The following is a 184,442-nucleotide window of genomic DNA, read 5'->3' on the forward strand; positions in this document are numbered from 1 at the left end:
GGCGATGATGGAAAAACTGGCGCGCGAGATCCCGACGCTGAAGGGTCTCAAGCACTCGGCGCCGGATTTCACCCAGATCCGCGCGTTCGCCGACATGGGCCTTAGCTGCTTTTCCGGCAATGGGGCGTTGCCGCTGCCGGCGCTGACCATGGGCGCGGTGGGCACGATCGATGCGCCACTCTCGCTTGCGCCGTGGCACTACGCGCAGCTTTTCGCTGCATGGGAAGTCGGCAACCTGAAGCTGGCCCAGTCGCTGCAGGACGAGGTGCGCAAGTTTGTCGACCTGGTGTGGATGTTCGGTGCGCCGGCCGATGTGTGCAAGACCGTGCTCTCGGCCAGGCTCGGCGTCGATTGCGGACACTCCATCCCGCCGGTGAATCGCCTGACCGAGGAACAGCGACGCGAAGTGCTGCGTGCCGCAGAGGCGCTGGGCGTGACCATGCCGCGGCGCAGTAGGGCGGTGGGGTGATAGAGGCAGGGGCTAGGGACTAGGGGTGTCCCACTAGAACCGGTCATCGACCATAAACCCGAGTTAGCTCAGGTCTTGTTTCTCGCATCCCGATCGGTACAAGAATACGGGGCTGAGCTAAAGCAATATGCTTTGACTATTTTTTGCGTAGCCCAACAAGGACACCCCCACATATGATCGAACGCCACCTTGTGCCCGGCCAGCCAAAACCTTTCAGCCACTACTGCCACGTCGTTCGCGCCGACCGGCACGTTTGGATTTCGGGCGCGGTTGGCAGCAAGAAGGACGGGACCATCCCGGAGAGCACCGTCGATCAATTCCGTGTTGCGCTCGACAGTGTGGACGCGTGCCTGCGCCACGTCGGCGCGAAGGCCTCGCATGTCGTCAAGGTCACGATATTCATGACCGATATCTCCGAGCGCCCGTTGATCAATCCACTGCGAATCGAATACTTCGGCGAGAACCGGCCGGCCTCCACATTGGTGGAGGTGAGTGCGTTGGTCGATCCGCGGCTGAAAGTGGAAATCGAAGCCGTTGCGTATATAGACGGCTAGGAACTGGAGGGTCGAGCTTGGCGTGCTGGATAAGTAACGCAATATGCCAAGTCCGACCCGCTAAGCTTCGAACAGTGAACAGCGATGAATACGGAGCGCAAGGTACCGAAGCCGAGTTCGAGGCGGGATCGCGCGGCAGGGTGTTGCGCAATCTGCTTGGAATCCGTTCCACGCGGGAAATGGCGCGGCGCGAGTCGGAAGCGCTGCTTGCGGCTACGCAACAGCTCATCGACGACACGGACGTGGATCAACGTTTCGTCGCGGATGACATATGCCGCATGCCCCGCACATGGCTGAGCGGATGACGCGTGTGTTTCGGAAAGTAATTGCCCGCACCTTGCGGGCGCACGCCGGAATCAGGCGCGGGTGAGTCGGGACTTGCCGTTCGATTTGGTGCGAGATTTAGAAGCGGATTTGGCGGGGACACGAGAGTCCTTCGCGAATGGTGCGCAGATACCTTCGATTGCTGACGAGCTGGCGACGGACCGATACACCGATTCCTGCCGGGTGGCGGGATCGAGTAGATAGAAGTTAATGGTGGAAAGCTTCTTGCCCATAGACGAATTATAGCAGTCAATGTGAACCCCGATCTTTTCCGAGCTTTGCGCCACCGCGCAAAAGACAGTGGGGCTGGCCGGGAACGGAGAGGGTCGAACGGAGATGGGTCAGACTTGGCATGCTGGATAAATAACGCAATATGCCAAGCCTCACTCCCTCCAATAGGGGCGCTACCCGATCCGCTAAGCGGCTTTCTTGACGGTCATCTTCACTTGCATGCCGGCATGGGCCAGCATGTTGACCAGCGCATCCAGGCTGAAATCTGCGATTTTTCCCTTGAGCAAGGCGTTAAGCCTGGGCTGGGTAACGCCAAGCGTTTTGGCGGCCTGTTGCTGCGTCATGCCGCTCTCCTGCACCAGTTTTTCAATACGGATTATCAGATCGGAACGCAAGGTGAGGTTCTGTGCTTCACTTTCAGGAAAGCCCAGATCGGCGAAGACATTGCGGCTGCCTTTTTTGAGTACGGTTCGTGCCCTCATTTGTGATGAAAGGCCGTGACTGTCGGAAGAAATTCTTTGACGATTTCGAGGCTATCAGCAAGCCAGACGAGCGACTTCATCAGGGAATTATATTGGTTTCGATATAAAATGCAACGATGCCGACGAGGTAACGAGTGGGCATTCTCAGGGATAAAAGGGCCCAGACTCAGGCTTGGTATGTTGTAATCGCGATTGCGGTCCGAAAATAAAAAGCCCGGAGACATCTCGGGTAGGCAACCGAAAGCGCTTCGCGCTGCCACTGAAGACGGAGCCATTCCATCGCAATCCCACGGTGAAGGAGGCAAGCCATGAAAGTCTTCTCCCGACGCGAAGCATTGAGCGTGATCGGTGTCACGGCACTAGGTGTCGCATTTCCGGCCCTCGCAGCCGCGCAATCTCCGCGCTTGCAATCCTGGCCGCTGAAGACGCCTCGCCGCACCGGTATCCACGACGTCGCGCCTGCTCCCGATATCGGCGTCTGGTTCACCGCGCAGGCGAGCGGCCATCTCGGCTATTTCGATCCCGCGACGGGCCGCACCGAACTCATCCCGCTTGGGCCCGGCTCCGCACCGCACGGTGTCATCCAAGGGCCGGACAAGGCGGCCTGGATCACGGACGGTGGCCAGCAGGCGATCGTGCGCGTCGGCTGGCCGGATCGCGCCATCAGGTTGTTCCCGCTTCCGGAGGGCACGCCCTACGCCAACCTCAACACCTGCGCCTTCGATGGCGACGGGGATCTCTGGTTCACGGGGCAGAGCGGCGTGATTGGCAAGGTCGCGATGAAGAGCGGCAAGACCAGCGTGTGGGATGCGCCGCGCGGCCGTGGACCGTACGGCATCTGCAGCACGCCGAATGGAGACGTATGGTGGTGCTCGCTCGCGGGCTCCTTCATCGCGTCCATCGACCGCCGCACCGGGCAGTCGACCGTGGTGGAGCCTCCGACAAAGAACCAGGGCGCGCGCCGTGTCTGGGGCGACAGTCGCGGGCGCATCTGGGTGAGCGAGTGGGTGAGAGGCAACCTCTCGATGTACGATCCCGCATCAAAGAGCTGGCGCACCTTCAAGGTCCCCGGCGACAACCCGCAGGTCTACGCTGTTTACGTGGACGACCGCGATCACGTGTGGGTGAGCGAGTGGACCGGCAATGCGGTCTATCGCTTCGATCCCGCTACCGAGAAGTTCGAGCGCTTCGGGTTTCCTCGCGACGGCACGAACATTCGCCAGATCCTCGGCCGCCCTGGCGAAGTGTGGCTCCCCGAGAGCGGCACCGAGACCATCTCCGTAATCCGGACGGCGTGAGGCCGCGGTGGAATCACTGCTCGCGCGGCAATTCGGGAAGGTTATCGGCCGGACTTTGAAGAACGCTGCTTCCAATAGTCGATGAGGGCTTGGGAGGTTGGCGGTTTCCAGGCATGCGGACCGGAATCAAAAGGACCCTTGATGCCCTCAATTGCGGAAGAGGATTTCGCGGATACCCAGAGCATGACCTCCCGCACTTTTCCGGACTTGAGGTGCGGATTCGAGCGTCGGTGATCCACTCCACATGCTGCTCGATCGCAACCGGCATATTGCAAAGCACCGATGGACTGCCGGGTCCCGTCACGGTGAACAGGTTCGGGAAACCCGCTATCTGCAGACCGAGATAATTGCGCGGTCCCGCTGCCCACACTTCACTTCGATCTGGCTGGAAGGTCTATCTCCGATTGAGCATGGGCCCGGACCCGGGCGGCCATACCGGGGCCACCGTCACGCCGGAGACAACCAAGACAGGCCAGCCCGCCGTGGATAGCGCGCGCGAAGCTGCTTCCGGCGGCAGGACCGAAAACAGCGGACCACCGATCAACGGCTCCCCGCAATCCAAGAAATAATGAACTCGCAACCCGCCTACTTTTTGGCGGACTCCGTGTAGGCGAGATCCGCCATTTCTTTCTCCGCCTCGTCCGCATTCACGAGTTCCGGGATGATCCGCCCAACGAGAACACCCAGCCCCACGTAGGTTCGCACATATTTGGTTTCCCCTCCGCTCAGTGCAAACGTCACCTTCTTCTCGGTTTCGGTGGACGAGGCGACCTCATAGTTGCCAGTAGGGCGGTCGACAAAGAAGAACGAGCCACGCGTGGAGCGACCCACGACATCTCCATTCACGCGCAGATCCGCGGTGATTGCGGCCCCGAAGATGCTCTTCGTTCGATAGAAATAAATTCGGCCCTGGTCTTGGCCGAGAGCAGGAATCGTAGACTTGACTTCGCTCATCTTCGGCCCTGAGGCTGCACAGCCCGCCAAGAAGGCCATTAATACGAACAGTCCGATACAACGCAGCATTCTCACAATCGTTTCTCCTTTTTATTAGTGAAATTTCAGAGGCACCTTGTGCTTCAGCCAACTGACTGCACTTTCCCCCGGCAGAAAAAATCCGACCACCGTGTTTCCGTCCAAAAGCAGATACGCCTCGTGCACATGCGTGCCTTCGATCGTGAATACATCCTTGATCGCTTTGTACACGTCACGGCCTTCTACGGTTCCGCTCTGTTTCCAAATGGATCCGGCCCGAATAGAACGGGAATAGCCGCTCGGCAGTCGCACATCCGCATCCTCATCCACTTGAATGACCTTGCTTTGGCCATCGCCCTCCGCAGAAGGAATCAAGGTTGTCGGTTGGCGCGGGATCTCGGCCGCACAGCTTGCAAGCAAAACCATCACCACACTAAACCATAACTGTTTCACTCTTCACCTCTACGCGACCGATCGGGCTGGAAGTCGATCTGCTACCGTGAAAATGATCACGAACACTAGTCATTGGTGTATCCCGGATCGTTGGCTTGATAGCAGATTCCGGGTTCATGCGCCGCGAATAGGAATTTCAAACGCTGCTTTTCGTCGACCATCAATCTATCTGCGAGCCGTCGAGTAGTCAATCGGAGTAGCCCGGATCTCTATGACACTGGATTGCAGAGGTAGGTGGAATGTCTCACGCCGCACGGCGAATATCTTGCGTTGGGCGCCGAAGAGACGAAAAGACTTGCCGCGTATCAAGGACTGTTTGCAACCGATCCGGACGCCGAGCTGCTGCGTGAAATCCGGACTTCGACGCACGGAGGCTACGCCATCGGCAGCGAGCGCTTTCGAGAGCAGATCGAGCACGCCCTTAACCAACGTGCTACACCCCGCGGTCGCGGCAGGCCGCCCGTTACGGCGGCCGGGCGATAAGTTGCGCCGCCGACTCGACGCGCTGGCCTTGCTGCGCTACCGGGCGCGGGTAGAGCCACTCCGGATTGCGTCCGCGGCTCGCGTTGCGAGTCTGACAGCCAATTGGGCGAAGTCTCTTAGCGCGCCATGCCTTCTTTGCCAGGTGCGCGCCACGATCGGGTTCGATCCTATCCGAGCGGAGCAAGGCTCGTCGTCCACATGCCCGCATCGGTGGCACCGCCCGATGTGGAATACCGCTCTGGTTTCGTCAATCCGGATTCCCTCTGCCTGACAGTCCGTGCAGAGCGTCGTAAAGGTCGACTGCCCGCAATGCGGGCAATGAAACTCTTTCATGCTTCCTCCCTTTGAAAGCAACCGTGCGACAGAGCCAATCTATGGTCTTTTAGTAGCGAAATTTTCGGCTCGAAGAGAGCGTACCGCCGTCAGTCTTGATGAGTCAACGCCTCGGACAACACTCGCGCGCGGGGCGCTTTCCACACGAAAATCCGCAGACCATCAAAAATCGCAAGGGCTCAATAGACTGGCGGAATTTGTTAGAGCGGAGTCTAGGTCTGCCAGGGCACTGCGTCGAGCGCGACGACAATCGGCAAGTGTGCCCTCCGCCGGGGTGGCCAGCGGAGATTGCTGAACCACGCGAACCTCATCAGGCACAGACCCCTTTCAAATTCCGGACTACGCCGCGCGGGAGGGTAGGCCATTTGGGAATCCCGCGGACGTCACGAGGGTGTTGCTGGAAGCTGCAGGGAACAGGGCGGATGCGGCACTGTAAGGCCTGGGTTAATATGGGTTCCCATACAGAGAGTCGCAAATGAACGAAATCATCTTTGTGGTCGAGGAAGCGCCCGAAGGCGGGATGTCAGCCCGCTCTTTGGGAGAGTCCATCCATACACAGGCCGACAGCGTGGAGGAGTTGCACGCTCGAGTACGGGATGCCGTCCGCTGTCATTTTGAAGATGGCAAGGCGCCCAAGATGATTCGCCTTCACTTCGTGCGGGACGAAGTTATTGCGGGATGAAACTGCCTCGCGATCTTTCCGGTGCTGAACTGGCGAAAGCGCTTTCCAGAATCGGCTACCGAATTACTCGCCAGAGTGGTAGCCACCTTCGTCTAACTCTCGACACCCCTCCACGGCACCACATTACGATTCCGGCCCACGACCCGCTCAAGGTCGGAACCCTGTCAGCCATCCTTGCCGACGTCGCGGGCAATCTGAAAATAAGCCGTGAGGATTTGATCCGACAGTTGTTCGATTGAGCGAGGACGATCTCGCGGGGACTCTAAAAGTACACGACCTATTCCGCACTGCCGCTATGCGTCGCACCGTGTCGCGCGTAGCGGAGTGTTCAGCGCGTAATGAACGTAGCGAGCAGCACCAGACCCGCAATGAGCAGTGCCGCTCCAATAAATGCCACAATGATCAATCGAGCCGGGCCAATCGTTGGCGCGTCCGGCCCGTAATCGCGATTGCGGCCGATCATGAAAAGCCCGGAAACAACGATCCGTACCACTTGCAACAGAGTCGCTTTTTTCGGTACCGGCCGGGCATTGGGCTCAGCATTTCCAGGCAAGGGCGTCATGCAAATATCTTTCGCTCCTGATTTAAACGCGTTCCAGCCGGCAGTGTAGTTGAATACTGCACTGGCACGCTCACCAACGGTCACGGCGGACAATGGAATGATGGGGCCGCTGTTGATTCTAAAAGACCACGAAACCTTGCGCGCTGCCGCGCGCGCCGGTATGCCCACCGTCGAGTGCTCGCTTGATCTGGATCGTTCGACGACGACGGTCGAGGTGGGCGATGCGGGATGGATCTGGCAAGGCCGGCGATTCCCCTGGCTGGAGAATTGTAAGGACCGAACCATCTATCACTGGGATGGCGAGGCCTTTCAGCCGGTGGCGCGGTTCACAACGTCACTGATCAAGTTGGTGCCGACGCAATGGGGACCGCCGACGTTCGAAATCGACGGCATCAAGATGTTACCCACGGCGCAAGTCTCGCCTTACGCGGATGCCGAACGCAAAGTCGGATTGATTCAACCGCGCGGCAAGGTGATTTTGGACACCTGCGGCGGCCTTGGCTATTTCGCCGCGTGGTGCTTGCTGGGCCAGGCCGCGCAAGTGCTTTCCTACGAAAAGAATCCCGACGTGATCTGGCTGCGCAGCCTCAATCCCTGGTCGCCGGAGATCGGCAATGGATTGACGTTAACGCAAGGCGACATCGCCGAGCAGATCGCCACGCTGCCCAGCGGGTCGGTCGATGCGATTTTGCACGACCCGCCGCGTTTCGGAATCGCCGGTGAACTCTACTCGCAAGTCTTTTATGACCAACTGGCCAAAGTGCTCAAGCGCAAAGGCAAACTGTTTCATTACACCGGCACGCCGAACAAACTCACCAGCGGACGCGATGTGCCCAACGAAGTGGCGAAACGGTTGCGGCACGCCGGGTTTGTCGCGGAGTTGAGTGGGGATGGAGTGATGGGGGTCAAGAAGTGAACGGTGACGCGGGCCTAAACTCTCACGCCTTGGACCAGTGGTGCCACGGGTTGCATGGAATGGAGGCCATATGAACGAGAAGATCGAGGTTTTACTCAAGACGCTGGGCAACGCGTTTGCCGGAGCATCGGTCGAGCACAAGCATGCCGAGGGTCGCCACCAAATTTTCCTGACATCGCCGAACGTTGCTCATCGGGTGGACTTTCTGGATGAAGTGGTCGCAAGCAAAGACGCGAGCCACCTCAAGCGTCTCTGCAAGCAGGTTTCTGCCCACCTGCAACATGCCCCTGACGGCAAGCCCAAACATCTGCTCGTGAAAAACGACGGGATACACGAGGGGTTTTAAGGAAAGGATTCGCCATGCCACTAAGCCGTGGAAAATTCCCGAGCCTCGCCGCTGCCGGCGCGGCAAGCAGCCTGGTAGCCGAAAAATCGGTTCAGGCGCGGACAGCAGCGCCGTTCAAGGCAATCGCCTTCGATAGCTTTCCGATTTTCGATCCCCGCCCGGTGTTCCCGGGGCGCTTGCTACATTGAACAAGGCGGGCATCCGGCTGGCGATCCTGTCCAACATGACCCAGCCAATCACTGCCTGCTGTCGTCCCGAGAGGGGAGGACGATCCCGACGCTAGCTGATGCCGCCCTCCACCGAGTAGCCTTCCGCGCGCCAGCGCAGCATGCCGCCCGCGAGGTTCGCGGCATCTTTGAGCCCGGCTTGTTGCAGGATCACGGTGGCCTGTGCCGAGCGCGCGCCGGATCGGCAGACGGCAACGACCGGGCGCTCGCGGGCGAGTTCTGTGCTCCGTCTGGTCAGTTCACCGAGCGGGATCAAGACCGCGCCGCGGATATGTCCCAGCGCCCCGTTGTATTCCGACGGTTCGCGCACGTCGAGGATCTGAACCTGGTCGGCGGCTTCTTCCAGTGCTTGCGGCTGGATTTCCCAGATGCCCGCGAAGGTGTAGGTGAGCGCTGCCCAGGTCGGCGCGACGAGCGATATGTCCCCGGCCTTCGGTTGCCCGCACTTGAGGTTGGCCGGCACCGCGACATCGATCTGCTTCGGATGCGGCAGGTGCAGGTTGTCCATGTAGCCGGCGAAGTCGGCTTCGCCGATTTCACCGCCTAGGCGCGGATTGAAGCGCTGCTCCTCCGCCACGCTCGTCACCGTGAGACCACGATAGTCATGCGCTGGGTAGAGCAGACAATTCCGTGGCAGCGTGAGAATCTGGGTATGCACCGAACGGTAGAGGGCGTGCGGGTCGCCTTGCTGGAAATCCGTGCGCCCGCTGCCCCGGATCAACAGACAGTCCCCGGTGAAGGCCATGCTTTCGTCGTCGAGCACGTAGGTCAGACACCCGTTTGTGTGACCCGGCGTGGCGCGCACCTGGAGATGGCGTTTGCCGAATTCGATCTTGTCGCCTTGCGCCAGATAGCGGTCGGCCCCCTCGGCGCCACTGCTTTGCGCCGCTGCGATCCAGCTGCCGAATTGCCGCTTCAGAATCCATGCGCCCGTCACATGGTCCGCGTGGACATGGGTTTCCAGCGTGCAGTTCAGGCGCAGATCGAGTTCGCTCAACAGCGCCGCGTCCCGGCGTGCCTGCTCGAAGACCGTGTCGATCAGTACCGCCTCGCGGCTGCGGACGTCGCCGAGAAGGTAGGTATAGGTGGAGGACTGCGGGTCGAACAACTGCCTGAAAATCAGCATTCCACGCCCCGGCGCCTGAATCTGCAATCGTGTTCACGTTAATCGATGATCAGGAAAGGGACTGCTGTCGTCCCGCAAGCCGATCCCCGATCCCGAACATAGTTTAGCCTTACGGCGGCGAAGGGGCGAATTGAGTAGGGCGAAGTGATCTCCAGTCACCAGTCACCGTTCCCCCATCACCGCCACGACGAGACTGCGCGAGTGCGGCGCCTGGCGATGCTCCCAGAGGTACAGGCCCTGCCAGGTGCCCAGCATCAAACGGCCGTCCGCTGCTCGATCATCAATCTTCCTGCAACGCCGGGGCGAGGAACCGGTGAACGGAAGGCGCTGCGCCGGCGCGGCCAGCGTCGCCGCGTGTGCCGGTCAGTGCTCCCCGACCAGGCGAGCCCGCACCCAGCCGATGTGTTCGCGCAGTACGTAGAGCTGGTCCGCGAATGCAAGCGGCGTGCGCAGATTGTTCACCGACTCCTCGATGTCGTCGAGCCGCTTGAGGATTTCCTGTTCGCGCTCCGGTGTCGGGTCGGCGAGCATGTCGCGCTCGATGGCCATCAGCGCGCCGTACCATCTGTAGATGCGCGATCGCACCCGCCAGCGGTACAGCGGCGGCACGATGCGTGTGGCCGGGATCAGGATCACCACCAGCGGCACCAGCACCACCAGCATGCGGTCCACTAGGCTCGCCAGCCAGAACGGCAATTTCTTGTACAGGAAGGGCGCCCCCGAACGGTAGAAGCGCTGCGCATCCTCGCTGATCGGAAAATCACGCTCCAGCGGCGCCGGGAATTCTCCGGCCTTCCGGTACATGCCCGCGGAGCCATGAATCTCCCGCGCGGCGCCGATCAGCAGGTCCGACAGCGCAGGATGCAAGTCCGTGTGAGCGATCAGTTCAACGGTCGGGCCGACCAGTTCGACGTCGTGCGGCGGAAGATCCTGCCCCAGATCGAAGGCGCCTTCCGGCAGCGTGAGCCGCGACAGGAACTTGAGGCGCCGCATATAGCCGTCGGCCTGCCTGAAGTTCATCAGCCTGATCCCCGGCACCTTCAGCAAATCGCGTGTCACCTGGCCGCGCACCAATTCGCCCATGAGGAAAGTGGCGTCGATCTTCCCCTGCTTGAGCGCCTCGACTGCATCATCCCCGTCCAGATCCAGCAGGCGACTCGGGCCCTTGTCCATGCCGTTTGCGACCAGGAACTTCATCGCCAGCGCGTGGGTTCCGCTGCCTTGCGGGCCGACGGCGATGCGCTTGCCTTTCAACTGGAAGAGCCGATCCACCGATTCCTTGCCACGATAGAAAACCAGAACCGGCTGAACGAACACGCTGCCCAGAGACATCAGGCCGCCGGTTTCAGCGCCTTCGGTCACGCCGCCCAGCACGAATCCCACATCGGCGCGGACCTTGCCGTCCGCGAGCCGCCGCAGGTTGTCCTGCGCGCCCTCGGTTTCGACCACCTGCACTTTCACGCCGCTGCGCGCGATGATCTTCGCGTAGCGCTCGGCGGTGCTGTAGTAGCTGCTTTCCTTCGGTCCGGCGAGCATCACGATCGAATCCGGCGGCGCCGGACGGATGAATTTGACCGCCAGCCAGGCGCCGAGCGCGGTGACCAGCAGCACGGGCGCGACGATCACGAGCAGGTCCCGCCAGGAGACGGTCACCAGTTTGGCCGGCAGCCGCAGGCGGCGCAGGCGTTTGAATCTTTCGGAGTTTACTATTTCTTTTCTCCATCAATGGCGCAGATGGCAGCGTACGTGATGTCGGTCAGGCTTGCAGTGCCCACGAAATCCGGGCTACCTCGGGCCTGCAGCACCCTGTCAGAGGTACGGCTGCGCCAGGCGGACGATACCGTCCCGCAATTTGATCGGAAAGCTGCGTCCGTCGAGGTCCGCAACCGTGAGACGCCGGGCACCGGCGATCTTGGCTCCGAGCACTTTCCCGAGCCGGGAAACGAGTTCGGCCGAATAGCATTCGACTGCATATTCGAAGTTGAGGCGCAGGCTGCGGGGGTCCCAGTTCGCGGAACCGATCAGGCCCCACACGCCATCGACGAGAAACAGCTTCGAATGATCGAATGGCGGCGGGGACAGGTGCACGCGGCAGCCCCACCGTACGATCTGCGACAGTTGGGCGGTGGCGGCCCACTCGACGAAACGCAGGTTTCCGCGCGCCGGCAACAGGATGTCGACCTGCACGCCGCGCAGGGCCGCGACCCGCAGCGCGTCGATGAGCGTCGCGTCGGGCAGGAAATACGGCGTGACGATCTGGACGGACCGCGTGGCCTGGGACAGCGCACCCAGGAAGGTGATGAGCAGTGTCTCGTAATCCTCGTCGGGGCCGTCAGGGATGCCGCGGGCGAGCACTGCGCCGGCAGGCCCGATAGGAGGAAACCAGGCAGGGCCCGCAAGTTCCTCCGCGGTCGTGAATGTCCAGTCGAAAGCGAGAGCCTTCATCAACTGGCCGACCGCCGGCCCGCGAACACGGAAGTGCAAGTCCAGAACCGGTTTGTCCGGTTTCAGCCCGAGAACGCAGGCGTCGCGGATGTTGAGACCGCCGCAGAAACCGATCGTACCGTCCACGACCATCAGCTTCCGATGGTTGCGCAGATTGAAGTAGGGGTGCCGCCAGGGACTGGTAGGCGGCAGGAAGCGCGCAACCGTAATGCCGTGCGCGCGCAACGTCCGCACGATCGGTGGATGGCTGTAGCGGGCGCCGACGCCGTCGACCAGCACGCGTACGGCCACGCCTCGCTGTTCGGCCCGGGCGAGCGCGTCGATGAACCGGTCGGCGACGTGACCCCGGTCGAAGATATAGGTGGCCAGCGCGACGCTGCGCGTCGCGCCGTCGATCGCCGAGAGCATGGCCGGATAGGCTTCGTCGCCGTTTACGAGCGGGTCCACCGCATTGCCGGTCACAAGCGGTGTTCCGGTGATGGCGCCCACCAGCGTGGCAAGCGGCCGGGCAGCCGATGGAACACCGTCCGGGAGCGCGACCTCATAAGGCGATCGTACGAGCGGACCCGGAGACTCCGTCCACTGCATTTCCCGGCCGCGGCGTATCCGCCCTGCGTGGCGGCGAAGGCGGTTGATGCCGAACAGGGCGTACAAGGCCGAACCGACGACCGGTGTGAGCCACACGAGCCCCACCCATCCGATCGCTGCGCGCACATCCGGCTTGGTGAGCACGATGTGCGCGGACACGGTCGACGCGAGGATCAAATGGACCGCACTGACGAAGAGACTGACAGCCCAGGGTTCCATTTGAATCACAGCGGCGACGCGCCTGTTACGTGGGTTGCCCGCTTCAAGGTCCGTCCCTTCGCTTCATGATGCGGCAAACGCCTGGTCGGCCCGGTAAAAAATGTCCGCAGGGTATCAACGTACACGAAAACCGGAAAACCCGGGTCAGACTCGCCGTGAGAAAGGAAAATAGGGACATGTCGATCAGGAACGGTGAGTGCTGCGTGCTGCGAAAGGGCGAGAGGAAAGAGGAAAGATAAAAGAGGAAAGAGGGAAAGGGAAAAACAGAAAAAGCAGGACCGGGGGACGAGTAAAACTACGAGGCTTGAGCGCCCCAGGATCTCACTCGTCCCTCGCCCCTGTACCCGGTCGGGTGCCGTGACATCTTCCCGCAACAATGCGATCATAAATCGTGTCCGTCCGTCCCGCCCTACTGGTCATCGCCGACATCGGAGGCTATGCCGCCTTCATGAAGGCCCACAGAACAAGCCTCGTGCATGCTCAGGACGTGATGGCGCGCCTGCTGGAGGCGGTGATCGACACGGCGCCGAACCTGACACTGATCGAGATCGAAGGCGATGCCGCGTTTTTCTATGCGTGGCCGCGGGATGGCCGCGATGCCGCGTCCGCACAGATGCTTGCCGACCAGATCCTCGCCATGCATCGTGCCTTCCATGCGGTCCGCCAGACAATTTCGATGCTCAATTTTTGCCGATGCGAGGGATGCAGGGGGTCGAAGTCGCTCAAAGTGAAGTTCGTGGCACACCTGGGCGATGTCACCATGCAGCGTGTGAAGCACGTCAGCAAGCTCGCCGGGGTGGAGGTGATCCTGGTTCACCGCATGCTCAAGAATACTGTGCCGTTGCCGGAGGTCACCCGCGCTGCCCGATTCCGGGAGACCTTCGGCGTCCTCGCTCGGTCGCTGCCCTATAGGGTCGGCCTGAAGAAGCTGCGCTTTGTGCTCGGGTCGTGAAGATGGGGGGGCCCGCCCACGGGATTCCGGAGGATCCCTAAAGGGTTCCAGGGGATTCCCCAATAAGAGACGAGGGTGATGGGAAAGAGCCGTCGCAAGAGGTAAAGTAAAGCAATGGCGAGCCCGCTACTCCAGGTGAGCTGGGACCAATGCCTGCTCGAGCCCGCGCCCGATCGGCAGGCCGAGGCGATGTTGCGCCGCGAAACCGGCGCCGCCCCGGGGTGGGTACGCTATTTCCTGAGTTGTCCCTGGTTGCCCAGGGCGGCAATCCGCCTGGGGATAGACAACAAGCTGCTGGTGGACCTCGATTTCCCGACCGTCGACCTGATTGGTCTGGTAGTGAGCCAGGAGAACTCCTGTCGCTACTGCTACGCGGTCACGCGCATGGCGTTGCGCGTCCTCGGCATGAGCGAGGAACGCATGCAACAACTCGAGCAGCGCCTTGCCAGCGGCGAACTGGAGCCGAAAGCGGCCGCCGCCGTGCGCTTTGGGCGCCGCATGGCGCGCTCCACCCCGCTGGTGACGCCGCAGGATCTCGAGCCGCTGCGCGCGGCCGGATTCAGCGACATGGCGATTCGCGAGATCGCGTTCTCCGTCGCCTGCGTCGCGTTCTTCAATCGCATTTCCACCATCCCGGCGCTGCCACCGCAGTCCTGGGAGCAACTCGCCGACCGATGGTTTGTGCGCCTGTTCCGCCCGCTGTTCGCGCGCACGGCACGCGGCTGGCGCAAGCGCGGGGAGCCGACTTCGTTCGCGCGGCGCCCCGAGGGACCGTTCGCCGGGCTGCTGCTGCAGTTCGAGGGCTCGCCCATCGGTCCCGTGCTCGCTTCCGCGCTCGACGACCTGTGGGCCTCCCCCATCCTGAGCCGTCGCTCCAAGGCGCTGATGTTCGCGGTCATCGGCCGCGGTCTTGGCTGCCAGAGTTCCAGTGACGAGATAACCGGCGTCCTCGAAGCCGAGGGCCTGACGCCAGCCGACGCGGAGCAGACCCTCTCGCATCTCGGCGGCCCGGGCATGGGCGCAGACGAGGCCGCGCTGCTCGCGTTTGCTCGCGACACCATCTGGTACGAGCCGATCCAGATCCAGCGGCGCGCACGCGAGCTGCGTCAGCGGCTGTCGGCGGCGCAGTTCGTCGAGGCGGTCGGTGTCGTGGCGCTGGCGAATTCCCTGTGCCGTCTGTGCGCGGCGCTCCCGCGCCGGTCGTGAGCTACGCCTACACGCTCGTTGTGATCGTGTCGGTGGCCGCGGCCGGACTGTTCATCCGGCAGCAATATCGGCTGCGCGAGTTGCGCGCGCGCGTCGAGTCGGCCTCGGCCGAACTGCAGCGCCTGCAGCAATCCTGCGCGCTGCTCGCGCCCGCCGGCGTGGTCGAACGCCTGTTTTCCGACGGGCCGGAAAGCATCGCCGAGCACAAGGTGTTTACCGCCATGTTCACCGACCTGGTGGGCTATACGGCGCTCGCCGAGCGGCTCGATCCGAAAACGCTGGCGGGTGTGCTGAACGGCTACTTCCAGCTTGTCAGCGACAGTGTCGCCGAGCACCGTGGGCGCGTCGGCACTTTCCTCGGCGACGGCATTCTCATCTTCTTCGGCGCACTGGAGCCGAACCCCTGGCAGTGCGACGACGCGGTGCAGGCGGCGCTCGCGATCCGTGCCGGGCTCGAGCGCTACAACGCCGAACTCGATCGCACGGGATTGCCGCGCATCGCAATCGGTGTCGGCGTCCACCGCGGGCCGGGACTTGCCGGCCTCATCGGCAGCCGCGACCGGCGCGAGTACACGGTGGTCGGCCCCACATTGAACCTGGCTGCGCGCGTGCAGACGCTCACGCGCGAGCATGGCCGCGACATCCTGCTCACCGAATCGGTGCGCGAGCAGCTCGATCCGCGCTTCGAGCTGACGCCGATGCCGGCAGTGCCGGTCAAAGGTATCGCCGAGCCGGTCGTCACCTACGCCGTGCTCGGTCGGAGGGACGAACAAGTGCGAGGACTCGCGACTCGATAAACCCGTGACTGGTGACTGGAAAAAGCGGGACGCGGGCCTCGGGACTCAGGGCCAAGAAGGCGAAAAGCGGATGTCCTGGTTACCGGAGACGGCGATTTGCTCGCCTTGCGCGATGGACATGCAATCCTGACACCCGCGGAATTTGTCCGTAGGTTATGAGCAGGAAGCCATGGCTGACGCCAAACTGAGGGATCCCCCTTTGTGCTGCGCCAATCCGCTGCTTTAGCAACCGTACGCAAACCCCGAAAAAAACGCAGGCGTCGCTTCGGCCTCTCAAGGTTTTGGCCGGGCGCGCGTTTGCGTCGACGTGGGTTTCGGGCGTTCCGGCGCGCGCCGCCTATTACGCAGGCTGTCGTTGCGGTGGCCGTCGTCCTCACTCTTTGGCTTGCGTTCAATTGGGCCTATCAGGTCATCCGCAAGCCGTCGGAGCTGTTCTTTCCGGTCAGCGGCGCGCTTTACAAGACACCGTACGAGACGTGGCAGGAGTACGCCCCCATCTTTCGCGAGCATGCAACTAATACAATCACGCCCGACTTACTCGCCGCGCTCGCGCAGGTGGAAGGGTCGGGCAATCCGGTGGTGCGGACGTACTGGCGTTGGTCGTTACAGCGCAAGCCGTTCGATGTTTATCGGCCGGCGTCGAGCGCGGTCGGGATGTATCAGATCACGGATGGGACCTTCGCCGAGGCTAAGCGTTACTGCATCCATGATCACACTGTCGTCGACGATGGGCCCTGGAACGAACCGGATTCGTGCTGGTTCAACGGCCTCTACACGCGGACCGTGCCGACGCACGCCGTCGAGCTCACGTCCGCGTACCTGGATCGCGGCGTCGCGAATACGCTGAAGCGACTTCGCATCGCCAATGTGACGTTTCAGCAAAAGCAGGATCTGGCGGCCGTGATTCACTTATGCGGTGCGGGAGCGGGTGAGATTTACGCCCGGCGCCGGTTCCGACTGATTTCCGGCCAGCGCTGCGGTGATCACGATGTCCAGGCGTATGTTGCGCGAGTCAATGCGATGAAGCGGGTGTTTGTGCGCCTGGAGTGAACGGGGAACAATGAACGGCAGGCTCTGCCAGAGCCTAAGGCTTCCTGCTTTGCCTGTTCACTGATCACCGTTTACTGTTCTGCGCAGAGCCGGCAGTCGTACAAATCCGACCGCTGGATTAATAAGGGCATTATAGTGTGCGATTATTGGAGGCTTGGTCATGGCAAAGGCGGCGGCAGTCAAGAAGGCAGCGGTCATAGGGTTCGTATCACGCGAGGACTACGTCGAATTCCGCGCCGCGTGTGTCGATGGCGCGGCGCTGCCGAGTGACTATGGCGCCTTCATGAAGGACTACAACCAACAACTTCAGAGCCTGCGAGCAGAGGGGATCTCCCCCACGCAAATGCATTTCAAGCCCGCCGAATTGGTCGCCTGGTGCAAGGCCAATGGCCGTGCAGTCGACCGCAAGAGTCGCATCGAGTATGCGAACTTCCTTTTCGCAAAATTGAACTTCAAAAAATAAGGCAGCGTCCGGACGAATAAACCGCGTCATCCCGCAATTCGCCCTGACCAGATGGAGGGGGCGCTGCCTGAGCATCGATATGAGTTCCTTGCATCCCGGCCCCGGAGAAGGAAAATCATGATCACCATCCAGCATGAAGGCAGTCTGACGGTCATCGGTGTATTCGCCCGACTCGAGATCGCGGATTTCAGGCGACTCGAAGAGGAGATCGAAAGTCAGCTACGGCTTCTGGGCAAGGTCGATCTGCTGGTGGATCTGCGCGGGATGCTGGGTTACACCCTGGACGTTGCGTTCGAAGACCTCAGGTTCACCCGCGAGCACGCCCATGACGTGGGGCGCGTCGCGATTCTCAGCGAAGACCATGCCGTGGTATGGACGGCGCTGTTGTCCGAGCTTTTCGTTCGCGCGAACATCCGCGTATTCGACGACGAAACGCTTGCGCGGGAGTGGCTCGGCCCTGAAAGGAGGGTAGAGGAAAGGTGAACGGTACACGGTGATCAGTGAAGAGTAAACGGTGAACGGAGGTTCTGCCAGAGCCTGAGGCCGCAGGATCCCATCTCTCTTCACCGTTCACTGATCGCTAGATTCTGCGGCCGAGCCTATACTGCCGCGGACACGGTCGGAAAGCCGCCAAAGAGCCGTGATGCCAACTACGTCATTCAGAGAGGAGATCAGGGTCATGAAGAAACTCGTAATGTGGGCGATGTGTACCTTGTGCGTGGCGAGCTTTCCGGTTGCCGCGCAAAGCTTGCTGAATTCCCATCAAAGCGTCGAGATCAAGGCGTCGATCTGGAAGGTTTGGGACGCGGTCAAGGACTTCGACGGTGTGCACAAGTGGCACCCGATGTTTGCGGACGACGTGCTCAAGTCCGGCGCCAACGACGAAATCGGATCGGTGCGTACCCTCACGGTAAAGGATGGTCCCAGCTTTGACGAAGAGTTGCTGTCCTTCGATGCGCTCGACAAAAAATTCAGCTACAGAGTCATCGATCCGGCGCCCGTGCCGGTTGCCGATTATGTTTCCACTTTCCAGGTCGTCGAGGGCAGGCGCGGTTACACGACGATCCTGTGGCGCAGTTCCTTTCGGAACAATTCCGACGGCAAGATGAAAGACGAGGAGGTCATCGGCTTCATCGATGGCGCGTACCGGGCAGGCCTGGACAACCTGAAAACCATGTTCGAATCAAGATAAAGCCCGGCGGCGCCCGTCGTGCAATGCGCGACGGGCGCCATCGATTCGTCCCGACCCGTCACGCCGGCAATCGGCCAGCCATGGCCAAACAAACCAATCCCGATCAGGCACGGCTCGACCGCGTGGTCGCCGAGGCACGTCGGCATAGCAGTGAACGAGAGGCAACCTATCGCGAGCGGGCGCTCAAATTATTTCCATGGATTTGCGGGCGCTGCGGTCGCGAATTCTCGGGTGTACGCCTGCGCGAATTGACGGTGCACCACAAAGACCACAATCACGACAACAACCCGCTCGATGGCAGCAACTGGGAACTACTCTGCATCTATTGCCACGAAAACGAACATGCGCGTGTTGCGGATGAAGCGGTCAGGGGAAGAAGTCCTGGTGATCAAGGGTCCGTGGCAACCCATAATCCATTCGCCGACCTGCAAGCGAGGCTGGAAGAAAAAAAGGTGAAAGGGCCGCGATGACTCGGCGAATGGGGGTTGGGGGTGGGGCGGGAATCGTGGCTAGGGCGCGCTACCCGCAAACGGGTGACTTCGTCACTAACGAGTTCGCGCGCCAACCGGAAATCCTTATTTACGGAACCAGGGTGAAGTTCTGTGTGGCGTCCGCCGCGGAAATGTCCTTCGAGAAGGATTGGGTCTGATAGCCGGTCGCGGAAGCTTCCACCGCGTACTGGCCCGCCACCGCGGATTGTGCGGCCAGCGCAATCGGCAAGGTGCCCGAACCGTACTGGCCCAGCAGCGGCGCACTGGCAGGCAAGGCCAGGCTATACGCGCCGGATAGGAGATCGGCACCCTGCGATTTCACCGTCACGGTCGGCCCGCTCCCCAAGGTCTGCTTCGCCGCCACGAATACGACCTCTTCGGATGCGCTGACCGGGTTCAACGTTACATTGCCGCTGATGCTGTGCGAAGCGGACACCGGTAACAAAACCGGCGCGGCATTGGAACTAATCGAAACGATGCTGTTGTCGTTCGCGACCGGCACGGCAGCGATGGCTGCCGTGGCATGGTCGTCCGCGGTGATCACGACGTCATAGGTTCCAGGCGGAATGCGAGCGAGAAAGAATTCGCCGGTTTGCGGATCCGGCACAGTGGAATTGACGACCCCACCGTTTACCTCGGCCGAAACCATGACTTGATTGCCGAGCAGCGACGCATCGACAAACCCCTTGATTCCGTTCAGTGAGGTGGGAATGACCTTGATCACGGGTTTCAGCGCATACATGCCGTTGCCGCGGGTCACGATCGACTTGCAGGCATCGAAATCCAGCACCACATCCGTCCGCTGTCCTGAAGCCACATCGAACGAGTTGACCAGCTTGATTCCTGACTGCACTGCGCTGGGGGTAGCCAGCGGGATCTCGGTGGTCGTTCCAGACAGGACAATCGAGTTCGCGATGGGCTGTCCGGTGTTTGCCGCCAGCACCAGACGCAGTTGGGTGTAATGTCCAACAGTCAGCGGCGTTTCGCCCAGGCTTTCGAGCACGCCATTGTTGAGATCGAGCAGATTGATTTTTCTGGCGGGGTTGAGGGTGATGTCGGTCCAGCCATCGCTGGAGTCCGGCGCAACGGAACTTTGGTGTATGCGTACTTTGCGCACGGTCACATTGACCGCGTCAAAACCGCATGCCGGCGCATCGGTCAGGGAGACCCCCATCGTTCCAGAAGACGAACCCGAACCACCGCCGCATCCGGTCATCAGAACGGCCACCGTAAACAATGCCGGTAGCCAGCGAAATCGTTTGGTGATTTTCTCAAGTCTATTCATGCGCTTCTCTCTTCATCTTTACGCAATATCCGATGGCGACGAGACGCCGGTATGCTGCCCATTGCATGGGACCGCATTTTAGCGAATAGATTGCTTGCCTTGCGTCGTACACCGCGTGTGTCGGCTTGCCCGTCCCTTCCAATGGCCCGTCGCCACCACGGCCAGCGCCGAGTGCTACCGCGCTTTGGCTCCGCATCGCTCGATCATCCCTCGGAATCCGGCATTGTGTTTGTCCTGCCCGTCGGGGTGTTATAAGGGCCTGACTTACGGCCGGATAACCAGATGTCTCATCTATCACGAGGAGAGCCACATGCAAATCAGATCATGGTTCGGCGCAATCGTTGCGATCCCTGTGTTGGTACTCACCGGGTGCGCCGACACCCACACGCCGCAGAATGCGATGACCTCAGGGTCCGGTAAGGCGCAAATCACCCTTCTCTACGATGCCTTCGGAAAGACCTCCGACTTGCAAAAGGACTGGGGTTTCGCGGCATTCATCGAATACGGCGGCAAGCGAATCCTGGTCGACACCGGTAACAACGCCGATATTTTCGCGCATAACGTCAAGGCCAAAGGTATCGACCTCACTCGACTTGATTTCGCGGTCATTACCCATCGCCACGGCGACCATACCAGCGGCCTGAATTACCTGATGAGCGTCAATCAGAAGGTCAAGCTTTACGCGCCCAAGGAGAACTTTGGCGTCTTCGGCGCGGAATTGCCGGGGACGTTCCTCAAGTCCAATGATGCCCTGCCGCCTGAGATGCGGTACTTCGATGGAAAGGTGCCGGAGAAGATGCGCTTTGGGACCCCTTGGCCGCAAGGCAACTTCGAGTGGGTGACCAAGACAACCGAAATTGCTCCGGGATTTCATCTGATCCTGTTGAAGGGGAGTTGGGGCGTAGATCTGGACGTGATGGAAATCTCTCTGGCGATCGATACGCCCGACGGCATCGTCCTGGTGGTCGGATGCAGCCATCCCACGATCGAAAAAATCGTGGAGGCGGCCCAGGCAGCGATCAACAAGCCGATTCACCTTGTCATTGGTGGTACGCATCTACTGCCTGCGAAGGACACCGAAATCGTTCGCATCGCCACCGCGCTGCGCGACGAGTGGCGAGTTGAATTCGTCGCGCCGGTTCATTGCACCGGAGAAGCGGCCTTTGCAGCTCTGCAACAGGCCTTCGGCGATCGCTATGTGTATGCCGGTCTCGGCACCACGATTGTGTTGGGTCCGACGGTGAAGACACTTGCAGCGGACGGACAGCCCCGGATGCAAGCCATGGACGACGAAGACCTGCGCAGCTACCGCACACTCCTGGCCCAAAGCGACGACAGTCGGGAACAAATGCTGGCGCAAAACGAGCCGTAAACTCCACGGACCTGTCAAATCAAGTCCGCGCTACTATCGATGAAACCGGTTTCCTACTTTCACCTTTCCTCTTTAACCTTTAATCTTTCCCCTTGTTTCTCCAAGAGTACTTATGACCATCCAATGGTTCCCGGGCCACATGAGCCTGGCGCGCAAGAAGGCAGCCGAGACCATGGAGTGGGTCGACGTCGTCATCGAAGTCGTCGATGCGCGTCTGCCCGAGGCCAGCAGCAACCCGATGATCAAGACGTTGCGCGAACATCGTCAGCGTCCTGCCCTCAAGCTGCTCAACAAGGCCGACCTGGCCGATCCCGCGGCGACCAGGGCCTGGCTCGATTTCTATAATCGGCAAAAGAGCATCAAGGCGGTCGCGCTGTCGTGCAAGAAGCCGTCCGACGTTGCGCGCGTAACCGGCTACTGTCAGTCGATTGCGCCCCATCGCAGCGACAATACGAAGCCGCTGCGCATGCTGATCATGGGCATCCCCAACGTCGGCAAATCGACGCTGATGAACGCGCTGGTGAAGCGCCGCGTCGCGGCGGTCGGCGACGAACCGGCGGTGACCAAGTCGCAGCAAAGCTTCGACCTGAGCACGGGCATGACGATCACCGATACACCCGGGCTGCTGTGGCCGAAGATCCAGTACCCGAGCGACGGCTACATGCTGGCGGCCAGCCACGCGATCGGCACCAACGAAGTCATGGAAGAAGAAGTCGCCGCATTTCTCGGCGACATCCTGCTCGCCCGTTATCCGAAGCTGCTGACCGCGCGCTACGGCTTCGCACTCGACGGCATGGATGGCCCAGGCCTGGTCGAAGCGGTCGCCAAACGCCGCGGCTGCCTGATCAAAGGCGGCAGACCCGACCTCGAAAAAGCTTCACTGATCCTGCTCGACGACTATCGCAGCGGCACGCTAGGGCGGATCAGCCTCGAAACGCCGGAGACGCGAAATGAAATGATGGCGGCCGCTAAAGAGACAGCGAACGGAGAACAGTGAAAGGAAAGAGAGGAAAGACAGAACTGAGTAGGAACTTGAAAGACAAACCGGTTTCCGCCGTTCACCGTTTATGATCGAATACCCGTGCGAAGCCAGGAGTACCCTTCTAGATCGGTACCCCGTGGGCGCTTCTCCTCCCTCCGCCTGTCACGCGGCATCGTGAAAGATGATGCCCAGCGCATGGCGATGGCCGGAGCGAATCCGGCTTACGCCGTGCCGGAGCTTGACGCGATAGCTGCCGCGCGTGCCTTGCACGGGTCGATTGTTCACCGCGAAGACGACGCCGCTTCCCTGATCCAGCGGCACGACCGTGGCACGCGACTGCATGCGGGGCCGCTGTTCCGTGAGCACGAATTCGCCGCCCGTGAAATCCCGCTCCGGCTTCGAGAGCAGGAAGACCACCTGCAACGGGAATACGTGCTCTCCGTACAGATCCTGATGCAGGCAGTTGTAATCGCCTTCTGCATACTGCAGCAGGAGCGGCGTCGGCCGGATCTGGCCGGCGCGATGACAGCGGTCCAGGAACTCCGCATGATTGCCCGGGTAGCGAACGGCAATGTTCATGGTTTCGTTCCAGCGGTTGGCGATGCCGGAGAGGCGCGGATACAGCGCAGTGCGCAGGCTGGCGATCAACTTGGGAAGCGGGTAGGCGAAGTATTTGTATTCGCCACGCCCGTAGCCATGGCGAGCCATCACGACCCGGCTGCGGAACTGCTCATCGACTTCGTAGCCCGCGGCCAGGGACGCACATTCTTCCGGCGAGAGCATCGAATGCATGACCGCGTGGCCCTCGGCATCCAGGCCCGCGGCCACGCGCTGCCAGTCGACCGCCGCCATTCGCTCTGCCACGATCGATGCAACCATGGGAGCTTCCGAAAGCGAAAGCCGGCGCTGAGTGGCTGCTCTCATGCATGACATCGCTTCTCTCATGACTGGGCTTCACGATCGAGCAACGCCCGCTTGCGCTCCACGCCCCAGCGGTAGCCGGAGAGTCCGCCGTCGTTGCGTATCACGCGATGGCAGGGGATGGCGACGGCAATCGCATTCGATGCACAAGCCTGGGCGACTGCGCGAATCGCTCTCGGCGCGCCGATGCGTTCGGCGATTTGCGCATAGCTCGCTGTCGAGCCCGCCGGTATCTCGCGCAGGGATTGCCACACCCGTTGCTGGAAAGCCGTGCCGCGCACATCGAGCGGCAGATCGAGCCCCAGCGCCGGCGCTTCGACGAAGCCGACGACCCTGGCCACGAATTTTTCGAAATCCCTGTCACCGCCGACCAGACGCGCTTTCGGGAAGCGGTCCTGGAGGTCATGCAACAAAATGTCCGGGTCGTCTCCGAGCGCGATTGCGCAGATGCCCTTGTCGGTGGCTGCGACGAGGATCGAGCCCAGCGAACATTCGCCTACCGCGAAGCGGATCGATTCGCCCGCACCGCCGGCACGAAAACTCGCGGGCGTCATGCCGAGCACTTCGGCAGACTTGGCGTAGAAGCGCCCGTTGGAATTGAACCCGGCGTCGTAGATCGCTTCCGTCACGGTGCCGCGCTTGGGTAATTCATCCCGCACGCGCTGGGCGCGGCGCGCGGCCGCGTAAGCCTTCGGCGTCACACCGGTGATGCTTTTGAACACGCGATGGAAATGGAACCGGCTCATCCCCGCGGTTTCGGCAAGCGTGTCGAGATTCGGCATCTCGTCGGACGTTTCGATCAGCCGGCAGGCCCTTGCGACGCCCGCCGCGTGTTGCTCGACGAGCCCGGGCGCATTCGGCCGGCAGCGCTTGCACGCCCGGAATCCCGCCTGTTCCGCTTCTTCGCAGCTTGCGTGGAAACGGACATTCTTGCGCAGCGCCGGCCGCGACGCGCAGGACGGCCGGCAATACACGCCGGTGGTCCGCACCGAATAGTAGAAAACGCCATCGGCACTGCGATCACGGCATACCACGGCTGCCCAGCGCTCCTCTTCGCTGGAAAACGATGCTGCATTCAGTGCTTCGTTCGTCCTCATGAATCCCATGATAATGCTCCTGTCGGGTTCGACGGGCCAATGGCGCGTCCGTGACCGGATAATGGAAGATGATGGACCTGCGAACACTCCGGTCCTTGCTTTTGAATTCACCAGAAACAGCCTTGGCCGGGACCTGCTGTGTTCAAATGGGACCGTTCCGGATGTCTTTCCAGCTTATGCCAACCATGACCCAATCAGACCGCCCGCTCAGCACAGCCGAACTCGATCAGCTCGAGCAGTTGCTCATGTCGGACATCTTCCATGAAGAAGCCATGCCGCTCGACATGCTGCAGGGACTGTTCTGCGCGGTGGCCAGCGCTCCCGACCTGATACCACCCAGCAGTTGGCTGGCTGTTGCGCTGGGGGAAAATCCTGACTATGAGACAGCGGAGCAGGCCCGCGAAATCCTCGATCTGGTGATGCGCTTCTACGGCCAGACCGTGCTGGAACTGGACGACGGCCGGGGCATCACGTTGTACGTCTTTCCCGATGAGGAGGGCGAGGACGACCTCGCTATCTGGTGCGAGGGTTATCTCGAAGGGGTGGTGCTGTCGGAAGCGGACTGGTACGAACACGGAGACCCGGACGAAGTGGAAGAACTGCTGTTCCCGTTCGTGCTCCTCTCGGGCCGGATGCGGGAGGCCGCCGAGGAGGCGGGGGATGCGGTACCGAGCTTGGAAGAAGAGCGCGACATGCGACGCGAAGCGGCCGACTCCATGGGGGATTCGGTGATGGCGATGTATTCCTACTGGCTCGACAAGCGCATCTCCCACGCGCCGATCCGGCGGGACGGCCCGAAGGTGGGGCGCAACGACCCTTGCCCCTGCGGCAGCGGGAAGAAGTACAAGAGTTGCCATGGCAGCAGTGACACGAACTGAATGAAGAACAGTGAGCAGTGAACGGTGAACAGTGAACGGTAAAAGGAAAGAGAGGAAAGACAGGGCTGAGTAAGAACCTAGAAGACAAACCGGTTTCCCACGTTCACCGTTCACCGTTTATTATTCACTGTTACTATCCCCGATCCAATGAAGCGATCGCGAAAGGATGCCGGCCATGGCGATGAATACCAAGAAAATCGAGAGTCTGGTCCGCGAGCTGTTGATCGAAATCGGCGAGGATCCCGAACGAGAGGGCTTGCTCAAGACGCCGCATCGCGTTGCCGCCGCGCTGGAATTCCTGACGTCGGGCAGCCGCACCAATCCCGTAACGGTCATCAATGGCGCGATCTTCACGCAGAAGACCAACAGCATGGTCATCGTGAAGAACATCGAGGTCTACAGTCTGTGCGAGCACCACATGCTTCCGTTCTTCGGTCGTTGCCATATCGGCTACATTCCCAACGGCAAGGTCTTTGGTCTCAGCAAGCTGGCGCGGCTGGTCGACCTGTATGCGCGACGCCTGCAGATTCAGGAACGTCTCACCGAACAGATTTCGCAGGTGGTGATGGATTCGATCGGCGCGCAAGGCGTCGGCGTGATGATCGAAGCGAAGCACCTGTGCATGATGATGCGGGGCGTGGAGAAACAGAACTCGGAGATGATCACTTCGTCCGTGGTCGGAAGCTTCCGCGATTCCGCCGCGACGCGCGAGGAGTTTCTCGCTCTGGTCGGAAATCGCGGCGCGTAACCACGGGCAGCGCCGGGCCAACCGGGTTTCAGATGTAGAGAGTTGGACTTGATCGGATAGACGCAGTTGGCCAAATGACGAGTCGTTTCTCTACGTGTCTTCGTGCCTTAAGGTGAAACACTTACGGCTGAAGCTGTCGTGGTGAGATTCTAGGGTTCCTCAGCGTCTTTGCGGTCAGCCTTTTGCTGGAAACACACCGCGATTCAGTCCGACATTGGCTAACCCACATGGTGCACAAGGGCATTCGGTCACCGGCGCGCGAATAACCTTCCTTCGCGTTGATCGCGCCCACACGTTGTAGCTCGGGACCGTGCCCGAAAAGCGCCGAACTCCCCGGCTCGGCTGCGCCGCTTGAATCCCGACTGACCGCCGCCATCTAGGGTCCATACGGAGACCCCCTGATGACTTCGCGTGACCTTTCCCGCCTGATGTGGAGCGAAGCACTGTCGCTCCTGGAGCAAGCCGACCGGCTGCACCGCCAGTTCTGTCGTCCCGCTGCGGCGAAGGCCCCCGCTTGGGAGCCGCCCGTGGACGTCCTTGAAACCGCGGACGCGGTCCGGGTGCACGTGGCGCTGCCGGGTGCGGCCGCCGATTCCGTCGTAGTGGAACTGGAGCCCGGTGCCATCACCATTTCCGCGCGCAGGGGTTTCCCGCTCGAGTCCTCGGAAGGCCAGCCGGCGCGCATCCACGCGCTGGAGATTCCGTACGGGCGCTTCCAGCGCCGGATCGGCCTGCCCACGCAGGCGCTTACGCTCGCCGGCAAAAAATTGCAGGACGGTTGCCTCACGCTCACTTTCAGCAAGAAGGAGTCGACATGAATTACTGGTCCACGATGCAGGACATGCTTTCGCCAGAGGAAGCCGGCAAATCCGCAAAGGCGCCCAATCCCGCGCGCGGCAGTACGACGTTGAAGCCGTTGCCGGAAGACGCGCTGGTCATCGTTCCGCTGCGTAACGCCGTGCTGTTCCCCGGCGTCATGTCGCCGATCACGATCGGCCGCGCGTCCTCGGTCGCCGCGGCCCAGGAAGCGGCACGTGCCGAGAAGCGCGTCGGTTTCCTGCTGCAGCGTGATCCGGAGAAGAACGAACTGACCCCGGACGACCTGCACTGGGTCGGTACGGCGGGCCAGGTCGTGCGCTATCTCACCAACGAGGGCGCCCATCACCTGGTCGTGCAGGGGCAATCGCGTTTCCGCGTGCTCGAATTCCTCGAAGGCTGGCCCTTCCTGGTGGCGCGCGTGGCGATCGTCGAAACCCCGGAGGAATCCAGCGCGGAGATCGAGGCGCGCTTCCTGCAATTGAAGGAGCGTGCGGTCCAAGCCATCCAGTTGCTGCCGAACGTGCCCGACGAACTCGCTGGCGTGGTGCAGGCGATGACCTCGCCCGCGCTGCTCGCGGACATGGTCGCCAATCTGCTGGACGTGAAGAACGAGGAAAAGCAGGCCGTGCTCGAAAGCTTCGAATTGAAGGGCCGCCTGGATAAAGTGCTGGCGCTGCTGAGCGAGCGCGTCGAAGTGCTGAAGCTTTCCAAGGAGATCGGCGACAAGACCCGCAAGGAGTTCGACGAGCGCCAGCGCGAGCACGTGTTGCGCGAGCAGATGCGCCAGATCCAGAAGGAACTCGGCGAGGACGAGGAGGGCGCGGCGGAGATCGAGGACCTGAAGAAGGCCATCGACGAAGCCGGCATGCCCGAAGAGACGCTCAAGCATGCAAGGAAGGAATTGAAGCGCCTGCAGCGCATGGGCGAAGGCAGCGCCGAGGGTTCGATGCTGCGCACCTATCTCGAGTGGCTGAGCGAGCTCCCCTGGAAAGTCACCGGGACGAAACCGATCGACATCGCGCAAGCGAGGACGGTGCTCGACGAGGATCACTATGGTCTGGAGAAGGTTAAGCGCCGCATCCTCGAGTACCTCGCGGTGAGGAAGCTCAATCCGGAGGGAAAAAGCCCGATCCTGTGTTTCGTCGGCCCGCCGGGCGTGGGCAAGACCTCGCTCGGGCAGTCGATCGCGCGCGCCACCGGGCGCAAGTTCCAGCGTGTCTCGCTGGGCGGCACCCATGACGAGGCGGAGATCCGCGGCCACCGGCGCACCTACATCGGCGCATTGCCGGGCAACATCATCCAGGCGATCCGGCGCGCGGAATCGCGCACCGGCGTGCTGATGCTCGACGAAATCGACAAGCTTGGCGCGGGAGGATTCCACGGCGATCCGTCGAGCGCGTTGCTGGAAGTGCTCGATCCCGAACAGAACGCCAAGTTCCGCGACAACTACCTCGGTGTGGACTTCGACTTGTCGAAGGAGATGTTCATCGCCACGGCGAACGTGCTCGACACGATTCCCGGGCCGTTGCGCGATCGCATGGAAGTGATCCAGCTTCCGGGCTATACCGAGGAAGAAAAGCTCGAGATCGCCCGGCGTTATCTGGTGAAGCGCCAGCTCGAGGCCAACGGCTTGAAGCCGGAGCAGGCCACGGTAACAGATGCGGCCATCCGCGCGATCATCGGCGACTACACCCGCGAGGCCGGGGTACGCAACCTCGAGCGCGAGCTCGGCTCGGTGCTGCGCTCCGCGGCGATGAAGGTCGCCGCAGGGCAGGCTGACTCCGTGACGCTGGATACAGTGGACCTGCATACCATTCTCGGCGCGCCCCGGTTCGAAAATGAACTCGCGCAACGCACCGCGATGCCGGGCGTGGCGACCGGACTGGCCTGGACGCCGGTGGGCGGCGACATCCTGTTCATCGAGGCGACGCGGGTGCCGGGTTCCGGAAAGCTCATCCTCACCGGGCAACTTGGCGACGTGATGAAGGAGTCGGCGCAGGCGGCGCTGACCCTGGCCAAGATGTACATCGGCGAATCCCTCGACAAGACCGACCTGCATGTGCATGTGCCCGCGGGGGCGACGCCGAAGGACGGTCCGAGCGCCGGCGTGGCGATGTTCCTGGCGCTGGCGTCGCTGCTGGCCGGCAAGCCGGTACGCGCCGATGTGGCGATGACGGGCGAGATCTCGCTGCGCGGGCTGGTGCTGCCGATCGGCGGCGTGAAGGAAAAGGTGCTCGCCGCATTGCGCGCCGGCATCAAGACCGTGATGCTGCCGAAGCGCAACGAGAAAGATCTCGAGGACGTGCCCGCGGCCGCGCGCGAGAAGCTCGAATTCGTATGGCTGGAGAATGTCGAGGACGCCGTGCGCTGCGCGATGGGTTTGGAAGTGGCGCAGCTTTTTGCGCCGACCGGCAAGAAAGCGGCGTAAAAGTAAGGGACGAGGTTCGAGCCTCGTCCCTACGTGTCAATGTGTCACGCATCACGTTGTTCTTTAGTCCTCGCGTGTAAGTCCTTCTGGCCTCGAAATCTCTTGTCGTTTTTTACAAGCGCTTGTCATTCGGTGCCGGCGCCGGAGCGGCGAATCACTCGATTGCCGATCAGGATGCAGGTACGATAGCGGCACACGCAGAACTACAGAGTCATAACGACAAGAACCGTTCCAACGGCCGTGACCCTCCAGCAGAGGCGCCTTGTTGCGCTCGTCGACTATGCACAACAATCGATGCGCACGCGCAGCCGGGTGGTGTCGAATGTTGCCGATCACGGGAGTTTCCTGCTTTCCGACCACCAGGCCGGCGCCATCGAAGGTATTCGGCTGAATGACGGCGGCGCGGACGGCGACGACGAAATCTGGCTGTCGGTCCCTCATCCCCCGGGACCGGAAGTTCCCCCGCAAGCCGACAGTCCCTGGCTGGCGCCTTGGCTCAACGTGGGCGCGGCGATGCTGGTCGCTCCACAACTTGCCACCGAGATCGAGGGCGCCGCGCTCATCGCCGCCGGTACGCATCGGGACGCCGGCAAGCCGGCCGCAAGCCTGGCCGAGGCGGCCGATCCCACCGTGGACCCGCACTCGCGCGTGCGGTTTGCGGATTACGGGTTTCGTGCGGAAGTCGTGGCTCAGCACGCCCGCTATCTCGAAACCGTCTGGACACGCTGGGCCGAAGCCGAGCGCAAGCGTCGGCGGCTCTCCAATCTCTACGTCAAACTCTTTACGTTGCAGCAGGAGCTCGCCGGTGCCCTGATCGAGGGCCAACTCGAACTGGTTTGGGGCATGGGCCTCGGTGTCGCCAGGAAATCGGGTACGGCGTTCGCCTACCCGCTGGTGACGCGCCTGGTCGACCTGAGCTTCGATGCCGGGTCGCAGGCGGCCGAAGTGCGCCCGCGCGACCTCGACCCGCGGCTGGAACTCGAACTTTTCGCGCAGGCCGAAGGACCCGCCACGGCGGAAGCGGAGAAAGCAGCCGAGGATTTTCTGGCGAGCGCGGCTGAACCGCTGTCGCCGTTCGAACCCTCGACCTACGAACCGCTGCTCGACATCGCCAGGCGTTGCCTCGGTGCAAGCGCGGCCGCAGCCGAATCGTCGAATTCGCTCGCCCCGATCGCGGCAAATGCCGACGAAGAGCTGAAGATCACCGCTGCGTGGGTATTGTTTGCCCGGCCGCGCAGCACCAATGTGACGATGCAGGACCTGGAGCGTTTCCGCGAGGTGCTGAACGGGCTCGACGAAGACGCCCAGCTTCCCGAGGCGGTCGCCGCGCTGGTGACCGAACCCGCGACCGAAAATGCACCGCTTCGGCTGCCGGCGTATCGCGGCGTGAGCGCGGTGTACCACGAGAGCGCCGCATCCGAATCCGCGGATGCAAGGGATCTGTTTTTTCCGAAGCCCTTCAACGATGAGCAGGCTCGCATCGTCCAGTTGCTCGAGACTTCCGACGGCGTGGTGGTGCAGGGGCCGCCGGGCACGGGCAAGACCCACACCATCGCCAACATCATTTGTCACTGGCTGGCCAACGGCCGCCGCGTGCTGGTTACCTCGATGCGCGATCCGGCGCTCTCGGTGCTGCGGGACCAACTTCCCGAAGCCATCCGGCCGCTGGCGATCTCGCTGCTCGCCGCCGAGCAGGACGGGGTGAACCCATTCGAGCATTCGATCCAGAAAATCGCCACCGAAGTGCAGAGCCTCGATGTTCTCGCGCTCGGCCGCGAAATTGCGCGGCTGGAGGAGACCATCGATGCGTTCCATGGCCGTCTGAAGCGCATCGATACCGACCTGGGGCGCTGGGCGAAACTCAATCTCTCGCGCATCGAACTGGGAGGCGAGAGCATCGACCCGCAGGATGCCGCCGCCGAAGTGGTGCAAAAAGCGGGACAGTTCGAGTGGATTCCGGATGCGCTCGGGGTCGGGCCGCAGTATGCGCCACACTTCACCGGCGACGACATTGCACGTTTGCGTGAAGCGCGCAGGCAGCTCGGGCGCGAGATCGACTACGCCGGCAACGTGATTCCGGTGCCCGCCGACTTTCCCGACACATTGCAGTTGGTGAAGGCGCATGACGAACTGCAGCGTTTCACACGGCTCATCGCGCAAGCGCGAGCCAGCGAACTGCCGGCGCTGGCGGGCTCCGGCACCGAAGCGATCACCCAGGCACGGGCGCTGGGCGAACACATCGCGCGGGTCAAGGCGCTGCGCGGCGACATCGCCGCGCTACGCCTGCCATGGCCGGACGAAGTCGTCGAACGCATGAAGCGCGGCGAGCCTGAGGAGGCGTTCGAAGTACTGGATGCGCTCGCGTTCGAGATCGAGCAGGCGGCCACGCAACGCATGAAGTCGCTGGCGCGGCCGGTCATCCTGCCCGAAGTGGCGGAAACCGATGCCGGATTCTTGCAGGCGGTCACCAACCTGGCCGAGGGCCGCCGCGCCTTCGGATTCTCGTCCCTGTTCGGCAAGCCGGAGGCCGGGAAACTGCTCGACCTGGTGCGGGTCAGCGGCGCACCACCGACGGAGGCGGGCGACTGGCAGAGCGTCCTTGATCATCTCGCATCGCAGAAAAAAAGACGCGCGCTCACTGCGCGCTGGAATGCGCTTGCCCCGGAACTCGGATTTCAATCCGTTCTCTCGATCGACGCGAAAGGGCGTCTGTCCGCGGATTCCCAGATCGCCATGTACGCCAAGGTCAAATTGCTCGCGAGAGAGGAGTTCGAGCTTTCCCACGAAGCGATGGATCTGTTCCCGGCGTGGCCGCGCGCGGCCTTTGCCGGACTCGACGCGGAGGCGCTTGCCGAAGTGGAGCACGCGCTTTCCCATCATTTGAACAAGCATCAACTAGGACAGATCTCCGGTGTACTGGAGGGACTGCATCGCGCACTGGAAGGAAAGCGCGGCAAGATCGTCGACGACCTGCGCGATTTTCTGGCACGCGCGCTCGGCAATCCGGCACTCGACGAATCCGTGCTGCTCGCGCAATGGGGCGTGCTCATGACGGAGCTGGCGCGCCTGCATGTGCTTGCCGTGCCGCTGGGAATCGTCAACGAGATCACCGCAAGGATCGCCGAATCCGGTGCACCAAAACTGGCGCGGGGGCTGAGGCAGGCGGCTGAGGGCGACGAAGACAAGGCGCTGCCCGAGACGCTGCTGCGCGACTGGCGGCTGCGCCGTCTCGCCACCCATCTGCAGGCGATCGATGCACAGGAGGAGTTCAAGAAGCTCTCCGCCGCGCGAGCCGGCATCGAACACGATCTCGCGCGTGCCTACGACGACCTGGTCGTCAAGCGCACCTGGCTGAAGCTCGCGGAGAACGCCACCCCCGGCGTGCGTGCGGCGCTGCAAGCCTATCTGAACGCCATCCAGCGCATCGGCAAAGGCACCGGCAAGCGCGCGTTCCGCTACCGTCGCGATGCGCGATTCGCGGCCGCGGAAGCGCACCGCGCGGTGCCGTGCTGGATCATGCCGCACCATCGCGTCTCCGAATCGCTGCCGGCGCAACTCGGCTGCTTCGACCTGGTCGTCATCGACGAAGCGTCCCAGTCCGATCTTTCCGCGCTGCCGGTGCTGTTGCGCGCGCGCAAGCTCCTGATCGTCGGCGACGATCGGCAGGTGTCGCCGCAGGCGATCGGCCTCGAAGAGGAAAGAGTCAAGGCGCTGATGCAGCGCTATCTCCCGGAGCAGGTGCCGCTCTACCGCGCGCAAATGTCGCCGGATCGTTCGATCTACGATCTGGCGAAGGTGGTGTTCGCGCGCAGCGGCGTGATGCTGAAGGAGCATTTCCGTTGCGTGGCACCGATCATCGAGTACTCAAAGCGGGAGTTCTACGCCCACGAGTTGCGTCCGCTCCGGCTCGCCCGGAGTTCGGAGCGCCTCGATCCCCCGCTGCTGGACTACCTGATCGGCGATGCCCGGCGCGACAACGGCGTCAATCGCGCGGAAGTCGAATTCATCGTAGGCGAAATAAAAGCGCTGGCCGCCGATCCGAAGATGCGTCAGCGTTCGGTCGGCGTGGTTTCCCTGCTGGGCGAAGAACAGGCAGTGCGGATTTGGGACCGGCTGACGGAAGAACTGGGACCTGATGTGATGCGCCGGCACGCCGTCACCTGTGGCGACGCCCGGCTGTTCCAGGGCCGCGAGCGCGACATCATGTACCTGTCGATGGTCTCCGCGCCGAACGAGGTCGGTGCACCGCTTTCCCGGGATACGTTTGCGCAGCGGTTCAATGTCGCGGCCTCGCGGGCGAGAGACCGGATGATCCTGGTGCGCTCGGTCGAGTTGCATCATCTTTCGGAGTCCGACCGGCTGCGCCGCAGTTTGATCACTCACTTCGCGCGGCCGTTCAGCGAGGAGCCGGTGCGCGTGACGGATTTGCGCGAAGTCTGCGAGTCCCCGCTCGAGCGAGAATTGTTCGACTGGCTGAACGGGGAGGGTTACCAGGTGACGCCGCAAGTGGCTGTCGGGGCCTATCGCGTCGATCTTGTGGTGGAAGGACGCGACGATGCGCGCCTTGCGGTCGAGTGCGATGGCGACAAGTACCACGGGCCGCAGCAGTGGATCGAGGACATGCGCCGGCAGCGATCGCTCGAGCGGGTGGGTTGGGTGTTCTGGCGCTGCTTTGCGGCGGCACTGCGGCGCCGGCGCGAAGCGGTGCTCGAGGATTTGCGCCAGGCGCTCTCGGCGCAAGGTATCGAGCCGATCGGGCGCGGCGGCTGGGGGCGCAGAAGAATGACGGAAACCAAGCGGGTTCGTGCGGCGGAGACGGTCGAGGCGGCCTGAATGAGGGACTAGGGGCTAGGGGGAGAAGCAGGGGCTAGGGCTTAGAGATTGAAAATGCAAAGCGCCTTCAATCCCTAGCCCCTAATCCCAAGCCCCTACTTTTCCGTGAGGAAAAGTCCCGGATCGACCGGCACGGAGTTCAGGTAAACACTGAAATGCAGATGCGGCCCGGTGACGCGACCGGTCGCGCCGACCTTGCCGATCCGTGCGCCAGTCGCAACCCGATCCCCCGGTGCCACTTCGACTGCACTGAGATGCGCGTACAGCGTCAGAAAACCCCGGCCGTGGTCGAGGATCACGGTGTTTCCGGAAAAAAAATAGTCGCCAACGTCGATCGTCCTGGCTTCGCCCGCGGCGATGACCGGCGCTCCATCCGGGGCGGGGATGTCCATGCCGTTGTGAGGATTGCGCGACTGCCCGTTGAAGAAGCGCCGCTGTCCGAACGTATTGGAGCGCGGTCCTTCGCAGGGCTGCATTAGCGTCAAGGATTCCGGCGCCGAATCGGTAAAGGTTTTACGCATCTCGGAAAGATGCGCGCGCTCGATCTCATAGCGGGCCAGATCCTCCGGCGAAAGTTCGACCTGACCCGGTTTGACCGTCAGACGTTGTATTGCGTACTGCTTCGGACCGATGGCGAACCCGAGGGTCGACGGTTCGCGACCGGCACGCTCGATGACGAGTGGCAGCTTGCTGCCGGCCTTGGCTTCGAGTGGAATGCCCACGACTGCGAGCCATTCGCTTTCGTCGCCCGCGACCAATACTCTGTTGCCATTGAAACGCGCGATCGGCGGTGTCGGGTCGGGTCCGAGTTTCACGACTGCGACTCCGCCCGGCACTGCCGCGGGCTTCGGCAACGAGGCCGCGATCGCAAGACAGGGGAATGATGTGGCGGCAGCCAGGAACTGGAGGAAGCGGCGGCGTAGCACGAGCGTTATCTTTGAGTCCGTGAGTTGTTCGAATGATACGGGAAAGCAGGGGCTAGGGATGAAGCAGGGGCTAGGGTTTAGGAACCAGTGCATCTACTGCGAACTAACCGATTTGCTTTTTAATTTTTCCCTAGCCCCTAGCCCCTGGCGCTCGGTATACGCGCCCAGTGCCTGTAGAATCACGCCGTCACCTGCCAATCCCGGATTCATGACTACCTCTGCCTTGCCATTGCTATCTCCGCTGGAAACTCGCGTACTCGGTGTCCTGGTGGAAAAGCAACTCACCACGCCCGACTACTACCCGCTGTCGCTCAATGCCCTGGTCGCCGGCTGCAACCAGAAGACCAGCCGCGATCCGGTGATGAATGTCACCGAAGAGGAAGCGCAGGGCGCGCTCGACGAACTCAAGGAACGCAAGCTGGTGACCCATAGCTGGGGCGCTTCGCGACGGGTGGTGCGTTATTCCCACAATCTCCCCCAGGTCCTCGGGTCGGACGCCGGTACGACCGCGCTCATCGCGACGCTGATGTTGCGCGGCGCGCAAACGGCGGGTGAGCTGCGGATCGCATGCGAGCGCCTGTACCGCTTCGCCGATCTGTCCAGCGTGGATGCTTATCTGAGCGAAATGACCGGGCGTCCGGGCGGCGCGCTGGTCATCAAGCTGGCGAAGCAGCCCGGGTCGCGCGAACATCGGTGGATGCATTTGCTCAACGGCGCGGTCGATGCCGCCGCGGCCGAATCCCCCGCACCGCACTCCGAGTCCACGGGCGGTGCAAGCCTCACCGCGCTTCAAGCCGAGGTCGCCGGTTTGCGGAACGAAGTAGCGGAACTGAGGCGGCTGGTCGAAGAACTAGGGGCTAGGGGAAATGCAGGGGCTGGGGGCTAGGGGGTTAGTAAAAAGTGCTTTGCAATTTCAATCTTAATTTCTGTAAATTCCGCAGTCCCTGTTTTTCCCCTAGCCCCTCAAAAATGTGGTTTGTTTACATTGTCCGCTGCGCGGACGACACCTTGTACACCGGCATCGCCAAAGATGTCGCGCGGCGCGTCGAGGAACACAATTCGAACAATCTGCTGGCTGCCAACTACACCCGCGCCCGGCGGCCGGTGGCAATGGTTTACGAGGAGGCCGTGGAGACGCGCTCCGCGGCAGCCAGGCGCGAGTACGAGATCAAGCAGATGACGAGGCAGCGGAAGGAAGAGCTCTTGAAAACACGACTGAGGTTAAAGCGCCGGGTCAATGCGAGGGCTTGAAACCCGCCGGTTTTGGATTGCCCGGATAATCGACATGCGGTGCCTGATGGAGACCTGATCATGCCCACGCCAAAGAATCCCGAAGACGATCTTCCCGAAGACCAGCCGGAGGATGAAGATGAGGATGACGAAGGTCCCGCGGGCGGACACTGCCCGATCTGCGAATTGCTGGCGGGCGAATGCGATCACCTGGTCGCGTCGATCGACCTGACCTATTCGGAATTCGTCGCCGGCGCGATCTTCGTGCACGAGCGCGAGCTCCTCGATCTGCTGGAGCATCTCGCCGCCAGCGATCCCGATGCTCTCAAGATGGCGGGTGCGGGACCCGTGCTCGAACACGTCGCGACCCTCGTCAAGGCCGAAACGGAAGCGGGGGCCAGTGCCGGCGACGCGGTCGCCATTCATTTCCCGCGGATCATGGCGGCGGCGAGTCAACTGCTGCAGGAGGATGAAGACGTCACGGTGACCGAAATCGATGCGGCTTCGGAGGATCACTCTGCGGTCGAGAACCTGTGGGCTCAGGAACCGGAATGGATCATCGAACGCCTGATTGAACGATTGGAGGGGTTGGTGGAGGAAGTGGACGAGGGGTGAGGGAATACCTCAATCGAAGGTTTGTTGACCTGGTAACGCACACATGAAAATTTATTCCGGATTCGCGCGTGTTTTCGCCATCTTCCTGCTTGCCTCCAGTAGCATCGCTGCGGAGTCCACGCCCCCGGGACAAGCGGTCACGGCTATCTTTGCGGGCGGATGTTTCTGGTGCGTGGAGGCGGACTTCGACAAAGTGCCCGGCGTGATCGCCACCGAATCGGGCTACGCCGGCGGCAAACTGCAGAACCCGACTTACGAACAGGTGAGCGCCGGCGGCACGGGCCACGCCGAGGCGGTACGCGTAACCTACGATCCCGCCAAGGTCACCTACGAAAAGCTGCTGGACTATTTCTGGCATCACGTCGATCCGACGGTGAAAGATCGGCAGTTCTGCGATATCGGCAATCAGTATCGCACCGCGATTTTCTATCGGGACGATGCGCAACGTAACGCGGCGCAAGCCAGCAAGGCGGCACTCGAAAAGAGCGGTCGTCTTTCACACCTCTACACCGAGATTGCGCCGGCCGGCATGTTCTATCCCGCCGAGGAATACCACCAGGACTATTACAGGAAGAATCCGATCCGTTATAAATTCTATCGGACAAGTTGCGGTCGCGACGCACGGATCGACGAAGTCTGGGGAAAGTAAGGCGGTAACCGGCTACACTCGCGGCAGGCAGTCATTTTGCAGAAAGGGAATTCATGATTCGCAGCTTAGGCAACGCCGTCGCGCTGATGTCGCTCGTCGCGGGTTGTTCCACCCTGGAGAAATTGAAGGAGGAGCCGGATACGACGCCGGCGAATGCCACTGCCGTGATGGAAACCCATCTGGTCAGCGATGGGCTCAAGGGCTTTTTTCCGTTCGAAGGCACGACGAAGACCTATACCCGCGCGGACATGCACCGGGGCGATTCAAACATCAAGGGCACGGGGACGGTCACGCGCTTCCTGATCGGTACCAATGCCAGCTCGCGCATCGAACGGCTGGACAAAAAGCTCGTTTATACGCTCGATGCCAAGGAAAAGACTTACATCGAATGCCCGCTGAAAGGCTGCGGCAGCGGCGTGGCGGAGAAGCCGGCCAAAAAGGAACCGGAGGAGAAGAAGGCGGAAAAGCCGCGCGAGGCTGATTGCAAGATGAAGATCGCGAGTGCGACTTTCACGGTCAAGCAGACCGGGCAGAAGAAAAGCATCAACAGCTTCGACACCGAGCAGTATCAGGCTGCGTGGATCGTCACCATGCAGGATCCGACCGCGCGCAAAACGGTCAGCACGCTCAGCGTGGACCTGTGGACCACGCCGACGACGCCGCAACTCAAGGAAGCGTTGGCCGTGGAGCAGGCCTACGCGAAGAACCTGGCAAACAACCTGGTCAGCATCGCCACCGACGGGCGCAAGACCCAGGTTGTGCCCGAAGAAGCGGCGAAGGTCATCAACACTTATATCTCGCAGTTGCTCACGCCCGCGGACAGGTCTGCGTTCCTGAAAGCGGGGAAGGAGCTTGAGAAGATCAAGGGCTATCCGATCCTGACGCAACTGGCGTGGAACCTGAAGGGCGATGCCTGCGCGGGTTCGCAATCCGACAGCAGTTCCGACAAATCGTCGACGCCCGCGAGCAAAGGCGATCTTCTGTCCAGTGTGACCGATTTCTTCGCGAAGAAGAAGGCTGACGAAACGATGAAGGACATCGCCGACAAGCCGATTTTTTCCTTCACGTCCGAAGTGAAGTCGCACAAGGTGGAGCCGGTGCACGACTCGGTGTTCTCGCCGCCGAGGAACTACACGCTGGCGAATCCGAAATAAGAACGTGACGGCGTGACGCCGTGACGACATTTAACCTTCGATGATCAAACGCAAGTTCAAAGATCTCAGCCGGCGTGACCTCTTGCTGACGATCGTCCCGGTCGTCCTGCTGGCGCTGGCGATATTCGTCTTCGCTTTCCGCTTTGTCGAGCCCGCGCCGCCCGACACGATCGTGATCTCGACCGGTGCGATCGATAGCGGCTATCACATGTTCGCGCAGCGCTACCAAGAGATACTGGCCCGAGACGGGGTCAAGCTCGAACTTCTCCCCTCGGCCGGATCGCAGGAAAACGTCAGCCGTCTGCTGGATGAAAAGTCCGCAGTCGAGGTGGGCTTTCTGCAGGGCGGTTCGGCTTTCGCTACGAATGCGCCCGAGCTGGTTTCGCTTGGCAGCCTCTACTACGAACCGCTGTGGGTTTTTTATCGCGGGCCGGAAATCCACGACTTCGGCGGGCTGCACGGCAAGAAGCTCGCGATCGGCCCGGAAGAAAGCGGCACGCGCGCACTCGCGCTGCAGTTGCTGGCAGTCAATGCCACCGTTATGCCGCCCACCCTGCTTCTGCCCGAGAACGGACAACGGGCAAGCGAGATGCTCCTGCAGGGCAGGATCGATGCCGTGTTCATGGTCGAGCCGCCGGAGTCCCCGCTGGTCGAGCAACTGGTATCGGCACCCGGCATCCGGTTGCTGAATCTCGATCGCGCGGAAGCGTATACGCGGCGCTTTCCCGCGCTGACCAGACTGACGTTGCCACAAGGCGTATTCGACTTCGTGAAAAACGTGCCGGCGCGCGACGTCACGCTGATCTCGCCCACCGCCAACCTGCTGGCCGTCGATGGTCTGCATCCTGCACTCGCCTACCTGCTCATGCGTGCCGGCAGCGAAATCCACGGCGGTGCCGGTCTGCTGCACAAGGCGGGCGACTTTCCTGCGCCGCTGAATTCGGAATTTCCGCTCAGCGCCGAGGCGAAGCGTTATTACAAATCGGGCCCGCCGTTCCTGCAGCGTTACCTGCCTTACTGGGCAGCGGTGCTGGTGGACCGGTTGTGGATCACTTTGCTACCGGTGCTGGCCCTGCTGTTACCGCTGGGGCGCATCGCTCCGGCGGTCTATCGCTGGCGCGTGCGTTCGCGCATCTACCGCTGGTACGCAAAACTCAAGGAAGTGGAGCTGGAACTGGAACTGGATGACAATTCCACACCGGAAAAATTGACGGAACTGCTCACGCGACTCGATCAGATCGAGCGCGCTGTCAACCGCATCAACACGCCGCTGGCCTACACCGACAACCTCTACGCGTTCCGCCAGAACGTCGACCTGGTCAGGCAGCGCGTGCGCGCCCAACTGGGTAGCGGGGGGCGCGGACGGAGGCAGGACGACTGCCGCCCGGCGGTGCCGGCCTGATCCGCCTCCGCCGCTAAGGCGTGAACACGGCCGCGTCCGCGCGTTGTGTTCCCCGAATGCCGGGCAAGGTGCCATCTGCCGGGACGACTCCGCCCGGTGCCGGGTGCGCCCGCTATGATGCGATGTCGGATCAGGAATCGAGGGTTGCGAGAAATTTTTGCAGAAGGTCGGTGACTTCGGCCGGCCTTTCCTGCTGGATCCAGTGGCCGGCGCCGTCGATGAGCTCGCACACGCGCAGGTCGTCCACCCAACGCTTCATATTTTCGACGAGGTCGACGTTCGGCACGAACTTCAGCACGCCGTCGCGTTTGCCGCCGATGAAGCACGCCGGCCGCGTGATGCGCGCGCCGCTGAGCGCGGTGAGCCTTTCCCAATCGCGCTGCTGGTTGCGGTAACGGTTGAGCGGCCCGCGGAATCCGCTCGTTTCGAATTGCGAGACGAAGTAGTCCAGATCGCGTTCGGTCAGCCAGTCCGGCAGCACGGCGGGATCCGTCAGACCTTCGAGCATTCCCGCATCGGGCGATTTGTCGGTACGGAACATGCCCCTCGGCGCATCGCCCGAGCCGCAGAAATAAATCGTGCGCAGCGCCTTGCGGATATCGGCTTCGAATTCGGCTTCGGCGACGCCGGGTTGCTGGAAATAGACCTGGTAGAAAAAACGGCCGGCGTAGATTTCCCGCCATAGGGCGATCGACGAGATCCGGCCTCGCGGCGAATAAGGCACGCTCAGCGCCGCGACTGCGCGAATCCGGTCGGGATGCAGCGCCGTGGTATTCCAGACGATCGGCGCACCCCAGTCGTGGCCGAACAGGATGGCCTGCTTTTCGCCGAAGTGATCGATGAGGCCAAGCACGTCGCCGATCAGGCTTTCCATGTCGTAAGCCTCGACCGGGCCCGGCTTGTCGCTTCCGCCGTAACCGCGCACATCGGGCACGACGACGCGATATCCCGCATCCCGCACCGGTTCGATCTGATGGCGCCACGAATACCAGGATTCCGGCCAGCCGTGGATCATCAGCACCAGCGGCCCTTCGCCGTCGACCACGCAACGTAGGTTTACGCCATTGGTGCGGATGATCCGGAAATCGGGTGGTTCAGGCGCGGGACGAGGCAAGGTAACGCCTAACGGACCGCCAGCAATTCCACTTCGAAGACCAGTGTTGCATTCGGCGGGATGACGCCGCCGGCGCCGCGGGTGCCGTAACCGAGATCGGAGGGAATGGTGAGCTTGCGCCGGCCACCGACCTTCAAGCCCTGCACGCCTTCATCCCATCCGCGAATAACCTGGCCCTGGCCGAGCCCGAATGCAAAGGGATCGTTGCGGTCTTTGCTGGAGTCGAACTTGCTGCCGTCGGTGAGCCAGCCGGTGTAGTGCACCGTCACGCGTTGGCCGGCTGCGGCGGTGTCGCCCTCGCCGACGACGAGTTCTTCGATGACCAGGCCACTGGCCGTTTTGGTGGAAGACATGGGGAACCTCGATGGATTCAGGAATGAAGAGCGACGCATTGTAGCGAAAGAATCAGATGCCGGTGCCCGAGGCAAAGTGCTCTAATTCCACTCGGTCCTCGCTCCTCGTACCTCGGACCTGTCCTTACGTTCCTCGTAAGGACGGTCGTCACGTTCTTCAACACAAATCCCGCAGCTTCGGCGACAATGCCGCGCAGATGGTCTGCCGATCGGAGGAAATGCCATGGTCGTAACTCCGCTGTATGCCGGATTGCTGGCGCTGTTTTTTCTTGTCCTGAGCTGGCGCGTCATCCAGTTCCGCCAACGCGGCATCCCGCTCGGCGACGGTGGCGATCCAAAGATGTTGCGGCTGATCCGCGGCCACGCCAATTTCGCGGAGTACGTGCCGCTGATCCTGCTGATGATGGGTTTTCTCGAAGTCGGCCATACCTCGATCTATATCCTGCATGCGCTCGGGTTCGTCTTGCTGGTTTCGCGATTCCTGCATGGCTACGCACTGAGTTTTACGGACCGGTTCAGGTTCGGTCGCACCTGGGGCGCGGGGCTCACTTTTGCAGTGCTCGGTCTCTGCGGCGTTCTCTGTGTGTTGCAGGGATTCAGAGGGATGACAGTAACTTAAGGGCAGTGACTGGTGACTGGTAAAGGCAAAAACATCCGCAACCGGACGAAACTAAAGCCACCCGACCCTAGCCTTGTCACCAATCACCAATCACCAATCACCAATCCCAATCACCAATCACCAATCACGGCGCGCCTACTTCCACATCACTTCCGCGCCTTTCGCGGCGGCGCGCGTCAGCAGATCGATGAGCGGAAAGGCGCGCTGCCGCATTGAAATTCGATCTTCTTTCTGGTCCTTGTCTTCGCTGCTCGACGATTCGGTTGCGGTCCTGGGACTGGTATCCACGGCGGCCTTGAGTCGCGCCAGCGCGCCGGGGATGTCGCCGGGCAGGATCGCGCTCGGCACCGTGCCGCTGTGGCCCATGGCCTTGAGGAGTTGCACGGCAATATCGCCGGCCATCGAGAAACCACCGACTTCGCTATCGAATTTTATGAGCATGATGACGAGAGGGTAGCAGTGATTGGGTTTGACGGTTAGTTTGCGAATGCCGGAAAAAGGTTCAATGCGGCCGTTTCGCGCATGTCGGGTTTGTTTGCCGCAGCGATTTAGACCATCGGGATGGCGATTTATAGGGTAAATTAGCTAGCCGAGCCGCGTTCAATTGGGGGAGTCGAGGTCAGTGGCACTGCCGCGGGAAATCGAATCGATTGTGGATGCTATTCCGGGGTTTTTCCACACCCTGCCGGGACTCCTCCACTCCCTGCTTACTGAAAATCCCGCCGGCGCGGGTCTCGCGGCCCTGGTCGGTGCACTGATCGCCGGCCTGGTCCATCGCAGGATCCGTGCAGGCGAGACGCGAGTCATGGCGAGTTCCCTGGCGTCCAACGACGAAGTCTCCAAACTGGCGCAAGAGCAGTACCAGACGCTTTTCCAGAGCAGCCCGGTTCCCACCTTCATCTGCGATACGCGCAAGTGGCGTTTTCTGGAGGTCAACGAAGCCGCGGCGCGCGAGTACGGCTATTCGCGTGAAGAGCTGCTGAAGATGACGCTCCTCGACCTCGGCCTGCCGGAGGATGCGGAGCGCGTGACGGAAACCCTGATGGCTCTCGGACCGGCTTCCGGAGAAGTGGGCGCCTGGCGGCACCGGAAAAAGGACGGTGCGGCGATCGAAGCCGAGATGGTTTCCTTCCGCATCCAGTTTGCGCGGCAGCAGGCGCGCGTCGTCATTGCCAGGGACGTTACCCGCCGCAAGCATACGCACGAGGTGATGTGGCAAGATCTCGAACGATTCGGCCTCGCTTCGAAAGCGACCAGCGACGCCATGCTGGACTGGGATCTCGTGACCGACCAACTTTGGCGCAGCGAGAACTATGAACGACTGTTCGGGCACGGCGAGCCGGGCGTCGGAACCAACATGGCTGCCTGGTTCGAACACATCCATCCGGACGATCGCGCACGCGTTCAGGAGCAGCTCCTGGCCCTGATCAAATCAGCCGACAACCAGTGGAGCGACGAGTTCAGGCTCGTGCGCGCGGACCAGAAGGTCGTGCATGTCTTTGCGCGCGGTCACGTAAGCCGCGCCGAGGACGGGTCGGCGCGCCGCATGAACGGCGTGCTGCAGGACATCACCGAACGCAAGGAGCAGGAAGAACGCACGCGCTTCCTCGCCGACCATGATGAACTGACCGGGTTGCCGAACCGCAGCCTGTTCCGGCAGGCACTGAGCAAGGCGCTGCAGCGCGCCGAGCGCAGCGGAAAAATGCTGTCCATCTTGTTCTTCGATCTGGATCGCTTCAAGAACATCAACGACAGCCTCGGCCACGACGCGGGCGATGAAGTATTGCGTGCGGTTGCGGAACGGCTCACCGCCTGTGTGCGCAAGATCGACATGGTCGCGCGATTCGGCGGCGACGAATTCGCGGTGCTCACGGAAGGACTGACGGCGGAAGATCAAGCCAGCACGGTCGCGCGCAAGATCCTGGAAGCGCTGTCCAAGTCCATGATCCTCGCCGGCCGGCAATACCGCCCCGCGGCCAGCATCGGCATCAGCACCTATCCGACCGACGGCCGCGACGTGCAGTCGCTGCTGAAGAATGCGGATATCGCGATGTATCGCGCCAAGGAGGAAGGCCGGGGTACTTTCCAGTTCTACTCGGAAATGCTGAATACGCATTCGGTGCAACGGCTGGAGTTCGAATCGAACCTGAGCAACGCACTGAACAATCACGAGTTCGTGCTGTACTACCAGCCGAAAGTGGATCTTGCGACAGGCCGCGTGACCGGCCTGGAAGCGCTGATCCGCTGGATCAGCCCGCAACTGGGTTTCGTATCGCCCGGCGATTTCATTTCCATCGCCGAAGAAACCGGACTGATCGTGCCGATGGGGCGCTGGGTCGCGCAGACCGCGTGCGTGCAGAATCGTGCGTGGCAGAAGGGCGGCCTGCCGCAATTGCGCATCGCCATCAATATTTCGGCACGGCAGATGGGGGACAAGGGGCTGGTGGAGTTCATTTCCGACACGCTCAAGAAAACGGGCCTGACCGCCGAGTCGCTCGAACTGGAAATCACCGAAAGCGCGGTGATGAGCAACCAGGAGCACGCGGAGAAAGTGCTGAACGAACTGAAAGGATTGGGTTTCCATCTTACGATGGACGACTTCGGCACCGGCTACTCGTCGCTCGCCTACCTGAAGCGCTTCCCGTTCGACAGCGTGAAGATCGACCAGTCCTTCGTGCGTGGTATCCCGGAAAGCAAGGACGATTCTGCAATCGTCGAGGCGATCATAGCGATGGCGCACAGCCTGCAACTGAAAGTGGTGGCCGAAGGCGTGGAGACGAAGGAGCAGTTCGATTTCCTGCGCACGCTCGGCTGCGACCAGATCCAGGGGTATTACTTCAGCAAGCCCATCCCGGCCAACGAAGTCGTCATGCTGCTCTACAAGACCATGACGCGCGAAGCGGCTGCCGCGGCTTCGGTCCCGGGCGCGGAGCTCAAGCCGGTGTCGGAAATCAAAGCGGAGACAGAAGTCGATCCGTTAGCAAGAGAGGAGAGGCGGAAATCGATCCGGTAGCAAGAAGGGAAGCACGGCGGGTGGATGAATGAAGAAAGGTGAGGAGTGAAAGGCGAGTAAAAAGGACCAGGTGGCCTGGGGTCATCTAGATAAAAAGCCGAGCGAGAACCAAAAAAACGAATCGATTTCCTACCCTTCACCCTATTTCGCATGCCCGGCGCAGCCGTAACGGCGGACCCACAGGACAAAGCGCTGAATGTGCTGAGCACGGTGTTCGGCTACCAGACGTTTCGCGGCGCCCAGCGCGAGATCGTCGAGCATGTGGTGGCGGGCGGCGACGCGCTGGTGCTGATGCCGACGGGTGGCGGAAAATCGTTGTGTTATCAGTTGCCGGCGCTGCTGCGCGAGGGCACCGCACTGGTGATTTCGCCGCTGATTGCGCTGATGCAGGACCAGGTGGCGGCACTCCGGCAACTTGGCGTGCGAGCCGCCTTTCTCAATTCCACGCTGGATGCCCGCGAAGCCGCCGCGGCAGAACGCGCGCTGCGCGCTGGCGCGCTGGATCTGCTCTACGTTGCACCCGAACGGCTGGTCATGCCGCGCATGCTCGAAGTGCTGGAGCAGTCGCGGATCGCCTTGTTCGCCATCGACGAAGCCCATTGCGTTTCCCAATGGGGACACGATTTCCGTCCGGAATATCTGCAATTGTCGTTGCTGCACGAGCGTTTTCCGACGGTGCCGCGCATTGCGTTGACGGCGACCGCCGATCTGCACACGCGCGTGGAGATCAGGCATCGCCTGGCGCTGGACGATGCGCGCGTGTTCGTTTCCAGTTTCGACCGGCCGAACATCCGCTACACCATCGTCGACAAATGGGACGCGCGGCAGCAATTGCTGCGCTTCATCCGCGAAGCGCACGCCCGGGACGCCGGCATCGTCTATTGCCTCTCGCGCAAGAAAGTGGATGAAACCGCGGCCTGGCTGGCGACGCAGGGCGTGGCGGCGTTGCCGTATCACGCCGGCATGGATGCGGTTTCTCGCGCCGATCATCAGGCGCGGTTCCAGCGCGAGGAGGGCATCGTCATGGTCGCCACGATCGCGTTCGGCATGGGCATCGACAAGCCCGATGTGCGATTCGTTGCCCACCTGGATTTGCCCAAGAGCATCGAAGGTTACTACCAGGAGACCGGCAGAGCCGGCCGGGACGGCGCCGCCGCCGATGCCTGGATGGCTTACGGACTGGGTGACGTGGTGCAGCAGCGTCGCATGATCGACCAATCCGAGGGCAGCGAGGAATATCGCCGCGTTTCGTTTGCCAAGCTGGAGGCATTGCTGGGCCTTTGCGAAACCGCGGGCTGTCGCCGGGTGCGCCTGCTCGATTATTTCGGCGAAGCCAGTGAGCCTTGCGGCAATTGCGATACCTGCCTGGAGCCGCCGCAGACCTGGGATGCCACCGATGCCGCGCGCAAGGCGCTGTCGTGCATATTCCGCACCGGGCAGCGTTTCGGTTCACGCCATCTGATCGATGTGCTGCGCGGTCACGCCACCGATCGTGTGGCGCAATGGCATCACGAGGAACTGAGCGTATTCGGCATTGGCGCCGGCCTCGACGAAGCGACCTGGCGGGACGTGTTCCGCCAACTGGTGACACTGGGTTTCGTGCGCCCAGATCATGTTGCTTACGGCGCCTTGCGCCTGACCGAGACCAGTCGTCCGGTATTGAAAGGCGAACAGCGCATCGACATGCGCCGGATCGCGCCGCGCAAAGGAAAAACCGCAACGATTCGCCGCAAAGCCGGTGCCGACGGATTGTCCGCCACGGATGCGGCGTTGTTGGAGCGCCTCAGAACGTGGCGCGGTGAACAGGCGCGCGAACAATCGGTTCCGGCTTACGTGATCTTTCACGACGCGACGTTGTCGGCGATCGCCGCCGCCCACCCTCGCGACATCGCTGATCTTTCTTCGATCCACGGCATCGGCGCAAAGAAGCTGGAGCGCTACGGTTCGGCATTGATGGCGCTGCTGCGTGATTGACCGGCAGAACGCATGCCCGCGCTCCAGGTAGTATTCTTGCTGCCAGTCACCAGTTATGGCCGCAGGCCGGTACCCCCTTGCGGGGCACCCATCACCAGTCACCAATCACTGATTCCATGATCGAAGATCCCCGTTTGCTCGCGCAGCCATCCTCCAGGAAAGAGCTGTTTGTCGCCTTCACCTTGCTTGCGCTGCAAGGCTTCGGCGGCGTACTGGCCATTGCGCAACGGGTCTTGTGCGAGCAGAAGCGCTGGCTGACGCGGGAGCAGTTCGTCGAGATCCTCGCCGTCGCACAGATTCTGCCGGGACCCAACGTCTGCAACGTCGCGCTGATGGTCGGCGACCGCTTCTTCGGCTGGCGCGGCGCCTTTGCCGCGCTGGCCGGCATGATGGCGGTGCCGCTGGTCATCGTGCTGATGCTCACGGCGTTGTACGCGCAGTACGCGATGAATCCGGCGGTGTCCGGCGCGCTCCGGGGAATGGGCGCCGTCTCCGCCGGGTTGATCGTCGGAACCGGTTTCAAACTCGTCGGTGCCCTGCGGTCGAATCCGATGCGGGTGCCGGTGTGCGGCGCGTTTCTTGTGCTGTCTTTTGCGGCTGTCGCACTGCTGCGCTGGCCATTGGTGTGGGTGATTCTTGCTCTCGGGGCAGTGAGCTGCACGTTTGCCTGGATGCGGCTGCGGCCCCGTGAAGTAGCGCCGGAGCAGCCATGAGCGGCGCGATGTCGACCGAACTGCTTACGCTGTTCGGCCATTTCCTGCTGCTGTCGCTGCTGTCGATCGGCGGTGCCATTACCGTCGCGCCGGACATGCATCGCGTGATGGTCAATCAGATGGGACTGCTGACCGATGCGCAGTTCAACGCGTCGATCGCAATCGCGCAGGCGTCGCCGGGACCGAACGTGTTGTTCGTCGCGGTCATGGGCTACCAGGCGGCCGGACTGACCGGCGCGGCTGCGACCCTGTTCGGGATCATGCTGCCGTCGACGACGCTGGCGCTGGCCGCGGCACGCTGGGGTCATGCGCGGCGCGAGTGGCGTGCAGTGCAGGCCTTCAAGGCGGGCATGGCGCCGATCGTGATCGGACTGCTGTTCGCGACCGGTTGGATTCTGAGCGCGCAAACGCCCGGCTGGCATCACCTACTGCTGACCGTCGCCGCGGCGCTCCTGGTATGGCGCACGCGGATTCATTTGCTACTGCTGGTGGCGGCGGGCGCGGTGCTCGGTGCGATGGGGTGGATATGAATGAGGGACTAGGGGATAGGGATGAAGCAGGGGCTAGGGGTTAAAGTAAAAGAATTTAGTGCACGTACTGTGAACCAAGCGATTCGTTGTTTTTGAATTTTCCCTCGCCCTTTTTTTCTTTAACCTTTCCTCTCACCTCTTTCCTCGCATCTCTGGAATCTTAGGAGGATTCATGCGTTACGAACTCTATTACTGGCCTTCCATCCAGGGCCGCGGTGAATTCGTGCGGCTCGCGCTGGAGGAAGCGGGTGCGGAGTATGTCGACGTTGCCCGCCGTTCCGGCCGAGGCATGGGGGTGCCGGCGCTGGAAAGGTTTCTGGAGGACGAAAAGCTGGCGGGGGCGCCTTACGCACCGCCTTTCCTGAAAGCGGGAAAGCTCGTCATCGGCCAGACCGCCAATATCCTGCTGTACCTGGGACCACGCCATGGCCTGACGCCGCGCAACGACGCGGGACGGATCTGGGTCAACCAGTTGCAGCTCACGGTTGCCGATTTCGTGACCGAGATCCACGACACGCATCATCCGATTGGAAGCTCGCTCTACTATCATCAGCAGAAGGCCGAAGCACACCGGCGCACGAAAAATTTTCGCGCCGAGCGCATGCCGAAATTTCTCGGCTATTTCGAACAGGTGTTGTCAGGCGGCAAAGGCAGGCGATACATGGCGGGCAGTACGCTTTCGTATGCCGACCTGTCGGTGTTCCAGTTGATTGCCGGGCTGCGCTATGCATTTCCGAAAACCATGAGACGGTTGGAGCCGGAGCATCCCGGATTGGTCGGATTGCATGACCGCGTCGCGGCACGTCCGAACATCGCGGCCTACCTGGCGTCGAAACGGCGCATCCCGTTCAATCAGTACGGCATCTTCCGCCACTACCCGGAGTTGGACGGGTGAACATTCCAGCACTTGCGAAGTGCTTGCCAGGTAGTTCCGCACCAGTACCCGTTTTCGATTTTCAGCTTTTGCTGAACGTAGTGCCCAGTTCGTCGTCGCACAATTTGAGCCCGTCCGAGAAGGAGACGGCCGGGTCTTTTATTTTTGTGACGCCCTATTCTGTCGTGCGCGGTGGGTAGGAGCCCCAAGGCTTTTCAAGTATCTTGCGTTCCCACGGCATAAGTGTCTGCAGTGGGTTGTCGCACCACGTCGCGGGCCATTGGCCCGCCAGATCACCATATCTCCAGAATTCTCGCTGCATCGTAATCCAGTTTTCGAAGACGCCATTTAGCTTCTGCATATCTTCACCTTCCAAATAACGGAGTCATTCTCCGCCCACCAGTTTTCGCCGAAGGTGCAACAAATTCCGGCATCGCGCTAAAGGGGTGTACTCGCCGGAAATGTAAACTGGGCTGGATGAGGTTTGATCTGAGGTGCTCACACTTTTCTTCTGCCGCGAACCGCAGTCTCGCTAAGTGTCTTGTTGTTGCACAGCTTACCCAATCTCTCAGCGTTGAACAAAATCCGCAGCGCATAGGCGCAGAGAAGTCCATTTGTCCTACGTCCTGCTAAGCAAGAGTCCTACAAGAGTGCGTTAATTCCGGATACAGCCAGGTGCCTTTGGTAGCACAATTGGCATGTCGTCCCTTTGTCCTAGTAGAAATAATTCAGCATGATTGCAAGACCAAGGCTACCCCCGGCAAAGGACAACACCGAGGAGCTACAAGCCCAATGGCGTGAAATGGCAGCAAAGATTGCCAAGGTTCACCCTGACTGGTCCAAAGTCGAAATCGCGAAGAAGGTTCAGGAGTCACCGTTGGGAAGGAAGAACGGGACTTCGCTAACCTACTCAGTTAGCTTCATCGTCAAGAGTATTGGTCCGATGAAGTCAACCCAAGAACAGTATGAACACCTATTAAGCAACGCGCTGGAAGACGTTTTCGTTATTGCAGCCAGACGGGGAATAGACACGCGTCAACTTGCTGCAGCGTTTGATGCTGAGCGTGGTCCCGGACTTCACCAAGAACATACCTTGACCATTTCCGTTCGCGATACGCCCCTTGTGGTGACCGCTTACGGTATTCCCCACACCTGGCTTTCGATCGACACCGGCTATATCGATAGCCGCTTCTCGCAGCAAATTGCGGTCCTACTGTCAGACTTGGAGAGGAAAGCACAACGGGACGGTCCCCTCATCTAGTCAATGCTTCCTTGATGCGCCAGCGGTGGCAGAGATAATTTAAGCCCTACCAATCCGCCGCCTATGCCCGCGGTGCGCGGCCATTTTGCGGTTGAGTAAATTTGGGTTAGGTGTATTTTTGGACTCGCTAACGGAAAGCGCCGTCCGTCATTTCGGTGTTCTAAAAAGGGGGTCGAAAATGTACAGACGGCCCATCGGTACGGAACTTTGGCATTCAACGCCGACGTGTATGTTTTGGCCCAAGAGCAACTATGAAGAGAAGGAGAATCCGACTATTAGGACGTCGTTGCTCGGCTTGTTGGGCTCTTGAATCCGCTAAGGATCGTCGCTGGGCTGCGCGGTCAAAGCCTGACGAACCGAAGTGAATGAGTGTAGAGCGAGTCGGCGCATGGCGTATCTGAAAGTGGACAGGAAAGACGGCGGGGTGCAATCTATTTTCTGAGTGCCATTCTCGAAAAGGTGACGCATATGTACACCGAAATCGCCGCCGCGATTCAAAGCACTAAGACTGCCATTGAGATTGTGAAGGCTGCCCATGGCCTTTCCAATCACCTCGAACTTTTGACCGCGGTAACGGCAATTCAAGAGAAACTTACGGATGCCATTGCTTCGGAGTTGGCCAGTCAAGAAAAGCAAGCGCAACTTCAAGAACGGGTGCGTCAACTCGAAAAGCAACTAGCCGAAGTGGAAGACTGGAAAAATGAAATGCAGAGATATCACCTTATGGAGTTTCCAGCCACGGGGACGTTTGCCTATGCGTTGAAACCCGAGATGGCGCAAGGCCAGCCGCTTCACTACTTGTGTACGTCGTGCGTCGATAGAAAGCAAAAATCCACATTGCAGCCGAATGGTCGCAGTCTTCGGTGCCCTGCTTGTAAGATAGACATCGCAATTAAAGAGGTGGACCTCCCGACGGTTAGGCGTCGCCCAACACCGAGGATTTGACCTGCTGAATCTTTCGACAGATGTGCAAGGCCGTTTCGCAGCGTATCATCGGTAGTAGGAGGAGCCATTGCAAGGAGCAACCCAATGAACAAGCTTTTAGTCACAATTTCTGCCGGTATCGCTTACGAAACCTTTGCCACAAGCTTACTCGTCGCGTGTCCCCTACCGCGCGACCAGATATGCGCGACCAGTCCAAAAGATTGCCGCGAAGATCAGCACATCGAGCGCGACATAACCGCCAACTCTTCCGGTACCGCAGTCGGCATTGTGTTAATGAGCACCGGCGGGCCGATCATGCCTGGTAGTGGCGCGCTTACGTTAACAACGCCCCAACAATACATAGCCACGCCCCAGCCATTCATATCACGACCCAGCGTATAAATACCTCAGTTGTGCGCAGTAGCGGAGCCCCACTTCGGTGGCGCTTTTTCGTTCCCGAGTACCCGTTTCAGTCCCCGAATTCTCCGCAACTGGACGGACGTGGCAGTACGCGCAGAACTTCGCAAATCGCCAAGTCCCCGATTCGCCGTACAGCGACATACTGCGCGGGCAGGGCATAACGCACCCCGCCGCGTAATCAGTACGGCATCTTCCGTTACTACCCGGAGCTGGATGGCTGAGGCTTCGCGACGCCCGGGGGCGAAGTGTATGATTGGCTATACGAGGAGGACCATCACGTGACCGATAAAGCCAGAAAACTCAAATCCGTCGAAGCCCGCAGTGTGCGTGACCGCGTCAGCGCGGAAGAATGGGAAGTGCGTTGCGAGCTGGCGGCGGCCTACCAGTTGGCGGCGCAGTTCCGCTGGACCGACCTGATCTTCACTCATTTCACCGCGCGTGTGCCGGGCTCGCCCCACATCCTGATCAATCCGTACGGACTCATGTTCGACGAGATCACCGCGTCGAGCATCGTCAAGATCGACCATGAAGGCAATGTCGTCGACGATATCACCGGGCTGGGCGTGAACTATGCCGGCTTCGTGATCCATGGCTGCGTGCACGAGGCGCGGCCGGAAATCAATTGCGTCATCCATACGCACACGCGCGCGGGTGTCGCCGTGTCGGTGCAGAAGCACGGATTGCTGCCGCTCAGTCAGCATGCGCTGCGTAACTACGGCATGCTGACCTACCACGACTACGAAGGCATCGCGCTGGAGTTGGACGAGCGGGAGCGCATGGCCGCGGATCTCGGCAAGACTTCCAAGGCCATGATCCTGCGCAACCACGGACTGCTCACGCTGGGCGATTCGGTCAGCGAGGCTTTCGAGTTGATGTACTACCTCGATACCGCCTGCCAGATCCAGATCGACGCGCTGGCCGGTGGCCGCGTCGAAGTCGGCCTGATCGACGAACAAACCGCACAGAAGGGCTTCGAGCAGTTCAAAGGACCGGGCGGCGCCGAAGTGAACAAGGCCTGGCAGGCGTTGCTGCGCATGCTCGACCGCAAGGGCGTGGACTACAGAAGCTAGGGGAGAGGGAAGAGGGGTGAGGGTCGAGGGATAAGGCTACGACAGGACCATCCTGTCACACGCTCTTTCCTCTCGCGCCTCACCCCTTGCCCTTCACCCCTCCGCTCCCGAGTTGCCCGATGGGGCGCGAATCCGATACATTCGCCCCACTGAATTGATCCCCCAATATGAAAATCGACTTTTTTCAATCCGGACTCGCACCGGAATTCTTGTGGACGATCGTCGTCGTTTCGGTGGTCATCCTCGCCAACGTCGCCATTTCCGCGATCTTGCGCGGCCGCAGTTGGCTGTCCCGCGAAACCAAGCTGCGCGGGTCGGTGTTCTGGCGCAATTTCTCTTTCCTGATCGCACTGATCGCGCTTGTTTTCATCTGGCGCTCGGAGTTGCGCGCCGCCGCCCTGTCGCTGGCCGCGTTAAGCGTCGCCCTGGTGCTGGCCGGCAAGGAATTGTTCACCTCCGTGCTCGGCTACATCCATCGCACCACGTCCGGCAGCTTCACTTTCGGCGACGTCATCGAGATCAACAGCATCAAGGGCGAAGTCATCGACCAGACGCTGTTGTCCACGACCGTGCTGGAAATGAGCGAGGAACACCTGTTTACCGGCAGGGTGGTGCAGTTCCCGAACAGCTTCTACGTCACTCACGCGATGAAGAATTATTCTCGTCTCGGGGACTACCAGCTCGGGATGGTCAGCATTCCGGTCGCGGGCGGCAGCGACCTCGACACGGCACGCCGCATCCTCACCGAGGTCGCGAACTCGGTGTGTTCGGAGTACGTTGCGCCCGCGCACGCCGCGCTGCGCGAACTGGAGGGCGAGCAGTTCATCGTCATGCCTTCCGCGGAACCGAGGGTCAGCATCAGGCTGGGCGAGGGCGGCAAGTCGACCTTGTTGCTGCGCTTCCCCTGCCCGGCGAGCCAGCGCACCCGCACCGAGCAGGAGCTGCTGTCGAGATATCTTGCCGGGATGCGGGCCGCAAAGCCGGCCTGATGCGGTGGCTGGCTGAGCGATGAGCGCAGCGGCAGCGCACGCACGGGTAATCTGCGTGGGCCACGCGGCGCTCGATCACGTCATTTTCTCCGAGCGCGGGATCGAGGCCTATTCAGGCGGCGATAGCGAAGGTGGATTGCGCAGGGTGCTGGCGAATCGCCGTTGAAACCCTCGCCTTTAGCGGTATCCCGGATCGCCCGGTGACGGCGCGCGGCGCGGCCGGAATTCGCGCTTGAGCTTGAGCGCCCATTGCGCCGAGGCCGGGGCGTTGTCCTTCACTTCAATTTGCTGCGTAGTCGATTCTTCCGTGCCGTCGAGGCGCGGATGCCATACGCGCACCCGGTAGGTGCCCGCGTGCACATCCTTCAATTCGACTTGTCCCTGCGCGGCGGTCTTGCCGAAATACGGTGCATCGGTCACGTAGAGATAGCCGATCATCCAGTCGTGGATGTTGCACCCGAGCTTGACTACACCCATCTTGTCGAAAAGTACCGGTGTAGCAGGTGTGCCGCTATACAGCGGCAACGCGAATTTTTTGGCCGGAGAAAAGGAATAGACGTGATGGCGGATGTCGTCCTTGTTGGGAAATTTCACGTACGACCCTACGCGTATCGCCTGCACATAGGGCACAAATTCCTTGTCGATCTGGTCCTCGACTTCCGTTCCGGGCCGGGCCGGCGGGATGCGAGCGTCCACCGGAAAGGCAACGACCACCGCATCCGGTAACGGCTGTGCGTCGCCGTCGACGACCTGCGCGCGCAGTTCGCCGGCCCGCACCGACGGCTGAATGGCCACGCAGGCCAATATCGCGATCAGGTGCACGGGACGCGTGGCCACTACCGGCTGTATGAAACGCTCAGATTGATCATGTTGGCGGCATAGGCGCCGAGATCTTCTTCGCCTTGGGACCGGCGGTAGGCATAGCCGAGATTGACGGACGAATGGCGTCCGATCGCATGGCTCCAGTTGATCGACAGCGTGTCGGTATCCGTGATGATCCGGTAGGCAATCAGATTCCCGCCGAATACCGGATCGCGCGCCACGGCGCTCGAGTATTCGAGGACTTCATAGTCCGACGGCGTTACTGCGGTGACCGTGCCGTGGCGCCGGGAACAGGAGATTGAAAGCGTATCGACCTCTGACAAGAGAAAAGCGGTCTGCACACCGAAGGTCCACCCCGCCACATCGTACGCCGCGCTCGATACGCCAGGCAACACCGCTGGCTGGAGATTATCCGCTTCGTACCGGTCGTATTGCACGCTGCCGCTCACCTGCCAGCGCTCGCCGATGCGCTTGCCCGCCGTCACTGCTGCGTCGTATTGCCATCCGTCGCGATAGTCGTAGTGGTAATCGCGGTGCAGGGCACGCAGTGCGAATGCCGTCCAGGGTGCATCGGGGCCGAGACCGAATTTGTGACGAAGCTGCGCACGTGGGCCGATGCCCAGATTGTCGAGGCCGGAGAAGCGGAAATAGGTGGCGGATTCCCCGACAAGGTTCAGACCGAGCGAGGTGTTCTCGCTGAGCTGCCGGTGAAGCAACCCGGAGAGCCTGAGCGTGGCGGCGCCATCCGATTTCTTGTCGCCCGCTTCGATCGCGTTGGGCACGTTGTCGCTATGGTCGATGCCGATGTTCGCGTCGAAACCCCATTCGGCGCCGCCCGCTGTTCCGCAGAACAGCAGGGCGAAAACAAGAGCCATCCGGCTATAGACTGTGCAACGTTTCATCGCGGGCTTTCTTGATGACGTTGTTTTTACGCCGTCCTTACCATAAATTAAACTATGACGACGTCTTCGCGCCAGGGATGCTGCACGGCAACACAGCTTCCCTGCCCGGTATTTAAAGCAAGGCGAAGGCCAGAGGAGAACGGGGCGACAATGCACGGCTTGAGTGGAAAGACGGATACGCAGTGACGACTGGTGCCAAAAATAGCCGTATCGCGGCGTTTTGGAATTCCCTGTATTTTGGTTGACGCAACGAGGCAGGGATCCTTGAGGCCTCGTTTTTACTCAGTTCTCCTGATTCATCCCGCGATCGTCACCCCTCCGTCCGCAACGATGGTCTGACCGGTAATGAAGGCCGCCGCGCGCGAAGCAAGGAATACGGCAACCCCGCCGATGTCGTCCGGTTCGCCGATGCGGCGCAATGGCGTCTGCGATTCGTAACGTTGCAGGATTTCGGGGTTCTCCCACAATGCGCGGGCGAAGTCGGTCTTCACCAGGCCCGGTGCAATGCAGTTGACGCGGACGTTGTGGGGACCCCATTCCATGGCGAGGTTGCGCGCGAGCTGCATGTCCGCGGCCTTGGAGATCGCATAGGCGCCGAGCGCCGAGGTGCCTTTCAGCCCGCCGATCGAGGACACGATGATCACTGCGCCGTCCTTCCTCTGCGCCATTTCCGGCAGCACGAGATTCGCCAGCCAATGGTTGGAGACGATGTTGTTCTGCAGGATCTTGTTGAAGGCGTCGTCCGGCATTTTCGCCATCGGGCCGTAGTAGGGATTGCTGGCCGCATTGCAGACCAGCACGTCGATTTTCCCGCACTTCCTGCGTGTTTCATTCACCAGATTTTCCAGTTGCACCTTGTCGCCGATGTTGGCAGAAATCGCGATCGCATCGCCGCCCGAAGAGCGAATGGCCTTTGCGACTTGCTCGCAGACGTCGGCCTTGCGGCTCGAGATCACCACCTTTGCGCCGGCCTTCGCCAGGTGCTCCGCAATCGAACGGCCGATGCCTCGCGTGGATCCGGTGACGATGGCGACTTTGCCGCTGAGATCGAAAGGGTTCATGTTGGCAGGTGAGTAGTGAACGGTGATCAGTGAAGAGTGAACGGCGAAGGGCGAACAGTGAACGGTTGACTTTTTTCCGTTCACCGTTCACCGTTCACTGACTGGATTGCTCCTCGATGATCTTCTTCAGGTTCTCGAGGCCCATCGGATAGACCTTGTTCAGCACGTTGAGTGGCGTTGCGTCGTCCTGGCCCGCCGGCGGCTCGTCGGTCCAGTACGCAACGCGCTTGAAGCGCGCCTTCCAGACCACCTTGCTCTTGCCGCCGCCGGCATCGGATACCGTCATCGTCGGGAAATAGTCCGTCGCGCCCACCTGGCCGCCGATATAGGTGTAACCCAGCGACATGTTCCAGGGTTCGAACGCAATCAGCTTTTCTTGGACCTTGGTGCCGTTGGCGCGCGTCAGTTCGCGGATGGCGCCGACCTCGCGGTTCTTGCCGAGGATGATCCGGCTCTCGGTGATGGTCGATAGCCAGCGCGGCAGGCCGTTGAAGTCGCTGACGACGCCCCACACGACCTCGGGAGGCGCATTGATCACGATGGAATGTTCGAGGTTCATTTCGGGCGCCTCGGCGGCAAACAGCGGCGCCGATGCGGCAAGCAGTAATGACAATAGTCCCTTCGCCAGTTTCATATTTTTCTCCGATATTCGGTGCGTGGATGATATTCATGCTCGGTCTCGAGCCGGCTATCGCCGCATGCCGGCCAAACTGCCCGGCATGCAGAGGGGCAAAAGCCTACCGCATTCGAACACGCGCCGCGACCCCATTGAAATTCCCGTTGTTCCAATGCTCAGAATTTCCTGCTGCGAGTGCGGTGCAGCGTTATCCCGGGAAGGCCTTGTGCTAGCATCGGTTTCCCTTTCGTCTGCCGGAAATAAAATGAATGCGGCACTGAGCGCCGACGAACTCGCGCATTACCACGAGCACGGTTACGTCTTTCCGCGCTATCGCCTCCCCGATCCGCTGCTGCAACGCCTGCGCGACAGTCTCGACCGGCTGTTGGCCACTTACACCGATGTCGCCCAGGAAGATCTCGCCAATCCGCACATGCTGCCGCCGACCGGCGGACCCGACATGAATCCCTTCATGGCCGCCGCCCGGCATCCGGCCGTGCTGGACATGATGGAGCGGATCATCGGACCGGACATCGTGCTGTGGATCAGCCGGATTCTGTGCAAGCCGCCGGTCATGGGACGCGAGGTGCCCTGGCACCAGGACGGGGAATACTGGCCGATGCGGCCGCTGGCGACTTGTTCGGTCTGGATCGCGATCGATCCGGTATCCACGGAGAACGGCTGCATGCGCTTCATACCGGAGTCGCACAAGCGCAAGGAGCTCTACCGGCACCATGTCAGCGATCGCAAGAACCTGGTGCTCAACCTCGAACTCGACCGCGACCAGTTCGACGAATCGAAGACGGTCAACGTCGAACTCGAGCCGGGCCAGATGTCGCTGCACGACGTGCGCATGATTCACGGTTCGCTTGCCAATACCTCGGGCCAGCGCCGTGCGGCGCTGATCATGCGTTACATGCCGGCAACGTCGCATTACGACCGTTCGCTGCGCGACAAGCGCCGGGACAACGCGCCATTCAACATCTACGACCAGCCGCTTTGGCTGATGCGGGGCGAAGACAAATCGGCGAAAAACGATTTTGCCCACGGCCATGAGATCTGGAATCGGCGTTACGCCAGCGGGCTGGGCGTGGGATCGGGGAGTGCGGGGTGAGAAAGGCAGGGACTAGAGGGTAGGGGCTAGGGGAGAAGCGTTACGCGATGCGTGTCGGCCGAATTAAAATTGAATTAAGTAGAAGAAGAAAATGCGGAACCGCCAAAGTGGTGAGGGTTCTCATCCCTAGCCCCTAGCCCCTAGCCCCTAGCCCCTAGCCCCTAGCCCCTAGCCCCTAGCCCCTAGCCCCTAGCCCCTCCAATGAATCTCGCCAATTTCCTCGCCCGTTCCGCGCGCACATTTCCCGACAATCCCGCTGTCTCCCTGGGCGAGAGCGTCTGGATAAAATACGGCGAACTCATGCGGCGGGTCGCGGCGATGGCCACCGGATTTCGCGACGCCCTGGGCCTGCTGCCGGGCGATTGCGTGGCGCTGGCGATGGGCAACTGTCCGCAGTATGTCGAGATCTGGTACGCAGCCTGGTATGCGGGGCTGACGACCGTGCCGATGAACGACAAGCTGCATCCGAGGGAATTCGAATACATTCTGCAGAACTCCGGTGCACGGGTTTGTTTCGCATCGCCCGATCTTGCTCAGCCGGTGGAGTCTCTGCGCGGCAACCTTCCCGTGCTCGAGCGCGTGATCGAGGTCGCTTCGTCCGACTACACGGCGCTGTGCCGGACGGAGCCGAACATCGCGATGGCCGACACGCTTCCGGACGATGTGGCCTGGCTGTTCTATACCAGCGGCACGACCGGACGGCCGAAGGGCGTGATGATCACGCATCGCAACCTGGTGTGCATGTCGCTTTCCTACTTCGCGGCGGTCGACGGCATCGAGCCGGGCGATTGCGTGGTCCATGCCGCGCCCATGTCGCACGGTTCGGGCCTATATAACTTTCCCCACATGCTGGTCGGGGCAAATCAGGTGATTCCCGACAGCGGGCGCTTCGAGCCGGCGGAGATATTCCAACTCTGCCGGCGCTGGAACGGCGTGACGATGTTCACGGCGCCGACCATGGTGCACAGGCTGGTGGCGCATGCGCGCAAACACGCGCCGTCGCTCGATGAACTGAAAACCATCGTGTACGGCGGCGGGCCGATGTATCTTCAGGACATCAAGAACGCGCTGGACGCAATAGGGCCGCGTTTTGCACAGATCTACGGCCAGGGCGAGTCGCCCATGACCATTACCGCGCTGTCGAAATTCCACATGGGCGATCGCGATCATCCGCGCTACGACGACCGGCTGGCTTCCGTAGGGGTGGCACAACCGGCAGTGGAAGTCAGAGTCGCCGATGCGCAGGACCAGCTGCTGGCGTACGGGGAGATCGGCGAAATCCTGGTGCGCGGCGATACCGTCATGCGCGGCTACTGGCGCAATCCGGACGCCAGCATCGAGACGTTACGCGGCGGCTGGTTGCATACCGGCGACGTCGGGTCGTTCGATGAGGACGGTTTTCTGACTTTGCGCGACCGCTCCAAGGACATGATCATCAGCGGCGGCTCCAACATTTATCCGCGCGAAGTCGAAGAAGTCCTGCTGCGCCACCCGGCCGTCAGCGAAGTCTCGGTGGTCGGACGCCCACATCCGGAGTGGGGCGAAGAGGTGATCGCCTTTGTAGTCGTGTGCGACGGCTCGACGGTCCGGGAGCAGGAGCTCGACGCGCTGTGCATAGACCATATCGCACGCTTCAAGCGGCCGAAGGCCTATTGTTTCGTCCCCGATCTGCCGAAGAACAACTATGGCAAGGTACTCAAGACCGCGTTGCGTGCACAACTGAAAGGTGAGGCAGGTGAAGGCCAAGCGGGTTAAACCGGCGCCTCCCGCGTCGCCGCGAAACGAGCCACAACGGCCCGCCCGGGCTAATTCGCAATTGAACCGGCAGACTCGGAAAGTTCTGGCGCAGCACTATCGTGCGAAGTATGGTGTGAACGGTAAACGGTAAATGGCGAACAGTGAACGGTTAACAGTGAACTGTTCGTGAATCCGGACGCTCAAATTGCCGATCACCGATTATGGCCGAATACCCGTGCGAGGCTAGGAGTTATGGTCGAAGACCGGTTATGGGCGCAGCCCGGTATCCCTTGTGGAATGCCGTGAGCGGCGACCCTTTTAGGCCGGTATCCCCTTGTGGGACACTAATCACCGTTCACCACGAAGCTAAATACTGACCCGATTGCGACCGGCGCCCTTGGCCCGGTACAGTGCTTCGTCGGCCGATCGGATCACGGCTTCCGGTGTGTCGAACAGGTCGGACCGTTGCGCGGCGCCGATGCTCACGGTTACCGAAAGCAGTTCCGCACGATTCGAACGCAGCGGCGGTGCGCCCGGCGGATCGAGGGTGAACGCGGATTGGGTCTTCGTGCGACGGTCGTTGTTCCGACGTGCTTCGCTGCGCCGTTGTTGCTCCGTGCGTACCGACATCTTGTAGAGCTCGATGCTCTGCCGCAGCGTTTCGAGGTACGGCAGGGCCTCCTCGACCTTCTTGTCGGGAAACAGCACCGCGAACTCTTCGCCCCCGTAGCGGAAGGCCTTGCCGCCGCCGTCGATTTCCGCCAACCGCGCCCCGACCAGTTTGAGCACCTGGTCGCCGATGTCGTGGCCGTGCGTGTCGTTGAATTTCTTGAAGTGATCGACGTCGACCATGGCGATCGTGTAGGAGGGACCCAGCGCGACGAGTCTTTCCTGCAGAGCACGCCGGCTGGGCAGGCCGGTGAGCTCATCGTGAAAGGCCATGCGATGCGATTCCTGCAGCACGGCAAGCAGCAGCATGGCGCCGGCGGCAAATACGAACACGCCGTACACCACCGTCAGGTTCGGCCATTCGCACGCAATGAAAAATGCGACCAGCGCGCCGGTCATGCCGATATCGAGCGGGGAGCGCCGCAGCCACGCCCTGATCAATGCAACCGTGAATGCCGCCACGATGAACATGCGGCCAAGTAGCGGCGTCGGCGTGGCCTTGAGCAACCAGTGATCCAGCGCCGCATGCCAGGCCGTGCCGGAGAGGGCGGTGTGGCCCGCGGTTGCAATCCAGGCCGTCATCAGCACCTCGACTACGCCCAGCAGCAACCACCGGTAATTGCGGAAATGGACGATGCCGCGTTCCGGCAATAGCATCACGAGCAGAATGTTGGCAGGCACGAAGATCGCCGCGGCGGTGAGCACCGCGCGCGTCGGAAAATCATCCTCGCCGAAGCTGAGCGAAATACGATAGGCGATGAATGCGACCAGCAGGGAAATGAGCGCGATGAACGCGCGACCGCGATTGAACCACAGGGCAATCGCCGTGCCGATGACGAGCACCGCATAGGGTCCGAATACGCCGAAGTTGCCCAGTGTCGTGGAAAACTGCTGGCTGATCGAGGCGGCAACACCGGCGATGACCAGCACCGCAACAGGTATGGCGACGGCCTTCAATTCGTCGCGAAATGCGATCATCGGCTGCCGTACCCGGATGCGTCCGTCGTCCGCGCGACCAGGGTGCCGCTCAAGTCTTGCCCTTTCCAATCTGGTAGGGTCGTGCCTCTTCCCGGATCACCCGGCGCAGGACGTCTTCCAGCTTTTCCTGTTCGATCGCCTGCCTGAGCGCTTCGTTGATCAGCGTCTGGTAGCCGCGGCCACCGGCTCGCGAACGAAAATATTCGACCACCGCCATGTCGAGATACATTGTCAGCCGCGTCTTGCCACGCGGCGCCGCGGCGCCGCTGCGCTGCGAGCCCGTCGTCGTGGCGCCGGATCCGTTGCCTCCGTCGCGACGCCCGGAATGTCTGCTGGGTGATTTGGCCGTTTGTTTGCGCATCGTCCCAGTGTGCATACATATATGCATATAGTCAAGCCGATCCGCCGCAATGAGCGCTGACTGGCGGCGCGCAATGCGCCCGTTAGTGCCAATCGGAGGTCATGCCCGGAACCGCGCTAAACTGGCGGCTCTTTTCCAGGGATCGTCATGTCCGCGGATCCGCTGCTCCTCGCGCGCGCCCAGTTCGGCCTGAACATCGGGTTCCATATCCTCTTCCCCAGCATCACGATCGCGCTGGCCTGGATTCTCGTCTACCTGCGCGTGCGCATCGAATTTTCGGGCGATGCGTGGTGCAAGCCGGCGTACAGGCTCTGGGTGAAGGTGTTCGCGCTGTCGTTCGCGCTGGGCGTCGTTTCCGGCATTACGATGAGCTTCCAGTTCGGCACCAACTGGCCGGGGTTCATGAGCAAGGCCGGCAACATCGCCGGACCGTTGCTGGGCTACGAAGTGCTGACGGCGTTTTTCCTCGAAGCCACTTTTCTGGGCGTCATGCTGTTCGGCCGCGACCGGGTGCCGGCATGGATGCACACCCTGTCGGCTTTCCTGGTGGCGATCGGCACTTCCGGATCGGCGTTCTGGATCCTCGCGCTGAATTCGTGGATGCAGACGCCGCAGGGTTTCGAGGTGATCGACGGCCAGTTGCATGCCACCAGCTGGATGGCGGTGATTTTCAATCCGAGTTTTCCGTATCGCCTCGCGCACATGATGATCGCCTCCGGGCTCACGGCGGTATTTCTGGTAGCCGGCATCTCGGCATTGCAGCTGTTGTGCAACCGCACACTCGAACCGGCAACGCGCATGTTGCGCCTCGCTGTGGCCGTCGCAGCGGTGCTGACCCCGCTGCAGATCTTCGTTGGCGACCAGCATGGATTGAACACGCTCGAGCATCAGCCGGCGAAAATTGCGGCGATCGAGGCGATCTGGGAAACCGAGCGCGGCGCGCCGCTGCTGTTGTTCGCGATGCCCAACAGGCAGACACGCAGCAACGATTACGCAATCTCGCTGCCGAAGGGTGCGAGCCTGATCCTGACCCACGATCCCGACGGCGAAGTGAAGGGCCTTTCCGAATTCGGCGACAAGCATCCGCCCGTTGCAACGGTGTTCTGGACTTTCCGTGTGATGGTCGGCGTGGGCATGCTGATGTTGGCGGCGTCCTGGTTCGGCGCCCTCTTGCTGATCCGGCGCCGTGAGTTTCCGCGCTGGTTGTTGTGGATGTATTCCGGCATGACCTTCTCCGGATGGGTCGCGGTGCTGGCGGGTTGGCTGACAACGGAAATCGGCCGCCAGCCCTATGTCGTCTACGGCGTCATCCTGACCGCGGATACTGCGTCGACCGTACCCGCTGCATACATCGCAACGACGTTCATTGGCTACGCCCTTATTTATACGCTGCTGCTGATTTCCTACATGGTCGTGCTCACACAACTTGCGCGCAAGGAAGCGGAGGGCAAGGGTCGCGACATGCCCGCGCCGGGTGCACTGGGCCCGCAGGTGCTGTGACGATGGAACTCGATCTGCCGCTGATCTTCACCATGCTGATGGGATTGGCCATCCTCGCCTACGTGATTCTCGACGGCTTCGATCTCGGCGTCGGCATCCTGCTGCCGCTGGCCACGCGTGCGGAGCAGGACATGATGGTGGCTTCCATCGGCCCGTTCTGGGATGCAAACGAAACCTGGCTGGTGCTGGGCGTGGGCATCCTGCTGGTGGCGTTTCCGCATGCGCACGGCGTCATCCTGCCTTCGCTCTACCTGGAGGTGGCGCTGATGCTGATCTCGCTGATCCTGCGCGGCGTCTCCTTTGAATTCCGCGTGAAGGCGTCGGGATGGCACCAGTCGATGTGGAACCACCTGTTCTTCGTCGGTTCGCTCGGTACCGCGGTCGCGCAAGGCGCGATGCTGGCCGGCGTCATCACCGGTTTCCGGGGCGGGCCGCTGTTCATCGCATTCGAGTTTCTGGTGGGGATCGGACTGGCCGGCGGCTATGCGCTGCTGGGTGCGACCTGGCTGGCGATCAAGACCGAGGGCGACCTGCACGCGCGCGCGCTCAATTGGAGCAAAGCCGCAGTGCTCCTCGCGGCTGCGGGCGTGGCGGCAATCAGCTTGGTCACGCCGTTTGCAAGCGCCGGCATCATGGAGAAATGGTTTGCGTGGCCGCGATTGCTTTGGCTGTCGCCCTTGCCGTTGCTCACGGGGGCTGCGTTCGCCGGCATCCTGCTGTCGGTAACGAGATTGCAGCGCGGGACGTCTAAACGCGAATGGCTGCCTTTCGTGTTGTCCGTATGGATTTTCGTGTTCGCGTTTGCCGGACTCGCTTACAGCCTGTTTCCCTATCTGGTGGTGGATCGGCTGACCATCTGGCAGGCCGCGGCCGCGAGGGAATCGCTGATGTTTGTGTTTGTCGGCACTTGCGTCGTACTGCCTATGATCTTCGGCTACACGGTGTTTTCCTATCGGGTGTTCTGGGGCAAGGCGCGGGAACTGACGTACGGCGAATGAAGGCGGTGAGCGGTGATTGGTTGCTGGTAAAACACAAGCGACAACCGCGCTTCCCCAACCCTAGTTTTTTGTCCCGAACAACCGGTCACCCGCGTCGCCTAGTCCCGGAACGATGTAGGCGTTTTCATCGAGACGATCGTCGAGAGAGGCGACGAACATCGGCACGTCGGGATGCTGCTGCTGGAAAACTGCCACGCCCTCCGGCGAAGCGACCAGTGCGAGAAACAGGATGTCTTTCGCCGGCACGCCGCGATGCTTCAGGACTTGCACGGCATGGGCGGCGGAATAGCCGGTGCCGATCATCGGATCGCACAGAATGAAGACGCGACCCCCGACCTCGGGCAGCCGCACCACGTACTCGATCGGGCGGTGGTTTTCGTCGCGGTAGAGTCCGATGTGTCCCACGCGGGCGGAAGGGATCAGTTCCAGTAGGCCGTCCGCCATGCCGATGCCGGCGCGCAGCACCGGCACGATTGCAAGCTTCTTGCCGGCGATGACCGGCGCTTCCATGGAGGTCATCGGCGTTTCGATCGTGCGCGTGGTCAGCGGCAGGTTGCGGGTGACCTCGTAACCCATCAGCAGCGTGATCTCGCGCAACAGTTCGCGGAACGTCCGGGTGGACGTTTTCCTGTCCCGCATATGCGTAAGTTTGTGCTGGATCAGCGGGTGATCGAGGATGAACAGGTTCGGGAAACGCGGATCCTGCTTCATTGCGGGGGCATCCTGGGAAAAGTTTTTCTGCCGATCCCTGGGGGAGGGCGTGTCGCCCTCAGATCAGTTTGCCACCGATTGCTTCCCGGCACGTCACGGCAACTTGATCTTTCCCGGCAATCCGCCTGGCCCGCCGAATCCGCCGGGGATGCCCTCGGGAATGACGATCGAGGAACTCTGTTGCCGGCGCAATTCCTGCAATTCCCTGACCGCGCGTTCGACGGCAACGGCAGCGAACTCGGCGAATTTCTCTGCCGCCTGGCCCAGGGAACCGGCCTCGATCTCGAACGCCAGCGGTAGTGCGCCGACCGGCGTCATGAGCTGGGTTTCGCCGACATAGATCACCTTGCGGCCGGCGTCGACGGAACTGTCGCTTTTGACCGGGGTCATTACGCGAATGGTGCCTATCTTGCGATCGGTGAAGATTTCCTCGCGATACAGGTTCGCGGGGTCCATCTTGAGTTCAGGTGTATTCTCGGCGGCCATGACAATAGTCCTGCGTTGGGGGTCTTCTTGAGAAACGGCCGGATTATCCCATGACTTCAACCTTGCCCAAAACCGGCTGCATGCAACCGAGCCCTGACCGGGGTACAAACGGCCCCAGCCTCTGAGGTTGCAGGGCCGATCGGGATTTTCACTGAATGCTCGCCTACCGACATCTTTTTCACGCCGGCAATTTCGCCGACGTCTTCAAGCACTCGTTGCTGACCCGGCTGGTGCTCGCGTTCGAGAAAAAGGACAAGCCGTTCTTTGTACTCGATACCCATGCCGGCATTGGACGCTACGACCTTACCCACGAATGGGCACTCAAGAACGCGGAGTTCAGAGACGGTGTCGCGATGGTTTGGGGACGAAAAGACGTGCCGGATGAGTTCATTCCCTATTTCGAAGCGATAAGAGGCGAGAACGCCGGAAATGCCTTGCGCTTTTATCCCGGTTCGCCACGCGTGGTGCGCCGGCTCCTGCGGCCGGTCGATCGCATGGTGCTGGTCGAACTCAACAGGAAGGACTGCGAAAATCTGGGCGGCCTGTTCGGCGGCGATCGCCAGACGACAGTGCATTTGATGGATGGATACCAGTCGCTGAAGGCCTTCCTTCCGCCGAAAGAGCGACGCGGGCTGGTTTTCGTGGATTCTTCATTCGACCGCGCCCGGGAATTCGACCGGCTGACAGACGGACTCGTCGAAGCACACCGGCGCTTCGCAACAGGCGTTTACGCGCTCTGGTATCCGCTGATGGAGCCGCTCGCAATGCGCGCGTTCGAGCGGGGATTGGTCGAAACCGGCATCAGGAAAATCCTGCAACTCGAAATTTCAGTGCTATCCGAAAACTGGAGCGGCGGCATGCGCGGATGCGGAATGCTGGTGGTGAATCCGCCGTTCGGTTTCGAAGCGGAAGCACGGTCGATGCTGAAGTGGTTACAGCCGATCCTCTCCCGCGAGGACGGCGGCAGCCAGCGTGTAGTCTGGCTGGCGGGAGAATAGGTGCCGCCGCGGGCACAACCAAGGGAACTAAACCCGGCATCGAACGGGCCGTTATCCTGATTGAACCAGCCAAGGCTACCGGGATTGATCAGGCACGATTTGCAGGGGTTGTCGGTAGAAATTGCCGCGATTTTGGTGCGGCGTTGGATTGGAATGCACCGTGACTGTGCATTTCCTTGCTGCAGGGCCGCAAAAGTGGCCAAGTTGCGGTGGCCGGACTGCTGGCCCGGTTATTGCTGCACTATGTACAAGAATATTTACCGGCCCGGCGGGGTCGGGGGGAAGCGCCGGTCCAGGAGCACACATGGACTCTCTTTCTCTCGCGTCGCTGGCGCTGCAGTTGCTGGCCTCGATTCATTCGTTGTCGGGCTACTCGGCAACGAACCTTCCTGAAATCCATCAGGTACCCCTGGCGGAAATCCGCCAGCGATTCTGCAAAGGCCCCTGTCCCACCCAGGCGTACTACAAGCCGGGAGAAGGCGTTTACATCGACGAAGCATTCGATCTGATCAACGACGAGTTTGCGCGTTCAGTGCTGCTGCACGAACTGGTTCACCACGTGCAGAGAACCAGCGGCAAATTCCAGGCGATCCCGTCGGAGTGCGACCGCTGGTTTGCCGCGGAGCGGGAGGCCTATGAACTGCAAAACCGTTATCTGGAAGAGATGCAGGACGGCCATCGTGTGAACGTAAACGCATGGCGGTCGCGTTGCGACGGTTGACGAATCCTGACTGCGGCTGATGTAATGGAAACAGGGGAAGGGCGCTCACAGGAGCCGTCATGGATCAGTCCGCCCTCGCCTCTTTGATGGTCGAGTTGTTCACGGCGATCAGGCTCCTATCGGCCTATCCGGCGCCCGCCGTTCTTCCTGAAGTCCATTCGTTGCCGCAAGCGGAAATCCAGCGCCGGCTGTGTGACAGCCGGCCGTGCCGCATCAAGGCGTTCTATCATCCGGATTGGGGCGTCGTCGTCGACGAGACACTCGATTTCCAGAACGACCCGTTCGATCGTTCCATCCTGCTGCACGAGCTGGTTCATCATCTTCAGAAGACCACCGGCAAGTTCGAAGTCGTCGCCAGTTTTTGCAGCCGGCGGGTTTCCGAGGAACTCGAGGCTTACGAAATCCAGAATCGCTATCTCTCAGAGGTCCACGCGTCTCGTCGCGCACTCGTCATGGGTTGGACGGGCAAGTGTGCCGATGATGACGCGGCATTCAAGCCGGAAGCCCGCCTTCAGCCAAAGGGCAATTGAGCGCAGTATTCGCCTGTCACCGTCGTCCGACGGTGGAACTAACACGGACCAATCCTCATGGAGCCGGCAATGTCCTCATTGATCGCCGAATTGTTCGCGACCATACAGTTGCTGGCCGGCTATGCGCCGCCCACCGTTGCGCCGGAAGTCCATCGCGTGGCACAGAGAGAGATCGAGGAGCGGTTCTGCCATGCCCCTTGCGCGATCAGGGCGATCTACGATCCGACCCTCGGGGTCTATATCGACGAGAAACTGGACGTGGTGAATAACATCTTCGATCGCTCGATCCTGCTGCACGAGTTGGTTCATCACGCTCAGGCCGTCAGCGGCCGTTTCGACATGGGCTCCAGCGACTGCGTGCGGCGCAACGCCGCCGAGCGGGAAGCCTATGCCCTGCAGAATCGGTACCTGCTGGAAATGAACGATGCGCGGCGGGTATCGATGAACGGTTGGGCGGCACGCTGCATCGACGGGGAAGTGCCGACTCCGCACAAGCCCTGAGGGTGGTTTACGGGCTGGAATTCTCCGAGTTATCCCGCACCTATGTCGGACGACCCGGGCATAATGGGCTCCTTGATCACCAGGCTTGGGTCCGTGCCCGGGAGTCTGTATGCCAAATTCGGGTTCCGGGCGTTGGTGGCCCTGGATTTGACGTGGTTCGGTGGCGATGTCGGTTCCGTTTATGGCGCCACGGTGGCACACTTGGCGTGTTTGTAAGGTCTGGCGCTGATGTGCGACTGAATGCGATGTCGGGCCGTCGATGCTGCGACACCGATCCGATCGGCCTGCGGGAGTAGCGGCGTAGCTCCCGCAGGTCGTGACCGTCTTCCGGGACCCCGGGCCTGCATCCGATCGGGGGATCTGGTCGTATACGTCGGTCAAGCCAGCCAAAAAAAGCAACAAAACAAAAACTGGAGCAGTGAAGGCTTGGCCGGCTCGCGTAGCCCTGGATGACAATTCGACAAACTTGAAACTGGATAGTGAGGAGATACAGAAAGATGAAAAATGCAATCGTAGTTGCCGCAATTCTTGGTTTTGCTTCCGTGGCGTTTGCGGATGATGCGGTGAAGACTGGCGCTGCCGGCGACAAGCCAGCCCGTGCGATCGAGGACGGCGCCGTGAAGTCGCAAGGTGCCGCGGCCAAACCCGGCCGTACTGCCGATGAGAGCTCCGTGAAATCCGGCGGACCCGCCAAGGCCGGTCGCGCTGTTGACGATGGCTCCGTGAAGGCCGCAGGAACCTCCGGCAAGCCGGGTCGCGCCGTCGACGATGGCACCGTCAAGGCACCGGGCAAGTCGAAGAAGCATGCCCGTGCTGTGGACGACGGCAAGGTCAAGTCCGCCGGCAAGTCGGACAAAGCCAGCCGTGCTGCGGACGAAGCCAAGAAGTAATCAACGACGTTGTCGAAGCGGGCCGCCAATTTTTTTGGCCGGCCCGCTTTTTTTCAGGGGAAGGAATCGATGTCCCCTTCGTATCCGATCCGCCGGAGTTACCTGGACATGAGAAAAATACTCTCTCTGATTTCGCTGGTGATCGCAGCATCGCTGTGCCGGCCCGTTCTGGCCATGACTTCGGCCATGGTTGCGTCCTGCCCCGCCGGCATGGAGCAGAAGGTCACAACCGTGACCGGAATGTTCCTGATCCATGTCATCTGCGATCACGTTATGTTCGAGATTCCGGCGAAGATGCTGAACCGGGATATGCTGGTCAACACCGAATTCGCGGCGTTGTCCACCGGTAGCGACTTCGTCGCTCCCGGCTCGGTGGTGGACAACCGCGTGATCCGCTGGGTCCGCCGCGGCAACAAGGTGTATCTGGAAAACGTGCGCTACGAGATGTGGGCGCAGAAAATGTCAAGTCTGCAGCGCGGCGTGGAGTCGGCTTCTCTGCGTACCGTTATCAAGGCTTTCGACATCATCATGGAAGGCCCGGATAATGCCCCCGTGATCGACATCACGGGGTTGTTTGTCAGTGAAGTGCCGGACGGTTTCGCACTGGAATTCATGCAGTATTTCCGCATGAATGCGATCGATCCGAAGCGCTCATTCATCGAGAGCGTGAAGGCTTTCCCGCAGAACATCGACATCCGCTTCCAGCAGACCTGGGTGCCTTCCGCAACGGAACTCAGGAAAACCGTCGAAGACGAGTCGGAGCGCGTGCCGCCCGCGCTCGGGTTCATTTTCCACACCAGCTTGCTGCTGCTGCCCGAGGAACCGATGGATCCGAGATTCGCTGACGATCGCGTCGGCTATTTCTCGGTGGCGTTCGACGACTACGGCACCAACGATCACGGCAAGGTGCGGCGCGCGTTCATCCAGCGCTACCGGCTGGAGAAGAAGGACCCCGAAGCCGATGTATCGGACCCGGTCAAGCCCATCGTTTTCTACATCAGCGACGAAGTGCCGGAGAAGTGGCGCCCCTTCATCAAGGGCGGTATCGAGGACTGGCAGAAGGTGTTCGAAAAAGCAGGAATCAGCAATGCCATCATCGCGCGCGATGCGCCCACCGCGGCAGAAGATCCGAACTGGGATCCGGAGGACGTTCGCTACAACGTGGTCCGCTGGACGCCGAGCGGGCGCCAGAACGCAATGGGACCGGCGGTGGTCGATCCGCGCAGCGGGGAAGTCATTTCCTCGCATGCGATTTTCTGGCACGACGTGCTGAGACTGGTCGAAACCTGGTACTTCACGCAGGTGTCGCCGCTTGATCCGAAAGCGCGGAAATTGCCACTGCCCGACGATGTGATCGGCGATATGCTGCGCTATGTGGTCTCGCACGAGATCGGTCACGCGCTGGGATTGCGCCACAATTTCAAGGGGCATTCCGCGTACTCGGTGGCACAGCTGCGCAGCCCGGATTGGACGCGCAAGTGGGGCACCTCCGCGTCGATCATGGACTACGCGCGGCTCAACTATGTCGCCCAACCCGGCGATAACGCCTCTCTCCTGCCGAAGTTCGGGCCTTATGACTACTTTGCGATCGAGTGGGGGTATCGGTCGTTTTCCAACGGCATGAGCTGCGACGACGAGTGGCCCCACCTCGACGAATTGGCGGCGAAGCAGGTCGGCGATCCGATGTTGCGTTTTGGCGGCGAGGACGATTATGCGACCCTGGATCCGAAGGTCAACACCAATGTCGTCGGTGGCGATCCCATCGAGGCGGCCGATCTGGGGCTGCGCAATATCGACCGCGTGATGCCGTTGCTGATTCCGGCCACCACCAAGCACGGCGGGGACTATGTTCGCCTGCGCGAGATGTACCAGTCGTTGATGGTGCAGCGTTATCGCGAACTGGCCGCGGTCGCGAAGATCGTCGGTGGTGTCGAGGAAACGCGCTACCAGGCGGGGCGCGGCACGGCGCCGTTCAAGCCGGTGGAGCCGGCGCGACAGCGCGCGGCTGTGATATTTCTGATCGACAGGGGATGGGTCACACCGCGGCCCTTGCTCGATCGCGAGGTATTGCTGCGCATCGGTCCCTCGGGTGGTGCGGATGCATTGCAGGGATCCAACGTGCAGTTGCTGCGCCAGATTCTCGATCCGGGCGTATTCCAGCGCATGGCCGAGGCCCGGCAGGCGGATCCAAGCGGCAAAGGCTACGTCGGCAGGGACATGCTGATCGACCTGAACGATGGTCTGTTCAAGGAGCTCGATGCCAAGAGACCGGTAGTCGAACTGTACCGGCGCGAACTGCAGCGCAACTACGTGACGTTATTGCTGGTTGCGACCGGTGCCACCAACGATCCGCAGGGGGCATCCACCTCGATCGACATGAAACAATTGTTGGATGATGGGTCGATACACGGCAGCGCACGCAGTCTGTCCGTCTCGCGCAACGCCACGTCGCCCCTCGCCGATATCGCCAAGGAATATCGGCGTGAGCGCGGGCGGCCGAGCGAGTTTCGCTCCTCGCTGCGCTCCGGCGTCGCGCATCTATACGCAAAGCTGGACGAGGGCATCAAACGCGCGAAAGATCCGGAAACACTGGCGCATCTGCGCGACCTGCGTTCGGAACTGGGGAAAGTGCCTTGAGAGCAGGGACTAGGGGTGAGGGACGAGGGGCTAGAGAAAAGCGTTACCGATCCCTTCGGTTACTTTGAAGGGAAGAAAAAATCTGGAACCCGCAGGCTGAAGAGTATTCTCATCCCTAGCCCCTAGCCCCTAGCCCCTAGCCCCTAGCCCCTAGCCCCTAGCCCCTAGCCCTTTGCCTCGCCAGCATGCATTCCGTGTTGGGAACGTAAATCAGGCCGGCGATCTTGCGCACGAATTGGTCTTCGTAGACGTCCAGTTCAGCATCGGCGAATGCCACTTTCCACAGATTTTCGACGAGCGCGCAACGCTGCTCGATGGAGAGCAGACGCTTGATGATGGATGCCGGGTCGAAGTAGGACGTCAGGCGCTGCGATCCGGCTTCACCGAGCAATGCCAGTGCCTCGAGATCGGGCAATCCGAACATTTTGACCAGAGCAGCAACGGCCGTGCGCGCTTCTTCCGGACTCTGTTTGAAGTCGACGCGCGTCATCTCGTGCAGCAATCCCGCGACTGCCAACTGAAGCTGTCGTTGTTCCGAGATGGCCGGTGTGGTGCCGCCTCCGACGGAGAATTCGGCAAATAGAGTTTTCAGAGCGTTGAGCATTGGCCGCCTGACGTGTTTTCTCGAGATCGCAGTTGGAGCGAATACAGGTGAGCTGAGTTCCTGCCGCACGCGCTGATTTGCATAAGTCGTTGCACTCCGGGTTTTTCAGTCAACAACGTCCATTCCTTTCCGGACCGCCGGCCTCGAGGCCATGGTGGCGCCCCAACGCTGAAGGTTGGCGAATCCGCCGGCCTGGTCGATGAGGGCCTTGCGCGGCGCGAAATTCGGGTAAAGCATCAGGTCGGCCACCGACAGTTCGTCGGCGAGATATTCACGTCCCGCGAGGTGCGCGTCGCAAACCGAGAAAAAGCCGAGCAGGCGTTGTTTGAAATAATCGATGCTGGAAGGGATTTTCTCCGGGACACTGTTTTCCAGGCGGAAAATCGCGCCGCTGGTCGCAGCAACATCGGTCGCGCCCTGCATGAACCATTGCATCGTGACAGCGCGCCGCGCCGCGTCCTTCGGCAGGAACTTGCCGGTTTTCTCCGCGATATAGAGGATGATGGCGCCGGATTGCGAAAGCGTGATGGGCTTGTCGCCAAGGCCGTCCTGATCGACGATGACGGGGATCAGGCCGGCCGGGTTGAGCTTCAGAAACTCCGCGCCGCAATGTTGGCCCTTGGCGAGATCGACTTTGTGGACACGATAAGGCAGTCCGGCCTCCTCCAGCGCCACCGACGCCCGAAATCCATTGGCAGTTCCCGCAGAAAACAGATCGATCACGATTCGCTCTCCTCTGTTCACGGCCATGTTTTTTTGCGGGCCGTGGAAGGCGCAAGTTTAACGTCAGATCGCGTCGGCGTCTTCAACGTCGTATGCCACGATCGCCGCGTTACAATCCACCGACCCTAAACCACCAATGCGGGGAAATACATGAGAAGACTGATCGCGTTCATTTTCGCGCTGGGTGCCTTGCTCTGCGTTACGGCATCGCACGGTGCGCCGCTCGAAAAACCGAAGACCACCATCGCAGTCGGCGGCAAAGCCTCATTGTATTACCTGCCGCTTACGATCGCGGAACAGCTCGGCTATTTCCGGGACGAGGGCTTGCAGGTCGAGATCGTCGATTTTGCAGGCGGGGCGAAGGCGTTGCAGGCGATGATGGGTGGCGGTGCCGATGTTGTTTCCGGCGGATTCGATCACGTGATGGTCATGCGTGCGCGCGGCCAGAATCTTCGCGGTTTTGTGCTGCAGGGGGCCACGCCCGCGATATCGCTCGGCGTGGCGATAGAGCGGGCCGCCCGGTACCGGTCGCCGAAGGATCTGAAGGGCATGAAGATCGGCGTATCGGCGCCTGGTTCGAGTACGCATGCCTTCATCAATCATCTGCTGGCCTCAGTCGGGCTTGAACCCGATGACGTGTCCATCATCGGTGTCGGCACCGGTCCGGCGGCCGTCGCGGCAATGCGCGCCGGCCACCTGGATGCGATCGCGAACATCGAGCCTGCGATTACGCTGCTGGAAAAGACCGGTACGATCAGGGTCGTCGTGGAAACCGTGAGCGTGCAGGGGGCCAAATCGGTTTACGGCAGCCCGTTGCCTTCAGGCTCGCTCTACACCCGCGAAGAATTCATCAAGGCCAATCCGAACACGGTACAGGCGCTGACGAACGCGATGGTGCGCGCACTGAAGTGGCTGAAGACGGCGACGCCGGACGACGTGGCAAAGACGGTCCCGACGGAATATCTGCTCGGTGATCGCACGCTCTACCTGGATGCATATCGCAAGAACAGCGAGAGCTATTCCCGGGATGGACTGTTTCCCCCGGCGGGAGCGGAGGCGCAGTTGAAGGTGTTGAGCGGTTTCGAGCAGGCGGTCAGGGAAGCGAAGGATCTGAACCCTGCCGACGCCTATACCAACGATTTTGTGCGCGATGCGCTGCACAAAAATAAATAGGGCGTGACTGACTGGGAAAGGCTCCCTTGAGCCGTCCCGCGACACGTGTTACGGTTGTAGTTCCCTATCCTGCAATCCGGTTATTCACGGGTTTCCCAAGGATGTGCATGAAGTACTCGATAACAATCATAATCATGCTGTCGGCCGTTGCGCCCGTCACGGTGTTGGCACAAACCGCTCCCGAGACCGGCAAGGAAATTTTCGAACAGATGTGCGCCGGATGCCACGGCACCTACGGTAACGGCCAGGAAGGGACAAAGAGCGGGTTCGTGCCGCGTATCGGCACGCTCGCCAACAAGGAATACATGGCCTCGGTGCCGGACGACTATCTCAAGATGATTATCAACAAGGGCGGCGCCTACATGGGCAAGATCGCGGCCATGCCCGCCTGGGAGCACAAATTCAACGACGAGCAAGTCGCTGACCTCGTCGCCCATATCCGCACGTTGACGGGAACGGCGGAAAAAAAATAGAGATAAGAAAGATCCAGCCGGTCGAACGGCCAGGATATGCAGCTACGTCGTAACGCAGTTGAAGTGGAATTCTGACGAAGCACGTGCAGGGAATTCTAACCAGGAGGAGGAGAAGAAATGAAAATTCTAAAATATGCAGCAGTAGTCGCGCTTGCGGTGGGGGCCCTTTCCGGTTCCGCATTCGCGCAGGATCGCGCGAAGGCTGAACCGGGTGGTCCGGCAGGAAAATGGTCCACGCGCACGCCCGTCACACCCGACCCGAGCAAGATCAAGGTTCCAGCGGGGTACAAGGTCGGCGTGTTCGCGGCCGGGCTCGATACGGTCACATCGATCACGGTCGACAAGAGCGACAATGTCTGGGTCGCCATTTCGGGCAATACTTTCGGCTTCCCGCCGGAAGGTATCGACAAGCCTCACGTGAAGATCTTTAACAAATCCGGCAAGCTGATCAAGGACAACGTCGGATTGGGCATGTTCAAGTCCTTTGCCCTGAACGAGATCGGCTATTGCGCGGAGAACGGCCGCACTTATGTCGGTGACTACAGCTACGGCGTCTGGGAAATCGACGGCGTGAACGGCACGCCCAAGCTGATCATGAACGAAGTGCCGATTGGCGACCATGCGCTGGGCGGGATCATTTGCCATGACGGCTGGCTGTATTACGCGGTCGGCGCTCCGTCGAACTCCGGTTATGCGGATCCCGATATCCATGGCTGGACCGACGCGATCGATCCATATTGGGAGAAACGCACGCCGCCCGGTATTCCGCCGCTGCCTCGTGATCCACCCTGCCGGGACATAGTGTCAACGGGCTTGAACATTCGCGATAGCCAGGGCAATTTGACGGGTGCCTACCTGCCCAAGGGCACACCGTCCAAGCCGGGTATGGTAATCAAGGCGCAAAAGCCCTGCGGTGGCGCCATTCACAGGGCGAGGCTGAAAGCCGACAGCAACTACACCACCAACGACTGGGAAGTGTATGCGATGGGGCTCCGCAATTCGTCCGGTCTCGCCTTCGGCCCCAAGGGCTCGCGGTTTGAAAATGCCCTGGTCGTCAGCGACAACGGAATGAACGACAAGGGCAATCGCCGTGTCGCCAATGGGTCGGAAAAGCTCTGGGTGGTGACCGAGAAGGGCCAGGACGCGGGTTTTCCGGACAAGGAAGGCGCGCATTTCGTGAACATCAAGCGTTTCGGACCAGATGTTTACCGTGGCAACAGGTTCGATCCTACGCGCCCGAATCCGCAGCTCAATATCGGAGACAAGCCGTTTATTCCGCAATTGCCCCCGTACCGGTTCATCGATCATTCGATCGGTGTGCGGGGCACGCCGCTCGCCGTAGCGAATCCCAACCCCAACGGGTATATCAATCCGGTGCTGGAATGGGATACGAACAACCCGATGGACGGGTTGGCCTGGGCGCCCAAGGCTTTCGGCACGGGTCCCGACACGCTGTTTACGGCGATCTTCGGCATCATCGACAATGGTCCGGAAAGTCTGAGACCGATGTGGCCGGCCATCGTGAAGGTCGAGTTCCTCAACCCGACCGGCGTCAAGTGGTCGATCTTCGCCGAGAACATCGATCCGGGTCCCAATGCCTATCAGAAAAAGGAAAACCGGGGCGGATTCGAGCGCACCAACGACGTCGAGTTCAGCATGGACGGCAAGACGATGTACGTTGCGGACTACGGCGAACTCTACGTGAACTACCAGATGGAATCGCCGTTCTACACGACGCCAAAATCCGCAGTCGTCTGGACCATCACGAAGGAATAGGTCAGGGCAATTGTTTTCCCATCCCGGCGGCTGAGGCCGCCGGGAATTTTTCACAACCCGGTTTCCCTGCCCGCGATGCAAGCGTCCTGGAACACCGACAGAAAACCCCGCGCCGTAACTACCGGGTCGTCCTGGTAACCTTTTCTCGCAATTCCAGAACAATCGGGTCTGACGCCAGGTTCGCACCGTTCACCGTCACGGTGGCCGCGAACGTTCCGTCGTCCAGTTTGCGCAGATCATGCAGCATGATGCGTTTGGACTGGTGGATCATGTTGGCGAGCAGGGCATTGAGGCGATCGCGCATCGCAATGGAAATGGCCTCGTCGCCGGGTATTCGCGAAACGCCATCCGGACGCACGCGGTGCAGTGACTCCGCCAAAGGATCCAGCGGTTCGATCGAGAACCGGCACCAGCCCGCCGACTCACAGCCGCGAAACTCGGCCTCTACCGGTGCGGCGTGCCTTTGATGGGATGCAGGTGGTTCCGCGCGAATTGCCATTGGCACGGACAACAAGCCGAGCAATGCGGCGCCGGCAGCGAGCAAGTTCGGTGACGCTTTGAGAACGCATGGCATGCACGGCGTTATATCAGGTTTTACTTTCGGAAGGCTCGAACACAGTGCCTGATACCGCTAGAGCGGAACAGCGCTGCCGTTGTTGCCGATGATCGCCTCGGCCACATTTCGGGCCGGTAGAATAGCAACGTGCCGGTCTGCCCCGGCAGGAACTATCCCTTGTTTTGCCGAACTATTTTCCTCATATACCCTCCATGTCCGAAAAGCATTCCGAAGCCATTCACATTCGCGGCGCGCGCCAGAATAATCTCAAGAACCTCGACGTCGAGCTGCCGCTGAACGAACTGCTGGTGGTGACCGGCGTATCCGGCTCGGGGAAATCTTCGCTGGTGTTCGACACCCTGTACGCCGAGGGTCAGCGTCGTTACGTGGAGACGTTTTCTCCGTACGCCCGCCAGTTTCTCGATCGCATGGACAAGCCGCAGGTCGATCGCATAGACGGCATTCCGCCGGCCATCGCCATCGACCAGACCAATCCAGTGCGCACGTCGCGCTCGACGGTCGGCACGATGACAGAACTGGCCGATCACCTGAAGCTGCTGTTCGCCCGCGCATCGCAACTCTACTGCCGCGGCTGTGCCCGACCAGTGCGGCGCGACAATCCCGATTCTATTTACGCCGACCTGCAGGTCCGGGCGAAGCAGGCCGGCGATCCGCGCCTGATCATCACCTTTCCGGTCGGCATCCCGAAGAATTTCTCCGAGGAAGAGATCCTCAAGCTGCTGGAGAGCCAGGGCTACACGCGAATCCATTCGAAGGCGAAGAACCGGCTGGAAGTCGTACAGGACCGCTTGCGCATGTCGTCCGCGGAACGCGCGCGCGTCATCGAGGCACTGGAAGCCGCGCTGCGCGTCGGCAACGGACGTGTCAGCGTCTGTCCGGTGGGGGAGGCCGGAGGATCGCGCGACAGCGCGAACCAATCACCAGTCACCAGTGACAAGCCACCGGTCGCCGCGGCGTGGCGCTACAGCGGCGACCTGCACTGCCCCGACTGCGACATCCACTATCGCGAGCCGAGCCAGAGTACGTTCTCGTTCAATTCGCCGGTTGGCGCCTGCGATACCTGCCGCGGTTTCGGCCGTGTCATCGGCGTCGACTACGGGCTGGTAATCCCCGACGAATCGAAGACCCTGGGGGGCGGCGCAGTCAAGCCGTGGCAGACGCAGAGCTTCAAGGAATGCCAGGACGATCTCGTGAAGTATGCGAAGAAACGTGGCATCCCGCTCGACAAACCATGGCGCGCCTTGAGTACAGCGCAGAAGAGTTGGGTCATCGATGGCGAGCCGGAATGGGTGAGCTGGAAGGAGTCCTGGCCTGGTGCCTGGTATGGCGTGAAGCATTATTTCGACTGGCTGGAGAGCAAGGCGTACAAGATGCATATCCGCGTGCTGCTGTCGCGCTATCGCGCGTACACACCGTGCACGGCTTGCGAAGGCAGCCGCCTGAAGCCGGATGCGCTGCTGTGGCGGGTCGGCAACAAGCAGGATGCAGATGCCGTGCTCGAGCCACGCAGGCGCCATCGCCCGAAGGATGTCGCATGGAACGATGCGCAACTGCACGATGTGCCCGGCCTGACCATCCACGACCTCATGCAATTACCGGTGGATCGTTGCGCGCGGTTTTTCGCAACCGTTCACCTTCCTTCTCTGCTCCTCGATGAAGCGACGGAGTTGCTGCTCGGCGAGACCCGCACAAGGCTCTCCTACCTGCAGGAAGTCGGACTCGGCTACCTGACGCTCGACCGTCAGTCGCGCACGTTGTCCGGCGGCGAAGTCCAGCGCATCAACCTCACCACCGCGCTCGGTACGTCGCTGACCAATACGCTGTTCGTGCTTGATGAGCCGTCCATCGGCCTGCATCCGCGCGACATGGGCCGCGTGATCGCAGTCATGCAAAAGTTGCGTGACGCCGGCAACTCGCTGGTCGTAGTCGAGCACGATCCGCAGATCATGTTCGCGGCAGACCGCATCCTCGACATGGGGCCAGGGCCGGGCGAGAAGGGCGGCGAGATCGTATTCTTCGACCGGCCGACCGTACTTGCTGCCAACTCCAATTCACTAACCGGCGAATACCTTCGCGGCCGGCGGCGTGCCGACGCCGGGTTGAAACGCATGCCGGTGAAAACCGAGGATCCGAGGCTGGAAGTACGGGGTGCGGCGGAGCATAACCTCAAGCACATCGATGTTGCGATTCCGCTCAACCGGTTGGTGTGCGTGACCGGCGTATCGGGCTCGGGCAAATCCACGCTGATGCAAGACGTCCTGTATCCGGCACTCCTGAAACACAAGGGCAAGCCCACTGAGGCGGCGGGCGCACACAAGGCGCTGGCCGGCGCGGACCTGGTTGGCGATGTGGTGATGGTGGACCAGACGCCGATCGGCCGCACCACGCGCTCCAACCCCGCAAGTTATGTCGGCGCCTTCGACGCGATCCGCGACCTGTTCGCAAAGTCGCCGATGGCGAAGGAGCGCGCTTACAAGCCCGGCATGTTCAGCTTCAACTCCGGCGACGGCCGCTGCCCGACCTGCGGCGGCAACGGTTTCGAGCACGTCGAAATGCAATTTCTCTCCGACGTCTATCTGCGTTGCCCCGATTGCGACGGACGCCGCTACCGGCCAGAGCTGCTCGAAGTTACGATCGCACCCGACGGCAAGCCGGCAAAAAGCATTGCCGACGTGCTGGACCTGACGGTATCGGAAGCGGTGGACTATTTCGCGAATTCGCCGGAAGTGCTGCGTCGGCTGCGTCCGCTAGCCGATGTCGGCCTCGAATACCTGCGGCTCGGCCAACCCGTGCCGACCTTGTCCGGCGGAGAAGCACAACGCCTGAAACTTGCGGGCCATTTGGTAGAGGCAGTTAGGCACCCCTCACCCTTTACTTCTATCCCCTCACCGAAACGCGGAACGCTGTTCCTGTTCGACGAACCGACCACCGGCCTGCATTTCGAAGACATTGCAAAATTGCTGCGCTCCTTCCGGCGCCTGGTTGAAGCCGGCAATTCTCTGCTGGTGATCGAACACAACCTCGACGTGATCGCCGCGTGCGACTGGATCATCGACCTCGGCCCCGAAGGCGGCGAAGCCGGCGGCGCTATCGTGTTCATGGGTACGCCGGACCAGATCCGCCTCGATGAAAAATCCCATACCGGCGTTGCGCTGAAGGAATACGAGCGGGCCATAGAGAAGGGGGCATTCTCGCAGCAAGCGCTAGGTGGTTCTCGCCCCGTTCCCGTTGAGCTCCATCCGTCCATAGAAATTCACAACGCGCGCGAACACAACCTGAAGAACATCGACCTCTCGCTGCCGCGCGGCAAGTTCACCGTGATCACCGGCGTGTCGGGCAGCGGGAAATCCACGCTTGCATTCGACATCGTGTTCGGCGAAGGCCAGCGTCGGTATCTCGAGTCGCTGAACGCATACGCCCGGCAATTCGTGCAGGTCGCTTCGCGCCCGGACGTGGATGCGATCTACGGTATCCCGCCGACGGTGGCGATCGAGCAGCGCACCAGCCGCGGCGGGCGCAAGAGCACCGTGGGCACGCTGACCGAGATCCATCATTTCCTGCGCCTACTGTTCGTGAAGCTCGGCACGCAGCATTGCCCGGACTGCATGGCGCCGATCGAGCCGCAAAGTCCGGACGCTATCGCGGCGCGCATCATGCGCGAGTACAAAGGTCAGCACATCGGTCTGCTGGCGCCGCTGGTGGTGAATCGCAAAGGCGTGTACACCGATCTCGCCGAGTGGGCCAATAACAAGGGCTTTCCGACTTTGCGTGTCGATGGCGAATTTTTACCGACGCAGAAGTTTCCGCGCATCGACCGGTTCAAAGAACATTCGATCGAATTGCCGGTCGCGGACCTGCACGTCAGTGCCGCGGATGAAAAAGTGTTGCGCGAAAGCTTGAAGCTGGCGCTGGAGCACGGCAAAGGCGTGGCGCACGTCATCGCGCCGCTTGACGGCTTGATGACCGGCAAGGGCAAGGTGTCCGAGACCGTGTTCTCGACCAAGCGCGCCTGCCCCTCGTGCGCGCGCAGCTTTCCGGAGCTCGATCCGCGCCTGTTTTCCTACAACTCCAAGCACGGCTGGTGCGCAAGCTGCTACGGCACCGGATTGCAAATCGACGAAGTGGGCTGGGACGAGGAGCGCTCGCGCACCGGCACCGAGGACAACGTGCTGGATTCCTGGATCGAATGGTTGCAAGTCGACGAGCCTTGCCCCGATTGCGAGGGCAAGCGGCTCAATCCCGAGGCGCTCGCCGTGTTGTGGCGCGATCGTTCGATTGCCGACTACGGCATGCTGCCGGTCGCGCAACTCGGCGAGCTGGTTTCCGGGCTGAGGCTCGCTGGCCGCGAGCTGGAGATTGCGCGCGACCTGGTGGCCGAACTGAAGAGCCGCTTGGGCTTTCTGTCGGAGGTCGGCCTCGGTTATCTGACGCTGGACCGTTCCGCGCCGACGCTGTCCGGCGGCGAGGCGCAACGCATCCGGCTGGCTGCGCAACTTGGCTCCAATCTGCGCGGGGTGTGCTACATCTTGGACGAACCGACCATCGGTCTGCATCCGCGCGACAACCAGATTCTGCTGAATACGCTGGAGAAGCTGGAGAAGAAGGGCAACACGTTGCTGGTCGTGGAGCATGACGAAGACACCATCCGACGCGCACACCATGTTGTCGATCTCGGTCCGGGGGCGGGCCGTCTCGGCGGCGAAGTGATCGCAGAGGGGAATGTCGAGCAGTTGATGCGCTCGCCTGCGTCGCTGACCGGAAAGTTTCTATCGCATCCGCTACTGCATCCCCTGCAGCCCTGGCGTTCGACCGATGGCCGGTCACCGGCGATCCAGATGAACGGCGCGAAATTGCACAACCTGAAAAGCGTCGATGTGCGTTTCCCGCTGGCACGGCTGAGCGTGGTTACCGGCGTTTCCGGCAGCGGCAAGTCCACGCTCGCGCGCGACATCCTGCACGACAACCTGGCCGCGCTTGTGGGCGAGCGCAACAAGCGCAACAAAAACACGTTCGAGCCGGCCGGCTGCACGGCGATCAAAGGTTGGGAACAAATCGACCGGGTGCTCGAAGTCGACCAGACACCGATCGGCAAAACGCCGCGCTCATGTCCGGCAACTTATGTGGGTTTCTGGGATGCGATCCGCAAGCTGTTTGCCGGCACGCAGGAAGCTCGCATGCGCGGCTTCGATTCGGGCCGCTTCTCCTTCAACACGGCAGGCGGCCGCTGCGATGCCTGCGAGGGGCAGGGCATGCAGAAGATCGAGATGAGTTTCCTGCCGGACGTGAAAGTGGCCTGCGATGTCTGCAACGGCGCGCGCTTCAACCCCGAAACCCTGGCGGTACACTACAAAGGCAAGTCGATCGGCGAGGTGTTGAAGATGAGCATCGACGAGGCGGTGGATTTCTTCTCCGCGCATACGGCGATTCATCACGCGCTGCGGCTATTGCAGGACGTAGGTCTTGGTTATCTCACACTCGGCCAGCAAAGCCCAACGTTGTCTGGCGGCGAAGCGCAGCGGATCAAGCTGGTTACGGAACTGTCCAAAGTGAGGACCTCGGACGAGCCGCGACGCGGTGCGGGTGCCGGAGGGAAGCAGACGCTGTATGTGCTCGACGAACCGACGGTGGGATTGCACATGGCCGACGTGGAGAAACTCATTCGCGTATTGCACCGGCTGGTCGATGCCGGCAATACCGTTGTGGTCATCGAACACAATCTGGATGTAATGGCGGACGCCGACTGGATCATCGACCTCGGGCCGGAAGGCGGCGAAGGCGGCGGAAGGCTCGTGGCGCAAGGCATGCCGGAACAGGTCGCGGCCGTGAAGTCTTCCCATACCGGGAAAGTGCTGGGGGCGTTCCTTGCCGAGCGGGGGCACAAGGTCCCCACCGCGATGGCGTCATGATGCTTTACGGCGTCTACACCCAACACAGAGGCACAGAGGGCACGGAGGGCGCAGAGGAAAGCGAAAATCAAATTATAGTTGAGCGATTCTAGACGATCATCGCAGCAGACATGGCAACCCGAGCGCACACCGTACCTCGCTTCTATCTCAGCGGGTTCACAGATCCGGAATCCAATGGAACCCCTGACCCGTTCGTTTGGCTAGGGCTACTAACCACAGGCGAAGTAAAACGTCGCTCGCCGAAGAACATTTCGATTGTTCCCGGTTTATACGATGGGCCAGAAGGACTCGCCGACCCTAGCAAGTCGATTGAAGCTCATCTTTCGAAAATTGAAGCGGCAGCTTCATCCGCAATAAGAAAATTCGTTGCGACGGAGCCAATAGAAGGTAATGACCCGCCTCCTGAGATATGGCGATTTCTCGCGTGGCAAGCGGCACGGACGCCAGGTTGGATGGACTTGATGCAGCAGTGGGTAAATGATCCGCCACTCGGTCTGGAATCTGGCGTGGTGGAGCCTCCGCCAGAAGGATATCCAGAGTCCGGCGATCGGACGCGACCACTGCTTATCGAAGAACCAAAGACCGGCGAACGCCGCGAGGTGAATACCCTCGAGGAACTCGAGACGTATCGGCACCGTGGGTGGAAGTGGATACTTCAGCGTGATGACCATCTTGAATTTCTGCACCTTCAGGCGTGGCATTTCCAGGTTCAGCACTTTCCGCGCTTTTCTTGGGTGCGGTTGAATACGCCTGATGGCGAATGGTTCGTTACAAGCGATCGTGTGGTTACATGGCTGGCTGACGGTTTTGCGGATACGCCTCCCGCTGCTTTAAGGCATCCAACAACCGAAGTCGTCGCGCCTCTGACACGAAGGACTGCGCTCATCGGGAGGCACGAAACCCAAAGGCTTGAAGTCACACCGCGCGAAGTGAATCGGTTCATTGCGTCAACGGCTTCCAGTTGGGTAGCTGGTCCGACAAGGAGTGTAGTCGAGCAGGCGCTTCAGGATCGCGCTGCAACCTTAGCTCATTGATTAGCTCTTAACGGGAGCGCCACCCGGCGCGTTATCGCGGGTATCATTTGGACTGTTAAAACCTCGGGATCTCGATTTGTGAAAGCCAACGACACCAATCTTCTGCTCCCGCCACAGCAGGTCAGCATCGACGTGCTGCTGGAGAAGTACGCCAAAGGCGGCGAGCGCAGCATCGAGGATGTGCGCCGCCGCGTGGCGCGTGCGCTCGCTGCCGTGGAATCCGATCCGGGCAAATGGGAGCCGCTGTTTTTCGAAGCGCTCGAGAACGGCTTTATCCCGGGAGGACGCATCAATTCGGCGGCCGGCACGCAGTTGAGTGCGACGCTGATCAACTGTTTCGTACAACCGGTGGGCGATTCCGTTTCGGAAATGAGCGACGGCAAGCCGGGCATCTATGTCGCCCTTATGGAGGCCGCGGAAACCATGCGTCGTGGCGGCGGGGTCGGCTATGACTTCTCGTCGATTCGTCCGCACGGCGCGTTGGTGCGCGGCACGCAAAGCAGTGCGAGTGGACCGGTGTCCTATATGCGGGTGTTCGACCGCAGTTGCGAAACCGTGGAATCCGCCGGTTCGCGGCGCGGCGCGCAGATGGGCATCCTGCGCTGCGACCACCCAGATATCGAGGAATTTATCCACGCGAAGGACGGCGGTGATCTTCGCAATTTCAACATCAGCGTGGCGGTGACCGATGTATTCATGCGCGCGATGGAAGCGAACGGTGACTGGGACCTGGTGCATCCGGTGCGGCCGGGCAAGGAAATGGTTGGCGCACCCGAACGCCAGGCGGCCGACGGCCGCTGGATCTATCGCACGGTCAAAGCGCGCGATCTGTGGAAGCAGATCATGGAGTCGACCTACGACCACGCCGAGCCCGGCGTAATCTTCATCGACCGCGTGAACGCCGAAAACAATCTGTCTTATTGCGAAACGGTCGAAGCCAGTAATCCTTGCGCCGAACAGATGTTGCCCGCCTACGGTTGCTGCTGCCTGGGAAGCATCGATCTAACGCCGTTCGTATCCCAGCCTTTTACCCCGAAGTCGCGGTTCGACTTCGAGGCGTTTGCGAAAGTAACGACGGTGGCGGTGCGCATGCTCGACAACGTGCTCGACGCCACCGTCTGGCCGCTGCCGCAGCAGGCCGAAGAGGCAAGAAACAAGCGCCGCATCGGGCTCGGCTTCACCGGCCTGGGCGATGCGCTGATCATGCTCGGCCTGCGCTACGACGGGGACGAGGCCCGCAAGATGGGTGCGAAAATCGCCGAGACGATGCGCGATGAAGCTTATGCGGCATCCGTGGAACTGGCGCGCGAGAAAGGCGCCTTTCCGCTGCTGGCCGCGGAACAGTATCTTGCCGCTCCGCGTTTTGCGTCGCGGCTGCCGGAGAATCTCAAACAGGACATCCGCGCGCACGGCCTGCGCAACAGTCATCTATTGTCGATCGCGCCGACCGGCACCATCTCGCTGGCGTTTGCCGACAATGCCGCCAACGGCATCGAGCCGCCTTATTCCTGGACTTACCAGCGCAAGAAGCGCGAAGCGAACGGCTCGCACAAGGTTTACGACGTCGAAGACTATGCCTGGCGTCTGTACCGGCACATCGGCGGTGACGTAACCAAGCTGCCACCGCAATTCGTCACCGCGCTGGAGATCTCCGCGCTCGATCACATGCGCATGGTCGCGGCGGTCGCGCCGTTTGTCGATTCGGCGATCAGCAAGACGGTCAATGTTCCCGAGAATTATCCATTCGAAGAGTTCAGGGATCTTTATCTCGAAGCCTGGAAGTCCGGCCTGAAAGGTATCACCACCTACCGCCCGAACGGCGTACTGGGCTCCGTGCTGTCGGTTACCCCGCATTCCGAAGCACCCAACGATCTCGATACTTCCGATGCCGACCGCCGCATTCGCCTCGACGTTGCGCCGATGCCGGCATTGTCCAGCTTGCGCTGGCCGAGCCGGCCGCAGCTTGCCGCCGGCAATCCGGCGTGGACTTACATGGTCGAATCGCCGTTCGGGCAGTTCGCGATTTTCGTCGGCCACGTCGACAACGGCGACCCGCACGCCTTCGAAGTCTGGGTCAACGGCAACGAACAGCCGCGCGGTCTCGGCGCAGTCGCGAAGACACTGTCGATGGACATGCGTGCGCAGGACCGCGCGTGGTTGCGCACGAAGCTCGACATCCTTTCGCGCACCGCAGGAGACGATGCCTTCGATTGCCCGATGCCGCCGGACGGCGCGCTGGTGCGCATGCCGAGCACCGTGGCCGCATTCGCCCGCATCGTGAACTGGCGCGTGGAACAACTCGGCGGCCTGGCGCCGCGTGACCATCGCTCGCCGGTGCTGGACGCCTTGTTCGCAAAAAAGGAACCGAAGACCGGCACCGACGGCACCATGTCGTGGTCGGTCGATGTCTATAACCCGAGTTCGGGCGACGATTTCGTGCTGATCCTGAAGGAGCTGGTGCTGCCGTCGGGGCAGCGCCGGCCTTATTCGGTGTGGATGGCGGGCAGCTATCCGCGCTCGCTCGATGGCCTGTGCAAGCTGTTGTCGCTCGACATGCGCGTCATCGATCCGGCTTGGATCGGCATGAAGCTGCGCAAGCTGCTGAGCTACGCCGAACCGCTCGGCGACTTCATGGCCAAGGTGCCGGGCGAGGAGAAGCAACGCACCTGGCCGAGTACAGTGGCGTATGTCGCGCAACTCATGATCCACCGTTACGCGATGCTGGGCGTACTCGACGGGCGCGGCTATCCGATCGATGAAATGGGCGTGCTGGAAATTCCGGAGGCGACCCGCGACCGCGAAGCGCGCGATCTGCAGATCCTGCCCGGCAAGCGTTGCCTCGAGTGCGGCAACAGCGCCGTGATCAGGAAGGACGGTTGCGAGTTCTGCACGGCCTGCGGCGCAGTCGGCGCCTGCGGCTGAAACTGCGCGGAATTCAGGAAAAGGATCTGGGCTGTCCCGTGGCTTCGATCACCGACATCCACAGATCGGCCGTCGTATCGACCCGCTTGCGATTGCGCGTGGCCAATGCCATCGGCACGTGGACGAAGCGGCCGTGCCAGCGTCCGATCAGCATTTCGGTATTCCCCGCCATTGCGGCGTGCGCCGCGTTGCGCGCCATGTTCCAGCAGTAGACGCTGTCCGACGGCGTGGCCGGTACGCTGCGAATCGTGTAGCTCGGATCGATGTATTTGAGCGTTACTTCGCGGCTGGCACGCTGGTAATGCTCGGTGATGCGCTCGCGCAGGAATACGCCGATATCCTTGAGCTTCGCGTTGCCGCTCTTGTCCGTTCCACCCGCTGCGGCGTCATCATCCATCAGTTCCTGCGCCGCACCCTCCGCCACGACCACGACCGCATGACCTTTGCGCGCGAGCACGCGATCGAGATTGCCGAGCACGCCGCGTTCGCCTTCTAGGGTCGCCTCGATCTCGGGAATCAGCACCAGGTCCACGTCGGCGGACGCCAGCGCGGCCTGGCACGCCACGAAGCCGGAATGACGGCCCATGAGCTTGACCAGCCCGATGCCGTTGCGTGCACCCATCGCCTCGACGCGCGCACTGCGCACGACGTCGACCGCCGCCGAATAGGCGCTTTCGAAACCGAAGCTGCGGTCGATGAAGTGAATGTCGTTGTCGATGGTCTTGGGCACGCCGACCACGGCGATCTTCAGGCCACGGCGTTCGATTTCGGCGCTGAACTGCATGGCTCCGCGAATGGTGCCGTCGCCGCCGATCACGAACAGGATGTTGATGCCGTTCGCCTCGAGATTGTCGATGACTTCACCAGGATCCTGCGATCCGCGCGAGGAACCGAGGATGGTGCCGCCCTGATGGTGGATGTGGGCCACCGACTCCGCGGTCAATGTTACCGGTTCATGGCCGAAGCGGGAGATCAGTCCTTCGTAGCCGTAGCGAAAGCCGAGGATGCGTTTGACGCCGTAACCGCGCGCGAGCTCGAGCACGAGGCCGCGCACGACGTTGTTGATGCCGGGGCAAAGGCCGCCACAGGTGACGATGCCGCAGCCGACGGTGCGTGGATCGAAGAAAATCTTGTTGCGCGGCCCGGCCAGTTCGAAGGCGGGTAACGTGGTCGCCTGGCTGGCGTGGGCGCGGATCACCGACATGCGGTCATCCACCAGCACCTTTTCGGCGGCGCCCACGAATACCACCGCACTTTCGCCAAGGTGGGCCACCACGGGGGACGGCAGCAGACATTTGCCGAGGTCCTTGACGGCGACGTCCGTCGCCGTGATGTGGCCGGCCAGCGCCGTCGAGCCGGACAGCCTGACCGCCGGCGCTACGGACTCGTTCGAAGCGACGACGGAACTCATCCCTGTTTCCTCAAATAGCAGCCCGACCGATGATGGTGCGTAGCGCACCAGCCCAGTGCCGGCACGGCGAATGCAGCGGACCGATCGCAGCGCTCCGGCAATTGCATCCAGTGCCCAGTTGTGCGCCGATACAGCCTCAACAACGGGTAGGATGTCATCCTGAAGGTGATCGTGCAGAAGTCTCTGCCGGTTTTGTTGCAAGGAACGTGCAAGCCGGCGCTCCGACCCGGTAAAAGTGCAGAAAAACCGCGACTTCGGACGCGAAAGCCGGTATGATCCGCCCCAAGGATTTTGTTTCGCGTCAATCGGTCCGCGTTTCAGCCCCTTCGTGGTAGTTCTGCTTCCCCGAAAAATTTCAACTCTGTTCGATTCTGCCTGAACCGGTTCGGAATGCCCCTGGGCTTCTGCAGGCTGTTTCAGGAGATTTCCATTAGCACATCATTTGAAGCGCTCGGCCTGCGTGCCGAGCTGGTCCGCTCTGTTGCCGACGAAGGTTACACGCAACCCACTCCGGTACAGGCGCAGGCCATTCCGGTCATTCTCGAAGGCCGCGATATTCTCGCCGGCGCGCAAACCGGAACCGGCAAGACGGCCGGATTTACGCTGCCGCTGTTGCAGTTGCTGACCGCCCGCACTACCGGCGGCGATTCTTCGCGGCGCCCGATTCGCGCGCTGATCCTGACGCCCACCCGCGAGCTGGCGGCGCAGGTCGAAGACAGCGTGCGCGGCTACGGCCGCCACCTGCGCATGAAATCGACCACGGTTTTCGGCGGCGTCAGCATGCACCAGCAGATCGGCGCCCTGCGCCGTGGCGTGGACATCCTGGTCGCAACGCCGGGAAGACTGCTCGACCATCTGCAAAGCCGCACCGTGGATCTTTCGCGAGTCGAAATCCTGGTGCTGGACGAGGCCGACCGCATGCTCGACATGGGGTTCATCCGTGACATTCGCCGTATCCTGATTGCGCTGCCGTCGAAACGGCAGAACCTGTTCTTCTCCGCGACTTTTTCGAAGGAAATTCGCGGCCTCGCGGATTCCTTCCTGCAATCGCCGGTGGAAGTCGCCGTGGCGAAAAGCACGGAAACCGCCGATCTGATTTCCCAGGTCGTGCACCCGGTGGACAAGGATCGCAAGCGCGCCGCGCTGGCGCACCTGATCAATGCGGGCGACTGGCGCCAGGTGCTGGTGTTCGCCCGCACCAAGCATGGCGCGAACCGGCTAGCCGAGCAGCTGGACAAGGACGGCATCAGTGCCGACGCCATCCACGGCAACAAGAGCCAGAGCCAGCGTACGCGGGCCCTGGCCCAGTTCAAGCTCGGTAAGGTGCGCGTGCTGGTCGCGACCGACATCGCGGCACGCGGGCTCGACATCGAGCAACTGCCGCATGTGGTCAACTACGAGTTGCCCAATGTGCCGGAAGATTATATTCATCGTATCGGCCGTACCGGTCGTGCCGGCAGTTCTGGGCAGGCCGTGTCGCTGGTATGCTCGGAGGAAGGCGACTTCCTGCGGGACATCGAACGCATGCTCAGGCGCAGCATCGAGCGCGTGGTGATCGAGGGATTTCAGCCCACTGGAGCGCCGCTCAGAACGGACGGAGATGCTGTCGCATCGCGCCAGCGCCGCCCGCAGCAACGGCAACAAGCAGGCAGACCGCGCTCGCAGGGGCAGGGCGCCCGCACTACTGGCAGCGGCGATGGGCGTCGCAGCCAGGGAGCCGGTGGTGGTGGCCAGGGCCGTAGCACCGATAATCGACAGCGCAGCGGAAACAGTGCGCGCCGTGGCGATTCGCAACCGCGCCAGAACGGCAATCGTTCGATCTCGTCATTGCTGGGTGGAAACCGCTGATAGACACTATAAAGGACACTTTAATGAATATTTTCGTCGGCAACTTGTCGCAGGAAGTGACCGAAACCGACCTCGCGGAGTTGTTCAAGCAGTTCGGCCAGGTGAAGTCGACCGAAGTAAAGCGCGACCTTTTTTCGGGCGTAACCAAGGGCTTCGGTTTTGTCGAAATGCCCGGAAAAAATCACTCGCTGGCGGCGATCGCCAGCCTCGATGGCAAGGATTTCAAGGGACAGCCGCTACGCGTGAATGAAGCGCGGGAATTTCCAGCAAGAGGAAGAAGGCGGTAAAGCAGGACTGAGTGAAAGAAAAAACAACCAAGGGCCGCTATGCGGCCCTTTTTTTTTGGATCATCGGGGTTTTATACGGGTGTCGAAAGCGCCTCGATAAGCAAGACCATTTCACCACGAAGCCACGAAGAAAGACGAAGCGAGAAACTCGAAGCAATCATTGGTACTGCTTCAGTATTCGTATTCTCGCCTGAAGTCGGGGAACGCGGCGTTTTGGGAATCGCCACTCCTCATTTTTCGATGCCTTTCTTCCTGCCGATTTTCTTCGTGTCTTCGTGCCTTCGTGGTGCATTGCCTCATTCAGGCGCTCAATTACCGGTTGCCGTTTCCCTGCTACCCACACGAATGTCTGTAGGACCTTTTATTGAGGCTTGCCCCGTTACCCGTCTCCTGGCATACGTGCCTGCGTTTGCCGAGTTTGTCGCTTGATAAATTATGATGGCAGACGACTCCGCCTGGTTCGCTACCCAGCACCGGGCTTTGCTTCTAGAATTCACCATCCGGCGCCGCTGCCCAAGGCCCACCCGATGCCATGATGACATGAAGAAAAGTGCCAATGTCCGCAAGTTGCTTGCGCTGCGGGTGATCCCGGTTCTCAGGCTTCGCTCCCGGCGGGATGCCGAAACCGCGATCGATTGCCTGATCGAAGCCGGTTTCCGAACCGTCGAGCTGACGCTGACGACCCCGGGCGCGATCGAGCTGATCGGGTCACTGCGCCGGAGCAGCAACGCGGATTTCCTGGTCGGTGCCGGGACGGTCCTCGACCTTGGCAGTGCCCAGGCCTGTCTCGACGCGGGCGCCGACTATCTCGTCTCGCCCTGCCTGGTGCCGGGGATGGCGGCGCTGGCCAATGACGCGGGACGCCTGGCGCTGACCGGCGGTTTCACGCCGGCCGAAGTGCTGGCCGCATGGCGCGAAGGCGCAACCGTCGTCAAAGTCTTTCCCGCTTCCACCGGCGGACCCTCCCACCTCGGCGCGTTGCACGCGGTTTATCCGGATATTCCCCTGTGTCCGACCGGCGGCGTGTCGTCTTCGAATATGCTCGACTATTTCAAGGCCGGAGCGGCGGTAGTCGGCATCGGCAACAATGTCATCGATCAGAAGGCGCTGGCGGCGGGCGATCGCAGCGGGGTCATCGCACACGCACGCGGATTTCTCGAAATCGCGGCGACGGCGCCCGTGTGACTGTGCCCGATATCGACGTCGTCTCGCTCGGCGAACCGCTCTACGAGTTCAGCCAAATTCCGCAGGCTCCCGGCAGGTATCTGCAGGGTTTCGGCGGCGACACCATGAACTGCGCGATCGCGGCCACGCGCCTGGGCGCGCGCGTCGCGTATATCACCCGGCTCGGCGATGACGAGTTCGGCCGCCAGTTTCTCCGGCTTTGGCGCGACGAAGGACTCGACACTTCGGGTGTTGCAATCGATCCCGAAGCGCACACGGCGGTGTATTTCATTACGCACGGCGCGACGGGGCATGTGTTCAGCTATCTGCGCAAAGGTTCGGCGGCGAGCCGTCTGAGTGCGGCCGACCTGCCGCTCGAATTAATAGAGCGCGCGAGGTATTTCCATACTTCGGGGATCAGCCAGGCGATCAGCGAAAACGCGTGCGACGCGGTATGCGCCGCGATCGAAGCCGCGAAAAGTGCGGGTGTGGCGTTCGTCTACGATTCCAATCTGAGGTTGCGGCTGTGGCCGCTCGCGCGAGCCAGGGAAGTGATCACGGCTACGCTGGCGCAAGCCGATTACTTCCTGCTGAGCATGGAAGATGCCGAAGCGCTGTGCGGCCTGCGCGATGCCGATGCGATCGTCGACTGGTGCCATCGTGCGGGTGCGGGGGTCGTGACGCTCAAGCTCGGCGCGGGTGGCGTCATCGGCAGCGATTCGACGAGACGCGAGCGCATCGAGGGCTACAAGGTGGACTGTGTGGATGCGACCGGAGCCGGAGACTGTTTCGCCGGCGCACTGCTGGCGCGCATGTCTGCGGGGGATGATTTCTGGCAGGCACTGCGCTATGCCAATGCAGCGGCAGCGCTGACGACGACGGGATACGGCGCCGTCGCACCCTTACCCAGGCCTGAGGCGGTGCGGCAACTGATGAATCGCGGCTGACGCCAGTCCGGGTTTGCCCGCGCTGAAGTCGGGCTTTCGTTCAGCGTTTCCTGCGTGCGACGATCAGCACGATCAGCAGCACCACACCGCTGACCATCATAATATCCAGCAACGACATCCACGACCTCCCTTGTTGTCGAAACGTGTTGCGCCATGCCGGGATCGGACGTCTGGATTGTACCGGGAATAGAGCGGGGTGAAAGAGGAAGCTTCACAGGGGCGTTTACACCCATACCAAGCTTCGCAGGGGTGTTTACACCCGGACCAAGCTTCACAGGGGTATCACGGTATTTCTAGTCCCGGTTCTTTTCCCCATCATTGGTATATTCGTATTGCACGACCTTCTTGTCTTTTACGTAGCGTTGCGAAGCCGTATTGAATTCCGCAAAATGGCGCGACTTCAGGTGGAAATCGAAGGCCGCCCGGTCCTTGTAGATTTCGTACAGCACGATGTGATCGGGCGCGCCTTTTTCGATCAGGACGTCGAAGCGATCGCAGCCGGGCTCCTCGTTGAGCGACTTGTGGGCGTTTTCCTTGATCAGGATGAGGAAGGGCTCGAGCGTGCCGGCATGCAGATAAAAATCAACGGTGATGACGAAGCGGGCCATGGATGCGGTGAACGGTGAATGATGAATGGCGAATGGTAAATCCTAAATCGCGTGCAGTGAAGACGGAACGAGTCAAACGCCGCGACTTTGCGTACGTGACAGGAGCAGCGCGCGCTCTGTTTGCCGCTTATGACAGGCGCAACCACGAATAATATCAATAAGGTGGGCGGGCAGACCCATGGCCCGGGCGAAAGCCCGGCGCGGGATCACTCGCGGATTTCATAGCGACGCATGAAGCGCCGGTCGATCCAGTTTTTCCATCGCCAGACCCAGTCGCCCTGCAGTGCCAGATCGCCGCGCGAGGCGATGGCATGGCGATCGCCGGTGGTGATCAAAGCCAATGCATGGCGCTGCGGCTGCCACGCGACGGGTGGCAGGTCTTGCAAGGCGCGTCGCAGGTTGTGCTCGAGCGGCGGTCCGGCGCGCACGGCGAATACGCCGGATTTTGGCCGCGGATGGTTTCTCATCGTGGCGATATCGCCGGCGGCAAACACGCCCGGATGCGAGACCGACTGCAGCTCATCGTTCACCAGGATGAAGCCGCGGTCGTCGGTGGCCAGTCCGACCGAGCGGGGCCACAGCGATGGCGAGGCACCGGTGGCCCACGCGATCAGTTCGGTCGCAATCGCCGCACCGTCGTGCAATTGCAATCGCCCCCGATCCACGCGCTCGACCCAGCTGTTGAGCCGCAGTCTGACCCCGCGAGCTTCCAGCACGCGTTTCAGGATCGCGCGTGCAGACGCATTGTGGCCGGGGAGGAGATCGGGGCCGTCGCCGACGAGCTCGAATTCCGGCCGCAGGGTGGGCGCGATCTCGCGCAACCGATGTTGCATCGACAACAGCACTTCGGCTCCTGCAGCACCCGCGCCCACCATGGCGATATGGCGGGGCGCACGGCCGGCCGCCGCCATGCGGCAGACCTCCTCCCATTCCGCCATGAAGCGATCTATCGGTCTGACCGCCAGTGCGTGCTCGATCGCACCCGGCGTTTCCAGCGCGGGCGAGCGGTTGCCGATATCCACGGACACGAGGTCGAACGGCAGGGTCTGCCCGTTCTCGCAAAATACCAGGCGCGCGTCCGGATTGATGCCGTTGCAAGACGTCTGCAACCAGCGGCAGCGGGCGAAGCGGGCCAGCCGCGCCAGGTCGATGTGACAATCGTTTCGCGTGTAGTGTCCGGCTATCCAGCCGGGCAACATGCCGGAATAAGGCGTATCCGGGTGCGGACTCACCAGGACGAGTTCCGCGCGCGCCGGCGGCTGCACGCCGAAGCGGCGCAACACTTCCACGTGAGCGTGTCCGCCGCCGATCAATACAAGGCGCTTCATCGGTCTTCGACCGATTTCAGAAAACGGATATCGCCATAGAAGGCGACAGCGGACTCGCCGGTATTGTCGGTATCGGTGGCCACGGCTACTCCGGTTACCTGAGGCGGATCTTCGCCGAAGGCGGCACGGAAATCGTCGACGATATTGCGCCTCACTGTGACCCACTGGTTCAGATGCGCTTCACCGCTTTCGGCAACGATGATCCGTACGCGGTCGGTGTAGGGACTCCACGTGGCCGCACCCTTGATGGACTTGCCGTCCCACACGTAGCACAGCACCGCGAGCGGAACATCTTCGCCGAAGAGCGCGCGCGCGACCCGGATTTTCGCGCGCGTGGCAAACGGCAGCCGGGCGATGTCGTAATCGAATAGCACGTAGAACCGTGCCGGGAAATCATCGCCGGCCTTGGTGGCGATGTTCGATTTTCGCAGCAAGTGGGCGATCTTCCAGCGCCATTCGACGACCGGATGGTCGCGCGGATCGAAATGCAGCGGGTGCATCACGCTCGCCATCGAGGCGTCGGCATCGGCGCGCAGCACGGTCTTGTCCGCGTCGAGCACCAGCGAGTAACGCGTCGGCTTCTTGATCTTCGCCAGCGTGACGAGCTTCCAGGGGGCCGGCAGCGGATCGCCGGATTTCGCGGAAGAGAAGCGCACGATCGCGGCTTGCTCGTTTGCCGCATCGACGCAAGTCAGGCTGCCCGCGACCGCGAGTACCACAACCGCGATGCGACGGCTCAAGATTGACCGCCCGGTTCTGCGTTCGCAATCCAGCCTTCGCGCACCAGCCGTTGATAGTCTTCCGGGCGATCCAGATCCCAGTGAGTCGGCAGTTCGTGCCAGCGCCAGCCGAGATTGCGCAGGCGTTGACGGGTCTCCTCCATGACGATGTCGGTCCCCCAGGTCATCGCGTCGAACAACGCCGGCATCGCGTGCGTCAGGCCGATCAGCGTGTAGCCGCCGTCCTCCGCCGGGCAGAACACGGCGTGGCGGCCATCGCGAAGCGCGCGCACGGCGGTCCACAGGTCCGCCGCGGTCAGGGAGGGGCAGTCGCTGCCCGTGAGTAGCACGTGCCGCGAACGGCCGAGCGCATTCTCGAAGGCATCGAGCATGCGCATGCCGAGATCGCCCTTGCATTGCGGATGCAGTTCGGCCTTGAAACGCTCGTGACAGGCGTGGAAGAAAGCATCGTCGGTCGAAGGCGTGCACCACAGTTCGACGGGACCGATTCCCGATTCATGAGCCACCGCCAGCGCGTGTTCTGTCAGCGCGCGGTGCAGCGCCGCCGCGCCGTGTGCGCCGAGCAGCGGGATCAGCCGAGTCTTGACATTGCCGGGAACCGGCGCGCGCGCGAATATCAGGAGGCTGCTTTCATTTCTCGCGGCCATGGTAGCGTTCAGCAAGACGGCGGGGTTCGGATCCGAGGAAATAAGCGAGTCGCAGCCGCCACATCAATAGAATGGTGCGCCATATCCCGTTCTTTTCCCATCGCCGGGATGAAGCGACCAGGGTGACCGAGAGACAAAGAGGCGGGCCGGATTTCCGGAGTTGCCCGCTGAACGCCACGTCTTCCATCAGCTCGATTTCGGGAAAACCGCCGCTCTGCTCGAACACCGTACGTTCGACAAACAATGCCTGATCACCGGTGCAGATGCCCGTCAGGCGCGAACGCAGGTTCATTGCGCGTTCGACGACCCGCAGCATAATGGCCGCGCCGGAGAGCCGCACGTCGAAGCGGCCCCAGCGCCGCCGTGAAGAGGCGAGGCCGTTCAGGATCGAATGATCGGCATGTTCGGGAAGCGTGCAATCCGCATGCAGAAACAACAGGACGTCGCCAGCGCAAACGGCTGCGCCTGCATTCATCTGCGACGCAGGGCCGCGCCGGGCGGAAATGACCCGGTCCACCAGCGGGGTGGCCGCGGCCACGGTCCCGTCACGGCTGCCGCCGTCGGCGAGAATCAACTCGACCCCGCGCTCGCGCAGCCGCTGCAGCGGCTGGAGAAACGAAACAATGCCCGGCGCCTCGTTCAGCGTCGGTACGACGATGGAAAGGCTCGCCGGTTTGACCTCACGCCTCACGCCTTTCGCCTCACGCCTCACTTCTTGTCGTTCAGCGCCCAGTCGTAATCCAGGAATTCGAGTTTGGCTTTCCGGTCGCGGATCGTCTGCTGGACCTTCGGTTCGTCGGCGAGCTTGTCGGCGTACCGCGCCAACCAGGCCTCCACCGATCCCGACCGCGCCGCGAAATCCTTGCCGTACCAATCGAAAATCTTTGACATTTCGAGCCTGCCGCCCTGGTCGTTGAAACGGTTGCGTGAGCGGTCGGAGAGAAAACGCACGACGCTGTCTTCGAACTGCGCGTCCAGCTTGTCCGCGACGTAAGCCTCGTCGCGCAGCGCCGGGCAGCCGATCGAAGCGCAATTCAGCGCCATATGAATGCGGGCTTCGTCGAAGCTGCCTGGCGCGCGGATCATGCCTTGCTCGATATCGTCGAGGCCGTGCTCCTTGCCGAGCAGGGTGAAGAACTTCTTCTTCCACGGACTTCTGATCAGCGAACCGAGATCCTTGATCGATTTCACCTCCGGGTATCCGGTCAGGATAAGCTCGACGGTGAACGCGTTATAGGCGTTGATCAGGAAAGCGAGCTTCTGCGATTTGCTCCAGCCGTCGTAATCCGCCTGGTTCACCGAGGAGACGCCGCCCAGATAGGCCTTGAGCGCCTGGCGATCGGCCTGAAAACCCTTGTAGTCGACCTGGGACGCATGCCCTCCGGGCAGCCAGACGACATGTTTTTTTGTCAGGGCGTCCCATTGCGCATGCGAGTGGTCGAATGCATGCGCAGGAAAAAAAGGAATCAGCGAAAGCAGCGTCACGAATAGAAATTTGCGGATCATGATTTAGTATTTTCCCTAGCCCCTAGCCCCTAGCCCCTAGCCCCTAGCCCCTCGCGCTATCCTCGCATCCAGGCATGATAGCGCTCCACCCACTTCAGCAGCCCCTGCGGCGCGTGTGCGCGTTTCCAGTTGCCGGCGACGTACTTGTTGGCCTCGGCCATCGTCGGGTAGATATGGATGGTGCCGAGCACTTTGTTCAGGCCGATGCCGTGGCGCATTGCCATGATGTATTCGGCAATCAGGTCGCCGGCATGTTCCCCGACGATGGTCACGCCCAGGATCTTGTCCTTTCCCGGCACGGTCAACACTTTGACCAGCCCGTGCGCCTCCGAATCGGCGATCGCGCGATCCAGATCGTCGATGCCATAAGTCGTCACCTCGTAAGCGATGTTTTTCTCCCGCGCTTCGGTTTCGTTGAGACCGACGCGGGCGACTTCCGGTTCGGTGAAGGTCGCCCAGGGAATGACGCTGTAGTCGGCCCGGAATTTCCTTAAGCCTCCGAACAGCGCGTTGACTGCCGCATACCAAGCCTGATGTGACGCGGTATGGGTGAACTGATACGGCCCGGCCACGTCGCCGCAGGCATAGATGTTCGGATAAATGGTCTGCAGAAAATCGTTGGTTTCGACGGTGCGTTGTTTGGTGACGGGAATGCCGAGTTCTTCCAGGCCGTAGCCCGCGGTATTGGCGACACGGCCCACCGCGACCAGCACCGCGTCGAAGGCGATGCGAATCTCCCGGCCTTCGTGTTCGCAGACTAGGATTTTCTCGCCGTTCTCGACCAGGAATTGCCTGGCCTTGTGCTCGAGCTTCACGTCCACGCCTTCGGCGCGAAAGCGTGCCAATACCATTTCGGAAATCTCCGGGTCCTCGCGAATCATGATCCGCGGCAGCATTTCCACTTGCGTGACTGTCGAGCCGAAGCGGGCGAACGCCTGCGTCAGTTCGCAGCCGATCGGCCCGCCGCCGAGAACCACCAGCCGGGCCGGGAGCCGGCGCAGATTCCATACGGTATCCGACGTGAAGTAGCCGGCCTGCTCGATGCCGGCGATGGGCGGCACGAACGGGCGCGCACCGGCGGCGATGACGATCGCCCGCGTGGTCAACACGTTTCCGTTTACCCGCACTTCCCACGGCGACAGGATTTTCGCTTCGCCCTGGATGCACTCCACGCCCAGGCCGGTATAGCGCTCCGCGGAATCGTGCGGTTCGACCTCGCCGATCACGCGCTGCACCCGCTCCATCACGTCGGCGAATTCGTAATCGGCCCTGGCCTCGCGCATGCCGAATTCCGCCGCGCGTTTGACGTGCGACAGGAATTTGGCCGATCGGATCAGTGCCTTCGACGGCACGCAGCCGGTATTCAGGCAATCGCCGCCCATGCGGTGCATCTCTATCAGGGTGACCTTGGCTTTCACCGCGGCCGCAATGTAGGAAGACACCAGGCCTGCGGATCCGGCGCCGATCACGATGACGTTGCAATCGAAGCGGCGCGGACGCCGGAAGCGTGCGTAAACCTTGCGCGCCTTCACGAGTTCGAGGACTTTCTTCGCGATCAGCGGAAAAAGGCCGAGCAGAGTAAAGGATGCGAGCAGGGTCGGCGACAGGATTCCTGAAAGGCGATCGATCTTGGCGATCTCGGTGCCGGCATTGACGTAGACAATGGTGCCCGCCAGCATGCCGAGTTGGCTGATCCAGTAGAAGGTCGGGATCCGGATCGGCGTCAATCCCATGACCAGGTTGATGACGAAAAACGGGAAGGCCGGAACCAGCCGCAGCGTAAACAGGTAGAAGGCGCCGTCCTTCTCGATGCCGGCGTTGATCGCCCTGAGCTTGTCGCCGAATTTTGCCTGTACCGAATCCTTCAGCACAAAGCGCGAAGCCAGGAATGACAGCGTCGCGCCGATGCTGGAAGCGAAGGACACGATGATCGTGCCCCACAGCAGTCCGAATATGGCCCCCGCGGCGAGCGTCATGATGGTGGCTCCGGGAAGGGACAGGCCGGTTACCGCCACGTAGACCAGAAAGAACGCCGCCACGGTTTGCAGTGGATTGCTCCCGTAATACGCGTCGATCGCGGCCTGCTGAGATTTAAGATAGCCCAGGCTGAAGTACTGCCCCAGGTCGAACACGAAATACGCGGCCACCAGCACCGCGATCAGCACGACTAACAGCCATCTGCCTTTAGTCACCGCAGGTCCTCCGTTGCCTGTTTCCGAGCGCTTGGTCGATCGTGAAGGCCGGACCTGACACGATTCGGCGGAAATAGGAAGAATGCGCCGGCGATCCCTCCGGCCAGTCGGCCAGAAAATTTCTCAACCACAGGGCGTGGTCGTAGTCGAGCCTCAGCGCATCGATGAATGCGCCGTCGATGCGGCTGCCGTAGAGCGTCCGTCCAGCCGGTGCCGGCGTGAGACCAATACGGGTGATGACGCCGTATTGCGCACCGGAAAAATTGGGCATGCCGGCCGCTCCATTGTTTATCACCGCTGCCGTCCCACCGGGAAGATCGAATTCGTGTAATGCCGGAAGACAGGTATGGCTGCAGGCGAAGACGCGCACGTTTGCGCGCCGGAACCAGTCGCCGAATTTCGAATGGTTGCGCTCGTCGGCAAGCGCGTCGTGGGCGAATCCCCAGCCGGCGAGCGACTCCGCGTCGCCGTGCACGACGCCAACGCTGATGCCGCCGACTTCCACCGTCATTTGCATTGGCAGTTGCAGCAGCCGTTCTGCGATGTCGGGAACATCCCGCGCCGTGCGCCGCAACCGTTCGATGATCCGATTGGAAAATTCGACTTCCGCGTCGGCGACGTCATCGGGGTAGGCGCAGCCGCAGCCGGCACCGGCATCGTCGCCGGCGATTTCGGTCTCGACGTTGCCGCGCAACGCAAGGTGTTCGAGCACGGTCTCGTTGATCTGCCGGAATCCGCCGGGGTCGACATTGAACCAGTTGAAATCGCCGTTGAACACGAACTGCGGCGACATGGACTCGCGGCTCGCAAGTGCCCGCAAGGCCGAGAGCGCCGGAAGGTTGCCGTACAGGCCGCCGATCACGTACAGGGTATCCGCGTGGATTACAGGCGCGCGGTCGAGCGCTTCCGGCGCATAGCGGTAGTGCAGCGGGCAACTGCGTCCCGGCGACAGGGTGCTCGCGGAGCGCGCCCCGGATTGGATATCAGCCGGATTCATCCGGGGATGGCTGCGCGTTTACGCAGCCACAACGGCAGCAGGAAGCCGGCGAAACACAGGATCAGGCCGTAGAGATTGGTTCCCAGCAGCAGCGCGTACTTGCCGCCGCCGATGGCCCAGGAATTGGGTATCCAGCCCAGCGTAAACAGCACGCCGAGCACGATCCCGGTCCAGAACGACAGGTGAAAGGAAAGCGGCGAATAGCGGGTGAAGCCAGCCAGCAGGAACACCGGCGCGAGGCCCATGACCATGGTGCCGCTGACGGTCGTGGCCTTGAGGATGTCGGTGCCGGCGATCATGGGCAGGTTGCCGATGACCGCGAACACGACCATGGTCCATGCGCCGATGCGGACCACGTTCGCACCGGGCATGCGTCCGCGCAACATCGGTAGTTCCTGCGCCACCAGCTTGGACAGCGATGCGAACGTGGAATCCACGGTCGATCCGCCGGCAACGATCATCACCACGGTCATGACGAAAGTGGCGGCGATACCGAAGCCCTGGGCGACCGCCGCCGGCACGTTGTCGGTGTGCGGCAGACCTTCGAGGCGCGCATGCACGCCGACCAGGCTGAAGGCGAGGATGCAGAGGAAGCCGATCGTGCCGGACCAGATGAAAGCCTTGAGCATCGGCTTTTCTTGCGTGATGAAGCCACGATCGGTGAGCACCGGGTCATGGAACGGATAGGAAAGCACTTGCAGGAGTGCGACCAGCAGCAGATCCACGCCCGCGTTCATGCGAAAGTCCCCATTCGAGAGCAAGGCGGACGGGCCGTGGCTGGGCAGCACGTAGAACAGGACGATGCCGAGAAACAGTATGAATACTGCGGATTGCAGCACGTCGGTGATGATCGAACTGCGCAATCCGCCCTTGACGGCGTAAAGCAGGGTGACCGCGGTAAACAGCAACGCGGAGCCGATGAACGCCGCGCTTCCCGGCGGCCCGAAGTAGCCGCCGACCACGGCGGTGTTGCTCCAGACTTCGTTGTACAGGCGGATCAGAATTGCGAGCGTAAAGGCGATGGCGGCTGCGCGGCCATACTTGCCGACCAGAAAGGCGACCAGTCCGGTGGCACCGTGGTGTGTGCGCAGGCGGTAGATGACCCATCCGGCGAGCGGGATCGACAACCAGTAGGCGGCATAGGCCAGTCCGCCCACCACGCCGTACGCCGCGCCGAGGTTGGCCGCATTGGTGACCGACTTGGCGAATATCCAACTGATAAAAATGCTCGCGGTGAGCATCCACTGGGACGCGGCGCGCCCAGCGTTGTCGGTGCCGCGGAAAAAACTGGTGATGCCGACAGCGGTCGGTGTCATGGCGTACATGACTCCACCGTAAAGCAGCAGCACACCCCAGAAATAAATGCCGAAGTTCGCGTCGAGCGTCATGAACCTGGTCCCCGAATGCGTGATTTATGAGTTCAGCGCGCCGCCGCAGGAGGAGCCCTGTCCCGCGGTGCAGCCGAAGCAATGGTCGCGCACGACGATCGGATTGCCTTCGAGGTCCTTGCCGATGAGATCGGCGAGATGGACGCGCGGCTTGCCCGCCACGTGCAGGGGCAGGCCGAGCATCTGGTTGAAGTCGCAGTCGTAAACATAGCCTTTCCAGTCCACGGAAAGCAGGGAGCGGCACATGACGGCGTCGAGGTTTTCTGCCTGGTAGGCGTCCTTCAGCAGCCGCATATAGCCGTTGAACTGGCCCTTGGATATCAGCGTGCTGCCGAAGCGCTGGATCGGCATGTTGGTCAGCGTAAAAAGCCGGTTGAATTCGATCCCATAGCCGCCGCCCAGATGGCGGCGGTATTCGATTTCCAGCTTCGCCTGCGAAGGTGGCAGCGACGGCCCCTGCGGGTTGTACACGAGGTCGAGCGTCATGCCGGTTTCCGGCTTGCCGTAGCCCAGGGCATTGAGGCGCCGCAAGGCGCGGATGCTGATTTCGAACACGCCGTCACCGCGCTGGCGGTCGACATTGTCTTCGAGATAACACGGCATCGAAGCCACCACCTTGACCTCGTTCGAAGCGAGAAACCGGGCGAGATCCTCGAAGCCGGGTTCCTCGAGGATGGTCAGGTTGCAGCGGTCGATGACCTCGATCCCGAGCCGGCGGGCCTCCGTTACCAGAGTGCGGAAGTGCGGATTGAGTTCGGGTGCGCCGCCGGTGATGTCGAGCGTGCACGTGACGGAGCCGCTCAGGAAGCGGATCACGGTGTCCACGGTTTCCAGATCCATCATTTCGGTGCGCTTGGGGCCGGCATTCACGTGGCAATGCACGCAGCTCTGGTTGCATTTGTAACCGAGGTTGACCTGAAGCGTCTCCAGCCGCCTGCGATCAATGGCCGGAAATTGGAACTCGTTCATCAGGGGCAGCGTTGCGTGCATGTCGGCAGGGTCCTCTCTTAAATATCCATTAAGATCTATTCTTTTTGCTTCTGATCGGCGGGCAGCGGGCTCGGCCTGTATTCTGGCAGGCCCGGGCTGATTTTTATACGGAAAATTCCCTCTTTCGGATGCAATGGCAGGTTGCCGGCGGGGGCACTGGAACATGCATGCGCGCTGCAGCGTGGACGCCTCCATGAATTCCCCATCCGATTGGCGCAGCGTCCTCCGGACCATGCCACTGCACGAGCGTGTTGCGAGCAACGCACAAGGCCTCAAAGCTTAACCTGCATGAATTGAAAGGTGTATTCCCCGCAATCACGTCGGTTTTCTTGCTTTGCGGAACGATGCGATGATCGACCGCTCAAATCAGCGACAGACCGGCCCGCAAATCTTGCTAGGATAGTCCACCGCACTCTTCGTGCCGCTGCGTCAAACGCGGCGGCACGCTGTTTCCGACCGAACGAGGTGATCAATGAGCCGTGCCTTCGTCAAGGAAGACAACGAGGCCCTCACAGGCGAGGAGTTGCCGGAACGTCCGGTCAGTTCCGGGCCGAACTATGTGACCCAGGCCGGTTTCGAAGGTCTGCGCGCGCGAGTCGACCAGCTTCACGCCGAACACGCGCAGTTGAAGCGCGCCGCGGAGGACTTCGACCGTCCCAGGCTGACCCAGATCGACCGCGACCTGCGCTACTACCAGGCGAAACTGGAGTCTGCGATCCCCGTCGACCTTGCGGCACAGCCGCGCGATGAAGTGCGTTTCGGTGCCAGTGTGAAAGCCGAAGACGAAAATGGCGCCACGCATACTTTCACCATCGTCGGAGAAGACGAGGCCGACGTCGTTCACGGCAAAGTCAGCTGGCAGTCGCCGCTCGCAACGGCGCTGACGGGTGCCAAAGTCGGCGATACGGTGACCTGGGACCGGCCGGCTGGCGAAACCACGCTGGAAGTGCTCGACATCAGGTATCCAGATCGGAGGGAGTAGCGTCTGCGTTTTTTCGATCCGCCGAGCCGGGGCGGGACCGAGTCGGCGTGGAACAAAGGAGAAAAGCATGAGTGAGTTTTCCCGTCGGGACGCCCTCAAGGTGATCGGTGCGACCGCGATTTCGACTGCCACCGGGAGTCTGCTGAGCTCACCATCCGCGCAGGCTGCCGATCTAAGCTACAAACCTGAAGCAGGAGCGGAATTGCGCGTGTTGCGCTGGAAGCGCTTCGTGCAGGGCGACGAGGATCAGTGGGCGGCCAATACCCAGAAATTCACGCAACTGACCGGCGTGACTGTGCGAGTGGACGCCGAGAATTTCGAAGACATCCGTCCCAAGGCGGCGGTGGCCGCCAACATCGGCAGCGGGCCGGACATCGTGATCGGCTGGTACGACGATCCGCACCAGTACGCCGACAAGCTCCTCGATCTTTCGGAACTTGCGGCCTACCTCGACGGCAAATACGGCGGCTGGTACGACGTCGCCAAACGCTTCTGCATGCGCGACGGCAAGTGGATCGCCATCGGCCTGGGTTTCCTCGGCGGCTGCCTGGTCTATCGCGAAAGTGCGGTCAGGGCTGCCGGTTACGAGAAGGTACCCAATACCACCGACGGTTTCCTGAAGTTGTGCCAAGCCCTGAAGGCGAAGGGAACTCCGGTTGGCTTTGCGCTGGGCAATGCGGTCGGCGATGCCAACGCCTGGACCCACTGGGCGCTGTGGGCCCACGGCGGAAAGATGGTGAACGAAAACAATCGCGTCGTCATCAACTCGAAGGAAACGGCTGCCGCGCTGGAGTATGCGGTGGCGCTGTACCAGACCTTCATTCCCGGAACGCTTTCATGGCTCGATCCGAACAACAACAAGGCCTTCCTGTCCGGCGACATCAGCCTGACGCTGAACGGGGTGTCGATCTATTACGCGGTGAAGACGTCGAAAGAACCCGGCGTGCAAAAGCTCCTTGCCGACATCCAACACGTGAACATGCCGATCGGACCGGTCGGCCATGCCGCCGAGCTCAATCCGTTCAGCCCGATGTTCGTCTTCAAATATACGAAGTATCCGAATGCGGCGAAGGAGTACCTGCGTTTCATGATGGAACGCAGCCAGTACGAGGCCTGGCAGTCGGCCTCGCTCGGTTATGTCCAGCAGCCGCTCAAGGCCTACGCCGATACGCCGGTGTGGAAGAGCGATCCGAAACTGTTGCCGTTCCGCAATGTGCCGGGACTGACGCGCGACAACGGTTACGCGGGCAAGCTCGGTTCCGCATCGGCGGGTACGATGGCCGACTACATCGTGGTCAACATGTTCGCGCAGGCGGCATCCGGTGCTTCCAGCATAAAATCCGCAATGGAACAGGCGGAGAGCCGCGCGAAGCGCTACTACCGTTAAACTGAATAACAAGAAGCCGCAGCGCATTCAGCACGAAGGATTCGTGTTAACCGAGTTTGAAGGATTCCTGTCGTGGGCTGAAGGGAGAGCCGGAGAAACATGCACGATCTGGTCATAGAAAACGCAACGATTTACGACGGCCTGGGCAGTGCGCCGCGACGCGGCAGCGTGGCGATCAAAGGCGATCGCATCGCCGAAGTCGGCGAGGTGAAAGGCGAAGCGCGCGAGCGCATCGACGCCGGCGGCCTGGCATTGATGCCGGGCATCATCGATACGCATACCCACTACGACGCGCAGATCACCTGGGACCCGTTTGCCAGCCCGTCTCCCGCGCTCGGCGTCACCACCGTGATCATGGGCAACTGCGGTTTTACCATCGCCCCTTGCCGTCCGGCGGACCGCGACCTGGTCATGCGCAATCTCACGCACGTCGAGGGCATGTCGCTCGATGCGCTGCGCACCGGCACCGACTGGGACTTCGAATCCTTCCCGCAATACCTCGACATGCTGGAGCGCAAAGGCGTCGGTCCGAATGCGGCGGTATTCGTCGGCCATTCGTCGGTGCGTACCTGGGTAATGCGCGACAGCGCGACGAAACGGTCCGCAACCGACGACGAAATAGCGCAGATGCGCGGCATCGTCAAAGAGGCCATGCAGGCGGGCGCGGTGGGATTTTCCACGACGCGTTCCGGCCAGCACAACGGCGAAGCCGGCGTGCCGATGCCGTCGCGCCTGGCCGACGAAAAGGAATTGATGTCCTTGTCGACCGCGCTCAAGGACGCCGGGCGCGGCGTGCTGATGATGACCAAGGATTCCAGAGCGACCACTATGACCTCGATCGAGGCCATTGCGCGCGAGTCCGAACGTCCCTACATCGTGGCGGCGCTCCTGCACAGCAACGAAACCCCCGAGGCGACGTTCGAAGACCTGGAAGCGATCGGACAGGCGCGCCGTCGCGGCGGCAGACTCTACGGCGCGGTGAGCCCGTGCCCGCTGAATTTCGAATTCACCATGCACGAGCCTTACGTATTCGAAGGTCTTGCATCGTGGCGGCCGGTCATGGAAGCCAAGGAGGCGGATGTGCCGTGCATTCTCGCCAGCAGGGAATTGCGCGACAACGTGAAGAAGGAACTGGCGGTGCGCGCACGGCGCATGTTCAACGGCCACTGGCACCAGATGTATGTGGCGCAGACGGCGAAGCCGGAAAACCGCCACATGGAGAGCCGATCCGTGCAGGAACTCGCCGGAGAAGCCGGCAAGCATCCGTTCGACTTCGCGCTCGACCTCGCACTCGAAGAAAACCTCGACACGATGTTCACCGCCACGCTGCTCAATTCCGACGACGACGCGGTCGGCCGCATGATGCTGGATCCGAACAGCCTGATCTCGCTGTCCGACGCTGGCGCCCATCTGACTTTCCTGTGCGATGCCGGCTTCGGCCTGCACCTGCTGGGCTACTGGGTGCGCGAGCGCAAGCTCATGCCGTTGCAGGAAGCGATACGCAAGATCACTTCCGAGCCGACGCAGATCTTTGGCATCAAGGAACGCGGTTCGATCAAGACGGGCATGCATGCCGACCTGTTCCTGTTCGATCCGCGGACGGTTGGACGCAAACGCGCGGAGCGCGTGTTCGACCTTCCCGCCGGTGCTTCGCGCCTCACCACGCCGGCCACCGGCGTGCACGGCGTCTGGATCAATGGCAGGAAAATCGCTGACGCGCAGGGCATTCGCGCCGACGCGCCGAAGGCTGGCAAAGTGCTTCGCGACTTCGCCTCGTAAATTTTCACCGCTTAACCCTTCACCGCAAAGGCGCAAAGGCGCAAAGGGAACGCAGAGAAGAACTCTGAATTTTGTGTCGAGGGGTTCGTGATGGTGTTCGAAGGGACGCAACAGCGAAAAGCAGCGTACCCAATCGACATAAGGCGGGTCGGCGCAGATACTACGGCAATTGGCATCCAGCCGATCGCCCGGACGGTCCGCAAGCTTCGGGGGGGTTCCGGAAGGAACGGGAATCGATTCAGGGCGGCTGGCATAGACTCCGGGGATCGCGAAATGAACAACATCGGTGACTTGAATTACTCCTTATTTTTTATGCACCTTCCAGGTGTCTTTTTAGGCACCTCGGAGGTGTCGACTTCTAGTTCGGCGTACAGGAGGGAGAAGGCCACTGACAGCCAACGGTTTTGAAAGGCGCGAAGGGCCGGAGCCTAATGGGGTGCCGCCGCTGGGCCTGGTCGGCTCTGCTGCGCTGTTTCGGGGCGGGCGCTCTGCTGCTGTTCCTGACAACGCGGGTAGCCGTCCCGGCGTTCGTCTCCGCTACCGGAGCGGAGACTGTCCTGATGTGGTTCTTGGCCGCAAGCATCGTCCTTTTTGGCCCTGTCCTCCTCGCCGCTGCCCTGCTGTTGCATCGAGAACGGGGTCCAGGAAGGCAGGGTTCGTTGGGGGCGCGGCTGTGGCTTCGCCCGATGAATGGCGGCGACTGGCTCTGGGCTGTCGGAGGGCTGGCTGCCATCGGCGTGCTGACCGGCGGCATCGGCGCCGTGCTCCGGATGCTGCAAGAGGAGAAGAATCTGCATCCTTCGTTCATGGTGTTCGAGCCGCTCGGTTCCGGCCGGTACTGGATTCTCGGCGCGTGGCTCCCGTTTTTTGTGCTGAACATCGTTGGGGAAGAGTTCGTCTGGCGGGGTGTCGCGCTGCCGCGGCAAGAGGTTGCCTTCGGGGGGCGGGCTTGGCTGGTCAACGGAATCCTGTGGTTGCTGTTCCACGCCGCCTTCCCCTGGCAGGTCCTGTTTACCCTGGTGCCGATCACGTTGATCCTGCCCTACGTTGTCCAGCGGCGGCGCAGCACATTGGCCGGGCTCGTTATCCACACCGGGTTCGGAGCGATGGGCTTCCTGGTCCTAGCATTCGGGCTCGCCTGAGAGTCCTCATAGCGCCGAACCAGGCGCTGCAGCAGACGGCGGGGCATGATTCGTTTCTGGGACCCACTGCTCACCGGTGCCCCGCTGCTGCTGAGCTTTATCGTTAGGAGCCACATGAACAAGTGGGTTCTCACAGCAATGCTTGGAACATCAATGGCAGGTTGTTCGTCGCCAACGCAAAGGATCTGCGATGAGAATTGCGCCAAAGTAAAGCATGCTGTAGTTGTAATCGGAGCAACTATGATCGCGTGTGGCAAAGCATTTCCGAAGGATGAAGATAAATTTATTGACACCTTCTTTGATTGGCGTGTTACGAAGCTACCAATCCCAGGTTTGAAGGAAGCGCTAGAACCCAATGGCACTGAGTTTAATCAAGCGATTCGAGAGGTCGGAAAGGACTTTCAAAAAAGTCCTCGCTTTGAGTGGGAAGTTCAGTGCGCCGGTTTGGCAAAACGCTTACAGCAACAAGACAAAATGTTACCCGCCGACCTGCTGGCACCATATGAAGGTCGCTCCTAACAAAACGCTGCCGCCGACTGGACAGCTGCGTAGCCCAGTGGCTGAGCGTTGACGTTGGGCGTCGGGCAATCCATGAAATCGCTAACGGATTTGGCCAAGTCCTCGACTGACCCGGGAGACCCTGAACTTTTTCTTTGGTGCCAGGGTATTTACCACGCCGCTGCAAGCTTGACCATGCCGGTCGAGAATCCCGCCGCAAAGCCATTGTTTGCCGACGGCGACAAGACATACTCCTTCGCGGACATTCCAATAAACCGCGGCATGCTGGCTGTCATGAAGGAGTTACGGGAACGCGGTCTGACCGAAGAACAGAAAATGGCAATGAGTTGGCGCCTTATGCATTTCGGCGACATCTTCAAGCATCAGAATAAACTGCAAGCCTTCATCAAGAAGGGCCAAAACCCCGGAGAGCTGCAAGTCTCTGAGGCGCTTATTAAGGCATGCGCAACCGCACGAATCGTCACCTCAAAGAAGAAGGCCCGGTTTGACATCGACGATGTGGCACGCATTGCTCAGGAGTTGACCGCTGCGGAGGAGGAAGGGAAATCGGCATGAACCGCCGCCCAACGCTTTGGTGGAAAGGACGTGCCGAAGCGGTCGTCCCAATCGAAACTATCGCGCTGGCTCGCCTTTCACCACGACGTTGCGGTTTAGCGAGACACTGGGCGCCAACGAAATGCTGACATTGACCAGGGTGGAGATTGCAGAGCATCAGCTTGAACGAGCCCTCCAACTCTTTCTCGACGAAAAGGACTACGTTTGCGCAATAACCCTTGCAGGTGCAAGCGAGGAAATATTGGGGAAGCTCTTGGAAAAGGAGGGCAAGGAGCATGCTCTGGGAAGCTTCATCACAGCATGTGTCGCCACTGGAAAGGTTGTTTACAACGAAAATTGGTCGCAAAAACTGTTCGCGGACATGGCGAATTCTTTTCGAAATGATCTCAAGCATTACACGAACGAAAGGTCAGTAACCATTCCGCGTGAAGCAGCGGTCGAGATTCTGGACAGAGCAATCGAAAATTTCTGGGCTCTTGCAAGTCGCGAAACCCCAAACATGCGTCGTTTCATGGAGGAGGCGCATGGCGTGTAACCGCATAACCTGTGGCTGGTTCGGACGGGCCATCAGCGCCGTGCGGTTATCAAACGCCGCGCGGGCACGCCGCACAGCACGGCGTTATGCCTCATGATCATCCGCATGCAAGCACTTGAACTCAAGATTCCACCGCCAGCGGTTACGGTCCTGATCGCAGGCGCCATGTGGGGAATCTCTTTGGTTGCCCCGGTGCTTGAAGTGCCCGCGTTCATTCGTGTAGCCGCGGCGGTGACAATCGCTCTGGCTGGTGGTGGCTTCAGCCTCGCAGGTGTCATCTCGTTCCGGCGCGCGAGAACGACTGTCAACCCAATGAAGCCGGAAACGACGTCTTCGTTAGTTTGCTCGGGCATTTACGGCGTTACTCGAAATCCCATGTACGTTGGTCTTCTCTTCATTCTCGTCGCATGGGCAGTATTTCTGTCTTCCGCCTGGGCGTTGCTTGGGCCGTTGGCTTTTGTGCTCTACATAAACCGGTTCCAAATCGCACCCGAAGAAAGAGTGCTTTCAGCCATGTTCGCTACTGGCTACTCCGCCTACAAATCAAGCGTTCGCCGGTGGCTGTGAGGCATAACCCTTTGTTGCTGCGGACGGGCCGCCGGCATCGCGCCAGATCAGCGGTCGTCGTGGCCCGCCACAGAACAACACGTTGAGCGCCATGTTCAGGCTCATCCATTTAGGCGTCATCGAGAGAGTCCGCATAACCTATGCCAAAGAATAGAACGCTAAAGGTTGTCGCCGGCATCGTCGTTTCGTTTACTGGTCTCGTTGGCACGATTATTCTTCTGTTGGAAACGAAAACAATAAGCTTCGAGATGGCGATGCTAATGCTTGTTGCGTTGTTGGGGATGTACATCGGATTCGGAATTTTAATTGCAGTCTATCGCTTAATTGGTAAGCTGGAATGAGCGTCCTACCGGCACCGCACGACCGAGCTGAAGCCCCCCAAAACCTGTTTTGGACGTGGATTAAGCCGAGATGTAATTGACCGTGTAAAGTGAAGCCCTACCCCCTTTGATGTTCGTGCCACCACACTTTCATCTGGAGAAAAAAGTGGGTAAGTATCCGATCAAGAAAATCCGCACCTTGGCGCTGGTCGGCCAGGCGGGCAGCGGCAAGACCGCACTCGCCGACGCGCTGCTCGCGCGCGCTGCTTCCGTCTCGCCGAATGGCGGCAACGAGCACGGCAACAGCACCTGCGACTACCTGCCGATCGAGAAGCGGCTCCACCACTCGCTCAAGCTCGCAGTGGCGAGCTTCGAGACGCAGGACACTCGCATCCATCTGCTCGATACCCCGGGTTACCCGGATTTCCTGGGCCATGCCCTGCCGGCGCTTGCGGCCGTCGAGACCGCCGCAATCGTCATCAATGCCCAGAACGGCATCGAACTGATGACCGCGCGCATGATGCAGTGGGCGGCACGCCAGGGTCTGGACCGCATCATCATCGTCAACAAGATCGACACCGAGAATGTCGACCTCGAAGGCCTGCTCAAGACCATCCAGTCCACGTTCGGCAAGCAGTGCCTGCCGATCAACCTGCCGGCCGATCATGCCACGCGCGTGTCGGACTGCTTTTTCGCGCCGGGCGGCGAATCGGATTTTTCCTCGGTTGAGCAGGCGCACCGCCAGCTGGTGGACCAGGTCGTCGAAGTGGACGAAAAGCTGATGGGGCTCTACCTGGATAAAGGCGAGGTCGCCCCGGAACAATTGCATGAGCCGCTTGAGCGCGCCCTGCGGGACGGCAGCCTGATTCCGGTGATGTTCACCTCGGCCAGAAGCGGCGCCGGTATCGCGGAGCTGGTCGATGTGATCGTGAAACTCCTGCCCAACCCCACCGAGGGCAACCCGCCCGTCTACCTCAGCACCGCCACGGACCGGACGACAAGGGAAGTGATGGCGGTTCCGGACCCGGGCCGGCACGTTCTCGCCCACGTCTTCAAGATCGAGATTGATCCCTTTGTCGGACGTATCGCGGTGTTCCGCGTCCACCAGGGGCGCGTGACTCCCAATACCCTGTTGTATATCGGCGACGGCAGGAAGCCATTCAAGCCCGGGCATCTGTGGATCCTGCGCGGCAAGCGGCAGATCGCCACCGACGAGGCGGTCCCAGGGGACATCTGCGCGGTGTCGAAGATGGACGAAATCTGCTTCAACCACGTTCTGCACGACGCCGCAGAGGACGCCCATATCCATGCGCGGCCGCTCGATCTACCGGCTTCTATTTTCGGACTCACGCTGCTGCCGAAAAAGCGCAGCGATGAACAAAAGCTTTCCGATGTACTGCACCGCTTCGTCGCCGAGGATCCCTGTTTTCGCGTCGAGCAAAACGCGCAGGCGAACGAAACGGTGATCCGCGGACTGGGCGAGATGCACTTGAAAACGCTGCTCGATCGCATGACCGAACAGCACAAGCTGGAGCTGGACACCAAACCGCCCAGCATCCCGTTCCGCGAGACCATTTCGAGCAAGGCGGAGGGGCACGCCCGGCACAAGAAGCAGACTGGCGGCGCGGGGCAGTTCGGCGAGGCGTTCCTGCGGGTGCAGCCGCTGCCGCGCGGCGCGGGATTCGAGTTCGTGAACGAAGTGAAGGGCGGCGTGATTCCCTCGGTCTACATCCCGGCCGTCGAGAACGGCGTGCGCATGGTGCTCGACTCGGGGTTCATTGCCGGCTTCCCGATGCAGGACCTGCGGGTGACCGTATATGACGGCAAGAGCCATTCGGTGGATTCGAAGGAAGTCGCGTTCGTCGCCGCCGGCCGCAAGGCTTTCCTCGACGCGCTCACCAAGGCCCGCCCGATCGTGCTCGAACCGATCGTCGACGTCGAGATCGTCACCCCCGAGGCGAACGTCGGCGATCTCACCGGGGATCTCAATTCCCGTCGCGCGCAAGTGCGCGGCACCGGATCACCCCGGCCCGGCGTGATATCGATCACCGCCCAGGCGCCGCTCTCCGAGATGGAAAGTTTTCCGTCGCGGTTGAAGTCGCTCACCGCCGGCCACGGCTCCTACACGCTGGAATTCAGCCACTATGCTCCGGCGCCGGCTCAACTGCAGGAAAGGCTGGCTGCCGCACACAAGCCTCGGCAGGAGGACGCATGAATCTCATGCCGGCGTGCGGTGACTGTTGCGAGGCCTCGAGCGGGATTCGCATTCGGGTTTTCTTTGCCCGGCCGCACTTGGAACTTCAGTATATGTTTGCCTCCTCCGCCCGCGCAATCAAACGACTGACGCGGGGACTGAGAGGCCTTGCTCCCTGGCGCCGGCCCTCATTGTCACTTCACATTCCGTTTGCGCCCCTGACAGGGTGCGCGCGCGAGCGTCGCAGGCACTTGACCACCGCAAGTCTGCCCACTGTCTCGGAGGTGACGGGCAACAGTTGTTCGGAAAGAACAACGGGAAGAAACTTCGAGCTGGTATCGATCGTCTTGTAGCGGGCCATCTTGGCATCGACTCCCACAAATTCTCGATGCCACGACCTTGCGGCACATGCATGACAGGAGCAATATCACAGCTGCTTTTTCTACACCGTCGTTAGATGGCAGCCTGGAACCGCTGTGCCTGATTGAAGGTCACATGCGATGCACTTCGAGATTGTCGGCGACATCACGCACATCGAGACCTTCGCGGTCGGTTCCTCAATTCGAGAGATCGCCCGTCTGCGAAAGCTCTATGGCCGGGGCAGGTGGCGCAAGCGGAAGGGTCTTGCCCGGATCAAGCTCGAAGACGGCACGGTTATTCTGGCCGAGGTACACTGGTACGAGGCGACCGGAATTGGTCGTCGCGAATTCAAGATCAAGCGCTACATCGACTGATACGCCATGGCGACTACTGCGAAGAAGTTCGTGATTTGCCTGAAAAACAAGGGCTACGAAGCGTCGCTCGAGCCCCTGAAGATCTACCGGACCATCTCCGACCGAGTTGCTGAGAAGCACAAGCAGATTCGTGTCATCGACGAGTCTGGCGAAGACTATCTCTTCCCAGCTAGCTATTTCAAGTCGATTGAGCTTCCCCAGCCAATTCGCCGGGCAGTACTGGCAGCCATCTAACCCCGCAGGGAAGTCACATGGGTAGGCCTTGCATTTTGCCTCCTCCGCCCGCGCAATCAAACGACTGACGCGGGAGACCGAGAGGCCGGGTTCCCTGGCGATGGAATCAAAGGGACTCGATTGATTGTTCGCGCCGACGCGCCGAAGGCGGGGAAGGTATTGCGCGACTTCGCGGCCCGATCAGTGCCTGAGGCGCTTCGGATCCACGTCCTTGAAATGTCGGGGGTGGATTTTCTCCGGCGAGCAGATGCCGGTCTCGCGCACCATTTCGTTCAGGACTTCGCCGTCGGCGCCGAGCTCATCGACTTCCATCGAGAGTTTGCCGTCCAGCCGGCCGATGACCACATGGTGACGCATGGTGGAGTCGCTGCTCCATTTGTGCAGGTAGACCGCATCGATGCTTTGCGCCGACACGGTTGCCGCATAGGCGTTGCCCGAGTCCCAGAGAATGTTGCGCGCCCCTTCCAGCGTCATCGCCCGTTTTAGCCCCGCCAGATTGCAATTGAACAACAGATCGGGATTGTCGTCGGCCGCGGCCGTATTCGCGCCGCACAACAGGATAAGCAGCGTGGCACGGAGCGGCATCCCGGTCAGGGTTTCTCGGCGAGCAGCGTTTCGATCTGCTTCACGATCTCGCCGCTTTCCGGTTGCGTGCGCGCGCCGTAGCTGAAGGCACGCTTGCCGTCGCGCGCGATCAGGTACTTGTGGAAGTTCCACTCCGGTGCGTCGCCGGTCATTTTTTCCAGTTGGGCAAAAACCGGATTGGCTTTCCCCGGCGCGACGCTGGTTTTCTCGACCATCGGAAATTTCACGCCGTAAGTCAGCTCGCAGAAATCCTTGATCTCCTTGCTGCTACCCGGCTCCTGCGAGCCGAAATCGTTGGCCGGGAAGCCGACCACGACCAGGCCCTTGTCCTTGTATTTCTGATACAGGGCTTCGAGTCCATTGTACTGCGGGGTGTTGCCGCAATAGCTGGCTGTGTTGACGGCCAGCACGACCTTGCCGGAAAACTCGCACAGATCGAGCGGTTTGCCGTCGAGATTGTTCATCTGATGGTTGAGCAGATCGGGACAGGCGGCCATGGAAACCTCGCTGATCAGGGTCAGGGAAAGCAGGGCGAGCAGGGCAGGAAAGCGTTTCATCGTGTCGATTCCCATGTTTGCGGAATTTTGCAGATAATATCGCGTCTGGCTGCCGATGGGCACTCAGCACTCAGTACTCAGCACTCAGCACTCAGCACTCAGCACTCAGCACTCAGCACTCAGCACTCAGCACTCAGCACTCAGCACTCAGCACTCAGCACTCAAATGGGACCCCTCTCCGACATCAAGGTTCTCGAACTCGGCACGCTGATTGCCGGGCCGTTCTGCTCGCGCATCCTGGCCGAATTCGGTGCGCAGGCGATCAAGGTCGAATCCCCCGACGGCGGCGATCCGCTGCGCCAGTGGCGCAAGCTGCACCATGGTACCTCGCTGTGGTGGTACGTGCAGGCACGCAACAAGAAGTCGGTGACCGTGAACATGCGCGAGCCGGACGGCCAGGAAATCGTCCGCGAGCTGGCCGGTCAAGCCGACATCGTCATCGAAAATTTCCGCCCCGGCGCGCTGGAGAAATGGGGTCTGGGCTGGGAGGAATTGTCGAAGCGCAATCCCGGGCTGGTCATGGTCAGGTTGTCGGGCTACGGCCAGACCGGCCCGTATCGGGAACGAGCCGGATTCGGCGCCATCGGCGAGGCGATGGGGGGATTGCGTTACGTCACCGGGTATCCGGATCGGCCGCCGGTGCGGGTCGGCATCAGTCTCGGCGATGCGATAGCTTCGCTCTATGGCGTGATCGGCGCGCTGATGGCGTTGCGCCATCGCGAAGTCAACGGCGGCAAAGGCCAGGTCGTGGACGTGGCGTTGTACGAATCGGTGTTCAGCCTGATGGAGAGCCTGCTGCCGGAATACGACATGACCGGTTTCGTGCGCGAGCGCAGCGGGGCCTCGCTGCCGGGCATCGTGCCGTCGAACACTTACACGACGCGAGACGGCAAGTACGTGGTGATCGGCGCCAACGGCGACTCGATCTTCAGGCGCATGATGGCCGCGATCGACCGCACCGATCTCGCGGAGGATCCTGCGCTCGCGCGCAATGACGGCAGGGTGGCGCGTACCGACGAGCTGGACAAGGTCATCGGCGACTGGTGTGCGGCGCACGATCTGGATCACGTGCTGAAGGTGCTGGCGGACGCGCAGGTGCCGTCGGGAAAAATCTACGACATCGCCGATGTCGTCGGCGACCTGCAGTATCGCGCTCGTGGCATGATCGAGCAGGCACGGCTGCCGGACGGCAGGCAGATGAAAGTGCCGGGCGTGGTGCCGAAGCTCACGGCTACGCCCGGGGGGACGCGCTGGCTCGGGCCGAAGCTGGGCGAGCACACGCGTGAAGTGCTGGCCGAACTCGGCTACGATGAGGGCCGGATCGCGGAGTTGAAATCCCGCGGCATCATTTAAGGGGCTCTCGGACGAGGGTGCCGGGGAGGAGCAGGCATGCAGGTCAAGGACATTCTCAAGATCAAGGGCGGCCAGATATTCAGCATCGGGCCGGATGCGCTGCTGCCGCAGGCCGTGAGCCTGATGGTCGAGCACGACATCGGTTCGCTGGTGGTGATGGAGAAAGGGCAGATGACCGGGCTGCTGACGTTTCGCGAAGTGCTGGCCGCGGTGCATCGTTATCGCGGAGACATCCACGAAGTCAAGGTCAACCAGGTGATGGTGGGGAGTCCGATCTGCGGCAATCTCGACGACAGCGTCGATCAGATGCGCAGCGTGATGACCGACAACCATGTCCGCTACCTGCCGATCAAGGACAACGGCGCATTGATCGGCGTGCTGTCCTTCCACGATGTCGCAAAAGCGTCGTTGCGCGCCGCCAGTTTCGAAAACAAACTCCTCAAACAGTACATCAAGAACTGGCCCGAGCAGGACAAGACCTGAGCCTCGCCGATTCGAACCGGTGAGCGCCCCACCCTCCAGGCATCTGGCCGACGATGTCCGTCCCCGCGAAGTGTGGGGCTGGATGATGTTCGACTTCGCCAACTCCGGCTATACCACCGTGGTCATTACCGCGGTATTCAACGCGTATTTCGTTGCCGTCGTCGCCGGCAAGGAAGTGTGGGCGACTTTTGCGTGGACTTTCGCGTTATCGGTTTCCTATGCGCTCATCGTCGTCACCGCGCCGCTGATCGGCGCGTACGCCGATGCGCATGCGGCGAAGAAGCGCCTGCTGGCGATCACGACGATCGGTTGCGTCGCCGCCACCGCCGCGCTGGCCCTGGTCGGTCCGGGCGATCTGGCGCTGGGCATCGCGCTGCTGGTCGTTTCGAATTTTTTCTACGGCACCGGCGAAAACCTGATCGCCGCTTTCCTGCCGGAGCTGGCCAAAGGCGGCGCACTAGGCAAGGTGTCCGGCTGGGGCTGGGCGCTGGGCTATATTGGCGGACTGGTGAGCCTCGGCGCCTCGCTTGCCTACGTGACTTGGGCGCAGGCGCAGGGACAATCCTCCGCGCAGTTCGTGCCGGTCACCATGCTGATCACCGCGCTGCTGTTCGCGGTTTCCTCGCTGCCGACTTTCCTTTATCTCAGGGAGCGCGCAGCGCCGCAGACTATGCCCGGCGGTGCGTACGCCAGTGCGTTCACGCGCACCTGGGAAACCTTGCGCGACGCCGGCCGCTATCGCGACCTGATGCGCTTTCTCGTCTGCATCCTGTTCTACCAGGGCGGCGTGCAGGCGGTGATCACGCTGGCGGCGATCTATGCCGAGCAGGCGATGAAGTTCAACACGCAGCAGACCATCATGCTCATCCTGGTGGTCAATGTGACCGCCAGCATCGGTGCGCTAGCTTTCGGTCAATTACAGGACAAACTCGGGCACGTGCGCACGCTGGCGATCACGCTCGCCGGGTGGTGCGTGATGGTATTGCTGGCCTGGCTCGCCGATGGCCCGGCGATGTTCTGGATCGCGGCCAATCTTGCCGGCATCTGTCTCGGCGCCAGCCAGTCGGCGGGGCGCGCACTGGTGGGCTACATGAGTCCGCCGGACCGGCGCGCGGAATTCTTTGGGCTTTGGGGGTTGGCGGTGAAGCTGTCTTCGATCCTCGGCCCGATCACCTACGGCGTGGTCAGCTGGATGTCGGGAGGCGACCATCGTCTCGCGATCCTCATTACGGGCAGCTATTTCGTCGGCGGACTGGTGTTGCTGGCTGGCATCGATGCGCAGCGTGGACATCTCGCCGCGCTGCGCGACAAGGCCGCCGGTCCTTCCTGAATCCCGGGTTTCCGAAATGACTTTGTTCGGATAAACAGCGCGTTATAATCCCGCCCTGTCGGGTTTAACGTTTGTCCCCAAGGGGCGGTTCGCATGTTGAAGTGGATCAAGGGTTCGAAGTCGGAACATCCGCTGGCCGACGAGAAGTCAGCGTGCGAGTTCATCGCCGAATTGCCGCCGCTCGATCCCTACAAGTCGCTTGAGGAGCTTTGTTACTGGCTCGACACGCTGGGTACCGCGGAAGATCTGAAGCCGCCGCGTGTTCTCGAGATCATCGATCTCATCGATCTCATCGACCAGGCCGCGAAGAACCATCAGCGCAAACTTTCGCAGGACTATCTCAGCGGCAGCGCGCGCCTGCAGAAATTCCAGGAAACCCGCATCTGGAACACCGTGTTCGCGTTCTGCAAGCAACTCGCCGATACCTATCAGATGTGCCTGACCCGCTTCCAGGCCGGTGCCGGCGGATGGGGTGCGCTGAAGGGACAAATGCCGATGGCGGTGGCGCGTGCGCTGCGCGCGTTGACGTTGCAACTGAAGTGGCAGTTGCTGCGCTACGGACCCGTCGAGAAAAGGGTGTGGGTGCAGATGGGCGAGCTCTACGCCTATGCCGAGGAAAGGGGATATGCCACCACGCCGGTCCTCGTCTATCCGGGCAAGTTCAGCGAGTCCACGGTGCAGCGTGAGTTCCTCAAGAGCGTGATGCTGAGCATTTCCTCGACCGACAGCCTGCTGCCGGACAAGCTGGAAATCGCCGAGCGTATCGTCGCGCAGTTTTCCGAATTTTTCGTGATGAATCGCCAGCCCTCGAAAGGTTGCCATTACTACTTCGATCTGAATGAAGACAAGCTGCCCGCACGCGTGATGTCGCGCCTGCCGATGACGCCGGGCCTGCGTTTCTTCGGGCCGGGCAGCGCCGCGCAGGAACTGGAGAAACTGCTCGCCATCGTGCAAGCCGACGGCGTGGTGCCATCGAGCATCAATCTGGGCGGCACGTTCGATCCGGAGGTGGTGCTGGAAGCGCTGCGCCACCTCGCGCGCTACTGGGCACCGATTCCGCCGGCGCGCAGCGAGGAGAGGCGCAATGCCGTATCGCGCATGAGCGTGGTCCATGACTTCGACGAAATCGTGTCCACCATATCCGGGGAAACGCAGGACTTGTCGTTCGACAGTTCGATCGAGGTCTGGACGGTCGAGAACGAGAGCGAAGGCGGTTATGGTGCGCTCATGCCGCAGGTCAGGAGCGACTGGCTGCGGGTGGGCACGCTGCTGGGTGTCAGGATCGAGGACGGTGCATCATGGGGCGTGGGCATCGTGCGCCGGATGTCGGCTTACGATCACAAGCAGCGCTACGTCGGCATCCAGGTGCTGACCAAGGACGCAACCGTGGTGAAGCTCGCGGCGATCAGCGCAGCGGGTGGTGCGGAACCGGAGAGCGCGCTCCTGCTGCCGTCGAATGCGCACGACACCAATGGCGCGGCCGAAATGAATCTGCTGCTGAAGCCGGGGGCGTTTTCGCCGCAGAAAAGCATGGAGATGCGCGCCTACGAGCGCCGCTACCTGCTGGTGCCGCGCAGGCTGATGGAAGGCGGGCACGATTTCGACATGGCGCGCTTCCGCGTCATGCAGCGTGCTGCTTGAGTCCCGCCGGAGTCCGGGCGCGGGAATAACCATTCGCGTGACGATCCGCCGCCGCAGTTCACTCTGTACAAACTCTTCCGTTCATGTCCACGCCCGATAGCGTCCAGCTGCTCGCCGAATTCGGTAGCCGGCTCGACGCCGTGCATTCGCAGTCCGACCTCAGGCTTGCCTTGCAGATCGAAATAGTCGACCTGGCGGACCGCGGTGCGCGCGAGTTTCTGGAGGAACTGGAGGCCCGCTATTTTGCAGGCGGCGGAAACGCCGAGTCGGAGGGGCAGTCGCGAGTCTGGGGTCCGGTATCGCTGTATTGCGCGCAACTCGAAGCGGCCTACATGCATCTGGTCCGGCAGTTTCAGACTTACAGTCAGGGCTGGGCGGAAGTCGGCGACAAGATTCCGATGGTGGTGGCGCGCGCCCTGCGCGCGACCTCGATGAGGTTGAAGTGGCAGCTCATGCGTTACCTGCCTGTCGAGAAGGATCTCTGGCAGACCCTGTCCCAGTTATGGACCTTCGCCGAGGACAAGGGCATGGAACAGGCACGGGTCGTGGTCTACGAGGACAAGTCGACGCTGCCTCGCGAATTTCTGAAACCCATGATGCTCGCCGTCTCGGCAGCCGACAGTCTGCCCGCCCTGGAAGTGGACATCGCCCACCGCGTCATCGATCACCTGTCGGACCGATTCGAACTGCAGCGCCATCCCGCGAAGACCTGCAACTTCTTCGTCGACATCGATCGCTGGACGGCGCCGGAGCGCTACACGCCCGTCTCGGTGGTGCGCTCGGGCGCAAGATTTTTCGGTCCGGGCCGCGTCATGACGCAGATCGACGAACTCGTTTCGCGGCTGGCCGGCGGCGAGATCGCGCCGAGGGAAATGAATCTGCACGGGATCAGCGACATGGGTGCGGTCGTCCACGTGCTGGAGCATCTTGGCCGCCACTGGTGGGAGCGGCGTCCGGAACGGCGGGCGGAGCGTCGTCGTTCTCTGTCGCAGATCGGCGTCTTGCACGGCTTCGACGCAATCATGACCCGTCTTTCATCGGATGAGATCGTGGAACAGATGCGTCCTCCCGCGGAGACGTGGAGTGTGGAGAACGAGAGCGACGACGGTTACGGTGCCGTGCTCCCCATGGGCCATGGCGGGTGGCTGCATGTCGGCAAGGTGCTGGCCCTGAAGCCCGCCGATACCCGCATCTGGGCTGTCGGGATCGTGCGCCGCCTGGCCGCGCAGGAAGGGGGACAGCGCCATATCGGGATCGAGTTGCTGGCTCGCGGGGCCCGGCTCGTGACGCTGCATCGAAGAACCGACGCCCAGCAAACCTGGAAAGCCCTGCTGTTGCCGTCGCATTCCGGCGGCGACGCGAGCCTGGGTGAAGTGAGTCTCCTGCTGCCCGCGGGCAGCTTCCTGCCCGATTCCAACCTGGAGATGGAGGTCTACAGCACCAGTTACATCCTGGAGCCGCGCCTCCTGCTCGAGCACGAAAACGACTTCGAGATGGCGCGCTACCGCATCCTGCAGCGCGTCGGTTAGATCCGGTTAACCGCGAAGGCGCAAAGGAAGCGCGAAGAAACCCAAAGGGGAATTGAAAGCGGCAAACGAACCTATGGGGCGTCGAGAACCGGGTAGTGCCGAACCATTCGCCGAAATTTTTTTCTCGCCCTTCTTTGCGTTACCTTTGCGTCTTCGCGCCTTTGCGGTGAAGTGTTGCTTTAGAGCAGTACCCGCGTAAGCCACGCGCTGATATCCTCGAGTTCCCCGGCGCAGACCGAGTGCGGCATCGGATACTGGTGCCAGTCGACGTCGTAACCGAGTTTCAGCAGTTGATCGCGCGATGCTATCCCCAGCGGCAACGGCACGATATTGTCGGCGATGCCGTGACCCAGGAAAATCGGCACGTCCTTGTTCGCCGCGTTGCGTTCTTTCTCGATCTTCGGCGTCAGCGGCAGATAAGCAGAAAGCGACATCACGCCGGCCAGCCGTTCGGGCTGCCGCAATCCGGTCTGCAGCGAAATCACGCCACCCTGTGAAAATCCCGCGATGACGATGCGGCCCATTGGCACGCCGCGCGATTCCTCCTTCGCGATCAGTTCCTCGATCATCTTCTGCGACTGCCGCAGGCCTTGTTCGTCTTCCTTCATGACCAGATCCTGATAGACGATGTCGTACCAGGCGCGCATCACGAAGCCGCCATTGATGGTCACCGGGCGCATCGGTGCATGCGGGAATACGAAGCGAATGCCCAGCGGCGGCAGCGACAGCTCCTGGACGATCGGCACGAAGTCGTTGCCGTCGGCGCCCAGACCGTGCAGCCAGATGACGCTGTGGCTCGGTTTCGGTTTGGTCTCGATCTCTATTACTTGCAGTTGTTCAGCCATGATTTAGGTCAAGATCGTGGGACACGGAGTTCACAGAGAGAAAAGAGAGAACGCAGAGGAAAAGAAACAAGAACGGTTCCTGAAAAGTTAAATTTTTGCAAGTTATACACTCCGACGCTAGCTGGGAGCTTCTTCTGATCAGTTATTGCCCTTCTCTGCGCCCTCTGTGTTTGCTGCGCCTCTGCGTTGGGTGGAATCATTAGGTTTTGGGGCGTATTGCGGACTTGGGACGGAAGGCTTTGCAGACGGCGTCGTCGGTTTCGATGTAAGGCCCGCCGATCAGGTCTATGCAGTAGGGGATCGCGGCAAAGATGCCATGCACGATTTGCTTGCCATCTGCGTCTTTCAGGCCTTCCAGCGTCTCGCGAATGGATTTCGGCTGGCCGGGCAGGTTGACGATCAGCGTCCTGCCGCGGATCACGCCGACCTGGCGCGACAGGATGGCGGTCGGCACGAAATGCAGGCTGATCTGGCGCATCTGCTCGCCGAAGCCGGGCATCTCGCGATCGGCGATCGCGAGCGTGGCCTCCGGCGTCACGTCGCGCGGCGCGGGCCCGGTGCCGCCGGTGGTGAGCACGAGATGGCACCCCTCCTTGTCGCACAACTCCTTCAGGGTATGCGCGATGATCTCCTCCTCGTCCGGAATGAGGCGCTCGATCACGCGGCGGGAATTGCGAATCGCCCTGCCGAGCCACTCATCCAGCGCCGGCAGGCCTTCGTCCTTGTAAATTCCCTTGGACGCCCGATCGCTGATCGAGACCAAGCCGATGACCACTTGTTCGTTTTCGCTCATATCAAGAAAATCTCAACGCAGAGGGCGCAGAGGGCGCAGAGGACGCAAAGGAAAGCGATCAAGTAGGAAACCTATTGGGCACACGTTAAGCGCCAAATTGGAAATGGACATGTGGATCGAATTGTTCATGATTTCCTTTGCGCGCTTTCTTGTTTTTCCTCTGCGCCCTCTGCGTCAACGATTTTATGGGGGGCGGAATTCAGGGTTTCGCGAAGCACCTGGAACAGTTCGCGGAAGCTCTTCGGTGGTTTGCTGGCCTCGGCCTCGCGTTTGGCATTGCGCATCAGCGTGCGCAACTGCTGGATGTCGGCCCGGGGATAGTCGTTTATCAGTTCCTCGAGCGCCTTTTCGTCCTTCAGCAGTTTCACGCGCCAGCGTTCGATCAGGTGCAGACGGGCGGTTTCTTCGACCGATACGCCTTTCCATGCGTCAAGCCGGGCGCGAATCGTTTCAGCGTCGCCTTCCTCGCGCATCAGGCGTCCGATGTATTGCATCTGGCGCCGCAAAGCGCCGAACTTGGAGATGCCGCGGGCTTCCGCAATGGCGTCGCGCAGGCGCTCCGGCAGGTCGAGTTCGGCAAGCTTGTCTTCACCCACGGCCACCAGTTCCTCGCCCAGATCCTGCAGTGCCTGATCGTCTTGCTTGCGCTTTGTCCTGCTGGGCTGAACTTCTTCTTCCACTGGGTGAGACCTGGGGAGTCCTGAGTCGGCAAGCTGGTATCATAACCAAACATTTCCATCTGCGGCGTGCCGCCCGAGTTGTCCGGCAGCACGCCGCTTCAATTTTCAGGTTCAGAAGACATCGTGGCGAGCAGCGAATTCACCCATTCAGCCGATACCCTCAGACAGATTGCCCGCGCCGTGCTCGACTACGCGCGCGAGCGCGGCGCCAGCGCCGCCGAAACCGAGGCGAGCGAAGGCTTCGGCCAGAACGTCACGGTTCGCCGCGGCGAGGTCGAGACCATCGAGTACAACCGCGACAAGGGCGTGGGTGTCAGCGTCTACATCGGCAAGCAACGTGGCCACGCCAGCACATCGGACTTTTCCGCGCAGGCCTTGCGCGACACCGTCGATGCCGCATTGTCGATCGCGCGGCTGACGGCATCGGATCAGTTTGCCGGACTGGCGGATGCCGATCTGCTGGCGACACATACTCCCGAACTCGATCTCTATCATCCCTGGGCTATCGACGTGGAGCAGGCGATCGAGCTGGCGCGTTCCTGCGAGGACGCTGCGTTCGCCGCCGATTCGAAAGTCTCCAATTCCGAGGGTGCGTCGGTCTCGGTGCAGCAATCTCACTTCGCTTATGGCAATTCCAATGGTTTCCTGGAGGGGTATCCAAGCTCGCGCCACAGCATCGTCTGCGCGGTGATTGCCGGCAAGGACGACACCATGCAGCGCGACGACTGGTACACCATCGCCCGTTCGGCGACCGACCTGGATGCCGCAACCGAGGTGGGCACGCGTGCCGGCAAGCGCGCGGCGCGCCGGGTCGGCGCGCGCAAAGTGGCCACCGCGCGCGTGCCGGTGCTGTTCGAAGCGCCGGTCGCATCCGGCCTGCTCGGTCATTTCGTCGCCGCGGTCAGTGGCGGCAGTCTGTATAGAAAGTCCTCCTTTCTGCTCGACAGCCTCGGCAATCCGGTGTTTTCGCCGAATGTGCAGATCCATGATCGGCCGCACATTCTCAAGGGGCTCGCCAGCAGTCCGTTCGACGACGAAGGCGTGGCCACCCGCGCCCGCGACGTCGTGCAAAACGGCGTGCTGCAGGGTTATTTCCTCGGCAGCTACTCCGCGCGCAAGCTTGGGCTTCGATCCACCGGCAACGCCGGCGGCAATCACAACCTCAGCATGGATTCCACCGACGGCGATTTGTCCGCGTTGCTGAAAAAGATGGGAACCGGCCTGCTGGTCACCGACTTGCTGGGACAGGGTGTCAACATGGTGACGGGTGACTACTCGCGCGGTGCGGCCGGATTCTGGATAAAAAACGGCGAAATCTCCCATCCGGTGCAGGAAATCACCGTGGCCGGCAATCTCAGGGACATGTTCAGGAATATCGTTGCGATCGGCTCCGACGTGATCGTGCGCGGCTCGCGCCAGTGCGGCTCGGTGCTCGTCGAGGGGATGACGGTGGCGGGGGAATGACGGAAGTCATTCCCCAGGGGCTAGGGGAGAAGCAGGGACTAGGGGCTAGGGGAGAAGCAGGGGCTAGGGGAGAAGCAGGGACTAGGGGCTAGGGGAATGCAGGGGCTTGGGAGGTCGGATCGGGTTTACGAATTGACTCTAACCCCTAGCCCCTAGTCCCTCGCGCATGGACCCATGAAGAGTCGAGATCAAACAACCGCACTGCTACTTCGAAGCCTGGTAGTCGCGCTTCTGCTGAGCGCGCTCGCCGCCTGCGGCGAGAAGCCGCCGCCGCTGCCGAAGCTCGGCAGCGATGATGTCATTCTCGCTTTCGGCGACAGCCTGACCTACGGCACCGGTGCCGGAACGGAAGAGGCTTATCCGAAAGTGTTGGCTAAGCTGATAGGCCGCCAGGTCGTTGGCGCCGGCGTGCCCGGAGAGACGACGGCCGATGGGCTGGAGCGCCTGCCCGCGGTGCTCGATGAGGTCAAGCCCAGGCTGGTGCTGCTATGCATGGGCGGCAACGACATGCTGCGCAAGGTGGATTTCGCGAGCATCGAATCGAATCTGCGCGCGATGGTGCAACTGGCAAAGGCGCGCGGCATCGGCGTCGTGCTGATCGGCGTGCCGACGCCGGAACTGTTCGGCGGTCCGCCGGAGTTCTACGACAGGATTGCGAAGGAGCTCTCTCTGCCGCTGGAAAAGAAGGTATTGAACGACGTATTGTTCGACCGCAGCCTGAAGTCCGACCCGATTCATCCGAACGCCACGGGGTATCGCCACGTGGCGGAAGCGCTTGCCGGTCTGCTGCGCAAGGCGGGCGCAGTCTGAACCTCACTCGCATGGCCTGGAATGGTGATGATGGCACTACGTGAATGGCTGAAGACTGTGGCTCCGGCACTCGCGTGCGTTGTCGCTCTGTGCGCGAATACGACCGGCGCCGCCGTTCCGGAGAAAACGAAAGTCGTCCTGGCCGTGGGCGGCAAGACGACGCTGTATTACCTGCCGCTGACTCTTGCCGATCGCCTGGGCTACTTCGCGGACGAAGGCCTGGACGTGGAGATCAACGATTTCCCCGGCGGCTCGAGGGCATTGCAGGCACTGATCGGCCATAGCGCCGACGTCGTCTCCGGCGCCTACGAGCACACCATCGTGATGCAGACGCTCGCGCAGAAGGTGCAGGCTTTCGTACTGCAAGGCATGAATCCGGGACTTGAACTCGGCATCCGCAAGGACAGGGCGGCGGAATACGCCTGGGCAAAAGATCTGAAGGGCATGAAAATCGGCGTGTCCGCGCCGGGATCGAGCACGCATATGCTGGTCAATCATCTGCTGGCCTCGGTTGGACTCAAGCAGGATGACGTTTCGATCATCGGCGTCGGCACCGGTCCATCCGCAGTGGCGGCGATGCGCAGCGGGCAGATCGACGCTCTCTCCAGCGTCGAACCCGTGATGACGCTGCTCGAGCGCTCGGGCGATATGAAGATCGTGGTCGAAACCATCACCGAGAAAGGTGTGCGCGACGTATTCGGCGGCAGCATGCCGGCGGCGACGCTGTATGCGCGCGCTGACTTCATCGAACAGAATCCGCATACGGTGCAGGGGCTGACCAATGCGATCGTGCGCGCACTGTTGTGGCTGCAGCATAGTACAACCGAGGACGTGCTCAACACGGTGCCGCCGGAATATCTGCTCGGCGACAAGGCGCTCTATGCGGCGTCGTTCGAGCGCCTGCGGCCGACCTATTCGAAAGACGGCATGATTCCGAAGAAGGGCGTCGACAATTCCTACAAGGTATTGCTGGCGCACAACGCTGCCGTGCGGCGGGCGCCCGTGGTGTGGATCAACCAGACCTACACCAACGCCTTCGTCGAAAAAGCGCTGCAGAAGTACAAATAGGAATGAAAAGTTCGCTGGGACTGGAAGGCGTGACCTGCACCTTTGCCGCGCGAGGGGGCAACGCCGGTTACACCGCCGTCGCAGATGTGAATCTCGCTGTGCTGGAAGGCGAGTTCGTGTCGGTGGTCGGCCCCACCGGCTGCGGCAAATCCACGCTGTTGAATGTGGCTGCCGGGCTGCTGACGCCCACGCGCGGAAGCGTGACCGTGTTCGGGGAGAAACTACAGGGCATCAACAGGCGGGCCGGTTATTTGTTCCAGAGCGAAGCGCTGATGCCCTGGCGTACGGCATTGCAGAACGTGACGGCCGGGCTGGAGTTCCGTGGCGGCGATGCGGAAGAGGCGCGCGCACGCGCGGCGCACTGGCTCAAGCGCGTCGGGCTCGCCGCCCACGGGCACAAGTATCCGCACGAACTCTCCGGCGGCATGAGAAAGCGCGTCGCGCTGGCGCAGACGCTGATTCTCGATCCCAAGATCCTGCTGATGGACGAACCGTTCTCGGCCCTGGACGTGCAGACCCGCAGCCTGATGGAGAACGAATTGCTGAACTTATGGGCGCAGGACCGCAAGTCGGTGGTGTTCGTTACGCACGATCTCGAGGAGGCCATCTCGCTGTCCGATCGCGTCGTGGTGATGTCGGCGGGACCGGCCAGCCGGTTGATCGGCGAGTTCGCCATCGACCTGCCGCGTCCGCGCGACGTATCCGAAATAAGGCTGACCCCGCGCTTCGTCGAACTGCACAAGCTGATCTGGCAGGCCCTGCGCGACGAAGTGCAGAAAGCCTATGCGCATTCGCTGGATTGAAAAAGCAACTTCAAGTCCTGTAACCACGGAGAACACGGAGAAATGAAAAAGGCAAAGGTAAACTTACTTAGTATGACCTGCAGGGAAATCGCGGCAACAACTGACTCCGACTCCGGGGAAGAATCCACATCCAGTTTTCGACGCGTTGACTTATCCCGGGTTTCCTCCGTGCCCTCCGTGTCCTCCGTGGTTCAAGGTTGATATGAAACGTGGGACGCTTGTTGTCTGCCAGGTCGGGCTGCTGATCGGGTTGTTCGTGCTCTGGCACGTGCTGGCCGCGACGGAAACGCTGCCGAAATTCTTTTTCGGCGAACCGCTGGTCGTACTGGCGCGCGTGCGCGACTGGTTCATCAGCGGCAAGATCTATCCCCATCTCGGGGTAACGCTGATCGAGACTCTCCTCGCCTTCGTCATCGGCACCGCGCTCGGCCTGGTATTCGGCCTGTGGCTGGCGCTCTCCGACTTCGCGGCGAAATTGCTGAATCCGTATATCACCGCGCTCAATTCCATGCCGCGCGTGATTCTGGCGCCGATCTTTGCGGTCTGGTTCGGGCTGGACATCAAGTCCAAGGTCATGCTCGGGATCACGCTGGTGTTCTTCATCGTCTTCTTCAGCGTCTATAACGGCGTGCGCGAAGTCAGCCCCACGATACTCGCGAACGCGCGCATGCTCGGCGCAAACGGCCGGCAGTTGCTGCGACATGTCTATCTGCCAAGCGCGACAGCCTGGGTGTTCTCCAGCCTGCACGCCTCCGTCGGCATGGCCTTCGTCGGGGCCGTGGTCGGCGAATACCTCGGTTCCGCCCGCGGCGTCGGCTATCTGATCCTGCAGGCGGAGGGCGTCTTCGACATCAATACGGTCTTCGCCGGGGTGCTGGTGCTGACCGCCTGCGCCCTGGTCCTCGACTACGCCGTCACCCTCGCCGAAAGACGCCTGCTGCGCTGGCGACCGGGCAGCGTCTCTTCCGCTTCCTGATCTACGGCGAATTCCAGAATGAACCACGGAGAACACGGAGGACACGGAGGAAAATCACGAGAAAAGAAGGGCGCTGGGTTAAAAGCCGTGCATCTGTGGACGGCCCCCGTAGCGGAAGAAAGTTGACGGCACAGGTTCGCAAAGTATCACTGCTGTTACCCCAATCCTGGTTTTCCTCTTTCTTGCATTTCCTCCGTGCCCTCCGTGGTTCACGTTATTTGATTGTCTTGAGCGCAATGGCCAGTCCGTGCTAGAAACGGGTTCGGGCCTCTCAACAAGAAAACGCACTTGGACTTTTCCAATCACGCCATCCTGATCGGCGCCGTAATGGTGCTGCTGAGCATCCTCGCCAGCACGCTTTCGGCGCGCACCGGTGCACCGCTCCTGTTCGTATTTCTCGGCATCGGCATGCTGGCCGGCGAGGATGGGCCGGGGCACATCCGCTTCGGCGACTATCAGGTCGCCTACCTGGTCGGCACCATGGCGCTGGCCGTCATCCTGTTCGACGGCGGCATGCGCACCCGCTACGAAACCTTCCGCGTCGGTTTGTGGCCGGCGGTGTCGCTCGCCACGGTGGGCGTGGTGCTGACGACGGCGATCGTGGGCTATGGCGCCTCCCGCATTCTCGGGCTCGGATTGATGGAAGGCATGTTGATCGGTGCCATCATCGGCTCGACCGATGCGGCGGCGGTGTTTTCGCTGTTGCACGCGGCGGGCATGCGGCTCAAGCAGCGGGTCGGCGCCACGCTCGAAATCGAGTCGGGCTGCAACGATCCGATGGCCGTGTTCCTGACCTTGTCGCTGATCCATATCGTCGGAGCCGATCAGCACGCACCCGGCTGGTCGCTGCTCTGGCACTTCGTCCAGCAGTTCGGGCTCGGCGCACTGACCGGAATCGGCGGCGGCAAGCTGCTGGTCTGGCTGCTCAATCGCGTGACGCTCGCGAGTGGACTCTATCCGCTTCTGGCCATGGCAGGCGGGTTGGCAATCTACGCCGGCACGACGGTCCTGGACGGCAGCGGCTTCCTTGCGATCTATCTCGCCGGACTCGTTCTCGGCAACAGCCGCGTACACACCGCGGGGAACATCCTGCGCGTACACGACGGACTCGCCTGGCTGTCGCAGATCGCCCTGTTTCTGATGCTTGGGCTTCTGGTCTCGCCCGGCGCGCTGTTCGATATCGGTTTCGGCGCAATCGGGGTTGCGGCGGTGCTGATGTTCGTCGCGCGGCCGCTCGCGGTCGGGGTATCGCTGCTTCCGTTCAGATTTCCGCTGCGCGAGCAGGTGTTCATCTCGTGGACCGGTTTGCGCGGCGCGGTGCCGATTGTGCTGGCGCTGTTTCCGGTCCTGGCCGGCCTGCCGCTGTCGTCGATCTATTTCAATGTCGCGTTCTTCGTGGTGCTGGCGTCGTTGCTGGTGCAAGGCTGGACCGTCGCACCGCTGGCGGACCTGTTGCGATTGAAGCTGCCGAAGGAGCATGCGCCTTACTATTCTGAGTACGTCGAAGTGCCGGGGAGGGCGGGGCTGCAATTGCTCGGCTATCGTGTGAATGAGCTGAGCGCCGCAATCGGCCGGACAGTGATCCAGCTCGCGCTGCCCGCCGACGTCCGCGTGGTGGCCGCATTCCGTGACGGAAAATCACTCGAGTCCATCAGCCGGCTGGAAGTCGCCGCGGGAGATCTGGTGTACGTGATCACGCCGAGCGAGCACTTGACCGTACTCGATCTGCTGTTCGTGCCGGCCGACGATCTGGAAGAATCCGAGCAGCAGCGATTCTTCGGCACGTTCACGCTGAACGGCGATGCGCCGCTGGGCGAAGTCGTAGAAATGTACGGCGGAGAGGTTCCGCAGGCGATCAGTTCCATGTCGCTCGCGCAGTACATCGACCGCCAGTTCCGCCGCCGCCCGGACGTGGGCGACTACGTGCGCTTCGGCAAGCTGAACCTGGTGGTGCGTGAGATGCGGGAAGGCCAGGTTTCCAAAGTCGGCATCATCGTCCGGGACAAATAAAACCTGCCGACTACAACGCATCCTCGGACAAAGCCATGAACATCACGTTCTCCCGGCAGGCTTGCTCGATCGGGCGGCTGCCCACCATGCCCCGGGAGTAGGCAAACAGGATCACCTTGAGCAGCACCGCTGGCGGGTAAGCGGGGGCGCCGGTCTCATCGTTGCAGAAGCGCTCATCGAAGCTGGACAAGTCGAGCTCGTGATCGAGCAGGTGATGGAGCGCATGTTCGAAGGTGCCGGGGAGTAACTGCCGGGAAAGATCAACGGGAAGAAACTTGGGACTCGTATCAATCGTCTTGTTGCGGGCCATAGTAGTGTCATTTCCCACAAAATCTCAATGTCCCAATCTTGCAGCACGCTCATGACAGGAGCAAGATCGCGGTAGACTTTTTCTACAGCCTCGTTAGCTGCAAGAACTCGGATGATTGATTCCTCGCAAGCATCTGTCTTTTTCTCGAAATTAAGCGCTGCCGAGCAGTTGCGTTTTCTAGTCCTGTTCGCATACCACCTTACAGTCGCAGCTCGTGATACATATGCGGCCCAAGAAGAAGGTCTTACCGATCCCCATCGCATGCAAACCGAAGGGGTCAGGCCTATACATTATAGGCGCGATCGCGTAGAGTTCTGCGATGGCCCGTCCGTTACGCTTGGAATTTGCTGGCGCCTGCTATCACCTGACTGCGCGCGGCGATCGTCAGGAACCCATCTTCGAAGACGACGAAGACCGGCTGGTTTTCCTCGACCGGCTCGCCAAGGAAGTCCTCCAGCAAGGCTGGCGGCTCTACGCATTCTGCCTGATGGGCAACCACTACCATTTGTTGCTCGACACCCCTGAACCGAATTTGGTCCAGGGCATGCGCAGGTTGAACGGGGTCTATACCCAAGCCTTCAATCGTCGCCACGGCCGGGTAGGCCATGTGTTGCAGGGGCGCTACAAGTCGATCCTGGTCGACCGGCAATCCTATTTGCTGGAGCTGTGCCGCTATGTGGTCCTCAATCCGGTGCGCGCCGGGATGGTGGCTACGGTGAAGGACTGGCATTGGAGCAGTTATCTGCCGACGGCGGGGGCGATACCGTGTCCGCCCTGGCTCGCCGCCGAAGCCGTGCTCGACCTGTTTGGTCAAGGCGCGCCTGCCCGCAGAGCGTACGAGCGCTTTGTGGCGCAAGGTCTCAAGCAGCCCTCTCCCTGGGAGCAGCTCAAGGGGCAGATCTATCTGGGATCGGACGCTTTCCACGCCCGGATGCACAAGCGTTTGCCCGGGACCGCGCCGAAAGGCGTCTCGCGCCGCCAGCTCAACCCGAATCGCCCCGGCGCGCAGACGGTGCTCCGCGCGGTCGCCGACGCCTACGGCATCGCGCCGGCTGCGACGCTACAGCGCCAGAGCGGGCCTGCATTCAAGCAGGCGGTGTATCTGCTGCGCCGGCGGGCCAATCTGAGCCTGCGGGAAGTCGCGGCGATGGCCGGGTTGACCATTGGACGGATCGCGCAGATCCAGAGCGAGATCGAATCGCTGCCGGTTGATGAGACGCTGAATCAAATCGTCGCGAAGCTATAATGTATAGGCCTGACCCTATTGCTCTATTGCTCCCTCGCCGCTGTCTCGGGCGCGTTATGCGGGACGTTATGCCGCAAAAAGGGATCGGTCTGCCTAGATGCCGACACCTTGATATGCTGACTAAATGAAGGTCAGTGAAATACTGCGAATGCTCAACGAGGATGGGTAGGTTCTCGTGGCAACACGCGGCAGCCACCGTCAGTTCAAGCATTCTGTGAAACCCGGCCGTGTCACGGTCCCTGGCAAACCTGCCGACGACTTGGCACCCGGCACGTTAAACAGTATTCTGAAACAGTCTGGTCTAAAGAAATGAGGGACTTATGCGCTATGCGATCGTAATCGAAAAGGCCGAAGGCAATTTCTCAGCGTACGTTCCGGACCTGCCGGGGTGTGTAGCTACCGGCGCCAGCGTTGAGGAAGTCGAATCCAAAATTCGCGAAGCAATTGAGTTTCATCTTGAGGGTATGCGTGAAGATGGCACTCCCATTCCGCCACCCGCGAGCCGCGTCGAATACGTCGATATTGCAGCATAACAACGCGTTCGAAACCGGACGCACAGAAGCTTCGCTTCTTCTCGCCGTTCAACGCGGGAATCGGTTGCAGTCGACTATCCCGCATCTGTTGTGAGCCTCTGAGGGCTCGTGCCGACATGGAATCTGCGCACGGGTAGCCACACGCTCAGAGCGATCAAGCCTCGATCAGCAGAGTTATCGGCTTTGTCCCGTGCCGGTCCGACCGTCGTTGCCATGATGGACGCGGTTTGCCTTACGCAAGCCGTGGAAAGGTTTCCTGCCTGTTCTCTGGCGGCCACGCTAAGCCTCATCGCGGCTGAGCGGCGGGCAGGAACAGAACAGGTTGCGGTCGCCCCAGACGTTGTCCACCCTGCCCACGGGTGACCAGTATTTGGTCTTGCGCAACGCCGCCATCGGATAGGCGGCTTCTTCGCGCGAGTAGGCATGCGGCCAATCGCTCTTGAGCAAGGCTTCCGCCGTGTGCGGTGCGTTCTTCAGCGGGTTGTCGGCCTGCGGCCATTGGCCGGCCTCGACCTTGGCGATTTCGGCGCGGATGGCAATCATGGCGTCGCAAAAACGGTCCAGCTCCTCCAGCGATTCGCTCTCGGTGGGTTCGACCATCAGCGTGCCGGCCACCGGGAAGCTCAGTGTCGGCGCGTGGAAGCCGTAGTCGATCAGGCGTTTGGCCACGTCTTCGGCGCTGATGCCGTGGGCCCCGCCGGTGTTGTCCTTCAAGGGACGCAGATCGAGGATGCACTCGTGCGCCACGCCGCCGCCCTTGATGCCGGCGATGTTGCCGCTGTAGTGCACCTCGTAGTGGTCAGCCAGACGCGCGGCGATGTAGTTCGCCGACAGGATCGCGGTCTCGGTGGCCGCCCGTAATCCCTCGGCGCCCATCATGCGCATGTACATCCAACTGATCGGCAGCACTGCGGCGTTGCCGAGCGGGGCGGCGCTGACGGCGCCCACCTGCTTGTCAGTGCCCGGGCCGGCGCTGCGATGTGCCGGCAGGAAAGGCACCAGGTCCGCCACCACGCACACCGGGCCGACACCCGGGCCGCCGCCGCCGTGCGGAATGCAGAAGGTCTTGTGCAAATTGAGGTGGCTCACATCGCCGCCGAACTCGCCGGGTGCCGCCAATCCCACCAGCGCGTTTAGGTTCGCGCCATCGACATAGACACGGCCGCCATGGCGGTGGACCAACGCGCACAGTTCCTTCACATGCGTGTCGAACACGCCATAGGTAGATGGGTAGGTGATCATCACTGCGCCGAGCCGCTCACTGTGCTGCTCGCACTTGGCCTTCAGGTCCGCCAGATCGACGTTGCCCTCGGCATCGCACTTCGTTACCACCACCTGCATGCCCGCCATGTGTGCACTTGCCGGGTTGGTGCCATGCGCCGACTCCGGAATCAGGCAGATGTTGCGTTGTCCTTCACCACGCGCCTCGTGGCAGGCCTTGATGATCAGCAGGCCGGCGTATTCACCTTGCGAGCCGGCGTTGGGTTGCAGGCTGACGCCACTGTAGCCGGTGGCCTGGCACAGCCAGGCTTCGAGCTGCTCGCGCAGCGTGTCGTAGCCGGCCAGTTGGTCGCGCGGCGCGAAGGGGTGCAGGTTGGCGAACTCCGGCCAGGTCATCGGAATCATCTCGCTGGTGGCGTTGAGCTTCATCGTGCACGAGCCCAACGGGATCATCGTGCGGTCCAGCGCCAGGTCCTTGTCGGCCAGGCTGCGGATGTAGCGCAGCATGTCGGTCTCGCTGTGGTGGCGGTTGAACACCGGGTGCGTGAGGAAGGCGCTGGTGCGCGCCAGCGACGGCGGGATCAGCGAGGCAATGCCTTTTTCGAACCGGTCGAAACCGGGCAAGGTCTGGTGACCGGCAAACAGCGTCCACAGCGCCGAGATGTCCTCGCGCGTCGTCGTCTCGTCGAGCGTGATGCCCACGCTCGTCGCCGAATCGCGGCGCAGGTTGTAGCCCGCATCGCGCGCCGCCTGCATCACGGCGTCAGTGTTGGCGCCGGTGTCGATTTGCACCGTGTCGAAGGCGCTGGAATTCAGCAGCGTGCAGCCGAGCTGCCACAAGCCCGACGCCAGCACTGCCGCGTAGCCGGCCACGCGGCGTGCGATTCGCTTCAGGCCTTCGGGGCCGTGATAGACCGCGTACATGCTGGCCACCACCGCGGGAAGCACTTGTGCCGTGCAGATGTTGCTGGTGGCTTTCTCGCGGCGGATGTGCTGCTCGCGCGTCTGCAGCGCCAGGCGGTAGGCCGGCGCACCATGCACGTCGACGCTCACGCCCACGAGCCGGCCCGGCATGGAGCGCTTGAACTCGTCCCTGGTGGCCAGGTAGGCCGCATGCGGCCCGCCGTTGCCCATGGGCATGCCGAAACGCTGCGCGTTACCCACTGCGATGTCCGCGCCCATTTCGCCGGGTGAGGTGATCAGCGTCAGCGCCAGCAGATCGGCGGCGACGATGACCATGCCACCGCGCGCATGCACCGCGTCGCTGATCGGCTTCAGGTCGCGCACCACGCCATTGACACCGGGGTATTGCAGCAGCACCGCGAATGCCTCGGTGTCGCCTGCAGCGCCGGCGGCGCCCGTGACCACCGAAATACCCAGCGGCCTGGCGCGGGTCCGCACCACTTCCAGCGTTTGCGGCAGCACATCGTCGGCAACGAAGAAGGTCGTCGATTTGCTCTTGCCCACCCGCATCGCCAGCGTCATGGCTTCGGCGGCCGCCGTGGCCTCGTCGAGCATCGACGCGCCGGCGATGGCCATGCCGGTCAGGTCGCACACCATGGTCTGGAAGTTGACCAGCGCTTCCATGCGGCCCTGGGAAATCTCCGCCTGATAAGGCGTGTAGGCGGTGTACCACGCCGGGTTTTCGAGCACGTTGCGCAAGATGACAGCGGGCGTGTGCGTGCCGTGGTACCCCTGACCGATACAGCTTCTGAGCACCTTGTTCTGCGCGGCGATGCGTTTCAATTCGGCCAACGCCCGCGCCTCGGACAGCACTGCCGGCAACGCCATGGGCCGGCTGCGCGCAATGCCGCGGGGGACGATGGCCTCGATCAGCGCGCGCCTCGATGCGGCGCCGATGACCGACAGCATGTGGCGTTCACCGTCTGACTGAACGCCGATGTGGCGGGCAATGAATTCGGCGGCGTTTTCAAGCTCGAAGAGCGGCTTTTGGGCGGGCATCGACATGGGCGCTTCCCGCAGTGGAACTTCTCGACGAGGCGTGGTCACGCGTTTTTCACGAGCAGGTCATAGGCTGGCCCGTCCATCAGTTGTTCGAACTCGCCCATGTCGGCCACATGAACCTTGAAGAACCAGCCGTGACCCATTGGATCGGTGTTGGCCAGGGACGGATCGGCGCGCAACGCTTCGTTGACCTCGACGACTTCGCCGCTCAGCGGCATGTACAGGTCCGAAGCCGCTTTCACCGACTCGACCACTCCGGCCACATCGCCCTTCTTGAAGCGGCTGCCGATCGCCGGCAGATCGACGAACACCACATCGCCCAACGCGTCCTGCGCGTGGTGCGTGATGCCGACGGTGGCGGCCTCATGGTCCTCGATGTTGATCCATTCGTGATCGGGCGTGTACTTCGTCGTCATGGGTTCTCCTCAGGTTGTCGAATGTCCTTGGCCGCTTCGGCAATGACAAGCGAGAGTGATGGTGGATGGCGCCGTCAGCCGCGGAAATAGCGGTGAGGTGTAAAGGGCATGGCGCTGACACGCATGGGCTGGTTCTTGCCGCGCACTTGCGCGTACACCTCGTGGTTGGGCAAGGCGTGGTTGGCGGCGAGGTAGGCCATCGCGATCGGGTGGTTGACAGTGGGCGCCAGCGTGCCGCTGGTCACGTGGCCGAGCCTATGGCCCTGCGCATCGACGATCAACGCACCTTCACGCACCGGCACACGCTCCAGCCCGACCATTCCGACGCGCTTGGTGCTGACACCAAGCGCCAACTGCCCGTCGATCACGTTCGCACCGGGGTAACCGCCGGCGCGCGCACCCCCCGCGCGGCGCACTTTCTGGATGGCCCAGGTCAGGCCCGCTTCCACCGGCGTTGTGACGTTGTTGATGTCGTGCCCGTACAGGCACAACCCGGCTTCGAGGCGCAACGTATCGCGCGCGCCCAAGCCGGCCGGCTGGACCTCGGTCGACGCGAGCAGCGCGCGCGCCAGCGCCTCGGCTTGAGAGGCAGGCACTGAAATCTCGAAGCCGTCTTCACCGGTGTAGCCGGACCGGGCGACAAAACAATCCGTGCCCGCCAGCGTGGCGCTCATGCCGGTCATGAAGGTAAGTTTTGCCAGCGCCGGGTTGAGCCGCGACAACGCAGTGACCGCCCTGGGCCCTTGCAAGGCCAGCAACGCCCGGTCGGGCAGGGGCTGCACCGTGCAGCGATGGCCGATGTGCGTCACCAGGTGCTTGATGTCGGCGTCCTTGCAGGCCGCGTTGACGATGACGAACAGGTCACCCTCGCGCCGCGTGATCATCAGATCGTCCAGGATCCCGCCGCTGGCGTTGGTGAAGAAACCGTAGCGCTGCTTGCCCACTGCCAGGTCGACCACATCCACCGGGACCAGTGACTCCAAGGCCTTTGCTGCGTTGTCACCCAGCAAGCGCAACTGCCCCATGTGCGACACATCGAACAGCGCCGCCGATGCGCGGCAATGCCGGTGTTCGGCCAGAATGCCCGCGGGGTAGCTCACCGGCATGTCGTAACCGGCGAACGGCACCATCTTCGCGCCCAGTTCAAGGTGTAAAGCATGCAGCGGGGTCTTTTGCAAAACGGTGGCGGACATGGCTCCAGCGCTGGCGAGGGCAGTCTTCGAACCAGTGCGGCCCAGCCGCACCGGGGATGCCCTCTCTGTCCGCTTTACCTGAGAGATTGGCGGCCTGCGTTCGACGGCGGGCCGCTTGCCCCTTCGGTGGGCCCACTCGATGCGGGCCTCTCTCCAGCGAGGAACGCTTCGACGGAAGCGTTTGTCAGTCCTTTAGCCTGAGCGTTCGTGCTCCCGCTACCAGCGGGCGCTGCGCCTTCGGCGGCTTCACGTGGAAGCGCTCTCCTGACGGCGTCAAGTGTAGCAGCGACCGATGCCTTGCGTCGAGACGGTGGGTACAGGGAAAACAAACGCCGCTTTTTGCCGGGCGGGGCTGTATCGACCGCATGGTGAGCGGTCAATCGCACGGGTCTTTGCCGAGCACAGGCGGTTTCGCGGGGATACTTCGCGCCAACCATCGGCTGGAGGTGGCTGATCTCCACCCCTTTTACCCGCTCGCGCGAGTGCAAGATTGCGCAGTTCACGCCTGTGGCGAATCAGGCATTTCGCGATGCAGGGCTTCAATCCCTGTCATTGGCGGGAATGCCGATTGATTCTCACGTTATCCGGTTGAGTCACCGCATCGCCGCGGTGTTTTTGTCAGAGCTGCGCGAATCGCGCGCGGGGCAAGGCGCCGGGAAAATGATCAGTGCGGTGGATCGATCCCCGCGTGGATAACGATCCTGTCGATGGCGTCTTGGAGTGCTTCCATCTCGATCATAGGTTGTGCTCCCTTGGTGCCAGATCAGTCTTGCGATACTTGAGGTAATGTCCGTTTCCACCGTGTCCCCTTCGCCGGGCGGCCTCTCCCTTCGCCCGGGCAAACATTGTGCTGAAGGTCGGAAAAGATCATCCAGTGGTGCTCGATGTTCGGATACAGGAACGGACCAGCCACCTGCATCCGTGCGTTGCAGCAGCAGTCTTCGCTCTTCAAGCTGCGGGGCGCGTAGCGGTCGGCGTTTGCCCAGTCAGCCGAGAGAAACAACGACAGGGCCAGAATCAGCCGGCGCATAGGGGGTTCCTTTCGAGAAGAAGTGATCGCTCATCCGCCCCGGTTGCGTGAAGCGCTTTGCGGCGTGCCGGCAAGACTGCTTACGACCAGCCTCCCCCGCACTGGTGAAACGGGTTGATCGGAAAGGCGTGGTGTCCGTCGCGCATGCTGGCAAGATAGCGGTTCTGGATCTCGTAGGCGTCCGATTCCTTGAAACTGTTTTGGGCACACTTGTTCGCGATCGTGTCGAATTTTCGACTTACGTTCTGCGCGTGATGAACCAGTTCGTGCAAAAGGATCGAGCGCGCGAAGATATCGGACTTGACGTCCAGGCTGTCGTCGATGAACACGCCTTGTGCCGGGTCGTAGAATGCCCTGACCCGACATGGGCCGGCGCAAAAACGCTGCTCGATTTCCTCATGTGGAACCGCGTGGATCTCGGGCAGCACCTTCGGTGCCGGGTATCCGGCGAGCAACTGGATGCTGGTAAAAAGCTCTACGACAAGCGACGAGACGGTAGATGATTCCATTGCGATCCTTTGCCAGATCGATCAGGCCTTTGTTATACGGAGTGTGATTTTCTTTGCTCCTCAAAAAAAATCCGACTGGGCGGAAGGGGACCCGCCCAGTCGGTAAACAAACAATCGACGCAGCCGGGCTGACGTACGATCGTTCGGGAGGAGCTTTAATCAACTATCGGCATCCACGCACCAAATTCATCTTCCTCCGCTCTGTTACCGCCGAATGCGCATCGAAGCGTGACCAGAATAGACAGATACGGCTCCCGCTTGGCTCACGGATCGAAGAAAACCCGGGATGAGGGGCAACCGGAGAGGGTGGGTGGGGGCGGCAATTACGCGCCGAACATGTCCTATGTCCGGCAACCAAGAGGCCGAAAAAATCCGCTTTTCGGCGAAGGCACGTTCGCAGTCCTGTTCAGCGATCGATTTTCCTCACTGCAAGCCCACAGATGGCCCACCGATTGGGGGGCTGTCTGGCCAGTCGCACCTTGCCAATTCCAGGAGCGCGGGGAACTGGAGCGAACGGCGATCCGAACCCATTTTCGAAGTCCCGATGCGAGTCCTCGGACCTTCCCGTGCGGCAGGGTGTTTGGGCGTACCATAGAGACGTTCTCTACTTGCCCCCTAGGCTCACCGTTCGCGGTCCCCCCGCGTGGAGCGCCTGTCATGGCGAAGGCATCTAATGCTCTGGCCAAACCGTCCAGTGCCCTAGCTAAATTAAGCCGGCCGAAACTATTTGGTGCGCTGCCGCGCCAGCGGCTGTTCGATCTGCTGGATCAGTGCCGCGCCCATCCGCTGGTCTGGGTGGCCGGTCCTCCGGGAGCGGGCAAGACCACGCTGATAGCAAGCTACCTCGAAGCCAGGCAGCTTCCAGGGCTGTGGTACCAGGTGGACGCTGGGGACGTGGACCCCGCCACCTTCTTCTACTACCTGGGCTTGGCCGCGTCAGAGTTAACGGGCGACCACCAAACACTGCCCCTGCTGACCCCGGAATATCTTCCGGATCTGCCGGGGTTCAGCCGCCGTTTCTTCCGTGAGTTGTACGCGCGGCTACCCCGCCCTGCGGTCGTGGTCCTGAACAACTACGAGGAAGTGCTGGGCGAAGTGGCGTTCCATTCCCTGCTGGCGGACTCGGTGCAAGAGATTCCCGAGGGCGTCAATGTCATCGTCGCGGGCCGCAGCGAGCCTCCCGCGCGTTTTGCAAGGCTCGTCGCCAACAAGACGGTAGGGATCGTGGGCTGGGAGGATCTGCGCTTGACGCCGGAGGAAACGCGCGGCATTGCCTGCGCGACCCATCCCATGGACGAGGCTTTGCTTGCCACACTCTATCAACAATCCGGCGGATGGGCCGCTGGACTGACGCTCATGCTCGAACGCATCCGGCGTAACGGCATTGCCCCGGAGCATGTGCTGGCCGAAACCCGCGAGGCGGCGTTCAATTACTTTGCCGGCGAGATCTTCGACAAGGCGCCGCCCGAGGATCAGCAGATCCTGATTTCCACCGCCTTTCTGCCCCGGGTCACGGCGGCCCTCGCCGAGCAATTGAGCGGGAGCTCCAATGCCGGGAAACTTTTGAACGACCTCTACCGGCATCAATTGTTCATCGATCGGCGCGCCGGTACGGAAGTCACCTATCAATATCACGACCTGTTCCGCGACTTCCTGCTGGCGCGGGCGCGAGAGTTCCATTCGCCCGTCGAGTTCACTCAATTGGCACGGCGTGCTGCGCAGTTGCTGGAAGCCAATGGCCAGTTCGAAGACGCGGTCGGCCTTTACACCGGCGCCGATGATTGGAACGCCGCCGCCGAACTGATCCTGAAGCAGGCGCCCGGCCTGCTTGCCCAGGGCCGCGGGCAAACGCTGCGCGAGTGGATCAGCGCCCTGCCGGCAGAGCGGGTGAAAGCGATGCCATGGCTTGCGTACTGGCACGGGAGGTCCTTGATCCAGGTCGATCACCCGCGGGCGCGCCAGATCCTCGAGCAGGTGTTTGCGGACTTCAAAGAGCGCGGCGACGAGATCGGCCAGATGGTCACGGCGTCCGGGATTATCGAGACCCATCACTTTGAATGGGCATACATCAAGCCCATGGATCGCTGGATCGACGCGCTGGACGAGCTTTTGTCGCGCAATCCTGCCTTCCCCTCCGCAGAGGTCGAACTGCGGGTTTACTCGGGGCTGCTGATGGCGCTGCTGCGGCGCAGGCCGGAGCATCCTCTCCTTCCCGTCTGCGTCCAGCGGGTCATGACTCTCGCGGTCACCGACCTGGATGCGAACCTTCGAGTCAGCGCCGTCACCGTCGTGCTGGTGCTGTATTGGTTCAACGCGGACTGGGAGCGTGCCCGCGAAGCCAGGCAACTGATCGAATCCCTGCTTCGCCATCCGGACGTGGCGCCACTGGCCCGCGTGTATTCGCTGGTCCGTTACGTCCACCGCCTGTGGCTGGAACTGCATTACGCAGAAGCCGCTGCCGCTCTGGACCAGGCCTTCGAGATTGCCGAACGTCATGGCCTGACAGGCGTGCGGGCCGAATTGCTGCATGCCCGAAATCTGCTGGCGCTCGCCCAGGGCGACCGGGCGACCATGGCGTCCACGCTTCAGGCCTTGAACGCCGTGGTCAATCCCCAGCAGCGCCTCGATCTCAGCCTGATGCATCGTTCGCGAGCCAATTACGCAATGCTTCTGGGTAATACAGCCGGCGCGGTCGAACACGCGCGGGCGGCGATGGCGCTGATGGACGAAGTCGGCGTGAAGCCCAACCAGTCGCTGTTCCGGTTCTACCTGGCGGCTGCGTTGGCGGCCGACGGCAAAGACGAGGAAGCCCTGCAATATCTGGAGGAGGCGCGGGGTCTGATACGGGGAAGCATCCTGGAGCAGTCGCTGCGCGACCATGATCTGATCGAAGCTTGTATCGCGCTCAAGCGCGGCAACCGGGAACGTTGCCACGCGCTGTTGTCCGATGCATTCGACCCGGCCCGGTACAGCGGAACGGCGTCCTTCGCGTTCAGCTTCTATCCAGCGTTCATGGCTCAGCTCTGTGCCGAAGCGCTGCGGGCGGGAATTCATACGCAATACGTCAACAGCCTGATCCGGCAATACGGCCTCGTGCCCGAGGCGCGCGACATCGAAGAGTGGCCCTGGCCGATCAAGATCCATACCCTGGGGCGATTCCTGGTGTTGAAGGACGATGTCGAGATCCGCTTCGCGCGCAAGACGCAAAGACGGCCGCTGGATCTGTTGCAGGCCCTGATCGCCCTGGGCGGCAGCGACGTTGCGGTGAGCGCGCTGACCGAAGCACTGTGGCCGGATGCGGAAGGCGATGCCGCCTATCACGCGTTTGAGAACACGCTGTATCGGCTGCGCCAGTTGCTGGGCTCCGCCAACAGCCTCAGTCTGGCGAGCGGCAAGCTGAGTCTCGATTCCAGGCGCTGCTGGGTGGATGTGTGGGCACTCGAGCGCCGACTGGAAAGTGCTCGCGACGGCGGCGCGGTCTCCGCACAAGGCCTCGACATCGTGATGCAACTATATCGTGGCCATTTCCTGGGCCAGGAAGCGCCACAACCATGGATTCTCCCGGCCCGCGAGCGGCTGCGCGACAAATTCCTGCGCTATGTGGAGAGTGTGGCCCAGTCATGCGAACGAGACCAGCAGTGGGCGCAGGCCGCCGCCATTTATCAGCGCGGCATCGAGCTGGACCATCTGGCCGAGAGCCTTTACCGCGGCCTCATGATTTGCTACCGCGAGCTCGGCAACCATGCCGAGGCGCTGAAGGTCTACCGGCGCTGTCGCGACCTGCTGTCGGTTGTGCTTGGGGTTCAGCCAACCGCTGATACCCAGGCGATCTACCAAAGTCTCAAGCAGACTTGAGCGGTACGCGGTAACACGGGCTCCGGTCAAGTAACTAAAAGCGCATTTTCGGGCACCAAGTACACGCTCTAGGGATCGCTTTCGGCGGCCGATGAGCGTCAATATTAATTTTCCACGTTTCGGGGCCGAGTCCATGCCGCTAGTTGACCAATTACTGTTCCCCGTGACGTTCTTCGCCGCGCTTGGCTGCGGGCTGATGGCTGGCCTCTTCTTTGCCTTCTCGAACTTCGTGATGAAGGCCCTCGCCCGGCTCCGTCCGGACAGCGGTATCGCAGCCATGCAGTCCATCAACGTTGCGGTTCTCAATCCGTTGTTCCTTGGCCTCTTCCTTGGAACCACCGTGGTTTGCCTGCTCCTGGTCATCTATTCGCTTGTGCACTGGCAGCATCCGGGTACCGTCTGGTTGTTGACGGGTGGCGCGCTCTATCTCATCGGCAACTTTGTGGTGACGGCGGCCTTCAACGTGCCGCGAAACGACGTCCTGGCGCGCGTCGACGCGTCGAACTCCGAGGCCGTCCGCGCCTGGCGCGACTACGCCGCCGGTTGGACGAGATGGAACCACGTGCGGACAATCACGGCGCTCGCGGCGGCGGCATCATTCACGATTGCGCTTTGTCACTTACAGCCCGGCGCTTAAGTCGTCCGAATGAGAGCGCCAGCGTGAACGCAATGCTTAACCCTCCAAATCGCTAGGGCCGGCATGATCCCGGTTGGGTATATGGCAAAGCGGGTAAGCATTCGACCGGACTGGATCAAGGCCGAACGGGTGGCGGATGTCTACTCAGTCAGCGGTTGCTTGTCGGAGGACTTCGGCGACTACATTAACTACTGGAAACACAATGGCTACTGGTTTTTCGACTCCCCAGACATTATCGTACAGTTGGCTCGGCAGAACTCAATCGATCTGACGGGAACGAAGCTCTTCTTCTACGAAGTCCATGAACTGGAGTTCGATGATGCCGAAGGTCATTGGACGACCTTCAAGCCGGAGGCTTCATTCACAACCCAAGTCGTCCTGCCGGCTGAGAAAGCATTGGAGGGTTACGATGTCGTGACCTTCTCTGTGAGGACAAGCGCAGAATGTTCCCCGCTGTCCTGCAACTCGTTGGCTGCCGAAGTGGAAACCAACCAGCATTGCTTGCTGGCTTCTTTCGAGCGCGCGCAGCAATTGTTGGAGGGCGGAAAATTCAAGCACACGGAACCTGGGCCCTATAGGATATTTGCTGTGTATTCGACAGAGTGGCCCTGACATGAAGTGACAGGGGCGCGGAACGGCATCGTCGTACCCGGCCCGGCTTGTTCTCCACGGACCCCGTAACCTAGATGCCAGGCGCCTTCATTGTTTGTGTGGTGCCACCTAGTCATGACAAAACGCAACCCTCGTCGCTTCGTTCATAGCAAGCCATCGATACCTTATTCATTTTAAAACTGATTCTGGTCCCGGCCCTGATCGGCGCCATTACCCTGGCCAGCCGTCATTGGGGGCCAGCCGTCGCGGGTTGGCTTTCGGGTTTCCCGATCGTTACGGGTCCGATTCTGTTGTTTGTGGCGCTGGAGCAGGGCCCGCAATTCGCTTCCGTTACTGCAGCAGGGACGCTGGCCGGAGGATTGGCGTGGTTGTCGTTTGCGGTCAGCTACGCCTGGGCCGCCACGCAGATGTCCTGGCTTCTCGCGTTATTCATCAGCCTGTCCGCTTATCTTGTGATCGGGATCGTGCTTGTTCTCTCCGCGCCACCGTTTGCATTGATCGTTGCGATGGTTGTCGTTGCGGTGGTGCTTGCACCGCACATATTTCCGCGACTAACCCAGCCGATCGGCCCGGCTGCATTTTCGCCCGTCGAGCTTTGCGCGCGCACGGTTGCAGGTGGCGTGCTGACCGTCTCGGTCACCCATCTGTCGCCGGTGCTTGGGCCGAAGTTCAGCGGCTTGTTTGCCGTGTTTCCCGTCATGGGTATCGTCCTGGCCGCTTTTTCGCACCGTGCAAGCGGCAACATCTTCACCATCCGCCTGCTTCGCAGCATGGTGTACGGATTCTATTCATTCACCGTCTTCTGCCTGACCATTGCGTTTGCTTTGCATGCAGTTGGTATTGCCGCCGCATTTTCCCTGGCGCTATGTTTTTCGCTGGCAGTGCACTTTGGCGTGCTTTGGTTCATGCGGCGAGTCCGACAACGCGCCCCAGCTTGAGCGCCAGAGCAGGCAGGCGCCGCGATCCGGGATCTTTGCCGTGGCGGGAGAGTTGAGGCATAGGGTGGTCCGACCCGACAGTGGCCAGTGGGTCCGTCAGTCAGGCAATCCCATTGTTTTCAGTTGCGCGGCCATCCGATCCAGCACGGCGGGCGAGAAAACCATCGCCTTCTTGAATTTGGCGACAGTTAGGCCCGGATACGCCGAGCACAGGTGCGCGAATTCAACCTTCGCCTCCTCCACGCGGTCCGCTCCGACCAGAGAGCAGACGAGATTGCGCAGGATCCAGAGGGCGTGCGGGCGCTCCTGCAGCGCGCGCCGGTACAACGCCACCGCCTCCTCATATCGTTCGGCGACCTCGTTCGCCGAGCCCATGCCGACGTAGTTGTTGAAGTTCATCGGATCGAGCGGACTCAATCGCAGGGCGCGCTGGAAATACTCGGTCGCGCGCTCGGGATGATCGGAGTAGTTCTCGACCCAGCCCAGCCGGCTCCACGCCCAAGCCGCGTTCGGATCGAGCGCCACCGCGCGTTCGAGCATGATGCGCGCGGTGCCGTAGTTGCGCAGAAAGGTGTGCACCGCCCCGAGCACAGCGAGAATGAGCGGGTCATCGCCGCTCAGTTCGGCTGCCTTCTCGGCGTGGCTCAGCGCCGCGCTTCTTGCCGCGTCGATGTCATCGGTCCAGTTATAGACCATGCGCTGAGCATGGCACCAGCCGGCGAGAGACAGGGCGAGCGGGTACTCGGGATCGATCGCGAGCGCCTGTCCCAGCAATTTCAGCGCATTCTCGCTGGCCTCCATCTCCAGCGCCCACACGAGGGGCATCGCGCGCATGGTGTAGTCGTACGCGCCAAGGTCCTGGGGACGCTTGCGCCGCGCGCGCTCGATTTCGGCGAGACGGATCGAGGGCTGCAATGCTCCTGCGACCTGTTCTGTGATGCGGTCCTGAAGCTCGAAGAGGTCTTCCAACGTGCCATCGACGCGATCGGCCCAGATGTGCGCGTTCGCAACAGCGTCGATCAACTGCACCGTGATGCGCAGGCGGTTGCCAGCCTTCTGCACGCTGCCCTCCAGAAGATAGCGTACGCCCAGTTCCCGACCGACCTCCGGGACATTGACCGCCCGGCCCTTGTAGCGGAACGCGGAATTGCGCGCGATGACGAAAAACGAGCGGATGCGGGAGAGCGTCGCGGTGATCGCCTCGACCACCCCATCGGCGAAAAATTCCTGCTCCGGATCTCCCGACATGTTGTTGAACGGCAGCACTGCGATCGACGGTTTGTCGGGCAGGACGAGCGGCGCGCCGTGCCCTTCCGGCGCGGCGCCAGCGCCCCCGACTGTGCCTTCGATTCGCACGCGGTAGGCGCGAACGGGATGGGCAATGTTCTTCACCGTATGCTCGCCCATGTCTTCGAACACTGTCGGCAGCCGATCGCGTTGCGCGGTCTGTACCGCCTCCGAGACCACGGTGCCGCCCGGCTCAGCGAGGCTCTCCAGCCGCGCCGCGATGTTCACCCCGTCGCCGTAGACCGTGCCGTCTGCCTTCTCCATCACGTCCCCGAGGTGCACGCCGATGCGGAAGCGCATTTGCCGGTTTTCCGGTACCTTTTCCGCTGCCGAACCGAGCTCCTTCTGGACGGCTATTGCTGCGTTCACCGCGCCGGTCGCGGTTTCGAACACGGCGAGCACGGAATCTCCCGCCATGTCGATGACGCGGCCCTGGTTCGATTCGACCATCCTGCGGAAGATGCCGCGTGCGGCGTCGAGCGCAGCAACAGTTGCACGCTCATCGGCTGCCATCAGCCGCGAGTATCCCGCCACGTCAGCGGCGAGGATCGCCGCCAGGCGCTGCTTCATTTCTGTTTCGGTCAATGCCCCTCCCCGTGAGGTCACCCTCCGGGATATTACGTCGTTATTTCAACCTTGGCAGAAAATGGGCGAAGTCCGCCAGGGCGCAGATGTCTTAGGAAAGAACGTGCCTGACAAGCCAGTAAGCCGCCCCGGAAAATTAATGCCTACCCGACAGGCCGTCCGATCCAGTCCCCGCCGGGCAAAGCCTTCTCGATCAGTGTAGAGCCACTAAGTGCCGCCATTCACCGCGGATCCCCGACGCCAAGTGCGAACGGCAGCGGCACCGGTTCTGCGAACGTATCTTTGCATCAATGGGAAGCAACGCTGCCATCGGCCGCGGAGAAAGCAGCTTGCCGCCTCAAATACACCACGGGTTGTGCTGAGACGCGCCGCGCCGTCCTGGACGTCGGTCGCCGGACGGTTGCAGGCTCATCCCTTTGCAGACTATCCTCGCTGGTGATGCAGAGGCTTCCTTGCAGGGTCTCCGCGTGATATGAATTCCAAAAGGACGGGCGGGTGGACCTGATACTCAGCATCGAAGCGTTCGTGCGCGTGGCGGAGACGCAGAGCTTTGCGAACGCGTCGCGCCAGATCGGCGTCGCCAAATCCGTCGTCACCACGCGCGTCAAGCAGCTGGAAGAGCATCTCGGTGTCGCGCTGTTCCATCGCTCCACGCGCGCGGTCAAGCTCTCGGAATCGGGCGAACTGTATTACCGCGACTGCAGCGACCTGATGCAGAAGGTGCAGGACCTGTCGCTGCGCTCGCAGGGCGAGCGCAGCGCACTCAAAGGCACGCTGCGCATCCACGTTTTGCCCGGATTCGCGCTGGGCCATTTCTCCAAGGCGCTCACTGATTTTCGCAGTGCCTATCCGACCATCGATTTCGAAGTGATGGTCAACGATCGCGTGGTCGATCCGGTCAAGGAAGGACTCGACCTGGTGCTGCAGATTTTCCCACCGGCGTCGAACTCGCTGATCGAGCGGCGCCTGTTTCCGGTCCGCGGTCTGTTCTGCGCCGCGCCGGATTTTCTCAGAGGGGAATCGGAGATCGAAACGCCGCTGGACTTGCTGCGCCACGATTTCGCCTGCTACTCGTATTATCCGTGGGGCGACAAGTGGCCGCTCATCAAAGGCGCGGAACGCTTTCAGATCGCGCTGTCGCCCGTGCTGAAAACCAACAGCGTGCATCTGCTGCTCGACTTCGCGCGGGCCGGCGCCGGTGTCGCCTATCTGCCGACCATGGTTGCGGCGCCGGACCTGCTCGAGCGCCGCCTGATGCGCGTGCTGCCCGAATATTCCGCGCCGCCGCTGTGGTTGTCCGCCGTTTATCCCGCATCGCACCGTTCCACCGCGAAGGTCAAACTCTTCCTCGATTTCCTGCGCACGCGCTTTCCCAACGAACCCCAGTGGGATCAGGCATTGGGCCTGCCGCCGCTGGAACCGGGCCCCGGCGAAGACTTCTGATCGTGCATGGCCGCCGTTTGCGGCGGCGCGACATTTCGCTTGTCCAAATCCGACCGGCGCGTTCGCAATTTCAGAACGCCGCGGCTATTCCCCGCGACTCTCTCCCGGGCTACCCTTCGTCGAACGTGCCGTGGCTTCAGCGACCCGGACGCATCACAAAGGAAAGACCGGCGGGCGTAAGCGCACGGTCCGCCCCAGAGCCGCAAACACTGCGAGGAGGAGATCCCATGCAATATCAGACCCGTTTCGGTTCCCTGGACAAGTTCGAGAAGGGAACCATCGAACTCATCAACGACAACGCCAAGCACTACGTCTTCTCGAACGTCTTCGACGTGGCGAACCGCTCGAAACCTTACGAGAAAGTCGTCGTCGGCAAGAATCTGCAATACGTAATCGAGGCCCTGCGCGCGGAGGGCGATTCCGCGTGGTTCGCGGCGTCGCACGATGAATTCGCGGTGGCGATGGAGGGCGAGATCGAAGTGCATTACATCAAGCTCGACGACGCGCAAAAGATTGCGCCGGCGAGCAAGGAGGGCAGCGTGCGCATCCAGGGCGCGCCGTCGGGAAAGAAAATGGGTGTGATCAAGCTCAAGCGCGGCCACCAGGCGTTGCTGCCTGCGGGCGCGGCCTATCAGTTCCGCGCAAAGAAGCGCGGCGTGCTGCTGCTGCAGACCATTCTTGGCGAGAACTCGGTCGAGAAGTGGGGCGAGATCTGCCACCAGTAATTCCCGGACTTAAGCATCCTTTCAGCATTCCGAACAGGGGAAACGTCATGGACACAGTACAAAACGTGATTGCCACCGGGCCGGACCGCGTGACCGGTTACCGTTCCTTCCATCTGGGCTCGTTCGCGTTCAGCCGCGATGCCTATTTCGTCACCATCAAGTGGCCCGCCAAGGGCGAGACGCGCTCGCACCAGTTGCCTGCCGATGCGTTTCTGCGCGCGCTGATGCGCGACATCGCCTGGGGATTTTTCTACGGCTGGGTGAATTTCGACGAGGTGCTCGGCACCCGCAACCTCTACGGCAAGGTCGACCTGTACGCGGGCGCCTACAACGACTCGCTGAAGAAGGCGGGTGTCGACTATACCGAGCAATTCGCCACGCCGGTGATCACGGCGACATTCAAGGCGATCCTGGCCGACTGGGTCAACGAGGGATTCGATCCGTTCGCCGCACCCGAAGAAACCGGCAGTGCGTTCGGCTTCAAGCACGGCGACAACATCGCCGCGATCGAACGCTTCCGCGTCGCGACCAAGCGCATGCCCGGACTGGACGGCGATTCGCCGCTGCGCGACGATCTGCCGGTCAATCGCCAGTTCCAGGATGTGGCGCAGGACGAGCCGGAAATCCTCGCCGAGCCTGGTTTCGAGAAGGAGTTGCGTGGCTTCAACCTCTTCAAGTATCTGTCCCGTTCGGACGTCACCTGGAATCCGTCGGTGACATCCGTGTGCAAAGCCAGCCTGTTCTGCCCGACCACCGAGGAATACATCCTGCCGATCTTCCACGGCAACGACCGGGTCGAGTGGTTCGTCCAGTTGTCCGACACGATCGTCTGGGAAGTCGCGGACAAGAATACCGGTGCGCCGCGCGCACGCGTGACCATGAATGCCGGCGACGTGGCCGCCATGCCTGCTGATATTCGCCATAAAGGTTTTTCCACCAAGCGCTCGATGCTGCTGGTGTGGGAGAACGTCACGCCGGATTTGCCGAAGCGCTACGACCGTGGAGAACTCAAACCGTATCCGGTCGAGTTCTGAGAAACAGGGGCTAGGGGAGAAGCAGGGGCTAGGGGCTAGGGTCTAGGGGTTAGGGTTGAAGCGCTACGCACTATCAGGCTCTACACCCTAGCCCCTAGTCCCTAGTCCCTCACCCCTAGCCCCTGTCGCAGAAGAATGACAATGATTCAAGACAAGCTGTTCATCGACGGGGAGTTCGTCGACAGCGAAGAGCGCTCGCGCATCGCTGTCCTCAATCCGCACGACAACTCGCTGATCACCGAGGTTGCCGAGGCGAAGAAGGCCGACGTCGATCGTGCCGTCGATGCGGCGCGTCGAGCTTTCCCGGCATGGGCGAAACTGGGGGCGGCGGACCGCGGCCTGCTGCTGCTGAAGCTGGCCGATGCCATCGAAGCGAACGCCGATGAACTGGCGAAGCTGGAGTCCATCGACACCGGCCATCCTCTGCGCGATACCCGTGGGCTGGATGTTGTCAGAACGGCCGTGACCTTCCGCTACTTCGGCGGCATGGCGGACAAGTTCCAGGGCAGCGTGGTGCCGGTGGAGCAGGGGTTTCTGAATTACGTGTTGCGTGAACCGGTCGGGGTGGTCGGCCAGATCGTGCCGTGGAATTTCCCGCTGATGTTCACCAGTTGGAAGATGGGCCCGGCGCTGGCCGCGGGCAACACGGTGGTGATGAAGCCCGCGGAACTGACGCCGCTCTCCACGCTGAAGATTGCGGAGCTCGCGCGCCAGGTCGGATTTCCGAAAGGCGTGATCAACATTCTGCCCGGCTACGGCAACATTGCCGGGCAGTATCTCGCCGAGCACCCGGGTGTCGACAAGATCGCGTTCACCGGCTCGACCGCGGTCGGACGCAAGATCGTGCAGGCGTCCAGCGGCAATCTGAAGCGCGTGCAACTCGAACTCGGCGGCAAAGGCGCCAACATCGTGTTCGACGATGCCTTCCTGCCGGCGGCGATCAACGGCTCGGCCTTTGCCATCTTCCACAACCAGGGGCAGGCGTGCATCGCCGGTTCGCGGCTGATCCTGCATGAAAAGATCGCCGAGCCGTTCCTCGAAGGCTTCCTCAAGCTGGCGCGCTCGATCCGGATCGGCAACCCGCTCGACACGGAAACCGAGATGGGGCCGCTCACCTCGCAGTTGCACCGCGACCGCGTGCTTTCCTACGTGAATGTCGCCAAGGAGCAGGGCGGCGAAATCCTGCTCGGCGGCAAGCCGCCGGAGCGCGACGATCTTGCCAAAGGCTGCTACGTCGAACCGACGGTGGTGCGGGCGAAGCCGACCGATCGCGTGTCGCAGGAAGAAGTGTTCGGCCCGTTCGTGACCGTGACCACGTTCCGGGACGACGACGAAGTGCTGGCCATTGCCAACGGCACCGACTACGGATTGGGCGGCGGACTGTGGACCACCAATCTGCAGCGTGCGCACCGCATCGCGGGCGCGATGCGCAGCGGCATGATCTGGATCAACTGCTACAAGCGGGTAAATCCCGGTTCGCCGTTCGGCGGGTTCGGCAGGTCCGGCTACGGACGCGAAATGGGCTTCGAGGCGATGTACGACTACACCGAGGCCAAGTCGGTGTGGGTCAACGTGGACGCGAAGATTCCCCCTTGGTACTCCCGTTAGGTCTTGAATCACGGAGGACACGGAGAGCACGGAGAAGGGCGGAAAATTCGGTGGAGAAAGTATCTGTTTGTGGACTATGCGCAAGGAAAATGACCGATCGATGAATACAGGCAGCCATTCAGTGATCTTGCGGAGCCTCGGCTTCTCTCCGTGGTCTCCGTGTCCTCCGTGGTTCAGGATTTAACCGGATTCAGAGCGTGAGAACTTTCGTCTACAGCAGTCAGCCGTCGCGTGTGGTGTTCCGTATGGGCGCACTGGATGATGTCGTCGCGGAGATCGAGCGCCTCGGCGCACACCGCGCGCTGGTGTTATCCACGCCGGAGCAGCGCGCGTCCGCCGAGGGCGTGTCGAAGCGTCTCGGCGCCCGTTCGGCGGGTGTGTACGACAAGGCCGTGATGCACGTGCCGATCGAAACGGCTGAAGCGGCGCGCGAGGTGGCGAAGTCATTGAACGCCGATTGCTGCGTGGCGATCGGCGGCGGATCCACCATCGGGCTGGGCAAGGCAATCGCGCTGACTTCGGATCTGCCCATCCTGGCGATCCCGACCACGTTCGCCGGTTCGGAGATGACGCCGATCTACGGCATCACCGCGCAGGGCCAGAAGAAAACCGGCCGTGACCCGCGGGTGCTGCCGAAGACCGTGATCTACGATCCGCTGCTGACCATGACGCTGCCGGCGAAAATCGCCGGCCCGAGCGGCTTGAACGCGATCGCGCATTGCGTGGAAGCGCTGTACGCGCAGGACGCGAATCCGATCACATCGCTGATGGCGGAAGAGGGCATCCGCACCCTGGCGTCCAGCCTGCCGGTCGTGGTATCGCAGCCGGACAATCTCGATGCGCGCGCCGACGCGTTATACGGCGCCTGGCTCGCGGGCGCCTGCCTCGGCAACGTCGGCATGGCGATCCATCACAAGCTCTGCCACACCGTCGGTGGCACGTACAACCTGCCGCACGCCGAGACGCACACCATCATCCTGCCGCATGCCGTGCGCTACAACCGCGACGCCGCGCCGGCGGCGATGGCGCGCATCTCGCGCGCGCTCGACGGTGTCGAGCCCGCAGCCGGACTCTACGACCTGGCGCAGAAAATCGGCGCACCGCTCGCGCTCAGAGATGTCGGCATGAAAGCCGAGTCGCTCGACGAAGCGGCGCGGCTCGCGACGCAGAATCCCTATTACAACCCGCGTCCGATCGAATACGCGGCTATCCGGCAGCTTTTGCAGAATGCCTGGGAGGGAAACCGGCCCGGGTAGCGTCCGCTTCACACCGCAGCAGCTCCATCACCATATAAACAGAGGAGGAGAAGTCATGCAGAGCAATCGATTCCAGCGCCGTCGTGCGCTGATCCAGGCCGGCGGCGCCATCGCCGGCACCGCGGCGTTAGGCGTCCCGTCGCTTGTATTCGCGCAGGAGAAGACTGTCAAGATCGGTTTCGTTTCGCCGCAGACCGGTCCGCTCGCGCCGTTCGGCGAAGCCGATGCGTTCATCATCGGGCAAATGGTCAAGCTGTTCGCCGGAGGCATCGACCTCGGCGGCAGGAAGGTCGCGGTCTCCATCGTGCAGAAGGACAGTCAGTCCAGCCCCAACCGCGCCGGCGAAGTCGCGAACGACCTCATCCTCAAGGAGAAGATCGACCTCATGCTGGTGTCGTCGACACCGGAAACCACCAACCCCGTGTCAGATGCCTGCGAACTGAACGAGATTCCCTGCATCTCCACGGTGGCGCCATGGCAGCCCTGGTTTTTCGGCCGCAAGGGCGACCCGGCGAAGGGCTTCGATTGGACTTATCACATGTTCTGGGGACTCGAGGACGTGATCGGCAATTTCCTCGCCGGCTGGAAATCGGTGCAGACCAACAAGAAGGTGGGCGGCTTGTTCCCGAACGATGGTGACGGCAATGCCTGGGGCGACAAGGAACGCGGCTTCCCCGGACCGCTGGCGAAGGAAGGCTTCACGCTGCTCGATCCGGGCCGCTTCCAGAACATGAACAACGATTTCTCAGCGCAGATCGCGGCGTTCAAGAAAGACAACATCGAGATCGTCACCGGCGTCGTGATTCCTCCTGATGCCAAGACCTTCCTGACGCAGGCAAAGCAGCAGGGCTTCAAGCCGAAGGTCGTTACGCTGGGCAAGGCGCTGCTGTTCCCCGGCGCGATCGAGGCGCTCGGCGATCTCGGCGACGGCCTGTCGTCCGAAGTCTGGTGGTCGCCTTCGCATCCGTTCACGTCATCGCTGACCAAGCAGAGCGCGAAGCAGCTTGCCGAATCCTACGAGACTGCGACCAAGCGGCAGTGGACGCAGCCGATCGGCTTCGCCCACGCGTTGTTCGAAGTGGCGGTCGATGCGTTGAAGCGCACCAAAGATCTCGGCAGTCACGCGTCGATTCGCGATGCGGTCGCCGCGACGAACCTGAAGACCGTAGTCGGCGACGTGAAGTGGGGCGGCGGCGGACCGTTCAAGAACGTGAGCAAGACGCCGCTGGTGCTTGGCCAATGGGTCAAGGGCACAAAACACAAGTACGAACTGGTGATCGTCAACAACTCGCAGACGCCCAATATTCCGACCGGCGGTAAACTCAAACTGATTGCCTGAGCCTGATTTTTTTCTCCGGAGCGAAATGGATGCCGGCGATTCTCGCGCTCGAGAACGTCAGTAAGAGCTTTGGCGCGCTCAAGGTGACCGACGGCATCACGCTGTCGGTCACCGAAGGCGAGACGCTGGGCATTCTCGGCCCCAACGGGGCGGGCAAGACGACGCTGTTCAACCTGATCAGCGGCGATTTCCATGCCGATTCCGGCCGCGTGCTTTTCGGCGGGGAGGACGTGACCTTTCAACCGCCGCATCACCGCTGCCGCTCCGGCATCGGCCGTTCCTATCAGATTCCGCAGCCTTTCGGCGCGATGACCGTGTTCGAGAACCTTGTCGCCGCGGCTTCGTTCGGCACGGGAACCTCGGAGAAGGCAACCTACGCGCACGCGGTGGAGATCCTGCGTGAAACCAGATTGCTGGCGAAAGCAAACCGGCTCGCCGGCAACCTGAACTTGCTCGATCGCAAACGTCTCGAACTCGCGCGCGCGCTGGCGACGCAACCGAAAGTGCTGCTGCTCGACGAAATCGCCGGCGGACTGACCGAGCACGAAGCAGTCGAACTGGTCGAGGAAATCCGCCGCATCAAGACGCAGGGCGTGACCATGATCTGGATCGAGCATGTGGTGCACGCGCTGCTCGCCGTTGCGGATCGGTTGTTCGTCATCAACTTCGGTCAGAAGCTCGCCGAAGGCGAGCCGTCCACGGTGATGAACGATCCCGAGGTCCGGCGTGTTTACATGGGCCTGGAAGTTTAGAGCAAGGTCAAGATCTTCAACGCAGAGGCGCAGAGAAGAACAAGAGGACGCAGAGGAAAAGAATTATGAATGGATCTTGGACGGGTAGAATTTTCTTTGAGTGCAATGGCGCTTATCTACATGCGCCGCCCGACCTTGCCGCGGGTTCTCTCCCGCTATTGTTTTCCTCTGCGCCCTCTGCGATCTCCGCGCCTAAAAGGGTACTCCGACGTGCTACGCACGTAGGGTATCTGTGTTGGGTGTTGACCTAGACACCATGGCATTGCTGGCGACAAATAAACTCGAGTCTTTCTACGGCGACTTCCAGGCGCTGTTCGGCATCGATTTCGAAATTCAGCGCGGCGAAATCGTCGCGATGATCGGCTCCAACGGCGCGGGCAAGTCGACCTTCCTGAAAACCGTTTGCGGTTTGCTCAGGGCGGGTGCGGATGCAATCGTATTCGACGGCCAGCCGATCGGCGGCGTCGCGCCCGGCAAGATCGTGCAGCGTGGAATTGCCATGGTGCCCGAAGGCCGCCGCTTGTTTCCCAGCCTGTCGGTCGAGGAAAACCTGCTGATGGGTGCGTACGCAAAGCGCACCGGTCCGTGGACTCTCGATGCGGTCTACGCGCTGTTTCCAATTCTGAACGAAAGACGACACAGTCCCGCAACGGCGCTGTCGGGCGGGCAGCAACAGATGGCGGCGATCGGCCGCGCGCTGATGAGCAATCCGAAGCTGCTGATCTGCGATGAACTCTCCCTTGGGCTCGCGCCGATCGTGGTGAAGGAGATCTACGATGCGCTGCCCCGTGTCTGCTCGGACGGCATGACCGCGATCATCGTCGAGCAGGACGTCGGCCTGGCGCAGAAGGTGTCGAGCCGGCTGTATTGCTTGCAGGAGGGGAGGGTGACGCTCAGCGGTATCAGCAGGGAGCTGACGAGGGAGCAGATTTCGCACGCCTATTTTGGCGTGTAGACGAAGGGCAGAGTGCTGAGGACTGAGTAAGAGCGAATGTACAACCGCCAATCACCAATCACCAGTTACCAATCACGTCGTCACGTCGTCACGACCATCACGCCGTCACGGCTCTTCCAATGCTAGACACCCTCACCCAGGGCATCCTTCTCGGCGGCCTGTACGCCCTGTTCGCCATGGGGCAGTCGCTGATCTTCGGCGTGATGCGGCTGACGAATACCGCGCACGGCGACTTCATTATCCTCGCTGCTTTTGCGGCGTTCTCGGTGGTGGCTGCGCTCGGCATGACGCCGGCGGTTGCGCCATGGATTGCACTGGGACTGCTGCTGCCGGTCGGCTTCGCGGCCGGCTACGGCCTGCAGCGCTTTGTGCTGAACGGCACGCTCGGGCGCGATCCGCTGCCGTCGCTGGTGGTGACGTTCGGGCTCGCGATCGTGATCCAGAACCTGTTGCAGGAAATCTATACCGCCGATCCCCGCTCGATCGAGTCGGGCGGCTTCAATACCGCGAGCATTGCGTTGGCCGGTGGACTGGCGGTCGGCACGCTGCCGCTGATGATCTTCTTCATTGCCGTGGCGATGGCGATTGCGATGCAGTGGCTGTTCGACCACACGCCGCTCGGCCGGGCGTTCCGCGCGGTGAGCGACGATCGCGACGCCGCCGAACTGATGGGCCTCGACTATCGCCACGTCTACGCACTGGCGACCGGCATCGCCTTTCTGCTGATCGTGTTCGCCGGGACGCTGCATGGCATGAAAACGACGGTCTCGCCTTCGGACGGCCCTGCGCTGCTGCTGTTCGCGTTCGAAGCGGTAATCATCGGCGGCATGGGATCGTTCTACGGCACCCTGGCCGGGGGCATCCTCCTCGGTGTAACCCAGGCCATCGGGTTCCGCTTCGATCCGGGGTGGGGCATCTGGTTCGGGCACATCGTGTTCCTGACCATGCTTCTGTTTCGTCCTTCTGGTTTGTTTCCTAAGACCCAATGACTACACCCAACGCAGCAGCTTCAGCTCCAAGTGTTCCCTTGAGTGTTTCACCTTAAGGCGCAGAGAAAAACATGAGAGCGCAGAGGATGCGGAAAATGAGACGGCTGGCAATTTGGTGTCGATGCGCGGGCTACTCAGATGAATGTAGACACACCCTGCGACTTCTATCGCACATATTTCTCCTGACATCGCATTCCTCTGTGTCCTCCGTGTCCTCTGCGCCTCTGCGTTGGGTGGAGGTTTGATGTCCTATGTAGTAGAAAGAGCGACGCGTGCGAGCCGTGTCGGCGGCGTGCTAGCGCTCATCCTTGCTTCGTTCCTCGCGACATTTCCGTTCTGGGCGGATGCCGGCTGGATGCGCGAGTTCAACGAGATGGCCTGCTATCTGATTTTCGCCATGATGTGGAACCTGCTCGCCGGCTATGGCGGCATGGTGTCCATCGGCCAGCAGGCATTCCTCGGTCTGGGCGGTTACGCCATGCTGGTGATGGGCAACTTCTTCGGTATCAATCCCTTCGTGGCCGTGCCGATCGCCGCGCTGCTGACGATGCTGGTTGCCCTGCCGGTTTCGGTGGCGGCGTTCCGGTTGCAGGGCGGTTATTTCGCCATCGGCACCTGGGTGATCTCGGAAGTGTTCCGGCTCTCCATCGCCAATGTCTCCGCGGTCGGCGGCGGCTCCGGCACGAGTCTTACCGCGCTGCGCGGCATCGACAAGGCAACGCGGGTGTCGGTGACTTTCTGGTTGTGCCTGGTGTCCGCGTTCGCGTCGGTTGCACTTGTGTACTGGTTCCTGCGTTCGCGCCAGGGCCTGGCATTGCTCGCCATCCGCGACAGCGAAGTCGCTTCCGAAAGCCAGGGCGTGAACGTGCGTGCCACCAAGCTTGGTGTGTATCTGGTTGCTGCGTTCGGTGCAGGGTTGGCGGGGGCGCTGTATTTCCTCGGCAACCTGCGCATTTCCCCGGATGCGGCCTTCACCGTGAACTGGACCGCGTTCTCGATTTTCATCGTCATGATCGGCGGCATCGGCACGATAGAAGGTCCGATCATGGGCGTGGTGCTGTTCTATTTGTTGAACAAGTTCTTCTCCGATTACGGTACCTGGTATCTGGTCGGGCTAGGGCTGCTGGCGATTTTGGTCACGATCAAGTTTCCGCGCGGATTGTGGGGCTGGATTTCGCACAAATACGGCCTTCATTTCTTCCCCGTCCAACGCCGGCTGTTGCTGCCGACCGATGCCGGAGCGAATGACAGGAGACCTTAGGCCGACGCGCCGATCGCGCGTGCCCAGGGATAACGAGTTGCACGAGTTCGTTAGTTGCATGTGCCAACGTTCACCAACTTCACAGGAGGAGCCATGGATCAGAAACAACCGTCAAACGAAACTCCAAATTCTTCGCGTCGAGACTTCCTCAAAGTCGCCGGGGCCGGTACCGCTGCCGCAACCTTTGGGGCAATAACTCTATCGAGCAAGGAAGCCGCCGCTGCCGAAACTTTTGATGCCGAGTACGACATCGTCGTGGTCGGCGGCGGTGGCGCAGGATTGCCATCGGCACTGTTCTCCCGCTGGCTCGGCAACAAGGTCATGGTGCTGGAAAAGGCGGCGACGCTGGGAGGAACGTCGTTCAAGGCGGCCTACTGGTACTGGGTGCCCAACAATGCCGGCATGCGCAAGGCCGGCATGCCGGACGACAAGCAGCACTTCCTGCGCTACGTCGCACGCTTGAGCCAGCCGCAGTACTTCGATCCCAATCATCCCCGCTATGGGCTTTCCGAGTGGGAATACAGCATGTGCGAGGCGATCTACGATAGTGCGTCGGTGGGCACCGAACTGCTGGCGGAGAAAGGCGCGTTGCCGTATCGGCACGTGGCTCCTGTGCCGGATTACTTCGCGGAAATGGAGACCATCGGCGCGACCGGCCGGGTTCTCTTCCCCAAGGACGGCGCGCCCTCCATGTCCGACGGCGGTCAGGTCGCGACCCGCACTCTGTCGACGGCGTGCCGGCGCGACGGCGTGACCATCAGGACCGGGCACCGCGTGCAGAAAGTGATCCGCAACGACAAGGGCGAGGTCATCGGAGTCGAGGTCCAGAACGATGACGGCATGATCCGCGTCAAGGCCCGCAAGGCCGTGATCTTCGCGACCGGCGGCTTCACCCACGATGAGGAACTGCGCAAGAACTTTCTCTCCGTCCCGGCCTACGGCGGCTGTGCCGCAATGACCAACGAAGGCGACTTCGTGCGCATCTCGAGCACCCTGGGCGTGCAACTGCGCAACATGAACTACGCGTGGATGTGCCCGATCTCGTTCGAGAAAGCGATCGCCAAGGACCCTTCGATGATCGGCTGCTTCTCGGTGGCGGGCGATTCGATGATTTTCGTGGACAAGCGCGGCAAGCGCGTGGTCAACGAGAAGCTGCACTACAACGAACTGGCGCAGAAATTCTTCGAGTGGGACGGCGCCAACGCGGAGTTCCCTTACCTCATCCTGACCTCGATCTGGGATCAGCGCGCGCAGGACCATTCGGCGAGCCATGAATACGGCCGCCTGATCGTGCCGCCCAGCATCGATGACCGCCATGTCATCAAGGGCGCCACGTTGGAGGAACTCGCCGCGAACATCGACGCGCGCCTGCAGAAATACGCCGGGCAGAATGGTGGCATGCGCATCACGGCCGAATACGTCGCCAACCTCAAGGCGAGCATCGCGCGCTTCAACGAATTCGCCAGGACGGGCAAGGATCTCGACTTCCATCGCGGTGAGCGCGGCGTCGATCTGCTGTTCAACGGCAACGTCAAGGACGAACCGGGCCGCAAGAATCCGACCATGTGGCCGATCAGCGACAAGGGGCCGTACTACGCGGCGTTCGTCACCGGTGGCACGCTCGACACCAAGGGCGGGCCGAAGACCAATCCCGAGGGCCAGGTGCTGGACCTCGCGGACAAGCCGATTCCCGGGCTCTACGGTGTGGGCAACTGCGTGGCCTCCGCATCCGGACGCGCCTATTGGGCCGGTGGCGGCACGCTGGGACCGATCATCGGGTTCGCGTACCGCGCGGCGAATCAGGCCAACAAGGAGCCGGCGAGAGGGTGATTGCGCGCGCGTGGTGTCGGGGCGGACGGTCGTCCGCCCCGTCGTTCCGAGTGGGCGGGAGTCATGGATTCATTGTTTCGATTCGGACCATTTGGAGGGGAAGATGAGCAAGTTTGTTACCGCCGTGAAGGCGGTTATGGAGGGCGCAGTCGTGGTGGCATTCGTCGCAACGGCGATGCCTTTGTTCGCGGCGGACGATCTGGCCGCGGCGAAAGCGTACACCGTTCGTTACTGCAGCCAATGCCATACGTTCGAGCAGGGAGAGAAGCACGGCCAGGGCCCGAACTTGTTCGGGTTGATCGGGCGTGAGGCGGCGGCCGCGCCCGGATTCGTCTATTCCGAAGGCATCAAGGAAGCGTTGAAAGGTAAAGTGTGGGACCTCGATTTGCTCGACGCCTGGCTGACCGACACCATCGCCGTTGCGCCCAAGGCGCAGATGATCTACTTCCAGGACGATCCGAAGGTGCGCGCCAAGCTGATTCGTTATCTCGAGTCTCTGAAATAGATAGGCACTAAAGGAAGCTTCACGGAGGATGGACCATGGGTAACCTGACCGAACAGAATCTCATCAATACGGTGCTGGAAAAACTGGAAGGCGCGAAGGACCCGCGCTTCAAGCAGGTCATGTCCAGCCTCATCAAGCACTTGCACGCCTTCGTGCGCGAGACTGAGCTGACTGAGGCCGAATGGCTCACCGGCATCCAGTTCCTGACCGCGACCGGCAAGAAGTGCGACGACAAGCGGCAGGAGTACATCCTGCTGTCCGACACGCTCGGCGTATCCATGCTGGTCGATGCGATCAACCATCGCAAACCCGGCGGCGCGACCGAGACCACGGTGCTCGGCCCATTCTATGTTTCGGGTGCGAAGGACATGCCGATGTGGGCCGACATCGCCGGCAATGCCCCAGGCGTGCCGGCCTATGTATCGGGCCGGGTGCTGGACGTGAGCGGCAAACCAATTGCCGGCGCCATGCTGGATGTATGGCAGACCGACGGCGAAGGTTTCTACGACGTGCAGCGGCCGGGCGGCAATGAACACTACACTCGCGGCAGGTTCACCACCGGCGCGGATGGCCGCTACGGTTTTCGCACAGTGAAGCCGGTCAGCTATCCGGTGCCCACCGACGGACCGGTCGGCAGGATGCTGCTCGGCATGGGCCGGCATCCGTACCGTCCCGCGCACGTGCACGTGATCGCAACGTCGCCGGGCTACGACCGGATCGCCACGCACCTGTTCGTCGAAGGCGACGAGTATCTCGATTCCGACGCGGTATTCGGCGTCAAACATTCCCTCGTGGTGGACTTCAAGGATCATCCCGCCGGGCCGACGCCTGACGGCAAGAAATCTTCTGCGCCGTTCTGTACCGCCGAGTTCGACTTCAGGCTGGTCCGGTCTTGAACAGAGGTGACCATGAAGACACGAAGGCACGAGGAGAAGAAAAGGCAATCGTGGTTATATTTGGCTGTGAGCAGTAGATGAGCGACTGGAAGGAACTGCCCTTTGCGCCAACGGAAGGGACTGCACTTTGCATGCTGGCGGAAATCCCGGACAAAGGCGCGAAGGAAGTGGTATTCGGCGAAGGCTACGACAGCTTCCGCGTTCTGCTGCTGCGTTCAGGTGAAGGCGTGCGCGCCTATCGCAATCGCTGTGCGCACGTCCACATCCCGCTGAACTACGAGCCCGACGTGTTCCATATCCTCGATGGGGAGGTGCTGATGTGCGCGCACCACGGCGCGATGTATCGCATCGCGGATGGCATGTGCTTCGACGGTCCTTGCGAGGGTGCGAGCCTTATGCCGATTCCGGTCGTCGTTAAAGACGACGGTGTCGTGATGGGTAGCGAATTTTAAATCGTAGTTTCCCCTGGCCTCTTATGCCAGTGGAAGAGGCTGGCGTTGTACTTCATCGAGGAATTCACCTATTCTTGATCCACTGGTCCCGAACAATCCGTTCAAGGAAAGCGCTCGCACGCATCTAAATCCCAAGCAAGGAGGAGGCCAATATGACGCATAAGCAGAAGCGATTGCAGATTGCAGCGATTGGGTTGAGTGTGGCGGCGTCGATCTTTGTAGGCGGTTCGATCCACGCCGCCGACCTGAAGGTCGGCGTCGACTTGTCCCTGACCGGCGGAACCGAGGACTACGGCAAGGCGGCGCAGAACGGCGCGCTTCTCGCGCTCAAGGATTACAACGCCAAGGGCGGCTACAAGGGGCAGAAGGTGGAAGCCGTCATCTACGATGACGAGACCAAGCCCGCCAAAGGAGTGGAGAACGTCACCCGCCTGATCACGCGCGACAAGGTCTTCGCAATCATCGGTCCCGTCAATTCCGGGGTTGCGCTCGCGATCATCGACATCGCGCAGAAAAACCAGATTGCGCTGGTGGACACCATCGCCACTGCGGAACCCATCATCCAGCGCTACCAGAGCGCACCCAAGAGTTACATCTTCCGCGTCTCCCTGAATGACGGTTACCAGACCTCGTTCATGGTGGACCACATTGTGAAGAAGAAGCATCGGCGCATCGGCCTGATGCACGATTCGACGGGATGGGGGCAGAGCGGCCGCGATACGGCGCTGCGCCAGCTCAAGGATGCCAAGCTCGATATCGTAGCGGGGCCCGAGGTCTTCGACCAGAACGATACCGACATGACGGCGCAACTTACCAAGATGAGAGACGCCAATGTCGATTTCATCATCGCTTACTCGCTCGCGCCAGCCGGCGTGCAGCTCGCGAAGAGCATGCAGAAAATCGATCTGCGCCTGCCCTGGACCGGGACCTGGGGGCTGACCGCGCCGAATTTCCTGAAGCTGGGCGGCAAAGATGTCGTCGAAGGCGTGATGGCGGTGACCTCCTACACGATCGATCACAGCGACAGGGCCAAGGCTTTCCACGCCAGGATCGAGCAGGAGTACAAGGACCAGGGCGGCGATTTCTTCCCGGTGGCCACGGCACAGACCTTCGACGGCATGCGGCTGGTGCTGCGCGCGCTCGATATGGTGGGGCCGGACCCGGTCAAGATCCGCGACGCCCTGGAACAGATCGACGCCTTCAACGACGCGTTGACCCAGATGAAGCCGCATCCCTTCAGCAAAGAGAATCACGAAGCGCTCGGGCGCGACAGCGGTTTTCTGGCGATATGGCGAAACGGTAGATTGGTGCGCGCCGACTAGGCAGCGCTGGGCAGCCGGACCGGCTCGCGGCGCAAGCACCGCGAGCGGAACTCTTGAGGGGGAGGGGGCATGGAGACGATCGGCGTCAAGCTCTGGCAGGCGATCGTGAGCGGGTTGTCGATCGGCAGTATCTACGCCCTGATTGCCCAGGGCTACTACATCACCTACGTCACCACCGGAGCGCTGAACTTCGGGCAGGGCGAGTTCCTGATGGCCGGTGCGCTGCTCGGATTGACTGCCTACGTAACCCTCGGCCTGCCTTATGCGGCGGCGGTCTTCATTGCCGTTGCGGTCACGGCGCTCATGGGCGTCGGACTCGAGCGGGTGGCGATCCGCCCGGTGATGCGCCATGCGCTGTCGTTAAGCTGGGTGCTGAGTACCGTGGCGATCAGCATCATCCTCAAGAACGCGGCGGTGCAGATCTGGGGGCCGGAGCAGATCAAGTTTCCGTCTCCCTTCGGCTCGCAGGTGATACGCATCGGGCGGGCGGGAATCTTTCCGCAGGAGCTGTTCGTCATCGTGGCCGCGATCGGTACCGTGTTCGCGGTCCAGGTATTCCTCAGGCGCGCCGTTCTGGGCAAGGCATTGATGGCGGTGGCGTTCAACCGCAATGCCGCGGCGGTGATGGGGATCAACGTCAAGCGGATGATCGTCCTGGCGTTCGTGCTTTCCTCCGCGCTCGCGGGGCTCGGCGGCGTGCTGGTCGCGCCGATCACCTTCGCTTGGGCCTACATGGGGACGGTGCCGGGCATCAAGGCCTTCGCCGCGGCGATCTTCGGCGGCCTCGAGCATCCGATCGGGATCCTGATCGGCGGGCTGACCATCGGCCTGCTCGAGCAAGTCTTCGGACTCATCAACTCGAACATCAAGGAAGGCATCACCTTCCTCGCGGTGCTGTTGTTCCTGGCTGTCCGCCCCACCGGCCTCATGGGGCGCAAGGACATCACGAAGGTCTGAGATGCGGCTGCCGATCTTCGCGTTTGCCGGCCCGAAGCACTATGTGCTTACGGCCGCCGCCATTGCGGCGATCGTCCTGTTGCCGATCGTGCTGAACGATCCGTTTTTCATCCTGGTCCTGCAGTCCCTCGGGTTTCTCTTCATCGTGGCGCTCGGGCTCGACATCCTGGTTGGCTGGACCGGCCAGATATCGCTCGGGCATGCCGGCCTTTACGCGGTGGGTGCCTACACGACCGCGCTGCTTGCCACAAAGCTCGCTGTGCCGTTCTGGATCAGCGCGCCGCTCGGCGTCGCGCTTGCAGGGATCTTCGGCGCGCTGCTGGCGCTGCCGTCGCTGCGCGCCAAGGGCCCGTACCTCGCGGTCGTGACGATCGCCTTCGGCTTCATGGCCGAGGTGACGGCGAACCGCTGGAGCCTGACCGGCGGTCCGATGGGAATCATGTCCATCCCCGCGCCCACGCTGCCCAACGGCAGGGAGATGACCGCGACCGAATACTTCTGGCTGCTCGGCGCCGTGGCGCTCGTCTGCCAGTTGTTGGCCATGAACCTGCTCCGTTCGCGGATCGGGCGCACGCTGCGCGCCGTGCAGGGCAGCGAAGTTGCCGCCGAATCCGTCGGCATCAGCGTGTACCGGTACAAGGTCATGGCCTTCGTACTGAGTTCGGTCTGCGCGGGCATCGGCGGCGTTTTCTTCGCCCACCAGAACGGCTTCATCAACAGCGATTCCTTCGTGTTCGCCTTTTCCGTCTCGCTGCTGGCCTCGGTGCTGATGGGCGGCAGCGGCACCGCATTCGGCCCGCTCGTGGGAAGCCTCATCCTCAATCTCGTCCCGACTGTCTTCGCGACGCTGCGGGAATATCAGCTCTACGTGTACGGCACGATCATCCTGGTGACCATCGTGTTCCTGCCGAAAGGCATTGTCGGCAGCCTGCGGCAATTGGCCTTTCTGAAGCGCTTCGCGGCGGCGCCCGAGCAGATCGTCCCGGATCGCACCCCACTCGACATTGCGCGGCCGCGAACGCGGGAAGCGCCGCTGCTGGCGGTAAGAGGATTGACCAAAAGCTTCGGTGGTATTCGCGCCTTGAACGAAGTCGATCTCCTGATCATGCCGGGCACGGTGCACGGCCTGATCGGTCCCAACGGCTCGGGAAAGAGCACGCTGGTCAACGTGGTCACCGGGCTGTATCGGCCCAGCGCCGGACGCATCGAGTTCGATGGCGCGGCGATCGAAAGGCTCGCCCCGCATCGCATGGCGCGAATCGGCATGACCCGCACCTTCCAGACCATTCGGTTGTTTACCGAATTGACCGTTCTGGAAAACGTCATGGTCGGATTTCATCTGCAGCTCAAGGCCGGCTTCTGGGCCCATCTGCTGCAAACGCGCGGCGCCATCGAGGAGGAAGACGCTTGCCGGCGCAAGGCGGCGGGACTCCTGGAATTCGTTGGCCTGTCGGATCGGGCACATGACCAGGCGAGCAAGCTTTCCTATGGGCAGCAGCGCCTGCTGGAGATCGCGCGCGCCCTCGCGGTGCGGCCGCTGCTGCTGATGCTCGACGAGCCGGCCGCGGGCGTCAACCCGACCGAGCTGCAGCAGCTCGCGCGACTTATCGGCAGGATCAAGGATGCCGGCGTCACGCTGCTCGTCATCGAGCATCACATGGAGCTGATCATGGGGGTGTCCGACGTGATCTCGGTGCTCGACTTCGGAGAGAAGATAGCGGAAGGCAGCGGGGTGCAGATGCAACGCGACCCGAAGGTCATCGAAGCCTATCTGGGCACGACCGTCGGGACCGATGCGGTGGCGGCCGATGCTTAGCATTCGCGGCTTGTCCGTGACCTATGGCCATGTGGAGGCGCTGCGAGGCATCGACCTCGAGGCGCGCAGCGGCGAGGTCACGGCGATCATCGGCTCGAACGGAGCCGGCAAGACGTCGACGCTGATGGCGATCTCGGGGCTTGCGCCGATCACCGGCGGCGGCATCTTTCTGGCCGGCCGGAAGATATCGGGACTTGCGCCTCATGCAATTACCAGGCTGGGCATCGCCCACATCCTGGAAGGCCGTCAGATCTTTGCGGATCAGACCGTCGAGGACAATCTGCTGTTAGGCGCGTACATCAGATTGCCCGGGCAGCGCGATCGCGTCAGGGAGATCGTGGAGCGCGAGCTCGACCGGTTTCCCGTCCTGCGCACCCGCCGGATGCAACTTGCGGGCACGCTTTCCGGCGGCGAGCAGCAGATGCTTGCCATTTCGCGCGGTCTGATGCTCGAGCCGAAGCTTATCTTGATGGATGAACCGTCCATGGGCCTCGCGCCGTTGATCATCCAGAACATTGCCCAAACCATCCGCGGTTTGAAGAACGAGGGCGCCACGATCGTGCTGGTGGAACAGATGGCCTCGGTCGCGCTGGATCTCGCCGATCATGCTTACGTGCTCGAAAACGGTCGCGTCAAGCTCTGCGGCACCGGTGCGGAACTGGCACGCAATGCCGAGGTGAGAAAGGCATACCTCGGCGGTTGATTTTCTCCATTACGGGGGAGGCGGCAGATGAGCGGACGCTTGCAAGGAAAAACGGCCCTCGTGACGGGGGCGGCGGGCGGCTTCGGGATCGTGCTGGTGCGGGCGCTCCTCGCCCAAGGCGCAAATGTGATGGCGCTCGACGTCAATCGCGGCGGGCTCCGTGCGCTGCAGGACAGCCTGCCCGACGAAGCCAGGAGACGCTTCGCGGTGCAGGTTGCGGACATCGCCGATTACGCGGCCTGCGAGGATGCCGTGGCCAACACCCTCGACAAGCTTGCCGGCCTGCACATTCTGATCAATAACGGCGCGTTGGGCATGAGCATCATCCGCCCGGATCACATGGTCAGACTCGTTGATATTCGCGAGATCGCGCCCGAGATGTGGCAGCGTTTCGTGGCCGTGAATTTCTCGGGCGCGTGGAACATGACGCGGGCGGCGATCGGGCACCTGCTGGACCAGCGCTGGGGCCGGATCATCAACGTCACCACCAGCTTCTTCACGATGCTGCGTGGCGGATTCCAGCCCTATGGTCCTTGCAAGGCCGGCGTCGAGGCAATGAGCGCCGCGCACGCCAAGGAATTCGAAGGCAGTGGCGTAACGGTCAACGTGGTGGTTCCCGGCGGGCCGGCCGACACGCCCATGGTGCCGGCGGAATCGGGATTCGAGCGCGAGAACCTGATCCCGCCCGCGGTCATGGCGCCGCCGATCGTATGGCTGTGTTCCGATACCGCGAATCGAATCAACGGCAATCGCTACGTCGCAGCGCAGTGGAATGCGAACATCGATCCCGAGAAAGCGGAGCGTCAATGCCGTGCGCCGATTGCCTGGGAGGAACTGGCACAAAGCCCGGTATGGCCCGACGGCAAGCCCCCGGCGTAACGAGCGCGGCCGAAAGAATGGCGATCTGATTCTTTAAATCAACTCGCCCTAAGACACTTCCTGATTGACGCGCTCCACCAAACGAACCAGACGTGATGGACCCTGCCGGCGACCGATCTGGCTTAGCGGCAATTGCGTAGTCGATTTGATGCGATCGAGAACGATATTGGAACGAACATGGGCCACGCCGCGCAGCCGGATCAACTTCTTCAGTACCGACTCCGAGAATTCAGTAAGGCTGGGCGCGACGATGTGCAATATATAGTCGGACTCTCCCGTTACCGCGTAACAGTCGAGTACCTCGGGAAAGGCGGCGACATCACGCTCGAACCCCAGACCTTCCTCACCGCCGTGCCGCGCGAGAGTGACATAGGTAAAGGCGCGCACGTGAAGTCCGACGAGGGTGGGATCGAGCAGGACGACATGCTGTTGGATAAATCCCGCTGATTCGAGTCGCTGGACGCGCCGGCTGACCTGCGACGCGGACAGGTGCACCTGGACACCCAGCTCCTGGTTTGTCGCTTGGGCGTTTTTCTGCAAGGCGTCCAGCAACCGGACATCGAAGCGGTCCAGCAACAAATCGTCGTTCGAATCGGAATCCATGCGTTTATTGTGCACTACAACTGCTTTTGGGGCTATGGAACGAACACAAATTGCCCATTGATACGTTCATAATTTGCATCCGGCAATAGCCTCCAGGCAGGAGCATCCAGTGCAGATCAAGACTCCCTCCGCATGGGAAAACCCCATGGGCACCGACGGTTTCGAGTTCATCGAATATGCCGCGCCCGATCCGGCCGCCATGGCCGCGGTGTTCGAACGCATGGGTTTCAAGCCCATCGCCAGGCACCGCCACAAAAACGTCACGCTCTATCGCCAGGGCGAAATAAATTTCATACTGAATGCCGAGCCCGATTCGTTCGCGCAGCGTTTCGCGCGCCTTCATGGACCCAGCGTGTGCGCGATCGCCTTCCGGGTGCAGGATGCCAGGGCAGCGTATCAGCGCGCGGTGTCGCTTGGTGCCTGGGGTTACGCCGGCCAGGCAGGCCCGGGCGAGCTGAATATTCCAGCCATCAAGGGCATCGGCGACTCGCTGATCTACCTGGTGGACCGCTGGCGCGGAAAGGACGGCGCAAAAGATGGGGACATCGCAAACATCGGCTTCTTCGATGTCGACTTCGTGCCGCTGCCCGGAGCTGAGTTGAACCCCTTTGGCAACGGCCTGCAGTATATCGACCACCTCACGCACAATGTGCATCGCGGCCGCATGGCCGAGTGGGTGGAGTTCTACGAACGCCTTTTCAACTTCAGGGAGATCCGCTATTTCGACATCGAGGGCCAGGTGACCGGCGTCAAAAGCAAGGCGCTGACGAGTCCGTGCGGCAAGATTCGCATCCCGATCAACGAAGAGGGCAATCAAACGGCGGGACAGATCACGGAGTATCTGGAGCGATACCGGGGCGAGGGCATCCAGCACATCGCCATGGGGTCGGGCGATCTTCTCAATACAGTGGATGCGTTGCGTGCCAGCGGTGTGCAGTTGCTCGATACGATCGACACGTACTACGAGCTTCTCGACAAGCGCATCCCGGGTCATGGCGAGGACGTCGCGGCGCTGAAGGCGCGCAAGATCCTGCTGGACGGGAAGCCCGGCGAACTGCTGCTGCAGATCTTCAGCGAGAATCAGCTCGGTCCGATTTTCTTCGAGTTCATCCAGCGCAAGGGCGACCAGGGATTCGGCGAAGGCAACTTCAAGGCCTTGTTCGAGAGCATGGAGCTCGATCAGATGCGTCGCGGCGTGCTGAAGACGGAGTAACTCAATGGACGCCGCGTATCTTTCGGGCTTCGGCAACGAGTTCGCCACCGAGGCGCTGCCGGATGCACTGCCGGTGGGCCGCAATTCGCCTCAGCGCTGTCCGTATGGGTTGTACGCCGAGCAACTGTCGGGCAGCGCCTTTACCGCATTGCGCGGCGACAATCGCCGTTCGTGGCTCTATCGTATTCGCCCGTCGGCGATGCACAAGCCGTTCGAGCGCATCGATGCCGGTTCGATTACCAGCGACTTCAGTGCGCTGCCCACCTCGCCCAACCAGTTGCGCTGGAACCCGATGCCGATGCCTTCCACGGCGACGGACTTCGTCGAGGGAATGGTTACGATGGCGGGCACCGGCGATCCGCATGCGCAAAGCGGCGCGGGCGTGCACCTGTATGCAGCCAACCGGTCGATGACCCGCCGGGCGTTCTACAACGCCGACGGCGAGCTGCTGATCGTGCCGCAGCAGGGCAGGCTTCGCTTCGTCACCGAGCTTGGCGTAATTGAAGCCGAGCCGCAGGAGATCGTCGTGATCCCGCGCGGCGTGCGCTTTCGCGTCGAGTTGACCGACGGCGAGGCACGCGGCTACATCTGCGAGAACTTCGGCGCCAATTTCCGCCTGCCCGACCGCGGTCCGCTGGGTTCGAACGGCCTGGCCAACCCGCGCGACTTCCTGACGCCGGTCGCGTCCTATGAAGACATCGATGGTCCATACGAACTGGTCGCAAAATTCATGGGCAACTTGTGGTCCGCGCAGATGGATCACTCGCCGATCGACGTCGTCGCCTGGCACGGCAACTACGCGCCCTACAAATATGACCTGCGGCGGTTCAACGCCATCGGATCGATCAGCTATGACCATCCGGATCCGTCTATCTTCCTCGTGCTGCATTCGCCCTCGGACACGCCGGGCGTCAGCACAATCGACTTCGTGATTTTTCCGCCCCGTATTCTCGCGATGCAGGACACGTTCCGCCCACCTTGGTTTCACCGCAACATCGCCAGTGAGTTCATGGGGCTGATCCATGGAACCTACGACGCCAAGGCCGAAGGCTTTTTGCCGGGCGGAGCGAGTCTGCACAACAGCATGAGCGGGCATGGGCCGGACGCCGACACGTTCGAAAAGGCGAGCCGCGCCGATCTCTCGAAGCCGGATGTCATCCGCGACACGATGGCCTTCATGTTCGAGACGCGATGTGCGCTGCGCCCGACGCGCTACGCGCTCGAATCGGGCCAATTGCAGAGCGACTACTTCCGCTGCTGGCAGGGCCTGAAGCGCCATTTCGATCCGGGCCGGCGATGAGTGCGTCGCTCAATCACACGCATGACCCGGCGGTGACGAGTTGGGTCGCATCGGCCAACGATCCCGCCGCCGATTTCCCGATTCAGAACCTGCCATTCGGCAGGTTTCGCTGCAATGGCGAGAGCGATTGGCGCATCGGCGTCGCGATCGGCGATCAGGTGCTCGACCTGCAGCGCGCCGGAATCGTCCAGAGCAACGACATGAACCAGTTCATGGCGCTCGGCCGTGCGGCTTGTCGGGCGGCGCGATTTGCGCTGTTCGATGGATTGCGCATCGGAGCCGCGCAACGCGGCACCTGGCAGTCCCATCTACTGCCGCAATCGGCGGCGGAAATGGGGCTACCCTGCCACATCGGCGACTACACGGATTTCTACACCAGCCTGCACCACGCCATGACGGTGGGCAGGCAATTCCGCCCTGATAATCCGCTGCTGCCCAACTATAAATGGGTGCCGATCGGCTATCACGGCCGCGCATCGTCGATCGGCGTCAGCGGACAGGCGTTTCAACGTCCGATCGGCCAGACCAGGACTGCGGAGGCGGAAAAACCGGATTTCGGTCCGTCCCGCCGGCTGGATTTCGAATTGGAGTTGGGCACGTTTATCGCCGTGCCGAATCAGCTCGGGCAAACGGTGCCCATCACCGAGGCGGAGGAGCGCGTGTTTGGCCTCGCGCTATTCAACGACTGGAGTGCCCGCGATATCCAGGCCTGGGAGTACCAGCCGCTGGGGCCTTTTCTTGCCAAGAACTTTGCGAGCACCCTGTCGCCATGGATCATCACGATGGACGCATTGCGGCCGTTCCGCAGCCCGTTCACGCGGCCCCAAGGCGATCCGGACCCGTTGCCTTATCTCGATTCTCCCGCGAACCGCGCCGCCGGCGCCATCGACATCCGGCTGGAAGCCTGGCTGCAGACAGAGAAGATGCGAAAAAAAGGACAGGCGGGCGAACGGCTGATGCAATCCAACTTCAATGATGCGTACTGGACTGTCGCGCAACTGGTGGCGCACCACACCGTGAACGGCTGCAATCTTCAAAGCGGCGACTTGCTTGGCTCCGGCACGATGTCCGGGCCGCAGCCCGGGCAGGGTGGCTCCATGCTCGAACTCAATGAGGGCGGGAAGCGACCGTTGCGACTCGCAAACGGCGAGACTCGAACCTGGCTCGAAGACGGCGACTCGGTGACCCTGCGCGGCTTCTGCCAGCGCGATGGATTCCGGCGCATCGGCTTCGGCGAGTGCACGGGCACGGTACTGCGTTCGCGCGTCGTATAAAGAATCTTCACCCAACACAGCAGCTTCAGCGCCTGTACCACGCGACCGCAGATTGTTTCTCGAGCGTCGTGAACCAGCCAGGCATCCCGGGTACTAAATGAAATGACCCAGATCGGGAAACCCCCTTGCGACGACGCACTCATACAGCACGGAGATGCGGCGATGCCGTGTGCGCCATCGGTCAAACGCTGGGTGCTTGCCGCGACGATCATCGGTTCGAGCATGGCGTTCGTCGACGGCACCATTGTGAATGTCGCGCTGCCGTCCATCCAGCACGATCTGCGCGCCACTGCGTCTGAAGTGCAATGGGTGGTCGAATCGTACGCCTTGTTCCTGGCGTCGTTGTTGCTGGTGGGCGGCGCGCTCGGCGACCATTTCGGACGGCGCAGGATCTTCATGATCGGAGTCGCGATCTTCGCTGCAGCCTCGGTCGGCTGCGCGCTGTCCCGCGATGTGCACATGCTGATTCTGGCACGAGGACTGCAGGGCATCGGCGGGGCCTTGCTGGTGCCAGGCAGCCTGGCGCTAATCAGTGCGTCTTTCCCGGAACAGGAGCGCGGCCGGGCGATCGGCACCTGGTCCGGCTTCAGCGGCATCACAGCGGCAGTAGGTCCCATCGTCGGGGGACTCCTGGTGGATCATTATTCCTGGGAGTGGGCGTTTCTTATCAACATTCCGCTGGCCATTGTCGTGCTGGTTATCGGCTGGCGACATCTTCCCGAAAGCCGCAGCATCGCCGCCCGTGCGCTCGACGGCTGGGGTTCGTTGTTGGCCATCGTCGGTCTCGGCGGAATCGTCTATGCATTCATCGAAGCGCCTAACCGGCACTGGGGCTCCGCTGCCGTATTCACGGCGCTGCTGACCGGTTGCGCGGCAATGGCGCTATTCGCGTTGGTGGAGCGGCGCGTTCGCTCGCCCATGGTTCCGCTGGCCTTGTTTCGAATTCGCAACTTTGCCGGCGCCAATTTGCTGACGCTGTGGCTGTATGCGGCGTTGGGCGGTGGCCTTTTCTTCTTTCCGTTGAATCTGATCCAGGTCCAGGGGTATTCGGCTACTGCGGCGGGCGCGGCGCTGCTGCCGTTCATCCTCATCATGTTCGTCCTCTCGCGTTGGGCTGGACGGTTGATCGATCGCGTCGGGTCCAAGCTGCCGCTCGTGGCGGGACCCGCGATTGCCGCCGGCGGTTTCGCGCTGTTCGCGTTGCCCGGAATCGGCAGCGACTATTGGCGGACTTTCTTCCCCGCCGTCATCGTATTGGGTCTCGGCATGGCGGTCACCGTGGCGCCGCTGACCACGACGGTCATGAACGCAATCGGTGCAGATCGGGCAGGCATCGCGTCCGGCGTGAATAACGCCGTTTCCAGGACGGCGGCGCTACTGGCGATCGCCGTCTTCGGCATGGTCATGGCCTGGGTGTTCGAGTCCAGCCTGAACGGGAAGCTCCAATCGATGGATGATTCCCGCGAAGTCGTGCTGTTCCTCGAGGGCGAACGGGACAAGCTTGCCGGGGTTGTCCTTCCGTCCAACGTCAGCGAAACGAGCGCGGCAACGATCAAGCTCGCGGTGGGCGAGTCCTTCGTGGCCGGCTTCCGCTGGATCATGCTGCTGAGCGCCGGCCTGTCGCTGATGAGCGCGCTGGGCGCGTGGATGCTGATCGACGGGAAAGGAAATCTCAACCCAACCCAGAGGACCTAATACCTACACCCAACGCTGCTGCGTTGGGTGTAGGTTTTGTTGGGTGTAAGTATTGGTTAGTATTGCGGCCTTCCGGTTTCACCCTTCACCCCTTCACTCATTCACCCTTCACGGTTTCGCATGCCTTCCATCAAGATCAGCGAGGAAGCGGGGGTCCGCTACCTGCAATTCAACTCGCACTGGATACAGGGCGCAATGCGGCTTGCGCGTCCGTGGTCGCTCGAACTCGACTACACGCGCGAAATGATGATGGCGCTGCTCATGCGCCCGGACCGGGGCTGGCCGCGCAGTGTGCTGCAGATCGGGCTCGGAGCGGCGTCGATCACCAAATTCCTCCACCGCAACCTTCCCAGGGTAAAACTCGAAGTGGTCGAGATCGACCCGGAGGTCGTCTTGAATGCATGGCAGTTCTTCAGACTGCCGGAAGAGTCCGCGCGTCTCCGGATCGAACTCGGCGACGGCTATAACTGCATGGCGACTTCGCGTCGGCGGTTCGATCTCATCCTGATCGACGGATTCGATGCCAAGGGGCGCGCGGGCAAGCTCCACACCTCGCCGTTCTATCGTTTGTGCCGGGCGAGGCTCAACGACGGCGGAATGATGGTGACCAATCTCCTTAGCCGGGGAAAGCGTGCAAAGGCGAATGCCGATTCCATCCGCAAGGCATTCGATGGTCGCGTGTTGGTGCTGCCGCCGTGCGATGCCAACACGGTGGTACTTGCGGCGGTGGGGACCCCGATTCGCATGACCTTCCACAAGCTTCGTATTTCCGCGGGGAAACTGAAGGCGGATACCGGCCTCAACCTGCTTCCCACTGTTGCTGCTGTTATCAAGGCATGCGGCGGCAGCGAAGCGTTCGCGTTATAGGCGTGCACTGGCTCCCCCTCATATCGTCCTGACAGAGCGGCTGCATGCTGGCGCGATCCCGCGTCAACCGGAAAGGCGTCGCTTCCAATCTCCAACGAATATAAAAGGAGACCTGGAGCGTGAAGTGGATATATCTTCTGCATCTATCGTAATAGCAAAAGAAACCTTCCGACGGGATCGATCGATTCCACTATTCATCCAGAGGGGATATCCTTGGCATTGACTGCGGCGTCACGATTCTGTGAGCGCATCACCTAAAGTGGAATTGATATGGAAAACTTCACACCCGTCAGCGCTCTTGTCGGCGGCGTGCTGATCGGTGGCGCTGCGACGCTGCTGCTCTGGCTTAACGGCCGCATTGCCGGCATCAGCAACATTGTGCGCGGTCTCCTCGAATGGAAGCCCGGCGATGTTCTCTGGCGCCTGTTGTTCCTGGGCGGGCTGGTGACAGGCGCCGGCGTTTTCTACGCCCTGTTTGGTCACGCACCTGCGGCGCGCCCCGACTTTCCCGCCTGGCTGTTGGGAATCGGCGGCTTGCTGGTGGGATTCGGTACTTCGCTCGGCAGCGGCTGCACCAGCGGTCACGGCGTATGCGGACTGGGCAGGCTTTCGGTGCGCTCGCTGGTCGCGACGCTGATTTTTCTCGTGACCGGCATCGTTACGACTTACGCGGTCCGTCACGTGTTCGGAGTTTTCTGATGGGCAAGCACATCAGCATCGTCGTCGCAGGGTTGATTTTCGGCCTCGGATTGGCTTTGTCCGGCATGACGCACGCGAGCAAGGTGCTGGGCTTTCTGGATGTCACCGGCGATTGGGATCCGAGCTTGTTGCTCGTGCTCGGCGGCGCGGTGGCCGTCACCGTCGTCGCGTTCCGCTTCATCCTGCGCAGGCCGGCACCGGTGCTCGAAGACAAGTTCAAGCTGCCGGTTGCCAGAGTCGTCGACGGGCCGCTGGTCGTCGGCGCCGCGATCTTCGGCATCGGCTGGGGCATCAGCGGCTACTGTCCAGGACCGGGGATCGCCTTGCTGGCGGCGCCCGGTTGGGAGACGTGGGTATTTATTTCCGCCGTGCTGGTGGGTGCGTTCCTGCACAAAGCGTCTACATCATCGCCCGGCGGCGTCGTGACGCGGCCCCGTACGACCGACGGCTAGTTCTCTCTAAGGCTCTCCACCCAACACAGAGGCACAGAGAACACGGAGAGCACAGAGAAAAGCATATGGGGTTGAGAAGGACATGAGCGACCTTTACGGCCACCGCAATCGTGACCAGTGTTGTTATTCAATTCCCCGTTATCTTTCTCTTGTTTTCCTCTGCGACCTCTGTGCTCTCTGCGCCTCTGTGTTGGGTGTAGAGGTTTAGTCAGTTCCCAGCCAGCGCTTGCGTGCGCGGGCGCCGGCTTTGTCTTCGTTGACGCTCAGCGACCATGCGTCCGGTTTCGCCGCGGACAGTGTCACATCCAGGACGTGTAGCTCGTCGCGGCGGAACGCGTGCAACGTGACGGTCTCGCCGGACCGGTAACGCGACACCTGATTTTCGAAGTTGTCCGGCGTGACGCGCAGGCCATCCATCGCAATGACGACGTCTCCGGCTGCGAGGCCGGATTTCTGCGCTGCGCCGCCGTCGAGCACATGCGTGATGCGCACGTTGCCGCCCTCGGTGCCGGTGCGCACGCCCAGCGCGACGCTGCGATCGGCGGCCTTTTCCGCACGCATCGGTTTGCGTTCGCGGCGGTCCACTTCTGAACGCTGCGGTCTCAGCGCAATGTCCACGCCGACCGTGACGAGCAGCTTCTGCAGCGGCAGATCGGCGGTCGAGCGAACTGCCTGATCGAAGAAACGCTTCAGCTTCACGCCAGTCACCTGTTCGGCGATCTTCTCGATGCCGTCCTCAGGCACGCCGATGCCTTTCATCCCGTAGCGCCCCCACAGCGCGCGCATCACGTCGTCGAGCGACTTGCGCCCGCCAGTCTGGTTGCGGATCAGCAGGTCCAGGCTCAACCCGATCAGGCCGCCCTTGCCGTAGTAGCTCACCCCGGCATTCGGCGCGTTTTCATCCGAGCGGTAGTACTTGATCCAGGCGTCGAAGCTCGATTCGGCGACGGTCTGTTTCTTGCGCCCGCTGGTGCGCAGCAGCGACGTGACGTTGCGGCCCAGCGTGTCGAGATAGGTGTTCCGCGACATCAGTCCCGATCGCACCAGCAGCAGATCGTCGTAATACGACGTGAAGCCTTCGAAGGCCCACAGCAGCGTGGTGTAGTTCTCGCGGTCCAGATCGTAAGGCGTGAAAGCGGCGGGCTTGATGCGCTTCACGTTCCAGGTGTGGAAGTACTCGTGACTGGCCAGCCCGAGAAAAGTGCGATAGCCACCGCTCGGTTTGTCCATTCCTTCGTGCGGCAAGTCGTTGCGTGCGCAGAGCAGCGCCGTGGAGGCGCGATGCTCCAGTCCACCGTAGCCGTCGCCGACCGCGGTAACCAGGAACACGTAGCGCTCCATCGGCGCCGGTTCACCGAAGAAGCGGATCTGGGTTTCGCACAGCGTCTTCAGGTCGCGTGTAAGGCGCCGCATGTCGGTGCGATGCCGGCCGGTGATGGCGATGTCGTGCTGCACGCCGCAGGCCTTGAACGTCGCCAGCGTGAAAGTGCCGATCTCGACCGGATGGTCGATCAACTCGTCGTAGCCGGCGGCTTCGTAAGTGCCGAAGGAATAGGGCTTGGCGCCTTTGCGCTTCATCGCCGTGGCGATGCGCCAGTTGCGGTACTTCGCGCCTTTCGGCGGCAGGATCTCGACTTCGACCGGCTCGTCTTCGCGCTCATCGACTTTGAGGAAAACCGATGGGCCGTTGAAGAAGGCATGCGTGGTGTCCAGATGTGCGCCGCGCACCGACAGATCCCAGGCGTAGACCTCCATCGTCACCGTCACCGGTCCGTCGAACGGTTCGACCTGCCAGGTGTTCTTGTCCAGCTTCACCATGCGCAGCAACTTGCGGCCGCTCTGTGCGCGGATGCGCACTACCTGTTTGGCGAATTCGCGGATCAGGTAGCTGCCCGGGATCCAGGTCGGCAGGGAAAACTTCTGCCCGGTCGGGTCGGGATCGGTGATCGTGCAGGAGACCTGGAATAAATGGGCTGCGGGATTGCTCGGAAAAATCGAATAACGGATCGGGATTTTCATTCTCTGTAAGGCTGGCTGCAGGGTGGAAACGCGTTTATGGCGGGGAATCGGGGATTCGTCAAGATTTCTGCTGGATTGCAAACTCGCCCCACCTGGTTCCCGGCGCAGGTGGCCATCTCCTCCTTACGCTCCTGTCCCCCTTTGGCGTATATTCTCATGGCATAGTCACCAGAGGATTTGCGTTCATATCGACACGACGGAAACGCTGGAACCACCTGCGTCAGGAGGAGACGGTAATGGCAAACAAGAAGCTGATCTTATGTTTCGACGGCACGTGGAATACGATGAAGAGCAGGACCAACGTGTCGCGTCTTTTCAGTGCCGTTGGCGATGTGCATGCAGGCTGCGCCGACCAGCTGAAATTCTATGATGAGGGCGTGGGCTCGACCTGGGGTGAAAAGCTGCGGGGCGGGGTATTGGGATGGGGGCTGGATCGCAATATCCTCCAGGGTTATTGCTGGCTTCTCAACAACTATCAGCCCGGTGAGCAGGCGCAGACGATCGTTGACGTTGGTGACAAGGACTTGGAAGTTTTCACCAAGGGCGACGAAATTTTCCTGTTCGGATTTTCCCGCGGGGCCTTCACCGCGAGAAGCCTTGGCGGGCTGCTGAACCGCGTCGGGCTGCTCAAGCCGCGGCCGGAATGGCGTGGACCCGCGACCCCCGATACCGATCTGGTCAAGGAGGCCTGGAAACTCTACTGCGAACCCACGCCACCCGGCGTTGCCGAAGGCAGGCTCTCTCCCGCCTGCAAGGAGTTTCGCCAGCAGAACTCGCATAACGTCAAAGTGAAATTCGTCGGGGTCTGGGATACGGTGGGAGCGTTGGGTATTCCCCACTTGAGTAGCGGCAGCCCGTTTGCGCGCAGCCAGTTCGAATTCCATGACGCCAAGCTGGGCCGTATCATCGAGTATGCCTACCACGCCGTTGCCATCGACGAAAACCGGGAAGACTACAACGTGGTGCTGTGGAGCCATCGGCATCCGATCGGTACCCAGGAAGTGCGGCAGAGATGGTTTCCGGGGGCGCACGCGAACGTCGGCGGTGGCTACGAAGACGATCTGCTTCCGGCAGGGCCGCTGCGCTGGCTTTCCGAAATGGCGGCCAGGCAGGGGCTGCGATTCACCCGCGACATTGTGCTTGCGGCGCAACCGCCGTGTGCCGTCGATCTTCCGAGCGCGTTCCGGCTGGACGGCAGCGAATACCTCTCACCCGTGCGCGACTCCTACAAGGAATTTCTCGACGGTGCTTACGCCCTGCTGCGAAAACTCAAGGGCGGGCGCTTCTACCGTCGCATGCTGGTTGCGGAGGATGGCGTGAACCAGGAGGTGGATGAAAGCGCACGCGCGAAGTGGAACGCGGACCTGCAGTACCGGCCGTTCAACCTGGCACAGGCGGGTCGCACCGATTCGGTGGCGTCGGCGCCGGTGCGCGATCTTTCCGTCTTGACCAGTTGAGGAGAATGCCGTCATGACACTCATGGGACTTCTGGAAGTCGGTATCGGACTTGCGTTCGTATACATGCTCTTCTGCACCTTCTGCGCGGGCGTCAATGAATGGATCGCCCAGAGCCTCGGCCGGCGCGGCGAGTTCCTGCGCATCGGTCTGCGACGGGTGCTCTCCAGCGAGGAAATCTACCTGCGGCTGCTCGGGCATCCGCTGATCGCCCCGACCTGGAAGGAGAGACCGGGAAAGGGATCGGCGCCTTCCTATCTTGCCCCTGAACAGTTCGCCAGCGCGCTGGTGGATATCGTTTGTGAGCGCGCGCAGGGATTCGTGCCGGGAAGTCAGCCGCTGGCGCGTTCATTCGCGGGCTTGCGCGAAGCGGCAGTGCGCTACAACCAGGCAGGAGAGCCGATCGGACGGGTACTGATGACCTTGCTGGATCGTGCCGACGGAAAATACGACGCCGCCCTCAAGGAAATCGAGGGTTGGTACTCCTCGAGCATGGACCGCGTGAGCGGATGGTACAGGGCGCATTCGCAGAACTGCCTGTTCTGGGTCGGCGTCGTCGCAGCGGTCCTGCTGAATGTCGACACCATAGATATCTCGATGGCGCTGTGGCGTTCGGATTCGTTGCGAAGCTCCCTGGTATCCCAAGCTACCCAGGCGGTGGAGACCGGCAAGGTCGGCGACGTGGTGCTGGCACCGGTGCTTCAGCGACCACCCACCGAGGCGGAAACCAAAGCCCTGATGACTTCGCTTCAGGGGCTCGAAAAAGCCAAACTACCCATCGGCTTTTCCTGCCTGGGTCCCGATCCATTTCATTCGAATAGCAACGTTCTTGGCCGCTGCTGGCAGGACGTGAAAGCGTCGGCGCACGGCCACTGGGGAATCAAGATCCTCGGCTGGCTGATCACGGCTCTGGCTGCGTCCCTGGGCGGGCCCTTCTGGTATGACTTTCTGAGCAAGCTGGTCAGTCTGCGCGGCGCGGGTCCCAAGCCAACGATGCCGGTCAAGGCGGCAACAGCGGCATAGCGCGGCGCGAGCGTCCTTGGGCGATGCGGACCTGGAAATGGGGACTGCCTGAATCCGGCTCCTGGATCGTGAACTCCCGGTCTCCGATCATTTACTTGTTGACCATGAGCAGTGCCAGAATAAGCGGCATTCAGGGGATTCGATTCACATCAGGCAGAGTCATGAATCTGATAAAAGTACTGCTTCTTCTGGCTGTCGCAGGCGCGGCCTAAGGAAGTTATTTCCGAGTACGAGGGCGCACGCTGAAAGTTGGTCTTATCTCCGACACTCATGGACTCCTGCGGCCCGAGGCGATCGAGTCGCTGAGGGGCAGCGACTATATCGTCCACGCGGGCGACATCGGCGACCCTGACATTCTCAGAGCGCTTGCTGAAATTGCGCCGGTCACCGCGGTGCGGGGAAACAACGACAACGGTCCCTGGGCGGCGACCATCCGCGAAACCGAAGTGCTGCAAGTAGGCGACGCGGTTATCTACGTCATTCACGACCTGGCCGAGCTGGATCTCGACCCGGCAGCGGCGGGGTTCCAGGTCGTCGTCTCGGGTCATTCGCATCAACCCAGGTCCGAGTCGCGGGATGGGGTGCTTTTCGTCAATCCGGGCAGCGCCGGCCCGCGCCGGTTCAGCCTGCCGGTTTCCGTCGGGTTCCTGGAGGTTTCGGGTGTAACGGCGACCTCACAGTTGATGGAATTGCAATTGGATGCGTCTGCTAAACGAACGCATCCCAAGTGGCGCGCCGGCTAGCTTCGTCATGCTACAAGACGGCAGGCTGTGACTCCGCGCGAAATTCTTCTGGTTTATGACAAGGAGTGCCCCCTCTGCGATGCTTACTGCCGCATGGTTCGCATTCGCGAATCGGTCGGCACGCTGCGGTTAGTCAACGCGCGTGACGCCAGTGCAGTCATGAACGAGATTACTTCGCAGGGCCTCGACATTGACCAGGGCATGGTGCTCAAAGTCGAAGACGTCTTGTACTACGGTTCGGACGCCATTCATGCCCTATCCTTGATGAGCAGCCCGTCGGGTGTATTCAATCGGGTCAACTACTGGATCTTCCGATCCAAACGCCTGTCCGGAATCCTGTATCCGGTGCTCCGTTCCTTCCGAAACCTCCTCTTGAAAACGCTGCGCAAGACCAAGATCAACAACTTGCAGTTGCGTGACAACGACAGGTTCTAGCGCGGGTCATCTGTCAAAGGGAACTTGCCGGCTGGACAGGGAGGGATGATCCAGATTTAAATAGACCTGTTATGTGCTAAAGAATGACAACCGTGTTGTCCGAATCGTTTGGACAGTTCTGTCCGCTCGTTAGATGTGGGAATGGAAATGTGCGAATGGTGCCTCAGCAACGCTTAGATTCCGAAGAGCCTTAGAGGAAAAAAATGACAAACCGTGCTTGGAAGGCAATCGAGCCAATTTCAGATCGTGATCGAGGAATTGACCTCGCTGCGATGCGGCCGCTGTATGAGACCTGGCAAGCCTCAAAGAGGCGCCTTGAGGAATCCAGCCAAACTAGTCTAAAGGATTTTACTCACCGATTGATCCGCAGATTAAGCATTGAGACTGGTATTCTGGAGCGACTCTACGATCTTGATCGGGGCACGACAGAGGCATTGGTGGCGAGTGGGTTTGTAGAGGAACTTGTCTCCCGCTCAAGTACAGATGTTGAGCCGTCACATCTTATTGACGTACTGCGAGACCAGGAGGCGGCCATTCAGCTTGTAATGGACTGCGTTGCGGGCAGTCGGGCTCTTACGAAGTCTGTCGTTCACGAACTGCATGTCATCCTTACACAGCATCAAGACACGACTGCCGCAATTGATCAATTTGGAAAACGGCATGAAATTCCCTTGCTCAAGGGAAAGTTCAAGCAGCAGCCGAACAATCCAAAGCGCCCTGATGGAACTATCCATGAATATTGCCCGCCCATTCACGTCGAAGCGGAAATGGAGAACCTGCTCGGATGGCTCTCCGATTACTCTGCGGAGGACCCAATCATCGTCGCGACGTGGCTTCATCATCGTTTCACCCAAATACATCCCTATCAAGACGGAAACGGCCGGGTAGCTCGTGTGCTTACGACGCTAGTTCTCTTGCGGGCAGAATTGCTGCCTCTCGTCATTGATCGCGATCTCCGGGGTGAATACATTAGCGCACTAGAGTCTGCTGATTTTGGTGATCTAGCTTCCCTAGCCTCGCTTTTCGCCAGACTGGAACGGGGAGCTATTCTCCAAGCTCTAAGTTTGGATGTGGATGCGGAGACATCCCACCACCGAACATTAACTTCTGCCGTAATTGAGAATCTCGCAGAGAAGTTTGGTAAACGGCGCGAAGTCAAGTTCGCGGAACTGCGGAAGGTAAATAGCATTGCAGTGTCTCTTCGCGCGCGCGCACGTAGGGCACTCGAAAATGCCTATCAACAACTCAAGGTACCAGTCTCCGAGATAGCCGACCCGGACATACGCATTAGTGAAGGTGGAACAGATAAGGGGAACGCACACTGGTACAAATTTGAGGTTGTGAAGTCCGCGAACGAGGCTGGAAAATTCGCCAATTTCTCGGAAGAACACTATTTTGCTAAGGCGTCTATCCGGGTCGAGCGTGAGCGACTCGTCTTTGTGACATCGTTTCATCACGTTGGTCGCGAGCTCACTGGAATCATGGAGGTGACAGCTTTTGCGCAAATGGAGTCTTTCGAAGATTCGGAAGATAGAGAGTCCGTGTCGCAAGACTTTTTTCTGTGTTCCTTGGAGCCATTTGTTTTCACGTATAAAACGAAGGAGGAGGAGATATTCGAGTCCTTCTCTCGTTGGCTTGATGCAGCTCTAGCAGTGGCGATAAAGGAATACGGCGATCGCCTTTGATCGGGGAGAGGGTGCGGATCTCAGAAAGTCGGTTAAGGGTTGCGTCAAATCCAAATCAGGGTCGGATCTGCGCAAACCACTGATACGGTGAGATAACAGCATAGAATATGGGTGTCATTGGCGCTTAGCGCCCCATTTCCTGTGGCGGAAGGAGCGGTCTAAGCATGCAAGTCGAAGACCAGCCCAAACTGAGCGCAGTCTCCAACCGATGTCCCGTGACGAGCATCGGGCGCGAGTTTAATCCTTTCATCGATCCCTGTTTCGCAGAGACTTATTGGTTCGGGCTGAGAGGGCGTCCTTCGGTTGGATGCCCTTTAAGATCCTCGGTCGATATGGCCAAGCGCTATCTCGGGTGCGCATTGTTCGAAACCAATCGGGTCTGGCCTTCATGGCACTACCTTAAGCCGCAAGGAGTGCGAGGAAATAGGGTGGCTGAGAGCCTCGCGTTGTTAAGATGGTGGTGTCTGAAGTCACCGTCCATACAAGGAGGATCAGCCATGTGTGAAGATAGCAAAAAA

At 61.4% G+C, this 184,442-nt stretch carries 172 protein-coding genes, 2 pseudogenes and 2 riboswitches (1 of these 176 only partly in view); of the genes and pseudogenes, 122 read left to right on the plus strand and 52 right to left on the minus strand.

Features of this window, described 5'->3' with window-relative positions; translation table 11 throughout:
- The 3 genes from HY067_04535 to HY067_04545 form a co-directional block, all read left to right on the plus strand.
- Positions 1–469: the 3' portion of a dihydrodipicolinate synthase family protein gene (locus HY067_04535; protein ID MBI3527216.1), read on the plus strand. 446 nt of this gene lie to the left of the window's left edge; the window shows 469 of its 915 coding nt (coding positions 447–915); the start codon falls outside the window, past its left edge; the stop codon is at positions 467–469.
- Between the two features lie 173 nt (positions 470–642).
- The gene (locus HY067_04540; GenBank protein MBI3527217.1) at positions 643–1,023 is read left to right on the plus strand and encodes a RidA family protein; all 381 of its coding nucleotides are present in this window, start codon (positions 643–645) and stop codon (positions 1,021–1,023) included.
- 74 nt (positions 1,024–1,097) lie between these two features.
- On the plus strand, positions 1,098–1,328 hold the full coding sequence (locus HY067_04545; GenBank protein MBI3527218.1) for a hypothetical protein: 231 nt from the start codon (positions 1,098–1,100) through the stop codon (positions 1,326–1,328).
- A gap of 51 nt (positions 1,329–1,379) precedes the next feature.
- On the opposite strand, the gene HY067_04550 is transcribed toward HY067_04545, so the two are convergent.
- Together HY067_04550 and HY067_04555 are read right to left on the minus strand one after the other, a co-directional pair.
- Positions 1,380–1,580: a hypothetical protein gene (locus HY067_04550; GenBank protein ID MBI3527219.1), complete on the minus strand. Its 201-nt coding sequence runs from the start codon at positions 1,578–1,580 to the stop codon at positions 1,380–1,382.
- Positions 1,581–1,763: 183 nt separating this feature from the next.
- Positions 1,764–2,060, minus strand: coding sequence for an XRE family transcriptional regulator (locus HY067_04555; GenBank protein MBI3527220.1), 297 nt, complete (start codon positions 2,058–2,060; stop codon positions 1,764–1,766).
- Positions 2,061–2,368: 308 nt separating this feature from the next.
- Here HY067_04555 and HY067_04560 point away from each other — a divergent pair, with 308 nt between their 5' ends.
- Together HY067_04560 and HY067_04565 are read left to right on the plus strand one after the other, a co-directional pair.
- A complete protein-coding gene (locus HY067_04560) occupies positions 2,369–3,358 on the plus strand; it encodes a lyase (protein MBI3527221.1) in 990 nt (329 codons plus the stop codon).
- A gap of 410 nt (positions 3,359–3,768) precedes the next feature.
- Complete coding sequence (locus tag HY067_04565) at positions 3,769–3,927, plus strand: hypothetical protein (GenBank protein MBI3527222.1); 159 nt, start codon at positions 3,769–3,771, stop codon at positions 3,925–3,927.
- A gap of 16 nt (positions 3,928–3,943) precedes the next feature.
- Here the strand turns inward: HY067_04565 and HY067_04570 are convergent, their stop codons facing one another.
- Both HY067_04570 and HY067_04575 read right to left on the minus strand, forming a co-directional pair.
- Positions 3,944–4,381 carry a DUF2846 domain-containing protein gene (locus HY067_04570; protein ID MBI3527223.1) on the minus strand — a complete coding sequence of 146 codons (438 nt, stop codon included), beginning with the start codon at positions 4,379–4,381 and terminating at the stop codon, positions 3,944–3,946.
- A 24-nt stretch (positions 4,382–4,405) separates the two neighbouring features.
- Positions 4,406–4,783: a hypothetical protein gene (locus HY067_04575; protein MBI3527224.1), complete on the minus strand. Its 378-nt coding sequence runs from the start codon at positions 4,781–4,783 to the stop codon at positions 4,406–4,408.
- A 1,291-nt stretch (positions 4,784–6,074) separates the two neighbouring features.
- On the opposite strand from HY067_04575, the gene HY067_04580 reads away from it, so the two are divergent.
- Positions 6,075–6,281: a 2-oxoisovalerate dehydrogenase gene (locus HY067_04580; GenBank protein ID MBI3527225.1), complete on the plus strand. Its 207-nt coding sequence runs from the start codon at positions 6,075–6,077 to the stop codon at positions 6,279–6,281.
- Positions 6,278–6,520 carry a type II toxin-antitoxin system HicA family toxin gene (locus tag HY067_04585; GenBank protein ID MBI3527226.1) on the plus strand — a complete coding sequence of 81 codons (243 nt, stop codon included), beginning with the start codon at positions 6,278–6,280 and terminating at the stop codon, positions 6,518–6,520. Before HY067_04580 ends, HY067_04585 begins: the two co-directional genes overlap by 4 nt.
- Before the next feature lie 89 nt (positions 6,521–6,609).
- On the opposite strand, the gene HY067_04590 is transcribed toward HY067_04585, so the two are convergent.
- Positions 6,610–6,936: a DUF2970 domain-containing protein gene (locus tag HY067_04590; protein ID MBI3527227.1), complete on the minus strand. Its 327-nt coding sequence runs from the start codon at positions 6,934–6,936 to the stop codon at positions 6,610–6,612.
- Between the two features lie 7 nt (positions 6,937–6,943).
- Here HY067_04590 and HY067_04595 point away from each other — a divergent pair, with 7 nt between their 5' ends.
- From HY067_04595 to HY067_04605, 3 genes are all read left to right on the plus strand, one after another.
- Positions 6,944–7,759: an SAM-dependent methyltransferase gene (locus tag HY067_04595; GenBank protein ID MBI3527228.1), complete on the plus strand. Its 816-nt coding sequence runs from the start codon at positions 6,944–6,946 to the stop codon at positions 7,757–7,759.
- Positions 7,760–7,829: 70 nt separating this feature from the next.
- Positions 7,830–8,105, plus strand: coding sequence for a hypothetical protein (locus tag HY067_04600; protein MBI3527229.1), 276 nt, complete (start codon positions 7,830–7,832; stop codon positions 8,103–8,105).
- 14 nt (positions 8,106–8,119) lie between these two features.
- Entirely contained in the window at positions 8,120–8,293 is a 174-nt protein-coding gene (locus tag HY067_04605; protein ID MBI3527230.1) for a hypothetical protein, read from the plus strand.
- A 91-nt stretch (positions 8,294–8,384) separates the two neighbouring features.
- On the opposite strand, the gene HY067_04610 is transcribed toward HY067_04605, so the two are convergent.
- The 4 genes from HY067_04610 to HY067_04625 form a co-directional block, all read right to left on the minus strand.
- Positions 8,385–9,455 carry an MBL fold metallo-hydrolase gene (locus HY067_04610; protein ID MBI3527231.1) on the minus strand — a complete coding sequence of 357 codons (1,071 nt, stop codon included), beginning with the start codon at positions 9,453–9,455 and terminating at the stop codon, positions 8,385–8,387.
- 165 nt (positions 9,456–9,620) lie between these two features.
- Positions 9,621–9,713, minus strand: coding sequence for a hypothetical protein (locus HY067_04615; protein ID MBI3527232.1), 93 nt, complete (start codon positions 9,711–9,713; stop codon positions 9,621–9,623).
- Positions 9,714–9,821: 108 nt separating this feature from the next.
- Entirely contained in the window at positions 9,822–11,111 is a 1,290-nt protein-coding gene (locus HY067_04620; protein ID MBI3527233.1) for an ABC transporter substrate-binding protein, read from the minus strand.
- 156 nt (positions 11,112–11,267) lie between these two features.
- Positions 11,268–12,710: a cardiolipin synthase gene (locus HY067_04625; protein MBI3527234.1), complete on the minus strand. Its 1,443-nt coding sequence runs from the start codon at positions 12,708–12,710 to the stop codon at positions 11,268–11,270.
- Positions 12,711–13,101: 391 nt separating this feature from the next.
- On the opposite strand from HY067_04625, the gene HY067_04630 reads away from it, so the two are divergent.
- From HY067_04630 to HY067_04665, 8 genes are all read left to right on the plus strand, one after another.
- The gene (locus HY067_04630) at positions 13,102–13,662 is read left to right on the plus strand and encodes a DUF2652 domain-containing protein (GenBank protein MBI3527235.1); all 561 of its coding nucleotides are present in this window, start codon (positions 13,102–13,104) and stop codon (positions 13,660–13,662) included.
- 114 nt (positions 13,663–13,776) lie between these two features.
- Entirely contained in the window at positions 13,777–14,868 is a 1,092-nt protein-coding gene (locus tag HY067_04635; GenBank protein MBI3527236.1) for a carboxymuconolactone decarboxylase family protein, read from the plus strand.
- Entirely contained in the window at positions 14,865–15,665 is an 801-nt protein-coding gene (locus HY067_04640) for an adenylate/guanylate cyclase domain-containing protein (GenBank protein ID MBI3527237.1), read from the plus strand. The genes HY067_04635 and HY067_04640 overlap by 4 nt, the downstream gene beginning before the upstream one ends.
- 360 nt (positions 15,666–16,025) lie before the next feature.
- Positions 16,026–16,715 carry a transglycosylase SLT domain-containing protein gene (locus tag HY067_04645; protein MBI3527238.1) on the plus strand — a complete coding sequence of 230 codons (690 nt, stop codon included), beginning with the start codon at positions 16,026–16,028 and terminating at the stop codon, positions 16,713–16,715.
- Between the two features lie 160 nt (positions 16,716–16,875).
- A complete protein-coding gene (locus HY067_04650) occupies positions 16,876–17,178 on the plus strand; it encodes a hypothetical protein (GenBank protein ID MBI3527239.1) in 303 nt (100 codons plus the stop codon).
- Between the two features lie 117 nt (positions 17,179–17,295).
- Positions 17,296–17,661 carry an STAS/SEC14 domain-containing protein gene (locus HY067_04655; protein ID MBI3527240.1) on the plus strand — a complete coding sequence of 122 codons (366 nt, stop codon included), beginning with the start codon at positions 17,296–17,298 and terminating at the stop codon, positions 17,659–17,661.
- Positions 17,662–17,857: 196 nt separating this feature from the next.
- Entirely contained in the window at positions 17,858–18,370 is a 513-nt protein-coding gene (locus tag HY067_04660; GenBank protein MBI3527241.1) for an SRPBCC family protein, read from the plus strand.
- A gap of 80 nt (positions 18,371–18,450) precedes the next feature.
- A complete protein-coding gene (locus HY067_04665; GenBank protein MBI3527242.1) occupies positions 18,451–18,840 on the plus strand; it encodes an HNH nuclease family protein in 390 nt (129 codons plus the stop codon).
- A gap of 109 nt (positions 18,841–18,949) precedes the next feature.
- On the opposite strand, the gene HY067_04670 is transcribed toward HY067_04665, so the two are convergent.
- On the minus strand, positions 18,950–20,077 hold the full coding sequence (locus tag HY067_04670) for a DUF4382 domain-containing protein (GenBank protein ID MBI3527243.1): 1,128 nt from the start codon (positions 20,075–20,077) through the stop codon (positions 18,950–18,952).
- Between the two features lie 379 nt (positions 20,078–20,456).
- On the opposite strand from HY067_04670, the gene HY067_04675 reads away from it, so the two are divergent.
- Positions 20,457–21,518, plus strand: coding sequence for an MBL fold metallo-hydrolase (locus HY067_04675; protein ID MBI3527244.1), 1,062 nt, complete (start codon positions 20,457–20,459; stop codon positions 21,516–21,518).
- A 112-nt stretch (positions 21,519–21,630) separates the two neighbouring features.
- Positions 21,631–22,515 (plus strand): ribosome biogenesis GTPase YlqF, encoded by an 885-nt coding sequence (gene ylqF, locus HY067_04680; GenBank protein MBI3527245.1) that lies wholly within the window; start codon positions 21,631–21,633, stop codon positions 22,513–22,515.
- 147 nt (positions 22,516–22,662) lie between these two features.
- Here ylqF and HY067_04685 read toward each other — a convergent pair whose 3' ends face one another.
- Entirely contained in the window at positions 22,663–23,424 is a 762-nt protein-coding gene (locus HY067_04685) for a 2OG-Fe(II) oxygenase (GenBank protein ID MBI3527246.1), read from the minus strand.
- 17 nt (positions 23,425–23,441) lie between these two features.
- Positions 23,442–24,518: a bifunctional DNA-binding transcriptional regulator/O6-methylguanine-DNA methyltransferase Ada gene (ada, locus tag HY067_04690; protein ID MBI3527247.1), complete on the minus strand. Its 1,077-nt coding sequence runs from the start codon at positions 24,516–24,518 to the stop codon at positions 23,442–23,444.
- Between the two features lie 185 nt (positions 24,519–24,703).
- Here ada and HY067_04695 point away from each other — a divergent pair, with 185 nt between their 5' ends.
- From HY067_04695 to HY067_04715, 5 genes are all read left to right on the plus strand, one after another.
- Positions 24,704–25,396 carry a UPF0149 family protein gene (locus tag HY067_04695; protein ID MBI3527248.1) on the plus strand — a complete coding sequence of 231 codons (693 nt, stop codon included), beginning with the start codon at positions 24,704–24,706 and terminating at the stop codon, positions 25,394–25,396.
- Positions 25,397–25,577: 181 nt separating this feature from the next.
- Positions 25,578–26,144 (plus strand): GTP cyclohydrolase I FolE, encoded by a 567-nt coding sequence (gene folE, locus HY067_04700; GenBank protein MBI3527249.1) that lies wholly within the window; start codon positions 25,578–25,580, stop codon positions 26,142–26,144.
- A gap of 401 nt (positions 26,145–26,545) precedes the next feature.
- Positions 26,546–26,962 carry an Hsp20/alpha crystallin family protein gene (locus tag HY067_04705; GenBank protein ID MBI3527250.1) on the plus strand — a complete coding sequence of 139 codons (417 nt, stop codon included), beginning with the start codon at positions 26,546–26,548 and terminating at the stop codon, positions 26,960–26,962.
- A gap of 14 nt (positions 26,963–26,976) precedes the next feature.
- On the plus strand, positions 26,977–29,391 hold the full coding sequence (lon, locus tag HY067_04710) for an endopeptidase La (GenBank protein ID MBI3527251.1): 2,415 nt from the start codon (positions 26,977–26,979) through the stop codon (positions 29,389–29,391).
- A 240-nt stretch (positions 29,392–29,631) separates the two neighbouring features.
- Positions 29,632–34,224, plus strand: a complete 4,593-nt coding sequence (locus tag HY067_04715) for an AAA family ATPase (GenBank protein ID MBI3527252.1) — start codon at positions 29,632–29,634, stop codon at positions 34,222–34,224.
- Positions 34,225–34,319: 95 nt separating this feature from the next.
- Here the strand turns inward: HY067_04715 and HY067_04720 are convergent, their stop codons facing one another.
- Positions 34,320–35,243, minus strand: coding sequence for a peptidoglycan DD-metalloendopeptidase family protein (locus tag HY067_04720; protein ID MBI3527253.1), 924 nt, complete (start codon positions 35,241–35,243; stop codon positions 34,320–34,322).
- Positions 35,244–35,358: 115 nt separating this feature from the next.
- Between HY067_04720 and HY067_04725 the strand changes: the two genes are divergently transcribed.
- The 6 genes from HY067_04725 to HY067_04750 all read left to right on the plus strand — a co-directional run bounded on the left by HY067_04725 (position 35,359) and on the right by HY067_04750 (position 40,200).
- Positions 35,359–36,036 carry a YceH family protein gene (locus HY067_04725; GenBank protein MBI3527254.1) on the plus strand — a complete coding sequence of 226 codons (678 nt, stop codon included), beginning with the start codon at positions 35,359–35,361 and terminating at the stop codon, positions 36,034–36,036.
- Positions 36,037–36,119: 83 nt separating this feature from the next.
- Positions 36,120–36,401, plus strand: a complete 282-nt coding sequence (locus tag HY067_04730) for a GIY-YIG nuclease family protein (GenBank protein ID MBI3527255.1) — start codon at positions 36,120–36,122, stop codon at positions 36,399–36,401.
- Between the two features lie 60 nt (positions 36,402–36,461).
- The gene (locus HY067_04735; protein ID MBI3527256.1) at positions 36,462–36,995 is read left to right on the plus strand and encodes a hypothetical protein; all 534 of its coding nucleotides are present in this window, start codon (positions 36,462–36,464) and stop codon (positions 36,993–36,995) included.
- Between the two features lie 43 nt (positions 36,996–37,038).
- On the plus strand, positions 37,039–37,644 hold the full coding sequence (gene msrA / locus HY067_04740) for a peptide-methionine (S)-S-oxide reductase MsrA (GenBank protein MBI3527257.1): 606 nt from the start codon (positions 37,039–37,041) through the stop codon (positions 37,642–37,644).
- Positions 37,645–37,697: 53 nt separating this feature from the next.
- Positions 37,698–38,798 (plus strand): hypothetical protein, encoded by a 1,101-nt coding sequence (locus HY067_04745; GenBank protein MBI3527258.1) that lies wholly within the window; start codon positions 37,698–37,700, stop codon positions 38,796–38,798.
- Between the two features lie 40 nt (positions 38,799–38,838).
- Positions 38,839–40,200: a C4-dicarboxylate ABC transporter substrate-binding protein gene (locus HY067_04750; GenBank protein MBI3527259.1), complete on the plus strand. Its 1,362-nt coding sequence runs from the start codon at positions 38,839–38,841 to the stop codon at positions 40,198–40,200.
- A 130-nt stretch (positions 40,201–40,330) separates the two neighbouring features.
- Here the strand turns inward: HY067_04750 and HY067_04755 are convergent, their stop codons facing one another.
- Together HY067_04755 and HY067_04760 are read right to left on the minus strand one after the other, a co-directional pair.
- On the minus strand, positions 40,331–41,215 hold the full coding sequence (locus tag HY067_04755) for an alpha/beta hydrolase (GenBank protein ID MBI3527260.1): 885 nt from the start codon (positions 41,213–41,215) through the stop codon (positions 40,331–40,333).
- Between the two features lie 107 nt (positions 41,216–41,322).
- A complete protein-coding gene (locus HY067_04760; protein ID MBI3527261.1) occupies positions 41,323–41,667 on the minus strand; it encodes an FKBP-type peptidyl-prolyl cis-trans isomerase in 345 nt (114 codons plus the stop codon).
- Positions 41,668–41,890: 223 nt separating this feature from the next.
- On the opposite strand from HY067_04760, the gene HY067_04765 reads away from it, so the two are divergent.
- The gene (locus HY067_04765; GenBank protein ID MBI3527262.1) at positions 41,891–42,286 is read left to right on the plus strand and encodes an MAPEG family protein; all 396 of its coding nucleotides are present in this window, start codon (positions 41,891–41,893) and stop codon (positions 42,284–42,286) included.
- Between the two features lie 135 nt (positions 42,287–42,421).
- Here the strand turns inward: HY067_04765 and HY067_04770 are convergent, their stop codons facing one another.
- Positions 42,422–42,727, minus strand: coding sequence for a DUF1840 domain-containing protein (locus HY067_04770; GenBank protein MBI3527263.1), 306 nt, complete (start codon positions 42,725–42,727; stop codon positions 42,422–42,424).
- A gap of 181 nt (positions 42,728–42,908) precedes the next feature.
- Between HY067_04770 and HY067_04775 the strand changes: the two genes are divergently transcribed.
- The 10 genes from HY067_04775 to HY067_04820 all read left to right on the plus strand — a co-directional run bounded on the left by HY067_04775 (position 42,909) and on the right by HY067_04820 (position 54,220).
- Complete coding sequence (locus tag HY067_04775; GenBank protein MBI3527264.1) at positions 42,909–45,299, plus strand: EAL domain-containing protein; 2,391 nt, start codon at positions 42,909–42,911, stop codon at positions 45,297–45,299.
- Between the two features lie 150 nt (positions 45,300–45,449).
- On the plus strand, positions 45,450–47,273 hold the full coding sequence (gene recQ, locus HY067_04780) for a DNA helicase RecQ (protein ID MBI3527265.1): 1,824 nt from the start codon (positions 45,450–45,452) through the stop codon (positions 47,271–47,273).
- A gap of 116 nt (positions 47,274–47,389) precedes the next feature.
- Positions 47,390–47,986: a chromate transporter gene (locus tag HY067_04785; protein MBI3527266.1), complete on the plus strand. Its 597-nt coding sequence runs from the start codon at positions 47,390–47,392 to the stop codon at positions 47,984–47,986.
- Positions 47,983–48,516, plus strand: a complete 534-nt coding sequence (locus tag HY067_04790) for a chromate transporter (protein ID MBI3527267.1) — start codon at positions 47,983–47,985, stop codon at positions 48,514–48,516. The genes HY067_04785 and HY067_04790 overlap by 4 nt, the downstream gene beginning before the upstream one ends.
- A 172-nt stretch (positions 48,517–48,688) precedes the next feature.
- Positions 48,689–49,411 (plus strand): glutathione S-transferase, encoded by a 723-nt coding sequence (locus tag HY067_04795; protein ID MBI3527268.1) that lies wholly within the window; start codon positions 48,689–48,691, stop codon positions 49,409–49,411.
- Between the two features lie 712 nt (positions 49,412–50,123).
- Entirely contained in the window at positions 50,124–50,651 is a 528-nt protein-coding gene (locus HY067_04800) for a hypothetical protein (GenBank protein MBI3527269.1), read from the plus strand.
- A 468-nt stretch (positions 50,652–51,119) separates the two neighbouring features.
- Positions 51,120–51,596, plus strand: a complete 477-nt coding sequence (locus tag HY067_04805; protein MBI3527270.1) for a hypothetical protein — start codon at positions 51,120–51,122, stop codon at positions 51,594–51,596.
- A 677-nt stretch (positions 51,597–52,273) separates the two neighbouring features.
- Entirely contained in the window at positions 52,274–53,065 is a 792-nt protein-coding gene (locus HY067_04810; GenBank protein ID MBI3527271.1) for a class II aldolase/adducin family protein, read from the plus strand.
- A 167-nt stretch (positions 53,066–53,232) separates the two neighbouring features.
- The gene (locus HY067_04815) at positions 53,233–54,054 is read left to right on the plus strand and encodes a mechanosensitive ion channel (GenBank protein ID MBI3527272.1); all 822 of its coding nucleotides are present in this window, start codon (positions 53,233–53,235) and stop codon (positions 54,052–54,054) included.
- 19 nt (positions 54,055–54,073) lie between these two features.
- A complete protein-coding gene (locus HY067_04820; protein MBI3527273.1) occupies positions 54,074–54,220 on the plus strand; it encodes a hypothetical protein in 147 nt (48 codons plus the stop codon).
- An 11-nt stretch (positions 54,221–54,231) separates the two neighbouring features.
- On the opposite strand, the gene HY067_04825 is transcribed toward HY067_04820, so the two are convergent.
- From HY067_04825 to HY067_04840, 4 genes are all read right to left on the minus strand, one after another.
- Positions 54,232–54,849: a methylamine utilization protein gene (locus tag HY067_04825; protein ID MBI3527274.1), complete on the minus strand. Its 618-nt coding sequence runs from the start codon at positions 54,847–54,849 to the stop codon at positions 54,232–54,234.
- 41 nt (positions 54,850–54,890) lie between these two features.
- The gene (locus HY067_04830) at positions 54,891–55,778 is read right to left on the minus strand and encodes a hypothetical protein (GenBank protein MBI3527275.1); all 888 of its coding nucleotides are present in this window, start codon (positions 55,776–55,778) and stop codon (positions 54,891–54,893) included.
- Between the two features lie 296 nt (positions 55,779–56,074).
- On the minus strand, positions 56,075–56,839 hold the full coding sequence (locus HY067_04835) for an SDR family oxidoreductase (GenBank protein ID MBI3527276.1): 765 nt from the start codon (positions 56,837–56,839) through the stop codon (positions 56,075–56,077).
- Positions 56,840–56,933: 94 nt separating this feature from the next.
- Entirely contained in the window at positions 56,934–57,473 is a 540-nt protein-coding gene (locus HY067_04840; GenBank protein ID MBI3527277.1) for an SRPBCC family protein, read from the minus strand.
- 247 nt (positions 57,474–57,720) lie between these two features.
- Between HY067_04840 and HY067_04845 the strand changes: the two genes are divergently transcribed.
- A complete protein-coding gene (locus tag HY067_04845; GenBank protein ID MBI3527278.1) occupies positions 57,721–58,569 on the plus strand; it encodes a phytanoyl-CoA dioxygenase family protein in 849 nt (282 codons plus the stop codon).
- A gap of 201 nt (positions 58,570–58,770) precedes the next feature.
- The gene (locus tag HY067_04850) at positions 58,771–60,324 is read left to right on the plus strand and encodes an AMP-binding protein (GenBank protein ID MBI3527279.1); all 1,554 of its coding nucleotides are present in this window, start codon (positions 58,771–58,773) and stop codon (positions 60,322–60,324) included.
- Positions 60,325–60,672: 348 nt separating this feature from the next.
- Here the strand turns inward: HY067_04850 and HY067_04855 are convergent, their stop codons facing one another.
- Positions 60,673–61,953 carry a GGDEF domain-containing protein gene (locus HY067_04855; protein ID MBI3527280.1) on the minus strand — a complete coding sequence of 427 codons (1,281 nt, stop codon included), beginning with the start codon at positions 61,951–61,953 and terminating at the stop codon, positions 60,673–60,675.
- A gap of 49 nt (positions 61,954–62,002) precedes the next feature.
- Positions 62,003–62,314: a BrnA antitoxin family protein gene (locus HY067_04860; GenBank protein MBI3527281.1), complete on the minus strand. Its 312-nt coding sequence runs from the start codon at positions 62,312–62,314 to the stop codon at positions 62,003–62,005.
- 147 nt (positions 62,315–62,461) lie between these two features.
- Between HY067_04860 and HY067_04865 the strand changes: the two genes are divergently transcribed.
- Together HY067_04865 and HY067_04870 are read left to right on the plus strand one after the other, a co-directional pair.
- Positions 62,462–63,814: a cytochrome ubiquinol oxidase subunit I gene (locus HY067_04865; GenBank protein ID MBI3527282.1), complete on the plus strand. Its 1,353-nt coding sequence runs from the start codon at positions 62,462–62,464 to the stop codon at positions 63,812–63,814.
- Between the two features lie 2 nt (positions 63,815–63,816).
- A complete protein-coding gene (locus HY067_04870; GenBank protein ID MBI3527283.1) occupies positions 63,817–64,812 on the plus strand; it encodes a cytochrome d ubiquinol oxidase subunit II in 996 nt (331 codons plus the stop codon).
- A gap of 60 nt (positions 64,813–64,872) precedes the next feature.
- Here the strand turns inward: HY067_04870 and upp are convergent, their stop codons facing one another.
- Both upp and HY067_04880 read right to left on the minus strand, forming a co-directional pair.
- Positions 64,873–65,523, minus strand: coding sequence for a uracil phosphoribosyltransferase (upp, locus tag HY067_04875; protein MBI3527284.1), 651 nt, complete (start codon positions 65,521–65,523; stop codon positions 64,873–64,875).
- Positions 65,524–65,616: 93 nt separating this feature from the next.
- Positions 65,617–65,979 (minus strand): hypothetical protein, encoded by a 363-nt coding sequence (locus HY067_04880; GenBank protein ID MBI3527285.1) that lies wholly within the window; start codon positions 65,977–65,979, stop codon positions 65,617–65,619.
- Between the two features lie 185 nt (positions 65,980–66,164).
- Between HY067_04880 and HY067_04885 the strand changes: the two genes are divergently transcribed.
- From HY067_04885 to HY067_04910, 6 genes are all read left to right on the plus strand, one after another.
- Positions 66,165–67,007, plus strand: a complete 843-nt coding sequence (locus HY067_04885) for a 23S rRNA (adenine(2030)-N(6))-methyltransferase RlmJ (protein ID MBI3527286.1) — start codon at positions 66,165–66,167, stop codon at positions 67,005–67,007.
- A 304-nt stretch (positions 67,008–67,311) separates the two neighbouring features.
- Positions 67,312–67,728: a hypothetical protein gene (locus tag HY067_04890; GenBank protein ID MBI3527287.1), complete on the plus strand. Its 417-nt coding sequence runs from the start codon at positions 67,312–67,314 to the stop codon at positions 67,726–67,728.
- Positions 67,729–67,787: 59 nt separating this feature from the next.
- Positions 67,788–68,258, plus strand: coding sequence for a hypothetical protein (locus tag HY067_04895; protein MBI3527288.1), 471 nt, complete (start codon positions 67,788–67,790; stop codon positions 68,256–68,258).
- A gap of 69 nt (positions 68,259–68,327) precedes the next feature.
- Positions 68,328–68,759 (plus strand): hypothetical protein, encoded by a 432-nt coding sequence (locus HY067_04900; GenBank protein ID MBI3527289.1) that lies wholly within the window; start codon positions 68,328–68,330, stop codon positions 68,757–68,759.
- 497 nt (positions 68,760–69,256) lie between these two features.
- Positions 69,257–69,649 (plus strand): hypothetical protein, encoded by a 393-nt coding sequence (locus HY067_04905; GenBank protein ID MBI3527290.1) that lies wholly within the window; start codon positions 69,257–69,259, stop codon positions 69,647–69,649.
- A gap of 69 nt (positions 69,650–69,718) precedes the next feature.
- The gene (locus HY067_04910) at positions 69,719–72,286 is read left to right on the plus strand and encodes a zinc-dependent metalloprotease (protein MBI3527291.1); all 2,568 of its coding nucleotides are present in this window, start codon (positions 69,719–69,721) and stop codon (positions 72,284–72,286) included.
- Between the two features lie 157 nt (positions 72,287–72,443).
- Here the strand turns inward: HY067_04910 and HY067_04915 are convergent, their stop codons facing one another.
- Both HY067_04915 and HY067_04920 read right to left on the minus strand, forming a co-directional pair.
- Positions 72,444–72,890, minus strand: coding sequence for a TerB family tellurite resistance protein (locus HY067_04915; GenBank protein ID MBI3527292.1), 447 nt, complete (start codon positions 72,888–72,890; stop codon positions 72,444–72,446).
- 105 nt (positions 72,891–72,995) lie between these two features.
- Positions 72,996–73,613, minus strand: coding sequence for a glutathione S-transferase family protein (locus tag HY067_04920; protein ID MBI3527293.1), 618 nt, complete (start codon positions 73,611–73,613; stop codon positions 72,996–72,998).
- Positions 73,614–73,763: 150 nt separating this feature from the next.
- Here HY067_04920 and HY067_04925 point away from each other — a divergent pair, with 150 nt between their 5' ends.
- The 3 genes from HY067_04925 (at position 73,764) to HY067_04935 (ending at position 77,035) form a co-directional block, all read left to right on the plus strand.
- Positions 73,764–74,786, plus strand: a complete 1,023-nt coding sequence (locus tag HY067_04925; GenBank protein ID MBI3527294.1) for an ABC transporter substrate-binding protein — start codon at positions 73,764–73,766, stop codon at positions 74,784–74,786.
- Positions 74,787–74,920: 134 nt separating this feature from the next.
- Entirely contained in the window at positions 74,921–75,259 is a 339-nt protein-coding gene (locus HY067_04930) for a cytochrome c (GenBank protein MBI3527295.1), read from the plus strand.
- Positions 75,260–75,376: 117 nt separating this feature from the next.
- Complete coding sequence (locus HY067_04935) at positions 75,377–77,035, plus strand: hypothetical protein (protein MBI3527296.1); 1,659 nt, start codon at positions 75,377–75,379, stop codon at positions 77,033–77,035.
- A 118-nt stretch (positions 77,036–77,153) separates the two neighbouring features.
- Here HY067_04935 and HY067_04940 read toward each other — a convergent pair whose 3' ends face one another.
- Positions 77,154–77,609: a hypothetical protein gene (locus HY067_04940; GenBank protein ID MBI3527297.1), complete on the minus strand. Its 456-nt coding sequence runs from the start codon at positions 77,607–77,609 to the stop codon at positions 77,154–77,156.
- Between the two features lie 194 nt (positions 77,610–77,803).
- Between HY067_04940 and uvrA the strand changes: the two genes are divergently transcribed.
- From uvrA to HY067_04955, 3 genes are all read left to right on the plus strand, one after another.
- Positions 77,804–83,518 carry an excinuclease ABC subunit UvrA gene (gene uvrA / locus HY067_04945; GenBank protein MBI3527298.1) on the plus strand — a complete coding sequence of 1,905 codons (5,715 nt, stop codon included), beginning with the start codon at positions 77,804–77,806 and terminating at the stop codon, positions 83,516–83,518.
- A 110-nt stretch (positions 83,519–83,628) separates the two neighbouring features.
- Positions 83,629–84,552 carry a DUF4238 domain-containing protein gene (locus tag HY067_04950; protein MBI3527299.1) on the plus strand — a complete coding sequence of 308 codons (924 nt, stop codon included), beginning with the start codon at positions 83,629–83,631 and terminating at the stop codon, positions 84,550–84,552.
- Positions 84,553–84,594: 42 nt separating this feature from the next.
- Positions 84,595–87,474 (plus strand): adenosylcobalamin-dependent ribonucleoside-diphosphate reductase, encoded by a 2,880-nt coding sequence (locus HY067_04955; protein ID MBI3527300.1) that lies wholly within the window; start codon positions 84,595–84,597, stop codon positions 87,472–87,474.
- Positions 87,475–87,487: 13 nt separating this feature from the next.
- On the opposite strand, the gene HY067_04960 is transcribed toward HY067_04955, so the two are convergent.
- A complete protein-coding gene (locus tag HY067_04960) occupies positions 87,488–88,885 on the minus strand; it encodes an ATP-dependent 6-phosphofructokinase (GenBank protein ID MBI3527301.1) in 1,398 nt (465 codons plus the stop codon).
- Positions 88,886–89,275: 390 nt separating this feature from the next.
- Between HY067_04960 and HY067_04965 the strand changes: the two genes are divergently transcribed.
- The 4 genes from HY067_04965 (at position 89,276) to HY067_04980 (ending at position 93,131) form a co-directional block, all read left to right on the plus strand.
- Positions 89,276–90,733, plus strand: a complete 1,458-nt coding sequence (locus HY067_04965) for a DEAD/DEAH box helicase (protein ID MBI3527302.1) — start codon at positions 89,276–89,278, stop codon at positions 90,731–90,733.
- A 23-nt stretch (positions 90,734–90,756) separates the two neighbouring features.
- On the plus strand, positions 90,757–91,020 hold the full coding sequence (locus HY067_04970; protein ID MBI3527303.1) for an RNA-binding protein: 264 nt from the start codon (positions 90,757–90,759) through the stop codon (positions 91,018–91,020).
- Positions 91,021–91,560: 540 nt separating this feature from the next.
- Positions 91,561–92,205, plus strand: coding sequence for a bifunctional 4-hydroxy-2-oxoglutarate aldolase/2-dehydro-3-deoxy-phosphogluconate aldolase (locus HY067_04975; GenBank protein MBI3527304.1), 645 nt, complete (start codon positions 91,561–91,563; stop codon positions 92,203–92,205).
- Between the two features lie 2 nt (positions 92,206–92,207).
- Entirely contained in the window at positions 92,208–93,131 is a 924-nt protein-coding gene (locus tag HY067_04980) for a sugar kinase (GenBank protein ID MBI3527305.1), read from the plus strand.
- 293 nt (positions 93,132–93,424) lie between these two features.
- Here HY067_04980 and HY067_04985 read toward each other — a convergent pair whose 3' ends face one another.
- The 10 genes from HY067_04985 to arsS form a co-directional block, all read right to left on the minus strand.
- Positions 93,425–93,739, minus strand: a complete 315-nt coding sequence (locus HY067_04985; GenBank protein ID MBI3527306.1) for an antibiotic biosynthesis monooxygenase — start codon at positions 93,737–93,739, stop codon at positions 93,425–93,427.
- Positions 93,740–93,945: 206 nt separating this feature from the next.
- A complete protein-coding gene (locus HY067_04990) occupies positions 93,946–95,067 on the minus strand; it encodes an FAD-dependent oxidoreductase (GenBank protein MBI3527307.1) in 1,122 nt (373 codons plus the stop codon).
- Positions 95,064–95,807, minus strand: coding sequence for a DUF3047 domain-containing protein (locus HY067_04995; protein MBI3527308.1), 744 nt, complete (start codon positions 95,805–95,807; stop codon positions 95,064–95,066). Before HY067_04995 ends, HY067_04990 begins: the two co-directional genes overlap by 4 nt.
- Entirely contained in the window at positions 95,804–96,454 is a 651-nt protein-coding gene (locus tag HY067_05000) for a TIGR04282 family arsenosugar biosynthesis glycosyltransferase (GenBank protein MBI3527309.1), read from the minus strand. Before HY067_05000 ends, HY067_04995 begins: the two co-directional genes overlap by 4 nt.
- Entirely contained in the window at positions 96,438–97,145 is a 708-nt protein-coding gene (locus HY067_05005) for a TIGR04283 family arsenosugar biosynthesis glycosyltransferase (protein MBI3527310.1), read from the minus strand. Before HY067_05005 ends, HY067_05000 begins: the two co-directional genes overlap by 17 nt.
- A 17-nt stretch (positions 97,146–97,162) precedes the next feature.
- Positions 97,163–97,960, minus strand: coding sequence for a DUF547 domain-containing protein (locus tag HY067_05010; protein ID MBI3527311.1), 798 nt, complete (start codon positions 97,958–97,960; stop codon positions 97,163–97,165).
- Between the two features lie 56 nt (positions 97,961–98,016).
- Positions 98,017–100,152: an FAD-dependent oxidoreductase gene (locus HY067_05015; GenBank protein ID MBI3527312.1), complete on the minus strand. Its 2,136-nt coding sequence runs from the start codon at positions 100,150–100,152 to the stop codon at positions 98,017–98,019.
- A complete protein-coding gene (locus HY067_05020) occupies positions 100,145–101,149 on the minus strand; it encodes a hypothetical protein (GenBank protein MBI3527313.1) in 1,005 nt (334 codons plus the stop codon). Before HY067_05020 ends, HY067_05015 begins: the two co-directional genes overlap by 8 nt.
- On the minus strand, positions 101,146–102,537 hold the full coding sequence (locus tag HY067_05025) for a sodium:solute symporter (protein MBI3527314.1): 1,392 nt from the start codon (positions 102,535–102,537) through the stop codon (positions 101,146–101,148). The genes HY067_05020 and HY067_05025 overlap by 4 nt, the downstream gene beginning before the upstream one ends.
- A 24-nt stretch (positions 102,538–102,561) precedes the next feature.
- A complete protein-coding gene (gene arsS, locus HY067_05030; GenBank protein MBI3527315.1) occupies positions 102,562–103,527 on the minus strand; it encodes an arsenosugar biosynthesis radical SAM protein ArsS in 966 nt (321 codons plus the stop codon).
- A 472-nt stretch (positions 103,528–103,999) separates the two neighbouring features.
- Between arsS and HY067_05035 the strand changes: the two genes are divergently transcribed.
- The 11 genes from HY067_05035 to HY067_05085 all read left to right on the plus strand — a co-directional run bounded on the left by HY067_05035 (position 104,000) and on the right by HY067_05085 (position 114,475).
- Positions 104,000–104,509: a GreA/GreB family elongation factor gene (locus HY067_05035; protein MBI3527316.1), complete on the plus strand. Its 510-nt coding sequence runs from the start codon at positions 104,000–104,002 to the stop codon at positions 104,507–104,509.
- Between the two features lie 67 nt (positions 104,510–104,576).
- On the plus strand, positions 104,577–105,896 hold the full coding sequence (locus HY067_05040) for an extracellular solute-binding protein (protein ID MBI3527317.1): 1,320 nt from the start codon (positions 104,577–104,579) through the stop codon (positions 105,894–105,896).
- 99 nt (positions 105,897–105,995) lie between these two features.
- On the plus strand, positions 105,996–107,675 hold the full coding sequence (locus tag HY067_05045) for an amidohydrolase family protein (GenBank protein MBI3527318.1): 1,680 nt from the start codon (positions 105,996–105,998) through the stop codon (positions 107,673–107,675).
- Between the two features lie 560 nt (positions 107,676–108,235).
- Positions 108,236–108,817 (plus strand): CPBP family intramembrane metalloprotease, encoded by a 582-nt coding sequence (locus HY067_05050; GenBank protein ID MBI3527319.1) that lies wholly within the window; start codon positions 108,236–108,238, stop codon positions 108,815–108,817.
- A 45-nt stretch (positions 108,818–108,862) separates the two neighbouring features.
- Positions 108,863–109,336 carry a hypothetical protein gene (locus HY067_05055; protein MBI3527320.1) on the plus strand — a complete coding sequence of 158 codons (474 nt, stop codon included), beginning with the start codon at positions 108,863–108,865 and terminating at the stop codon, positions 109,334–109,336.
- A 168-nt stretch (positions 109,337–109,504) separates the two neighbouring features.
- Positions 109,505–109,891 (plus strand): hypothetical protein, encoded by a 387-nt coding sequence (locus HY067_05060; protein ID MBI3527321.1) that lies wholly within the window; start codon positions 109,505–109,507, stop codon positions 109,889–109,891.
- Positions 109,892–110,012: 121 nt separating this feature from the next.
- Complete coding sequence (locus HY067_05065; protein ID MBI3527322.1) at positions 110,013–110,426, plus strand: hypothetical protein; 414 nt, start codon at positions 110,013–110,015, stop codon at positions 110,424–110,426.
- Between the two features lie 105 nt (positions 110,427–110,531).
- Positions 110,532–110,993: an isoprenylcysteine carboxylmethyltransferase family protein gene (locus HY067_05070; protein ID MBI3527323.1), complete on the plus strand. Its 462-nt coding sequence runs from the start codon at positions 110,532–110,534 to the stop codon at positions 110,991–110,993.
- Between the two features lie 450 nt (positions 110,994–111,443).
- Positions 111,444–113,528, plus strand: a complete 2,085-nt coding sequence (locus tag HY067_05075) for an elongation factor G (GenBank protein ID MBI3527324.1) — start codon at positions 111,444–111,446, stop codon at positions 113,526–113,528.
- 479 nt (positions 113,529–114,007) lie between these two features.
- Positions 114,008–114,241: a hypothetical protein gene (locus tag HY067_05080; GenBank protein ID MBI3527325.1), complete on the plus strand. Its 234-nt coding sequence runs from the start codon at positions 114,008–114,010 to the stop codon at positions 114,239–114,241.
- Between the two features lie 6 nt (positions 114,242–114,247).
- A complete protein-coding gene (locus tag HY067_05085) occupies positions 114,248–114,475 on the plus strand; it encodes a hypothetical protein (GenBank protein MBI3527326.1) in 228 nt (75 codons plus the stop codon).
- A 180-nt stretch (positions 114,476–114,655) separates the two neighbouring features.
- Here HY067_05085 and HY067_05090 read toward each other — a convergent pair whose 3' ends face one another.
- Positions 114,656–115,060, minus strand: a complete 405-nt coding sequence (locus tag HY067_05090) for a hypothetical protein (GenBank protein ID MBI3527327.1) — start codon at positions 115,058–115,060, stop codon at positions 114,656–114,658.
- Between the two features lie 5 nt (positions 115,061–115,065).
- Positions 115,066–115,617 (minus strand): glutathione peroxidase, encoded by a 552-nt coding sequence (locus tag HY067_05095; GenBank protein MBI3527328.1) that lies wholly within the window; start codon positions 115,615–115,617, stop codon positions 115,066–115,068.
- 165 nt (positions 115,618–115,782) lie between these two features.
- On the opposite strand from HY067_05095, the gene HY067_05100 reads away from it, so the two are divergent.
- The 5 genes from HY067_05100 to HY067_05120 all read left to right on the plus strand — a co-directional run bounded on the left by HY067_05100 (position 115,783) and on the right by HY067_05120 (position 121,953).
- Entirely contained in the window at positions 115,783–116,970 is a 1,188-nt protein-coding gene (locus HY067_05100; GenBank protein MBI3527329.1) for a CoA transferase, read from the plus strand.
- Between the two features lie 36 nt (positions 116,971–117,006).
- Entirely contained in the window at positions 117,007–117,453 is a 447-nt protein-coding gene (locus HY067_05105; GenBank protein ID MBI3527330.1) for a CBS domain-containing protein, read from the plus strand.
- A gap of 85 nt (positions 117,454–117,538) precedes the next feature.
- Positions 117,539–118,783 (plus strand): MFS transporter, encoded by a 1,245-nt coding sequence (locus HY067_05110; GenBank protein MBI3527331.1) that lies wholly within the window; start codon positions 117,539–117,541, stop codon positions 118,781–118,783.
- Between the two features lie 93 nt (positions 118,784–118,876).
- A complete protein-coding gene (locus HY067_05115; protein MBI3527332.1) occupies positions 118,877–120,424 on the plus strand; it encodes a hypothetical protein in 1,548 nt (515 codons plus the stop codon).
- Positions 120,425–120,507: 83 nt separating this feature from the next.
- Entirely contained in the window at positions 120,508–121,953 is a 1,446-nt protein-coding gene (locus tag HY067_05120) for a hypothetical protein (protein MBI3527333.1), read from the plus strand.
- A 179-nt stretch (positions 121,954–122,132) separates the two neighbouring features.
- On the opposite strand, the gene HY067_05125 is transcribed toward HY067_05120, so the two are convergent.
- From HY067_05125 to HY067_05135, 3 genes are all read right to left on the minus strand, one after another.
- Positions 122,133–122,798: an alpha/beta hydrolase gene (locus tag HY067_05125; GenBank protein MBI3527334.1), complete on the minus strand. Its 666-nt coding sequence runs from the start codon at positions 122,796–122,798 to the stop codon at positions 122,133–122,135.
- A 199-nt stretch (positions 122,799–122,997) separates the two neighbouring features.
- Positions 122,998–123,591 (minus strand): molybdopterin adenylyltransferase, encoded by a 594-nt coding sequence (gene mog, locus HY067_05130; protein ID MBI3527335.1) that lies wholly within the window; start codon positions 123,589–123,591, stop codon positions 122,998–123,000.
- A gap of 125 nt (positions 123,592–123,716) precedes the next feature.
- Positions 123,717–124,271 (minus strand): DUF615 domain-containing protein, encoded by a 555-nt coding sequence (locus HY067_05135; protein ID MBI3527336.1) that lies wholly within the window; start codon positions 124,269–124,271, stop codon positions 123,717–123,719.
- Positions 124,272–124,391: 120 nt separating this feature from the next.
- Between HY067_05135 and pmbA the strand changes: the two genes are divergently transcribed.
- The 6 genes from pmbA to HY067_05165 all read left to right on the plus strand — a co-directional run bounded on the left by pmbA (position 124,392) and on the right by HY067_05165 (position 131,402).
- Entirely contained in the window at positions 124,392–125,735 is a 1,344-nt protein-coding gene (pmbA, locus tag HY067_05140) for a metalloprotease PmbA (protein ID MBI3527337.1), read from the plus strand.
- A gap of 174 nt (positions 125,736–125,909) precedes the next feature.
- Positions 125,910–126,545: an arylesterase gene (locus HY067_05145; protein MBI3527338.1), complete on the plus strand. Its 636-nt coding sequence runs from the start codon at positions 125,910–125,912 to the stop codon at positions 126,543–126,545.
- 27 nt (positions 126,546–126,572) lie between these two features.
- Positions 126,573–127,613, plus strand: a complete 1,041-nt coding sequence (locus HY067_05150) for an ABC transporter substrate-binding protein (protein MBI3527339.1) — start codon at positions 126,573–126,575, stop codon at positions 127,611–127,613.
- A 2-nt stretch (positions 127,614–127,615) separates the two neighbouring features.
- Positions 127,616–128,416, plus strand: a complete 801-nt coding sequence (locus HY067_05155; GenBank protein MBI3527340.1) for an ABC transporter ATP-binding protein — start codon at positions 127,616–127,618, stop codon at positions 128,414–128,416.
- 202 nt (positions 128,417–128,618) lie between these two features.
- Positions 128,619–129,392 carry an ABC transporter permease gene (locus HY067_05160; protein ID MBI3527341.1) on the plus strand — a complete coding sequence of 258 codons (774 nt, stop codon included), beginning with the start codon at positions 128,619–128,621 and terminating at the stop codon, positions 129,390–129,392.
- 288 nt (positions 129,393–129,680) lie between these two features.
- A complete protein-coding gene (locus HY067_05165) occupies positions 129,681–131,402 on the plus strand; it encodes a potassium/proton antiporter (protein ID MBI3527342.1) in 1,722 nt (573 codons plus the stop codon).
- A 19-nt stretch (positions 131,403–131,421) separates the two neighbouring features.
- On the opposite strand, the pseudogene HY067_05170 reads toward HY067_05165, so the two are convergent.
- Positions 131,422–131,712 (minus strand): annotated as a pseudogene (locus tag HY067_05170) (transposase).
- A gap of 319 nt (positions 131,713–132,031) precedes the next feature.
- Here HY067_05170 and HY067_05175 point away from each other — a divergent pair.
- The 3 genes and pseudogenes from HY067_05175 to HY067_05185 all read left to right on the plus strand — a co-directional run bounded on the left by HY067_05175 (position 132,032) and on the right by HY067_05185 (position 133,491).
- Complete coding sequence (locus tag HY067_05175; GenBank protein MBI3527343.1) at positions 132,032–132,958, plus strand: transposase; 927 nt, start codon at positions 132,032–132,034, stop codon at positions 132,956–132,958.
- Positions 132,959–133,082: 124 nt separating this feature from the next.
- Positions 133,083–133,271: pseudogene (locus HY067_05180) on the plus strand (type II toxin-antitoxin system HicA family toxin).
- 7 nt (positions 133,272–133,278) lie between these two features.
- Positions 133,279–133,491, plus strand: a complete 213-nt coding sequence (locus HY067_05185; GenBank protein ID MBI3527344.1) for a type II toxin-antitoxin system HicB family antitoxin — start codon at positions 133,279–133,281, stop codon at positions 133,489–133,491.
- 279 nt (positions 133,492–133,770) lie between these two features.
- Here the strand turns inward: HY067_05185 and gcvP are convergent, their stop codons facing one another.
- From gcvP to HY067_05210, 5 genes are all read right to left on the minus strand, one after another.
- The gene (gene gcvP, locus HY067_05190; protein ID MBI3527345.1) at positions 133,771–136,680 is read right to left on the minus strand and encodes an aminomethyl-transferring glycine dehydrogenase; all 2,910 of its coding nucleotides are present in this window, start codon (positions 136,678–136,680) and stop codon (positions 133,771–133,773) included.
- Between the two features lie 38 nt (positions 136,681–136,718).
- On the minus strand, positions 136,719–137,093 hold the full coding sequence (gene gcvH, locus HY067_05195; protein ID MBI3527346.1) for a glycine cleavage system protein GcvH: 375 nt from the start codon (positions 137,091–137,093) through the stop codon (positions 136,719–136,721).
- A gap of 74 nt (positions 137,094–137,167) precedes the next feature.
- Positions 137,168–138,286, minus strand: a complete 1,119-nt coding sequence (gcvT, locus tag HY067_05200) for a glycine cleavage system aminomethyltransferase GcvT (protein MBI3527347.1) — start codon at positions 138,284–138,286, stop codon at positions 137,168–137,170.
- A gap of 55 nt (positions 138,287–138,341) precedes the next feature.
- A riboswitch (glycine riboswitch) is annotated at positions 138,342–138,453 on the minus strand.
- A gap of 8 nt (positions 138,454–138,461) precedes the next feature.
- A riboswitch (glycine riboswitch) is annotated at positions 138,462–138,563 on the minus strand.
- 486 nt (positions 138,564–139,049) lie between these two features.
- Positions 139,050–139,316 carry a hypothetical protein gene (locus tag HY067_05205; GenBank protein ID MBI3527348.1) on the minus strand — a complete coding sequence of 89 codons (267 nt, stop codon included), beginning with the start codon at positions 139,314–139,316 and terminating at the stop codon, positions 139,050–139,052.
- Positions 139,317–139,396: 80 nt separating this feature from the next.
- Positions 139,397–139,825 carry a hypothetical protein gene (locus tag HY067_05210; protein MBI3527349.1) on the minus strand — a complete coding sequence of 143 codons (429 nt, stop codon included), beginning with the start codon at positions 139,823–139,825 and terminating at the stop codon, positions 139,397–139,399.
- Positions 139,826–140,482: 657 nt separating this feature from the next.
- On the opposite strand from HY067_05210, the gene HY067_05215 reads away from it, so the two are divergent.
- The 4 genes from HY067_05215 (at position 140,483) to HY067_05230 (ending at position 145,867) form a co-directional block, all read left to right on the plus strand.
- Positions 140,483–143,680, plus strand: a complete 3,198-nt coding sequence (locus HY067_05215) for a hypothetical protein (protein ID MBI3527350.1) — start codon at positions 140,483–140,485, stop codon at positions 143,678–143,680.
- A 133-nt stretch (positions 143,681–143,813) separates the two neighbouring features.
- Positions 143,814–144,317 carry a DUF1772 domain-containing protein gene (locus tag HY067_05220; GenBank protein ID MBI3527351.1) on the plus strand — a complete coding sequence of 168 codons (504 nt, stop codon included), beginning with the start codon at positions 143,814–143,816 and terminating at the stop codon, positions 144,315–144,317.
- Between the two features lie 63 nt (positions 144,318–144,380).
- Positions 144,381–144,929 (plus strand): hypothetical protein, encoded by a 549-nt coding sequence (locus HY067_05225; protein ID MBI3527352.1) that lies wholly within the window; start codon positions 144,381–144,383, stop codon positions 144,927–144,929.
- A 290-nt stretch (positions 144,930–145,219) separates the two neighbouring features.
- Positions 145,220–145,867, plus strand: coding sequence for a hypothetical protein (locus tag HY067_05230; GenBank protein ID MBI3527353.1), 648 nt, complete (start codon positions 145,220–145,222; stop codon positions 145,865–145,867).
- Positions 145,868–145,963: 96 nt separating this feature from the next.
- Here HY067_05230 and HY067_05235 read toward each other — a convergent pair whose 3' ends face one another.
- Positions 145,964–147,724: an adenylate/guanylate cyclase domain-containing protein gene (locus tag HY067_05235; protein MBI3527354.1), complete on the minus strand. Its 1,761-nt coding sequence runs from the start codon at positions 147,722–147,724 to the stop codon at positions 145,964–145,966.
- 510 nt (positions 147,725–148,234) lie between these two features.
- Here HY067_05235 and HY067_05240 point away from each other — a divergent pair.
- From HY067_05240 to HY067_05330, 19 genes are all read left to right on the plus strand, one after another.
- A complete protein-coding gene (locus HY067_05240) occupies positions 148,235–149,182 on the plus strand; it encodes a LysR family transcriptional regulator (protein ID MBI3527355.1) in 948 nt (315 codons plus the stop codon).
- A 227-nt stretch (positions 149,183–149,409) separates the two neighbouring features.
- Positions 149,410–149,907, plus strand: a complete 498-nt coding sequence (locus tag HY067_05245) for a hydroxyquinol 1,2-dioxygenase (GenBank protein ID MBI3527356.1) — start codon at positions 149,410–149,412, stop codon at positions 149,905–149,907.
- 47 nt (positions 149,908–149,954) lie between these two features.
- Complete coding sequence (locus HY067_05250) at positions 149,955–150,941, plus strand: hydroxyquinol 1,2-dioxygenase (protein ID MBI3527357.1); 987 nt, start codon at positions 149,955–149,957, stop codon at positions 150,939–150,941.
- Positions 150,942–151,085: 144 nt separating this feature from the next.
- Positions 151,086–152,549, plus strand: a complete 1,464-nt coding sequence (locus HY067_05255; protein ID MBI3527358.1) for an aldehyde dehydrogenase family protein — start codon at positions 151,086–151,088, stop codon at positions 152,547–152,549.
- Between the two features lie 197 nt (positions 152,550–152,746).
- Positions 152,747–153,805 carry a maleylacetate reductase gene (locus HY067_05260; GenBank protein MBI3527359.1) on the plus strand — a complete coding sequence of 353 codons (1,059 nt, stop codon included), beginning with the start codon at positions 152,747–152,749 and terminating at the stop codon, positions 153,803–153,805.
- 55 nt (positions 153,806–153,860) lie between these two features.
- Positions 153,861–155,144, plus strand: coding sequence for an ABC transporter substrate-binding protein (locus HY067_05265; protein ID MBI3527360.1), 1,284 nt, complete (start codon positions 153,861–153,863; stop codon positions 155,142–155,144).
- A gap of 29 nt (positions 155,145–155,173) precedes the next feature.
- The gene (locus tag HY067_05270) at positions 155,174–155,896 is read left to right on the plus strand and encodes an ABC transporter ATP-binding protein (GenBank protein ID MBI3527361.1); all 723 of its coding nucleotides are present in this window, start codon (positions 155,174–155,176) and stop codon (positions 155,894–155,896) included.
- Between the two features lie 256 nt (positions 155,897–156,152).
- Entirely contained in the window at positions 156,153–156,851 is a 699-nt protein-coding gene (locus HY067_05275) for an ABC transporter ATP-binding protein (protein MBI3527362.1), read from the plus strand.
- Positions 156,852–156,970: 119 nt separating this feature from the next.
- Positions 156,971–157,840 (plus strand): branched-chain amino acid ABC transporter permease, encoded by an 870-nt coding sequence (locus HY067_05280; protein MBI3527363.1) that lies wholly within the window; start codon positions 156,971–156,973, stop codon positions 157,838–157,840.
- Positions 157,841–158,084: 244 nt separating this feature from the next.
- Entirely contained in the window at positions 158,085–159,101 is a 1,017-nt protein-coding gene (locus tag HY067_05285; protein ID MBI3527364.1) for a branched-chain amino acid ABC transporter permease, read from the plus strand.
- A 93-nt stretch (positions 159,102–159,194) separates the two neighbouring features.
- Positions 159,195–160,931, plus strand: a complete 1,737-nt coding sequence (locus HY067_05290) for an FAD-dependent oxidoreductase (GenBank protein ID MBI3527365.1) — start codon at positions 159,195–159,197, stop codon at positions 160,929–160,931.
- Positions 160,932–161,034: 103 nt separating this feature from the next.
- A complete protein-coding gene (locus tag HY067_05295) occupies positions 161,035–161,436 on the plus strand; it encodes a c-type cytochrome (protein MBI3527366.1) in 402 nt (133 codons plus the stop codon).
- Positions 161,437–161,471: 35 nt separating this feature from the next.
- On the plus strand, positions 161,472–162,332 hold the full coding sequence (locus HY067_05300) for an intradiol ring-cleavage dioxygenase (GenBank protein ID MBI3527367.1): 861 nt from the start codon (positions 161,472–161,474) through the stop codon (positions 162,330–162,332).
- Positions 162,333–162,409: 77 nt separating this feature from the next.
- Positions 162,410–162,784: a Rieske 2Fe-2S domain-containing protein gene (locus HY067_05305; protein ID MBI3527368.1), complete on the plus strand. Its 375-nt coding sequence runs from the start codon at positions 162,410–162,412 to the stop codon at positions 162,782–162,784.
- Between the two features lie 152 nt (positions 162,785–162,936).
- Complete coding sequence (locus HY067_05310) at positions 162,937–164,106, plus strand: ABC transporter substrate-binding protein (protein MBI3527369.1); 1,170 nt, start codon at positions 162,937–162,939, stop codon at positions 164,104–164,106.
- Between the two features lie 69 nt (positions 164,107–164,175).
- The gene (locus HY067_05315) at positions 164,176–165,063 is read left to right on the plus strand and encodes a branched-chain amino acid ABC transporter permease (protein MBI3527370.1); all 888 of its coding nucleotides are present in this window, start codon (positions 164,176–164,178) and stop codon (positions 165,061–165,063) included.
- Between the two features lies 1 nt (position 165,064).
- Positions 165,065–166,879 (plus strand): branched-chain amino acid ABC transporter ATP-binding protein/permease, encoded by a 1,815-nt coding sequence (locus HY067_05320; GenBank protein ID MBI3527371.1) that lies wholly within the window; start codon positions 165,065–165,067, stop codon positions 166,877–166,879.
- On the plus strand, positions 166,872–167,582 hold the full coding sequence (locus tag HY067_05325) for an ABC transporter ATP-binding protein (protein MBI3527372.1): 711 nt from the start codon (positions 166,872–166,874) through the stop codon (positions 167,580–167,582). The genes HY067_05320 and HY067_05325 overlap by 8 nt, the downstream gene beginning before the upstream one ends.
- A gap of 27 nt (positions 167,583–167,609) precedes the next feature.
- A complete protein-coding gene (locus HY067_05330) occupies positions 167,610–168,461 on the plus strand; it encodes an SDR family oxidoreductase (GenBank protein ID MBI3527373.1) in 852 nt (283 codons plus the stop codon).
- 48 nt (positions 168,462–168,509) lie between these two features.
- On the opposite strand, the gene HY067_05335 is transcribed toward HY067_05330, so the two are convergent.
- The gene (locus HY067_05335) at positions 168,510–169,064 is read right to left on the minus strand and encodes an Lrp/AsnC family transcriptional regulator (GenBank protein MBI3527374.1); all 555 of its coding nucleotides are present in this window, start codon (positions 169,062–169,064) and stop codon (positions 168,510–168,512) included.
- A 145-nt stretch (positions 169,065–169,209) separates the two neighbouring features.
- On the opposite strand from HY067_05335, the gene hppD reads away from it, so the two are divergent.
- The 7 genes from hppD to HY067_05370 all read left to right on the plus strand — a co-directional run bounded on the left by hppD (position 169,210) and on the right by HY067_05370 (position 176,564).
- Entirely contained in the window at positions 169,210–170,277 is a 1,068-nt protein-coding gene (hppD, locus tag HY067_05340; GenBank protein ID MBI3527375.1) for a 4-hydroxyphenylpyruvate dioxygenase, read from the plus strand.
- A 4-nt stretch (positions 170,278–170,281) separates the two neighbouring features.
- Positions 170,282–171,577 (plus strand): homogentisate 1,2-dioxygenase, encoded by a 1,296-nt coding sequence (locus tag HY067_05345; GenBank protein ID MBI3527376.1) that lies wholly within the window; start codon positions 170,282–170,284, stop codon positions 171,575–171,577.
- On the plus strand, positions 171,574–172,851 hold the full coding sequence (fahA, locus tag HY067_05350; GenBank protein ID MBI3527377.1) for a fumarylacetoacetase: 1,278 nt from the start codon (positions 171,574–171,576) through the stop codon (positions 172,849–172,851). Before HY067_05345 ends, fahA begins: the two co-directional genes overlap by 4 nt.
- 102 nt (positions 172,852–172,953) lie before the next feature.
- A complete protein-coding gene (locus HY067_05355; GenBank protein MBI3527378.1) occupies positions 172,954–174,546 on the plus strand; it encodes an MFS transporter in 1,593 nt (530 codons plus the stop codon).
- 120 nt (positions 174,547–174,666) lie between these two features.
- Positions 174,667–175,413, plus strand: coding sequence for a fused MFS/spermidine synthase (locus HY067_05360; protein ID MBI3527379.1), 747 nt, complete (start codon positions 174,667–174,669; stop codon positions 175,411–175,413).
- A gap of 270 nt (positions 175,414–175,683) precedes the next feature.
- On the plus strand, positions 175,684–176,112 hold the full coding sequence (locus tag HY067_05365; protein MBI3527380.1) for a YeeE/YedE family protein: 429 nt from the start codon (positions 175,684–175,686) through the stop codon (positions 176,110–176,112).
- Positions 176,112–176,564 (plus strand): YeeE/YedE family protein, encoded by a 453-nt coding sequence (locus HY067_05370; GenBank protein ID MBI3527381.1) that lies wholly within the window; start codon positions 176,112–176,114, stop codon positions 176,562–176,564. Before HY067_05365 ends, HY067_05370 begins: the two co-directional genes overlap by 1 nt.
- Positions 176,565–176,768: 204 nt before the next feature.
- On the opposite strand, the gene HY067_05375 is transcribed toward HY067_05370, so the two are convergent.
- Complete coding sequence (locus HY067_05375) at positions 176,769–178,583, minus strand: M61 family metallopeptidase (protein MBI3527382.1); 1,815 nt, start codon at positions 178,581–178,583, stop codon at positions 176,769–176,771.
- A 236-nt stretch (positions 178,584–178,819) separates the two neighbouring features.
- Here HY067_05375 and HY067_05380 point away from each other — a divergent pair, with 236 nt between their 5' ends.
- The 5 genes from HY067_05380 (at position 178,820) to HY067_05400 (ending at position 183,924) form a co-directional block, all read left to right on the plus strand.
- On the plus strand, positions 178,820–180,040 hold the full coding sequence (locus HY067_05380) for a DUF2235 domain-containing protein (protein ID MBI3527383.1): 1,221 nt from the start codon (positions 178,820–178,822) through the stop codon (positions 180,038–180,040).
- A gap of 13 nt (positions 180,041–180,053) precedes the next feature.
- Positions 180,054–181,061 (plus strand): hypothetical protein, encoded by a 1,008-nt coding sequence (locus HY067_05385; protein MBI3527384.1) that lies wholly within the window; start codon positions 180,054–180,056, stop codon positions 181,059–181,061.
- A gap of 242 nt (positions 181,062–181,303) precedes the next feature.
- Positions 181,304–181,804, plus strand: coding sequence for a metallophosphoesterase family protein (locus HY067_05390; protein MBI3527385.1), 501 nt, complete (start codon positions 181,304–181,306; stop codon positions 181,802–181,804).
- A 27-nt stretch (positions 181,805–181,831) separates the two neighbouring features.
- Positions 181,832–182,239, plus strand: coding sequence for a DUF393 domain-containing protein (locus HY067_05395; protein MBI3527386.1), 408 nt, complete (start codon positions 181,832–181,834; stop codon positions 182,237–182,239).
- 203 nt (positions 182,240–182,442) lie between these two features.
- On the plus strand, positions 182,443–183,924 hold the full coding sequence (locus tag HY067_05400; GenBank protein ID MBI3527387.1) for a Fic family protein: 1,482 nt from the start codon (positions 182,443–182,445) through the stop codon (positions 183,922–183,924).
- Positions 183,925–184,442 lie beyond the last annotated feature (518 nt).

This window comes from Betaproteobacteria bacterium, assembly GCA_016194905.1.
Taxonomy (GTDB): Bacteria; Pseudomonadota; Gammaproteobacteria; order Burkholderiales; family JACQAP01; genus JACQAP01.

What these genes read in the sequence shown, in the direction of transcription:
- HY067_04540 (MBI3527217.1), top strand. Translation starts at nt 643, where the DNA reads ATGATCGAACGCCACCTTGTGCCCGGCCAGCCAAAACCTTTCAGCCAC.
- HY067_04550 (MBI3527219.1), bottom strand. Translation starts at nt 1,580, where the DNA reads ATGGGCAAGAAGCTTTCCACCATTAACTTCTATCTACTCGATCCCGCC.
- HY067_04555 (MBI3527220.1), bottom strand. Translation starts at nt 2,060, where the DNA reads ATGAGGGCACGAACCGTACTCAAAAAAGGCAGCCGCAATGTCTTCGCC.
- HY067_04560 (MBI3527221.1), top strand. Translation starts at nt 2,369, where the DNA reads ATGAAAGTCTTCTCCCGACGCGAAGCATTGAGCGTGATCGGTGTCACG.
- HY067_04565 (MBI3527222.1), top strand. Translation starts at nt 3,769, where the DNA reads ATGGGCCCGGACCCGGGCGGCCATACCGGGGCCACCGTCACGCCGGAG.
- HY067_04570 (MBI3527223.1), bottom strand. Translation starts at nt 4,381, where the DNA reads ATGCTGCGTTGTATCGGACTGTTCGTATTAATGGCCTTCTTGGCGGGC.
- HY067_04580 (MBI3527225.1), top strand. Translation starts at nt 6,075, where the DNA reads ATGAACGAAATCATCTTTGTGGTCGAGGAAGCGCCCGAAGGCGGGATG.
- HY067_04585 (MBI3527226.1), top strand. Translation starts at nt 6,278, where the DNA reads ATGAAACTGCCTCGCGATCTTTCCGGTGCTGAACTGGCGAAAGCGCTT.
- HY067_04595 (MBI3527228.1), top strand. Translation starts at nt 6,944, where the DNA reads ATGGGGCCGCTGTTGATTCTAAAAGACCACGAAACCTTGCGCGCTGCC.
- HY067_04600 (MBI3527229.1), top strand. Translation starts at nt 7,830, where the DNA reads ATGAACGAGAAGATCGAGGTTTTACTCAAGACGCTGGGCAACGCGTTT.
- HY067_04605 (MBI3527230.1), top strand. Translation starts at nt 8,120, where the DNA reads ATGCCACTAAGCCGTGGAAAATTCCCGAGCCTCGCCGCTGCCGGCGCG.
- HY067_04615 (MBI3527232.1), bottom strand. Translation starts at nt 9,713, where the DNA reads ATGCTGGGCACCTGGCAGGGCCTGTACCTCTGGGAGCATCGCCAGGCG.
- HY067_04625 (MBI3527234.1), bottom strand. Translation starts at nt 12,710, where the DNA reads ATGGAACCCTGGGCTGTCAGTCTCTTCGTCAGTGCGGTCCATTTGATC.
- HY067_04635 (MBI3527236.1), top strand. Translation starts at nt 13,777, where the DNA reads ATGGCGAGCCCGCTACTCCAGGTGAGCTGGGACCAATGCCTGCTCGAG.
- HY067_04650 (MBI3527239.1), top strand. Translation starts at nt 16,876, where the DNA reads ATGGCAAAGGCGGCGGCAGTCAAGAAGGCAGCGGTCATAGGGTTCGTA.
- HY067_04655 (MBI3527240.1), top strand. Translation starts at nt 17,296, where the DNA reads ATGATCACCATCCAGCATGAAGGCAGTCTGACGGTCATCGGTGTATTC.
- HY067_04660 (MBI3527241.1), top strand. Translation starts at nt 17,858, where the DNA reads ATGAAGAAACTCGTAATGTGGGCGATGTGTACCTTGTGCGTGGCGAGC.
- HY067_04665 (MBI3527242.1), top strand. Translation starts at nt 18,451, where the DNA reads ATGGCCAAACAAACCAATCCCGATCAGGCACGGCTCGACCGCGTGGTC.
- HY067_04670 (MBI3527243.1), bottom strand. Translation starts at nt 20,077, where the DNA reads ATGACCGGATGCGGCGGTGGTTCGGGTTCGTCTTCTGGAACGATGGGG.
- HY067_04675 (MBI3527244.1), top strand. Translation starts at nt 20,457, where the DNA reads ATGCAAATCAGATCATGGTTCGGCGCAATCGTTGCGATCCCTGTGTTG.
- ylqF (MBI3527245.1), top strand. Translation starts at nt 21,631, where the DNA reads ATGACCATCCAATGGTTCCCGGGCCACATGAGCCTGGCGCGCAAGAAG.
- HY067_04685 (MBI3527246.1), bottom strand. Translation starts at nt 23,424, where the DNA reads ATGAGAGCAGCCACTCAGCGCCGGCTTTCGCTTTCGGAAGCTCCCATG.
- ada (MBI3527247.1), bottom strand. Translation starts at nt 24,518, where the DNA reads ATGAGGACGAACGAAGCACTGAATGCAGCATCGTTTTCCAGCGAAGAG.
- HY067_04695 (MBI3527248.1), top strand. Translation starts at nt 24,704, where the DNA reads ATGACCCAATCAGACCGCCCGCTCAGCACAGCCGAACTCGATCAGCTC.
- folE (MBI3527249.1), top strand. Translation starts at nt 25,578, where the DNA reads ATGAATACCAAGAAAATCGAGAGTCTGGTCCGCGAGCTGTTGATCGAA.
- HY067_04705 (MBI3527250.1), top strand. Translation starts at nt 26,546, where the DNA reads ATGACTTCGCGTGACCTTTCCCGCCTGATGTGGAGCGAAGCACTGTCG.
- lon (MBI3527251.1), top strand. Translation starts at nt 26,977, where the DNA reads ATGCAGGACATGCTTTCGCCAGAGGAAGCCGGCAAATCCGCAAAGGCG.
- HY067_04720 (MBI3527253.1), bottom strand. Translation starts at nt 35,243, where the DNA reads ATGCACTGGTTCCTAAACCCTAGCCCCTGCTTCATCCCTAGCCCCTGC.
- HY067_04725 (MBI3527254.1), top strand. Translation starts at nt 35,359, where the DNA reads ATGACTACCTCTGCCTTGCCATTGCTATCTCCGCTGGAAACTCGCGTA.
- HY067_04730 (MBI3527255.1), top strand. Translation starts at nt 36,120, where the DNA reads ATGTGGTTTGTTTACATTGTCCGCTGCGCGGACGACACCTTGTACACC.
- HY067_04735 (MBI3527256.1), top strand. Translation starts at nt 36,462, where the DNA reads ATGCCCACGCCAAAGAATCCCGAAGACGATCTTCCCGAAGACCAGCCG.
- msrA (MBI3527257.1), top strand. Translation starts at nt 37,039, where the DNA reads ATGAAAATTTATTCCGGATTCGCGCGTGTTTTCGCCATCTTCCTGCTT.
- HY067_04745 (MBI3527258.1), top strand. Translation starts at nt 37,698, where the DNA reads ATGATTCGCAGCTTAGGCAACGCCGTCGCGCTGATGTCGCTCGTCGCG.
- HY067_04750 (MBI3527259.1), top strand. Translation starts at nt 38,839, where the DNA reads ATGATCAAACGCAAGTTCAAAGATCTCAGCCGGCGTGACCTCTTGCTG.
- HY067_04755 (MBI3527260.1), bottom strand. Translation starts at nt 41,215, where the DNA reads ATGATCCACGGCTGGCCGGAATCCTGGTATTCGTGGCGCCATCAGATC.
- HY067_04760 (MBI3527261.1), bottom strand. Translation starts at nt 41,667, where the DNA reads ATGTCTTCCACCAAAACGGCCAGTGGCCTGGTCATCGAAGAACTCGTC.
- HY067_04765 (MBI3527262.1), top strand. Translation starts at nt 41,891, where the DNA reads ATGGTCGTAACTCCGCTGTATGCCGGATTGCTGGCGCTGTTTTTTCTT.
- HY067_04770 (MBI3527263.1), bottom strand. Translation starts at nt 42,727, where the DNA reads ATGCTCATAAAATTCGATAGCGAAGTCGGTGGTTTCTCGATGGCCGGC.
- recQ (MBI3527265.1), top strand. Translation starts at nt 45,450, where the DNA reads ATGCCCGGCGCAGCCGTAACGGCGGACCCACAGGACAAAGCGCTGAAT.
- HY067_04785 (MBI3527266.1), top strand. Translation starts at nt 47,390, where the DNA reads ATGATCGAAGATCCCCGTTTGCTCGCGCAGCCATCCTCCAGGAAAGAG.
- HY067_04790 (MBI3527267.1), top strand. Translation starts at nt 47,983, where the DNA reads ATGAGCGGCGCGATGTCGACCGAACTGCTTACGCTGTTCGGCCATTTC.
- HY067_04795 (MBI3527268.1), top strand. Translation starts at nt 48,689, where the DNA reads ATGCGTTACGAACTCTATTACTGGCCTTCCATCCAGGGCCGCGGTGAA.
- HY067_04800 (MBI3527269.1), top strand. Translation starts at nt 50,124, where the DNA reads ATGATTGCAAGACCAAGGCTACCCCCGGCAAAGGACAACACCGAGGAG.
- HY067_04805 (MBI3527270.1), top strand. Translation starts at nt 51,120, where the DNA reads ATGTACACCGAAATCGCCGCCGCGATTCAAAGCACTAAGACTGCCATT.
- HY067_04815 (MBI3527272.1), top strand. Translation starts at nt 53,233, where the DNA reads ATGAAAATCGACTTTTTTCAATCCGGACTCGCACCGGAATTCTTGTGG.
- HY067_04820 (MBI3527273.1), top strand. Translation starts at nt 54,074, where the DNA reads ATGAGCGCAGCGGCAGCGCACGCACGGGTAATCTGCGTGGGCCACGCG.
- HY067_04830 (MBI3527275.1), bottom strand. Translation starts at nt 55,778, where the DNA reads ATGAAACGTTGCACAGTCTATAGCCGGATGGCTCTTGTTTTCGCCCTG.
- HY067_04835 (MBI3527276.1), bottom strand. Translation starts at nt 56,839, where the DNA reads ATGAACCCTTTCGATCTCAGCGGCAAAGTCGCCATCGTCACCGGATCC.
- HY067_04840 (MBI3527277.1), bottom strand. Translation starts at nt 57,473, where the DNA reads ATGAAACTGGCGAAGGGACTATTGTCATTACTGCTTGCCGCATCGGCG.
- HY067_04845 (MBI3527278.1), top strand. Translation starts at nt 57,721, where the DNA reads ATGAATGCGGCACTGAGCGCCGACGAACTCGCGCATTACCACGAGCAC.
- HY067_04850 (MBI3527279.1), top strand. Translation starts at nt 58,771, where the DNA reads ATGAATCTCGCCAATTTCCTCGCCCGTTCCGCGCGCACATTTCCCGAC.
- HY067_04855 (MBI3527280.1), bottom strand. Translation starts at nt 61,953, where the DNA reads ATGATCGCATTTCGCGACGAATTGAAGGCCGTCGCCATACCTGTTGCG.
- HY067_04860 (MBI3527281.1), bottom strand. Translation starts at nt 62,314, where the DNA reads ATGCGCAAACAAACGGCCAAATCACCCAGCAGACATTCCGGGCGTCGC.
- HY067_04865 (MBI3527282.1), top strand. Translation starts at nt 62,462, where the DNA reads ATGTCCGCGGATCCGCTGCTCCTCGCGCGCGCCCAGTTCGGCCTGAAC.
- HY067_04870 (MBI3527283.1), top strand. Translation starts at nt 63,817, where the DNA reads ATGGAACTCGATCTGCCGCTGATCTTCACCATGCTGATGGGATTGGCC.
- upp (MBI3527284.1), bottom strand. Translation starts at nt 65,523, where the DNA reads ATGAAGCAGGATCCGCGTTTCCCGAACCTGTTCATCCTCGATCACCCG.
- HY067_04880 (MBI3527285.1), bottom strand. Translation starts at nt 65,979, where the DNA reads ATGGACCCCGCGAACCTGTATCGCGAGGAAATCTTCACCGATCGCAAG.
- HY067_04885 (MBI3527286.1), top strand. Translation starts at nt 66,165, where the DNA reads ATGCTCGCCTACCGACATCTTTTTCACGCCGGCAATTTCGCCGACGTC.
- HY067_04890 (MBI3527287.1), top strand. Translation starts at nt 67,312, where the DNA reads ATGGACTCTCTTTCTCTCGCGTCGCTGGCGCTGCAGTTGCTGGCCTCG.
- HY067_04895 (MBI3527288.1), top strand. Translation starts at nt 67,788, where the DNA reads ATGGATCAGTCCGCCCTCGCCTCTTTGATGGTCGAGTTGTTCACGGCG.
- HY067_04900 (MBI3527289.1), top strand. Translation starts at nt 68,328, where the DNA reads ATGTCCTCATTGATCGCCGAATTGTTCGCGACCATACAGTTGCTGGCC.
- HY067_04905 (MBI3527290.1), top strand. Translation starts at nt 69,257, where the DNA reads ATGAAAAATGCAATCGTAGTTGCCGCAATTCTTGGTTTTGCTTCCGTG.
- HY067_04910 (MBI3527291.1), top strand. Translation starts at nt 69,719, where the DNA reads ATGTCCCCTTCGTATCCGATCCGCCGGAGTTACCTGGACATGAGAAAA.
- HY067_04915 (MBI3527292.1), bottom strand. Translation starts at nt 72,890, where the DNA reads ATGCTCAACGCTCTGAAAACTCTATTTGCCGAATTCTCCGTCGGAGGC.
- HY067_04925 (MBI3527294.1), top strand. Translation starts at nt 73,764, where the DNA reads ATGAGAAGACTGATCGCGTTCATTTTCGCGCTGGGTGCCTTGCTCTGC.
- HY067_04930 (MBI3527295.1), top strand. Translation starts at nt 74,921, where the DNA reads ATGCTGTCGGCCGTTGCGCCCGTCACGGTGTTGGCACAAACCGCTCCC.
- HY067_04935 (MBI3527296.1), top strand. Translation starts at nt 75,377, where the DNA reads ATGAAAATTCTAAAATATGCAGCAGTAGTCGCGCTTGCGGTGGGGGCC.
- HY067_04940 (MBI3527297.1), bottom strand. Translation starts at nt 77,609, where the DNA reads ATGCCATGCGTTCTCAAAGCGTCACCGAACTTGCTCGCTGCCGGCGCC.
- uvrA (MBI3527298.1), top strand. Translation starts at nt 77,804, where the DNA reads ATGTCCGAAAAGCATTCCGAAGCCATTCACATTCGCGGCGCGCGCCAG.
- HY067_04950 (MBI3527299.1), top strand. Translation starts at nt 83,629, where the DNA reads ATGGCAACCCGAGCGCACACCGTACCTCGCTTCTATCTCAGCGGGTTC.
- HY067_04960 (MBI3527301.1), bottom strand. Translation starts at nt 88,885, where the DNA reads ATGAGTTCCGTCGTCGCTTCGAACGAGTCCGTAGCGCCGGCGGTCAGG.
- HY067_04965 (MBI3527302.1), top strand. Translation starts at nt 89,276, where the DNA reads ATGCCCCTGGGCTTCTGCAGGCTGTTTCAGGAGATTTCCATTAGCACA.
- HY067_04970 (MBI3527303.1), top strand. Translation starts at nt 90,757, where the DNA reads ATGAATATTTTCGTCGGCAACTTGTCGCAGGAAGTGACCGAAACCGAC.
- HY067_04975 (MBI3527304.1), top strand. Translation starts at nt 91,561, where the DNA reads ATGAAGAAAAGTGCCAATGTCCGCAAGTTGCTTGCGCTGCGGGTGATC.
- HY067_04985 (MBI3527306.1), bottom strand. Translation starts at nt 93,739, where the DNA reads ATGGCCCGCTTCGTCATCACCGTTGATTTTTATCTGCATGCCGGCACG.
- HY067_04990 (MBI3527307.1), bottom strand. Translation starts at nt 95,067, where the DNA reads ATGAAGCGCCTTGTATTGATCGGCGGCGGACACGCTCACGTGGAAGTG.
- HY067_05000 (MBI3527309.1), bottom strand. Translation starts at nt 96,454, where the DNA reads ATGGCCGCGAGAAATGAAAGCAGCCTCCTGATATTCGCGCGCGCGCCG.
- HY067_05010 (MBI3527311.1), bottom strand. Translation starts at nt 97,960, where the DNA reads ATGATCCGCAAATTTCTATTCGTGACGCTGCTTTCGCTGATTCCTTTT.
- HY067_05020 (MBI3527313.1), bottom strand. Translation starts at nt 101,149, where the DNA reads ATGAATCCGGCTGATATCCAATCCGGGGCGCGCTCCGCGAGCACCCTG.
- HY067_05025 (MBI3527314.1), bottom strand. Translation starts at nt 102,537, where the DNA reads ATGACGCTCGACGCGAACTTCGGCATTTATTTCTGGGGTGTGCTGCTG.
- arsS (MBI3527315.1), bottom strand. Translation starts at nt 103,527, where the DNA reads ATGCACGCAACGCTGCCCCTGATGAACGAGTTCCAATTTCCGGCCATT.
- HY067_05035 (MBI3527316.1), top strand. Translation starts at nt 104,000, where the DNA reads ATGAGCCGTGCCTTCGTCAAGGAAGACAACGAGGCCCTCACAGGCGAG.
- HY067_05040 (MBI3527317.1), top strand. Translation starts at nt 104,577, where the DNA reads ATGAGTGAGTTTTCCCGTCGGGACGCCCTCAAGGTGATCGGTGCGACC.
- HY067_05045 (MBI3527318.1), top strand. Translation starts at nt 105,996, where the DNA reads ATGCACGATCTGGTCATAGAAAACGCAACGATTTACGACGGCCTGGGC.
- HY067_05050 (MBI3527319.1), top strand. Translation starts at nt 108,236, where the DNA reads ATGTGGTTCTTGGCCGCAAGCATCGTCCTTTTTGGCCCTGTCCTCCTC.
- HY067_05055 (MBI3527320.1), top strand. Translation starts at nt 108,863, where the DNA reads ATGATTCGTTTCTGGGACCCACTGCTCACCGGTGCCCCGCTGCTGCTG.
- HY067_05065 (MBI3527322.1), top strand. Translation starts at nt 110,013, where the DNA reads ATGCTGACATTGACCAGGGTGGAGATTGCAGAGCATCAGCTTGAACGA.
- HY067_05070 (MBI3527323.1), top strand. Translation starts at nt 110,532, where the DNA reads ATGCAAGCACTTGAACTCAAGATTCCACCGCCAGCGGTTACGGTCCTG.
- HY067_05075 (MBI3527324.1), top strand. Translation starts at nt 111,444, where the DNA reads ATGTTCGTGCCACCACACTTTCATCTGGAGAAAAAAGTGGGTAAGTAT.
- HY067_05080 (MBI3527325.1), top strand. Translation starts at nt 114,008, where the DNA reads ATGCACTTCGAGATTGTCGGCGACATCACGCACATCGAGACCTTCGCG.
- HY067_05085 (MBI3527326.1), top strand. Translation starts at nt 114,248, where the DNA reads ATGGCGACTACTGCGAAGAAGTTCGTGATTTGCCTGAAAAACAAGGGC.
- HY067_05090 (MBI3527327.1), bottom strand. Translation starts at nt 115,060, where the DNA reads ATGCCGCTCCGTGCCACGCTGCTTATCCTGTTGTGCGGCGCGAATACG.
- HY067_05095 (MBI3527328.1), bottom strand. Translation starts at nt 115,617, where the DNA reads ATGAAACGCTTTCCTGCCCTGCTCGCCCTGCTTTCCCTGACCCTGATC.
- HY067_05100 (MBI3527329.1), top strand. Translation starts at nt 115,783, where the DNA reads ATGGGACCCCTCTCCGACATCAAGGTTCTCGAACTCGGCACGCTGATT.
- HY067_05105 (MBI3527330.1), top strand. Translation starts at nt 117,007, where the DNA reads ATGCAGGTCAAGGACATTCTCAAGATCAAGGGCGGCCAGATATTCAGC.
- HY067_05110 (MBI3527331.1), top strand. Translation starts at nt 117,539, where the DNA reads ATGTTCGACTTCGCCAACTCCGGCTATACCACCGTGGTCATTACCGCG.
- HY067_05115 (MBI3527332.1), top strand. Translation starts at nt 118,877, where the DNA reads ATGTTGAAGTGGATCAAGGGTTCGAAGTCGGAACATCCGCTGGCCGAC.
- HY067_05120 (MBI3527333.1), top strand. Translation starts at nt 120,508, where the DNA reads ATGTCCACGCCCGATAGCGTCCAGCTGCTCGCCGAATTCGGTAGCCGG.
- HY067_05125 (MBI3527334.1), bottom strand. Translation starts at nt 122,798, where the DNA reads ATGGCTGAACAACTGCAAGTAATAGAGATCGAGACCAAACCGAAACCG.
- mog (MBI3527335.1), bottom strand. Translation starts at nt 123,591, where the DNA reads ATGAGCGAAAACGAACAAGTGGTCATCGGCTTGGTCTCGATCAGCGAT.
- HY067_05145 (MBI3527338.1), top strand. Translation starts at nt 125,910, where the DNA reads ATGAAGAGTCGAGATCAAACAACCGCACTGCTACTTCGAAGCCTGGTA.
- HY067_05150 (MBI3527339.1), top strand. Translation starts at nt 126,573, where the DNA reads ATGATGGCACTACGTGAATGGCTGAAGACTGTGGCTCCGGCACTCGCG.
- HY067_05155 (MBI3527340.1), top strand. Translation starts at nt 127,616, where the DNA reads ATGAAAAGTTCGCTGGGACTGGAAGGCGTGACCTGCACCTTTGCCGCG.
- HY067_05160 (MBI3527341.1), top strand. Translation starts at nt 128,619, where the DNA reads ATGAAACGTGGGACGCTTGTTGTCTGCCAGGTCGGGCTGCTGATCGGG.
- HY067_05175 (MBI3527343.1), top strand. Translation starts at nt 132,032, where the DNA reads ATGGCCCGTCCGTTACGCTTGGAATTTGCTGGCGCCTGCTATCACCTG.
- HY067_05185 (MBI3527344.1), top strand. Translation starts at nt 133,279, where the DNA reads ATGCGCTATGCGATCGTAATCGAAAAGGCCGAAGGCAATTTCTCAGCG.
- gcvP (MBI3527345.1), bottom strand. Translation starts at nt 136,680, where the DNA reads ATGTCGATGCCCGCCCAAAAGCCGCTCTTCGAGCTTGAAAACGCCGCC.
- gcvH (MBI3527346.1), bottom strand. Translation starts at nt 137,093, where the DNA reads ATGACGACGAAGTACACGCCCGATCACGAATGGATCAACATCGAGGAC.
- gcvT (MBI3527347.1), bottom strand. Translation starts at nt 138,286, where the DNA reads ATGTCCGCCACCGTTTTGCAAAAGACCCCGCTGCATGCTTTACACCTT.
- HY067_05205 (MBI3527348.1), bottom strand. Translation starts at nt 139,316, where the DNA reads ATGCGCCGGCTGATTCTGGCCCTGTCGTTGTTTCTCTCGGCTGACTGG.
- HY067_05210 (MBI3527349.1), bottom strand. Translation starts at nt 139,825, where the DNA reads ATGGAATCATCTACCGTCTCGTCGCTTGTCGTAGAGCTTTTTACCAGC.
- HY067_05215 (MBI3527350.1), top strand. Translation starts at nt 140,483, where the DNA reads ATGGCGAAGGCATCTAATGCTCTGGCCAAACCGTCCAGTGCCCTAGCT.
- HY067_05220 (MBI3527351.1), top strand. Translation starts at nt 143,814, where the DNA reads ATGCCGCTAGTTGACCAATTACTGTTCCCCGTGACGTTCTTCGCCGCG.
- HY067_05225 (MBI3527352.1), top strand. Translation starts at nt 144,381, where the DNA reads ATGATCCCGGTTGGGTATATGGCAAAGCGGGTAAGCATTCGACCGGAC.
- HY067_05235 (MBI3527354.1), bottom strand. Translation starts at nt 147,724, where the DNA reads ATGAAGCAGCGCCTGGCGGCGATCCTCGCCGCTGACGTGGCGGGATAC.
- HY067_05245 (MBI3527356.1), top strand. Translation starts at nt 149,410, where the DNA reads ATGCAATATCAGACCCGTTTCGGTTCCCTGGACAAGTTCGAGAAGGGA.
- HY067_05250 (MBI3527357.1), top strand. Translation starts at nt 149,955, where the DNA reads ATGGACACAGTACAAAACGTGATTGCCACCGGGCCGGACCGCGTGACC.
- HY067_05265 (MBI3527360.1), top strand. Translation starts at nt 153,861, where the DNA reads ATGCAGAGCAATCGATTCCAGCGCCGTCGTGCGCTGATCCAGGCCGGC.
- HY067_05270 (MBI3527361.1), top strand. Translation starts at nt 155,174, where the DNA reads ATGCCGGCGATTCTCGCGCTCGAGAACGTCAGTAAGAGCTTTGGCGCG.
- HY067_05275 (MBI3527362.1), top strand. Translation starts at nt 156,153, where the DNA reads ATGGCATTGCTGGCGACAAATAAACTCGAGTCTTTCTACGGCGACTTC.
- HY067_05280 (MBI3527363.1), top strand. Translation starts at nt 156,971, where the DNA reads ATGCTAGACACCCTCACCCAGGGCATCCTTCTCGGCGGCCTGTACGCC.
- HY067_05285 (MBI3527364.1), top strand. Translation starts at nt 158,085, where the DNA reads ATGTCCTATGTAGTAGAAAGAGCGACGCGTGCGAGCCGTGTCGGCGGC.
- HY067_05290 (MBI3527365.1), top strand. Translation starts at nt 159,195, where the DNA reads ATGGATCAGAAACAACCGTCAAACGAAACTCCAAATTCTTCGCGTCGA.
- HY067_05295 (MBI3527366.1), top strand. Translation starts at nt 161,035, where the DNA reads ATGAGCAAGTTTGTTACCGCCGTGAAGGCGGTTATGGAGGGCGCAGTC.
- HY067_05300 (MBI3527367.1), top strand. Translation starts at nt 161,472, where the DNA reads ATGGGTAACCTGACCGAACAGAATCTCATCAATACGGTGCTGGAAAAA.
- HY067_05305 (MBI3527368.1), top strand. Translation starts at nt 162,410, where the DNA reads ATGAGCGACTGGAAGGAACTGCCCTTTGCGCCAACGGAAGGGACTGCA.
- HY067_05310 (MBI3527369.1), top strand. Translation starts at nt 162,937, where the DNA reads ATGACGCATAAGCAGAAGCGATTGCAGATTGCAGCGATTGGGTTGAGT.
- HY067_05315 (MBI3527370.1), top strand. Translation starts at nt 164,176, where the DNA reads ATGGAGACGATCGGCGTCAAGCTCTGGCAGGCGATCGTGAGCGGGTTG.
- HY067_05320 (MBI3527371.1), top strand. Translation starts at nt 165,065, where the DNA reads ATGCGGCTGCCGATCTTCGCGTTTGCCGGCCCGAAGCACTATGTGCTT.
- HY067_05325 (MBI3527372.1), top strand. Translation starts at nt 166,872, where the DNA reads ATGCTTAGCATTCGCGGCTTGTCCGTGACCTATGGCCATGTGGAGGCG.
- HY067_05330 (MBI3527373.1), top strand. Translation starts at nt 167,610, where the DNA reads ATGAGCGGACGCTTGCAAGGAAAAACGGCCCTCGTGACGGGGGCGGCG.
- HY067_05335 (MBI3527374.1), bottom strand. Translation starts at nt 169,064, where the DNA reads ATGGATTCCGATTCGAACGACGATTTGTTGCTGGACCGCTTCGATGTC.
- hppD (MBI3527375.1), top strand. Translation starts at nt 169,210, where the DNA reads ATGGGCACCGACGGTTTCGAGTTCATCGAATATGCCGCGCCCGATCCG.
- HY067_05345 (MBI3527376.1), top strand. Translation starts at nt 170,282, where the DNA reads ATGGACGCCGCGTATCTTTCGGGCTTCGGCAACGAGTTCGCCACCGAG.
- fahA (MBI3527377.1), top strand. Translation starts at nt 171,574, where the DNA reads ATGAGTGCGTCGCTCAATCACACGCATGACCCGGCGGTGACGAGTTGG.
- HY067_05355 (MBI3527378.1), top strand. Translation starts at nt 172,954, where the DNA reads ATGACCCAGATCGGGAAACCCCCTTGCGACGACGCACTCATACAGCAC.
- HY067_05360 (MBI3527379.1), top strand. Translation starts at nt 174,667, where the DNA reads ATGCCTTCCATCAAGATCAGCGAGGAAGCGGGGGTCCGCTACCTGCAA.
- HY067_05365 (MBI3527380.1), top strand. Translation starts at nt 175,684, where the DNA reads ATGGAAAACTTCACACCCGTCAGCGCTCTTGTCGGCGGCGTGCTGATC.
- HY067_05370 (MBI3527381.1), top strand. Translation starts at nt 176,112, where the DNA reads ATGGGCAAGCACATCAGCATCGTCGTCGCAGGGTTGATTTTCGGCCTC.
- HY067_05375 (MBI3527382.1), bottom strand. Translation starts at nt 178,583, where the DNA reads ATGAAAATCCCGATCCGTTATTCGATTTTTCCGAGCAATCCCGCAGCC.
- HY067_05380 (MBI3527383.1), top strand. Translation starts at nt 178,820, where the DNA reads ATGGCAAACAAGAAGCTGATCTTATGTTTCGACGGCACGTGGAATACG.
- HY067_05385 (MBI3527384.1), top strand. Translation starts at nt 180,054, where the DNA reads ATGACACTCATGGGACTTCTGGAAGTCGGTATCGGACTTGCGTTCGTA.
- HY067_05400 (MBI3527387.1), top strand. Translation starts at nt 182,443, where the DNA reads ATGACAAACCGTGCTTGGAAGGCAATCGAGCCAATTTCAGATCGTGAT.